Consider the following 230686-nt stretch of genomic DNA (forward strand, 5'->3'; position numbering starts at 1 on the left):
AGTCGAGCCCTGGACGATTTCAATCCACGCCCCCATGTAGGGAGCGACCTGATTGTTTCGATTGTCGTAATGATTCAGTACAGATTTCAATCCACGCCCCCATGTAGGGAGCGACATTTTCAATGATAATCCTTCTATTTTCAAGTATGATTTCAATCCACGCCCCCATGTAGGGAGCGACGTCTGCGTCCCAGATGCCGTTAATCCCGTACTTTGCATTTCAATCCACGCCCCCATGTAGGGAGCGACCTTCGTAATGGCTTCGTAAGGCGCAAGCGTATATATTTCAATCCACGCCCCCATGTAGGGAGCGACACTTCGACCACGGGCCGGTTAATCCGATCGTAATATTTCAATCCACGCCCCCATGTAGGGAGCGACAGAACAGCACGCCTTTGCTATCGCTTTGCTCAATATTTCAATCCACGCCCCCATGTAGGGAGCGACTCGAGTTCATTCCGCAGCACTTTCGTGATGCCTTCATTTCAATCCACGCCCCCATGTAGGGAGCGACCAAAGCGAAATGGTATATCGACAAGGCTATCGCGATTTCAATCCACGCCCCCATGTAGGGAGCGACCAGCGCGCTTGATGGAGATACTATACGACAAGCCATTTCAATCCACGCCCCCATGTAGGGAGCGACTGAACCATACGTATTTGTTACTTGACGAATCCCAATTTCAATCCACGCCCCCATGTAGGGAGCGACATGATAACATTAGTCCTTTGCCTTACAATCGTTATTTCAATCCACGCCCCCATGTAGGGAGCGACCATGCGGACGTTACCGCGCAGTTGGCGGATATTATTTCAATCCACGCCCCCATGTAGGGAGCGACGAGGCATTTGCGATTGTCGAGCATGCCGTTAAGATTTCAATCCACGCCCCCATGTAGGGAGCGACGCAGATTTACGGGCCCGTGAAAGACCGGGATTGATTTCAATCCACGCCCCCATGTAGGGAGCGACACGATAAATTCCCGGCCCTGGCGTTTGTTTATATTTCAATCCACGCCCCCATGTAGGGAGCGACCCACCCTTCGTAAACTTTTTGAAAATTTTGGCTATTTCAATCCACGCCCCCATGTAGGGAGCGACCACATGAAAGAGGTATCAAAAGGTGGAATCTAATATTTCAATCCACGCCCCCATGTAGGGAGCGACAACAGCTTATATAAAAGATAAAATTGCAGTGATCATTTCAATCCACGCCCCCATGTAGGGAGCGACAGCGGAATTTGGTCAAAAAGGCGAATGTACGTTTTTAAAACAACCAAATTTCGCCATTTCCTCTGATAAACAAAGGACTATTTTTCCACATTTAACCAATATATGTAAAATATTGGTTAGCATATTGGTGCGAACACACGGGAAAATCGTGTGCACTACACCTTCGCACTAAAAGATCAAGGGGTCTTCTAAATCCAAAGATGGTTTTGCCCCGATATGCATTACTTTATTTTTATAGTTGTTTCCCAACTGATAAAATCTCAGGCTATCTTCATCTGGGTCAATAATATTAGACAGTTCAATCTTCAAAGAGGCAAATTGTGTTGCATCAACGAAACACTCAAAAACGGAATTCTGGACACGCTGGCCATAGTTTTGACAAACTTTCGCTACTTTTCTTAACCTCTTCTGCCCTGCTCCGGTCAAAGTACTCACATCATAAGTAATGACAACAAGCAAAATTTTCCACCTACTTCCACAGAAAAGGAGGATACTCATCTAAATCTCCTCTTAAAAACCGGGCCAACAACAGAGCTTGTGCATGGGGAACCAGTCCCCATGAAATCTTTTCTCCAAGAAACGGATGAGTAATCTTTTCCTGTTTTTTATTTTGCCAAGCTTTTAGAAACTTTTTTCTTGCTTCATCTGTCATAATGACGGTTCCATTTTCCTTTTTTAAAAAATCATCTTTATTGATTACCTTGGTATTGATTAATGAAAGTACAAAACGGTCCGCATACACACCTCTTAATTCTTCCATTAAGTCCAGAGCAAGTGAAACCCTGCCCGGTCTGTCTTGGTGCATAAATCCAACATAGGCATCAAGACCTACTCCTTCCAGTGCGGAAGCTGTGTCATTTGCCAGTAATGTATAAGCAAAGGACAACATGGCGTTCACGTTATCCAAAGGCGGCCGGCGTGAACGGTGATGAAAGAAAAAATCATCTTTTTGCTGTAGAATCATTTGGTCAAATAATTTATTGTAATTGATGGCAGCCTGTCCTTCTAACCCCCTCAATGTTTCTAAACTATCGCATAGTCTGACCTGTTTGATAATGGCGGATAAAAACCGGGAAACATCCTTAAATTGCGTAACATCAATACGCAACGGATAATCTCTTGTCATTCTTTCAAGAATCCATTTTTGGTTGTATATCTTCCCGATAATAAAATTCCTGGCAATTTGAACCGAAGCGATTTCATCATCTGAGATACGGTATTGTTTTTTTCGCAAAACAACATTTCCCCTGCTTTTACCAATTACTCTGGCAAGAAAGCGGCCATTCATTGTAAAGAAAATGAGAGAAATATTCCTTTCGGCGCAATACCCCATTAAGGCAGGGCTGACCCCTGTATAGCCAAAAGCAACGACCGATTCCAAATTGTGCAGTGGCAGTCGCCCCAATTGTTCCTTCTCTTTTAAAAGCACAATATTGTCTCCATCCAAGGATAAATAAACTTCCGGCTGCGTAATAAATAAAGTGTTCAGGAGTTTTTTCACTCATTTATCTTCCCTTCTATATAACTGGAAACAGCACGTTTACGAATGATATTCGGCAAACAAATATTCTGGAGGGAACATTGGTTGCAGAAGGGGCCGGTTTTTACTTTTGGCGTATAACGGCGTTGATAGTAATCTTGCATCTCAGCAGCAATCTTTCTAACTTTATTTTTTTCATCCAAGGTTATCGGAATTTCAATCCGGCGTTTGATTTCGTTATAAAAAATATAGCCCTTGTTAACCTCACATAGAAGCATTTCCTCAAGACACATCGCCTGCGCAACAAGCTGTAAAATATCCGAATCATTCTTTTTCGGTTTGCCGCGTTTGTATTCAACCGGATAAGGAATATATTTTCCTTCATTCCCATAAATTTCAACGCCATTCTTATCCTTCACAAATTCAACAACATCACATATTCCAGTCAATTTCAATTCATTTGATTTAATTGGCATTGCCCGGACAATTAATTTACTACCTCGCTTTTCACGGATAAAGGGGCTATCCGTTTTTTGATGGATATTTTGCCCCTCAACCGTTCTTACATTTTCTTCCCACGCTTGCTCTATATGAATCAATGCCCATTGCCGCTTGCAAAATTGAAAATGTTGAATACCCGACAACATTAAGTATTCATCTTCATCAAATGCCATCGATGACGTCAACCTTTAAACCGCTCAATTCATTTAAAGTAATTTCATAGTCCTCAAACGTTTTAGGATTATCCACAAGTGGTGTAACAGCTAATGACCGATGCACTTTCGCCGACGAATACTGACCCAATTTGGACTGGTGTTCCCACCAATACACTTTTTTGACTTCCATGCTCCCTTCAGGACGTGCAGAAGAAGCATCATTTTCAAATAACGTGACTAAGGCCTGCTTGATTTTTTCAGCATCTTCATTGGAAAATCCTGTTTTTTCAGCTAACTGGGGATTGATACTCCCATATAATACATAGACACCAAAGTCTACGCGGTGTTTCATTCCCATAGTGTCGGAACCCCGGTCTTTACCAGGCTCAGAGTTTACACTTTTGGTAATTTGCATGCTTGTAATATCAATTGGGGATACACTGGTAGCAGTATGGATTGAAACAGGGCCTCTTACCCCTACAGATACACCTTTATTGCCGGATCCTTTAAATGCAAATACTTGGCCGAAACTGCGGACATCAATCCACTCTTGGCATGCGATAGCAGCAAAAGTTTCACCTGATCCGTCTTTGGACTTAAAAATCTTATTCAATTCCGGATTCGCATCCGCCCGTTCTTTTAAACTGTTGTACGAATCATTTTTTCGATCGTTTGATTGCACAAAAATTGATTCGCCCATGTCTTGTAGACGGTTTCTGATTTTGCGTTTAATCGCAACATCAGAAATTTCCCCGTAACCATCATAATTTTGGCGCGGACGATTCCCATTTAACGGGTCACCATTCGGGTTCGCTTTTGTAACAGACAACACAACGGCAAAATCAATTTTATGATCTAAAGCTGACATAGTTTAGTCTCCTCTCAATCTTTTTATTCTTTAGTTTGTCCCACAGTATTGGTTTCTTTCTTCTGATATAAATCATAGCGCTGGCTATAAAAGCCGAGCAAAAACTTACCCGATAAAGGCCTGTCATTAAAATCCTCATATTTAAGTTTAGAAGCGACTTCATCTATTAACATGGCATAGTAAGTCCCTTTTTTTCCCAGACGGACTTGATATGGCTGCAAACTGGCCTGGATCGTTCCCCAAGTGCGTGCAGGATGCTGTGAAAATGCATTCATATATCGGATGGCATTGGTAGCACGATTTTCGCCGGAATCCAAAGCATTTCGTTCGAATACATCCGCAATGGCCAGCAGCCTTCCGAATAAATAATCGCGGTTGTTATTTTCTTTATCAAGTGCCAAATTATATCCCTCCTCTTTATTAATCAGTGCACAAGCAATGCTTAATATTTTTTCCCATTCCCATTTTTCCAGAGCAACCGGATTAGATGCACGCCGAAGGGCACTTCTGACAATATCTGTTGGGATTCTTCTCCCTTCCACAATACACGGAAGCATTCTTTCCATTAAACCTTTTACAACTTTATCGCTTGCATTCGGACCATACGCCGCGAACGCGATATCTTTTGTTGCAGGCGCACCAAAAAATAAAATTGGCTGGTTGTCCTCATTTTTTCGATAACGGTGGAGCCAGGCGCAAGTTGTATGCCATTTTACCAAATTTTCAAAATAAATCTCTTTATTTAAATTTCGATAATAAAGGACAGCCATTCTTCCGGTTGTTGCCGAATCTAAAACCAAAATATTAATACTGGCTTCAGTCGAAAGATTGCTTTTATATCCATCCATTGCCTTAGAAAATTCACGTGCAAATTCCTGGTTTGTAAAAGCTATTTTTGGATTGTTTCCATTCGCAAAAGGATCGAGACTAGTAATGTCATATGAATCTTCGGTGACTGACGGCACTTCATTTCCGCCGTTTTCCCATACAAGAAATACTCTGTTATCGATTATTTTTCCCTGCTTGTTGATCAACCATTTCAGCGCATTATGAGCTTTTTGCGATGCTTTATAACTAATACTTGCCACTTGTTTGCTTTCAGTAAATCTCCCTCTGTACGTAAACCCGCTTGAGTCATTCGCAGATATCAGTTTGGCTTTATCTCCGGAATTTCTGATTTTATTAGCATGCCTCTCTGTGCTTGGCAAAAATTCACCCGTTACATAACAAAGATCCCGGTCACTTAAATGTTGATTGTAAAATTTTATAAATGATTCGTACATTTCCGGATCTTTCCATACTTTGGTCAGGATTTTTTCGGGCGAATAAACAGTAAACCTTACAAAAGCGCTCTCAACACTCCCTGTAACTGTTGAATATAATGGAGGCTTATCACCATACTTACTGTCCCATTTATCAATTAACTGCCCGTTGTTATCCAAAAACAAAATTCCCGCTTCTACAAGATCGTGGATTAACTGTTTCTTTTTTAAATATGCATAGATACTCTGCACTTTCGCATTACTAAACGGAGAATTTGCCCACTCACCTAATTGTTGAATATAATAAGAGAAAGGCTCTTCTATTTTTCCTCCATAAGCCACAAAGTCGCCGGCTACATAAATCAATTTATCATGCAATGGGTAAGGAGCTATTTTTTTACCGGCACGGCTGGATGATTCTTCTGTGCACGGGATTAATGTAACCGCATCCTTTTTATCATTAATTACCTCCGCATAATAAAAATTTCCATCCTCCGTTACCTGCACTTCTAAATGTGCAGTTTGTGTGGTATGTGAAACCGGAAGAAGCGTGTACTCCTGATCATTTCTTTTCTTTTCAATTTTCCCGACCTGCTCTTCATTCGCTTGATAAGTCTCATATAAGTTTAGTAACCAGCTCACTCACAATTCCCCTCCCCTCTCTAGTTCTTTTAAAAGCACATCGGCAGACTCCACATTATCCTTGGTAAAGGCTTTCATTTCCATTTCTGCAACTCTTCTCACCAGTTTACATTCGTCCGGCCGGATAAAATGGATTACACCATTTTTCATAACAGGGTTCCACAATCTGACTTCCATTTCATTACGGCCGGTTTCATCTGGATAATTTATGCCGTGAACCATTGTTCCAAAATACACTTCTTCTGTTTGGTCATAGTAACCCTCACCTTCCTCGAATACACAGGGTTCCACATAACCCTGGCACTCCCGGGCGCCAAGGAAAATGTCTCTTCTTCCGCCAGCTTTCAAGGATCGTTTCAGAATATTATGATGCTTATGTTCGTTACGATCAAATGCCAAATCCGGCCTGTGTGGGTTAAAGATGAAATGAGCCCTCACTTTGTAACGCACATCACGCAAATATGTGTAATTTGCCAGTGTATTGCCGCCGTTGTATTCAATCGGCCTGACACCCTTAGACTCCATCTTGATAGGATTCATCACACGCAAATCATCAATTATCATTAGAATAGTAGGTTTCCAGTAGATCGATTCGACTATCCCCTTTAGCGCTTGGTAGGTCGGTATTTGGTAGGATAATTTTTCACCTCCCATTTTTGTCAACGGATCAGTAAACAAAGCATATTTGCCATATACCTCAAATTCAATAGAATTCCTCATTTTTCCCCTCCTCTCATTTTTTGGCTGTTTTGATAAATTCAGTATACAATGTGCCTTTTTTTAAGTCAATAATTAATTATATATTATATGAAAAAATTTTTCTTTCCCTTTTTGTGTTATGATAATATAGTCGCTGGTAAAGCGCGGATTGAAATATATATTATATGATTTAAAAACCTATCTGTTATGATAGGTTTTTAAATTGACAAAAAATCCAATTCGCTGTCATTCTCCACATTCAAACCGAATTCATGATCATATGCACCTTCTTTGAGAGCCAATATTTTACCGTCAAACAAACTTATGATTCCGCCATTTCTTTCAAGCTTTCCAAGTTCCTGGCTGTAAAGGTTAATAGTGTACTGTTGTGCCTTTTTCATGAGTTTGCTGAGATCTTCAATGGTTGCGTTGCTGCTTAATTCGGCTATTACGTCATTTCCTTTCCCAAATGGAACAATAACGGAAGTTGTCTTATCATCTATCACACGAAATTTTTCTGCAGCTGTATAAAAACTGCTGCTTAAGAACAAGGGATACTTCTTTTTCGTATTACTGCAATAAGCCCTCACATAACTATAGTTGTTGGGATCAGTTGTTAACATTTCCACCATATTCTTCTGAAGAGACGGAACATTGTAATCTAAATTTGCATCAAACGCTGTATAAAACTCTTTAAAATATTTTTCCATTGCTTGGATAGACAGAACATTTCCATTATAGATAGATGGTGTATTTTTTAAATCGATAAAAATTCGCTTTGAAGTCTCTTTTCCCTTTTTTATTTCCGGAAGCCTGCTTAAATTTTCTTCTTCATGGTTGATCACATATACAAAACCGGTCTCTTTCTCTCCATGCCGATTGCAACGTCCTGCCGCCTGTGCAATTGAATCCAGACCGGCTAAGGAACGGATGACACACTCGAAGCTCACATCAACACCCGCCTCAATTAATTGGGTGCTTACACATATTACTTTTTTACCGGCATCCAGACAGTGCCTTACCTCTTCTAAAATTTGATTACGGTGGGCTGCACACATAGACGTACTTAAATGGAAAATGTTGATATTATTATCGTTTGAATTTAAATGTTCATATAATTTTTTTACAACACCCTTGGTATTCAATATAACCAGAACACTGGAAACCTCCGTCATTCTTTTCTCAATAAAGTTTGCAAGCTTTTCGGTGTTAAAGGTTTCATCAGTTGCCCTGTCAACAATTTCAACTCTTTTAAAGGCGTCTATTACGTTATCCAGACCACGGATAATCTCCGGATTTGGGCTGACCTGTAATTGATGTTCAACATAATTTAATGCCGGCTGGGTTGCCGTACAAAGCAGAATGCTGGAATGGCAATATGTTTTTAAAAAATTTAGTGCTTCATTGAATAAGGAAATGCAAGGCACCGGAACTTTTTGCACTTCATCAAAGATTAGCACCGCTTCACTCATATTGTGAAGGCGTCTAATATTTCTACTTCCCTTCGCATAAAATACATTTAAAAATTGCACCATCGTGGTAAAAATGATCGGAACATCCCAATTATCCTTTGCAAGTTTCAGTCTTTGCTGCACACTCATTATTCCGTCCTGTTGTTCATCATTCTCATCAGCATCTTCGACGACATTTGAATGATGCTCAAGAATATTTACATCGTCTTGCAAAACTTTCCGCACTTCCTCAGCATTTTGTTCGATAATTGTTGTAAAAGGCACGATATAAATGATACGCTTTTTGTTATAAAGTTGGGCATGTTTTAATGCGTATCGCAGGCTGGCAAAAGTTTTTCCTCCTCCTGTCGGGATCGAAAGCGTATAAATACCAGACGGTTTCTCGGCAAAGGCATCGCATTGCTCGGACATTTCGGATCTTAATCGATTGATACGGGCATTAGCGCTCGAGTTTTCCTTATAACTGTCTAAAGTAAGTAACAGTTTTTCATAGTATTGATTAAACAACTTTGAAACCGAAAATTGTTCTTTTTCTGGTTTATTTTCCTCAAACAATCTCGTATTCGTCCGGTCAGCATCAATTAATGCACTGAAAATATACTTCGTTAAAAACATCATCTTATGTGTGAGCGTTTTCGATGCGTCTTTCATAATAAAGTTCTTCAATTCAATTTCAGCCTGATTTACATAACTGGAAAAGCGTGTTGGGCTCATGACTTTTTCAAAGAAATTTTCTTTTGCCGTTTCAAATTCGTCAATTTCCTTACTATCAACTCTGTTTAAATACTTTAGGTCCATTTCCGGGCTGATAAAATCCTGCAAATAAGAATGGTGAGAAATGATTGCATTACCCACAATTTCAGCTAATAATGCTTTATGAGGGCTGGCTTTTCCTGAATGGAACATTTTGAATAAAAGCTTTCCTCCGGCGGTAGAATGGTCTACGCTTCCTCTTTTTGGCGGATGATCAGGGTTGTTTACCGCTTCCAAAACATAATTGCGGAATGCACTTGTATATTTCCCCAGATCGTGAAGCAGAGCAGCAAGCCCGGTTATGTGCTTCACACCAATCTTTTCTCCATAAGTTTCAGCTAATTCCTTTGCTGCCAATAAGTGTTCTTCAACTGTCTGTACCTTCTTGTCGCTTTCCCGAATATGCGCAATGTACTCCATGATTTTCCTCCTTTCATCCTCCATTATATAACAATAATCGGAATTACTTTTTGAATAAAAATAAAAATTTCCATTTATTAACCGCCCCTCCCATCCCAAAAACCCCCCGCAGCCAAATAACCGCGGGGGGTTTTCTTACATATCGGTCGCCACCAGGCTGGGAAAGCTCCAACCAGGTATGCGCAAATTCTCTTTTATACACCCAGCCATCTCCCGGGGAAGGGAAAGCCTCGCAATCGGGAGGCCTGAAGCATCCTTGCTGAAAGCTGCGAAAACTTTGTTTAGGGCGTCAGCAAAGGCTTCCCGTAATCGGGAAACCTGAAGCATCCTTGCTATCCTTGCTGAAAGTCCCAAAGTTTCAATTCTTGGCCAGCTGCTTGGATTTTCAGAAATGCCGATCTTTGAATGTTCAAAGCCTCCTTACATACCGGTCCCCACCAGGCCGTAAATGCAAACGCATCAGCATTTTCTTTACATGCCTAGCAGTTCTTTAATTTCCTCTTCATTCAGGCTGTTCAGCATGGTTTCGCCCGGCTGGATGACTTGTTCGATCAGTTCTTTCTTTTTCTGCTGGAGTTCGTATATTTTTTCCTCGATGGTGCCGCGGGCGATCAGGCGGATGACCTGGACAACGTTTTTCTGGCCGATGCGGTGGGCGCGGCCGGCTGCCTGTTCTTCAACAGCCGGGTTCCACCACAAATCATACAGCACAACAGTATCGGCGCCGGTCAGGTTTAAGCCGGTACCACCGGCCTTGAGCGAAATCAAAAAGACATTTTTCTCGCCGCTGTTAAACCGGTCTGCCATTTCGACCCGCTCCCGTGACGGCGTCTGGCCATCAAGATAAAAAGAATCGATGCCCTCGTCAGAAAGCCGCGTCCGGATCATCTGGAGCATGCTGGAAAACTGCGAAAAAATCAGCAGCCGCTTCCCGTTTTCAATCGCCGTATGCGCCAATTCAACGAGCTGCTCAAGTTTCCCGGAGTCGCCCCGGTAATTTTCCACAAACAGCGACGGATGGCAGCACAATTGGCGCAGACGGGTAAGCCCCGCCAGAATCTTAATCCGGTTCCGGTTAAAATCCCCTTCAGCCAGCGTTTGGGCTGTTTCATGCCGAATTCTGTCCAAATACGCCAGATAAAGCTCTTTTTGCGGTTTCGTCAGCTCGGACAAATGATTGGTTTCAATTTTATCCGGCAGCTCCTTCAATACATCTTTTTTGACGCGCCGCAGAATAAACGGCCGCACCATCCGCGAAATTTTTTCCTGCTCCATTTTCCGGAATTCAGGCAGCGGCGGGAAAAAGCCCGGGAGAACCGCCTGAAAAATCGACCATAGCTCATCAATGGAATTTTCAATTGGCGTGCCGCTCAACGCAAATCTTCTCCCCGCCTGCACATTCCGGACGGCGGCGGCTGTTTTTGTCGCATAGTTTTTAATCGCCTGGGCCTCATCCAAAATCAAAGTATCGAATTCAATCTTTTCGTACTCCTCGATATCCTGGCGCAGCGTCGGGTACGAGGTGATCAACACATCCGGCAGCTCGCCCGCTTTAAAAAAGGCTTTCCGCTCGGAAGGCGTGCCGGCAATAACCATCGACGAGAGCCCCGGTGCAAATTTTTTAATCTCGCTTTTCCAATTGTAAATAAGGGATGCCGGCGCCACAACCAAAAACGGCTTGATATCCGGATTCGCTTCTTTTTCTGATAACATGTAAGAGATGCTCTGCAATGTTTTCCCGAGCCCCATGTCATCAGCCAGAATCCCGCCAAGACGGTAAAAGGCGAGCGACTTGAACCATTGAAACCCGGTCACCTGATAATCACGCATCTTTGCCTCAAGCCCTTTTGGCAGTTCGAAATCCGTATCTTCCGGGTTTTTCAGCTGCTGGACGAGCTTCCGGAACGCTTTGCCAAATTTGACGGCGTATTTATCACGCGTCTTCATCAGCTCTTCCACCTGGAGCCCGCGGTAAACCGGAACTTTCAGGCGGGTGTCTTCAAGCTCTTTCTTCGAGACATGCAGTTCGCCAAGGAGCTGCCCGATATGTTCGAATTCATCGCTTTCGAGGGAGACAAAAGCCCCGTCCGGCAGCCGGTAATACCGTTTTTTCTCGATCACGGACCGGAGCACATTGCGGATCTCTTCTTCATCAATGCCGTCCATGTCGAAATTGACTTCCAGAAAATTTCCGCTCGTATCCATATCCACCGATGTAAGCGGCGTGTAGTGGCTCGTCTGGAAATACGATTTGATGGCGCCTGCAATATACACTTCCGCTTCCTCTTCAAGCTGCGGAAGAATAGTAAAAATAAATTCGTACAACGCTTCTTCATCGTTTTCCAAATACAGCTGTTTGCCGTTGTATTTGAGCGGCGACTGTTCGATCATCGTCATGATTTTCTGCTCTTTTTCCACATCACGCAGCAAAATCTTATCATCATCCGGCGTTTCTTCGTCCATAAACGGATCAATGACACGGGAGCCGTAATGATGTTCAATCCGCAGCGTAATCTTTTCGTCTTCGTTGTCCATAAAAATTTTCGTTTGTAGTTTTGGCTGGACGATTTTCCCTTTAATGTCTTTTGTCAGCTTTACTTTTCCGATCCGCTTCAGGCCTGGCAACACATTGGAAAGGAACGGGCTCATCTGCTCTTGCTGGACCTCTACTTCATCGCCACTTTTCTTGTAAAAATCTTCAAGTGCCGCTAAAAGGGTAAGCTGGTCCGGGGACAGCTCATAAAATCCCCCTTTGTAAAATGCAAGCCCGTATTGTTCAAATAAAAGCAAATCCTTTAAGCTCTTCAGCTGCAGTAAAAAGCCCGGACCGTCTTGCCTATTGCCGTCAAGCCGGAAAGAAAGCGGTAGTTCTTCTTCCTGATGCAAGACAATCGAATCTGCCGCGTAACGTTCATATTTGAATTTGCATTTGCGGTTTGCCAGTTTCTTTATAAGTGGCCTTGCGATAAACGGCGGAATGACCAGTTCCCGCTCCAATGCAAATCTGTACCAACGATCCATGGAAGCCTCGTACAATTGCTGGGTGGACAGCATATAAAGCAGCATCTCCACAATTTCCTTATCTTCTTCTTCGAACGCATGTTCATCCGGATCATAAATGAAGTTTTTTGTAAATGCATGCGGGTTCCCGCGGCTGACATTGCCGAGGAAATCTTTTATGTCGCGGACCACATATGTCCGGCCGGGCCCGATTTTAATTTCAATGGTTAAAAAGTGGTCAGAGCCAAAGCCGGAAACGTTCGTAGCTTTTAAAAAATATTCAAGACGGAGTGGCTTTCTCGCGGCATTGTGTTTTGTTTCCATCATGCTTTGTTGAAGGCCGGAAAAAATATTCATCAATTGTAAAGTTTTCATATGCTGGTGCGTCTCCGAAACATCGCCAATATTCGGTTCTGCCGCCTCTTCCTCCCCATTTGCAATCGCAAGCATGGCCGCTACTTCATGCTTGCACTCGCCGTATTGTTCATGTGCCGGGCATGTACATACGTTTGAAAATTCCCCGAATTCTTCGTCATAGTAAATAGTGACGTAATAGGTTTTGGACCCTTTTACGATTGCCGTCCAGGTGGAGTCTTTATTAAAAATCAATTTTTTGACCCGGCCCTGCATATAATAACTCATTCCCCGATGGAAAATAGCAGGGGAATACATCATCTCGACATCTTCTTCGAAAAGCAAATAATCAACCAATTCAGATCATCCTGTTCGTATTTTCTCCTAGGTCTATTATACAATATATAGGTGCACAAATACATTTTTCGTCCGAGTTGAATCGTTTGTAGATCGAGTTGAAGTATTTTAATATAAAAAAGATACGACATCAATAAGGAGGAGTCCCCATGGTAAAAACATTATCGCCGCGGGAAGCGCAATATGATATCGATCCGGTCTATTTGGAAAGATGGTCACCGCGTTCTTTTTTGGAAAAAGAAGTACCGGAAGAGGTGCTTTTGAGCCTGTTTGAAGCAGCACGCTGGGCACCGTCCGCTTATAACCATCAGCCTTGGCGCTTTATTCTTGCACGTACAAAGGAAGACAGGGAAAAAGTTCTGTCGTTTCTCGGGGAATACAACCGGATGTGGTGCAAGAACGTCCCCGCTTTTGCGCTTATTCTCTCGAAAACAGAAAATGAAACCGGCCCGATCCGTTCGCATGCTTTTGATGCAGGGGCCGCGTGGGGATACCTCTCCCTTGAAGCCGTCAGAAAAGGGCTCGCTACGCATCCGATGACAGGCTTTGATTTTGAAAAAGCACGTGAAGTATTGAACATCCCGTCTGATTATGCAATTGATGCCCTTATTGCCATCGGATACCGGGGTGAAAAAGAGGCGCTGCCTCCTTCCCTGCAGGAAAGAGAGACGCCTTCTGCACGCAGGCCTGTGAAAGAATCGGTTTTCGAAGGAAGTTTTGGAAATCCGGTAAAATAAGGAACCGGAGCATGATCAAAACGGCAACGGACCTTGGGTAAGCGGTTTGCGAATGGAAAGGGAAGGAAACGAATCAAAGCGGTAAGCTTGGCTTGCCGCTTTTTTAATGTTTTGTTCACAAATGTGAAATATATCACAAATTCTTGACAACTGTCCGGAATCCATTGTAATTCCGTTGCAAACGCTGTATTCTAAAAATGTAAGATATGTGAAGAATTTCACATGTTATCATCATTTATCCTAAGGGAGATGTTAAAAATGAAATGGTATCATGATTCCAAAGTCAGCATTATCTGGGCAATCATCCGTATTTGGCTCGGCATTCAATGGCTTGAAGCAGGTTTGCATAAATTGACGGGAGGGTTTGATGCTGCTGGATTTTTAAAGGGGGCACTGGCAAAAACGGCTGGCGAAAATGCCGAAGTTCAAGGCTGGTACGCAGCGTTCCTCACCCATTTTGCCATACCGAATGTCCATGTTTTTAATGTGCTGATCCCTTATGGGGAAGTACTAGTTGGCCTCGGCCTGATCATCGGGCTGGCAACCATCCCGGCTTTAATTGCAGGCGCGTTTATGAACCTGAACTTTATGCTTGCCGGCACAACGAGCACCAACCCGGTCCTTTACACCGTCGCCATCATTCTGCTGTTTACAGGCAGTGCATCTTACTACTGGGGACTTGACCGTATCGCCATCCCGGCAATAAAAAATTATTTCCAAAACCGGGCCCATAAACCACGTCCTGCCCATTAACCGGTTCATATTAAAGCAAACCTTTTGCGGGTTTGCTTTTTCATTTTGGCTTTAAACTGTTTAATTCCGCATGCAAGGGGAAAAGTACAAACATACGAAAAAAGAAGGGATGTGGTGGATCATGAAAAAATCGATGGCCATGACAGCAGTCGCTTTAGGTGCTGCCTACTTGTTGCGGAATAAAAGATCACGCAGCAAACTGATGAACCAACTGTCAAATTTTGCAGGCGCGAAAAAATAAAAAATCCCGGCCTCCCAAAAACGGGAGCCGGGGTTTTTTATGCAGCCGGTTCACATTCCTGACCGGGACTTTTATACTCGTGTCTCCACCGGTCTAAAACATACAACGTTTACATCTGCCAAAGGCGGTTAAAATTTCCAAAACCAGGTGAAATTCTCGCCTCCCGCCGGCTTAAAATATCCCGCGTTTACATCTACAAAGCTGGTTCGAGTTTCCAAACAAATAATTTTATGATCATTTCACCGCGGTAAAATTTCCGGACCGTGTTTTTTATACTCATGTCTCCACAGGTCTAAAACATCTGGCGCTTTCAACTGGAAAAGACAGGTAAAATTTCTAATCAAATTATTTTGATGGCCATTTACCCGGGTGAATTCTCGTCTCCAGCCGGCGCATACATTTGTCAAAATCGATTACAATTTCCAAACAAATATTTTTATGATTATTTCACCGCGGCCCCGGCTTAAATAACCGGCGTTTACATTTGGCGAAAACGGTTAAAATTTCTAAACAAATATTTTTCCGCCCGAAACTTCCGGGCCAGCCGGCTTCAAATTTCTAAGCAGCGGGGTTGTCTTGATAGATTTTTCTAGCCCATCTATTTGTTTCGTCAAGCTTATCAATCCAAACCGGCACGCGTCCAAACCAGGCCATTATTTACATTTTTTTCAAAAGCGGTGTTTGTTTCAAAGCGGACAAGTCTTTTGCCCCGATTCCGAACATTGCAATCTTCAGCTCAAGCTCTGTTTGTTCATAAGTAGAAAGCAGTGCATCCACTGAATGGACGGCATCATGCAACAGCTTTCTTCCAAATCCCGCCAAGTCAGCTCCGAGGGCGATAGCTTTGGCGGCATCCACTCCGTTTTTCAAGCCGCCGCTTGCGACCAAAATACCTTGAAGGCCAAGGTTGCGGGCTTGGGTGATGCACGCCGCCGTCGGGTTTCCCCAGCCGGAAAATGCCTCTGCTGCCGCTTTTTTCAACGGATCGGACGTTAAATATTTTTCCACCTGGCTCCATGATGTCCCGCCTGAGCCGGCAACATCGACAAAAGAAACGCCAACGGAATAAAGCTTTTCGGCGAGGCGGCCGTTGATGCCCCACCCGACTTCCTTGCAGCCGACCGGCACTTCTAGGCGGCTGCAAAGGTCTTCAATTTTCACAAGCAGATCTTTAAAATTCGTATTGCCGCCTTTTTGAAAGACTTCCTGTAAGGAGTTGAAATGCAGGATTAAAGCATCCGCCCCGGTCAGTTCCACGATCCGGCGGCACTCGTCAATTCCGTAGCCATAATTCAACTGGACGGCACCGAGGTTGGCCAAAACCGGAATATGCGGCGCGACATCCCGCACTTGAAACGTATACGCCTGTTCCGGGCTTTCTAACGCAGCCCGTGTTGACCCTAACGCAAACGCCCAGCCTCTTTTCTCCGCCGCCTGCGCCAGGTTCCGGTTAATGGTGCGGGCCTGAGCAGTGCCACCGGTCATGGAGCTGATCAAAAACGGGGCTTTCAACGGCTTACCGAGAAAAGTCGTTTCCGTCGAGATTTCTTCAAAATCTAGTTCAGGCAGCGCCTGATGCTCAAAACGATATTTTTCAAAGCCGGTTGTGGTGTCTTTCCCGGCAACATTTTCCTCAAGCACAACGCGGATATGTTCCGCTTTCCGCTTTGATATAGATGATTCTTCCATTTTTCACTTCACCTTTCGTATGAGAGCCATATCTTCCTGTATCGGTTTACATTCCTTATAGAAGCCGCTTCTGCTGCTTACCCAGCATTTTCATTAAGCTTTTTATGACCTCATCGCCTCTGCGAATTTTTTTGTAATCAGCTGCGGCCTTGTAATGGCTGAACCCACCACAACTGCAAACGCCCCGAATTCGAGCGCTTTTTTCGCTTCAGCCGGCGTATCAATATGCCCTTCTGCAAAAACGGGAATCGTTAAAGCGTCCACAAGCTTCTTGAGCAACGCAAAATCGGGCTCTCCCTGTTTCGGAGAATAGGAGGTGTAGCCGGAAAGCGTCGTGGAAACGCAATCCGCACCGAGCCTTGCTGCCTGCAATCCTTCTTCCTCTGTGGAAATATCGGCCATCACCGGGAGACCGGCTTCATGGATATATCCGATTAAACCGGAAAGCGTTTCGCCGCCCGGGCGTTTCCGGCCGGTCGCGTCAAGCGCGATCATATCCGGTTTTACGGCAAGCAGTTCGTCAATTTCTTTTTTTGTTGGAGTAATATACACTTCCGAACCTTCATAATCCCTTTTGACAATGCCGATAACAGGCAGCCCTGTTTCCGCTTTGATGGCCCGGATATCTTCAGCGCTGTTTGCCCGAATGCCGGCCGCTCCGCCTTCTTTTGCTGCAAGCGCCATTTTCGACATGATGAACGGACTGTGCAAAGGTTCATCCTCCAGCGCCTGGCATGACACAATCAGCTTTCCTTTTACCATATCAAACATTCCAAATCCTCCAATATCCGTTTAGTCCTCGTCTTTGATGTCCGGAACTTCCAGAAGCGGTTCATTCAGCCATTCTTCCACAAGTTGCCTGTATTTTTCGAGCTGTTGCAAATAGATATCAAACTGATCCCGGTTAATCAAATACTGTTCTCCATCATGCACGGCGCGTATGCGTCTTTGCAAGATCAATTTTTCAATCACCGGTTCCGGAAAAGACAGATATTCCGCTGTTTCCTGAATGGTTAAATACATTGCAGGCACCCCGATTCATCTTTTTTTGAAATACGGAAAATACAACGAGGCTTTCAATCCTGGATCATGTTCACTATACAAAATGACGCCGGGTTAACAATAGAAGCGGCCAGATTACGCCATTTTATACCAGCCCGTATGCGGTAAAGCGGCACAAAGGTCAGTCCTGAAAGGCTCCCGGATGCCGCAATCGTTCCGGCACAGGCTTCTAAGATGATTATATCATGCATGGAGTTGATGTTCTTCCATCCAATACACTTCCCGGATATTGATTTGCCTGCGGAGTTTGCGGGCCGTCTCCCTTGAAATTTTCCCCCGTTCAAACAGCGCCTGTACAGCATTTCGTTCGGCCTGAAAAGCCTTTTCCTGCAGCTCCCTTTCCATCTGGGTATACTTCAGGGATGCCTCCATATTTTTCGGCTTGTTCAAAATTCTGATAAACTTCCGGTATTCGCTAATGACAAGAAACGAAATTTCCCTGTTTTCCTCTGTCATCCCAGATTTAATGGCCCGGATCGCCGCTTCCCCCATTTCAATTTTAATTTGTCTGATTTTCGCATAGCGGTTAATCCGCTGTTTGCGACGTTTTTCCTTATTCGGGTAAAAGAGGAAAAGAAACCTGGTAGCGCCTTTCCGGAAAAGGGTCCATAAATTTAAAAACCTGAACTTCATTTTATCGGTAACGGCAATTTCCATCCGGTGAATATATTCAAGGAACAAAAAAGCCATCTCCTGGTCAATGCGTTTTGATTTCATCAAAGCATTAATATATTCCGTTTCCGCCTCCAGCGCCTTCATCCTGGTCTCCGTTTCAATCCGTTTGAATTCAAGTGAATCTATTTCACTTTCTTCCGCTTTCAATTGATGTAGCATATTTTGATAGTTGTCAATCACAGCCGCTGCCGCTTCCCGGTTCTCGTCATTCACTTCCTCACGCACAGACTGGATTGCCGCTTCCCCGATAAAGATTGAAGCATTTTTTTCCGCTTTCCGTTCTGAACGGTCTGCCTCATTTCCTTCCCGCCTCGCCAAAAGCGGCAGGAACACACTTGCGATCACAAGTGTCAACAGGATGACACCGGCCGCAATAAAAATCAGCAAAGAACGATCTGGAAAAGGCGCTCCGCTTGCAATGGTGTACGGAATAGAGAATGCGCCGGCCAGCGTGACCGCCCCCCGGACGCCAGATATCGTTGTAATCGCCGTATGCTTTAGGGAAGGCTTTGCAAGGCGCTGTTTTTTTGATTTCCATCCGGCCCACCACACGGCGTACACCCAGAGAAACCGGAGCAGCAAAAGGGCGGCCGTGACCACAATGATATACAAAATCACCGTGCCGTTATTAAAAGCCGAGCTTGTCCAAATTTCGCCGAGTACAGCCGGCATTTGCTGGCCCAAAAGAACGAAGACAAGGCCGTTTAAAATATAGGCTAAAACCGTCCACGTGCTGCGCGAAACGATCTGGTAGGAAAAATTCGGCGACTGTTCCCGTTCACGCTCAACAGCATGGACCATTCCGCCGGCGACAACCGCCAAAATGCCGGATAAATGAAAATGTTCCGCAGTAAGGTAAATGAAAAACGGAGTTAAAATTTGGATGAGCATATGGACCGTGACATCTTCCATCCCGAGGCGGCGAATCAGCACCCTGAAGCGGATAATGAAAAATGCCAGCAATGCCCCGCCTAAAAAGCCGCCGATCGAGATGAGCAAAAAACTGCCACTGGCTTCAGCAAGCGAAAACGACCCGGTGACCGCTGCCGCAATCGCAAATTTAAATGCAACAAGGCTGGATGCATCATTTAACAGCCCTTCTCCCTGCAGCAGGTTCATGATCACGCGCGAAATTTTTACCCGCTCGGAGATGGCGCTGACCGCTACAACATCGGTCGGGGATAGAATGGCGGCCAGGGCAAATGCGGCCGCAAGCGGGAGTGAGGGAATCATCAGATGGGTAATATACCCGACTGCAAACACCGTGACAAAAACAAGCCCGAGCGCAAGCAGCAAAATCGGATTCCGCAGCCTCCACATTGCTTCGCGGGATACGTTTCTTCCATCATGAAACAATAGTGGTGCGATAAATAACACGAAAAACAATTCCGGTTCAAGCGGGACATGCGCCCCAACCGGCACGGCTGCAAACGCAAGGCCGAGGGCAATTTGAATAAGCGGCACCGGAATAAATGGGATAAAATGATTTAAAATGTCGGAGATGCCAACAAGCAAAAGTAAGATCAATAAAATCAGAAACATGTTCATATGGAATATTTTCCCCTTATTCTCTTTGTCTTATGTCTTAAATCCACTAATACAACTATACCCAAATATCCGTAAAAAGCGTGTAAAAAAACGAGCTGTACCGAAATTTTTTGGCGAAGATGGCAATATCTTGATGATTTTATGTTAACGCGGACCGTCCGTTGCTTCAATCTTTTACCTGCTGAATTGGAAAATGGACAAACACTGGGCGAACCTGTTTTCGCAACAGAAGTCGGCACCAGTACAAGCGGTTTGGCTGGACCTGTTAAAAAATGTCGGAAATTGAAAAAAGACCGGTCAGCAATACCGGTCTTTTTTCGCTTTCCCATTAACTTTATATCCAAAATATCTTTCACTGCATTAACCGTTTTTCTGTGCAACAGGCCGTTTCCATATCCCGAGAATCAGGCCGGAAACAATGGCACCAATAATAATGGAGACAAGGAACAAGATCGCATGGTTGGCAAGGAATACAACGAAAATCCCGCCGTGCGGAGCCGGTATGTTAATATGCCAGAATTGCGTCAGCCCGCCGGCTATCGCCGAACCAACAATGCTTGAACCAAGGACACGGAGCGGATCGGATGCCGCAAACGGGATCGCTCCTTCCGTAATAAAGGACAGCCCGAGCACATAGTTTGTAATGCCTGCTTCTTTTTCCTGATCCGTAAATTTATTTCTGAAAAACGTGGTGGCAAGCGCAATCGCAAGCGGTGGAACCATCCCACCGGCCATTACGGCAGCCATCATCAGGCCGTTCGTGTTGCCGCTCGAAGTAAATACCCCGATCGCAAACGTGTAAGCCGCTTTGTTGAACGGGCCGCCCATATCGATCGCCATCATGCCGCCCAGAACAATACCAAGCAGAACGGCATTGCCCGTGCCAAGGTTATTCAAACCACCGATTAAACCGGTGTTAATCCATTTGAAAATCGGGTCAAAAATATAGTACATCAATCCGCCGGTAATCAGGAGGCCTAAAACCGGGAAAATCAAAATCGGCTTTAATCCATTCAGCGCCTGTGGCAGCCCTGCAAATACTTTTTTCAAAAAGACGATAATATACCCAGCAAGGAAACCAGCTGCGAGACCACCGAGGAAACCGGCATTCGAGCTAGACGCAAGATAGCCGCCGACCATACCAGGCAAGAGTGCTGGGCGGTCACCAATGCTCGATGCGATAAACCCGGCAAGAATCGCAATCAAGAAGTGGAATGCCCCTGTATCGCCGCCTGCAATCGCACTCAGCATTTTAAAAATCGTGTTATGTTCACCAGCTGTTCTTTCAATCAGGAACGAAATTGCAAGCAAAATCCCGCCGCCGACAACGAATGGCAGCATGTGCGAAATCCCATTCATCAAATCTTTGTAAATGGTTCCCCATACCGACTTTTTCTCCGCCGGCTCATCGTCATTAGTGCGCTCCGTGCTGTCTGCATGGTAAACAGGCGCATGCTGTTCCAGTACCCGGTTGATCAAATCTTCCGGCTGGCGGATCGCATCGCTGACAGGCGTTTGCAGCACGCGTTTGCCGTTAAAGCGCGCCATTTCAACTTTCTTATCGGCTGCGACAATGACCCCGACAGCACGGTTGATTTCATCTTTTGTCAGTTCGTGCTTAACACCTTCCGAGCCGTTTGTTTCCACCCGGATCGGAATGCCCATTTCTTCCGCTTTTTTCTTCAACGAATCTTCTGCCATATACGTATGGGCGATCCCGGTCGGACAGGCGGTAACAGCAACGATCAATTTGTCATCCGAACCATTGCCGGCAGCCGTTTCCGCTGCTTCTTTTCCTTCCTTTTCCGCTTGTTTTTCATCAAACAGCCTCGCCACTTCAGCCGGCGTTTCGGCTTGTTTTAATTGCTGTACAAACTCCTGGTCAATCAAAAGCCTCGACAATGCCGCCAACGTTTGCAAATGCGTATCTGCTGCGTCTTCAGGCGCTGCGATCATAAAGAATAAGTATGACGGCTGGCCATCCAGCGCCTCGTAATCAACGCCTTTTTTACTGCGCCCGAATACGACAGTTGCTTTATTGACCGCTTTTGTTTTTGCGTGCGGCATTGCGATTCCGTCGCCGATTCCTGTACTCGACTCCTGCTCGCGTTTTAAAATCATTTCTTTAAAAAGAACCGGGTCATTGATGCGGCCGCTTTTTGACAGGCTTGCAATCAATTCGTCAATTGCTTCTTCTTTTTTCGTCGCCTGCATATCCATAACCATGGTCTCCTGGACCAATAAATCGGTTATTTTCATTTTATTTCACTCCTTTTTCCAGTACAGAAAAACAATACCTCTTATCATGACATCCAAACCGGATGCCTGAGACAGCCATTTGTTATTTTGTTTCAACTGCGGGCTTTTATCATGGCGGAGGAAAAACTTTTTTATGCGCCGCTTTGCTCACATACCACCTTCGTTTTACTTAAAATGGAAGATTTTAAGGAATCCGGTAATTCATCCGTGATAATAGAAGCCTCCGAAATGTCAAACATTTTGCAAAAAGCTACTTCCTGAAATTTGCTGCTGTCTGCAAGCACATAACATTGTTCGGAAAGTTCTTTTGCCCGCCGCTTGATCAATGCTTCTTCCGGGTCCGGCGTGGTAAAGCCCATTTCAAGGTCTACGCCGTTTGCGCCGAGAAACGCTTTGTCAAACCGGAAACTGTTTAATGTCTGCATGGCGACACTGCCGATCACCGCCCTTGTCGTTCGTTTCATCATCCCGCCGAGAAGGTAAGATTTGATTTTTTTCTCGACAAGCGCCTCCACATGCGGGAGCCCGTTCGTGACAACGATTACATTATTCCCCTCTATATAAGGGATCATTTCAAGCGTTGTCGTTCCGGCGTCCAAATAAATGCAGTCATTGTCACTGATCATTTTTGCTGCCAATTGAGCGATGATTCTTTTCTGTTGAACGTTTTTGAGCGTTTTCGTATCCATATCCGGTTCTTCGCTTCTGCGTTGCAAAAGCGATGCGCCGCCATGGATGCGCCTGAGCAGATTCATCGCTTCCAGGTCCTGAAGATCGCGCCTGACCGTTGATTCTGAAGCATTAAGCAGGTTAACCAGCTCCTGCACTTTTACGATATGGTTTTCTTGCAAATGTTGCAAAATGATTTGATAGCGTTCTTCTGCTAACATCTTCATTCCTCCGTCTGATGTTATTTTATCACATACTTAATCATAATCAACCGTTTTCAATCAAAAAATATCATTTTTCTTCAAAACAAATCATATTTCTGTCACATTTTGTCGGGACAGCCCCATTTTACTTATTATCCCCCGAAAATTGAACGTTTTTGAAAAAGTATGGATGATGCGATGAAAAGGTTTTCTTTTTTGCAAAAATAAGTTATGATGGAGTTGTGTTTGTTATACTTTTCACAAAAAGAGGAGGCATTTTTATGACGAAAATCATTACCTCTCCAAGCAAGTTTATACAGGGCCCCGATGAATTGTCCAGGCTTTCGGCGTATACGGAAAGGCTTGGCAAAAAAGCGTTTATTATTGCGGATGAATTTGTCACCGGCCTTGTCGGCAAAACGGTTGAAGAAAGCTATGCCGGCAAAGAAACGGGGTATCAAATGGCATTATTCGGCGGCGAGTGTTCTAAACCAGAAATCGAACGGCTTTGTGATGCCTGCAAATCCCAGAAAGCTGATGTCATGGTCGGAATCGGCGGTGGAAAAACATTGGATACCGCAAAAGCAGTCGGGTATTACAACAACATCCCGGTGATTGTCGCGCCGACCATCGCTTCCACCGATGCCCCGACAAGCGCCCTGTCTGTCATCTACAAAGAGAACGGCGAGTTTGAAGAATACTTGATGCTGCCGCTGAACCCGACGTTTGTCATCATGGATACGAAAGTGATTGCCTCTGCCCCTGCCCGCCTGCTCGTTTCCGGCATGGGGGATGCGCTTGCGACGTATTTTGAAGCGCGTGCCACTAAGCGGGCAAATAAAACGACGATGGCCGGCGGACATGTTACGGAAGCGGCGATTACGCTTGCAAAACTTTGTTATGACACGCAAATTTTGGAAGGGTTAAAAGCGAAACTGGCAGCAGAAAAACATCTTGTTACGGAAGCAGTGGAAAAAATCATTGAAGCGAATACGTATTTGAGCGGGATCGGCTTTGAAAGCGGCGGCCTTGCTGCGGCACATGCGATCCATAACGGGCTTACCGTGCTTGAAGAAACCCATAGCATGTACCACGGCGAAAAAGTGGCATTCGGTACCCTCGCCCAGCTGATTTTAGAAGATGCGCCGAAAGCGGAAATTGAAGAGGTGGTCTCCTTCTGCCTGAGTGTCGGACTTCCCGTCACGCTCGGGGATTTGGGCGTGAAAGAACTCAATGAGGAAAAGCTCCGGAAAGTGGCTGAACTTTCCTGCGCGGAAGGCGAGACGATTTATAACATGCCGTTTGAAGTCACCCCTGACCTTGTGTATGCAGCAATCGTCACTGCTGATTCCGTAGGGCGGTATTATAAGGAAAAATGGGCATGATGGCAAAAAGGCTGCTCCCGGTTCCGGGACAGCCCTTTTTTGGAATTTCACTGTAATCCAGTTGTACAGATTTTTTCTTCCAGCTCGTCTTTTTCAGCTGCTGATAACAGGTTTTCAGCCATTGGAAACAGGACGTTTTCTTCTTTGAAAAAATGGCTTGTGAGCAGCTCATACATTTGAACGATATAGGAAGCAAGCATTTCGGCCTGGCCTTCATCCATGATTTTTGTGCCATTCAAGAAAATCTCAATATATTTTTCTGCTTCATCATGCTCGTATTCCATCACGGCGATCGGCCCGTTTTCGCGTCCAATGTAGCGGGCCATCATGGTAAACAGCACATTTTCTTCCCGTTCGGCATGGTGTTTCAGCTGTGCGGAAAAGGATTCAGTCCCTTTCCGCAGCGCGCCAAGGGCTTCTCGTTTATTTTCGAGTTCACCGTTTATCATCTGCTCTGCCGTTTCATACAATGCGCGTTTTAATCCATTCAAGTGCCCATGCTCATTTTTCAACTGGTTGAGGCCTGCGCACAATGCAACATCAGCCCCGCTGCTAATCATGGCACAATGTGGCATTTCCATGTTAATTCCGTTACAGAAAACTTATAAAAAGTTATAATTTATTACAACTTTTATGTTTCCTTACTTCTTCATCGTGTCTGCTTTCACATCTATCTATTCAACAGATCGCTACTTGCATTTGGTGTAACACTCCAAAGTCGTAAATTCCCGACTAACGAATCGGTATAACCAACGCATTTTTTTAAAAGGACGCTGTACCTTTGCGCATATATTAACATAAATTTCAGGCCCCCCGCAACCCATGCGATGGCTTTTCTGCTGTTCTTTGGTGTGCTTATCATTTTAAGTTTTCCGCAGCAAGAACACAACTTAGAACTTGGAAACCTGAAAACATTGTTGTTGAACAGATTCAGCTAAATGTTTATTTTTCATCATACCTTTTACATTCAAATCTTCTAAAACAATAAACATTGGTTTTCTGTTTACGATTTCAGAAGTGATTTGATGTATGTAGTTATGACGAATATTCGTTAGTCTTCGTGAAACTTTTAAAAGTTGCTTTTCACTTTTTATAATGTTGCGTGTTTTCTATAACGACTACCCTCCTTATTCATTTGATAATAAATTATAAAATCAACAAAAATTTTAATAACTTTTTATAAGTTATTAAAAACTGTTTAAGCCCCCTCTTTCTTTGAGATTTCCTTTATTTTATACAAGATGGCGTAAAAATGGCGTGATACAGATCATAGTTTGCAAATTTGTCTTATTTGGCAGAATCCGTTCAGGGCGGCCCAAACTGTTTTAAAAAAGACAGCCTGCCTGTAAGATGCATCACGAAAAGCCAAAAGCCGAACCGTTAAAACTATTTTAGAATGGGGCTAATCCAATTGAAGAAAAAGAAGCAGGAAAAGGGACAGGAAGATTTTGGAAGTGTGATGTTTTACTGTAAACGTTGCAACAAGACTTTTGATATGGAATGGGAAACGATTTGGGATATGCAGGAGTTGACGCACGGCTATGTCGGGTATCATTTGTATGATACCTATATTTGTTGCCCGGATTGCGGCGAACTCGCTAAGGCACTGGAAGAGCCCGGCCCGAATCCATTTTAAAGAAGGGTGCCTGCCTTCTGCCGGCGGGCACCCTTCTTTTTACGACAACACCAGTTTCTCAATTGCATAGGCGACGCCGTGTTCGTTGTTCGTGCGCGTTTCGAAATCGGCAATCGCCTTTACTTTCGGGACGGCATTGCCCATCGCCACCCCGCAGCCGGCGTATTCAATCATGGTCAGGTCATTTTCATTATCGCCGATACAAACCACTTCCTCGCGGCGGATGCCGAGATGGCTGGCAAGGAGTTTCACAGCATTGCCTTTGCTCGCATCTTTATGCAAAATTTCATAATAAAACGGCATGCTTCTGACCATCGTGTACTTCTCCTGCACCCAGTCCGGAATCGCTTCAATCGTCCGGCTCAGCTTCTCCGGCTCGTCAATAAACATCACTTTCGGAATCACCATATCCCGCGGCAGCTCTTCTAACGTCCGGTAATGCACCGGCATCTGCGTCAAATAAGATTCCACAACCGTATAAGGACTGAGATCCCGGTTCGGCGTATACAAATGTTCCGGGTCAAAAAAATGCATCGGCGTTTTCAGTTCGAGGCTGAGCCCGTACAGCCGCACCAAATCGCCGTAACCAATCGACCGTTCCGCGACAACCCCGTTCGTATGCGTATTTTGCACGAGCGCGCCGTTATAGGCAATGACATAATCATCTTCTTCATTCAGCAATAAATCTTCAAGAAAGCGGCGGACGCCCCCGATCGGCCGCCCCGTGCACAGCACGATTTTGACGCCTTTCTTTTTCGCTTTATGTAAAGCTTCCCGGACTTCCGGAGTGACTTCATACTGGTCGTTTAAAAGCGTTCCGTCCATATCAATGGCAATCAATTTATACATATTTTTCTGCTCCTTGGTGATGAAAAAATTTCATATGGTTTTATCATAATACACTCAGCCGGTAAAATCCATTTATGTAAAATCATTTACAAATCATGCATCGCCCAAACTTATTTTTTTAATAAATGCCGGATGGAAAAAACGGGATGGTACAAAAGCATCCACGGGCCGGAAAAACGCATGACCGCCCTGATTTTTTCACGGTAATCTTTCCGGTAGCAATGGACCTTGCAGTTGGAACACGCGCTTTTTTCCTCGCCAAACCGGCAATAGGAAAGCCTTTTTAAGCAATAGTTTTGTAAATCGAGGCATTCTTCGCAAAGCGTCTTGCGGTGGTGTTTTTTCCGGCAGTAAATGGCAATCATTTGTGACACGGTTTCCTTTTCTTTTTGGATGACCGGCCCGTTGTTTAATTCCCTTTTTGGCATGGCGATCGACCTCCTGTTTTCACCATACCACAGCCACAGAAAAGCAATTTTAACGATTTTTCTACAATGCACACAAAAATGCCGTAAAGAACAAAAGCCTTTACGGCATTTCTATGTCCCTTTTAAAAAACGGTAAAAAATGGGAGCCACCTTCTGTGAACTACCCTCCACTTATCAACCTTACGGTTTGATTGAAGTGGGGGCTTCTCGACTTATCGTTGCTTTTACTAGCCAACGAAAACTGACCGAGCTAACCCTCTTGTTCCAAGAGTTTTGTTACTTATGATAACGCTAATAAGCGTAATCCCTCATTTTTGATATTGATTGCTGAATTGTGATCGCGATCTAATACAAAGCCGCAAGAACATTTATATACACGTTCAGATAATGGCATTTCTTTTTCCTTGCCGCAACATGAACACTTCTTAGTGGAGGGAAACCACTTATCAATTTTCACAAGTTGTTTCCCTTGTTCTTTTAGCTTATACGCTAAGAAAGTAGTGAACATCCCCCAGCCGTTATCATGAACGCTTTTCCCAAAGTGAAGGGCTTGAGACATCCCTTTCATGTTCAAGTCCTCAATCACGACAGCATCAAAGTTAGAAGCTAATTCTTTTGACTTATGATGAAGAAAATTCATGCGTTGGTTCGCCACTTTCTCATGTAACTTAGCCACTACTAGTCGTTGCTTGTTCCAACGTGCAGAACCTTTCTTTCTTCGAGAAAGAATTCGTTGTGCTTTTGCTAATTTATCTAAGGCTTGCCGATAGTAACGTGGGTAATTGGCTTTCTTACCCTGTTCACTCTCGACATATAGACCATCCATAGCAAAATCCAAACCAACAACTTTCTGTATTTTAACTGGACGAATATCTTTCTCATATTCTGTCAAAATTGAAATGTAGTATTTGCCTGTCTTTGTTTTAGAAATAGTGCAAGATTTGATTTTATAATCAGCAGGTATCTCTCTATGCTGTTTCATTTTTATTGGCTTTTTGATTTTTGGCAGTTTGATATGACCATTTTCTAGCTTAATATTTCCGTTGACCATATTAGTTGTATAGGATTGTTTTGCTTTACGATTTTTGAACTTTGGAAAATCCGCATTTCCTTCAAAGAAATTCTTATAAGCAGTCTGTAAGTTCATTTGTGCATTTGCCAAAGCTAAAGAATCCACTTCTTTTAGGAATGGAAATTCACTTTTATATTTTGCAGGAGTCGGAAACTTTTGCTTTTTAAGCAATTCTTTATCATCCTTGAACTTTTCATACGTTTCTTTGCGTTCAGCTAACATCTTATTGTAGACAAAGCGAACACAACCAAATGTCTTAGCTAATAATGCGGATTGTTCTTTGTTTGGTAACAAACGAAACTTGAAAGCTTTGTTTTGCTTGGCCATATCAATTCACCTCACTTTGTGCGGAAAAATTTCGTATATATTGATTATATCGTAAAAAATCCGTACAATCAATATGAGGTGATAATCATGAGAGAAGAGAAAGAACGTGTAGAAATTCGTATGCCTAAGACGATATTAGAAAAATTGGAGCAATATCAAAAAGAAAATGGGATTCCAACTAGAACAGCCGCAATCTTAGAATTGTTGAGAAAAGGATTGGAAAAATAACTTTGGCTAAAGCCAACCGAAATTCATCTCCCACCTACTCATTGGTGCTATTCGCACCTTCACATTCCTTGAGGATGGGAGACTTCTTTCGGAAAGCCGTTAAAAAAGATTATTCCCGGTTCCCTGATTTCATTTTTACCCGCATCACCCAGTCATCGAGGCCGATTGTCTGAGCCGGCGGGACTTCCATGCTTTCGACTTGATCCATATTGGCAACGGAGACAGAGGAGTAAAGATTTTCTGTTTTGGCATCTGTCAATTGAAAGGAAAATTCCATGAGCGGAGTTCCGGCGGTAATGTGATCGCCTTCTTTGACCATGATCACAAATTCTTCACTTTCCATAGCGGCTTCTTCTGTATTGAGGCGAATTGTAATTTCAAGCCCCTGGTCTGTCAATATACTGATGGCGTTATCTTCCGGAGAAATATGCGTAATTCTTCCTGCTGCGGGCGAATGCACCCTTCCTTCAAGCGGCTGGATGGCAATGCCCTTACCTGGCTGGCCCGTATCTTTGCACGGAATCATATTGCCGGCTATCGGGGAGACAAGTGTAACCACTTTCGAATTTTTTCTTTTCAGCCAGTTGAACATCTCGCAACACCTCCTTTAGTCAGTAAAATCTGTATTTTTCACTTCTATTATACACCTATTTTCGAACACTGTCTTGTTCGGCGTCAGGAAACTTTACATCTTTTTGGAAAAACTTCTTATTCTATTATATGTTCGGACAAGCGAAAAGGGCCCGCGCCGGACCCTTTTCGAAAAATTTTTTACCGGTCCATGCCGCTGTGATGTAAGTGCTGCGGCCGGTTGCTCCGGTTAAAGGTTGATTTTCTTCTGCGTGCAAAGTAACGCTCCTTCCGCGCATGGAAACTTTGCTCAATTTCTTCAAGCGACCGACCCTTCGTTTCTGGTACGAATTTTTTTACAAACAGGATGGAGAGGATGCCAAACCCGGTAAAAATGAAGAATGTTGCCGACAGGCCGATTGCGTTTAACAAAACCGGAAACAACAGACCGACAAGGAAATTCGTCATAAATAGACAGAAAATCGAAATCCCCATCGCAAGTCCTCTTAAATGGATCGGGTAAATTTCCGACTGCATGAGCCATGTTACCGGAGACACGCCGCCTTGCTGGGAAGCGAGAAACAGGACGGTCAGGCTTAAAATGATAAACGGCAGGGCCGGACTGTTTTTTAACGTGATGGAAAAAATTCCGATCAAAAGCAACGCGGTGCTTGTCCCTGCAAGCCCTGTGATCAGCATTTTTCTTCTGCCGACTCTGTCCAAAAGTGCAATACCTGCAAAAGTTGCAAGAACGGAAATCAAACCGTTGGCAATATTTCCAATCAGGGCTGCGCCTGTCGAAAACCCGGATTTCTTTAAAATTTCCGTCCCGTAATACATAATGGAGTTCACGCCAGTCAGCTGCTGGATCATTGCGATGCCGACACCGATCAAAATGATGCGGCGGACAAATGGAAGTTTTAAATCTTTCAAAGTTGCCTTTTTCATTTTGGCATCTTCTTCGACCGTTTGGCGGATCTCATTCAACTCCATTTGCGCCCGTTTTTCCTTGCGTATTTTCCGCAAAACATCAAGCGCGATCGCAAATTTGCCTTTTGCCGCGAGCCAGCGTGGGCTTTCCGGCACAATTAGCATGCCGAGCCATAAAACGACAGCCGGCAATGTTGCGATTGCCAACATGTATCTCCAAATGTTTCCGGCTTCCCCGAACGTGTTGGCCAGTATTGCATTAAAAATATAAGCAAATAATTGTCCGGTGACAATCATCAGTTCATTTTGTGTAACGATCCGTCCGCGGTGTTCAGCAGGTGACAATTCTGCCAAAAAGGCCGGGACTGTGACGGATGTCGCGCCAACGGCAAGGCCCAAAATCATCCGGAAAGTAACCATAGTGGCCACATTCGGCGCCATCGAACAGCCAAGCGTGGCGATGACGAAAATAAAAGCGACGCTTAAGATCGTTTTCCGGCGCCCTTTCCGGTCAGAAAGTCTTCCGCCGAACACGGCGCCGAATGCTGCCCCTAAAAGCAAAGTACTTGTGACAAGCCCTTGTGTAAACGGCGTTAAATCAAGTTGATCGGCCCTTGACATGAATGGCAGTGCCCCGTTGACAACGCCAGTATCATAGCCGTATAGTAAACCGCCAAACGTAGAGATAATTGTAATCAGACGTAGAAAAGTTTTTTTGGAAAATGATTTTTTTCTTGTTCCCGCTTCTTCGGTACGGACTGAAACACGCCTGCCCTCGTCTCCATCATCTTTTCCTCTCATTACGCTCATTCCTTTCCTATCTTGTGATCTTCATATATTGTTAAAATACTTTTTCAGCATATAATTGCTGTACCCTATACCTACCCTGTTTGTTCGTTTTTTTAAACGTAAAAAAACCCGCTCCGCTTTGGATAAAATCCAAAATACGGGCGAGCTCGCTGTTACGCCGTTCTGTTTGCTTTTTTGATCTGTTTACTGCGGAGCTGGCCGCATGCAGCATCGATGTCTGTGCCGTGTTCCTGGCGCACAACGCAGTTGATGCCATTTTTTTTGAGCGTATCGTAAAATGTCATAATCGATTCTTTTTCGCTTCTTTGATAACCGTGCTCATTAACAGGGTTGTACGGAATGAGATTGACATAGGCAAGATGACGCTTGTCCTGCAGCAGTTTTGCAAGCTGCAGCGCTTCTTCCTTATGGTCGTTGACATCTTTCAGCAAAATATATTCGAACGTGATTCTGCGATTTGTTTTTTCTAAATAATAATCGATGGCAGGCATCAGTTTTTCAAGTGGGTACGCGCGGTTAATTTTCATGATGCGCGACCGCAGTTCATTATTCGGCGCATGCAGGGAAATGGCCAAATTCACCTGTAGGTCAAGATCAGCGAACGCATAAATTTTCGGTGCAAGGCCGCTTGTGGAAACGGTGATATGGCGCGCACCGATCGCCAGTCCCTTTGGCGCATTGATAATTTTAAGGAAGTTCACCACATTCTCAAAGTTATCGAACGGTTCTCCGATCCCCATGACAACAACATGGCTGACCCGTTCGCCCTTTCCGGCTTCATCAAAATGTTTTTGAACGTACATAATCTGCTCGACAATTTCCCCGCTTTCAAGATCGCGGTTTTTGCGGAGCAGGCCGCTCGCACAGAAGGAACAGCCGATATTGCAGCCAACCTGGGTCGTCACGCAAACCGACAAACCATAATGCTGGCGCATCAAAACCGTTTCAATTAAATTGCCGTCCTTCAGCTGGAACAAAAATTTTACCGTGCCGTCCTTTGATTCCTGTTTCACCACTTGTTTTAACGTGTGAATATGGAAATGTTCTTCGAGTAACGCAAGGCAGTCTTTATTGACATTCGTCATCTCTGCAAAGCTTTTCACTCTTTTTTGGTACAACCATTCCCACACTTGTTGGGCGCGGAATTTTTTCTGTCCGTGTTCAAGCATCCAGCCGGTCAATTGATCTATCGTCAATCCAAAAATGGATTTCTTTTCCATTCTACCCCTCTTTTCTGGCGTTTTTCGCATAATTCCTATTGTAATCGAATTTGCCGCCGATTTCCACAGGCAGATGTTGCAAAATGGGCCGCAGCGAAAGCAGGAATTCTGGCGGCAGGGAACGAATATAGTTTAGATAACTACATTTTTTCAGGGAGAGACAGACATGGGCACAAAAACATTATTCCTGCCATACCGATGGACCGTTGTCATTCACGAATCATACCATTTGTACACAAATCAGGAAGACCAGTATGCCTTTGCCGTGCTGGATGGCGAACTGGATACGGTGGTTGCTTTCTCTGTTCGTGATGCATCCGTTCAGGTGTCAAACTGCGGATACGATGTGAATTTGGACATCAACGTGGAGACGCGCTTAATCACAATCGGGCACGAACCGGAAAGAGAATAGCTTTTTTAGGGTGCTTTTAAAAATTTGAAAGCGCTAATGTATGAAAAAGGGGCAGCCCGCTATATTGTTAGCAGCATGCAAAGTGTTTCGGTTTCGCCCGTTTTCCGGCTATTCTCACCAAGAAGCCGCATGGCGAGAAAAACTTGCATGGAAACGCCCGGCCTATCGAGCGGGCAAAAATCCCCACGCATCCAGACAAACGAGCGTAAAAATGCCGCAGGAGTGTTGGATTTTCCCATCCGTCCATAAAAATTCAAAGAATCCGCACGCCATCAACGGGCCGTGCGGATTTTACCAAAGCTCTTTTTTTCTGTTTTGCTCTTCTTCCAAAAAGTGGATAAAATGGAGGAAAATATTCGTCGGTTCTTTTTCAATTAGTGCCGCATAGCGTTTTTTCACCGAGTCCGGGACAATACTGCTTTTTTCAATCCGTTTTTTCATATAGGAAAAACTGAGTTTCGTAATTTCTTTTCTCAAAACCCGCGCTTCCTGCGACAGCGCCATGCCGAACGCCCCGGCAACCGCACAGAAAAGGAGGAGCGGAATCGAGCGGTCCTCCGCCGGCATCACGAGAAGCAACAAAAACAAATTGAGCGCTGCCACAAAGATCAGCGGTTTGGACCAAAATGCATACTGGTTAGCTTTTTTCAGTTTCGGGGCGATCATTTCCCCTAATTTCTCCATTTCAAACCGGACAAACCCCGGCATTTCGTTCAAATTAATGATCAAATGGATCCCTTCCCATCCGTTTCATTTAAGGCCGCTTTTAAAAAATCTTCAGGGATTCGAAGCTTTTCAGCGTCTATAATCAGTTGGTGCACGCTGTTTTCACTGTTCCGCTTTTTGACTTCCTTCATTTCTTTTTGGATGTTCTCCATTTTTACATCGAGCTGTGCTGCCTGCATTGCTGCTTCTTTCAGTTCTTCCTTCAAATGTTGCGGCACATCCTCATCGTATTTATAGTATATTTTATGCTCCAGGCTTGCCCAAAAGTCCATGGCGATTGTCCGGATCTGAATCTCAACATACACTTCTTCCGACCTGTCCGACATGAAAACCGGAATTTTGATGATCATATGGAGGCTTTGGTAGCCGTTCGGTTTCGGATTTTGAATGTAATCCTTGCACTCAATTAACTTTACATCTTTTTGTTGCTGGATCATTTTGCTGATCTCATATATGTCTGAAATAAACGAACATGTAATCCGAATGCCGGCAATATCGCGGATGTTTTCACGAATCGAATCAAGCGATAATGCACAACCCTTCCGATATGCTTTGTTCAAAATGCTTTCCGGTGACTTTAGGCGCGATTTTACATGCTCAATCGGATTGTAGTCATGGACGTACTGGAATTCTTCTTTTAAAATATCAATTTTTGTCATCACTTCATGGAGCGCGAATTTATACGACATCATAAACCGCGTCAGCTCTGTTTTGACTTCTTTCATCTGCTCAAAATCTATCGGGATGGCAACTTCCATTTTTGTCTCTCCTTCAAATTTGCAATGCAAATCCGTTATCCCCATCTTAAATGCAGGAGGGGGTTTTGTCAAAGAATCGCATTGCCCGCCTTATGTATATCAGGAGGGATCATGGCGGTTTTATTCGCTGTTTACCCGCTATCCAAAAAGATGAATCAAAAAACGATAAATTTTCCTTAAAATGCGTTTGTTTTTTTGCAATATTTGTAATATCATAATCTTGTAAAAGGCACCATAATGACAGATCGGTTACATCTATATCATCAACTAATAAAAAGGAAGCGTTAAAATGACAAATGCAAATGTATACTCTTCTCTACCGGGGCCGCTTTCGAAAGAACTGCTGGAAAGAAGGGAAAAAGCTGTTCCCCGCGGTGTCAGCAACGGCATTCCGGCTTTTGCAAAAGAAGCAAAAGGCGCGCTTGTTACAGATGTGGACGGCAATACGTATATTGATTTTGCCGGCGCAATCGGCACGCTGAATGTCGGGCATAACCACCCGAAAGTTGTCGCAGCTGTCAAAGAACAGCTTGAACGTTTTATCCATACCGGCTTTAACGTCATGATGTATGAACCTTATATTGAACTGGCTGAAAAATTGGCAGCGCTCGCTCCGGGGAATGCGGAGAAAAAGGTCATCCTTTTAAACAGCGGGGCAGAAGCCGTCGAAAATGCCGTTAAAATTGCCCGCAAATATACGAAGCGGCCGGCCATTATCAGCTTTACCCGCGGCTTTCACGGCAGAACGTTAATGACGATGTCGATGACAAGCAAAGTGAAGCCGTATAAATACGAATTCGGCCCGTTCGCTTCTGAAGTTTATAAGGCGCCTTACCCTTATGCTTACCGGAAACCCGGCAATTTGACCGATGAAGAATATGAAGACTATATGATCCAAGAGTTCCGGAATTTCTTTCAAAACGATGTTGCCGCTGAAACGGTTGCGGCTGTGGTCATGGAACCAGTACAGGGAGAAGGCGGATTCATTGTGCCAGGCAAAAAATTTGTAAAAGCGGTTTATGACTTCTGCCAGGAAAACGGCATTTTGTTCGTATCGGACGAAATACAGGCAGGATTCAGTCGGACCGGGCGCTATTTTGCCATTGAGCATTTTGATGTTGTGCCGGATTTGATGACCATTTCGAAATCTCTTGCAGCAGGCGTCCCGTTAAGCGGGGTAATCGGACGGAGCGACATAATGGATGCGGCAAATCCGGGTGAACTTGGCGGGACTTATGCCGGAAGCCCGCTTGGATGCGCAGCCGCCCTTGCCGTACTGGACATCATTGAATCTGAAAAATTAAACGAACGGGCGGAAAAAATCGGGAGACATGTGCTTGATACGTTCCGCAGCTGGCAGAAGGAGTTTACCTTTATCGGGGATGTGCGCGGACTTGGCGCCATGTGTGCATTTGAAGTCGTAAAAGACAAAACGACAAAAGAACCGGATAAAGCATTGACAAAGCGGATTGTGAAAGAAGCCAACAAGCGGGGGCTGCTTCTTTTGGATGCCGGGATTTTCGGCAATGTCATCCGCATTCTGATGCCCATTGTCATTACAGACGACCAGCTGCAGGAAGGCCTGGATATTTTAAAACAGTCCATTGCCGCTGCCGCAAGCGTAGAGGAAGAAGTAACTTTATTATGACATTGAAAGTGGCGCCCGGTTTTTTCGTAAATCTCTGACATCCATACAGCGTGGGCGTGCAAAATAGACTTTAAAATGGGAGACAAGTGGCCGGTTTTTCGTGAATCTCTGACATGCATACAGTGCGAGGTTCGTTTTTTTCTTGATGGCCATTTTTTAGAACAGGCTTTTAAGGCATCCGTTTTTTCGTGAAAACTTGATGAAGGCTGCCCCACGTTTCATGGCCATTGGGGCAGCCGCCTAGTTCCTATGTTTTTCCACAAAAAAGCAATGCCCGGACCGTTCATACCGGCCCGGGCTATTTTTTATTTTACCTTTAATGGTTCCAGCTGTTTTAAAATTTCTTCCAGTTCTGCATCTGCCTGGATCAGCGCGGCAGCTGTATAGGCACTTTCGACAAAGGCGGTGTCCATCAGTCGGATGTACTTATCCGACATTTCCATTGCCATTTCCAAATTCATTTTGGCGCTGCCGAGGTCATAAAAAGCAAACAGATCATCCGCTTTATTTTCAGCTATGGCGGCATTAATTTTGTCAAAGCTCGTGCCAACACCGCCGTCATCGGTCCCGCCCGCATACGTAATGGAAACGTCTTTGGCCGCTTCCTTTAACAATGTGGCAAGGCCGGCTGCGATTTCAGGTATATGAGAAACAATAACAATACCGACTGGTTTTTTACTCATCCAGAATCCCGCCTTCCAACAAAGCTTCAAACAAATAGCTGCTCGACACCGCTCCTGGATCAAGATGGCCGATGGAACGCTCGCCAAGATAAGATGCGCGCCCTTTTGTCGCTTTCATCTCTTTTGTCGCCTCCACGGCAGATTGAATGGTTTCTTTTGTCAGCGATCCGGACGCGAGTGCTTCACAGGCTGGCATCCAGACATCGACCATCGTTTTCTCACCTTTTTCCGCTTTCCCGCGTTTTTGGATGCCTTCAAGCCCGGCTTTTACAATTGCCGCAACATCTTGTTCATTTTCCCCTGCCTGTTTTGCCATCGCAATCAGCGCCGATCCATACAGCGGCCCCGAGGCACCCCCGACTTTTCCAAGCAACGCCATCGCCGCTGTTTTCAGGACGTCCTGGACCGTAGCAAAACCGCCAGCTGCTAGTTTTTCTTCCATAGCCGCCACACCGCGCGCCATGTTCGAACCGTGGTCGCCATCTCCGATCGCACTGTCCAGTTCGCTCAAATAGGCTTTGTTTTCATTGATTTTTTCTGCAAAACGATGCAGCCAGTCTGTTGCTGTTTCTGCTGTTAACATATTTCCGCCTCCTTACACCCATGCCGGAACGGACACCGGCCGTTTTAAAAATTTAAGCCACGCCTCATCTTCCAGTTTTACAAGCGTGAGGGAAAGGCCGGCCATATCAATGGACGTCATCAAATTGCCCACTTTTCTAAACGGAACGGTAAGGCCTTCCCGGTCAAGCAGGGCATGCACATCCTTGGTAAAAATATACTGTTCCATAAGCGGTGTAGCCCCAAACCCATTGACAAGGAGCGCAAACCGGTCCCCTTCTTTCCAGTTGAACGCATTTTTCAGCCGGGTAACGAGTTCTTCCGCGATCGCTTTTGACGACTTGATTTTTTCCCGCCGGTAACCCGGTTCCCCGTGAATGCCGACACCGTATTCCATTTCATCTTCTTGAAGGACAAAACCCGGCTTTCCGACTTCTGGAACCGTTGCCGGCGAAATCGCGACGCCGATTGTCTTCACATTGGGTACAAGCCGTTCAGCCAACGCCTTGATTTCCTGAAGTGTCTGCCCTTCTGCTGCTGCCGCGCCCAGAATTTTATGAACAAGGACGGTACCGGCAACACCGCGCTTTCCTGCTGTATACGTGCTATCTTCTACCGCGATGTCATCGTCAACCACGATCTTATCCACCTGAATATCTTCCATTTCAGCTAATTCCTGGGCCATGTCAAAATTCATAACATCCCCTGTATAATTTTTCACAATCATAAACACACCGGCTCCCTGGTCGGCTTTTTTGATCGCTTCAAAAATCTGGTCCGGCGTCGGCGAGGTAAACACTTCACCGCAAACCGCCGCAGACAGCATCCCTTCCCCGACAAAACCGGCATGGCTCGGTTCATGCCCGCTGCCGCCGCCGCTAATGAGCGCTACTTTTCCTTCATCCCGGAAAGTACGATAAATGACGCCTGTCTCTTCCAAACGTTTTACTGTTCCTTCATGGGCATACACAAATCCATCCAGCATCTCATCGACGACTTTTCCAGGGTCGTTTATAATTTTCTTCATGGCGTATCCCTCCGCATCCTTATGTTCTTTTTTGCCCGGCATAACACCTTCTAAAACACCACTTTTATTATACCGCTTCCATCGTGAAAAAAAATCATTTTTCATGCCATGCCAGCAATCACGGATGTCAATTGTTTCAATCATATCTGAGATTGTTTTCGATCACTTTTTTATATAGGGCTTGTTGAACGAATCCAATTCTGAGTTTGCACCCAAATTGTCAGTAGGCTCTAGAAGAAGCCATTTTTGAAAATGCGTGATTCTGCCTTCTCTATACATTGATTCAGCTTTCAAGTGCAAGCTTTTCCCTGGATTTTTTATAAAACCCTTGCATTTAAATTTTTGCCAAAGCTGTCAGCATTCTTGCCAAATTTAGGAATTTTGCTTATTTAGCAAGCCCTATATATAAGCTGAACTAAACATTATTACTTCTTTATGTGTTGCCAAAAGCAATGTCTATCCCGATCGTAATTGATTTTGGCACGAAAAACTTAAGTTCATATTATATGGTTTTTAGCACTTTTATGCATATGTGCACACACGCGGTAAAGTATTAAAAATTTTTGTTGACTATAATCTGAATGTTTTATATAATCATACGCAAACAGACAAGCATCGGCGCTTATCCGGCAGCGTCAGCAGCGAGGTCAAAACAAAATGGGGGCTTCCAATAATGAAAGATTTCTTTAGCAAACTGTTAAACGGAATGAGCATAGGCATTGTCGTTTCTCTGATCCCAAACGCCTTACTCGGGGAGATATTGAAACTGATTATCCCGCATGCGCCTTATTTGCAGCATGTTGTTGATGCAACCGTTATCATCATGAGCATGCTGCCTGTATTGATTGGCGTTATGGTCGGCATTACCTTTCAATTGACACCGATCCAAATTGCAAGTGTCGGCATTGCCGCAATGGTTGGGAGCGGCGCGATCCAGAAAACGGCTGCCGGTGCATTTGCTTTAAACGGGATCGGGATTGTCATCAATACAGGGATTACAGCGGCATTGGCGGTTTTATTCGTCAAGTGGGTCGGAACAAGGTTAAAGGCTTATTCCATCCTCCTGGTCCCGACATTGAGTATTTTAATACCGGGCATGATCGGACTTACAATTTTGCCATTTATTAAAGCGGCTACCGGGCTGGTCGGCGTCGGGGTGGCACATGTGACAAGCATGCAGCCTGTCGTAATGGGCGCCATTATTGCCGTCATTTTTTGCCTGATTATTTTATCGCCGATTTCAACAGTCGGCGTAGCAACCGTTATTATGCTTTCAGGTGTCAGTTCAGGGGCGGCAAATCTTGGCATTTGTGCCGCCGGGGTCGGGCTTGCCATCGCCAGCTATAAAGCCAACTCGCTCGGTACCGCCCTTGCCCATGTACTTGGCTCGCCGAAAATTCAGATGCGAAACTTCTTTATGAAACCGAAAATTGCTTTCCCGATGCTCATCACTGCTGCCGTTCTCGGTGCGCTCGCCGGCGTCTTTCATATTCAGGGCACGCCTTACAGTGCAGGATTCGGGTTGTCGGGCTTAGTCGGCCCGCTCAATTTCATGCATCTTGCTGAAGGCGGCTGGACTGCGAAAAATATTGCCATTATGCTGAGCACTTTCTTTGTGCTGCCGTTTATCTTAAATGTCGGATTCATTTATGTTTTTTCAAAAAAATTAAAGATGATCAAATCGGAAGACTATCAGCTTAATTTCGAATAGCAAAAAACACTGCAGCCCTCCGGATCAGGGTTGCAGTGTTTTTTTCATCGGACGGAAATTCCGGGACTTCAGAGGTTCGGCCGGCGCGATATAGCAGCATGCGACAATTACGTTTGTGCAAAATGAAATCGAACGCCTTCACTGACTTCGCCCCCCCTGGCATCATAAAGGCGGATATATAAATAATGGAGAAGGGTAAAATGTTCTTCCGCCCTCCGCATGAACATACTCGAAGTTCAATTTGGGTATACCAAAGCGAAAATAGGTTAATTTAGCCTTAATCAAAATATTTTTTGGCAGATCATTGTGGCCATGCTGGACAACAAGCACCTTTCATGCCGGCCGTTTTTTTCTGTGCTATATTTGAACATACAGTGGACTCACCAAAGACAGGAGTGTAAAGGAATGAATACCATCATTGAAACGATTCTCAATCACCGGTCGATCCGCCATTATGAAGACCGGCCGCTATCTGATGAACAAATCCGCCTGATTGTGGAATCCGCGCAGGCAGCCGCCACTTCTCATTTTGTCCAGGCCTATACGATTCTCGGCATTCAGGATCCCGGGCGGAAGCAAAAGCTAGCAGAACTGACCGGGAACCGACATGTCGGAACATGCGGCCATCTGCTCATTTTCTGTGCCGATCTCCATAAACATGAACTTGCGGCACAAATGGAAGGCGTAGAGGCGCAAGATACACTTGAGACAACGGAAAAATTTATGGTCGCGCTCATCGACACTGCACTGGCTGCGCAAAATGCCGCGCTCGCTGCGGAATCGATGGGGCTTGGCATTTGTTATGTCGGAGGCTTGCGCAACAGGCTGCCAGAAGTGGCCGAACTTTTGAAAATCCCGCAATATGTCCTTCCGCTATTTGCAATGACAATCGGCTATCCGGCCGATCCGTCTGCGAAAAAACCACGCATGGCGGCTGAGCATGTTTATTTTGAAGATGAATATCCGGATGATGAACGTCTTTTGCGCGATCTGAAGGAATACAATGAAACGGTTTCGCAATATTATACAAAACGCACAAACGGAAAAAGGAACGATACCTGGACAGGCCAAATGGCACAATTTTTTAAAGAACCGTCGCGCGTTTTTATGAAGGAATTTGTAGAACGACAAGGGTTTGATAAAAAGTAAGCTGAATAGGGGATCCGTCCGCGCATTTTCCTCTTCTTTCGGCCCATCGCGGAGCACAAGTTAAATAGAACGACATGTTCAAATATGGATATTCAGCGCTTCGGCAACCATCCCGGGACACATATTAAACAGAACGGCGAGATACTACGATGAGTGGTGTCCCGCCGTTTTTTGCATTTTGCTTTGGTGTGAAATGAGGGTGGATCTGTCATCCGGCGATTCCATTTTTTTGTATATCAATATTCCTTTTTTTCTGCTAAAATAGAATAAATGCTTTAGCACTGAAAAGCGTTTATCTAAAACAGAAAAGTGAGATTGATAGAAATGGAAAAAAACCAACATCATTTGCAAAAAGGCTTATCACCAAGGCATGTCCAGTTCATCGCATTGGCCGGGATGATCGGAACCGGCATTTTTAAAGGCAGCTCCGATACCGTCAGCCTTGCCGGCCCAAGTGTTGCCGTTTCTTACCTGATCGGCGGCGTACTTTTATTCATTGTCATGTCAGCGCTTGGGGAAATGGCGCTCGTCCACCCCGGCCTCAACGTCCAAAATCTGATCCACAAAGCGTTCGGCAGCCGGGTTTCTTTCATTATTGGCTGGCTGTACTGGATCAACTGGGTCATTGTGACAGTTGTGGAACTGCTTGCAGCCGGGAGCTTCCTGCAATTCTGGATTCCCCACGCGCCATTGTGGCTGCTCAGTTTGCTCTGTGCTGCTTTCATGGTCGGCATCAATTTAATTGAAGTGAAGTACTACGGCGAATTTGAATTTTGGATTGCCGGCATTAAAATTATCACGTTGATCGTTTTTATCCTGCTTGGTGCGCTGATTTTATTCGGTTTATTCCCCGGGACATCTTCCACGCTGTCCAACTATACCGCGCACGGCGGCTTTTTTCCGAACGGGCTTCACGGTACGTTCAATGCTTTTCTGATCGTTATGTTTTCATACGGCGGGGCGGAACTGATCGGCGTTACCGTTTCGGAAACAAAAGACAGCGAGAAAGTGTTGCCGCGTGTGATTAAACAGACCGTTATTCGTGTCATGCTTTTTTATATTTTGCCAATCCTGGTCATTTGTGGCATTGTCCCGTGGAATCAGGTTTCTTCCGTGGAAAGCCCGTTTGTACAGGTATTCAGCCGCACAGGGATCCCCGCTGCCGCCCATGTGATGAATTTTGTGCTCTTGACGGCCGTTCTTTCTGCCGCCAATTCCGGCATTTATGCCACTTCACGCACACTGTTTAACATGGCACAGTCCGGAGAAGCGCCGCACGCCTTTTTAAAAATTTCCCGGAAAGGCGTCCCGCTCATTAGTATTTTGCTGACCTCACTGTTTATTTTAGCCGGCGTGATTCTGGCCTATCTTACGCCGAATGAGGTCATCAGCTATTTGATGACCATCCCGGGATTTACCGTCGTCCTTGTTTGGATCGCCATCTGCGCAGCCGAACTGCGGCTCCGGAAGTCGTATGCAAAATTGCCTTCCTTCCGTGTAAAAGGGTATCCTTTCATGGTCTGGATTGCGCTGCTTGCACTGGCAGGCATTTTCCTGTCCTTTTTGCTGGGCGGCGGAAACCCGATTGGAATAAGCGTCTGCCTTGCTATTTTAATCGTGCTCGTCGTCCTGTCACTGAGAATCAAAGGAAAGGAATAGGCTCCAGCCGGCTGTGTTGATAAAACCGGTCTTTTGGGCAGGGAGAGGACAGAAATACAACTGCGCGATAAGCGAGCACAAACAAGCGGTGTTGATAAAACCGGTTCCCTTGGCGGTGAGAGGACAGACACGGTGTGCACGGCGTGTCAAACTGCCAGAATGGGCGGCACGCCAACCCGTTTGGACTCTTTTTCGTTTTGTGAAGCAAATGAAAGCGGCCATGATGCCCCGCCTGGTTCTGAACCTGCTTTAAAAAAACCAATCAGCGTAAAGAAAAAAAACTCCCGACAGAGCGTGATCTGATAGGGAGTTTTTTTCTTTATCCCTCCATTCGGATAAATCCGATAAAAAAACTTGCAATAATTATATTGACTTCCATTTATTTTCTGATAAAATTTTAAACAACAAATAACTTATCAAGAGCGACGGAGGGATCTGGCCCGATGAAGTCCGGCAACCTGCAGCGAGCAGCAAGGTGCCAATTCCAGCAAAATGGGTACCATTTTGAAAGATAAGCGCTTATCCTTTACTCGCTGTCTTTCCGTAAAAATGGCGGAAAGTTTTTTATTTCTGCAAGGCCGGCCGTTTGAACCAGGATAGGCCCTGATGCGTATAATTCCTCTACATCAGGATGAATTAAATTTATGAATGAAGAAAGCGAGGAACTTGAACATGCAAAAATTAATTGTCTTAGCACTTGTCGGCCTTGCCGCGCAATTGGTGGATGGATCTCTTGGAATGGGTTACGGGGTGACTTCAACCTCACTTTTGCTAGCTTTCGGGATTGCGCCGGCTGTCGCGTCAGCTTCTGTGCATTTGGCGGAAGTTTTTACAACGGCGGCTTCCGGAGTTTCACATATGAAATTTGGGAATGTCGATAAAGGGATCATTTGGAAACTGGTTGTACCTGGAGCTGTCGGCGCCTTTCTCGGGGCAACCGTGCTTAGCCATCTTCCTGCAAGCACATTAAAACCGTACATTTCTATTTTTCTGATCGCCCTTGGCCTCTATATTCTTACCCGGTTTCTGTTCAATACGCGCGGGGCGTCGAAAGTCAAAAAGCAAACCAGGTCAAACATATTTTTTATCCCACTTGGCTTTGTCGCAGGATTTTTTGATGCAACGGGGGGCGGCGGCTGGGGCCCTATCGCCACACCGGCTTTGCTGTCCAGAAATGACATCGAACCGCGGAAAGTGATCGGCTCGGTGGATACTAGTGAATTTGCTGTATCCTTGGCATCAAGCATCGGTTTCCTCTTATCCCTCGGCGCTATGCAAATTAACTGGATTTGGACGATCGCCCTCATGCTTGGCGGCCTGATCGCCGCGCCGATTGCAGCCTATCTGGTTAAAATTTTACCGGCTCATTTGCTGGCTGTCATTGTCAGCGGCATGATTGTGTTCAGCAACGTGCAAACTTTATTAAAAATGGCGGGCGCCGGTAGCGGCTGGTACGGCGTTACCTATACAGCCATTGCGGCAATATGGGCCATCCTCATTTTCTATACAATCAGAAGACACAAACGGGCAGTTGCCAGCGCCAGCGTAAGCGTCACAGAATAAGGAATGTTTTCGGGCAAGGGATCCATTGCCCGGATTGTTTTTACCCAAACAAATTTTGGCAAAGAATGAACATAGACGCTTCTATTTGAAGGAACAGTGCCTTTTTTGCTCGCTTCCTTAATGTAGAGGCGCTCTATGTTAAGAAACAACGTCTTTTTACCGCGCTTCCTTTACGTAGACGACCTCTATGTTAAGAAACAACATCTTTTTACCGAACTTTCTTAACGTAGACGGCCTCTATGTTAAGGAACAATATAATTTTTTCTCGCTTCCTTAATGTAGACATGCTCTATGTTAAGGAACAATGTCTTTTTACCTCGCTTCCTTAATGTAGACGCACTCTATGTTAAGAAACAACGTCTTTTTTGCTTGCTTCCTTAACGTAGACGGGCTCTATGTTAAGGAACAGCACCTTTTTCGCTCGCTTCCTTTACGTAGACGGGCTCTATGTTAAGGAACAACGCCTTTTGACCTCGCTTCCTTAACGTAGACGGACTCTATGTTAAGGAACAACGTCTTTTTTGCTCGCTTTCTTAACGTAGACGGGCTCTATGTTAAGAAACAACACTTTTTTTGCTCGCTTCCTTAATGTAGACGTGCACTATGTTAAGGAACAATGTCTTTTTACCTCGCTTCCTTTACGTAGACAGCCTCTATGTTAAGAAACAACACCTTTTTTTCTCGCTTTCTTCACGTAGACGTACTCTATGTTAAGGAACAACGCAATTTTCGCTCGCTTCCTTAACGTAGCCGACCTCTATGTTAAGAAACAAAGCTATTTTCGCTCGCTTTCTTAACGTAGACGCGCTCTATGTTAAGAAACAACACCTTTTGACCTCGCTTCCTCAACATAACCGGCCATGCCGCTACCACGTAGCACCAGCAAAAATTATCCATCATAATTTTTTTCGAGATAGCATGCCTAAGTAAAGGCAGCCGCAACTCTTTTAGTGACAAACAAAAAGCGTTCTGCATGAAGATCGCCCAGAAATTTTTTGCGGATCCAAACATAGCTTAGCCCCTGCCACATATATATCATTTAAATAGAGGCAAAAAACATGGCTTAACCCGCGCCCCGTCCGGTTTGCAACCCCTGTTTATGCCGCTATCCGCCATGCCCGCTATCCCTCCCTCGTCCGCAAAGTGTATTATGTTTAAAATGTAAAACCTGTTTTGCTATAATTATATTTACTGGTATTTTCCATTTTTTGAACGGAAAGAACGGTGTGTCTATGAAAACATTGATTTCGTCGCTGCAATGGATGGCATTTATGATCGCCGGGTCGATCGCGGCCCCGATTGCCATTGCGGATGCTTTCCATTTCAGTGCAGGTGAGACTGCCCTGTTTGTGCAGCGGACGCTTTTTGTACTCGGGATCGGCGGCCTTTTGCAAGGAATTTTCGGCCACAGAATGCCCATCAATGAAGGGCCGGCCGGGTTGTGGTGGAGCGTGTTTGCCATTTATGCAGGGCTTGTCGGCAGCTTGTATAGTTCAAGCACTGAATCTCTGCAATATTTGGCAGGCGCACTGATTGTAACCGGCATCTTTTTCTTCCTGCTCGCTTTTACCGGACTTGTGGACCAATTAAATAAACTGTTTACGCCGGTAGTGACATTTATTTATTTGCTGTTGTTGGTGCTGCAGTTGAGCGGCTCTTTTATGAAAGGGATGCTCGGCATTACGGGTGCCCATCAGGAAGTCCGGCCGCTTGTTGCTGTTTTGAGCCTTGTCACCGTATTGCTTACATTCTATTTTGGCCATGTAAAGAAACCGTGGGTCAAGCAATATTCGATCATGCTCGGCTTGATTTGCGGCTGGATTTTGTTCGCGCTTTTCGGTGAAGCACCGGCTATTACATTTGGGGAAAGCTGGTTCTCTCTTCCCGCTGTGTTTGATTTTGGAAAACCGCGTTTTGATTCCGGTGCCGTCACAACCGGTGTATTCATCGGGCTTTTGTTAACTGCGAATATGATTACGTCTGTGCGCGTCATGGGAAATGTGACGGGAGTCCGCCAAGAGCGGGTGCGGAGCAGTCTGTTCATATCCGGCATCAACCAGCTGCTTGCCGGCATCTTTTCCGCTGTCGGTGCGGTTCCGATTGCAGCAGCGGCAGGCTATGTTGCACAAACCGGTATAAAAGTGCTGAAACCATTTTTGTATGGTGCTTGTTTCGTTTCCATCATTGCTCTGCTGCCACCGCTCGTGCATATCATGTCTGCGATTCCCGCGCCGGTTGGTTATGCCGTTACCTTTGTGGTCTTCACACAATTGGTTGGCCTTGCCTTAAATGATCTTGAAAAAAGCCCGGACAAAGAGATTGCCCACACAACAGCAGGCATCTCCTTCCTGGTCGGAATCGGGGCGATGTTTTTGCCGGCTCATGCGACCGAACATTTGCCAATGATGATCGCTACTTTTTTAAACAACGGCTTAATCCTTGGATCTGTGGTCGGCATTTTGACAGAACAGCTGCTGATTTGGAGGAAAAAAAGAAAACTGCAAGAAAACAGCATCCGCGAGCAGTAAAAATTGGGAATGCTGCCAAACAGCAAAGAATTTCCTGCTCCGATTTGCACGGGATCCCGCCGGTTGGCACCTTTGTTGCAGTCATCCAAATGGCCTGGGGCGTTCCAATTCAATAAAAAGGGGCACAGGACTTGATCGCCGAATCCCTTGCCTCCGTACAACGTGAGCCTGTTGCGGCGGTCAGGGATATAAAAAATGCCGGGAAATTCCCGGCATTTTTTATATCCGCTTCCGTTTTTCCACACACGATTACAGATCGGCTTCCTCGAGCAGCCCTTTTTCGATGCAGGTGAGGGCAGACAGTTTTATCGTCCGTTTTTCAAACCGGATGGCAAGGGTGTCACCATCAATATCAACAATTTCACCATGACCAAACACACGGTGCTGGATTTTTTTACCGGCCACAAAAGCGGATGCGTCCTTAATGGCATTCGGGTTCTGCGGGATGGAGACCGTCTTTTTGCCGATTCGGGCAACTTCTATGTCTGGCTTTGTTTTTCCGGCCTTTTCAACACTGTTGACAATTCCCTTCACCGCTGCCACAAACGGTGAGTCCATTGCCCGGCTTCCGTTGCGTTTTTCATAGCTGACCATTTCCAGTGACTTTTTCGCGCGCGTCATTGCCACATAAAAAAGACGGACCGATTCTTCCATCAGTAAATCATCTTCTTTTTCATCGTTACCCGGAATGATCCCATCAACCAAGTCAATCATATACACCTTTTCAAACTCCAAACCTTTTGAACTGTGGAACGTCGAAAGCGTCACAGCATGCCGGCCTTTGTTCCCTTTCGCCGTTTTTAAAATGTGCGCCAAGTGCTTCAGCCTTGCAGCAAACTCTTCCATTGTCACAAGCGTGTCCGCAATGTCTTCGAGCGTATTTAAAACGCCAATCAAATACTCTTTCCGGAATCCGAATTTCTTGCACATGTTTTCGAGGGCTTTTTCATAGCCGAGCCTGTCGCGGATGACTTGAATCGCATCCAGCGGCGGCATGCCCCGCATTTCCCGGAGCGTCTCCTTTACTTTACGTACTTTTTGGACCTGGTAATCCTTCAAATTTGCATAACGCACCAAATTGTCAAAAACAGACTGGTTATTATGGATCCCCTTTACCGCTTCCATCTGTTGTTTCGTAATATAACCGTCCAATTTCGAATGGACCTGCGCGAGGATATCCGCCCGTTTATCGGTAAACGTGAGCCGCATCACATTCAAAATATCCTGGACAACCCAGTGAGAAAAAAAGCGATTGTCGGTATCTTTGAGATAAAACGGAATCCCTTCCCGGTCAAATTCGTTGATCAGGGCAATCGAAGACATATTGTTCCGGTACAGCACGGCAATTTCTGAAAAATTTTCGGACACCACAATGTTCTGGGCCAAATATTTTGCCTGGTATTTATAATCTGGCAGGCGCACAAACCGAATCGGCCCGGCAGGTGGGTTTTCCGTGAACATGTTTTTATCATAGCGGTGCTTGTTGCGCTTGATAAACAGGTTGGCAGCCGTGACAACCTCTTGAGATGACCGGTAATTTTGTTCCATAAATAAAATTTTCGCATCCGGATACACTTTTTTAAAATTCAGCAAGTAGGACGGCTCCGCACCCCGCCAGCTGTATATCGACTGGTCATCATCGGCGACAACGCACAAATTGCGATGCCGCCGCACAAGCTTTTCAACAATGGCATGCTGTACCATGGACGTATCCTGGCTCTCATCCGTCAGCACATAGTCATAACGCCCCTGATACATACGGAGAAGATCCGGATCACGCCTTAATATTTCATTCGCATATGTCAGCATATCATCAAAATCAAGAAGCAGCTGTCCGGTGCCCTGCTTTTTAAACGTCTCATACTCCTTTAAAATCCGGGCAGCTTCCGGCACACTCGTCGCAACCTTCCCCCATTTTGCAGGCGGGATCATCTTGTTTTTGATATAGCTGATATACGTCTGCAGTTCCTCCAGCTGGTCTTCCGTGATCTTCTCTCCATGAATGGCCTTGTACACATTCCGCAAAATTTTTTTCTTCTGGTACGGTCCCGCCTCGCCTTCAATCAGCAAGAAAGGGACATTGGTCCGTCTGAAAAATACGCGGACGAGTTCAAAAGCAAGGCTGTGGATCGTTGAAAAATCAACGGGCGGAAGATTCGGAAAAAGCTTTTGGAACCGGTCTTTCATGTCAGCGGCAGCGGCCCGGCTGAACGTAATGGCTTTGATCCGTGCAGGCGCCACCCCTTTTTCTTCAATTAAATAGCCGATCCGCATGATGATTGTCGTCGTTTTTCCGGAGCCGGGGGAAGCCAAAAGCAAAAGCGGACCTTCCGTTTGCTTTACGGCCTCTTGCTGCACTGCATTCAGCACAATTCCGGACTCCTCTTTTTTACGGGTGAAAAAGTCTTGTTTCGTGTCCATTGCCATTGCTCCGTTCCAAATGCTTTGGTTTAATAGTAGCATATTGGAATGGAGCGTTGGCATAAAATCTAACCATTCAGTTTTGACAACTGTCTCATATGTATAAAAATTTTCTCAATCGCATTGGAAGGCTGCCTTCAACATCTCACAATCGAGAAAAACTTGACACATACCTCGTCATAAAAGGTTTTGCCTATGACGACATTTTCATATGTCCTCCCCCTTTTTTCATTTTCTATAAAAGAAAAATTTCTGCACGCATGCCGAAATTCCTTTTAAAAAAATTAGAAGGGAAAGCTTTTGGATTTCCAAGTAAACATGCCGGCTGTACTGGAAATCAAGGTACCCGCTCCGCCTACGCGGTGTACCGATGATGGCCACGCTTGCCATCCCCGCTGATTTTAGAGTACCACCGATTTGTTAAATTATGATGAAGAGGGATTAAAGAATTTACAAAGATGCGGAAAGAACGGGGATATGTATCCCGTGCCCCGAAAAAGGGGAGCGGGGAAGGCTTACCAGCTGGATTTCTTTACGCCCGGAATCTCGCCTTTATACGCAAGTTCCCGGAAACAGATGCGGCAAAGTTTGAATTTGCGGTATACCGAATGAGGACGCCCGCACCGCTCGCAGCGTGTGTAAGCCTGAACTTTAAATTTCGGCTCACGTTTTTGTTTGACAATCATCGATTTCTTTGCCATGACGTTTGCCTCCTTTCTATGTGCTAACAGTTTATTTTACTATAAGTTCAACAGAAAAGATAGTGGTACATTTTGGCAGATTGTTTCTAAATAATTTTATAAATCACATATACCTATTGTTGGCTAATACCGTTTTTTGGAATTATAATTTGACCCGATTGTTTTCCTGCTTTCAGGAGCCGTGTTTATCGCAATAACATCCTCCAACCTTTCACAACTTATTCAGAGCAAAATCCAGATGCCCGTCACAAAAAAGAGCAGACCCAACTAAGCGTACTCTACTTTAAAACTCATGAAATTTTTTCTGCCTTCGATTTCGCCCAATTTCTAAACCAAATAATGAAAGAGAGAACCAATAACAATATACCAAAAATCAAAAAAAATCTCGGAATCAATAATATTTGACTAATCAGCGAGTTTCCGAGCTCTACAGTTGAATAACCATCAACAAGATGAACCAAAAACATCATACATAGTCCTGTAAACGCCATCACAAATCCATATTGAAAAATTCGATACATGAACCTCATCCCCCTTTTTTAAAAAAATTCGGTTTATTTTTTGGATATTTTTATCTATAGTAATCATAAATTCCATTTTTAACAATCCTCCCATGGAAGGGAAAGACGGCTTTACGCAAAAAAGGTTTGATGATTGCCTGAATCCAGCGTGTACCGGCTGCATCCCCAGTGCCCGGCTTTGCAGTGGGTGGTTTGATTTTGGAAAAACAATAAGCATGTCAGAATGCTTGATCTGCGACGAATTCTTTTCAGTTTCAGCCCGCATTAAAAAAAAAGCAAACAAAAAACCGGGCGCAATTTTGCCCGGTTCGTTTGCAACGGCTTATTTTCCTAAAACATCGTGGTCGACCCAGCGTTTGCCGTCGATTTCACTGATGAGGTTGACAGCCACTTTAGCGCCGTCGCCTGCTGTGATAATGGTGTGCATGGAAACGCCGGCAACCGTGCCGCATGCCCATACATTCGGGACATTCGTTTTTCCTTGCGCATCCACTGCAAAAACGGTTTTTACGCGTGGTTCTGTTGCCGGTTTGGTTTTGACGCCAAGGGCTTCCCCGAGGCTTGCAATCATGCCGGTTGCAAGAATAACGTATTTGCTTTCGTACGACCCTTGTTCTGTTTTAATGGTAAAACCATTTTCCGTTTTTTCAATTGATTCGACTTTTTCGTCGACCAGTTCGGCCCCGAATTGCGCTGCCTGTTTTTTACCGGTTTCGACCAGGTCTGGTCCGGTTATTTCTGTTACGCCGTAGTGATTTTTCAGCAAAGCCCGCTTGGTAGCGCTCGTGCCACCATCAAAAAGCACTGTGCTTTTCCCGGCTTTGGCCGTAAAAATGGCGGCACTTGCCCCGGCCGGACCAGCTCCAATAATGGCAATTTCATACATCGTACATTCCTCCTTACTATTTTAAGTATAGACCGGCAAATGGGGAAGTTCAAAAAATACACTTTGGAAGGCACGGAAATGTAAGGCCTTATTTTCTAAGCGTTCCTTTGGACAAATCGAATCAAAGTCAGGGATAACCAAATTGTCCTCAGAAGAAGCCAAGGATAGAACTTGATCGGTAAACAATGAATTAAAGTTCAGGTCTTAATACAAAAGATAGCATTAACAAATTTACGCAAATATTCATCAAATGATCAATATCAATATGATCATTTCCTTCACAAAAAGCTTTAAGCACATCGCAAGGCACATTGGCATACTTACCTAATGTTTCATAGGAAAGATTATAATCTCCTATCAAATTAGCCTCTATTATCGCTCTCATTCTCTCTTTTGAGTCTATAAAAGAGAATCCTGTACTTAAAAACGGTAAACGATAATGGATTCTTTTTAACTCCCCTTCATCAAAGTAGCATGGCTTTCCAGAGAGAATTTTTGTAGTTTTCTCATCGGAAATCCCAAATAGTGTAGCTAACTGCTGATCTTTTAACTGAAACTTATTTTTAATATGAAGGAATTGACTTTTAAATATTCATGACTTCCATCTGAATAGACATTGGAATTTGTATCGTGAACAAAATCAGACATTTTTTCCGACTCCTTTAAAACATTATATAATTTTCATAATAAAATGAAAAGGAAAATAGAATTTGGAATCGGATTACCGGTTTTTCTCATTCTCTCCTTTCATCATAAATGTAGTTCCATCCATTCATCCACTTCCTGGAAACCGAATTTTTCATACAATGGCTTGCCCATTTCAGAAGCGCCGAGCCAGATGTTGGAGATGCCAGCCTTTTTCACCTCATCCATCAGTTTTTCCATCAATTCTTTCGCGATCCCCTGGCCGCGGTATTCTTCTTTTGTATAAACATTTGTAATATAGGCTTTCTTCCCGCTTTTATTCACATAGCTCGGCGGAAATTCGTAAAAAATGACAGCCCCGCAGGCAACGATTTCTCCTTCGTCTTCCGCAAGCCATTGGACCATGGAGCCTTCTTTTAATTTCTTTTGAAAAAACTTTTCCAAATCGGCATCAATGTCCGTCTTCGGTTCGATGCCTTGGGCAACTTGCTGCTGCTTTCTAAGCTCTATTAAATGATGAAGATCATCCAGATTGGCTTTCCGAAATTCCATAGATGCGCCTCCTCGTTGGCATTTGATAATACATTCATACCCCGTTTTAAGGAAGAAAAGCGCACCATTGGTCTTTTTCCGTTGCCATTTTTGTTTTCCGGGAGCCGTATTGAAAAGCAGCTGCGCCCCTGCAGCTGCTTTTCAATGTTAAACCGGGTATACCGGGTGCTTTGGTTTTGAAAAGTCTTCCTGCTTCCCGCTGTACATTTCAAGCCGACGTTCGAGTTCTTCCCGCAGTTCATTGCCCGGTACGACGTCATCCACAACCAGTTCGGAAGCAAGCCGGTAAATGTCAATGTCTTTCACGTACTCCGCCCGCTTTTCCGCGAAAAATGCCGGCCGTTCCTCTTCCGGGAGTGCGGCGATTTTATTGGCGTATACGGCATTGACCGCGGCTTCAGGGCCCATGACCGCAATCGATGCAGACGGAAGGGCAATGCAGCAGTCCGGTTCAAACGCCGGGCCTGCCATTGCGTATAAACCGGCACCGTACGCTTTCCGGACAATGACGGACAGTTTCGGAACGGTTGCTTCGCTCATCGCAAAAATCATTTTTGCCCCGTGGCGGATAATGCCGGCCCGCTCCACTTGCGTCCCGATCATGAAGCCGGGGACATCCGCGAGAAACAAAAGCGGAATATGGAACGCATCACAAAGATGGATAAACTTTGCCGCTTTATCGGCGCTGTCGTGGAAAAGCACGCCGCCTTTCACCCGCGGCTGATTCGCAATGATTCCGACAGGCCGGCCGCCAATCCGGGCGAGACATGTAATCAGTTCGGGCGCAAACTTCTTTTTAATCTCGCAGATCGAATCTTCATCCACAATCCGCTCGATCAGCTGGTACATGTCAAACGGGGCATTTTCATTTTTCGGGATCAGTTCCTCAATCGTTTTTTCAAACGCAGCCGGCGCCTTTGCTTCTGTTCTTGCCGGTTTTTCGGAAAAATTGTCCGGAAAATAGGTTAAGTATTTTTGCACATAACGGATTGCTTCTTCTTCCGTTTTCACTAGCACATCGCCGCAACCCGAAACGGTGCAGTGCATTTTTGCGCCGCCCATCTGCTCGAGCGTCACTTTTTCACCGATCACCATCTCGGCCATCCGCGGCGAGCCTAAGTACATGGACGCATTGCCCTCGACCATTACGACAATATCGCAAAATGCAGGAATATACGCCCCGCCGGCAGCAGACGGCCCGAACAAGAGGCAAATTTGCGGTACTTTCCCGGACAAATGCACCTCGTTGTAAAAAATCCGCCCTGCTCCTCTTCTGCCCGGGAACATCTCGATCTGATCGGTAATCCGTGCGCCTGCGGAATCGACGAGATACAAAATCGGGCAGTTGAGTTTCGCGGCTGTCTCCTGGATACGGATGATTTTTTCGACCGTCCGCCAGCCCCACGAACCGGCTTTTACGGTCGAATCATTGGCCATAACGCAAACGGTGCGGCCGCCGATTTTTCCGAGCCCGGTGACGACCCCGTCTGCCGGCAGGTCCCCCGCAAGGACATTGGCAAACATCCCGTCTTCAGCCTTGAGCCCGTCATCCAACAGCATTCGCAAGCGTTCGCGGACAAACCATTTGCCCTGTTCGCGGTTTTTTTGGTGGTATTTTTCCTTTCCGCCCTTTAAAATTTCTGCTTTTTTGCTTTCGTAGTCCATTGCATTACCTCCCTTTATACACCGGGGTGCGCTTTTCCGCGAATGCCCGCAAGCCCTCGAGCCTGTCTTCGGTCGGAATGAGCGCGTTGTAGGCGAGTTCTTCGATTTTCAGCCCTGCTGAAAGGCCGGTCTCTGTCCCTTGATCGATAGCCGTTTTTGCCTGTCTAAGTGCAATGGGGCCGTTTTTTTGCATTTCCCCCGCCAGTTCAAACGCTTTTTCGATTACTGCTGCACGCGGCACAGCGTATTCGAGCAGGCCGATTGCCGCTGCTTCTTCAGCAGTCAGCCGTCGCGCCGTGTAGATCAGTTCTTTCGCTTTGCCAATCCCGATCAGTCTTGGCAACCGCTGTGTGCCGCCCGCTCCCGGGATGATCGCGAGCGACGTTTCGGTAAGCCCATATTTTGCTTCGCGGGCGCCAATGCGAAGATCACATGCCAGCGCCAGCTCCAGCCCACCGCCGAATGCCGACCCGTTTAGCGCCGCAATCACCGGCTGGGGCAGCGCGGCTGTTTCATTCACAACCGCACCGATCTTCCGTACGGCCTGCAGCACCTCTTCCTCGTTCATGCCTTTCCGCTCTTTTAAATCCGCTCCGGCGCAAAACACTTTTTCCCCGGCGCCGGTCAGGATCACAACGCGCGTGCTCTGGTCTTTTTTTACTTCCGATAAAGCTTCATGCATATCCGAAAGCATTTCTTTGGATAATGCATTTGCAGCTTCCGGCCGGTTCAACGTCATCACGGTGATGCCATCTTGTTTTTCCAATAAAACTGTTCCTGTCATGTTCTTTTTCCCCTCCTGCCTGTTTGCCTGCAAGCGCCCTTCCGATCGGCTTTGCAATCTGTTTTGCGGCTTCGGGCGGCTCTACATCATCACGGCAGCTTCTTTGTTTTTTGACAAAACAGCCCCGTTACGCTCCCTGTCTGATGGCTTGCAAGCGGTCTTCCAATCTTTTTCAGTCTGCTTTGCAGCTTCGGGCGGTTCTGCATCATTACGGCAGTTCCTTTTGCTTTTTTTGGCAAAACGGCCCCGTTACACCCCCATCTAATGGCTTGCAAGCAGCCGTCCAATCTTTTTCAATCTGCTTTGCGGCTTCGTGTGGCTCTGCATCATTACGGCAGTTTCTTTTGTTTTTTGGCAAAACGACCCCGTTACGCTCCCTGTCTGATGGCTTGCAAGTGACCTTCCAATCTTTTTCAGTCTGCTTCGGACGGCTTTGCATCATCACGGCAGTTTCTTTTGTTTTTTTTGGCAAAACGGTCCAGTTTCGCTCCCCATCTGGCGGCTTGCAAGCGATCTTCCAATCTGCTTTTTCAGATTCTAGGCGGTTCAAAATCATGGCGGGCGTTCCTTTTTGCTTTTCTCGGCAAAATATTCCCGTTACGCCCCTCCCGCCATCCTGTAAATTTCCATCTGGTGGCTTGCAAGTGGCCTTCCGATTGTTTTTTCTATCTGCTTTGCGGCCTGGATGATGCGGTCAAAATCAATGCCGGTCTCAATGCCCATTTGCGCGAACAGGTACAGCAAATCTTCCGTGGCAACATTGCCGGATGCCCCTTTCGCATACGGACAGCCGCCCAGGCCACCTGCTGCGCTGTCAAAAACAGTGATCCCCATTTCGAGCGACTTAACAACATTCGCAAGTGCCGTCCCTCTTGTATCGTGGAAATGCATCGCCAGCTGCCTTGCATGAAAATCCTTCAGCAGTTCGTCGAGCAACCGCTCAACATCAGTCGGCACGCCGGCACCGATCGTATCCCCGAGGGAAATTTCATCCACGCCCATCGCAAACAAGCGGCCGGCCACATCTTTTACTTGCTTTGGGGAAACCGGTCCATCATACGGGCAGGCAATCACCGTCGAAATATATCCCCTTACCGATTTCCCGGCGCTTTTCGCTTCCTTCACCACTTTTTCCAAGACCGGATAGGTTTCAGCGATCGTTTTATTAATGTTGCGGAGGTTATGGCCTTCGCTTGCCGACATAAAGACGCTTACTTCATCCACACCTGCATTTAAGGCCCGCTCAAGCCCCCTCACGTTCGGGACAAGCGCGGCATAGGTCACGCCCGGCTTCCGTCTGATTTTTTCCAGCACCGCTCCGGTATCGGCAAGCTGCGGTATCCATTCCGGCCGGACGAATGATCCTGCTTCGATGTACGTCAGACCCGTATCTGACAATGCGTTGATCCATGCAATTTTTTCTTCTGTCGCCACGACCGCCTTTTCATTTTGCAGCCCGTCGCGCGGTCCGACTTCTTTCACGGTCACTTTTTCAGGCAGCTTCACATCCCCGCCTCCTTCAAATTGCGCTACTCCAGTTCCACCAGCACATCGGATTCGTTGACAAACTCGCCTTCCTGAGCATGGACTTTTACGACTGTACCGTCTTCCTCGGCGGCAATCGGAATTTCCATTTTCATGGATTCAAGAATGACCACATCGTCGCCTTCCTTCACCTGGTCGCCTTCCTTTACGAGCACTTTCCAAACACTTCCTGCCATACTTGCTGTAATTTCCATCTGCTTTTCCTCCTGTTTTAGAAAGTCACTAACAATTTGATCATGGCCGGGATCTTTTTTGCATGTTCTCCCGGGTGCTCCCCGCCTTTCACCTTTGAACCCGACTAATCCATTCCTCCACCTGACCATCTTACTCCCAGGGCTCTGCTTGGTTTAAATCTTTGTGTACCCATTAAAAATAGATGACGGCGGGGTTGTCTTCCTGCCTACCTTAACCAGTGGCAGGCCCGCTTTCTTTCGGATTCTCCCCTTTTCGAACCTGCCTACTTGCGGGATTCCGCTTGTTTTAAAAAGTCATTGACAAAATGCGTGGTGGTGTACCCTTTTAAAAATTGTTCGTGGCTGACGGTGTCAATCAGCATTGGAATATTCGTTTTAATCCCTTCCACTTGATAGTTTAAAAGCGCATCCCTGATCCTTTTGCAAGCTTCTTCGCGCGAGCTGCCCCAGGCAATCAGTTTGGCAATCATCGGGTCATAAAAAGGGGTCACTTCAGAACCTGCTTCCACGGCCGTCTCATTGCGGATGCCTTCCCCTTCCGGCAGCCGGAAAGCCGTAATTTTGCCCGGCGATGGCAGAAATGTCTTCGGATCTTCGGCATAAATCCGCACTTCAATCGCGTGACCGTTCCGCTTGAGCGTCTCCCTCGTGATCGTGAGGCGTTCGCCTGAAGCAACTTTCAACTGCTCTTCCACAATATCCAGCCCGGTAATTTCTTCCGTCACCGGATGTTCCACTTGCAATCTTGTATTCATCTCAAGAAAATAGAAATGCTGGTCCCGGTCCACGATCATTTCTATCGTGCCGGCATTGGTATAGCCAATGGATGTTGCTGCTTTCACTGCCGCATCCAGCATCTTTTGCCGGGTTGCTTCGCTGATAAAAGGCGATGGCGCTTCTTCGACAACTTTCTGGTGGCGGCGCTGGATCGAACATTCCCTCTCCATAAGCGGCACAACGTTTCCATATTGGTCTGCCAGAATCTGGATTTCCACGTGATGCGGTTCTTCAATATATTTTTCAATGAACATCGCGCCGTCCCCGAAAAACATTTCCGCCCGCTTTTTGTTACCGGCAAACGCTTTGCGCAGCTCTTTTTCGGTTTGGACCACTTGCATCCCGATTCCGCCGCCGCCTGCTGAAGCCTTCAGCATTGCGGGGTAACCGATTTTTTCCGCCGCTCGGACCGCCGCTTCTTCATCTGCAAGCGGATCATCCACCCCCTCAATCACCGGCACGCCTGCTGCTTTCATCGTGCGGCGCGCTTCAATTTTGCTGCCCATTGCGGCAATGATTTCAGGAGAAGGCCCGATAAATGCAAGTCCGGCCTCGATGCATTTTTGGGCAAAAGCCGCATTCTCGGATAAAAGCCCGTAACCCGGATGAACCGCTTCCGCCCCGCTTTCTTTGGCTGCCCGGATGATCGCATCGGCATTTAAATAACTTTGATTGACAGGCGGTTTGCCGATGCAGTACGCTTCATCCGCCTCGCGGACAAAAAGAGCCCCCGCATCCGCCTCGGAATACACCGCGACAGTTTTTACACCGAGCTTTTTACACGTACGGATTACCCGCCGCGCAATCTCTCCCCTGTTGGCAATCAGAATTTTTTTAAACAAATGGCAACGCTCCTTTCCATTCGAATGCAAACTTGTGCGACGCAAGTCTTCCAATCTTCTATCCTAGCAGCCAAGCTTTCTGGCAATAACAAGCCGCTGGATTTCGGATGTGCCTTCGCCGATTTCCATCAGTTTGATGTCGCGAAGATGACGCTCCACGTCGTACTCGCGCATATAACCGGACCCGCCGTGGATCTGGATCGCCTGGTTGCAGACGCGGAATCCCATCTCCGACGCAAACAGTTTTGCATAAGCGGCTTCTTTGCTAAACGGTTTTCCCTGATCTTTTAGCCATGCCGCTTTGTACACGGCATTGCGAGCAAGATCGATTTCCATCGCCATATCGGCAAGTTTGAACTGGATCGCCTGGAATTTTGAAATCGCTTGGCCGAACTGCATCCGTTCTTTCGCATATCGAAGTGCTTTTTCGAATGCAGCTTGGGCAATCCCGACCGATAATGCGGCGATGGAGATGCGTCCACCGTCCAGCGTGTACAAAAACTGGCTGAATCCTTTCTTTTCGTCGCCAAGCAAGTTTTCACGCGGGACACGGACGTTTTCGAGCACGATCTGGCACGTGTTGGATCCGCGAACGCCCATTTTTTCATACGGGCTTGTAATCGTCACGCCCGGTGCATCGGTCGGCACGATGATGGCGGAAATGATGTTACGACCGTTTTCTCTTTTGCCGGTTACAGCTGTCACGATCACTTGGCGGGCGTATTCGGCGTTTGTAATCCAGCATTTCTCGCCGCTTATCACCCATTCATCGCCGTCAAGTACCGCTTTTGTCCTTGTTCCGCCGGCGTCTGATCCGGCGTTCGGTTCCGTAAGCCCGAATGCGCCGAGCGCTTCGCCTTTTGCCATCGGAACGAGCCACTCCTGCTTTTGTGCTTCGGTGCCGAAATAGTAGATCGGGCTTGCACCAAGGCTTGTGTTTGCTGCATAGCTGAGCCCTGTTCCCCCGCATGCCTTTCCGATTTCTTCGACCGCGATGCAATAAGAGATAGTATCCCCGCCTGCTCCGCCGTATTTTTCCGGAAAAGGGATGCCTAAAAGGCCGAGGTTACCGAGCTTTTGAAATGTCTCGATCCGCATTTTTCCGGTTTCGTCTACTTCTCTTGCATACGGTTCGATCTCTTTCACAGCAAAGTCCCGAACCATCTCCTGCAGCATGATCTGTTCTTTAGACAATTCGAAATCCATAGGCTTCCTCCTATTGACGGCGCAGTATAGCCGTTGCGCCGGTTTTTTGGCAACTTACTGACTTTTAAAGGTGTACCCGCAAAGATTGCAAAAAAATCAATGCAGAAATAGCGGTGCCTATTCATTTTTTCAGTTCGCTTTCGATTCCCTGTAAAACGCTGCAAGGAACCGGCAGACAAATCGTCGCCCTGCCAACTCCTGATGGCTCGGCCGGTTCCCTGTCAAACAAACCTGCGGGCGAACCTTCCTTTTTATCTTTCCGCCCTGCGACTGGCCACCAGCTGTTCAATGCGCGCAATGGTTGCGGGGTCCTCGAGGCCGGTCATATCCCCTGTAGCCGCACCGTTTACGACAATTTCCTTTAACAACCGGCGCATAATTTTCCCGCTCACTGTTTTCGGCAACGTGTCCGTAAACAAAATCGCTTTCGGCACGGCAATTTTTCCGATTTGATCGACAATCCGGGCCTTGATCGCTTCTTTCAGCTCCTCGCTTTCCTCCGTCCCGTCGCTCAGGCGCACGAAGCAGACCGGCACCTCGCCCTTGATTTCATCTGGCACGCCAATGATAGCGGTTTCAGAAACACCCGGGGTTTCAAGCACCGCACTTTCCATTTCCATCGTGCTCAGCCTGTGCCCGGCAACATTGAACGCATCATCCGAACGGCCGGTGACCCATACGTAGCCGTCCTCATCGATCATCGCCAGGTCGCTTGCATAGTAGCAGCCGTCCACCTGGCTGAAATACGAGCCAAGATAGCGTTCCGGCTCTTTCCAAAGCGTGCGGCACAGCATCGGAAACGGCTTTTGAATGACAAGGTTTCCGAGCGTCCCCCGCGGTACCGGATTTCCTTCCTGATCGACGACATCAATTACAGCGCCTAAAAACGGCCTGCCTGCAGAGCCTGGTTTCATCGGCGTCAGCCAGGCGGCACCGGCAAGCGGCGATCCGGCTGTTTCCGTCTGCCCCCATGTGTTGTTCACGCAAATCTTTTTTCTGCCGAGCACTTCATATGTCCACTGCCATGTTTCCGCATCAAACGGCTCGCCGACAAGGGAGACGACATCAAGGCACGACAAATCATATTTTTCAAGCGGACGCTCCCCCATGCTTTTTAACATCCTCAGTGCGGTCGGAGCGGTGAACAATTTATTCACCCGGTACTTTTCAATGATCTGGTAAAACCGGTCTTTTTCCGGATAATCAATCGCCCCTTCGTAAAAGATGGTTGTAACACCGTTTGAAAGCGCGCCGGCAATGCCCCAAATATGCATCGTGAGCCAGCCGATATCCGCCGAGCACCAGAGCACATCGTCATCGTGATGGTCCATATGGTACTTTGCGTAAATGTAATTTTGTACGACAAACGCCATGCCGGAGTGGACAACGCCTTTTGGTTTCCCGGTCGTGCCGCTCGTGTAAAACACAATGCCATACTCGTTCGCTTCCAGCCGCTCCGGTTCACAATGGATGCTTACCTTCCTTGTTTCTTCATGCCACCAATAGTCGCGGCCCGCCTGCATATTGACATCCGTCCCGAGCCGGTCCACAACGACGACCGCTTTGACAGACGGAATGTCCGGAACAACACGGTCGACTTTTTCCTTGAGGAAAATCTTTTTCCCTCTTCGTTCGGTTGCATCGGCCGTCACGATGACTTTCGGTTCAAAATTCACAAGCCGGTCTTTCAGCGATTTTTCCGAGTATCCGGAAAAAATCGTATTGTAAATTGCGCCAATCCGGAAGCATGCGAGCACGGCAATCACCGCTTCCGCCAAATTCGGCAGGAAAATCGCCACGCAGTCGCCTTTTTTTACGCCGAACCCGCGCAACACATTGCTGAACCGATTTACTTCTGCAAGCAGCATATTGTACGTAAAAAACTTCGAATCGCCGTTTTCCCCTTCCCATATGAGCGCCGTCCGGTTGCCGGCACCGTTTTCGACATGGCGGTCAAGCAGGTTCACACATGGGTTGCTCACCCCGCCTTCAAAAAAGCGGAACCCGGGGAGGCTGCCTGTCATTGTTTCCTTCCACGGTTCATACCAGGTGAGCTTTTGGGCAACGCGCCCCCAAAATGCTTCCGGATCCGTTTGCGACAGGTGCAGCAGTTCCTCAAATGCTTTGCTTGAGCCGATTTCGGTTGAACGGATTTTATCATCACTTGGATAAACGAGTTTGCTTTTGGCAATGCCGCTTTGTTCCATGGACATGCTCCTTTCCGGTGATCGGTCGGGAAAACGAAGTTCCCTTTTTAAGAAAATCCCTGCATACGAGATTCACTCGCTTTTATCAACGCCATTCTCCTATGCTGCCCGCTAAAAGATTTACAGCGTTTGAATGCGGCTCTTCCCGGCAAAGTGGCGAACGCCTTCTTCCATCCCGCGTCGAATTCCCGGGCGTTTTCATCCGTGTTTTTGGGGATACAAACGCCTGACGTTGCACCAACCTTATAACGGCGTTTGTATGGCCGCTTTTTCTGCCAGACTGACGGGCGCAACCTGTCATCCCGTGGTGAATTTCTCGGGCGTTTTCATCCGTGTTTTTGGGGATACAATACCTATTGCTGCACCAACCTGATAACGGCGTTGGTTGGCTGGTTTTTCTGCCAGACTGACGGGCGCAACCTGTCATTCCGTGGTGAATTCCCGGGCGTTTTTATCCGTGTTTTTGGGGATACAAACGCCTGATGCTGCACCAACCTGAAAACGGCGTTTGTATGGCCGCTTTTTCTGCCAGACTGACGGGCGCGACCTGTCATCCCACGGTGAATTCCCGGGCGTTTTTATCCGGGCAATCAAAAGGTTGGTATTTTCTCCCCCGGTCTCTGCAAACGGTTTATAGCAGTGGGGAAACCATCCTTTCCTTTTATCCCGTACCAAACTGTTCACGGAGTTTGAACTTCTGCACTTTCCCGGAAGGCGTGCGCGGAATTTCCTTAACGAAAATGACCTTGCGCGGTTTTTTATAGCTTGCAAGATGGTGTTTGCAATATTCCGTCACTTCTTTTTCCGTCAGCCGCGCGCCATCTTTTTTTACAATAATGGCGCAAACCGCTTCCATGTACTTCGGATCGGGGATGCCGATCACAGAGACTTCTTTTACCGCTTCATGGCGGTAAAGCACATCTTCTATTTCTGCAGGATAAATATTTTCTCCTCCGCTCCGGATCATATCTTTCTTCCTGCCGGCAATGGTTAAAAACCCTTCCGAATCAAAAAAGCCAAGATCCCCTGTTTTGCACCAGCCATCCGCAAACGTCTCCATGGTCGCCTCCGGTTTTTTCCAATACCCTTCTGAAACAGCAGGGCTTTTAATGAGGATTTCACCCACTTCTCCTGCAGGAAGCGGGTTTCCGGCATCATCTGCAATTTGAATCGCAGTCAAAGGCATCGGTTTTCCGACTGTACTGCCTTTTTTTGCGGCATCCTGCGGGTCGAGTGAAGCGGCAATCGGCTGCCCTTCTGTCAAACCGTACACTTGGACAACGCCAATGTGCGGAAAATGTGCCCGGATACTTTCCAAAGCCCACGGCATGAGCGGGTCCCCGCCGGTGTAAATCGTCTTCAGCGTTTCCAGCCGGTACTGTGCCAAATCCGGCAAATGCAGCATGTCATAAATCATAAAAGGAAATAAAAAACAGCATGCTACCTTTTCCTTTTCCATGACAAACAGGACTCGCTGAATCTCGAAGTCTTTACTTTTTGTAATGATGACGGTTCCGCCCCGCATGAGAACCGGCAAAGCAATGTCTTCCATTGCGCCGACATGGTAGAGCGGCCCCGTTGTCATGGCCGTTTCCCGGGCTTGAAACCCCCATTTCAAAGCTTGAATGGCTGAAAACCAGAATGTCGTATTATGCGTCCAAATCGCACCTTTTGGCCTTCCCGTCGTCCCGGACGTATACATCAGCATCACCGGGTCATTTAAATGGATGGATGGCACGCCGGGGTCTTCCTGCTGTCCTTCCCCGAGCACGGCAAACGGCTGCGCCCATCCCGGAACGGCTGATGCTTCCTCCTGAAGGCAGATAAATTGTTCAACCGGCACCTCGTGTTGAATCGGCTCAATCCGTCCGGCAAGACCTGCGTGAAAACATAATATTTTTGTGCCGGAGTCGTTTAAGCAATAGACCAGTTCGGGGCTTGACAAGCGGAAATTCAAACGGACTGCAATTGCCCCGATTTTCGCCGCCGCAAAATAAAGGCCGAAATACTCAAGGCAGTTGTAGAGCAGAATGCCGACCCGGTCTCCTTTCCGGACGCCAAGCTGTGTAAGCTTGTTTGCATAAGCATTGGAAATCGCGTGCAATTCCTTGAAAGTCCATGCTCTTCCGGCTTCTTCCTGCACCGCAGTTTTTCCGGAAACAAGCGGGTCCGGATCCTCTGCAATGTTCTTGATCATCCAGCCAACGTGCAACCATGTTCCCCCTTCCCACACTTTGATGCCCTATAAAAAGCAAGAACCATGCCAGCTTGAAAAGAAGCGGAAAACAACATGTACGTGTTGGAAAAGGCGGCCGGGTTTCCCGATTTCCGAAACGTTCCTTTACCAATTTATGATGCAAACAGCGGCTTTATGGCAGAAAAACAGATTCGGAATTTCAGAAGGCCAATCCGGATTTCCGGATGATTAAAAAATAGTGCTCCTGCAAGTGGATGTTCGGGCTTGATGTCAAAACTTACATAGAAGCAATATCTATCCTGATCGTTTGACGTGAAAAACTGCGTTCATTTTACCTCAATACGAAGCTTTTTCATTTTGTCGTAAAGCGTGGAGTGGCCAATCCCGAGGGCTTTTGCCGCCTGTTTTTTATCAAAACAGGCAGCCCGCAGCGCTTCCTCAATCATTTGTTTTTCCGCTGCCTCCATCCTTTCTTTCAAACTGCTTTCTTTTTTTCTGTTTAAGTGTTCACGGATTGCGTCAGGCAGGTCCTCTAACCCGATCGCATCTGAAGAGGCCATGTAGACCGCTGCGTGAACAGCATTTTCCAGTTCGCGAATGTTTCCCGGCCAATTGTACCCTTCGAGCGCGGAGAGGGCTTCAGGGCTGAAACCGGTGACCCTTTTGCCGAGACCGGATGATGCTTTCTTTAGGAAATGCCGCGCCAAAAGTGGGATATCTTCCGCCCTAGTGCGGAGCGGGGGGATATCCAGCTGGATGGCATTGATGCGGTAGTACAAGTCTTTTCTGAAACGGTTTTGTTCAACCAGTTCTTTAAGCGGTTGGTTTGTTGCCGCGATGATACGGACATCGATCGGTTTTGGATGGACCGCGCCGACCGGTTCGATTTCTTTTTCCTGTAGCACGCGCAATAGTTTTACCTGCATCATCACCGGCATGTCGCCGATCTCATCGAGAAAAATCGTCCCCCCTTCCGCCGCCTGGAACTTGCCGGGCTTACCACCTTTTTTCGCGCCGGTGAACGATCCTTCTTCATATCCGAACAGCTCGGATTCCATGAGATGTTCGGGAATCGCGCCGCAGTTGATTTTGATAAACGGACTATTGCTCCGGTCGCTAGAGCTGTGAATGCTGTGGGCAACCAGCTCCTTTCCGGTCCCGCTTTCCCCGGTTATCAAAACGGTGATATCCCCGCGCGCCACCTTTTTGATTTTTTCTTTCAATAGCGCCATTTGCCCGGAGCCGCCGATCAGATCGCCCAGCATATATTTCACGCCGACTGCACGGGGCTGCTTCTCAAGCAAAAACCGGCTTTGCGACAGCATATGCCGGATATGGGTGTTCAGCTTTTGCCAATCGTATAGATCTCTGAAAATGATAATCCCGACAGCCCCAAGAATTTTTCCATCTTCTATGATCGGAATCCGGTTTGCAATGACATATTCGCCTCTTAAAAACTGCAGCTGGGCAAGTTCTGCTTTTCCCGTTTTCACCACAAGATGCATTCTCGTATTTTCAATTGCATGGGTCACGTGTTCGCCAATCACTTTGTTTCGTTCCACTTTCAAAAAATCGCAAAAATTGCGGCTCATGTAACGGATATATCCTTCGTGATCCACGATCAATGTGCCAGAATATGTTTTTTCAAACACGATGTCCAACAACCTGGTGTTGAGAAATTTTTCGCTGATCATGCCATCCTCCTTTTCCATGCTGAAGTTACGGACTTGATTTTTGAAAGCGTTTACATATTTCATTGTACCTGTCCTGGCGTTTTCAATCAACCGTCTTTGCATGGACGGCAGGGGAGGTCGTTCCACATGCAGAGCTTTGCATTTCATTTTGTCTTTTTGGCAGTACTTCTAATATGTAGGCATTTTACGCGGAGTCCCTCTTTTTTGATGGATTTTAAAGTACAGCACGTATGAAATAAATCTGTTTAATAGTTTCTAAGAGACCATTCGTTGTGCCGAAATTTGCGCACAAAAGCTCCGCTATTTTCTTTCATGGTTGAGAGGATGAAAGACAAATGAACAACTTCCTTGCAGTGAATTCTCCTTCATCACGGTTATGAAAGACAAATCATAAGCGAACCGCCGCTTTCAAATACTTTTTGCTACCCAGGAGACAAACCTTTAAATGTCCTTCGAGTACCCCACTCGAACGGCATATGATTTCCCAAATGAATGTATGGCGTGGCCCTGCCGGCAATGTATAGTGACTTTTGGCATGCCATCAAAAAACAGTTCGCATGTGCGGGCGCCTCTTATATACTTCCCAATTAAAAAAGCCGCCCCGCCGTTTGGCAGAGCAGGCTTCTGATCATTTTTTCTCCTCGAAAACTTTCCGGATTCGTTCAACGGCCCATTCCAGCTCTTCTTCCGTTATGATGAGCGGCGGGGCAAAGCGGATGACGTTTTCATGCGTTTCTTTGCAAAGTAGCCCTTCCTCTTTCAGTGCTTCGCAATAGGTGCGCGCCGGTTCTGTGAGCTCCACGCCGATGAAAAGGCCACGGCCGCGAATTTCCTTAATCGACGGGTGCTTGATTTCACGCAATTTTTCCAAGAGCACCTGCCCAAGCCGGAGCGAACGTTCCACCAGTTTTTCTTCTTCAATTACCTCAAAGCTTGCGATCGATACCGCACATGCAAGTGGATTGCCGCCGAACGTCGAGCCGTGCGACCCCGGATTGAATACGCCTAGAATTTCTTTATTCGCGGCTACACAGGAAATCGGCATGACACCACCGCCAAGCGCTTTACCAAGAATGAACACATCCGGCGTAACGCCCTCCCAGTCCACCGCAAACAGCTTGCCGGTCCGGCCTAACCCGGTTTGCACTTCATCGGCCATAAAAAGCACCCGGGACGCGCGGCAAATGTCCGCTGCTTCTTTTAAAAACCCGGCTGGCGGAATGTTGATGCCAGCTTCTCCCTGGATCGGCTCGACAAGGAACGCTGCCGTGTTCGGGGTGATGGCTTCCCTCAGTGCTTCCGCATCCCCGTACGGAATGAGCTTGATACCCTCAATCATCGGCCCGAAGCCGCGTTTATATTCTTCTTCCGATGAGAGCGACACCGCAAGCAGCGTACGACCATGGAAGTTCCCGGTACAGGCGATGATCTCCGCTTTATTGTCCGGCACGCCTTTCACATCGTATGCCCAGCGCCGCGCAGCTTTGACCGCCGTTTCCACCGCTTCCGCCCCGGTGTTCATCGGCAGCACCATATCCTTTTTCGTCAGTTGACACACTTTTTCGTACCATTCGCCGAGTTTGTCGTTATAAAACGCACGCGATGTGAGCGTTACACGGTCCGCCTGGTCTTTTAATGCCTGAATGATTTTCGGGTGGCGGTGCCCCTGGTTCAGCGCCGAATAAGCGCTCAGCATATCCATATAGCGGCGGCCGTCCGGATCCTTCACCCACACCCCTTCCGCTTCCGAAATGACGACGGGAAGCGGCGCGTAATTATGAGCACCGAACTGTTCCGTTTTTTCAATTACTTGCTTCGCCTGGTCTTTTACTTGTGCCATTTTGTTTCCCCCTTCTTTTCACTGTCCCTATCCATTCATATGCAAAAAGAATGCCATCATGAAAAAAAGGCCTTCGTGCGGTTTTTTCAGTGAAAATGCAAAAAAATTTTGCAGAAACCCGCAAAATATTTTAAAATTTTTATAATCGGAGGGGGATGCAACATGGAAGAAACAAAAGATGTACGCCTCGCGTTGTATGAAGCAATTATGAATCTCGTCGATGCCGGCATTCATGCGGTAGACAAAGAAGGGCGCACGATGATTTACAATCAAAAAATGCGGGATATTGAGGGGATGGACAGCCGTGAAGTACTGCATAAAAAATTGGAAGATGTTTTCCGCTTCCGCAGCAGTGAAGAAAGCACCCTGTTAAAGGCGCTCAAAACCGGAGAAGAAAGTCATCTTGTCAAGCAGACGTATTTTAACAATAAAGGCCGCGAAATCACCTCCGTCAACCATACGTATCCGTTTTATTATAAAGGGAAATTGATGGGCGCTGTTGAAATTGCGGAGGACATTACGAAAATCGAGCGCCTCATCCGTCGGAACCATGAGCCCCATACCGGTTACACATTTCACCATATTATTGGGAAAAGCAAGGCGGTTTCTGAAGTCATTGAATTTGCAAGACGCGCCGCCCGTACTTCCTCCTATGTGCTGATTATCGGCGAAACCGGGACGGGAAAAGAGTTGTTTGCACAAAGCATCCACTATGAAAGCGAAAGAAGCCGGGGACCGTTCATCACGCAAAACTGTGCAGCGCTTCCCGATAATCTCATTGAAAGTATCTTATTTGGTACGAAAAAAGGGGCATTTACAGGGGCCGTTGACCGCGCAGGGCTGTTCGAACAGGCGGACGGCGGCACGCTTTTGCTCGATGAAATCAATGCATTGAACATTCATTTGCAGGCAAAACTTTTGCGGGTGTTGCAAGAGAAAAAAGTGAAGCGGATCGGGGGGACGCAGGAAAAGCCGGTCGATGTGCGCGTGATCGCCACCATGAACGAAACGCCGTACGAAGCAATTGCAAATCACCGTTTGCGCAAAGATTTGTACTACCGGCTTGGTGTCGTGACGTTGCTTATCCCACCGTTAAGGGACCGGCTGGAAGATTTGCCGCTCCTCACTCGCCACTTTATTCAAAAATACAACACCCTTTTTCAAATGAATGTCAGGGGGATAACACCGGAAGTGCTTACTTTCTTCCGTTCGTACCGCTGGCCTGGCAATATACGCGAGCTGGAGCATATCATTGAGGCAGCAATGAATGTCATGCTGGAGGAAGACATGATTGAACTCCGCCACCTGCCCATGCAGTACCGGCAGTCCGGCCACTACACTCCGGCGGCGGAAAAATCACCGCTTTTAAAAGACCGGCTGCTTGAGTATGAGAAACAATGCATTTTAGAGGCACTTGAGGCAAACGGGTCGAATATATCAAAAGCAGCAGAACAGCTCGGGTTAAGCCGGCAAAGTCTCCAGTACCGGATGAAACGGCTCGGGATTTGACGCATGTCACTACAACTATGCTTGCCGGCTTTTTGGCCGGCTTTGAGATCACCTCTAGCCAGAGAGTAAGAAAACAAAAAGGCAGGGGATTCAACGAATTTCCACTGCCAATTACAGGGCATCCGCAAGTGCTTGAAGGCTATCAAAATACTGAAAATCAAATCAGCACTACCATCCAACTGCTGGACGAGAAAATCAAAAAATTAGCTTCCACCAATGCAGACATTAAAAAAAGCTATTCTGGCCGAACGCTTGAAAATACAGAAAAAGGGGCAATGAGCATGGAAGTAAAAATTCACTTTGATGCAGTTGAAATATCGCTTGCAAACATCCGTTCCAAGTCACAGAGCCTTGAAATTTCTAAATTGGAAGAGGCCGGTGCGCAATATCATTTGTCTGCATTAAATCATATTGCAGAAGTAGATCAACGCCTGGAACAAATTCTTGCATCCTACCAATCTGTCACGCTGAAAAACGAAGCCGCGGCCAAAAAAGCTGTGCAGGAGATAAAGGCATACGATGAACAGCTCGGAGAAAGCTTCGAAGGCCGCCCAATGAGCAGGTGAAATGATGAAAATTCTTGATGTGCAGTTCTTTGAACAGGTCATAGCGGACACGCAAAAAACTTGCAGTCAAAATTCGACCAAATTGCAGGCATCCAGAAGGTCATCGATGCGTTTGTAAATATGGAAGATGATTTCAAAGGCAAAGCCGGCAACGCGATACGCGGTTATTTCCGCGATTTCCACCAGCCGTTTCTTTTGTACCTACAGACATTTTTAGCGGATTACAACGAGGCATTGGACCAAATCCGGAAAGACTTGTCCGCATTCGAACCTGACCCAAACGGCTATATCGATGAAACTTTTCTTACCGGCAGCCTCTCCCCCGCCCTGAAAAAGCTGGAAAACACGATTGGCGCAATTTTGGAAGATGCCAATGCGGCCATCCGAAAAGTTTCAGATTTGGTCGACATAAAAACCATTGATATCGACGAAAAACTGCATCCAATCGTGAAAGCACGGAAGAGGGTAAACAAAACCGTTGAAGACCTGTACGACTTTGACAATAAAGCCGTGAATACGCTTGAAAAACTTGAACATAACCTGGACGCAATGAATAAATTTGTCCAGCAGATGGACACCATGTTCAACAGCGTGGACATCACCACCTACAGCCCGAACAAGTTTACCGTTACCAAAGCGTACCGCAGCCTTGAGGGCGAACTGATCGAAAAAGCCGGTGTAAAGCCTGCCCGCATAGTAAAGGGACAGGATTTTAACGGCCATTTGTCCGTCAAGTTCCATTTTTACGAAGACGGCACGGTTATCATGGCATTCCGGAAGCCTGGGTCCAGCCAGGTTTTTTATGAACGGGTGGACAGCATCCCGAAAGCCGCTATCCCGAAAGAAAAGCCGGATGACCCGCTCCTGCTTGAAATTTGGAATGGTTTTTACAAAGGGGCCAGCGAAGTAGTTGGAGATCTCATTGAAACGGTTGCAGGCTTGCCAAAGCTCGCTTATACGATCGGTTACAAGGGGGCAGAATTTGCAGATCACCTTCTCTCCTCCCCCTCGCCAAAAACATATTTATACAGCACCGTCCACAAAGGCATCGATATGGCAAAATACATGCGCCAAGCAGTTGAACTGGCTTTCGAACGTGACTTCTTTCACGGCAACGCCGAAACCCGGACAGAATTTCTCACCCACGGCATCGGCACAATCGGCCTGTCTCTCTTGGGCGACAAAGGAATTAGCAAAATCGGTCCAGCTGTAAAAGGAGGAAGACTCGCGGAAAAAGCCGGGAAACTGCGGGTGAATACCGCCGGAATGCCAGCACTTCAGGCAGCCGGAGCCGGCCCCGAAAAAATTCCTTATAATGTTTGGGATGAGCTAGGGGCAAGATTACAGAAAACAACTAGGGAAAATTGGAATGATAGTAAAAGACAAGATAAATTTGTGAACGTTAATAACAAAAAAATAATAAGTTCAGCAACTGTACCCAAAAAGGGCGGAGAGACTGTTGCAGGCCATGCTTTACAAAAACATTCTGGAAGAAGGCCGGATATATGGGGAGAGATAAAAGGCGGACCTAATCAAATTAATCAAACTGCTTTAAAACATCTTCAAGAAATACTAGAAGGACCTGGGGAATTTATGGAAGTTAAAAATCCAAGAGGAATTAAGTTTTTAGAGAAAAAACTGCCTGATGGTCGTGGAGTGCGCTTAAATCTGGATGGAACATTTAAAGGGTTTATTGATCAGTAAACTAAAAAAGGGGAAGCAAAAGTGGAAAATTTAGAAATTATTTTATTTGGTTTTAATAAAAGTAAAATTGATAAATTTATTTACAATGATCTTAAATTAGATAGACTGAAACCAGTGTCTTCGCATTTTTTTGACAATATTTCTAAGAAGGATTTGGATTTTTGTGAGTTAAAGAGCATAGAACAAACATTAGTCCCTAAAGGCACTGGGAATATTGTATTAGCGGAATTGGAGTTAGGTATCTTATTAAAAAATGTGGTTATTTTGCTTTCTTTTGATGAAAAATATGGTGATATTGTTTTAAACTTTCCCGAAAATGAATTGTTAATCGGTGACAAAACTGATATGAAGTTAAGATTAAAAAAACTAGTAAATTATCTTGTTTCCCTTCAACAAACTTACGATATTCCCAAAATTTTTATTGGGTATGAGCCTGCGACTGATGAGGACTCTGTGTTAATAGAAATGAATAGGGACAAGGCTAATTATGATCAAGAAATCGAAGAAGTGCTGGCTAAAACTGGCCATTGAAATACTTCATGATGGAGAAATCAAAATAGATCTGCGTAAGGGCTTGCTGAACGAATCAAATACACGTACCAGAAAAATGACTCCAAACATATCTGTTGATTCGGAGAGATTCTCAAAAAAAGCAGGGGTTGCTCACTAGCCCCTGCCTTTCTAACTCGTTAATTGGTTTGCTCTTGCAGCACTTCTTTTAATAATTCAATTGCACTTTCTTCGTCCGGGTCATTCGTTCCAAGCTCGCCGCGGAAGGCTTTTGAAAGAATAGAATCTTTTAGCTGGCTAATACTTTTATCCAGTTCTGTTAAGATTCTCATCTTATCCTCCTTACCTAATAATCCTGAAATAATTTTAACGAGTTCATCTTGCTCTTCTTTAGGCATTAGAGGAAAAGGTAAACTTCTAACCTGAGGGAAGTTAAGTGCTTGCCTTGTTGCCCCAATTTGCCACTCACGAATGATTTTTTGAATATATGGGGAGTTCAGCCAATACTGTGGTAGGTCCTTGTTTATATTATCCACAAATCTTAATGCACAAACATGTTGATTGATATTACAAGGTATTAAATTAATGCTAAGCTTTGCTGCACGACCAATAGACGCCCCAGTAATATTTAATAATGTTTCTTCTCCACACATTTGTGTGCGTTTCATTTTAGAATAAATTTCTTCTGATATATATACAATATTTTCTATGTCCATCTTATTTCTAAGCACATTTTGACTTCTTATAAAAGGAATACCTTCTGTTTGATAAATATCACTGCCACCTTTAGGGGTACTACCACTCCCAACAAAAGTAGTTATTTCACCTATGGTTGTCCATTTCCATTCTTTGGGAATGATATAGCGTTCCTCGTTTAGTTCATTGTTAGTGATAGTGGTACTTAGATTAGCTTCTCTCCACTTCCTCGTCAACTCCCCACGAAATGCCTTATCCAAAATAGCCGCCCGGCGAAGTTCAAACGTTTCCTTCGCTTCCTCAATCAACCGCTTTGCTTCGTCGATTTTACTTAAAAGCCGCTCTACTTTGTCAACAATCCGTTTTTGCTCTTTTAATGATGCCAGAGGGAATGGAGCATTTAAAATATCTTCTCTGGATATTCCGGGAATGATACCCTTTGAATTCTCCTTTAATTGTTTTACATAAGTGTTAATGTAATAGTACAGATATCTATTACAGACAATACCAGTGCATCTTAGTGCCATTATTTGTCTGCTAAGATGCACTTTTTCTATCTCTTGAATTACAGTTTTACCTACCGTGCCTTTGACTGAAATTAGAACATCTCCTTTTAATCCAACAACAGTAGGAGTTTCAATCCACCTCTCAACGTTCAACTTTCCATCGATAATATTACTTGCCCCCATAATATAAGGAATACCTTTACCATCATTATTACAAAGCTTTGAACTTACATCTCTCCCGGATATAAGAGAAATGACACTTCCCAATTTTACCCATTTATAATTTTTACGCACTTCATACGGCTGCTCTTCTTCCGGCACCAATGCTTCTTCCAATAACTCCTCCATGGTCTTTTGCTTCTTCCTCACTTCACAGCCACCTCATCCGCTTCCACAGCGCGCAGTTCGTCTACCACTTCGCCCAGTAAGTCCATCGCCTGCTGCAGTTTTGCGATCGCTTCTTCTGCCGATTCAACCGGGTCTGGCAAGTTTTCGTAGGAGGACAATGACGCATCCGCGATCAGGCCGATGTCGAGGCTGTCACCTTTTTTCGCAATTTCTTCCCGTGTGAATACATTCCAGCGCTCGTCTTCCACTTTCGACCGGTCTTCGGCTTCGTAGGCTTTCATGAAGTTTTCGAAATGCGCCATCGTCAACTGGTTGCGTTTGCCGAATGACGGCATGTTCGTGCGGAGGTCATACACCCACACTTCTTTTGTGTTGTCCCGGTCGGTTTTTCCTCTCGTAAAGAACAGGACATTTGTTTTGACGCCTGGTGCATAGAAAATGCCGGTCGGCAGCCTTAAAATCGTGTGCAGATTGCATTTATTCATTAAGTCGCGGCGGATTTGCGCACCAACGCCGCTTTCAAACAGCACATTATCCGGCAAAACGACTGCTGCGCGCGCTTTGCCATCATCTTTTAAGGCATTGTAGATCAGCTGCAGGAAATTCAATTGCTTGTTCGATGTGTCAAACGTCAAGTCATCACGCGATACCCGTTCGCCGCCTTTTTTTGTGCCAAAAGGCGGATTTGTTAAAATGACATCCAGATTTTTCATCCATTTCCCGTTGTTGGATAAAGAGTCGCCATGCTCAATGCGTCCTTCCATGCTGTGGAGCAAGGCATTCATTAATGCAAGACGGTGCGTGTCTTTTACCAGCTCCATCCCGGAGAAAGCTTCCTTCCTCTGGAATTCCGCCATTTGCGGATCCAGATCAAAATAGTCATCCGTTTTCTGTCTTACATAACGGTCCGCTGCAATCATAAAGCCAAAAGTGCCGGCTGCCGGATCCGCGCAGCGCTCGCCGATTTTCGGGTCGACCAGCTGCACCATGACATCAATCAGGACGCGCGGTGTAAAATATTGCCCTGCTCCCGATTTCTTTTCATTCGCATTTTTTTCCAGCAGTCCTTCATACAGATTACCGAGCCCTTCTTCTTTTGCGCTGTACCAGTCGAGGGCATCAATCGATTTAATGATTTTTTCAAGGTTTTTCGGCTCTGAAATGCTGGTCGCTGCATCGCTGTAGATATCGCGCAGCATTTCATTGCCGCTTGTGCCCAAATGCAGCAGCAAATGCTGATAAAATGTTTTTAACTCCGTTCCTTCCTTGGCCACAAGGTCATCCCAGCGATAGCCTTCCGGAATGGCAGACTCCTTTTCTTGTTCTTTCATCATTTTTAAAAACAGCAGATACGTTAATTCCGTCACATATTGCTGATATGTAATCCCGTCATCCCGCAAAACATTACATAAGTTCCAAAGCTTTTGTACGATTTCCTGGTTGTTCATTTTTCTCCTCCTGTTTTTACTGCACATGTTACTTGCAATGAAACAAACCCTTCTATATTCCAAAGAAAAGAACCCAGTCACTTTTTGGGAGCTTGCATTCAAAGGAGCTGGGTTCTGCCTGTATATGATATAGGCTGCCTTTACTTTCGTTCATTTTTGGTTTGAAAAATTTGCACGGATTGGTTTTGCAGCATTTGTACTGTTTTTGTTTTTCCCGAATTTGACTCAGGCATTTTCGCTCTTCTGATGGCACACTTGGTTCCAACAAAACAAAACCTATTTGATAAAAGCTACTTTTTCCTGCCTTGTTTCAAATTCAATTTCTATTAGTTGGGCATTGAACACTGCAACCACATCCATTACATATAAATAAGTGCATGTAATTAATTCTATGTACAATTATATATGCATTAACCTGAAAAAGTCTACGTATGCGCTAAATTTTTGACGATAACCAAAACAATAAAACCCAGTTCATCCAACTGCCAAAATCCAAATGGACGAACTGGGGGTATTTATATCACATACAGATTGTCATTAATTGTATCCACAATCCTATCAATTTCCTCACCAAATTCGCGTTTCAAAATCTTATACCCGCCTTGGCTGCGGAACGGTTCTTCCCCAAACGCCTCTTCCGGGTTTGGCGCCAGCACGGGAACTTGCAGCAACTGCTTTTCAATCCGCTCCAGCCATTTTTTCTGCCGTGGCGTCCAGTCATGCAGGGCGTACACCTTTTGCATCGCCCGCCTGATCCGGGTTTCGTGGTCAATAAGCGATTCGCCTAATGCAGCCTGGCGAATGAAACTGATGATATCGGCCGCAATATCTTCATTTTTCGTTTGTTTCCAGGCCGTTTGCAAGTGGGATTGCTTGAACCCTTTCGTCTCCAGTATCGTAATTAATTCACGCAAGTCCTGTCTTGTTAAATCTTTCGGGCGCGTGCAAACGAGGTGGAGTGCGGGAATTTCATTGATATTTTCTTTAATAAATTTTACAAATCCATCCAGGTAATCTTCAGGGCGCTCATTCCCTTCACCATAGCCCCGGATGACTGCTGTTACCCGGTCTGCCTGATTGGAAATATAGCGTTTATCTCCACCTGTCCGGTAATTTTCCATGTACTCAAACAAGAGGCTGTTTTGCTTTGCTTCCTGCGGCGTGTAATATTGAATTTCTTTCGCCCAGTCTTCAATATTTTTGCCATTGGACAGCTCTTCAAATTTCTGTTTTGCTTCTTCACTGAGCCTTTGTTTGCGCCGCTGGATTTTTGCGCCCAACTGATCGCGGTAAAATTTGGCTTCTTCTTCCGTTTGCGCGTTCACAAGCGACTCGTACAGCTCGCCAATGCTGTCATGTTGCTGTTTCACGACTGGCTTCATTTCTGTATAAGGCTGAAGTTTATCGTAAATCCCAACAGCATCATAAATATTAAAATGGCTTTTCCCGATCTCAGGGCAAAGGCGGGTGGCGCGGCCGAGCATTTGATCATACAGAATACGGGATTGAACGCGGCGCAGAAAGACGAGATTCGTAATGGCCGGCACATCTACACCGGTCGTGAGCAGGTCAACCGTCACAACAACATTCGGCAGCCTTTCGTTTTTAAAACGTTTAATGGCATCGAGCGGCTTATAAATATACCCCGTAATTTTCATAATGGCGTCATCTTCTATCTCATCGCCGCGTTCGGCATATGCCTCTTTCAATAAACGGACAACCAGGTCTGCATGCTGGTCGGTAGCAGCAAAAATCAGGGTTTTTTCTTTGCCGGACGGATCAATATAATCCGCCAGTTTATGCAGCACCGCCCTGTTAAAAGATTCGGTGATCACTTTTTTGTTAAACTGTTCCACTTCAAAATGAAGGGTATCTTCCATTTTTTCCAATTGAATTTCGCCGTTTTCTGCATCATACACTTCGACTTCTTCATCTTTCTCAAAAGTGATCCCCGCTTGCGAAAGTTCCGTTTTGAATACATAAGGCGGCTCATGGTCAACCAGATAGCCGTCCAGTACCGCTTCACTGTACGAGTATTTAAAGATCGGCATGCCAAAAATTTGCGTCGTGTGAAGCGCCGGTGTCGCAGTCAGCCCTAAACAGGCTGCATCAAAATAGTCAAGAACGCGCCGGTACTGGCTGACATAATCATTTTGATCCCTGAACAAAAGCGCTTCTTCGGACATTTCCCTGTCGCTTGTATAGCCGCGGTGCGCTTCATCTACAATGATAAAATCGTACTGCCCGACGCTCGGAATCTTTTCTTCATTGCTGTAGAAAAGCCTGCGCACCATTCCCTGCACCGTTGCAATATGCACCTTTGTTGCCACTTCCGGTGAAATGTCCCCGATCGACTTCACATCATAAATATCAGAGAATGAATAACCTTCAATCTTGGTATCTTTCAGGGCATCTTCCGTTTGTTTCCCGAGTGAGTTGCGGTCGACAAGAAAAAGAATGCGTCTGCATTTTTTCGATTTAATGAGCCGGTACATGAGCGCAATCGCGGTACGGGTTTTCCCGGTCCCTGTTGCCATGGCGATGAGCATCCTTCTTTGTCCGGCTTTCAGCGCTTCTTCGGCAGCCAGCACCGCCTTTTCCTGATACGGGCGCAATCCGAATATCGAGATGCTTTCTTCTTCGAGCCGCTGATTGGCATCCTCATCATCCTGGCCCAGTAACATTAGCAAATCATCGGGAGAGTGCCAGCCTTCAAGCGGGCGGGCGTGTTCAAGCGGCTTACGGGAATCCCAAAACCAAATGCCCGATTCCTCTTGAAGCTGCCTGAGAAAAGGCCGGCCATTGGTTGCGTATAGGAAAGGCACCTTATATTCATTTCGCGTTTGCAAAATCTCTTCATTTTCAATTTGGCGCACTTGCCTTGCATACGCTTTTGTCTGGCTTTCCAGCGCGCTTGGAATCGTTCTTTTCTTCGCCTTTGCTTCAATGAGCCCGACCAATTTTAAACCGATAAATAAAGCATAGTCCGCTCTGCCGCTGCCCACTTTCCATTCCGCAATGGCCATATTCCGGTTCTTTTCAGGCACTGTACCATGTGTATAATGATTCAACAACGTTGTATCTGCTTCCCAGCCGGCCGCACGCAACTTCTCATCAATAATGGCACGTGTTTCCGATTCCGTCAGTTCGTGGCGGCGCATAAAAGTTGCGGCTCTCTTTTTCCGTTTCGTTTTCTCTTCCGCATTCTCTTCAGAAGCTTTTGCTCTAATGGATTCTAGCTCGTCTTCAAGCTTTTTCAGCTTCTCTTCGTATTCCTGTTGAAGCTGTTCCGTATCGACTTTCTTCTGCTCTTTCGGCTCTATGTATTCCGGCGCTTGAAAATCCCATTCTCCGTATACTTCCATAAACCAAATGGACAATCGAAAAGCGAGCCTAAGCAGTGCTTTTGCTTCCTCCGTTGTAAATTTCAGCGCTTCGTGCATCGCCTGGTTGCCCTTGCGGCGCAGCGTTTCAAAAATATCCACCAGCTCCGGCTCAATCAAACCTTCTCTGCGCAGCGTATTGATACGATCCACTTGGGATGTCCCGTATGCTTCCTTAATATTTTCGGCTGCCAGTACGAACTTGGTCAACGTCTCGGCAAACAACCTAAGCTTCATAATCGTTGTATGGGGATCCTGATAAATATTTCTCTCAGCCGTCTCGCCCAAATTTGCAAGCACATCCCATTTCCCTTTAAAAAATGAAAAGTTGCTTTTCACTTTCATCACCGTTTTCTTTTTACTTTGCTTTTATTATACAACAAACTATTTATACTTTGGGCGCACAGGGAAACGTTGTCATTGGGTTGAATCAAAATACTGGGTGGCTGAACATATATCCCCTTTATTTTTGCGTAAAAGAGAGTCTGTGATGACGTTTTCAACTGTGCTCAACTTTAAGGTGTACAAAATGCCCCCTGATTTACAAACACAATGGCATTTTTATTAGCATCCCGGCAGAAATCGGGCCGCCGGGGTCTCATGTTCGCCACGTCTGTGTGTGACCCTCTTTTTGACATTATTTTAGCCGCATGCAAATGGATTTTGCATCCTGAAGGGAAATGCACTCGCGGCCCGCAACATAATCATGCCGGCGCCAAATCATGGTTCGCGCATGTGCAAAAAAATTTTGCATGCGCCGCGTTTGCTTCACGAAAAACAGCTCCTCCGCCTTTGGCATGAAAATTGCAAAAAGTCCTGATATGAGAATATATACATTTTTGCAATCGTTCTCATGAAACGAACGAAGGGGGAAAAGAAAAATGGAATTGGAAAAACAGCAGGACATCCATCTTCCAAAGCAGCAGGGCAGAACACTCCGAAAAGGATTGAAGGCACGCCATTTAACTATGATTTCAATCGGAGGCGCCATCGGAACCGGCCTGTTTCTCGGGAGCGGCGCGGCGATCCATTCGGCGGGACCGGGCGGAGCACTTGTGGCATACGCACTGGTTGGCGCAATGGTGTATTTTGTCATGACAAGCCTCGGGGAAATGTCCGCCTACATGCCGACAAGTGGCGCATTCAGCACATACGGGACAAAATTCGTCGATCCCGCTTTCGGATTTGCACTCGGCTGGACATACTGGTTCAACTGGGCGATGACAATTGCCGCCGAACTGACCGCTTCGATTATGATCATGAAATTCTGGTTTCCACACAGCCCGTCGCTGTTATGGAGCATGTCCTTTTTTGCACTTATTTTTCTGCTCAATTATTTGACCGTCAGAGGTTACGGAGAAGGGGAATACTGGTTTTCTTTCATCAAAGTGGCGGCGATTATTCTTTTTATCGTTGTCGGCTTATTGATGGTTTTTGGCCTTCTTGGCGGGGAAGCAACCGGCGTAAAAAATTTCACAACAGGGAATGCACCGTTTCCGGGCGGGTTTCTCGGCACTTTTCTCGTCTTTATTGCGGCCGGTTTTTCGTTCCAGGGGACGGAAATTGTCGGGGTTGCCGCCGGGGAAAGCGAAAATCCGGCGAAAAATGTGCCGAAAGCGATTAAAAATGTTTTCTGGAGAATTCTATTATTCTATGTGCTTGCCATCCTTGTCATCGGGCTCCTTGTCCCGTATACAAACAGCAGTCTGAAAAGCGAGAATGTTCTCGTCAGCCCGTTCACGCTTGTCTTTAAAAAAGCCGGCCTTTCCTTTGCGGCTTCGATGATGAATGCCGTGATCCTGGCCGCCGTTCTGTCAGCCGGCAATTCCAGCCTGTACGCATCCACGCGCATGCTTTACGCAATGGCAAAAGAAGGACAGGCCCCGCGCATTTTTTCAAAGCTTGACAGGCGCGGCGTCCCGGTACCGGCCATGATTTTAACCGCAGTTGTCGGCATGCTTGCGTTTTTCACTTCCATTTTCGGGGACGGTGTTGTGTATATTTGGCTTATGAATTCGATCGGCATCACCGGCTTTATTTTCTGGCTCGGCATCTGCGTTAGCCATTACCGGTTCCGCAAAGCTTTTCTTGCACAAGGGCACTCGCTCGCTGAACTGCCATACAGAGCGAAATGGTATCCGTTCGGACCGATTTTTGCCATTGCCGTTTGCCTGATTGTGACACTCGCCCAGGACTACCAGGCATTCCTCGCCCCGCATATCAACTGGGGAAATGTCATTGCGGCCTATCTCGGCATCCCGTTCTTTCTTGTATTGTGGTTCGGATACAAAATCGCAAGAAAAACAAAAATCGTGCCGCTTGATGCACACGATTTCCATGCGATTGCAGAACCCAATGAATAAATCGGGATCTAAAGTCCCGGGATTAGCAGCTCCGGATAAGCATATTTTATAAAAAAGGGAAAGACTTGCACTTGAAACGCACCGTATATGAAGAAAGGACGTCATTTTTTCATGCTTCCTTCACATAGACGGTCTCTATGTGAAGGAACAACACTTTTTTTCGCGTTTCCTTAACGTAGACGCCTCCTATGTGAAGGAAGACCTTCAATTTTCCACGCTTTCTTTACATAGACGCGCTCTATGTGAAAAAAGGCCTTCGTTTTTCCGTGCTTTCTTAACGTAGACGCACCCTATATGAAGAAAGAACGTCATTTTTTCATGCTTCCTTCACACATAGACGATCTCTATGTGAAGGAACAACACTTTTTTTGCGCGTTTCCTTAACGTAGACGCACTCTATATTAAGGAAGACCTTCATTTTTCCACACTTCCTTAACATAGACGGACTCTATGTGAAGAAAGGCCTCCGTTTTTGCGTGCTTTCTTAACGTAGACGCGCCCTATGTGAAGGAAGGCCTTCAATTTCCCACGCTTCCTTAACCTAGGGCTTGCTGAATAACCAAAATTCCTAGATTCGGAAAAATTTAATGCAAGGTGCAAGGGTTTTAGAAAAATCCAGAGAAAAGCTTACGCTTGAAAGCTGATTCAATGTATAGAGAAGAAAGAATCGCATTTTCAAAGATGGATTCTTCTATATTTTAAGACAGAGCTTGCTGACAAATTGGGTACAAACTCAGAATCGGATTCGTTCAGCAAGCCCTAATTAGACATTTCACCGATCCGGGCTTCCGGACCGCAACGTGCGCTTTTATCTGTTCTGCACAAGGGAGCGAACGGTGCACAAGGTATTCAGGGACCGCCCTCCTTTATCTGTTCCGCACCCCGTCCATCACAAACCGGACAACGGATTCAATCTCAGCCTCTTCATCCTGGGATCCGTTCAGCCCGAAGACAAACTTAAAAATAAATGTGCCGCCGATTGAAAAAAAGATATGCCTTGCCATGGTTTCAGCGGGCTGGTCTGAAAGCTCCCCGCGTTCCTGGAAAGTGCGGATCACCTGCACCAGCCGGGAACCGATATTTTCCGCAAAATACGGTATCAGTTCATGGCGGATTTCTTCATTATAAAAAAACTCTTTTACGATGATTTGAAAAATCTCCTTGTTCTGTTTTAAAAAAAGAAGTCGGTCCCGGAGCAGGTTCCGCAAAAAGTCCTCAAAACGGAGGTCATGGTTTGACAGCAGTTTTTGAAAAAGCTCTTCCGCCATCAAAGGAATCGAATCTTTTAAAAACGGGACGATCAGCGAAACGAGCAAATGGTCTTTCGTGCCGAAGTGCCGAAAAATCGTCCCTTCTGCAACGCCGGCCGCTTTTGCGATTTCGCTTGTCGGCGTATTGCCATATCCTTTCTCTGCGAACAGAGAAATTGCTGCCTCCATGATTTTTTGTTTTTTATCCGTCAGCTTTACGTCCGTCTTCGTTTGTTCCTTCATTGCTTCCAGAAGATTATATTTTAGCAAATTTTCTCCCCCCTTACAGCGCACGGTAACGCCGTAATGCGACAATATTAAGCAGAATAAAAATCACTGCAAAAACAACAAGTGCCGTTAAGTCTTTCCATACATCCCCAAGGCCCATGCCTTCATACATAACCCGCTTTAAGGCATCGGCACCGTAATAAATTGGCATCACTTTTGCAAGTGCCTGCAGCCAGACGGCCATCCCTTTTAACGGAATGATGCCGGAGAAAAAGATCTGCGGCACCACAACAAGCGGAATAAACTGTACCATTTGAAACTCTGAAGCCGCAAAAGACGATAATAAAATCCCGAGAGACAGTGCCACAAGCGCGAGCATCAAATTAACGAGCAAGACATTCCAGAGTGAACCGGCAAGCACCATATCCAGCACGTTCACCGCGTAAAACACGACAATCACGGTCTGGATGACAGCAAAAATGCCGAAACCCACCAAATAAGCAGCCACAATTTCGCCCCGCTTGACCGGTGTTGCCATCAGGCGGTCGAGCGTGCCAGATGTCCGTTCTTTTAAAAGTCCGATGCCGGAGATTAAAAATACGAAAAAGAAAACGAAGAAACCAACCAAAATTGGGCTCAGCACATCAAAAAATACTGTATGGCTGCTGCCGTATACATATTTTGCCGATACATCCGGTTTAGAAAAGGCCACTTTGACCGGCGCCTGCAACTCTTGTTTCGTTTTTTCCGCCTGTTCTTCCAGCTGCTGCACTTTCCCAAAGGCCGGTGACTGCGTGGGAACCTGTTTCATCAATATATGCTGCGCCTCATTTTGCAAGGCAATAATTTTCTGCACACCTTGGAGCGTCTTTGCCTGTGCTTCGATTTGTTTGGCCAGCTGCTGCCCGGATTCCGCCGCGATTGCCTGCTTTACTTTCATCTGCAGCGATTTGGCAGTAGACGGATCATTGTTTTGCAAAGTGAGGACGTACGCTCCGCCTTTTTTCACAAGCAGCCCGTCAAGATTTCCATCCAGTACGGTTTGCTCCGGATCTTTTACCGTTTCATAGTGTTTGATTTTCATATCCGCTTTATCCAACACTTTTACAAGGCTTGCGTCCACATGGCTGATCCCGAGTTTCGGGCTGGTTGAGCTGCCGTTAAAGAAAAAGTACATGAGCGTCAAAATCAATAGCGGCGCGAGAAACAACAGCGCCAATGTGCGTTTGTCCCTCAGCATTTCCAACAGAATTCTTTTGATGAGTGCGGCTGTCCTCATTGCACGGCCCTCCCCGCTTTCAAAAACACTTCATTCAAGTCGGCTGCTTCATACATTGCTTTCAACTCGCCCGGTGAGCCGTGCGCCAAAATTTTTCCTTCCCGGATCATGGCGACCGTATCGCATTTTTCCGCTTCGTCCATCACATGCGTCGTGACGATCATCGTTTTGCCTTCTTCATTTTTGAGGCGGAGCAGTTCATCCCAGATACTCGCCCTTAATTCCGGGTCAATGCCGACAGTCGGTTCGTCCAGAATGAGCAATTCCGGATCCTGGATAAGCGCAATCGCAAGCGACAGCCGCCGTTTCATCCCGCCGGAATAGGCAGACACTTTTTTATTAAGGTCATCCTGCAAATGGACAAGGCCCGCCGCGTAGGCAATCCGCTCATGCCGTTCCGCTTTTCCCATTTTATAAAGCGATGCGAAAAATTTCAGGTTTTCCTTCCCGGTCAGCTGCATATACAATGCATCTGACTGCGCCATATAGCCGATATGCTGTAAAACTTCAAGATCCGGCATTTTTTCTCCCAGCACATGGACCGTGCCGGCATCCGTTTTTTCCATCCCGACCATCATTTTGACCAAAGTGGTTTTCCCTGCCCCCGACGGCCCGATCAAACCGTAAATCCGGCCCTTCCCGATTTTCAAACGGATATCGTTTAACACAGGCTTTTTCCCGAACTGCTTGCTTATATGTTCCATCACAACCGCAGCTTCCATCCCTGGGCCTCCCTCTTTTTAGAAAAGTGAGTAATGACTCACTTATTATATTGCCATGATGAAAGTTGACTGTCAATTAAAAAGTGAGTGATCACTTTCGTTTTTCTTTAAACCTGCAAAAATCCGCCCTATTCTCCATTTTTTTGTTTATTATCGAGGTCATTGGGACAATCTTAACATTAGAATATGGGAAACGATTCCACATCCAACATAAAGGAGCGAAAACATGTCAGGACCATCTTTAAGGCGCGCCGACAGCCATTCGTCCATCCATGAAGCGGCTTTAAATGAAGCCCGCGATTTAACGGATTTGCTTGCGCAGCTGCTCGGGAAAAAGATGCACGCGGAGGCGCTGAAAACCGCTTTGATTTTGCTTGAACATTGGGAAACAAGGACGCTCGCGCACGCCCAGGCAGAGGAGGAAGGCCTGTACCCGGAACTGCTTGCCGAAAATGAAAACATGAAAGATAAGCTCACCGCCCTTGCCCGCGACCATGATCTGATGCGGAAACTGGCACAGGCAGTGAAAAAGGATTTGCAGCAGGAAAAGCTGGGCCGGCAAACCGTCCGTCAATTTTATGCATTGATTTGTATCGATGAAATACATAATCACGAAGAAGAAAGCGTACTCCCCCATCATTAAAGAGGTGAAGTCATGAAAGAACAGCAGGAAAAACCGCTGTTTTCCGTCTCCCCGCCACTTTACCATACGTTCATGCAGACATTTGAACTGCATCATATTCATCTGTATGACGCAGATCCGGCGGGCGTCGAAAAGGAAAACGGGATTGAAGTGGTGTTACGCTACGGCGATCGTTTTCAACATGAAACAAGAAAATGCTTCTCCTTCTCCGATATTGAAAACAAAGCGCCGGAAGTGGCGGAATTTTTCAAACAAGCGGCGGAATCATGCAAAGAAGTGCTGATTGCAGATTACTACAAAATGATGAAAAGCTGATAAGGAAAGGTGAAAACATGTTCCAGTTTGAAGACGCAGATTTAATCCAGGACCGCGAAGATTTGATCGCCATCATGCGCATGCGTTTCGGCGATATCCCCCCGGCATTCATTGAAACCATTTATCAATTGGACGATCCGAATACCCTGCAGCGGCTGATTCTGGCGAGCGCCAATGCCCCGGACTTCGAAATTGTGGCAGAAGAACTCCGGGCCGAATCCGGCAGTATCCGGTTAACGGGCGAACGCTTCAATCCATTCGGGAAAGGAAATGACGGCCATGTATAAAGACAACAAGCTGCTTCAGCGGCTGCGACATTTAAAACGCGGAAAACGGATCAACGACGGCTGGACGGAAGAAAGCCCGCGTTCGCGTGATGCAGAAAAATATTACCGCAGGCGTTACGGCTACGACAACATTGTCCGCTCCACGCACGGGATCAACTGCACCGGTTCCTGCAGCTGGCGGATCTACGTGAAAGACGGGATCATCACAGCCGAGACGCAGCACACCGACTATCCGACAACCGGCAGCGACTTCCCGGAATACGAGCCGCGAGGGTGCCCACGGGGAGCGAGTTTTTCCTGGTATACGTACAGCCCGACCCGCGTAAAATTCCCCTATATTCGCCAGGACTTAATCGAACTGTGGCGGGCGGAAAAGGAAAAAGGCCATGACCCTGTCACGGCGTGGGCGAACATTGCCGGAGATGAAGCAAAACGCACCCAGTATGTCAAAGCCAGAGGAAAAGGTGGTTTTGTCCGCACCGATTGGAAAACAGCGTGCGAAATCATCGGTGCTGCCTCGATTTACACGATCAAAACGTACGGTCCCGACCGGATCGCCGGCTTCAGTCCGATCCCGGCGATGTCGATGGTCAGCTATGCGGCCGGCACCCGGTTTTTATCCTTGATCGGCGGTACGATCCTCAGCTTTTACGACTGGTACGCCGACCTCCCGCCCGCTTCCCCGCAAATCTGGGGAGAACAGACGGACGTTCCGGAAAGCGCGGACTGGTATAATGCCAAATACTTTATCATCTGGGGCACAAACCTGCCGCAAACGCGGACGCCGGATGCCCATTTTATGGTGGAATCCCGCTATAATGGGACAAAAATTGTCGGCATCAGCCCGGACTACGCCGAATACGACAAATTTGCGGATATTTGGCTGCCTGCTCGCGCCGGCACGGACGGGGCGCTTGCCCTTGCGATGACGCATGTCATTTTAAAAGAATTTTACATTGACCGCGAAACGCAATATTTTTCCGATTACGCAAAAAAATATACGGATCTCCCCTTTCTCGTTGAAATTGACGAAAAAAACGGGGATGCCCGGTCCGGCCGTTTTCTGCGGGCAACGGATCTCACGGACGGCGAAAAACTCGGCGAATGGAAAACGCTTGTCTGGGACAAGGCGACAAACAGCCCCCAAGTTCCGAACGGCAGCCAGGGCTTCCGCTGGGACGGCAGCAGCAAATGGAATCTCGAGCTGACAAAAGACGACGGCAGTGCCATCGATCCGAAGTTAAGTTTTATCGATGACTATGATGAACCCGTCATGGTTACGTTCCCTTACTTTGCTGATAAAGAAGGCGGCACGATCAAGCGGGCGGTGCCAGCTAAACGGTTAAAGACAAAAGACGGGCAGACGGTGAAGTTTACCACTGTGTTTGATCTTTTCTGCTCGCACCTCGGCGTGGATCGCGGCCTGCCCGGCGATTTCGCGGCGGATTACAATGACGCAAACGCACCATACACCCCGGCCTGGCAGGAAAGCATTACCGGCGTGAAAAAAGCGCACGTCATCCAGGTCGCGCGCGAGTTTGCCGACAATGCCGCCCGCACAAACGGAAAATCAATGATTGCCATGGGCGGCGGGACCAATCACTGGTACCATAGCGACCAAATTTACCGCTGCATTTTAAACCTTGTCATGCTGACGGGATCACAAGGCGTAAACGGCGGCGGCTGGGCCCATTATGTCGGGCAGGAAAAAGTGCGCCCGCTCGAAGGCTGGCAGCAAATCGCCTTTGCCAATGACTGGACAAAACCGCAACGCTTCCAAAACGGTACATCCTTTTTCTACTTTGTAACCGACCAGTACCGGTATGAAGCGCGCATCAACGACAACCAGGAAGGCTGGGGCGGCCGTTTTAAAAACATGCATCCGGCAGACGTCAATGCCCTTGCAGCAAGGCTTGGCTGGCTCCCTTCTTTCCCGCAGTTTACAAAAAATTCGCTTGACCTTGTCAAAGAAGCCCGCGAAAACGGCGCAAAAGACGACCAGGAAGTCATCCAATATGTGGTGGAGCAGTTAAAGCAGGAAAAACTCGAATGGGCAATTGAAAACCCAGATGATCCGTGCAATTTTCCAAGGGTATTTTTCAACTGGCGCTCGAATCTTTTGGGTGACAGTGGAAAAGGCCATGAATATTTCGTCAAACATTTTATTGGCGGTGACGATGCCGTAATGACCGATACGGCCAACTCGTGGCAGCCGGAAACGATTAAAACAGAGGGTGAGCCGCCGCGCGGAAAAGCCGACTTGTTTGTCAGCATGGATTTTCGGATGACCAGTTCCGGCCTGTTTTCGGATATTGTTTTGCCGGCTGCCACATGGTATGAGAAATTTGACCTCTCAAGCACCGATATGCACCCGTTCGTCCACCCGTTTAACGCGGCGATCTCCCCGCCGTGGGAATCGAAAAGCGACTGGGAAGCGTTTAAAGAGATCGGAAGAACATTTTCGGAACTCGCAAAAGAGCATTTGCCGGCGTGCGAAGACCTTGTCATGACGCCGCTCGGCAAAGACACACCGAATGAAATCGGCCAGCCGTTCGGAGAAGTGAAAGACTGGCGCAAAGGCGAAGTCGAAGCGGTGCCGGGAAAAACGATGCCGAACTTCGTCATTGTCGAGCGCGACTACCCGAACGTTTTTCAAAAAATGACCACCCTCGGCCCGAACATTCAAAACGGATACGGCAGCAAAGGCATTCAGATACCCGGTGAAGGCGTTTATAAAGATTTGCTTTCCCGCCTCGGAAAATCGCGGCGGGAAGGGGTTGGAAAAGGGCTCCCGGATTTATCGTCCGACAAGCAGGCGATTGAAGCGATTCTCTTTATGTCCGGCGCCACCAACGGGAAACGGGCAGTCGAAGAATGGAAAGCACTTGAAAAGAAAACAGGGCAAAAACTGGAACACATTGCCAAAGGCCGGGAAGATGAAGACTTCACCCTGCTGGATATTACCGCCCAGCCGCGCCATACGATTTCCGCGCCGGTCTGGAGCGGGCTTGAAAATGATAACCGCCGTTATGCCCCGTTTACAATGAACAAGGAATACAACATCCCGTGGCGGACACTGACAGGAAGGCAAAGCTTTTACCTGGATCATGAAGTCATGCTCGATTTCGGCGAAGGGCTGCCACTGTATTTGCCGCCGCTTCGGCACGGGCCGTATTTAAAAGGCGAAACAGCGGCGCCTGAAAACGGCAAATCGATTACGCTCCGCTACTTGACGCCGCACCAAAAATGGGGCATCCATACGATGTTTACGGATACGACCCAGATGAACCATTTGTTCAGGGGATTCCAGACCGTCTGGATGAATGAGAAAGACGGGCAGTCTATCGGCATTAAAGACAACGACTGGATTGAAGTGTACAACCGGAACGGCGCGATTGCCGCGAGGGTCGTCCTCACTTATCGGATTCCGCAGGGGATGGCATATATGTACCACGCCCAGGACCGGGTATTGGGCGTTCCGGGCACGGCCGTCAGCCAAAAGCGCGGCGGCACCCATAACAGCGTCACACGCATTTCGCTGAAACCGACCCATATGATTGGCGGTTATTCCCAGCTCAGCTACGGTTTTAATTACTACGGCCCGACCGGAAGCCAGCGAGATACCATCGCCATCATCCGGCCGCTAAAGGAGGTAAACTGGCTTTGAGAGTAAAAGCACAAGTCGCAATGGTCATGCACCTTGATAAATGCATCGGCTGCCACACTTGTTCCGTCACTTGCAAAAACATGTGGACAAACCGGCCGGGGATGGAATACATCTGGTTTAACAATGTCGAAACCCGGCCCGGTGCCGGTTACCCGAAACAATGGGAAAACACGGACCGTTTTAAAGGCGGCTGGGTGTACAAAGACGGGAAACTGAAGCTGCGCGCAGGCGGCCCCGTTACGAAATTGGCACAAATTTTTTACAACCCGAACATGGCAAAAATAGATGATTTTTACGAACCATGGACATATGATTATGACCATCTGATCCACAGCCCGAAAAGCAGCCATATTCCTGTCGCAAGGCCGCGCTCGATGATTACCGGAAAACCGATTGACAAGCCCCGGTGGAGTTCAAACTGGGACGATGATCTTGCCGGGGGGAGCGAGACGACAGCGCTTGACCCGAATATGGAAAACTTGCAAAACCATATTACCGGCGAGTATGAAAAAACGTTCATGATGTACTTGCCGCGCATTTGCGAGCATTGCCTTAATCCTTCGTGCGTCGCTTCCTGCCCGACCGGCGCGCTCTACAAACGCGATGAAGACGGGATCGTCCTTGTCGACCATGAAGCATGCCGTGGCTGGCGTTTTTGCATGAACGGCTGCCCGTACCATAAAGTGTATTACAACTGGAACACGCATAAAGCGGAAAAATGCAATTTCTGCTATCCGCGCACCGAAGCCGGCCTGCCGACGATCTGCTCGGAAACATGCGTCGGCCGGATCCGCTACATCGGCGTATTGCTTTACGATGCGGATAAAGTGAAGGAAGCCGCATCGGCCCCGGATCCGAAAGCATTGTACGAATCCCAGCTGTCCGTCTTCCTCGACCCGTTTGACCCGGAAGTGATAGAGGAAGCCCATAAAGCAGGCATAACCGACCCATGGGTGAAAGCCGCGCAGGATTCCCCGGTCTATAAAATGGCGATGAAATGGAAAATTGCGCTTCCGCTCCACCCGGAATACCGGACGCTGCCGATGGTATGGTACGTGCCGCCGCTCAGCCCGATTATGAACCATCTTGAAAATGAAGACGAGTTGTCCACGGACGGCTACATCCCGGCCATTGACCAGATGCGGATCCCGATGGAATACCTTGCTTCGCTGTTAGCGGCAGGCGATACGGCAGTAATCCGGAAAGTGCTGCTGAAAATGGCGGCGATGCGCGTCCATATGCGCGCCAAAACGGTCGGCGGCGTGGATGAGCTGAACAAAAGCAAACTGCTTGAAGAAGCCGGCATGACTGCAGAAGAAGTGGAAGATATGGCACGCCTGCTTGCCGTTGCCAAATACAGGGAACGGTTCGTCATCCCGACCGGCCGCCGCGAAATGAATGGCGACCTGTATTACAAGCAAGGCTCCTGCAGCATTGAAGAACTCGCCCCTCCCGAAGGCATGGTCACCTATCCGTTTGAAAAAGGAGCAAGCAATGAATGACCTGATAAGACCGGTTGAGACGCCGTGCCGGGAAAGGGCCGGACATAAATGGCCGGTTGCCCGGCTACTTGGAATGCTCACTTGCCCGGCGGGGACAAGCTTGAGGAAAAAAATGCGCTCATTAACGCAGGCATAGAAATGAGCTCGTTAAAGAAAACCGGACATGTGTGGCCGGTTGCCTTCTCCTTGGGAATGCTCACTTCCCTTGTAGGAACAGTGCTTAAATAAAAGAACGCGCTCATTAACGCAGGCATGGAAATGAGCGCACAAAGAGAGCCGGACATAAATGGCCGGTTCCCTCGCACTTTGAGAACGCTCGCTTGCCCGGCGGGGAAATATGGGGATGAAAAATATGAATGAAAGAGGTGCCACCATTGAATGACTGCCAAAAACTGATGCTGCTCATCGCTTCAAGGATGCTGGCTTACCCGGACAAAGCGCTGTTCCGGGAAAAAGCAGATATCCTGGCTGCCGCAAAGGAAACGGACAGGCAGCTTGAACAGGCAGTGCAAGCCCTGTTTTGCCTTCCGCTTCCCGAACTGCAGTCCCTTTACGTATCGACCTTTGACCTGCAGGAAAAAAACGGGCTGTACCTGACCTACCATGAATTCGGCGACAGCCCGAAACGCGGTGCAGCTTTTATCCGGCTGCAAAAAATGATCAATGAAGCCGGGTTTGAACGCGCAGACGGGGAACTCGCCGACTATATGCCGATGCTGTTTGAATTTTTGGCGGCAGCATCCCCAAACGCAGACACAGAACGGCTGTATAAACGGCTTGCCTATGCCGTCCAGCGGATTTCCGGCCATCTTCCGGAAACAAGCCTGTATGCGCCTTTGTTTTCCCTTTTAATGGACCAGGTTTTCGAAAAGCCGGGCAAAGAAGAAATCGAAGCATTGGAAAAACAGCGGGAGAAGGCGGATTTGGAAGACCTGCCTTATCCGATCCTGTATTAAAAGGAGGTACATAGATGGCTTCTATTTTTTGGTGGGTCATCTTCCCGTATGTTACGGGCACTGTTATGATTTTTGGATTACTGTACCGGTATGCGTTCCGGCAAATCAGCTGGGCGGCGCCCTCCACTGAAATTTTCGAGAAAAAATGGCTCAGCATCGGCTCTCCCCTTTTTCATTGGGGCATTGTCTTTGCCTTCATCGGCCATATCATGGGCGTCCTCATTCCAAAGCGCTTTTACGAAGCAGCCGGCGTGCGGGATGAACTCTATCATGCCGGTGCCATCATCGGCGGCGGCATTGCCGGGCTGATGGTGGTCGCAGGGCTAGTAATTTTACTCATCCGGAGAATCAAATTTGAACGGGTTCGCATCCATGCCACGTTCGCCGAATTTTTTTCCATCATTGCCCTGCTTGTGGTCGGCGGGCTTGGCGCCTATATGACCATTGTGTACAATACGACGGTCACCGCATATGAATACAGGGCAACCATCGGCCCGTGGTTCCGGAGCCTGTTTGTTTTCCGGCCAAAACATGAACTGATGGACGGCGTACCGCTCCTATTTAAAGTGCATGTTATCGCGGCGTTTCTGTTTTTCGCTTCGATCCCGTTTACACGCCTTGTCCACCTGTTCAGCTTTCCGGCGCGCTATCCGGTACGCGCACCGCAGCAATACCGGTCCCGCGCCGGTTACAAGCGCATACCGGAAAAATGAGATGAAAGGATAAGCATATGAAAAAGATTCAACTCCCATTGCAGACAATTAGTTTAGTGGCAGCTTTTATGATTTGGGTCATCCTCTCTTCTCTTCTTACCTATATAAAAGGGGACATCCCGCTCACACCGGGCGAGGCTTCATGGGTGACCTCCATTCCGGTTATTCTCGGATCGCTGTTCCGGGTTCCGGTCGGGTTTTATGCAAACCGGCTCGGGGCAAGGGTGCTGTTTACATTCAGTTTCCTGTTCCTTTTGATTCCGGTGTTTTACCTGAGCATTGCCCAGTCTTTCTGGGGCCTTGCGGCAAGCGGATTTCTAATCGGGGTTGCAGGCGCCACTTTTTCGATCGGTGTCACTTCCCTTCCGAAATATTACCCGAAAGAGCGGCACGGGACGATAAACGGGATTTACGGCATGGGGAATCTCGGGACCGCTGTCACTACCTTCGCCGCGCCGGTCATTGCCAATATGGCCGGATGGCGGACCACTGTCAAGCTTTTCTGCATTCTTTTGATCGTATTTGCTTTGCTGAATTTCTTCTTTGGAGACCGGCATGAGCCGAAAGTCAAAGTTTCGTTTGCGGAAGAGTTTAAAAAAGTGTACCGGGACAGGCGGCTCTGGTTCCTCAGTATTTTTTACTTTATTACGTTCGGTTCGTTCGTTGCCTTTACTGTCTACCTGCCAAACTTTTTGGTGTCGAATTTTTCCCTCGCCAAAGTAGATGCCGGTATGCGGACAGCGGGTTTTATTTTGCTGGCAACATTGCTGCGGCCGCTCGGAGGCTTTCTTTCCGATAAATATAATCCTTATACGGTGCTGGCATTCACCTTCATCGGGTTGACGATATCCGGCATCCTGCTTTCCTTCAGCCTCGGGATTACGCTGTTTACGATTGGCTGCCTTGCCGTCGCTTTCTGTGCCGGTATCGGAAACGGCGCGGTTTTCAAGCTCGTTCCGCTTTATTTCTCAAACCAGGCGGGGACGGTAAATGGCATCGTCGCAGCTGCCGGAGGGCTCGGCGGTTTCTTCCCCCCGCTCCTTTTAACATTCGTTTACGGGCTGACCAAAAGCTATGCGATCGGCTTCATGTCCCTTTCGGAAGTGGCCCTCGCAAGCCTTGTGCTCGTTTTCTGGATGAGATTCAGCGAGCAAAACCGGGTGCCGGGATAACCGCCCGGCTTCTTTTTTAGGGGCACGCAAAGGAATCCGAATTAGAATGAATATATTATTTTTTTCTCCCAATCAGTAGTGTTATGCTTATGCATAGAGGTTTCTTTTTCATTCATCGGGATATGAAGAAAAAGAAGCCCTTCAACAAACCTTATAAGGAGAGATCATGATGAACCAAACGCAGTTCGACAAAGTCAAGAACGGAAAAGGTTTTATTGCGGCGCTCGACCAAAGCGGCGGCAGCACACCGAAAGCGTTGGCAAACTACGGCGTGCCGGAAGATGCCTATTCAAACGAAGACGAAATGTTTGATCTTATCCACCAAATGCGGACAAGAATCATCACTTCTCCGGCTTTTGATGGCAAATACATCCTCGGCGCTATTTTATTCGAACAAACGATGGACCGCCAGATTGAAGGCTTGTACACTGCGGAATACCTGGCCGAGAAAAAAGGCATTGTCCCATTTTTAAAAGTGGACAAAGGGCTTGCGAATCTTGAAAACGGCGTTCAGCTGATGAAGCCGATCCCGGATCTGGATGCGACACTCCGGCGTGCAAATGAACACCATATTTTCGGGACAAAAATGCGCTCCGTCATTAAGGAAGCCAACCCGGAAGGCATTAAAGCCGTGGTTGACCAGCAGTTTGAAGTGGCAAAACAAATCCTCGCGGCAGGCCTCGTTCCGATTATTGAACCGGAAGTAGACATCCATAGTGCAGACAAAGAAAAATGCGAGGAATTGTTAAAGGCAGAACTACTCAATCATCTGAACGAATTGCCGGAAAAGGATCATGTGATGCTGAAGCTCACCATTCCGACCGTGCCAAATGTCTACAAAGCATTGGTTGAGCACCCGCGCGTTATCCGCGTTGTTGCCCTTTCCGGCGGCTATTCCCGCGAAGAAGCCAATCAAAAACTGAAAGAAAACGATGGCATCATCGCAAGCTTTTCGCGTGCTTTAACCGGGGAACTCAACGCCAGCCAGACAGATGAAGAATTTAATGCCGCTTTGGAAAAAGCAGTAAAATCGATCTATGATGCTTCTGTCAATAAAAACTAACAGAAACCAGCAGGGCGACCGCAGTCCTGCTGGTTTTTTATTTGGATGATGGCGGCGGGAAGATTTTTTCAGACTGAAAAGATGCATTTTGCGGGAGAGACCGCGCAAAAAAACCATCATGTTTCCCCGCTTTGTGCATATGTATCGTAAAAAAGAAAGGAATGGCGCCATGACAAAATGGGATCAAAAAATTGATTGGCTTATCAACAGGCTTAAACAGGACCAGTCTTCTGATGGTTCATGGGCCTATCCGTTCGACACCGGCACCACAACCGATGCCTACATGATCATTCTGTTAAGGACGCTGGCGGTTCAGGAAGACCAATTGATCCGGGGGCTCGCGCAAAGAATTTTAAGCAAACAGTCCGATAACGGGGCATGGAAGCTTTTCGCCGATGAAGAAAACGGCGGCAATCTTTCTGCGACAGTTGAAGCATATTACGCCCTGCTCGCCTCCGGATTTGTCAAAAAGGACGATCCGCGGCTTGTTTCTGCAAAAAAATTCATTCTCGAACACGGCGGCATCCAAAATACAAGCATGTTCACCAAAATCATGCTGGCCATCACCGGGAAATACAAATGGCCTGCTTTTTCGCCTTTTCCGGTTGAAATGATCCTGCTGCCCGCTGCCTGCCCGATTAACCTTTATCAATTTTCCATTTTCGGCCGGGCGAACCTCATTCCCATCATGATTCTTGCATCCCGGAAATTCAGCATGAAAATGAAAAACAGCCCGGACTTAAGCGATCTATTTTCGGCGCGGCACCCCGGGCATTCATGGCCGGAAAACAGGGACCTGCTGGATTGGATCGGAGAAGAACTGAAAAAAATAAGCGAATTTCCGGAAAGATTGCACGCATCAGCTCTCGACCGCGCGAAAAAATACATGCTTGCCCGCATCGAACCGGACGGCACCTTTTACAGCTATTTCAGCGCCACATTTCTGATGATCTTCGCCCTCCTTTCACTCGGCCATTTTAAAAACGGCCCAATTATCCAAAACGCCGTAAAAGGCCTGCTGTCCATGGCAACGGTGATTGACGGCCTGCCCCATATGCAATATACAACCGCGAACGTCTGGAATACGGCTCTTATCAGCTACGCCATGCAAAATGCGGGCGTGCCCAAAGAAGATAAGACAGTGGCTGCCGCCAACCGGTATCTGCTTTCCCGCCAGCACAACCGGAGCGGCGACTGGAAAATCCATAACCCGCACGGTGCGCCGGGGGGATGGGGTTTTTCCGATATCAACACGATCAACCCGGATGTCGACGACACCACTGCGGCTTTGCGGGCGCTCATCCGGGAAGCGGCGGGTGGCACACAAACGCGTGAAGCATGGAAGCGCGGCGTAAACTGGACGGTTTCCATGCAAAACCGGGACGGCGGCTGGGCCGCATTTGAAAAAAACGTCCACGGAAAATGGCTCAAACTCATCCCGGTTGAAAAAGCGGAATATTTGCTTGGTGACCCGTCCAGTGCTGATTTAACCGGCAGGACGCTTGAATTTTTAGGGAATTATACGAATCTGGAAAATCGCCATCCCGCCATGGAAGAAGGCGCAGACTGGCTGATCAGGCATCAGCGCAAAGACGGCTCATGGTACGGCCGCTGGGGAATCTGTTATTTGTACGGCACATGGGCGGCATCCACCGGTTTGGCTGCTTCCGGGATCCCCGCTTCCCGCCCGGCACTCAAACGGGCAGCCGGCTGGATCCAATCGGTACAAAACCATGACGGCGGCTGGGGCGAATCATGCCGGAGCGACATCCATCAAATGTATATCCCGCTCGGCCACAGCACCCTCACCCATACCGCATGGGCACTTGACACCCTGATTGCTGTTTCGGAAAAACCAACCGTTGAAATGGAGCACGGCATCACCTGGCTGCTCTCCAATCTTGAGAAACAGGACTGGACCACGGCATACCCGGTCGGACAGGGCATGGCCGGCACATTTTACATCCACTACCACAGCTACCGGTACATTTTCCCGCTTTTGGCGCTGGGGAATTACAGGAGGAAATACAGCTGAAAAAAGAGTAGTGTGAAGACAGCCTTTATTTTTGCATTTTAATTGAGAAGTATTGACCGGATTGCAGCCGGTATTCAATTTCATTATTGGAAACAAAATGGTTAAAAAGCAGGAACTGTATTCATATTATGCCAGTTCCTGCTTGCGGAAATATTGTATCTTTTAACTATTCAATATGAACAGGGCAACTATTTTGCAATCTCCAAATTTTTCCCTTCATCATGGAAATACTGGATAATTTCAGTAGTAGGCTCTTTATCCGTGATTAGCAAGTCAATCTCTTCTGTTTTGGCAAACGTAGCAATAGAGCTTTTATCCATTTTACTATGATCTAATAAGGCAATAATTTTATTTGAAACAGATACCATTTTCCTTTTTAATTCAACTTCATAATAACTGAAGTCTGTTAATCCGTCCTTTAAGTTAAAGGCATATGCAGATGTAAATAAAATGTCAACCCAAATTACGAAAGTGCAGCGATTTGATAGCTAAAATCCACACACATGGAAGTAAATGTAAAATATGGAATCCAAATCTATAATTTCAGGTGGTTGAAGGTATACTTTCCCCCTCCCCACCTTTGCGGGCTTTTTAATTTCCAGTATTCAGTTCCTGTCTCTCAATCAATCATGCGCACACTTTGAATCATTTTCCGGAATGCCCATTTGTGGGCATATGTCTCACAAATGTTCATGAGACCCTCCGGCTGTGAGACGTCAGCACGCCGGCCGAATAAATAAACTCTCTTCGAAACCGCCTGATGGTATAGGACTTGAACGCAGCCGGGCAATGGTCCTTTTTAAAGATCTCGAATAAATTGTACGCCAGTAATTTAATCAGAAGATCCATATGATTTGCCCCGAAAGAATCTGTTGGAATCTTGTCCATCGAAAAACCATATTTAGACTCTTTGATATAGTTTTCCAGACAGGCTCTCTGATTGTAAAATCTCCAAATATCCATAGGTTCCCAGTCCATCGTTGTCACAATGGCTTCATAATCCCAGAGAAAATCAAACAATTGAAGCTGGTCTTCCTCATACTTGTCAGCTTTTCGGATGACCGCAACTCTTCTTGGCTTTTCCCAGGAAGTTGCTTGGTAGTAGACTGTTTTTCCCTCTATAACAATCAGCTCATCATCAACATACCGGATCCACGGAGAATTGTCGTTTTCAACATACTTTTTCAATCTTGATGTCCATTTCAGTTTGCCGGCGTAGTTAATCTTCCGCTGCTCCCAATAACTGTAAAACTTTTCTCCGCCAAATCCCTTGTCAAAACGGGCGTACCGGATAAGGTACTGAGCGGAAAGCAATCGATAGGTTTCCTCGGCAAATTCAATTCCGTTGTCAGCTGAATGGACGTTTCCCGGTCTTAGCACACCGTTTAAGCAAAGATGGGATTTTCCTTCAAAAACGAGAAGGGGGTGGTAGCTTTTTCTGCCCGGCTTATGGGGGTTCACCCCGATTTTCGCTCCCTCCTGGTTTCCATAAACCGTTTCGACACTTGAATCAAAGTCAAGAATGAGATCGGAATCCAGCCATGGTTCGATGATGTCCATCACCCGTTCTTTGAATTCTATGGCAGCATCCTCGATTTTCTCCAACCTTAATAGATCCTTGCTTAAAAGCGTATAATGCGGGCATTTTCCTCCTAAGAAAGCACGAATCAAAGGGTCATTCTGGAGTGATTGAAAATGAAACATACGGGAGCAATCTGCCATCCAGCCCGCAATCAGATATACAAATATTTTACTTAGAGGAAATTTGGCATTGTCTTTCTTTAAGCAATCAAACCCCCGGAAAGTCTGCTGGATTTTCATCCGTTCCAGAAATTGCAGAAATGGGAGGATGCCACTAAATTTTGTACTATTCTTTAAATTGAATTCATATTTAATTCTTGAGACAGGAATGATATAATTCACCTTAAAGGTGCCCCCTTTCTTGGTTATTGTTTTTTTCTCAAAATCAATTATACCAAAGGATGGGGCACTTTTTTATTTTAAATTACTATTTTACTTTCGTAATCTGGGATTAAATAAATAATATCTCGACTTGTGAAATGTTCTCCTGCTTCTTCGTTATAACTCTCTGAAAACTCACGAACTAATTCCTCGAAAATATATCCCATATCTGTACTTGTTACTTTATCTGGACCTAGATAAGATTCTTTCTTATTAAATTCTTGAATAACATGAAACAGCGCATCATTATCAGCTAATGTAGAAATTTCAACATCAAATCTAAAGTTGGCTAAAATATCTAGCATATTATCTGAAAAGCTATTTAAATAAGCTCGGAAATTTGTTTCGATATTTGCTGGGTCTGCAAGTAGCGTATCAAATGTATAGACACTCGTATTGTAAAAGGGATAACCTGATGCTTGTGTTAAGAATCGGTGACGAAATGCGTCATTCATATTTTTATATTTTTCGGATGCCTCTAACACTTTGTCACGTGTTGGTAATAACGTGTCGTGCAGACGTTTAATTACAGTCATCGGTAAAATAACTTTTCCATATTCATGAGGTTTGTATAGTCCTCGTATAATATCAGCAACGTTCCAAATTAAATTGGCCTGTTTTTGTACATTTATTGATGTTTGTGCATTACGTTGATTTTCTGTCATAATGTTACTTCCTCTCTCCGTACTTTAACTAATTATCTATATATATATTATCATATTTTCTTTCTCCTCATTTGGTTTGATACACCTAAAAAATCTCTATCTGAATTTCTATATGTATTCATTAATTAACCTCCCTCTGTTTGTATCATTTAGTATAAAAATTAGGCGGCTTAAAAGAGGCAGATTTCTCCAATGTAACGGCTAGAAAAGACTTATTCTATAAAATCCTTAGGACTTACGTATTTTATGCCTTTAATAGTTGAAATAGCTTTAAAACGTCTTCTTGAGTAATGGAATCATAATCATGGAATCCATGTGTAATTGAGTTTCGATTTAGTTCTTTATTAAGTTGTTCTGGAATTGAAACAAATGTCTTTTCGTACATCCTTAATACAGACTGTGCAAACACTTTAATGAATCCTTCTTGGCCATTTTCTTCATTTGTCAGCTTTTGAATTTTATAATATAGCCGTTTCTGTTTAGGTTTCAGGTTAACTGCAATTTCTTCTTCAGTAATATTTCCTTCGTACCATGAAGCTACTATATGTTCGAATGTAGAAAACAATGGAAACGTACACAACTTATAATATCCTGCTCTATATGCTCCATAGGTTTCTTTAATCAGTGACACATGTAATTCATATATTGGATCACTTGTAATTTCCAGAACATATTCATCTAGTTTTGAATCAATACATTCTGCATAATTAATTACTTCCTCATTTTCGATAGCATCTAAAAGGTCAACATCTATACACCATAAATTATCTTCTTGTTCCTTTAAGAAAGTATCAATTTCTTTAAGCCTTTCAGCCGCAGCCTTACTTAAGGCATCCCAATCAATCCCCTTTAAAGGTTCTGTTAATTGATTAATGGCTTCTGTTATTTGTGTAAATGGTCTTAGAGCCTCGCTAATTTGTTTTTGCATTTCAGTAATAGGTTCAATTAGTTTTCTTCTTAAATCTATAACTGGTTGTACACTTGCAATAAATTGCTTTTGAATCTCATTAATCCGCTCTTTAAATTCTTCGCCTATGTATGGAAGTTGATAATCTTTTGGTCTAAGAGAATCAGTGTTATCGAAATTATTACCATTTTCCTCCGTCTCTTTATTATCTACATAATTCTCTTTGTCGCTCACTTAGTTCATCCCCCTTTTTAATGATCCCAAATTACGAAAGTGCAGCGATTTGATAGCTAAAATCCACACACATGGAAGTAAATGTAAAATATGGAATCCAAATCTATAATTTCAGGTGGTTGAAGGTATACTTTCCCCCTCCCCACCTTTGCGGGCTTTTTAATTTCCAGTATTCAGTTCCTGTCTCTCAATCAATCATGCGCACACTTTGAATCATTTTCCGGAATGCCCATTTGTGGGCATATGTCTCACAAATGTTCATGAGACCCTCCGGCTGTGAGACGTCAGCACGCCGGCCGAATAAATAAACTCTCTTCGAAACCGCCTGATGGTATAGGACTTGAACGCAGCCGGGCAATGGTCCTTTTTAAAGATCTCGAATAAATTGTACGCCAGTAATTTAATCAGAAGATCCATATGATTTGCCCCGAAAGAATCTGTTGGAATCTTGTCCATCGAAAAACCATATTTAGACTCTTTGATATAGTTTTCCAGACAGGCTCTCTGATTGTAAAATCTCCAAATATCCATAGGTTCCCAGTCCATCGTTGTCACAATGGCTTCATAATCCCAGAGAAAATCAAACAATTGAAGCTGGTCTTCCTCATACTTGTCAGCTTTTCGGATGACCGCAACTCTTCTTGGCTTTTCCCAGGAAGTTGCTTGGTAGTAGACTGTTTTTCCCTCTATAACAATCAGCTCATCATCAACATACCGGATCCACGGAGAATTGTCGTTTTCAACATACTTTTTCAATCTTGATGTCCATTTCAGTTTGCCGGCGTAGTTAATCTTCCGCTGCTCCCAATAACTGTAAAACTTTTCTCCGCCAAATCCCTTGTCAAAACGGGCGTACCGGATAAGGTACTGAGCGGAAAGCAATCGATAGGTTTCCTCGGCAAATTCAATTCCGTTGTCAGCTGAATGGACGTTTCCCGGTCTTAGCACACCGTTTAAGCAAAGATGGGATTTTCCTTCAAAAACGAGAAGGGGGTGGTAGCTTTTTCTGCCCGGCTTATGGGGGTTCACCCCGATTTTCGCTCCCTCCTGGTTTCCATAAACCGTTTCGACACTTGAATCAAAGTCAAGAATGAGATCGGAATCCAGCCATGGTTCGATGATGTCCATCACCCGTTCTTTGAATTCTATGGCAGCATCCTCGATTTTCTCCAACCTTAATAGATCCTTGCTTAAAAGCGTATAATGCGGGCATTTTCCTCCTAAGAAAGCACGAATCAAAGGGTCATTCTGGAGTGATTGAAAATGAAACATACGGGAGCAATCTGCCATCCAGCCCGCAATCAGATATACAAATATTTTACTTAGAGGAAATTTGGCATTGTCTTTCTTTAAGCAATCAAACCCCCGGAAAGTCTGCTGGATTTTCATCCGTTCCAGAAATTGCAGAAATGGGAGGATGCCACTAAATTTTGTACTATTCTTTAAATTGAATTCATATTTAATTCTTGAGACAGGAATGATATAATTCACCTTAAAGGTGCCCCCTTTCTTGGTTATTGTTTTTTTCTCAAAATCAATTATACCAAAGGATGGGGCACTTTTTTATTTTAAATTACTATTTGTATGTGTCAAGTTTTTCTCGATAAGGTTTAAATATCGGGATTCCAAGACACTCTTTTTGTACACTTTCGTATAGATTGATAACGGGAGTGTTGATGCGCGCGAAATTCACTCGCTTTCCGCGGGCGGCCGGCGAGCCTCCTCGCTCGTACCTCGCTGCGGGGTCTCTCCTGGCCCGCTTTTCCCGCAGGAGTCTCGTAAATTTCGCGCGCATCAACGATCAGTCCCCCACATACCAGGCTTAAAACGAAAGCTCTAACCTGAATCCGTGACGAAAATATAACAAACGCCGTTAATAGGTAGATTTCCCAAGAGTAAGGATATAGTGGTGTCCGACTATTCGATAAATGCACTTTTAGTGATTCAGTATGTAAAAATTTCCCTGTTTCACTCGTTTTTGTGCACGCCAAATAAATCTGCAAATTTCCATTTTTGCAAGTTTTCGTTTTTTTATTTCTTTTTTCCTAGTAGTCTATTGATCGGGATGTTTAGTAAAAGGCTTGATACAAACGAGTAAAGACCGGTAACCATTTGTTGGTCTCCGCGACTTTTAATTTCCATTGCCGGCCACGGAAAACCAGCTTTGAGGCCAGTGTGATCATATTCTGGATGACGGTTCGGATTCTTCTTCTTGTTGTTTTCTTTTTCAATGGCGTATCTTGTTTTTTCAAGCTTTCTTGTCCAATCAAGCGAAGCAGGTTATACGCAAATACACCGAAATGGAGCACAAGGCCATTCGTTTCATATTTGCCTGACGGCAGCCGTTCGAGATCCAGTTCTGATTTAATTTCACTATGGAACTGTTCGCAAGTGCCATGGTTATGATAAAGAGAGATCACCACATGAGGCGGCACTTCAAGGTCCGTCCAGTAGGTTTCAAATTCATACTCGGGAATTAAAAAAATTTGTCCGTCTCTTGAGATGGTTCTTTCGGTCACTTTAAAAACTTTTCGGATGCTTCGCTCCTGGTCCTTAATTTGAATGGTTTCGGGGATGGATCCAAGGTAAACCTTCTTTCCTTCCCGTTCTTCACAACAGATCCCATATTTTCGGGCAATGTACAGCCAGTCCTCAGCTTTTTCCTTACGGGGATTGCGTTTGATAATAAAGCTTGCATGGTTTTCTAGGAGAATAATGAGATTATCCCGGCTGTTATTTCCGGAATCAAGCCTGAAAAGCAATGGCTGATCTGTTAGTTTCCGGGCAGATTGAATGGTTTCCTGGATGAAATTTGGTGTACCTTTTTGGCAGTGGACACTTCCCTTTCGCATCTCAACATGCAGGCAGTAACCTTCCTGTCCCATGTAAGCGAACATAGGGGCATAACCGTCACAGCCTTTATAGGTTCTTTCTACCCCTTCCTCGTATAATAAGTTTAAATCCAAAGTGGATGTCAATTTCCAGTTCATTCTGCTGCTCATTGACAAGTGAATATAAGATTTTGTATTCCGGGCTCGCCCGGAATACAAGTTCGGACTTGGACGCTTCGCGATGTTCCCGGATAATGGTCTTAGGATCGTTTGGGTCAATGCTTCCCCTCCTTGTAGCCTGACTACTCGAAAAGTCTGCATCCCCAGGTTCTTGCTTGAACGTCTAACCCGTAGGCCGTTCCTCCGGATCTCCGTGCTGGAAATGAGCAGTTCCAGGCAGCCCACGGCCCGGATGAGTTCTCATACGCGAGGCTGACAGATCGGCAAGCCATCTGGGGATATCCCGAAGCGTCCGATTCCATCGATCCCAATACAGAGAGGAGGAAATCATATGCCCTTATTTGTCGGTATTGACGTGAGCTCCAAAAACCTCGATGCCTGCCTGATGGATGGAATGGGGGAAACGTTGGCCACCCAAACGGTGACAAACAATCTTCCCGGTGCCTCTGAGTTAAGAGACGCCATCCTCCAACATGCGGAGGCGGATGACACCATCCAGATCGCCATGGAGGCCACATCTGTGTATAGTTGGCACCCGGCAATGTTTTTCCATGAAGATCCCGAGCTGAAACAGCGTCGTACAAAGGTGTTTACCCTGAATCCGAAGCTGGTGAGAAATTTCAAAAAGGCTTATGCCGAGATGGACAAGACCGATCCCAAAGATGCCTGGGTAATTGCGGACCGCTTGCGTTTCGGGAGATTGCCGAAATCCGTGATTCAGTCAGAACAATACCTTGCCCTTCAACGGTTAACACGGATGCGCTATCACCTGATTCAAAGTTTAACCCGGGAACAACAGGTATTTTTGAATCATCTGTTTTTCAAATTCAGTGCCTTTAACCTTGAAGTGGATACACCGGTCTTCGGCCATGCCATAACGGAATTTTTGCTTGAGGCCTATAGCCTCGATGAAATTGCCCAAATGCCTCTAGAGGACTTAGCGATGTATCTCCAGACCAAAGGCCATGGCCGCTTTAGCGATCCCGAGGATTTGGCCGCATCCATCCAAAAAGCTGCCCGGTCCTCTTACCGGCTTTCTAAATGTGTGGAGGATTCGATTGACTTGGTCCTGGGCAGTTCTATTGAGATCATCCGGCATCTTAAACGCCAAATCAAGGATTTGGATAAGGCGATTGCCCGCGTTCTTGATGGAATCCCGAATACCCTCCAGACCATTCCGGGAATAGGCCCGGTGAGCTGTGCTGGGATTCTCGCTGAAATCGGCGACATTGAGCGCTTTGACGACCAAGCCGCGATCGCAAAATTTGCTGGATTGTTCTGGCCCCGCCACCAATCGGGTGATTTTGAGGCTGATGACAAAATGCTTGCGCGTACAGGCAATCGTTATCTCCGGTATTACCTGGTTGAGGCTGCCAATCTGGTCCGGCGACACGAACCTGAGTACCGCGCCTTTTACCAAAAGAAATATCGTGAGGTGCATAAGCACTCACACAAACGCGCCCTCGTCTTAACGGCAAGAAAACTGGTGCGCCTGATCGATGCGCTGCTCCGCAACGATCAAATTTATGCGCCGAAAAAGAAGGTGACGCGATGAGGTAACCAGGTAACCATCATCGATAGCCTGAACTTGAAAACTTCCAGATTACTCCAATTATATTCAGTATTGCCATTTTTACGACATAGAGCCAACAAAATTTCCAATTCACTTGTTTTTAACCCTTGACATCACACCGTAGGACTTTTTTGTCTTGGAGTTATCGAAAGGGGAGACATCCAGATCAACCGGGATATACGGTTTGTCTTTGGCGTAAACCGGGCTGATTTCCGCATTTGTATGGCGAATCAGATCCAGCGATTCTTCGTGCAAGATCGTTTTCCATTTTTCCACCAAGGCGGCCTGGTCCAATCGTTGCCTGAGAGTCGGGCTGGAAGGAACCCTTTGGATATCCAAAGCCAGTGCAAAAAAAGCATCATCACGGAAGGTTTCAATATTGTCATAATCACTTTTTCCCTGGCAAAGCAAGCCGATATAAGATTTAGCCACATCGCCATTGGAGCAAGCCGGATACCGGGAGATATCCGGGAGTTTATAGGCATTCAACCTGGAAACTAAATTCGTTTGATTTAGTAAATTTCCTACTATCGCTAAGCCAGCTTGGGCAACAATTCGTTCTTTTGTGGGTTCTATCACAAACTTTTTCATGAGATCACCTGAATGTGGAATGAATTTAATTTGTCTGATATACCAATTATACTAAATTTTATGCGATTTGTTTGCCTTTAAGCGGAAATTTCGTCACGGATTCAGGTATTGATTTATCAACGGTTTAAGCCGTTGGTGGGGTGTCAAAAAATATTTTTCGACACGCTTTCTAACAAAATTTTCATATTATGTGAAACTATTCCAACATATGGGTACGCTACGCGGTCACTACTGGATAATGATGGAAAGTAGTGATAGGAAATTATACGATGCACAATGGATCTCTGCGTAACTTATGATGACGTACCCTCCCATGTCTCTGGGCATCTGTGTGTCTACATTCCTTCGTTCGGTCTAGTCATAAGGCAGAGGCTAGCGAAGCTCCTTTAGGGACTCGAGGTCGAATGGAAAAAATAGTGCCAGCTTCTCCGTGTCATCCTGTTGTCTAGGTCTTACTAGGGGGATGTGGGGCCTTATTCAGCCTCTGCGAGACCAGGAATATCCCTCATCATTCGCTGTGCGTCAAACACTTTGTGCTTCGTGCTAATTCCGTGTAACACTTTTAATAGCTTACCGCATAGAACCACGATGGATTGCTTCTTGCGTAACGGATTAACGTGACGGTTCGTGTAGTACTCGTGTAGCTTTTTAAATGCTTCATTGTGTCGAATCATCGGCATCATTACCCGGAAAAGGAGAGCACGCAGCTTTCTTCTGCCTCTTTTGGAGATGCGTTTTTGCCCTTTGTGCAGACCGGAGGAGTTTTCACGTAATGTTAATCCCGCGAGTTTAGTTAATTGGCGTGAATCTTGATAGTGTGAAAAGCTTCCGATTTCAGCTAATAAGTCGACAATCGTTGTATCTCCAAGCCCTGGTACCGTTGATAGCCATTCGTATTCTACCGATGTTTTTACAAGCTCAACTAAGCGTTGAGTAATACTTTCGATATCTTGTTCTAGCTGATGGTAGCGGCAGACAAGTGTGGCGATTTCAATACGGGCCATCTCAAGTCCTTCTGTCACTCCGATAGAGCTAGCCGCGACTTCAATAAGGCGCACTGATTTTGGCCTTTGGGGGCATTTTAGCCCCTCAACCTTACGATAAAGAGATAAAACTTCATCGGCTTGTTTCTGGCGAAGATCACTTGGAAATGGTGTGCATTCAAGTGCAGCTAAAGCCATCTTCCCAAAAGACGGAAACACCTGGACGAACTCTGGAAAATAGCGATCCAACCAACGAATGATCATGTTTTTGACAGCCCCTAATTCCTCTGTCAATTTACTTCTGAACGTTGACCCAGCGCGAAGTTCAGCTTCCATGCCTTTTAAGATGCGTGGGTAACTATAACGCCCGTCCTTAACTAAACGGGCAATGACCAATGCATCTTTGCGGTCATGTTTGGTTGGTAAATTGTCGTCCAGCTCCTTTGATCGCTTAACATGCATAGGGTTAACCATGACCAAGGGAATACCTCTTTCTTCAAGAAAGTAGGCCAAATTGAGCCAGTAGTGTCCCGTAGGTTCAATCCCGACAATAACTTCCGATTTTTCGTGTTCTTTCATTGCGGCTAGAACGCGTTGATAGAACAGTTCAAATCCATTTCTTGCTTGGGACACAGAAAATGAATTATGGAGCACTCGTCCGCGGTCATCTACAAAGCAAGCGTAGTGTGTCCGCTTGGCAATATCGATTCCCACCACAAGTGTTTGTTCGGTGACTTGATTAATTTTCTGATTTTGTTTAAAATCCATTATGGAGTCCTCCTTGGTTACAAATTAGGGGTCAATTCTTGCAGATTTGACACCCCGCATCATACCAAGAGGGCTCTTTTTATTCAAGTCCCCGAAAATCCTTCTAACAGGAATGCTCCTTTAAAAAAATGTATACCATTATCGTATTGGAATCTTTATCTAAAAGCAATCTTACTTTGCAAGATTTCCTTACAATTTTTTGTATGACTGGAAGTAATGGACATTGAAAAATCCCCACTCTTGAAGAGTGAAGACTCCACTTTCAATGCATGCCTCCCCATTTCCATCTTTCTTGCTTTTTCCGTGTGCTAGTGTTGGTCGCCGTCCCCATCGCCCGGCTGCTGCAGCCAAAGCCTTCCTTGTTCTTTTACTCTGACACAGTCCAAATGATGAGAAGAGAATACCGCCCTTTAGGCCGGCACTTGCCGCTTTTTTCTTAACTTTTCATACAACCACTGCACTCCATACAACAAATAAGCTTTATAGTGCAAGTAGATAAAAAATTTGACGGGGCTCAGCCGGTTAAGGGAGGCGATACGCAACTTTTTTAATACTTCAATAAATAGAAAAGCAAAAAATCCATCGGCAACAATGTTCATCAGGACAAATTTTTTAAAGTTTCCGTAAGAGTATTTCAAAATCCACATCGACAGCGGCATAAACGGGCCCATGCTGAAAGGCAGCTCGCCCTTTAGAAAAGGCACCTTTTTATCGTAAAACTTCCACCACTGCCGTATACGCCCCAATATTTGATTCGAAATGGCAAACACAGCAATAAAAGCACCCGCCAAAGCATAACGTTTCACATTGCGTTTTCCCAGAAATAGCAGGGATAGCCACGGAACCGCCAAAATCACCAAATTAAAAACCAAGTGCCGTTTTGTAATCATAACTGGTTCACTCCAAATTGGTTTTGTTCATTAACATGTCCAATTTAGATGAAAAAAAACGCTGTATTTTCTGGAAGGCACTGAAAAAGTTAGAATGCAAGAAAACGGTGAGGCACTTATTAATGGTGGAGTCCTGCCAGTTTTTTAAGGCTTTTCCGGCGGTGGTTCTTAGGCATACTTTCGTGAAAAACAGCAAAATTACACAAAATCTTCTATTTTTTATTCTGCTTTTCGATTATACTTATATGCAACGGCCTTCTATTACCCATGGCTTGCGGCTCCCGCTGTTAAAAGCAGGTAAAAAGGCAGAAGAAAACATTGAAAAGGGGATTGGGATGATTTCTACATTACTTAAATCGTTAGGTTACGTAAAAGGCGAACCGCTCACTTTCTTGTCCAAAAGGATTTGCGGGCTGTGGCTGGTCTGGATTGCAGCGGTCATTCTCGTGGGCACCCTTTTCGGAGGAGCACAAATGATCAGCATGCCGATTTTTGCTACCGGTTATTTTCTTGGATTTGCCTTTATCCTGGCAAACAAGCGGGTTTACAAAAAGCTTGCATTCGGCCGTCCAAGCCGCTTTCAAAATCGAATGACCGTGATTTCAATTTTCCTGGCTGTACTTTTACTCATTGGAATGGGCGGGCCTTTTTTTGACTCGCATCAATACCGGATGATCTGGCTTGCGGCCTTTTTGGCATTCGGCATCCACTTTTTCCCGTTTGCCGCCGTGCACGGAAAAATCATGCTGCCGCTTGGTGCCCTTTGTTCGGCAAACGCCATTGCCGGCATGCTGCTCCCAAACGTCCCTTTCCCCATTTTCGCTTATGGAGATGTTACGGTCATGGGCATTTTCGGCATCATCTTATTGCGTTCCAAAAACCCGCTTGCCATGGAAAAACCGGCATCAGAAACTTTAAGGGCAGACAAACCATGCTGAACGTGACAAATAAAGCGGCGATACATTCTATTGTCAGGGAATCGCCGCCTCTTCTCATGAGAGCCGTTTTTTTCATAGGAATGGCAGAAAAATGCCGGGTCATTAGCAACAGCTGAACGACTTATGATCGTTTTTCCAAGTAAAACTTAACTTCCAATGCCAGGGGTTGTTCCGGTTTTACAAGGATCAGCCCTTCTTGCGTGTTCAGTGCTTCGTTTTTCGCGACCCATGGTTCGATGCAGACGAAAGGCGCATCCCCTTCCACCCAAACGACAGTGTAACGGAAATGTTCGTCTGCTTCAATGACGAGATCCTTTTTGGCATGGAAAGCTGTCCTTACTGAACCACCTTCAAATACCACGGATTCTTTTAACCCCGCCATCTCCAGTTTTCCAGTCAATGGCTTTTCCTTGTGATCATTGTAATCGAAATAGGTTGTTGCAGTTGTCTCCAGTTCCAGTGCTTTATCCCGGATGGCAAAGTATGGATGGAATCCCGGGCAAATCGGCATCGGTCCTATTGAATGGTTTGTGACTTTCTGCTGGATTGTGACTTTGCCGCCCGCTAAGCGATACGTTAACTGCAATTCGAAATCAAACGGATAAGAAACACGCGTCTCCGGTGTACTATGGAAAACCAAAGTGATTTCCGCATGATCCGTGCCGCATGATTGGCCTGCCACTTCTAAAGGGCGCGTCCGGACAAGCCCATGGTTGGCCATTTGATACACACGGCCTCCCCAATCATACTGCTTGCCCCTAAGCTGCCCCGCTATTGGGAACAGAACCGGAATCCCGCCGCGGACATTTTTATCAAGATCAAACAGCGTTTCCTCATTCATATACAGCAAATCCTCATCTGCGATATGAATGGCTGTGATCATTCCGCCCCGTTCAGGACAGACTTCCACAAAATCCCCTTCCCCCTTCAAACGGAAAAAGTGCATGCCTTGCCGGTCAAATTCTTCTATGCTGTACATGGTGATCCCTCGATTTGTTAAATTTTGAACATCTGTTTTATTATACCATGGATGATTGATCAAAATGCGGACAGTAAAATGAGTGGCTTCTTGTTACAGTTAAAAACGAGAGGAAGATCGTTTTTTAATGGGACTAATCATGGTTGACGAGCGCAAAATTCACTCACTTTTTGCGGCTGAACCGCGCGTTCCTGAATAAGTATGCCTTTGGTTCCACCCGCTCCCAGTTCTCTCCGCTGTCTACCACCTTCTCGACCTTGCCTGTCTCTTCAGTAAAAGTCCATCCCGTTTTTTCAGGGTATATACGAATGTGTTTTCTTACATTTCCAAATTCACCATGAAGTAGACCAAGTCGTGCATTCTTGTTCTTTTCTAATTTACTACTTTAACTCACTCTTTCCGCCGTACAGTGGCCTCCATTCCCTTGACCGCTTTGTTTCGTGTGCTGTCTCATTATGGTCGAAAGGAACGACTTCCCACTTCAATCTTCGAGCAGATTTGCTAAAATGAAAGTATAGAAATGAGGGAACGGAATGATCGAACAACCCGTGCTGGATTATTTAAATGCATACATTTTGAGAAAAGGGGAGCAACTCCGTTTAGATGGCGTCACAAAGGAAACATTTATTGATATCCCCATTGTAAAAGTAACGAAGCGAACGTACCGGACGGTCGGCATTCTTACAATCGGAGCCCAAAAGCCGGACGGAGATAGCAAAAGCAAAGCCGGGGCACAACTGGAGAAGCTTCACTTAACGCCAAGAAAAAAACTCGCACTTCATGAAGACGAGCCTCAAACTTTGAAATGGCTTGATGAAGGGTGGATCGTAAAAGAAGTCCGGCTGAAGACAGACGGAAAAACCGTGGACAGCCAGTGTTACCGGATGGGATATACCTATTACCGGTTTTTAGAAGAACAAAAGCTAATGGAGCACCAGACACGTCAAGATGAATTGATGACGCTTAAAAATACTTTCGAACAAATCGATATTACATCTGCCGAAACTGCTATAAAATCAATGATCTATGAGCGCATTAGGGAACGTTTTTTATCAGTCTGTCGTCCGGATGCTTTGATCCAATCGGAATTATTCGAAAAGGCATGGCCGGATCAAAAGCGCATCAAGTTTTGCCTTTTTAGCCGCCATCATCCAAATAAGCACGGTACAAGACCGGTTTGACTGGAAAGAAATTGGTGCTTCTTATTATAAAAAGATCGGCGGTTCTAAAGTGTTTGACCGGAACAAATCCGATTTTCTGGATCTTTTTGAAGCTTGGGCGGGTTATCCGGCTGAAGCACTCGGAATGGTGAGTCTTGGCAACCTCACCCCGGTCTATTTTTCAGGACAGGTAACAGGGACATATTCATCCTATCATTACGGACCGGTTCATGCCGTGACGAACTTATCCCTTTATGAAGTCAGCCATTCATCAGAAGCCGAAACATTATGGATTGTGGAAAACCGCGCTATTTTAACAAGAATTGCTGCGGAAAAAAAAGAAGAATATGAAAGGCTGGAAAAAGAATACCAGGAATCAAAAATCCTGTTGGAACACAACAAACAAAGAACAGCAGCATTAAAAGAAGATCTGGAAACAACCATCAATATGCGCGTTCTCGAGATCAACAAACGATTCGCCGTGTACATGGCCGCCTACCAGTTTCAGGGTGAAATCAGCTGGGCGCAGCGGGAAGATAAAAACAGGCGCACCCATTTTGATCTATATATCAAAGCACGAAAGGAAGGGCACCGCGGCACAATGGAAGATGTCAGTGTAAAAGCGCGCGGTGGCAGAGTTGGCAAAGGTGTATCCGGCGGCGAGGAATCTCTCAGCTCCCTGCTGTTTGCCCTTGCCTTGCTGCAAAACCTGTAAACAACCCCCGGCTTTATCGTACTCGACGAATTCGACAGCGCCCTGGATGAACAAAGAAAATCAAAAGTGTTTGACCTGTACGTCGAACAGCTGCACCGAAAACTGATCATCCTGACACCAAAATCACACGAAGATGAATACATCAATCGGTTCAAAAAAGCTTTTGTCGTCCAGCATGACCCGGCGATCCCGAAGAGCAAGGTGACGGGGATACGGTTGAAGTGATCGGCTATCTAATAAGGAAAGGGGAACGCAACCTGAGCAGTTACGCTTCCCTTTAGGGATTTTCGATAAACTTCAGGTAGTGCCAGGCACGTGAAACATATTTAAGCGGCAGCAAGCCCTAGGTTAAGAAAGCACGGAAAATTGACTCCCTTCCTTCACATAGCGCCCGCCTACGTTAAGGAAGCATGGAAAATTGATGGGCTTCCTTCACATAGAACGCGTCTATGTTAAGAAAGCAAGCAAAAATAAAGGCCTTCCTTCACATAGCGCCCGTTAACGTTGCGGATGGTCTTCTTTTTGCGTTTCTTTGCGGAGAGCTTATGAAAAGCCAAGACGTTGATCCGGTTTACAAAAGTCTTGGCAGCCTCGGAAAGAACTAAAATCTAAACATTCACCCAATCTATTAGATGCAAAAAAACAGGGAGAATCCGCCGCTCCCTGCTATCTTAAAATCATATCAAATGTCTGTCCCAATGGCGGTCAGCTGCAATTGCCTTCACAAATTCTTCTGTAAATTGCCGGGGATCTTCTCCCGTGACTACTCCCGCCTGGTTTAACAGATTTCCTTTTTCCAAGAATACAACGCCGTCAAAAGTGGCGCCAATGGTTTTATAATGCATAAAAGCCTCATGAATAAATTGCGCGGCATTTTTTTCAAATGCAGGCGTTGACCCTTGCCCACCTGCTGCATAAATCGCATCAAATAAAACAGAACTGCTTGTCAGGAACGTTTCTGTTGCCTCAAAAACAGCCCCGTCTGTACCTTTTAAATCTCCTAATTTATCACTGATGATGACGGGCAGGACGCCTGCAGCCTGCAAGCCCTTCACGACTGCTGCCACTTTAGGTCCATTAAATTGGTTACCAAGAATCACGCCGACTTTACGTGTATCAGGCAGCATAACCGTGTTCAGCATGCTGAGCGTCGGAGAAGACTTTTCCAGTTTTGTATTCTCTGCTTGTTTAGGTGGATTCACGCCAATTGCATTTGCGATCGCACTCGCAAGATTGGTGCTGACATTGGCAAACATATCGACTGCCTTTTGCTTGATCGACTTGCTTTTTACTTTGCCGAGTTCAAAGCTGAAGGCCTGGATAATATGCTGTTTCTCCGGTTCCCCCATGCTGTTCCAAAACAGGATGGCTTGTGAAAAATGATCCTTGAAACTCTTGCTGCGGTTTCGCACTTTACGGCCTTCCACTTTTTCCTGGTAATGTGCATAACCGCCCTCCTGTGCGCTGGAAACAGACGGGGTATTATTTGCAAGCGAATTCCTATGATAGCTGACCTGGCCAACATTGATTGTCTGGCGGCCATATCCGTCGCGCTGGTTATTATGGAAAGGGCACACCGGCCGGTTAATCGGAAGCTCATGGAAGTTCGGCCCGCCCAGGCGGATCAGCTGCGTATCCGTGTATGAGAACAAGCGGCCCTGCAGCAGCGGGTCATTGGTAAAATCAATTCCTGGTACCACATTGCCCGGATGGAAGGCAACCTGCTCAGTTTCAGCAAAAACATTATCGACATTGCGATTTAACGTCATTTTCCCGATAATCTTCACCGGGATCTCTTCTTCTGGCCAGATTTTCGTCGGGTCGAGGATATCAAAGTCAAAATTAAATTCATCTTCCTCTGGAATCATCTGGACACCGAGTTCCCATTCCGGATAATTCCCCATCTCAATGGCTTCGTACAAATCGCGGCGATGAAAATCCGGGTCCTTCCCGGCAATTTTTTGGGCTTCGTCCCATACCAGCGAATGGACACCAAGCTTTGGCTTCCAATGGAATTTAACAAAGTGGGCCTTTCCTTCTTCGTTTACAAACCGGAATGTATGGACGCCAAAACCCTCCATCATCCGGAAGCTTCTCGGAATCGCCCTGTCCGACATATGCCACATCACCATATGGGCAGATTCCTGGTTGTTCACAACGAAATCCCAAAACGTATCATGTGCCGTTTGGGCCTGTGGAATTTCGTTATGGGGCTCAGGTTTAAAGGAATGCACCAAATCCGGGAATTTAATGGCATCCTGGATAAAGAAAACCGGAATATTGTTTCCGACAAGGTCATAGTTTCCTTCTTCCGTGTAAAACTTTACTGCAAATCCGCGCACATCCCGGACGGTATCTGCCGACCCCCGCGAACCGGCAACTGTCGAAAAGCGCACAAAAACAGGCGTCTTTACAGCAGGATCCTGCAAAAATTTCGCTTTTGTATAAGGTTTCATGGATTCGTAAACCTGAAATTCGCCATGTGCAGCATACCCTCTTGCATGGACAACACGTTCAGGAATCCGTTCATGGTCAAAGTGGGTAATTTTTTCACGAAAATGGAAATCCTCCATCAAAGTCGGGCCGCGTTCGCCCGCTTTCAGAGAAAATTCATCTTCTGAAAGTTTTAACCCTTCGTTTGTCGTCATTGGTTTTCCTTCATCAATGGAGCGAAACTGTTCCAGTTGGCGATCCTTCTCATTTTGGCCCGGTTTCCGTTCACTACTCATTCATATCTGCCTCCACTCTTTGCATTGGATCATCACTCCTCATTCATTTCGTACCCTGCAAAAAAGGAAGGCAAACCGCAAATCGTTATTACGCCTCTTCGTGTTAGCGGAGCCCACCAGCTTTCATACCCGCTGCTCCATTCAGCAATCGCACTTACAATTGATCCTTTGGCGTTTTCACTCGCTCCCTGTCCCCCGGAAAATTTCCGGATGACGGCCGGCCTTCATTTCCAATTCGTTCCTTCGGGGGGCTATCAAAATCTTTTCATTAGATCACCTAATGAGGAATGGGTTATATTTGGTGGATATTCCAATTAGGCGATCTATTTGGCAGTAAATGAAAATTTTAGGCACAGATTGAGAGTAAAAATAAAAAATCACTTACAAAATATTTCATAAGTGATTCATGTGGATATCTAATATGTGTAATATTAAACAGGAAAGTCTTTGACGATTTCATAGTCAACAATAGGAGGAATACGATCTGCCAACATTAGATCTTTTAACATCATTATCCGAATAGATACATCAGCGTCGTAAAAGATCTCTCCATCAACCGGCAGTTTTTCGTATGGAACATTTATAATTTTTAACTTTTTATTGTCTATAGTCCATTCAACCGTTCTTTTCAGTTGGGTAGTGGGTCTCATTTTTTTATACCCTCCTTGTTTCTAACGAGAATAAGGTTTTTCATTGAAATCATCAACACACCCTTGATAGAGGCTTCAACCAATTAATTGAAGATAAAAACCAAGCAAAAATATTGGTCAGGACGGTCATGTAAGAAATATTGTATGGCAAACGCATCTGACCTCTCTGGTGAGATGCGTTTTTAGGTTATTCAACTTACTTTTTCTCGTAATAAATAATATACGAACCGAGTGTGCTTTTTACTTGTTTAACCTTCAATATTACCGTTTCCCCTTTTTTGACATCAGGATTATCATTTGATACAAAGTTCAAATGTTTTCCGGCTTCAATATTGTAACCGAATAGGCTATTGGGCACAATTTTGTTCACTTTAACTGAAACTGTTTTCCCTTCTACGTTTTCCCCTTTATTGAGAGCAGTTTCAAACTGTTTTGTGGTGAAATCCACTTTTGTTTTTCCACATCCAACTAATGCGAGCGCAAGAATCAGAAAACAGCTTAATAATACAAATAATTTTTTCAATATAACTCCTCCTTCCTTCATCATATCAATATTTTATAATTTTTTATGTTTTATGTAAATATAAGATATTAAAACCGAATCCAGGTGTTCCCAATGAAAATGCAAATGACAGCGAAAGTATATTGTACATCAATTCATTGTTGTTACTATAAACAGCTGATTTGATCCGGACTTCGGGATCCCGAATGCATTTGCCTCAGACCAAGTTACTACACTTCTAAGCAAATGTTGATCTTTCACGCGCAAGCAAAAATGAAGCAGGTGCCCCTTTTTCTTCTGCGCTTACAAGCAAATGTTGATCTTTCACGCCGATTTGTTCCCCTGCTGCATTCATTGCAGCAACCTCTCTCGCATTAAGATATATGGCTCCGTTATCGTTTTGCCAGCCCTTTAAAGGTTCCATCATATTTACTTACCAATGTTCACAAAATTGACGACGTTCCCACAACGCAAGATAATAAAAGCAAACCATTTATGAATATTGAGTATGAAATCTGATTCAAAAAGGCTGTTCATGTCATGAAGGAAGAGGATAAACGATTGGTAGCAGGCTTCCAAGGCTGAGCGATGAGCGGTTAAAAAATCAAAGTGTTGATAATTTACAAGTTAATGATTTTAGGTAAGGAGGTAAAAATCTATGGAGAAGAAAGATATTATTTTTCTCGAAAAGTTACTTTATAAGACAGATAAAAGCTACGTAATCAGTCAGTTAGCAAACATAAACAACTCTTTATTACTTCATTACTTTGCTGCAAATTATAATTGGAATAATGGATTTGATATCCCAACGGTTATTCTAGAGAATGAGAATTGTGATTTAGGAACAGGTTTACTAATGTTTTATTTTGCAGACGGATATCGTATGTTAGAAAATCCAGATGAATTTTCAAGTTCTTCATTAAAGGAATGGAAGTCCTTTTTGAATAAGATTTATAATAAACTTATTAATTTTGAATTTAAGTATCAAAATATTTCTTTCAATCCTGAGCTAACAAAAATTCAAAAGTATAAGTTGAAAAATAACCATCCAGATATTCCTGATATACTCATTAACAAATCACCAGGAAAAGTGGTTGATATTCCTAAAATATAAAGTGATTGATTAGAGCCGTTAAATGCCTTTCAAGGTTTTTGTTTTTCTGCTGCCCCTGTATCCCACTAGAAATAGCACAATATTTCGACAAAACGCTTGATCACTAGCGGGGGGAGTACCATGATGGGTGTAAGGTTGAAAAATAACCATTCCGGAAATCTCCATCGAAAGACCTATTTTATTTCCTTAATTTGGTAGTTTTTACTAAAAAAGATTCAAATTTGCCCCCAAGTAAGTGTATTTTTCTTCTATCCCCTCCTTCTATTCACCTATATGCCGCCATTCACCAAATTGACAACGTTTCCGTAACCTTGGATAATAAAACCAAAATATTACGAAATCCGGGGGTAAACATGAGTATCATTTCGCTCTTGAATTTTCAACGCTCACAAAACCAGGAAGAATTGGAACGCCTGAAAAAAAGCAAACAGGCACTGCTAGAATCGAAGCACGCACTGGCGGAGAAAGAAAAGCACGCTCTTCAGCCCGCCCTGTCCGCCTCAACTTGGGAGGGGCAGTTGGCGAAGCAGTTCCAGTTAGTCCGAAAAAACGAACTGCTTGAAAGCTTTAACGCAACGGAAAAGCAAATCAATACGGCCCTTCAACTGCTAGACGAAAAAATCAGTAAGCTTACCACCCAAAACAACCAAATTGAAACAGCCATTCGAGCCGAAATGGTAAAAATGTACAAAAAAGGGGTGTGAAGATGGAAGTCAAAATCCAATTCGGATCAGTTGAAAAGTCGCTTGCAAAAATCCACTCACAAGCACAAAACCTGGACATTTCAATGGATGGCATGGGTTCGTACCCTTTATCTTCCCTTCAGCAGCTTGCCTATTTGAATCAGAAACTGGAGGGCCTGCTCACTGCATATCAGGCCGTTACTTCAAAAAATGAAGCCGCAGCGCAAAAAGCCGTTCATGCCATGAAAGAATACGATGAACAATTGGAAAAAGGCTTTGAAGGCCGGGCGATGAGCAGGTGAAGCCATGAAAACCCTTGATATCGAAGCGTTTGAACAAGTCGCCCCGGACACACAAAGGGCATTAAAGGAGAAATCCGATCAAATTTCGGACCTCCAGCAGGCAATCGACTCTTTTGTAAACATGGAGGATGCGTTTAAAGGCAAGGCCGGGAATGCGATACGCGGCTATTTTCGGGATTTTCACCAGCCGTTTCTTTTGTACTTGCAGTCGTTTTTATCCGAATACAACGAACAGCTGAACAAGGTTCTTAAAGATTTATCGGCTTTTGAACCGGACCCGAACGGCTATATTCAGGAAGCTTTTATCCAGGACGGTGTTATTTCCGCGCTGAAAAAGCTGGAGAACACCGTTGGCTATTTGCTTGAAGATGCCAATGCAGCGATGCGAAAAGTTTCAGATCTCGTCTCTCTTCCAAAACTGGATGTGGAAGAAAAGCTGTACTATATTCAGAAAGCTAGAAAAAAAGCAAACAAAACGCTTGAGCATTTGTATGACTTTGACTCAAAGGCTGCCAGTACACTAGATTCCCTTGATAAAGACATGGACACCATGGAGCGATTTGTCCGGCAGATGGAATTGATGGCGGGTGATGGTTCTCTGGATATTGCGACCTACAATCCGAAACAGTTTGTCACAACCGAGGCCTACCGAAGTCTGGAAGGCGAGCTCATCCAGAAAGCTGGTGTAAAACCGGTTAAGACGATGAGGGCTCAAGACTTTGGCGGACATTTGTCCGTCAAGTTCCACGTGTATGAAGACGGGGTCACCGTGATGGAATACCGCAAACAGGGATCCAAACAGGTTTATTACGAACTGGTCGATGAAATCCCGAAAGAAGCGATTCCAAGAGAGAAAAAACCGGATGATCCGCTTTATATGGATATTTGGAATGGCATTTATGAAGGCTCCGGAAAAGCAGTCGGTGACACGATCGAAGGCCTGGAAACACTCCTCAATCCAAGAACCTATATCTCAATGGGTTATAATGGCGCGAAATACGTGAATCAGCTCATCTCTTCCCCGGAAGAAACTTTGAAAAGCACAGCATCCCGAACGATTGACATGGCAAAGTATATGGGGATGGCAGTCAAAAATGCTTTTGAACGGGACGTCATCAACGGAGATGCCAAAAGCCGGACAGCATTCTTCACCTATGCTTTTGTTTTTATCGGGCTCTCTGCTCTCGGAGACAAAGGCATTAGTAAAATTAGCACTGCCGGAAAAGCGATGAATGCCGGGAGACTGGCTGAAAAGGCCGAGAAGCTGAGGGTCAATACCGGGGTTACGCCTGCACTTGAAGCTGCCGGAGCAGAGCCAGCAAAGATTCCGTATAATGTGATGGATAACCTGGGTGTTAGGATTCAGAAGGCGGCAGAAGAAAGATGGACGGGGAACAAGGATGCTGGTAAAGACATAGGTGATGGCACAGTATGGGAAAACATAAGAATCACCCAACCGCTTTATGAAGGTACAAAAATACCAAAATCATTCGAATTAGTAGTAGATGGTGAAAAGTTCTGGGTACACCCAAATGGAACAAAACACATGGTCGAGTATATAACAAGAGAAGCAACAACACATGGTATGCCAATAAATAGTCAAACTTTATTATCCAGTTTCCAAAGCTCTGTTAAAGATGCAGTTAAAGAAGGCGTTAAGTATGATGAAATTATGAATACAGGTAATTGGGAACTAATATTTAGTAAACCACGCGGAGAAGGATTACTACCAGTCATAAAGCACGCTGTATATAGACCTTAGAAGGAGACATGTTTATGTTAAAAGTAATAGGATATAAGGAAGGACAGTCTACAAATATTGAGTATGATGTTTATACACCAATTAATATTGAATTTGGTACATGGAATATATCAAAAGAACCAACAATATATTGGAGAACTGGTGATTTTAAGAAATCTTTAATTGAAATTGGAATAGGAAAATATACAGGTAATATTCGTTCTATTACACTAACTTTGTGTGAGAATGTATACAAAACAGGGAACTTTAATTTTAATATGAAAAGTATAACTTTGAATAAAGGGATACCGATTTTTAAGGTAGACGAATTAAATAATGAAACGTATTTAGATGAAAAGGGTCAACTAAACGTTTTTATAGGGATTGATAAAATATTTATATCGTTTTCGGAAAACGAAATTGTGTCAATTGTACAAAACGATAATGTGGGATTTGCTATAGATACCAATGAAACGATTTGTGGAATTATAGTAAATGATGTAGAAGAACATGAAAAGAAAATAATAGAAGATGCATTGAAATAATTGGGGTTGCCTGTCATCATCCTAAATATGCAAAGCCCTACAAAATACTCAGTATGGTCGCCTTGGAGGTTCATCGAGGTTATAAAAGCCCATGCATCTGCAAATATCAGTAAAAATTAAAGCAAAAAATTGAAAACACCGCCGAAGTCTATTATATTATGTATAGAACATAGCAAAAATGTATTTACATATATATGGATGAAAAGGCGGTGACATGCCATGAATGGGCACAAACCGATGCATAAACAAATTGAAGAAGATTTATTGGAAAAAATCAATTCCGGCTTCTATAAGGAAAATGAGTTAATTCCGAAAGAAGTCGATTTAGCAGAAGTGTACCAAGTCAGCAGGCCAACAGTGCGCCAGGCCATCCAAAGCCTGGTGAATGAAGGATATCTCGAAAGGAAAAAAAGAAAAGGTACGATTGTCAGAAAAAGAAAAATCAGCCAGGAATTTACCCATATTATCGAAAGTTATGATTCGGAAATGAGCCGAAAAGGGCTGCTGCCAAAAACCCGTGTACTGACTTTCAAAATAGACACAGCAACGGAAGAAATTGCCGGAAATCTTGATATTCAAGCAGGGGATAAAGTATATAAACTTGTGCGGTTAAGATATGCGGGGGAAGACCCTATTGTCCTCGTTACAACTTACCTGCCCCAGCATTGTTTGCCCGACTTTCTGGAACATGATTTTACAAAACAGCGTTTGTACGGCGTGCTGGCGGAAAGAGGGCTGCAGGTGAACGCAGTCAAAAGAAAATTGGATGTGATTAAAGCGGACGAAACAACAAGCGATTTGTTGGATATTGTCATCAATGACCCCGTCTTTTATTTTCATACAATTGGTTACACCGGGGATTACATTCCGATTGAATATTCCATTTCAAAGTACCGGGGAGACTTGAATTCCTTTATATTTGAAGTGAACAATGTAAAAAATGTAAATACAGGCTTCTAAACTTCTGCACCAAGAACCAAAGCCGCCTGCAATTTTATTTGCAGGCGGCTTACTGGTTAAATTTCAATACTGTCTTTTCCTTCCTGTTCAAGCCGGTTTTTTATGGATTCGATGATTTTAACCCCTGCACTGCATCCAATACGTTCTGCGCCGTTTTCGATCATGCTGATGAAGGTGCCGGCATCCCGAATTCCGCCGGCTGCTTTTACTTTCACTTCAGAGCCGACAATACTTTTCATTAATTTTACATCTTCTGCGGTTGCCCCTCCTGAACCAAAACCTGTTGAAGTCTTAATAAAATCAGGTTTCACTTCTTTTGCAATCTCTGCCAGTTTCGCAATTTCTTTTTTCGTTAAATAACAATTCTCGAAAATGACTTTGGATAACACACCGTTTTCGCGGCAAATTGATATAATTTGTTCCATTTCCTCTTTAATATAATCATAGTTTTTCGCTTTTAATTCGGTAATGTTGATCACGTAATCAATCTCATCCGCACCATTTGCAATCGCGTCTTTTGTTTCAAATACCTTTGATGCGATTGAAGTTTGCCCAAGCGGAAAACTAATCGCCGCTCCGACGTGAATATCCGTGCCTTTTAGGATCCCGGCGCATAATTTGGTCTGCGTCTGGTTAATTGCAACCATTTTAAAATGATAAGCTTTTGCTTCCTCGCATAGTTTTTGCATATCTTCCCTCGTTGCATAAGGCTTAAGATTCGTATGGTCTACCAGCCTGCATAAATCATCCAATGAATAGGTTGTCATGGCATTTCCTCCCATATGTTATTACATATAATATAAATCTATACTACTATAAATTCAATCAAGCAAGCTATATTAATTTAAAAAAGGGATATAACAATGTTGACAACGATTTCAAGGAGATGTAAATTATTGATTACATATTAAAATAATTTCTTATATGTAAGCAATTTTAATGTGAGTAAGAATAAATAAGAAAAACCGGAACCTTAGATGATAAAAGTGGAATTAACCAGTTTTTCAGGAAAAAATGGAGTCTGATGACAGATACAAAACGTTAATGTTAATTCGGCTTTGTTGAAAAAAACAAACAACCGGCTGCCTTAAAAGCATTTGTTTGAATAAATGTTTGTTTTTTACATATACTGTTAGGATAAGAGGACAAGAAAGGGGACAATGATAATTGAAAGATGTAAAACTTGTAATCTTTGATATGGATGGGCTGCTGTTTGATACGGAGCGGCTTTACTATTCGGCAATGAAGCAGGTAATGGAGAAAAAATGGGGTTGCGATTTCCCGTTAGAAAATTATAAGCGGTTTATCGGTGTGGATGAACGTGAGTGTGATGATGTAATGAAAAGTTTATACGGCAAGGACTTCTCAATGGAACTCATTCTGGAAGACTATTATCAATTGTTTTCGCAAATACTTCGTGAAGAAGGACTGCAAGTTAAGAAAGGCGCAAAAGACATATTGGATTTTCTGGACAAAAAGGGAATAAAAAAATGTATTGCCTCTTCCAGCAGGCCGCGATACGATTCAAACTAATTTATCTTTGGCAGGATTGACAGACCGTTTTGACTTTTATATGAGTGGCAGTGAAGTAAAACGGGGAAAGCCGTATCCCGATATTTTTCTGGGCGCATGTCAGCGGGCAAATGAAGTGCCGGACTCCTCGCTTGTTTTAGAAGATTCCTTAAATGGCTTAAGGGCAGCAATTGGGGCGAGCATTGATTGCATTATTGTTCCTGATTTAAATTAAACCAAATGAAGAAATAAAAAAAGCATGCGTATAAAATTGTTTCAGATTTAAGTCAAGTGATTGATATCATTGAAAGCCAAGCAAAACTGACACAGGGTGCCTGGCACAACCCAAAATATGTCTTCTATTTTTAAAAAATGAAGGCCACCACTTCGTTTTGAATGCCAGGCACCACGATGGTTGAAAAGTTGCCAAATAACAGTCTTGAAAATCCTATCCTTCTAAACCAGCATTCTATTTTGTAACCATAATTTAGAATACATTTACTTGAAAAGATTCAATTTATCCCCTGAATAAACACATACTCCTGCAATGCCCCCTCAGCTTCTGCTTCCATTTATCTATGCGCTTCCATTCACTAAATTGACAATATTTCCACTATGCTGGATGATAAAACCAAATCAATTTTACGGAAATTGGGGTGTGAATATGAGTGCCATTCCGCTTATGAATTTGCAGCTGTCACGGAATCAGGAAGAACTGGAACGCCTGAAAAAAAGCAAAAAGGAGCTTTTGGAATCAAAGTACGCACTGGCTGAGAAAGAACACCTCTGCCTCCAGCCCGCCCTTTCCACCTCCACTTGGCAGGGACAGCTTGCGAAGCAGTTCCAGATAGTAAGAAAAAACGAACTCCTTGAAAGCTATAAAGCTACTGAAAAGCAAATCAATACGGCCCTTAAACTGTTGGACGGGAAAATCAGTCAGCTTGCCTCAGAAAACACCCAGATTGAGAAAGCCATTCAAACAGAAATCGTAAAAATGCGCAAAAAAGAGGTGTGACGATGGAAGTCAAAATTCAATTTGACACGGTTGAAAAATCACTCGCAAATATCCGTTCAAAAGCGCAAAACCTGGATAGTTCAAAATCAATGGGTGACAGTGGTTCGTATCATTTATCGTCCCTCCTTCATCTTGTCCACTTGAATCAAAAGCTGGGTAACCTGCTCACTGCCTATCAGACCGTTACATTAAAAAATGAAGCAGCGGCCAAAAAAGCAGTTCATGCCATGAAGGAATATGATGAACAATTGGATAAGGGCTTTGAAAGCCAGGCGATGAGCAGGTGAAACAATGAAAATTCTTGATGTGCAGTTATTTGAACAAGTTGTCACGGATACGCAAAGTGCTTTAAAGGAAAAATCTGATCAAATCGCGGACCTCCAGCAGGCAATTGATGCATTTGTGAACATGGAAGATGCGTTTAAAGGCAAGGCTGGCAATGCCATGCGTGGGTATTTTCGGGATTTCCACCAACCGTTTCTTTTGTACTTGCAGTCGTTTTTATCCGAATACAACGAACAGCTGAACAAGGTTCTTAAAGATTTATCGGCTTTTGAACCGGACCCGAACGGCTATATTCAGGAAGCTTTTATCCAGGACGGTGTTATTTCCGCGCTGAAATTTGGAGAACACCGTTGGCTATTTGCTTGAAGATGCCAATGCAGCGATGCGAAAAGTTTCAGATCTCGTCTCTCTTCCAAAACTGGATGTGGAAGAAAAGCTGTACTATATTCAGAAAGCTAGAAAAAAAGCAAACAAAACGCTTGAGCATTTGTATGACTTTGACTCAAAGGCTGCCAGTACACTAGATTCCCTTGATAAAGACATGGACACCATGGAGCGATTTGTCCGGCAGATGGAATTGATGGCGGGTGATGGTTCTCTGGATATTGCGACCTACAATCCGAAACAGTTTGTCACAACCGAGGCCTACCGAAGTCTGGAAGGCGAGCTCATCCAGAAAGCTGGTGTAAAACCGGTTAAGACGATGAGGGCTCAAGACTTTGGCGGACATTTGTCCGTCAAGTTCCACGTGTATGAAGACGGGGTCACCGTGATGGAATACCGCAAGCAGGGATCCAAACAGGTTTATTACGAACTGGTCGATGAAATCCCGAAAGAAGCGATTCCAAGAGAGAAAAAACCGGATGATCCGCTTTATAGGATATTTGGAATGGATTTTATAAAGGCGCCGGTGAAATGGTCGGCGATATTATCGGAACCGTGGCGGAGATTCCAAAGATGGCATATATGATTGGCTATAAAGGCGCGGAATTCGCGGATCACCTTGTCTCTTCCCCTTCCCCAAAAGCATACTTATACAGCAGTGTCCACAAGGGGATCGATACGGCCAAATATATGTGTCAGTCCGTCAAGAATGCTTTCGAACGTGATGTCGTCAATGGCAATGCCGAAAGCCGGACAGAGTTTTTTACTCACGGCATTGGAACAATCGGAATATCCCTGTTTGGCGACAAAGGACTCAGCAAACTTGGTACACCTGCGAAAGCTGTTGCCGAAGAGCCGGAAAAAAGCGCCGGGAATCTGAGAGGGAATATCGGGGTTGCACCTGCGTTTGAAGCAGCCGGAACAGGGCATGTAAAGATTCCGTATAATATGATGAATGAGTTAGGGGTTAGACTACAGCATGCGACAAAGGAAAGATGGTCAGGGGATAAACCAGGAATTTTTAATAGTGGCACATTCGAACACATATTTCGCGGAGAAGTTAACAAAAAAAGAAAAGCTGTAGGCTATCACCATGAAAGTATGATGGGTGGAAAAATAGTTGAAGTGACAGACCCTCCAAATCAATATGGCGTATATCGTGCAATAGTTGAGATTGAAGGTAAGAATAAGAAAGTACCATCTACCTTTTTTCCTAAAGACTGGAACAGAGTTCAAGTAACCGAAGCGATAAAAGAAGCTTACAATAATAAAAAACTGATAAAAGATAATCTATACGAAGGTACATTAAAAAGTGGCATGAAAATACAAATGAGAATAGATCCTCAAGGTAAAATTAAAACTGCGTATCCATTATATTAGGGAAGTGTGAAAATGAAATACAAAGTTATATTTAAAAAAAGCAATACGGGATTAACAGTACAGGTACCAAATGAAATTTCTTCTGTTGCGATTTTATTAATGGGTGATGTTCAAAGTAATAGCAGGCCTTGGCTGGATTTGTTATACAGGGTTTTAAATGACGAATCGATTTATGAAGAATGCACGGGAAATAATTGTACATTAGAAATAAAAAAAGATTTTACAAACATAACAGATAATTATAGTGATGAAGATGATGAATGTATTATAGAAACAAAAGAACTGGTAAAAATTATAGAGCTATGGACAACAAAAATCAATTCCATTAATAAGTAAGATAAAATGAATCCGTTGCTTAAAAGCTGTTCAATCGATAATTTTGTAGACATGCAAGATGCGTTTAAAGGCAAGGCCGGGAATGCGATACGCGGCTATTTTCGGGATTTCCACCAGCCGTTTCTCCTGTATCTGCAGTCGTTTTTAGCCGACTACAACGGGCAGCTGAACCAGATTCTTAAAGATTTGTCATACTTTGAACCGGATCCGAACGGTTATATTGAGGAAGCTTTTATCCAGAACAGCGTCATCCCCGCACTGAAAAAACTGGAGAACGCCATTGGCTATTTGCTGGAAGATGCCAATAAAGCAATGCGGAAAGTTTCAGATCTTGCTGAACTGAAGACATTGGACATTGATGAAAAACTATATCCAATCCAGAAAGCGCATAAAAAAGCAAACAAGACGCTTGAACAACTGTATGACTTTGACACAAAAGCCACCCGTTCGCTTGAGGCTTTAGACCAGGACATAGACACGATGATAAAGTTTGTCCGGCAAATGGAATCGATGGCGGGTGCCGGTTCGTTTGATATTGCCACTTACAACCCGAAACAGTTTGTCACAACAGAAGCCTATCGCAGTCTGGAAGGCGGGCTCCTTCAAAAAGCCGGCGCGAAGCAGGTTCAAACTGTTGACGGCAAGGACTTTGAAGGCCACTTTTCCGTCAAGTTCCATCGCTATGAAGACGGGATTCTGGTGATGGAATACCGCAAGCCCGACAGCAAGCAGCCCCATTATGAACTGGTGGATGAAATCCCAAAACAAGCCATTCCAGGTTCAGAAAACCCGGACGATCCACTCCTGCTTGACATTTGGAAGGGAATTTATGATGGTGCCGGAAAAGCTATCGGTGACACGATCAATGGTCTCCTATCATTAGGCAAATCCGCTTTAGATCACAATACTTATTCTTCAATTGGAAAGAAAGCTGTTGATTATGGAAACAAGCTTAAATCTTCTCCAATTGCAACGTTGAACAGCACCGCACATAAAACGATCGATATGGCAAAGTATATGGGGCAGACCGTCCAAAATGCTTTTGAACGGGATGTCATCCACGGCGATGCCAAAAGCCGGACGGAATTTTTCACCTACGGGCTAACTTCTATCGGAATCTCGCTTATTGGCGACAAAGGCCTCAGCAAACTGGGCACAGCTACGAAAGCTGTCAAGGCCGGAAAGCTGGCAGAAAAGGCTGAGAGGCTGAAAGTCAATACAGGGTTTGTTCCTGCATTGGAAGCAGCCGGGGCCGGAAAAATCAAGATTCCGTATAATGTAATGGATGAGCTGGGGGTTAGGATTCAGAGGGCAACAGAGGAAAGATGGGGGAATAATGAGAATAAGGCTGCACTGAATAAGGACTTAGCGAAAGCTTATTTAAGAGATATAGAGGATAAAACTGGTCGGAAGGTTAATAAAGAGCAAATTCAACATATAAAAGAAGCCTTGAGAAACAATAACTATGTAAAATTGACACCAAAAGAGTCTGCAAAGCATAGAAGTAAATTTACATCGAGCCTGAAAGATAAATTGATTGCAGAATGGGAAGAAAAAACCAACCAGAAGTGGCCAAGGTATAAAGAGGAAGTGATTGATAAGAATGGTGAAGTTGTCCGAAATATTGGACAACCGTACGATGCTCATCATATCATTGAGAATAACTTTGGTGGCCCTCATGCGTGGTGGAATATTCATCCTGCAAAATATCCGGATGAACACCAAGCTGGCATACATGGAAAGGGAGCGCCGTCAGGAAAACTGTTTTCAAGGAGGTAAAATATCAAAATGGCTAATTTTGAATTTATTAATAGGCAGGAGCATAAAATTTATAATGTAACGGAAAATGATATTTTAATCGCTGAGCAGAGAATAAACTTAAGTTTTCCAAGCGATTTAAAACAATTTTATTTAGAAGTGGGTTATGGTTTTATTAAAGGCCAAAGTGCTAATGCGATAAATAGGATATTAGGGCCGGGGGCTGTAGCAGATTTCAGATTAAGAGAAGGAATTTTTGAATTTGCAGCGAATTTAGATGAACTTTATGATGAAAATAAGCTAATTTTTTTTGAAGTAAACGAGGATGTCTATATTTCAATAGACTTGGAATTAGTAGATAATCCTATATTTTATTTTGATGTTCAAATAGCTTCTTCATTAGAGGATTTCTTTAAAAAGTTTCTCAATAACAATGAGTATTATATAAATTTAATTTGAAAACCATATTATAAAAAATGATCAATTGTAGACGAACAATTCATCATGATAAAGTTTGTCCGACAAATGGAATTGATGGCGGGTGATGGTTCGTTTGATATTGCCACTTACAACCCGAAACAGTTTGTCACAACCGAAGCCTATCGAAGCGCAATTTCGTTTTGCCGCCAAAGCCCTTTATTGGGTAAGACAATTTTTTACTGATGAAGAACCAAAAATAGAAAAAAGCAGCTTAATTGATCAAAGGGGAATCCGCGGGCCGCAGGAAAAGGAAGCTTTCATTCTTAGCCAAAAAGCGCGCCAAATCCGCCTGCAAGAAGTGAAACAGCAGCTGGACGCTCTGAAAATTAAGGCATCAAAGCTTGAGCAAAAAATTCAGTCGGATACCGAACAGTTTCAGATTTTAAACAGTGAGATTCAGAAAGTGAAAGAAGCCGAAGCGTTTATGACACAAAAACATGAGCGTGCATTGAGAAAGCAGAAATTAGAAGAAACGAAAGCGGCCCAATCCCAATGCAGACAGGCAATTCAAAAACTGGACGAGGAAAGGAATCATATTTTTCAAATTCAGGCAGTGCAGCAACATGAATTGGCCATGTGATCAATCTGGAATTGGAGTTTTACAAAGAACTTGGGAAGCGGAAAGAAAAATTTGACCAGCTCCGCAAGCTTAGCGATCTGGAAAATGAAAAAAAGAAAGAAATCAAACACCTGAACGCCGCCCGCGAAGAATTGGAGTTAAAGATTGATGAACAGGGAAAGCAGATCAGAAAACTGGGGAGAAAGCTTGATACAACCAACGACCAGATAGAGGACATCAACCGAAATACCGACAGCACACAAAAGCAGCAAAACCGGGAACAGGACCGGCTGGAAACATACCAGGCCGCACTCGTAAAAACAATGCAGCAAATTCAGGAAATGCAAAACCTGGCACCGGATTTATACGCCGAATTCAGTGCCAGCTTTGAAAAGAGCACACATGCTTCAGAAGTAGCGTTAAATAAACAGCTCGAAAATGGCATGGTCAAGTTTGACAATGCCAGGCACCAGGAAGGCATCGATCCTGCGGCTGAAGACAATTACCGGAAAGCAAAAGAAGAATTTGAAAGGCTGGAGACTGAGTATCAGCAGTCAAAAATTCTTTTGGAAAACGATAAGGAAAGAACAGCAAAGTTGAAAGAGGACCTGGAAACAACCATCAATATGCGCGTACTGGAGATCAACAAACGGTTTGCCGTTTATATGGCTGCTTTCCAATTCCAAGGTGAAATCAGCTGGGAGCCGCGTGAAGATAAAAAAGGGCGCACCCACTTTCATTTATATCTCAAAGCGCGTAAAGAAGGGCACCGCGGCACAATGGAAGATGTTAGCGTAAAAGCGCGCGGCGGCAGGGTTGGCAAGGGCGTTTCCGGCGGCGAAGAATCCCTCAGCTCCCTGCTGTTTGCACTCGCCCTTCTGCAAAACCTGGAAACCACGCCCGGCTTCATCGTGCTCGACGAATTCGACAGCGCCCTTGACGAACAAAGAAAATCAAAAGTCTTTGATCTTTATGTTGAACAGCTCAAGCGAAAACTGATCATCCTCACCCCGAAAACGCATGAAGCCGAATATGTCAACCGCTTTAAAATAGCATTTGTCGTACAACATGACCCATCCATTCCGAAGAGCAAGGTTACGGGGATTCGGTTATAGCAGCTGATAAAATAACCTGTTCAGTGCTAAATGAATTGGATATAATAAGGTAAAGGCGGGATGCTGCGAACACCCCGCTTGTGCAACTCGTCCAAAGCGGGCGGTTGCTCCTAAAAAGTATTATTTCTTCTTAGAAGACCTCCCGTTTCTGTTGGACGCATTGCGGGTGGTCTTCTTTTTTGCGTTTCTTTGCGGACAGGTTACTAAATACCAGGACAATTGTTTGATTCACAAACGCCTTGGCAGCTTCTACAACAAGAACTGCAAGAGAATATCCATTTCGCTCATCCCATTCTCTTGAAGACAAGGGAAAAAACCAGATGAGCAACCTCCCACCTAGCTTGTTGCGCGACACTACTATACCAGATTTTCAAGAAAATTGGACAAGAGAGAGCAAATATTAAATCACTTTTACCAGCTGCTTAAATACGTAAGCAGGATTCCCAGCTAGCTCCACTTCCGGTACATACACCCTCTTTAAAGGCAACAATGCTCTTACATCATTTGGCATGTGATCATACCATTACATGATTAACCGCACTAAAGCCTCTAAGTCAAGTAATTTCACGGAGTTTCGTTTTGCTACTGTTTCTACATTAGGACGTAAAGCCCCCCGTTTAAACAAATAAACTATTGGCAACATAAAAATGAGGAGTTAATACAGTACCAACCATGTACTCACGTTTTTCCTTGGATGTTACTGGCGCCCCAAAATGGCAGGAAATTGACGGTGTTATTTGTCCAGAAATTGACGGAATTGTTGTCAATTAAGGGGGAAGCCAGTTTGCGCTTTATTGTGGCTTCCCCTATGAGTTTAATACTTAAATTTAAATCATTGTCATTTCACGAAAGTTCCCCTTCAATCACACGTTTTACCATATGATCGTCAATGATTCGATGCCTGTTTTGTGCTCCGTAAAGTAGACAGTGGGTACAAATCTTGTTGATGATCCTTGCGGCTCCCCCGGAAAAACGATGGATTTCATCTAAAGCTACATCTGTGAAAATTTGCTCAGTTACTCCTGAATATTGTAAATGCATGGCAATATATTCTGCAGATTGAGCTCTGTCGTAATGCCCCAGTTTGAATTGAATATCAATCCTTTGGCGGATTGCTGTGAAGGATTGGAGGCGCAGGCGGTCCCATAATTCACTTTGTCCGACAAGAATCAGGCTCATAGGGCTTTGGGCATCCATTTTGAAGTTCAGCAGGAATCTGACTTCCTCCAACATTTCCCGATCAAGAAGATGGGCCTCGTCCACGACCACTACCGGCTGAACACCATGAATTCCTCTCATAAGCTCAATTTCCCGATGAAGCTGCCGTTTTGCATCGCCTCTATAAAATTTAGACTCGCACCCGAGTTGTTCCAACAACCCTTTGTAAAAATGCCGAGGCGTTAATTTGGAATCAGACAAGTACAGTACTTTATATTGTCCATCATCAAGCCGGTCAACAAATTTACGGATAGTCGTCGTTTTCCCAGTCCCACAATCGCCTGTTAAAACCGCGAATAACTGCCTTTCAGCCGTATATTTTAACCGCCCCAGTATTTCCTGCATCATAGGAGAATCATAAAGCTTTTTAGTCGGAATATCCCGTGAAAAAGGCGTATGAGTCATACCGTAGAAGGCTTCAAACATTCTCACCGTCCTCCTTCCATACAGCCCGGAAGGAGACGGCTGGTGTTTGTTCCATCTGTCGTTCCTGATACTTTTGTTCCGCAGCTTTTAATAATCTTGATGAATCGGCTTCCTGTGGCTGAAGATGATCAGGAAGGGGTGGCCTTTTCCCTGACCTTTCACCAATTTCAAGTTTATGAGCTTTCCATGGCGAATACCCTTCAAACTCAATGGTGAGTTCCTCCAGATCCGCAGGATCATAGATAACTTCGACTTTCTGCCCAATAAATGCCAGGCCTACTTCGTATTTTTGATCCATGAAACTGATACAGCCGGATTTATCTACCTTGCGTGTTTCGCAATGCAGGAATGCATCCGCCAACGTATCTGGCTCAATGAAACGAAGTGCTTTTCTGTCACTCCTAAATGCCGATCTTGGGCTTATCTTTTCCCCAAGCGCAGAATGCGGCTTCTCCTGATAACACTCTGTCAGCCAGACTTGAAACAGTTCATTTAACCGTTCTAATGTCTTCGGCTTTTCTAGTGAGACTTCCCCCAGAAAAGAATCAATGAGCCGGTTGAATTTTTCAACCTTGCCTTTGCTTTCTGGCGAAAATGGCTTCGCGTAAACCAGCCGGGTTCCAAGTTTTGAACAGGTTCTCCCCATCCATTTCGTCCTGTATTGTTTGCCATTATCAAAGTAAACGGCTTCGGGAGCACCATATTTTTGCACTGCTTGTCGAAAAGCATCCTCCACAATCCGGGAATCAAGTGTCGGATAAAATTCACCGTGTAAAACATACCTCGTCGCATCATCAATAATGGCGACCAAGTATACCTGCTTCTTGGCACCATTTGGGCCAATCGGTAAATACGGGCCATATTTGATATCAGACTGCCAAAGCTGATTCCGATGTCTTTTTTGAAACCTTCTGGCTGCCACTCCTGATTGCGAATAAAGCCTCATCTGCCTGGAACTGTATCCTCTCTCTGATAGCTTTTCCTGAAGGGTTGAACGTTTGATTTGCCCGGGTTCTGCAAGACCTTCCCATTCAAGTATCTGTATGATTTGTGAAACACTTCGGCTGGGGGCCTCTCTTCTAAGTAGAATGGCCTGTTCTATGATATGTGGCGGGACTGCCTCAGGCTTGGTTTGGGACTGCTTTCCTTTGGGCTTCAATCCTGAAAATCCTTCTTTTCGAAACTGCGTTAAATAACGCCTGATAGTCCTTTCAGAAAGGCCGGAGGCCTTACAAATTTGTTCCTTTAATTCCTTCGCTTTTCCGGCATCCAATCCATCCGCCAATAATGGAGAAATGAGTTGAAACCTTTGGGCTGCCATTTCATCTGCTTTCTTGTGATCCATTCATGATAGACTCCTTTCCTATTTATCTACCATGAGTGTAAATCAACCCCCGCCGGACAAGAATGCAGAACGGGTATGTACCCATAAATAAAAATTTACAACGGGTCGGACAACACGCGCCAGCCATCCGGAGGCATTGCCCACCAATCGCCCTAATCTTTGGAGTGCGGTCCCCGAAGTTTCGGGCAAAACTTTCAGGTCGTCCCCATCTTGTTTGGTCTGATGTTTAATGGAAACAAGGCAATGGATCCAGTATTCTACATAAAAATAAAACCAGTCTATCCAACGATAAAGTGTTGATTCATCTGCCGGAATATCATGATTGGAACGATTAGTCAAAACCGTTTCAATACATTCCGATTTATATCTTTTATAAGGCACCAGAAATTCTGGAAGTTCGTGATGAATCTTTCCACATTGTTCACATTGTAAACGTCTGATATTATAAATATGCTTCTTTCCAGATCTATCAATGGCTTTTCGATCTCTTGTCCCAATAACCTTCATATGTTTACCACAACAAGGGGAAGGTACTTTTTCCGCACCCCTAACCAAAAACACCAAGTTGAGTATTTTCAATTAGCTTATAATCTGATACAATAACCATAATCGTTATTTTTGGTGGGACATTCCCCGTATAGCTGATGGTACAGTTATACATCATGGGGGATGTCCTTTTCCTTTCTCAAGAATAAATACGAGGACATTATACTCGTCAAATTCCGGACAGGCAATACCGTCAACTTTCGGTTATTTTTGGATGTCAGAAACACTTGGAATAGGTAATAACCCTGTCACCTTCCTCTATCTCTCTACTAAACCTCTAAACTTGGTTTACCCAACTTGCTCTCAATTGTGAGTTTTTTCATAAAACACTTTATCTGCTTGTTGTTGCAGCTCAGACTTATAACGAAAATTTTTGAGGGTCGCCGAACTGAGGCCAACCAATTGACGCATGCCCTCTTTTCTCCACAAAGGCATGGGCTCATTGTTGTCTCTGGCTCTAATCATCCACCATTTTGCCATTGATAATTTCTCCTTTTCTTTAATCCGCATCAATATTACTCGTAAGATAATGATATAATGCGTCCTCCACACTTTGTTCCAATATCATATTCATACATACAACCGGAAGATTCTTCCTCGCCATAACGGTTTGATGGGCAGTGTTTTGATCAGGATGTGCACGTCCTAAGTAATAAAATCCTGTTCCTTCATCATCACTTTTCTTGATAAAAATATGGATGTCCGTATGATTTTGATCTGCCTCAAGAATGGACTTTACTTCTTGTGACTTCAATGTGCGATTGCTTTTTGTGTACCATTTCAGCACTTCTGGATTCAGCAGTTCATCTTCGTAATTAACACTTGAATCCACATCTTCTTTTTTATCATAAGTAACAAAGATCGGACAGGTGTTATGCTTTGACTTGTATCCATACATGGTGGAGTGCTCATCATTTGACCAATTTAATAGCCTGCAGACATCTTTTCTTGTGTATTTTTCATATAACTTGAGTGCCCGACCACATTCATATTCTTTGCTTTTTTCCTCTGCCGTCATTACCACATCTTCAACTAGCATCCTGAAATAGGGATGTTCAGCTACACCATTGCGTATTTCTGCATTGAATTTATATTGGTTCTCTTTAAGGTGGACCCCATCGTCAAGACACAAATTTAAAATTTTTAAGGTGGGTCAGAATCTGAAAAACAGATACTGACTAATAGAGCGTGAGGATGCTCATTGGAGGCAGTTAGTGGACAGTTCACATTTTTTGGAGTGATTCATCCTGCTTTATTTTTCCTTCTCCGGGGGTGTTGTGTCAAGGGCGAGTGTAGCGAGGGCTTTGCCGAACCCTTGACACAACACCCCCGGAGAAGTATCCTCTACCCGAAGGATGAATCACTCAAAGGCCATAAACGGAGGCAGGAGTCTTATAGCCCAGGGCCTGATGGAGTCTTTCGTGATTATAGAATTGTATAAAGTTACCAATCTCTTTCCTTGCTTCTCTAGGGGAATTGTATTCTTTTAAATATACTTCCTCATACTTGATGGTTCGCCAAAGCCTTTCGGTAATGATATTGTCAAGGGCTCTTTTTTTGCCGTCCATGCTGATTTTAATCGTGTTCTCAAGCACCAGATCCGTGTATTTGGGACTGGTAAAATGGCTGCCCTGATCACTGTTTAAGATCTCTGGCCTGGCGACTAAGAATGCCCGTTTCACTGCTTCCAGCACAAAGTCGATCTCAAGGGTTTGGTCTATCTCCCAGCTAACGACATAGCGGGAATACCAGTCAATGAGCGCCACCAGGTACATCCAACTTTTTTGAAGCCGGATATAAGTAATGTCAATACCCCACACGTGATTAGGGTGTGTAATCTTCAAGTTTCTAAGAAGGTACGGGTATATTCGGTGTTCAAGACTGCGCTTACTCAGGTTTGGACCAGGTGTGATCCCGGCGATTCCCATTTCCCTCATGTGGCGCTGTACAGCCTTTCGGTTGATGACCAAACCTTCGGCATTCAGTAAAGCAGCAATGCGCCTGGAGCCGTAATAGGGATGTTTGGTGTAGATTTCATCAATCCGATGTTTGATAAACAATTCTTCAGGAGACGGCCCGACTGGCTTGTAGTACAGGCTTGAACGGTTCAGGCTCAAAAGATCGGCCTGGATGGAAATTGGCAGTTTTGCTTCGTCATCCCAGTCGACCATTTCAACTCGTTCTGCTCTACTCCTTAATTCCAGATTTTTTTTTAAGCCACGACAACTGCGTGGTTAGGCGGCCGACTTCCGCATAGAGACTTTCAATGGTCTGTTCATACTCGGCTTTCATTTTTTCAACTTTTTTGTTGCCTTTTTCAAAGACTTTTGGCATCTGTTCAAGAAAAGCATTTCTCCATTGGCGAATTTGATTCACATGGATTCCATGAGCAGAAGCAATTTCGTTCATCGTTTTTTCTTCTTTTAAGACCTCTAGCACGACTTGAGTTTTAAATTCAGGCGTATAACTTTTTCTCATAAACCTACTTTAACAGCTCCTCATTTTGTGTCTAGTTTTATGGGTCCATTATACTTCGAATAACACAATCGGCTGATTTCCATATTTCTTTCGGTCAACTTCAGTGAAAAACTGAAGATTAAAGATTCTACGGATCGACTCCATTGTTCGACCATCTGTCATACAGCCATTCTTCCTTAAATACGCAACATATTCCTCTTCTGTCACCGTTCCTTGTCCCAACAGTCGTTCAAGCAAAATAATTTCGTGCTTCCTTTTTCCATTTAAAATCTCTAAAGACAGCATGGTAAGGACCTGATTTTCATACGTTGATAAACCCGGCTTATTTTCCCGCATTTTTCTTAGGAAAAGATCGTAATTTTTATTTGCTTCTACGATGACACACGGATCGATCGAATGATTGATGATAAAATCATATAAATATGGAACACGCCCAATCCTATTTTTCAGTCCAATATACGATTCTTTTAAAATCTTTGCAGCGTTCAATTTGCAATTGTTAATCGCTTTAAAAATTTGCTTCCTCGCCACAGCCTCGAAATTAATCGTAGATACTCCCTTAATATAGCTTGTATCCACCATTCTCCTTCGTACATTGTCTTTGTTTTGCGATTGATCACCAGAAAGGGCAATGGGAATGAGATAATTATTTTTGTAATTTCCAATAAAATCTATAATCGTCACATAATCTTTTGTATCATGTTTTCGCAAACCACGCCCGAGTTGTTGAATAAAAATAATACTCGATTGGGTTTGCCTTAGCATCACAATTTGATTGATACAAGGAATATCAATACCCTCGTTGAAAATGTCTACAGTTAAAATATAGTCCAATAATCCGTTTTCTAATTGGGTGACACAACGTATCCTTTCTTCTTGGGAATCGTCCCCTGTTAAAGCTACCGTTCGCAAGCCACGTGCATTCAGAAGTACAGATAAATGTTTCGCTTCCTTTTTCCGACTGCAGAACATCAAGCCTTTTACGCTATCTCCAGAATACCCATAGTATGTAATTTTATCGATAATATGATCTACTCGTTCATCCGCAACCAAGTGAGACAAAGCTGTCGCATCGTCAATCGTTTGTCCATTATACTGAAAATCTCTCACCCCAAAATAATGGAAGGGACAAAGCATATCTTCTTCTAATGCTTCTTGCAAGCGAATTTCATATGCAATGTTGTAGTCAAATAACTCATAGATGTTAAAATCGTCGGTTCGCTCAGGTGTGGCGGTCATGCCCATTAAAAATTTCGGTTGAAAGTAGTTGATCACTTTACGGTACGACATGGCCCCCGCTTTATGCACTTCATCGACCAAAATATAATCAAACTCATCCGTTGCAAATTGATATAACGTGTCGTCTTTCGACAGCATCTGGATCGTTGCAAATATATATTTAGCATCAGTTTGTTTCGATGTTCCTGATAAAATACCAAACTCATGACTCAATCCACCTAAAATTAATTGGAAATCCTTCATCGCTTTTTGCAATATTTGTTCACGATGCACAATAAAAAGCATTTTCTTTGGCGCAAAACGGCGAACGTCAAAAGCAGAAAGATAGGTTTTCCCTGTACCCGTTGCAGAAATGACAAGCCCTTTGTTTTTTCCTTCATCTCGTAAAGCCTGGATTTCCTTTAAAGCAGCATCTTGCATTTTGTTTGGTTGAATTTTTAAGGCTTCTTGAATCGGATTCGTCTGATAGCCTACTGGAAAATCATATACTTGCTCATTTGTTTTCTTCTCTTCAGCGTAGGTTTTTTCGTATTGCTCGATCCATTCTTCTGTTAGAATCTCAGAGTTTGCCCATACTTCTTCAAATTGATTTTTAAAGTGATGTACAATTTCTCCGTTTTCATGAGAAGTGAGCTTTATGTTCCATTCATAATTTACTTGCAATGCCTGTGCAGTTAAATTGGAACTTCCGACAATTAAAGAATAATAAGCATCGTGTTCAAATATGTATCCTTTTGCGTGAAACCCCTTCACGCTTGCTAGTCGCACTCTAACATTCGTGATCTTCATTAATTCTCTAAAAACTTTCGGGTGATTGAAAATTAAATAAGTTGAGGTCAGAATCCTGCCTGTCACACCTTTTTGCTTTAAGTCTAGAAAAAGAGACTTGAGTGTTGCCAAACCACTTTCTGTAATAAAAGCAACAGAAAACAGAAATGATCTACAGTTCTCCATCTCATTTCGAATCGACGTTAAAACGTCTTCATTTTTCGTCGATTGGTTCACTAATAATTTTGGACGATAGTTTCCTGCATGTTCATGGGCCTCATTAATAAAACCGTGATATAAAGAGGCTTCCAAACTTTTAATCAAGTTACTCATATGCATCACCGTTTTTGTGGGATACCTTTATTGTAATATTCATTCCATTCATCGTAAATCATTTCAGAAAAGGGAAATACAGCATTCAATCTTTGGTAGATGCAATCTCTTCAACAGCAGGTAAATCAGCTGGAGCCCAATCCAATGACATAAGATCTTCTTTGTTCATCCATTTTATTGCAACATGGTCCGTTAAAATGGGTTGTCCTTCTAACAACTTGCAATAAAACGTTGTTAGATGAACAATGCCAAAATCATATTCATACGTTGTGTCCTCCACTTGCTCCCCAATCTCAATTTTACATTTCATTTCTTCCTGTATTTCGCGTTTCAGGGCTTGCTGTGGCGTTTCACCTTCTTCAACTTTTCCACCAGGAAACTCCCATTTATTGGCTAGGGTCCTGCCTGGGCCGCGCTGTGCACAGAGGATTTGATCGTTTTGAATTATAACGGCACCAACTACGTAGATATTCTTTTTCAAGCCTAAGCCTCCAATTACTAAATATTTATATCGCAACCAAGTGCTTAAAATGAAGTGATGATACGTAAGACAAAGTTAAATCTGTCACAGGAAACCAGATTTCCTATTAAGTCAGCAACTGATTTTATTCTTCGTTAAAATAGTCAGAGTCAATATCCTTTATTATATAAGTTATTTTTGGAGAAACGCCAACATTATTATCAATCATTAATTCCGCAAGAGTTTCGCCATCTATTAAAACAATTTTCTTTTCAATTCTTTTTACATAATCCTTTGCTTCCTCGGTAAATCTAGAGGTTGTTATCAATACCCCTTTACGAGCTCGGTTCCCTTCTAAACTTCCCGCAAAAGCCTGGACTACAGGCCTACCGACAGAGCCTTCCCATCTTTTTGCTTGAATATAGATAACATCTAATCCTAATTTATCTTCTTTAATAATTCCATCGATTCCATCGTCACCAGTTCTCCCAATTGCTTGACCCGCATCAGCGTGGGTACCTCCATATCCCATTGCGACTAGTAAATCAACCACCAATTTTTCAAAAAACTCTGGTGAACAGGATTTTACGGTACGTAAGAGCTCATCCATTAAACTTCTTGTGATATCTCGAAAACTGGAGTCCAAGATTTCCTCAGGGGAAAGATCTGATTCTCGATTATTAGGCAATGTTTCCGTGCTATCTTTATGATCTGTACTGTTCTTATTGCTGCGAAACTCCCGGAACTCGTTAAAACGTTCTAAGAACTTTACATCAATTTTCTCAGGGTTTTTATTTAAGACACTTAATCCTTGTTCTGAAATCGTAAATCTTCCTCTTCCAACTTGTTCTAGTAGACCCGCCTTTTTCAAATAAGTTCGAGCCCAACCAATTCTGTTTTTATATTTAAGTTGCTTTCCGCTTGGCAAGTATTCCTTTTTATCTGCGTCTGTTAGACTAAAATAATCAGCAAGCTTTATATACATTTCTTGTAACGTATGCTCATTTCTATCCCCGAGTATTTTTAGAAAAGGTAGCATAAAGGTTTGATAGTCTGGCACTGTCATTTTCATTACCCCTCTAATCTTTTGATCATATTACTTTCATAATAGTACAGGCTTACAAAAAAACTGCGTACATGGAATTAATAGCTAATGTACAAAGGCATTCTTTTCCGGTAAAGTTAAACATACTCTGTTTCTATTTATTCTTCGTTTTCAGTTACTCTGCACCCGTCATCAAATTAGCTATATTTCTGCTTCGTCTCCGCAATCCATTCTGGCAATTTAGTCGTGAGGATCATATTATGTTTTAACAAATTACCAGCCGTTTGATTGGTTGCTTTGCTGTAATCAACACTGCTTATGAGTTCATTGATGTAAGGAACAACATCAGGCTTTGAAATAGAATATGAATTCACTGCTTTTGCAAGTAGTTCACTATCTAAGCCCCACTCCGCAGAAAATTGAATGACTGTATTCCGCAGCTTATCCGCTTTCCAAATTTCAAATGCCTCATCAAAATTCAAATTGCTCGACAAGTTTCCGGGCACGAGCTCTGTATCTACAAATTCCTTTAACAACTGTGCTTGCTCATGGTCCCCCATATTACTCAACTCTTGAATTTGTTCGTAAATAATACGGAGTGTTTCACGATCCACCGTTTGCACGCCGTACGGTGAAGTAACTTTTGAACCAATTAATTTAATAATATGGTTTGCATCAATGACTTGCGTTCCTGCCAATTTCGTTTTTCCAGCAAGTGGATGAATGGTTGATATCACAGGTGGGGTGCCGGGCTTCCATGTTAAGTTTTTATAAGCACCAACATACTGCAGCCAAGTGTGCTCGTCAATTCCAAAAGTATCATCATTCCACTTAAATTCATAGTACTGTTCTACCAAATTTAACTGCTCACCAGCATCTTTAAAAGCAAGGATAAATGCTTCTTTTTTCTTCTCATCATGTTCAATATTTTGCCATTCAGTTGGATCAGGTAAAGTCGGAATCATTTCAGACACTTTGATTTTCAATTTCTTTACAGCCGTTTCGTAAGTATCAACAATGGCCTTACTGCTCTTTCCCCCGCTTCCATATAGCTTCAGGGCCTGATTCACCATTTCTTCAGTTATTCGGGGATACTGGAAGTTGATAATCGTTCCAAACTCTTTTTCTGAACCAAAGACACGATTGGTACGGGAGTAAGCTTGGATCAGGCCTTGAAGTTCAAGCGAACGGTCAACATAAAGCGTATTCAGACGTTTCGAGTCATAGCCTGTCAACAGTTGGTCTGCCACAATGACGAGGTCAATATTTTTCGGGTTTCGTCCACTGCCGCCTCGTGTCGCGCGCTCTACAAGATCCTCAAAATAAGCATCTTCACCGTGTTTTTTATCACCAGCTACAAACTCAATGCCAGTAAATGCAGCGTAGTCCTTAAACATCTCGTTGACAATTTGGGGATCTAATGGCGTGGGATCATTCTCACTACCGAAACTAAACGTCATCGCCACATTTAGCTTTTCCCCACGTTCTTTTAGTTGTTTTTTAAATTCATGATAATAAGCAATGACACGATCTTTATAGGCAACCGTCAAAATTGCATTAAATTCTCTTGCTTGTGATTGTGATTCCCAATTATTCAGAATTTCTTCCACTACACGTGGAATATGTGTTTCGTCTTGGTATACAAGCAGCCCTGTTTTTTTAGCTTGTTTTTCTACTTCAACTTCTGACATTTCTTGAACTTTGCGCTCAATTTCTCTGTCAGTCAGTTCAGGATGTTCCTCCTTCATTTGTTCAGCCAGCTGGTCTCTTAAATCATCATAACTTTTGAATTCTCCCGTGTTGATATAGTCGACGTGAAAGCCTAATACGTTTTTATCTGCAATGGCCTCATCAATCGTATATTTATGTAACATCGGGCCAAATAACTTTTCAGTTGTATTGATGACTTCGCTTTTTTCATTGATCTTGCCTTTGACCTTATTTTCATCAAATAAAGGAGTACCGGTAAATCCAAAGAAAAGTCCATTTTTCTTGAAATAGCGTTTTATCGTTCCCATCATCTGCCCCATCGTCGTGCGATGGGCTTCATCAATGATAAATACCATCTTCTTATCTGCTAAACGATGATCGTGTGCTGCTTCCAGTTCCTTCACTAAAGCATTGAGTTTGAAAGTTGTCGTGACGACAATTCCATTCGTTGCTGACATCAGTTTCTTTTTTAGCTGGTAAGTGTGTTTTGTATCATCAACAGAAACCGGCTCATAGGCAGCATATGCTTTGAAGTTTTCACTGGTACGATTATCCAATTCACGTCTATCAACAAGGAAGACGACTTTATCAAATCCTGCTCTTGTCGATAAAAACAAAGCAGTCTTGAAACTTGTGATCGTTTTTCCTGAACCGGTCGTATGCCAAACAAAACCGCCATGAGGCATTTTTTCATCATTGTCCCATCCAAATGCAGCTCCTTCAACCGCCTGTAGAGCGTGGACTTGATAGGGACGCATTAACATATGTCGCCTGTTTTCCTCATCTCTCGCTTCATCAATGACTAAGTAATCGCCAACCATCTGATGTGCCATTGGAATCATCAAAAATTGTTCAATTACTTTTTTCCAATCGTTTATTACATGGTTATCTTTATCTGCCCAATGAAAGACGAAACTCGGGTTAAAATCTCCAATTGTTTTGGGCGTAGCGAAATATCGAGTGTCAATTTCAGAAGTGATGACCATCATTTGCGAAAAAGCCATAAAGTTATGACTGTATTCACCGTCACGGTAGTAGCGCATAAACTGGCCAAATGCCTCGTCCAACGTTTTGTCCGTGCGTTTTTGTTCGATATTGATTAAGGGCAAGCCGTTGATCAGCAGGACAATATCAAAACGGTTGTTGTTGGGGGTCTGTATTTCTCTCGCAATCCGATAGCTCGAGTCCCCACCACGTACTTCAGCTTTTTTAAAAATCGTCAACGTGATTTGTTTTCTCGTGATTTTCGGATTGTCATCACGGTAGATGCCGTCGATCTTACCTTTTGATCCTTCAATAGCCAAAATCTTTGCAGCTTCATAGCTATTGCTGATTTGATTGACCTTTGCCATCACTTGTTTGAACTCATTATCGGTTAATTCCACGCCTTCAAGCTGGTCAGCATTGATACGGTTGAGTTCACTACGCCAGTGCGATACCAAGTCAGCAACCGTTACTTTTTGCTTATTGCCGTTTAAAAACTCGGGTGCTTCCCATTTATATTTCTGCAGTTCCTTGACAAAATTCTCTTGAAAAGTTTTCTCCGCCGCACTCTTCGGTGTATTGCTCATAATTTCGCTCCCCCTTTATACAAACATCTCATTGAGGTACGCTTTTTTGATGCTTTGTAGTTTTTCGAGCTTACGTTGATGAAGGGTGATTATATCAGATAATTCGGCAAAAAAATCTCCTATTTTTTTCTGCTCAGCCAAACTTGGCAAAGAGATAACCCACTCTTTTACTTCAGACATTGGGACTAGATTCGTCATTGCTGAACCAGGATTAGACCCAGTAAATTTTCGCTGCATTTCATTTGAGCGAATCCATTCGAGGAAGTAATTACTATCTGTCAACTCCGGATTAATTTTAAAACGAATTAACGCTTGATTAAAAACTCCTTTTTTAATACCTTTAGGAACTTTTGCAATACGTCCAATTGTTCCAGCACCACTCATAATAAAGTCCCCTTCACTCAAAACAAACTTATGAAGTTCTTCAAACTTTTCTTTTGTAATGTAATATCTAGTTTCCCACTTATCATAAATCGCATTTTGTTGTTCATACACCACATAATCACTTTTAGGTACAAATAAATCCTTTTTCAGTGCACTGCCAAATGGACCGCGGCGAATTCCATCTTTGACATCTAATAACTCAATAAACTTCCGCCGTTCCCAAGGTTGCGTAAATCCTGCAAACCTCCGTTTTGGTACACGCTCTCCTTCAGCAGGGAACATTTCAGAAAGATAAGCTGATTTTAATGCTTTCATTTTTTCTAACTTACGCTGATGAAGGGTGATAAGATTGTCAAGGCGATCCAGAACGGCTCCTATTTTTTTCTGTTCAGGTTTTGAAGGTAATGGAACAATAAAATTTGCAAGATTACTCCTACTGATTCTTTGCCTGGTTCCTCCTGCAAGAAAGTTGTTTACAGATTTGAAATATGACTCTGATGATAAATACTGAACAAGATATTTTTTATTGCATTCATCGGATGTTCTGACGATAGTACAGTCAACTGCCGTAATCATTCTTTTTTCAAAATTTGGGACTATACAAGCTCTTCCAGCAGGCTCTGGCAAACGAGATATAAGAATATCTCCCGGATAAACTTCTGAACAGTTAAGGCGGTTAAAGGTGTCCTCTGTAATCCATTTTGATTTATCCGCTTTATCAATAAACTCATTCACGCCAACATTACCAGTTTGGATAAGTCTTATACCATTATCGCTCTGATCTTTTGCTTCAATCCAATCCCCATCCGTGAATGTTGTACACAAATCTACCAACTTACGCTTTTCCCAAGCCGGAGCATTTTGAAATTCCTTAAATCGCCTTTTTGGCACCAAATTTTTTTGTTCCATTATTCTTCCACCACCAATTCACGCATCATGGCTTCAAGTGCTGATTCTGAGTCTTGAATTTCTTCATCAATTGCTGACAAGGTATCAGCATAACGATTGTGCAACATTTGCAATGTGTCCAACTCTTTTTTTATCGGTTTCCATACCAAACCAACTATAGCATCCACCATATTGCCGAACCATTTTTCATACATCAGGTTGTCGATTTCTTCGTTTGTCAAAGTCAAGATACGTTCTTGCACGGATTCTTTGAGTGCTTTTTCATCCGCTTTCACGGCTTTGTTAAGCGCTGATTTATCTGCAAATAATTTTTCAACTTTTTTCAGTAGGTCATATTCAACGGTTTCCTTGCTTGCCTTTTTTAACGCGGCCTTGATTGATTTGCTTTCAAAAGCCTCACCTGCTACATTCAAGCACTCGCCTAAAGCATTGGCTTCATCGCTATCTTCCTCTTTCGCAGCCTCAACCAATTCAGATAGCTCCGTTTCAATCTCCTGAATGCGGGCTTTCTTTGAATCAATTTCTTTTCGTTCATCACTGTATAAATTTTTTGCAATCAACTCATTTGGTACAATACTGCCAACCCAGCCGTCTTGTTCTTCGCGTTTTTTATTACCGGATCCTTTTGTTACCATATTGGGCTCACGTGTGCGGCCTGCTGTATAGAAATCACTTGACGCGATGATTTCCGCATCATGTGCCAGTGTATTTTTCCATATCTCCGCTACAATTTGGTAGCCGTCATACACATCAATATATTTAAATGACGAAAGAATCTGCTTGATTTCAACCAGCATTTCGTCCATTAACTGCGTCAAGCTACTGCTTTTATCAACATTTCGTAAAACGTCCCAGTATTTATCGATATAGGCTTTTGTTTTGCTTTCGATTTCCTTTGATATTTCAATAAGGCGAGCGTCATTGAATACATCCTTGGAAATTTCCTCAACAGGTTTTAAAAGTTCGACATAGCCGTCACGAATTTCTTTTAATGATTGTTTCAAAACATCTGGTACTGTCGACTGCAGAATCTTCAAGTCGTCAATGTTCTTTTGAGGAATCCCGCCAAGTAGATGCGCATCCACATCGTGCGGAATCTCTTCCTCATTTGTCTGGATATAGCGGGGAATATTCATGTTATACTCATTTTTCATGATTTCCTCTCGTGTCGCCAGATGACTGTACCCCTCCTCTTCTCTTCGTTCAACATATGTATCCACAATTTTTGCGATGTCTTTTTCCTGCAGGACATTTTGTTTGCCAACTTTAATAAAGCTGCGAGAAGCGTCAATAATTAGAACAGGCTCGTCGATTTTTCGGTTCTTCTTTAAGATGATGACAACGACTGGGATACCTGTATTGGTAAATAGATTACTTGGCAAGCCGATAATGGCATCAATGTAATTTTTCTGAAGCAATCGTTTGCGAATTTCGCCCTCTGCCGAACCACGGAACAGGACCCCATGAGGCAAAACAATTGCCATTGTACCGTTTTGACCTAAGTGGAATAATCCATGCAAAAGGAAAGCAAAATCCCCTTTAGAGTCCGGTGGTAATACCCCAGCAACTTCAAAACGAGGATCACTGACTTTCAGCCCTGCTCTGTTCCAATTTTTCGCAGAATATGGTGGGTTCATCACCACTGCATCAAATTGTATGCCTTCATTTGGACGTTCTGGATCTTCTGGCCAGTCTTGAGAAAGTGTATCTCCGTTTTTAATGGTCATTTTTTCTGGCCGAACACCATGCAACAACAAATTCATACGGGTTAGATTATAGGTTGCTGTGTTCTTTTCTTGCCCGTAATAACTCAGATTCTTTTGAGCATCTTCATCTAAGTGCTTTCCAACTGTTAAAAGTAGCGAACCAGAGCCTACAGTCGGGTCATAAATTGACTTGATTTCTGAGGTTTTTGCTACAATTTGTGCCATGACTTCACTGACCTGTCGTGGCGTGTAGAATTCCCCAGCTTTCTTCCCTGACTCCATCGCAAACTGGCCGATAAGATACTCATACGCCTCTCCAAGTACATCGCCTTTTTGCAATTTCACCATGTTCAGGTCGGCAAACAGCAAAATCAGTGCCTTAATATTTTTGCTACGTTCATTTAAGTTGCTGCCTAAAGCGGTATCTGTTAAATCAAGCGTTGAACTTGAGAACAGTCCTTGAAAGTCATCTGAATCACCAGACACAGCAATCGTACGCTCAAAGTGATTCAAGCTGTCCGTTACTTTTTGAACTTCAAAATCTCCTGATTTAATGTCTTTTAACCAAGTCTGATAGAGATACTCAGGCGAAACATAATAACCGAGTACGTGCCGAATCATTTTCTCCAGCTCCTCGCCGTACTCTGCTTTTGCCTTTGTGTATTCTTCCAATAGTTCAAACTCAGACATTTGCCCAATACCACTGGTCACTTTGAACGTTTCTAATGTCTTATCGCTCAAAAACTTATAGAACATTAATCCAAGCATATAATCTTTGTAACGGCTGGCATCCATTGAACCTCGTAGTTCATTTGCCCCATCCCATAATCTGCGTTTCATCTCTTCTGATGTAATCAATTCATATCCCCCATTTGTTATATTTCTCGAATCACATATTGGCTGTATCAACGTCTAAGTCTAAATCAAATTCCATCGATTCATCCAATTTTTCTTGAAACATGTTGATATATATTGCAAAAAATCCTCACATGACGTGCAAACTTATTAGTATATCCATATTAATATGCCAGCTGTGGATCATCATTTTTCTTCCAAGCTGATTGTTGTGTGCTTTTTATTAGTACAGCTTAATATGCTTCTATTATATCAAAAATGGATTTCCTTCAATGAAAAATCTTGGTTCATCATAAGTTTTCATCTTACACCTCCATAAGATCTCCCTTACAGCGCTGTAATGACACCTAATTCCATTACCGATGAAGTCTTTTATTTGTACCGGAAATACCCATTTGGCCCTCGCGTTTATTTCCTGTCCAACCAGTTTTATTTTGCAACCATTTTCTTTTGCATAGCGGTAAGCATATGCCAAGAGGCGACCGGTTCCAAAGCTTCCGTCATAGACTGTGCCTTCCTGAATGTTCAGCAGTAATGGAAGCAGTTTAGCGATAACTCGAGGAGTTATAATCTCCGCTCCTGTCTTTCCTGACCTGTGGACAAGCAGGTCAAGCAATTCATCAAATATTTCGGCATAATCATCTGAATTTGGTTTTGGATACTAATTCACAACTGTCGCAAACTGGTACAAAGCAGCGTCATCTAATTGCTCCGAAATTCGAACCTCTTGGAATACATTTTGCAAAAAAGGAATTTTTTCTTCGATCGTCTTTAAACTTTCTTGTAGCCGTTTTTTAATCCATAACCATTAAGCGTCATTTGGCTCCATAAACTGGATTCAGGCATTCCCGTTGCCAATTTGTCACTGCTTTCAATGTACAAATGTACCAAGGTAACGCAAGACCCGCCACCGCAAAAAAGCCCTCACTCTTAAAGAGTGAAGACCCGTTTTCAATGCATGCCTTTCCATTCTCCCTGGTTTTTGGAGGATTTCATCTTTTTTGCTTTTTCTTTGTGCATGCGGTTGGCTGCCGCGCTGCCTGCCCCATCGCCCAGCTGCTGCAATTCCCTTGAATACTCGGAATCGGTTTTGGCTGAGTCAAAGCCTTCTTTGTTCTTTTGTTCGGCATCGTGCTTCCGTTTTGGCATGATCATCCCTCCTTCGCCTTTAGTATGAGAATTGAAAAAGCAAATATGCGAAAGATGGGGCATTGCGGATGCGGCGGTTTACATTTTTTCAAAAACATCAAAAGCCTTTTGCATGGCCGCAAGAGCGATGGCTTCATGCAGCATCCTAAACCACCTGGTTATTCGTGGCCGATGCCTACTAAATACAAACTTTTCACGGCTTGATACCCGAAATGTATGCCAAATCCAATTAAGGCAATCCCGGCAATGACAGACAGCCATTTTAAAAAACGCTGATGAACAAATTTTCTTCCAAAGTGAACGGAAGAAGCTACCGTTATATCCCAGGCAGCTATCCCAATAAAAATCGCGCTGCTGTAAAGTAAAGCTTTTCCCGAATTTACCGTATTTAAAATTGTGGTTAAAACCGACCCATAAATGCCAATCCAAAATATAATATTCAGTGGATTAGAGATCGCAATCAAAAAGCCTGACAGAAAAGATTGCAGCAAATTTCCTTTCTTTTTCTCCTCTGGTATGGTGATTTCTCTAAAAGCATCTCTAATGCTCTCATAGCCTAAGTATACAAGAATGATACACCCGAAAATCCACATCATCAGCTTCGCAACTGGTGTAGTTAAATATGTAGATACACCGAAATAAATCAAAAACATTAAAACAACATCGGCGGACATCCCGCCCAAGCCGACAAACCAGGAATGCAAAAAGCCTTTCTTGATCCCCCTCTTAACCATTTCAATCGTAATGGGGCCAACTGGCACTGAGAGGGAAAGCCCTAAAACAATGTAGCTAAAAATATTCATGTGCTCACCTTTCTCCCTGCAATTAAAACTCCATCTGTCTCTGACAGCTAATACTGCCAACCCGCTGTTTGTTAAAATGGCATCTTCATTTGCTGTTGATCAAAAAACGGGCACCATCATCCCCCCCCTTAAAAAATATAAGTGTGTATCTTCATACACCTATTTTAATATTTATCCAGTCTGAAATAAATCATTTTTTGCAATTTTTTCCTACTCCACTCATTTACTTTCACACCTTGAACAGTTGGTGTTGGAACCCATTTTGATATCGCCCAAACAACAGAGCCACAAAACCAGGCCGTGATATCACCAGCCCATCATTTGACATGTCCCCACATTCACTTTACGATAATGACAAGAAATAAAATTTCCGGGGAAAAGGAGACTGATGATGTCCATTTACGACTATTCTTTTGAACGGCTTACTGGAGAAGAGAAAGAGTCTTTGGCCAAATATAAAAACCAGGTGCTGCTTATTGTCAATACGGCAAGCAAATGCGGATTTACACCCCAGTATGAGGGGCTGGAGCACCTTTACGAAAAGTACAAAGACAAGGGGTTTGCCGTGCTTGGCTTTCCGAGCGACAGCTTCATGAAACAGGAGTTTGACGAAAGCGAAAAAATTGCAGCATTTTGCCAAGCCAACTATGGCGTAACATTCCCGTTGTTTAAAAAAAGCAAAATGAAGGGAAAAGAAATGAACCCGCTGTTTGCCGAATTGCTCGAGCAGACAGGCGAGAAGAAAATCACATGGAATTTCAATAAATTTCTCGTCGACCGGCACGGCCATGCCATTGGCTATTACGGCTCGCGGACAAAGCCGGAAGACCTTGAGGAAAAGATCGAGGAACTGCTGCAGGTATAGCAATAAAAAAGCGGGAAGTTTCGGCATCCCGCCCGTAACGTTACGCTGATTTTGTCCATGCATTGAAATAGCGTAAAGAATATATCCTTTTTAATGGGAAGACATCGTTCCAAATGTATCCGTGCATTTGGATGGGCGTGTGTCTTCCCATTTTCCATCTGCAGGAAAACTATTTCATTTTCACCGTCAATAAAACCGATTTGCCACGTTTTACCGATGTTTCAGCTGTTTTGCTTAACGTGTCCACGGCATCAAAATTGGTGACGACGACAGGGGAGATGATGCTTTCCGCACGTTCCCTGATTTGTTCGAGGTTAAAGGTGACCAGTTTATCACCTGCTTTTACACGATCCCCCTGTTGAACAAAGCCTTCGAACCCTTCCCCGTTCAAAGCAACAGTCTCCATGCCGATATGAATCAATATTTCCAATCCGCTCTTTGTCTTCAGCCCGACTGCATGCTTCGTCGGGAAAAACTGGACGACTTCCCCGTCCACCGGTGAGACCACAACGCCTTCATCCGGTTCTATCGCAATGCCATCCCCGATCATCTTCCGGCTGAACACCTCATCCGGCACATCTTCTATTTGAACAACCTTCCCGCTCATTGGCGCAACAAGTTCCTCCACTGCAGCTTTTTTTGAAAAAAGTTTAAACATATGCTTCCCTCCCGTATTTTTTGAATACCCTTACTTTAACATAACAAGGAAAAAAATGGTGGTCCTGCATCACCAGGAATACCCGTATGAAAATGAGCTGCTGTTTGAAATCATTTGCCTTGTTCCGGTGGTTTTTTAACCAGTTAGCACCAATCCTCGAGCTTCCACGCTTCATGAAAAAGGCGAAAAGCTCGCATTCCTTTTCGCCCCTTCCATTATTTCAATCCCGGCCGGTATACCTCATTCAACCTTCGCACTCCGGACCGTTTTTGAGAAAACCAACGCCTGCCGTCCCGCTTGACAGCCGCCTTAAATGTATATGTTTCACGGCCCTTTATTCATTCTCGGCAGTATTTTGGTTGCCTCAAGTACCCGGTTCGTTTAAAAGGAGAGGCTTTCGCTGTCCCACAATTGTTTGACAGCGCCTGCCATATATTATACAACTCATTATTCCATCCCCGGCTGGTATTCCGAATCTGGTTCGTTTTTAAAAGGGCCAGCGATGCTACGATGTTTGGCAGCTGCCTGCCGCATAAACCTGCGCGGCTGTTAGTGCAACTCCGGCCAGTATTCTTTGTTGGCTTCGATTAAATCATCCAGCAATGCTTTTGCGACTTTTGCGCTTGGCACGGTTTTTGAAAGGGTCAGCGCCTGCCACAATTTTTGATAGCTGCCTTCGACATAAGCCTGCACGACCAATTTTTCCACGGTGACCTGCTGGTACATCAGCGCCCGTTCAAATTCCGGGATTCTGCCCTGGCACAGCGGTTCCGGGCCGTCCGTGCCGACAATGCACGGGACTTCCACCATCGCATCATCATCAAAGTTTGCGATTGCGCCGTTATTTTCCACAATCATGACCATTCTTTCATGCGTATTGTAGGCAATCGCACGGGCAAGATCGACGATAAATGTTGCATGGCTGCCGGCAGAAAAAGATTCCTTTTCAGCGGTCCCTTTTTCAACGATTCTTTGAGCAGCGGAGAACACCTCTTTTTCCCGTCCGTCGATGACTTCGTTTGCCCTCGTGTAATGGATATCGGAATGTTCCACCACATAATCCGGGTAAAAGTAATATTTCAAGTACGTATTCGGCAAAAATCTCGGATCGACCGCCAAAAGATCTTTCGCTTTTTTGTGCGTTTCCTGCCAGCTTTGGTCCATATGCTGGGTATCCACTTCAACCTGGGTCAAATAACCATGTTTCGCGACATAATCGCGGATCTCCGGCAAATATTCATGGCCTTCTTTATCTTTAATACTCGTCCACCAGCCGAAATGGTTCAGCCCGAAATAGCGCACATCCAAATCTTTCGGCTGTTTGCCAATGATTTGCGACATTCTCCGCAAAGTCCCGACCGGCATATCGCAAATATTTAATCCCAGATTACGAAAGTAAAATAGTAATTTAAAATAAAAAAGTGCCCCATCCTCTGGTATAATTGATTTTGAGAAAAAAACAATAACCAAGAAAGGGGGCACCTTTAAGGTGAATTATATCATTCCTGTCTCAAGAATTAAATATGAATTCAATTTAAAGAATAGTACAAAATTTAGTGGCATCCTCCCATTTCTGCAATTTCTGGAACGGATGAAAATCCAGCAGACTTTCCGGGGGTTTGATTGCTTAAAGAAAGACAATGCCAAATTTCCTCTAAGTAAAATATTTGTATATCTGATTGCGGGCTGGATGGCAGATTGCTCCCGTATGTTTCATTTTCAATCACTCCAGAATGACCCTTTGATTCGTGCTTTCTTAGGAGGAAAATGCCCGCATTATACGCTTTTAAGCAAGGATCTATTAAGGTTGGAGAAAATCGAGGATGCTGCCATAGAATTCAAAGAACGGGTGATGGACATCATCGAACCATGGCTGGATTCCGATCTCATTCTTGACTTTGATTCAAGTGTCGAAACGGTTTATGGAAACCAGGAGGGAGCGAAAATCGGGGTGAACCCCCATAAGCCGGGCAGAAAAAGCTACCACCCCCTTCTCGTTTTTGAAGGAAAATCCCATCTTTGCTTAAACGGTGTGCTAAGACCGGGAAACGTCCATTCAGCTGACAACGGAATTGAATTTGCCGAGGAAACCTATCGATTGCTTTCCGCTCAGTACCTTATCCGGTACGCCCGTTTTGACAAGGGATTTGGCGGAGAAAAGTTTTACAGTTATTGGGAGCAGCGGAAGATTAACTACGCCGGCAAACTGAAATGGACATCAAGATTGAAAAAGTATGTTGAAAACGACAATTCTCCGTGGATCCGGTATGTTGATGATGAGCTGATTGTTATAGAGGGAAAAACAGTCTACTACCAAGCAACTTCCTGGGAAAAGCCAAGAAGAGTTGCGGTCATCCGAAAAGCTGACAAGTATGAGGAAGACCAGCTTCAATTGTTTGATTTTCTCTGGGATTATGAAGCCATTGTGACAACGATGGACTGGGAACCTATGGATATTTGGAGATTTTACAATCAGAGAGCCTGTCTGGAAAACTATATCAAAGAGTCTAAATATGGTTTTTCGATGGACAAGACTGTTGACCCAATTTCGTATCAGCCGTAATATCGTCAAGTGTACCACGAGGTTGCATCGTAATTTCAAGACCATTAGCAGTAAATCTACTTTTCCTATCCGAATAAAACGGCGCCCGGCAAACTAAAAAGATGGGTTCTCCTCCAAAACAAAACTCCCATTCAGGATGATTTGGATCTTTTGGAATTTCGGAAGGCCAAGGTTCCGGATCATTTTCATTCAAAAATTTAACAACATTCCAAAATTGTTTTTTATAGTCTTCTGCTCGCAATTCATTTTCTGAAGGTTTAAAAAAGATAACTAGTGTCGTTCTTTTACCTATAGATTTGTAGCTTTTTATGTATTCATAAACTCCGTCTCTAATATTTAATAATTCATGCGTATCGTAAGCCGATTCAGCAAATATATAACGAATAAGCCCATTTTTTTCTGCTTCTACTGCAAAATAACAAGGATATGGAGCAGAATCATCAAGTAACGAGTTTCGAAAATCAGAATAGGTGGTAATCATCCATTCCTTTAGAATACCTTTTTCCATTCCCTCTTTGATTTTTTCTTGATCCAAAAGTGAACTAATTTTAATCATTAAGCTTCCCCCCTTTTTTACCAACCGTGTGTATGGTGATAATAATAAGATAATGCCAATTATTGAAAAATTTATATTATTTTACAATATTTTTGTGTTTTTGACAATTTTTTCAACATTGCAGCCTAATAATGGTGGGTGCGCGCAGGAGATGTATGCCTTCGAGACTAGCAAACTGAAATAAGATTTGCGATCAGATTCGTAGAAATAAAAAAGAATAGCTACAAGCTATTCGGAGTAAAATTTTTGGACTGTCATTTTGTACAGTCCGAATTTTTATTTATCCTGAAACACGCTAAAATGTTTCAAGACATTTTGAGTTTCTTCTTCTGTGATCCCGATATAACGGAGAGTAACAGAAGGATGAGAATGGTTCAAAATCTCTTGCAACATGGCAATATCCTTCGTGGCTTTATAAAACCAATAGCCAAATGTTTTTCTGAGCGTATGATTACCAACATGCTCTACTCCGGCAAAATCAGCCGCCTTTTTCAGCTGGCGATAAGCCTGTGTCGGTGTAATCGGCCGGTTTCCTTTCCTGGATGGAAAGAGCCACTCACTGTCTAATCCAGCTTCGTATTCATACACTTCCTCAAAACAATGGCCAATATAAATATCGCGGATTTTTTGGGTTTTTCCTTCTTTTACTCGTAAAACCTTCTTTTTTTGTTTTTCAGCCTCAGAATCGCTTCAGTTTTGATTTTAAGCAGGTCTCCAACCCGTAGGCCTGTTTCACACCCTAACACAAATAAAATGTAATCTCGGGGCAAACAGTGGCGTTTTAACGCCCATTTCATATCGTCTAATTGCTGCTGACTACGGATTGGCTGCACATTTTTTGGTGTCGTCATCTTTTCTCCTTCTCTTTAAAAATCAACGATTTGAATGTACGATTTTGTAGGATGTCTCAATCCTATCGAAGAAAAAGGGAAAAGACAAGAGAATAAGCGAAAATGAATGTATGTTTTTTTTATACAAATTCATACATTGAACGAAATAAAAAGACCACCTTAGGTAAGATGGTCTTTTTCCTTGTTATTCATCATTCTTTAACCTTCAATAACCTTAAACTGTTTAGCGTTACAAGTAATGTTGCTCCCATATCGGAAAATATCGCTATCCAAAGCGTTAACCAACCGGGGATTACTAACAACAATGCTACTAATTTAATTGCTAAAGAGAATGTAATGTTTTGTTTGATGATAGATAAAGCCTTACGACTTAATTTGATGGTATATGGCAATTTACTTAAATCATCAGACATTAACGCAATATCAGCTGTTTCTAATGCTGTATCGGTTCCAGCTCCTCCCATCGCAACACCAACAGTTGAAGCTGCAAGAGCAGGTGCATCGTTCACACCATCACCGACCATTGCGACACCTTGATTTTTCCCTCGAAGTTCTTTAATGAAATTTAATTTATCTTCTGGTAGCAAATCGGCCTTAATATCAGAAACACCTACTTCTTTTCCGACGACTTCTGCTGTTCTTTTGTTATCACCTGTAAGCATAACAGTTTTTTCAATTCCAATTTGATGAAGTTTGCGGATCACGGATTTCGATGATTCTCTTATTTCATCAGCAACAGCAATAAACGAAAGAATTTCTTTTTCCGTTCCTAACACTATCACCGTTTTCCCTTGTGTTTGCATCTTTTCAATTTTTTGTTTTTTATCGTTTTCGATACTACCGTGCAATTCTTCAAAAAGAGTTGAACTTCCTACATAATACATTTCATTATTTACTTTCGCTTTTACGCCTTTACCTGTAATGGATTGAAACTCTTCAACCGAAACTCCATTAATATTCAATCCATTTTCTTCTGCTTTTCTTATAATGGCTGTACCAAGTGGATGCTGGGAACCCTTTTCGATGGCAGCTGTAATCGTCATCAACTCATTTTCATTTCCACCAAATGTCACAATATCTGTAACCGCTGGAATACCTTTTGTAAGTGTACCTGTTTTATCAAAAGCAATAACCTTTAAGTGACCTGCTTCTTCTAAATGAATCCCACCTTTAATTAAAACACCGTTTCTTGCCGCATTTCCTATGGCAGTAACTACTGCAACTGGAGTTGAAACAACTAAGGCACAAGGGCAACCAACCACTAATACAGCTAATCCTTCATATATCCAGTAACTCCAATCTCCTCCGAATAATAACGGTGGAATAATCGCAATTAATGTAGCCAAAATGATGATAGCTGGTGTGTAATATTTTGCAAATTTATCAACAAATGCTTGAGAAGGTGCTTTCTCTGCTTGAGCTTCTTCTACTAAATGAATAATTTTCGATAATGTGTTATCTTCAACCCGTTTGGTTACTTTTACTTCTAATAATCCTTCTTCATTTAATGTGCCAGCATAGACCTCATCATCAATGGTTTTGGTTACTGGAACACTTTCTCCAGTGATAGCAGCCTCATTTAATGTGGATGTACCCTTTATAACTATTCCGTCCATCGCTAATTTTTGCCCAGGCTTGACGATCATAATATCACCGATTTGAATATCCTCCACGTGAACCATTATTTCTTCATTTTCACGGCGAATTAACGCTTCTTTTGGAGCGATATCCATCAACATTCCAATCGATTGACGAGCTTTATCCATTGAATAACGCTCTAAGGCTTCGCTAATGGCGAAAAGGATCACAACGGTTGCTCCTTCACCCCATTGTCCAATCAACGCGGCTCCTATTATGGCGATCGTCATGAGCGTATCCATATCGAATTTAAATTTACTTAAATTTCTAAGGCCTTCAATAAATAAGGAATATCCACCTATTAAAATCGATGCAGCATATCCAATCGTAGGGATAATATTATTTTCACCAAATTGCCTTCCTAGGAACCAACTAATAATGAGCAATGCAGCCGAAATATAAACCTTAATATTTTCTTTTTCCTTCCAAAAAGGCTTATACTCTATCCTTTGTTCTTTTTCATCCTGAATCTTTAAATTCTCAAAGGCCCCTGCTTTTTCTAATTCTTCAATCGTTGTTTCACCATAAACTGTAATTTTGGATGCTCCAAAATTTACTTTTGCGTCCTTTACACCTTCTAAATTTTTCACGTTATTTTCAAATTTGGCTGCACAATTTGTACAAGATAATCCTTGAACGCGATAGGTTTTCATTTCTTGTTCAGATGGTAAGGTTTGTTGATTAGACATTCACTTTCACTTCTTTCTTATGGGCTAAAGCAATCGTGATTAATTGTTTAATATGTTCATCTTCCAGTGAATAAAATGCCATTTTTCCTTCTTTTCGATATTTCACTATTCCTTGTTTATGAAGAGTCCGTAAATGATGAGAAGCTGTTGCGACAGAAGAACCAATAATGTTGGCAACATCACACACACACAATTCGTCATCCTGACAAAGTGAAAAAACGATTTTTGTTCTGTTTTCATCTGCAATGGCTTTAAATAATAGGGCAACACTACTTATATCGTGTTTAGCTAATTCGCCTTGTATTCGATTCACTTTTTCTTCGTCATAACAATAAATTTCGCAAGTGTCTTTGGTGCTCATTAATGTCACCTCTTTATATTCAAATGTTCATTTGAATATATTGTACCCCTTTCCTTTTGATAGTCAAACATTTATTTGAATTGATGCTAGTATAGTTTCATGGACACCCTTTAGTGAAATATAATATTAACGAAGGGATGTGTCCTGATATGGGTAACACAAGCGAAAAACGTAAAAGTTATCATGCTGAATTTAAAGAAATGGTGGTTGAGCTTTATCAAACTGGAACACCAGTAAAACAGATCTGCAGCGAATATGGCCTGTCTGAAACGACAATCTACAAATGGATCAGAAAACAAAAACCGGTTAAGCTGGATGACGGGAGCTCTTTTACCCCGGAAGAATTTCTGAACCTGCAAAAAGAATTGCACCGGCTGAAAGAGGAAAACGAAATCTTAAAAAAAGCTATGGCCATATTCGCAAAGAAGTAGATCAAACCACTGTTATATCCATGATTGACGAGATAAGAGCCAAACACCATTATGACCTTAAAACCATGTGTACGGTCCTTGGCGTGCCGAGAAGTACCTACTATCAATCCAAACAAAAAAAGAGTCAAAAACAAAACGGGAAAACCGGGAGTTGACAGACAGAATACGAAAAATCCATACGGAAAGCAAGCAGAGGTACGGAGCGCCGAAGATCCGCCATATGCTTGAAAAAGAAGGGCTCAAAGTCAGCCTGAAACGGGTTCAGCGTTTGATGAAGGCTGCAGGCATTTATTCCATTATCAGAAAAAAGTACCGTCCCCATTCCAATAAGGGCAAGATGGAAGAACACGATAACCTGCTGAACCAGGACTTCTCAACGACAACCATCAACGAGAAATGGGTTACGGATATTACGTATATTCATACTTTGAGAGACGGTTGGTGCTACCTGGCTTCCGTAATGGATTTACATTCCAGAAAGATTGTCGGTTACGCTTTTGACCGCCACATGACGACTGAACTGGCTTTAAAGGCAGTAGAAAACGCTTATCAGGCACAACGTCCAGGTCCGGGATTGATCTTGCATTCTGATTTGGGATCCCAGTATACAAGCGAGAAATTTGCAGAATACATGGAAAAGAAGCAGTTCAAACACTCCTTCAGTAAAAAAGGTTGCCCATACGATAACGCCTGCATTGAGTCTTTCCATGCAATTCTGAAAAAGGAAGAGATCTACAGAGTCAACTATTTGAACTTTCAAGCTGCCAGAAGAGCCTTATTCGAATTTATAGAAGGCTGGTACAATCGGAAACGGATTCATAGCTGCTTGGGCTATATGACGCCACAAGAAACAGAAGACAGTATCAAAGGGGCAGCGTAGTGCTCTTCACAATTTTACAAGCATCCGCTTTACATGGAGTGGCGGGTGTGGCAGGCTTGTTTGCCATGCGAAAGAAATCATTGCCCCTTTCGCCCTTCGCATAACACCACGCCCGCAGAGGCTCCATGTCAAGCGACCAGCGATGTCATGAAAAATATGGCATGAGATCAAAATTAAATTTCACTTATTGGTGTCCAAAATATTGACTTAAATCCAATACGGATGACTTCCCCATTTATGTACTCCTCTTTAGAAGTCAATAAGAAAGTGACCAGTTCTGCCACTTCTTCCGGCGTACCGAGCTTTTTTGTGGAATTCCGCGTGTTGCGTTCGCTTTCATTTCCGGATTTCCTATGATTCATCCGAACAAGCTAGATTATACACCGGCAAAAGTGGAGAGATGGGCAACCATCTCTCCACTTTTGCCTTTGATTAAAATGATCTTTCCATTCCCCGCTTTGTTGTTAAATCAATGATCCGCTGGTTTCTGCTCCCGCGGAATGATAAGGTTAAATCCCGCTCTGCCAATAGGAACGGGCCATCAACGAGCACATCACAATATCGCAGCAATTCCCGTTTACAGGGATCATCGGAAGCGATTAATTGTTCAAATGTATAGCCTGAGTAAACCCAAATGTTTTTCCCCAGTGCTTTTAATCGTTTTGCCACTTCGCACACTTCTTGCGCTTGAAAAAAGGGTTCACCGCCGGAAAAGGTTACATCTGTTAATGGATTGCCGGCCACTTCTGCAACGACATCTTCAACCGGCATCTCTGTCCCATTATGGATATTCCAACTCCTTGGGTTATGGCATCCCTTGCAAAAGTGCGGACAGCCTGCAAAAAAGATCACGGTTCGCAAACCTTCACCGTCAACAACCGAATCGTGGATGATATTCATGACCCTCATTGATGTTTCACCCTTTCGCTCTCTTCTGCACGTTTGGCTGAATTCCACCTTTTCATATCGCCAACCAGGTAACCGGTTATTCGTCTAATGCGCCCAATCCTACCTTCATCGGCATTATGGCAAACCGGGCACGCATTATCAATGATTCCCGAATAACCGCAGACGCCGCACTGGTCGACGGGATGATTGATGGCACCATAGCCAATATCATATTGCGCCATGGCTTTTACCAATCGATCCAAAGCACGGACATTTTTTGAAACATCCCCATCACACTCAATATAAGTGATGTGGCCGCCATTACATAATTTATGAAAAGAACCTTCAATTTTTATTTTATCAATCGCCTTGATTTGATAATAAACCGGAATATGGAATGAGTTCGTATAATAGGACCGGTCCGTCACCCCGGGAATTTTTCCAAACTCTTTTTGGTCATTTCGCGTAAACTTCCCTGATAACCCTTCTGCCGGCGTTGCAATTAAGGAAAAGTTTAAATCATAAGTCTCACTTGCTTTGTCCACTTTCTCCCGCATATGCTGAATGATACGATACCCTAATTGATAAGAATCATTAGACTCCCCATGATGTTTGCCTGTCAGTGCAACCAGTGCTTCAGCCAGCCCAATAAAACCAACACTTAATGTGCCATGTTTTAATACTTCTCCTACTTCATCATCCGGGTTTAAATTTTCGCTATCCTGCCAAATATTTTCCCCGTACAAAAAAGGAAAATGTTTCGCCTGCTTTTTTGCCTGGAAATGAAACCGTTCTAACAATTGTTGAATGGCAAGGTGAAGATAACGATCTAGTATGTTAAAAAATTCACATTTATTTTTAGCAATCAGCGCTATTTTTACAAGATTAATAGAAGTAAAGGACAAATTCCCGCGGCGGATACTATTTTCTTTTCCATGGCGGTTTGCCATCACACGGGTGCGGCAGCCCATATACGCAATTTCTGATTCCGGCGTGCCGTCATAATAGGGACGATTAAACGTGGAATCTATAAAGCTAAAGTTCGGAAATAAACGTTTTGCCGTCGTTTCAAGTGCTAATTGGTATAAGTCATAATTTGGTTCCCCGGGTTCAAAATTGATCCCTTTTTTCATTTTAAAAATTTGAATGGGAAAAATCGGTGTCTCCCCTTTCCCGAGCCCGGCTTTCGTTGCCAACAACATATTTTTTACGAGCAATCGCCCGGCTTTGGACGTATCGGTACCGTAATTAATAGATACAAACGGGACCTGCCCTCCCCCGCGGGAATGCATCGAATTGCAATTATGGATAAAAGCTTCACATGCCTGGTACGCATCCCGGTCGGTTTCTTCCCAGGCTAATGCCTCAAGCTCTTCGTCTGTATAGCTGGTGGCATAGGTTTTCAAACGTTTTCTATTTTTATGGAAGGTTTTCTCTATGTAAGGAGCAAGATCATAATCAAACATCGGAAAACTTTGCCCGCCATGCTGCATATTTTGATTGGCTTGGAAAATAATCGCTGCTAAAGCCATCGCGCTGCCAATGTCTTTCGGTTCACGCATATACCCATGTCCGGTATTAAATCCGCCCTTTAATACCCCGCCCAGCGGAATCTGGCAACATGTGGTCGTACCCGTTACCATAAAATCAAGGTCATGGGGGTAAATAAAATTGTCATCAATCGCCTTTACGACCTCTTTGCTAAGCAACATTTGCTTTGCATAACTTTTGCTGACTTCAGAAGAGATTTTTGACATTTGCCCCATTGGTGAAGAGCCATCCATATTTGCATTTTCTTGCATTAAATCATGATTATGGGAAAACACAATCTCATTTAAGGCATGCAGGGGAAAACCGCCACTGGTTTCTTGTTCATTTTTTGTCATCATTTTACTGGTTCTCCTTTCTAACGCACCGGTTTTGGGCAAGAAAAAATAGGTGGCACATCATGCATTTTCAATGAAAAAAGGCTGCGGCGTAGCGGCTTAAAATTTCCGCAACATCCTTGCCCGACCAACCCGTTCAATCGCGGAATAAACGGCGGCAAAAACGGCAAAAATTCCGCCCTCCGAAACATCAAGTTATGGCAGGCCTGGCTTGTGCTTCTGGCCCTTCTGATGGGCAATACAGCCGAACAGTTTTGTAGGCAGCCCGGATTTAAACTGGATTCCCTTTCAGACAGATCTGCCACCCTCACCCAAAATACTATATTTAGTATTGATTTCCGAGACAACTAACTACATATAGTATCCTACCATAGTGTGTTTTGGATTTCAATACGAAAGGGGGAGCGTCTCCGGAAAACGATTCGGGTCTTTCTTTTTCCCTTTTACGCTGGAAACCGGGAAACCGTAATGTTTTTCAACAAGACGATAGCCCCGTGGGGAATCATGTGTTGCCTTATGGAGGCAAATCGGTACCTGGGGAATCGCGTGATGCCTTTCCTTACTATCCTGGAAAATTGCACAGGCTGATTTTCATTCTTCTGCTGGTGCCGCGTTCACTGGGCATGAGAATCTACTTTGAAAAACACGAGCCTTCCCGAAAAACCCCGCAATGCCTTACATTTCCTCAAAAAAATGCCGCATTTCCCGGCGGCATCCCATTTTATCACGATTGCGTTTGCAGGCGTTCAGCTTCCTGGATACCTTGATTGATCTTGAGATAGATCTGGTCCGCTTTTGCGAAGTCCAGTGCCTCATCATAGTACATTTCCAGTTTATCGTTCAGCACTTTTGCCTCGTGCAGCCAGGCGGTCCCTTCTTTCATTTTGTCTTTGTACCGCTTATGGGCAGCTTGAATTTCGTTTGCGTATTTTTCATCCGTACCCGGCGTCACCGCAGCCGCGTACATATCTATCACTTCGTCCCCATTTCGCTCAGGGAAATATTCGTGCGGATCGGTGCTGTCAAAAATGCAAAACCCGAGTTCCCTGACGATGACCATATCAAGGCTGTTTGGATCAAATCCGCAATGGTAAATCTCAGTCGTGAATCCTTTTTCTGACGCTTTGGCCGCAATTTTTTTCAGCATTGTGGATTTGCCGGTTCCGGCCCGCCCCTTTATAAAATAGCGTTTCGATAGCCCCTCCGTCAGATTTGGGATAAAGTCAACTGCTCCGTTTGGTGTGGCTGCCCCGAGAAAACGGTGGTATACCGTTGCGCTCCCGCCCCCGGTTTTCCCGCCAAATAGCTTTTCAATCAGCTGCTGTGTCACCTGGCCTGCCTTTTCAAAATCCATTTCTTTTAAGTAAATGGCCTCCAAGTCATCATGATGGCGCAAACTTTCCGCAAACGATTTGTACGCAGATTGATAGGCTTCCTGTATACGGCGATTCAGCTGTAATACCTCTTTTTCATATTTGGCGTCCAATGCGTCCTCCAGGATCATAACCGATCCATTTGCTTTCGGTTCAATCGCATACGGCGCATTCCCATCCACCACTCCTGTTTTTAATCCTGGAATCATCAGGCCATCCAGCGAATCAGGGGCAGACGGGCAATGAATCAGTTCAAGATCATAACCTTTTTGCTTCCACGCTTCCGCCAGTTTTTCCATGATGTATGATTTCCCTGTCCTGCCATTTAAAATAAACACGCGATCCAAACCCTGCAAACTTGAATCCAAATAATGCGCAAACCCTTTCCCGGTATTGCCGCCTGCAAAATAATGTAACACTTTTCTAGCCATATCCCGCCACTCCTCTGTTTGGATAATTAACGGTTTTCCACATTAGCCTATGCGCCCCGCAAAAAGGTTGTGATTTCCTCTTGCAAAGAAAAGAGGCCGGCCCGGAATCAGCCCGGGGCGGCCTCTTCTTAAAAGGTTTATTTCTCCCCGCTCAATTTAACCAAAATTTTCGCCTGGGATTTGTCTTTTGTCAAAGCTTCGAAGCCTTTTTCAACGATTTCTTCCAATTGGATATGGCTGGTAACGACGTCTTGCGGTTTCAATTGGCCGGATGCAATCAGGTTAATCGTTTGTTGGAATGTTTTCTTCGTGTAAACAATCGATGCTGTAACGCTAACACCTGTATTCGTTAACTGCATCGGGTTCCATTCTATCGGGCGTGCAAAGATAGAAATGACATCGACAATCCCGCGTGCTTTCGTTGCATCAAGTGCTTGTTTGAAAGTCGGAGCAACGCCGGCCACTTCAAAGGATACATCTACGCCGCCCGGAACAAGATCACGGATGGTTTGGACGGCATCTTTTTCCCCGGAATTAATAATGTCGGTCGCGCCTGCTTTTTTCGCCAGGTTCAGACGAGGTTGCGACAAATCCGCCACGACAATCCGGCTTGCACCTGCCGCACGTGCTGCAACAATGGTCAATAATCCGATCGGGCCTGCACCAAAAATCGCAACCGTATCGCCAAATCTTAAACCACTATCTTTCACAGCCTGTACAGCAACCGCGCTAGGCTCAACTAATGCAGCTTCCTCCAAAGACAAGGAATCCGGCACGCGGTAAATATTATTTTCTGGAATGTTGGCGTATGCCGCAAATCCGCCATTGCTATGTAATCCAATAAAAGCGTAGCCGTCATAACGATCGAATTCATCCGGTTTGATTCCGCGGGTAATCGTCGGGTTAATAACAACCCTGTCGCCTGCTTTATACTTGGTAACTTTTGATCCGACTTCTTCAATCACACCGGCAAATTCATGCCCCATCGTGAGCGGCGCTTTTTCACCGGTAAATTCATTTTCTTCGCCAACAGGAATAAATACCGGCCCTTCCTGGTATTCATGCAAGTCACTGCCGCAAATCCCGGCCCATGCTACTTTTACTTTCACTTCATTCTCTTTTAACGGGCGCAATTCAACATCTTCTACACGAATATCTTTTTCTCCGTGCCATACTGCTGCTTTCATTTTTTCCACTCCCCTTGCCAAATTTTTAATTGAATATCGTTTATCATAAATATCCTATTTTTATAGTAAAATTGTTATATATAAATAGCAATTAATACGCTTACACCTCATGGATATCGCGTTAAAATAAGATAAAATTCCATAAAAAGCGGACTTTTATTTTAATCCAGTCAGACAAACATTCTTCCATAAAAATTTTAAAGAGTTGATAGAAAAAAATCCATTTCAGCTGTTTGATCTGTTCGAACTGGCATACCGGTTGCTACGCAGGTGAAAAGCGCAGCCTTTTTGCGGTCTGCGCTCGTTTGCGGCTTTGTATGGCGGTTTAGCTTGCGCAAATGGCTAACGTCCTGTACCGGAATTTTTAACGGCATCCATTGGTTTGCATCACCAGGGCGTCTATCCTGAAAATATACGCCGGCTGATTTTCGTTTTTCTGGTGGTGCCGTATTCACTGCGGCATGGGCATCTAATCACAGTTAACGGCTTGCTGCCGTTTCGTGAAAATATGATACGCCCTCTACTGTTTCGCTAGCACCAAAAGCCGCGCGATATTTTCGCATGTTCTCTCAATATTGGCAGCACCCGTTTGCAAAGCGTCTTCAAGCGCCATCGGGCGGGGCAGGATGCCAAAGATCGCATCAATGCCTTTTTCATATAAAACATCAATTTGTTCCCCGACATAACCGGCAACGGCAATTACGGGTTTCCCATGTTTTTTTGCTGCCCTGGCCACGCCATAAGGGGTCTTCCCGAACTGCGTCTGGAAATCGATGCTGCCTTCGCCGGTCAAAACGATATCAGCATCTTTTACTTTTTGCTCCAATCCGGTGTATTCCACGACAAGCTCGATGCCGCTTTTTAACACGGCATCCGTGAACACCATCAGACCGGCACCGAGGCCGCCTGCAGCCCCTGCCCCTGGGACCTCAGCAACATCTTTGCCAAGCTGTTCTTTGATGATGGCGGCATAATGCGAAAGGTTGGTATCCAAGAGCGCAACCATTTCTTTCGTCGCGCCTTTTTGCGGCCCGAATACATGAGAAGCGCCGTTTTCCCCGCATAAAGGATTGGTAACATCCGATGCGACAAAAATTTGCACCTCTTTCAAGCGCGGATCAAGGCCGGCCAAATCAATTTCCGCCAAATCCCCGAGTGCACCGCCGCCAAAAGGAAGCATCCCGCCCCTTTCATCTAAAAATTTTACACCGAGCGCCTGTGCCATCCCGGCGCCCCCGTCGTTTGTGGCACTGCCGCCAATGCCGATCAGAATCTGTTTTACTTTTTTGTCCAGACAGGCTTTAATCAGTTCTCCGGTACCATAGGTTGTGGTAACCAACGGATTTTTCGTTTCTTTTGTGACCAAATGGATGCCGCTTGCAGATGCCATTTCAATTACTGCCGTTTCCCCGTCTCCGAGAATCCCGTAACAGGCTGTGACCGGATGTCCGAGCGGCCCTGTGACGGTTTGCTGGTAAATCGTTCCGCCTGTTGCATCCACCAGCGATTGAACCGTTCCTTCCCCGCCGTCCGCCATTGGAACCTGAATGCAAACAGCATCCGGGATCGCTTTTTTAATCCCTGCTTCCATTGCGGCACATACCTCTTTTGCCGTCATGCTCTCTTTAAACGAATCCGGCGCTAATAAAAAGACTGGATTTTTCATCATTTCACCCCAGTGAACTACCCACCACTTATCAACCTTACGGTTTGATTGAAGTGGGGGCTTCTCGACTTATCGTTGCTTTTACTAGCCAACGAAAACTGACCGAGCTAACCCTCTTGTTCCAAGAGTTTTGTTACTTATGATAACGCTAATAAGCGTAATCCCTCATTTTTGATATTGATTGCTGAATTGTGATCGCGATCTAATACAAAGCCGCAAGAACATTTATATACACGTTCAGATAATGGCATTTCTTTTTCCTTGCCGCAACATGAACACTTCTTAGTGGAGGGAAACCACTTATCAATTTTCACAAGTTGTTTCCCTTGTTCTTTTAGCTTATACGCTAAGAAAGTAGTGAACATCCCCCAACCGTTGTCGTGAACGCTTTTCCCAAAGTGAAGGGCTTGAGACATCCCTTTCATGTTCAAGTCCTCAATCACGACAGCATCAAAGTTAGAAGCTAATTCTTTTGACTTATGATGAAGAAAATTCATGCGTTGGTTCGCCACTTTCTCATGTAACTTAGCCACTACTAGTCGTTGCTTGTTCCAACGTGCAGAACCTTTCTTTCTTCGAGAAAGAATTCGTTGTGCTTTTGCTAATTTATCTAAGGCTTGCCGATAGTAACGTGGGTAATTGGCTTTCTTACCCTGTTCACTCTCGACATATAGACCATCCATAGCAAAATCCAAACCAACAACTTTCTGTATTTTAACTGGACGAATATCTTTCTCATATTCTGTCAAAATTGAAATGTAGTACTTGCCTGTCTTTGTTTTAGAAATAGTGCAAGATTTGATTTTATAATCAGCAGGTATCTCTCTATGCTGTTTCATTTTTATTGGCTTTTTGATTTTTGGCAGTTTGATATGACCATTTTCTAGCTTAATATTTCCGTTGACCATATTAGTTGTATAGGATTGTTTTGCTTTACGATTTTTGAACTTTGGAAAATCCGCATTTCCTTCAAAGAAATTCTTATAAGCAGTCTGTAAGTTCATTTGTGCATTTGCCAAAGCTAAAGAATCCACTTCTTTTAGGAATGGAAATTCACTTTTATATTTTGCAGGAGTCGGAAACTTTTGCTTTTTAAGCAATTCTTTATCATCCTTGAACTTTTCATACGTTTCTTTGCGTTCAGCTAACATCTTATTGTAGACAAAGCGAACACAACCAAATGTCTTAGCTAATAATGCGGATTGTTCTTTGTTTGGTAACAAACGAAACTTGAAAGCTTTGTTTTGCTTGGCCATATCAATTCACCTCACTTTGTGCGGAAAAATTTCGTATATATTGATTATATCGTAAAAAATCCGTACAATCAATATGAGGTGATAATCATGAGAGAAGAGAAAGAACGTGTAGAAATTCGTATGCCTAAGACGATATTAGAAAAATTGGAGCAATATCAAAAAGAAAATGGGATTCCAACTAGAACAGCCGCAATCTTAGAATTGTTGAGAAAAGGATTGGAAAAATAACTTTGGCTAAAGCCAACCGAAATTCATCTTCCACCTACTCATTGGTGCGATTCGCACCTTCACATTCCTTGAGGATGGGAGACTTCTTTCGGAAAGCCGTTAAATAATCCTGCTGAACGAACCAGATACGCAAGGAGATCCAGTCCGTTCAGCAGGACAAACTTATTTTTCCTTTACCAATTTTAACGGCACAGCAATACGGCTTTTGACTTTTTTCCCTTTTAATATTTTGGACGCAGCCTGAACGGCTTCTTTTCCGATTAGCACAGGCTGTTGGGCAACTGTCGCACTCAACTGTCCTTGTTTAACAGCTTTTAATCCATCATCCGTTCCGTCAAATCCCACCACAATTATATTTTTTCCTGAACTTTTAATCGCTTGGATGGCCCCTAAAGCCATTTCATCATTTTGGGCAAAAACAGCCTGGATGTCTTTGTGCCCTTGCAAAATATTTTCCATTACGTTCATGCCCTGCGTACGGTCAAAATTAGCTGTTTGTTTCGTAACAATATTTAATTCTTTATCTGCAATGGAGTCAAATCCCTGTCCCCGTTCACGTGAAGCAGATGCACCGGGTGTTCCCTGCAACTCTGCAACTTTTGCATTTTCCCCAACCTTGCTTATGATATAGTTTGCTGCCATCTTTCCGCCTTTCACATTATCTGAAGCAACTAAAGTTTCCACTTTCCCCTTATCTGCAGACCGGTCAAGCGTAATCACCGGAATGCCGATGTGGTTCGCGCTTTCAACTGCGGATGAGACAGCCGCAGAGTCTACTGGATTGATGAGTAAAATATCCACACCCTGCTGGATAAGATCTTCTATATCATTAATTTGCTTAGCGGAATCATTTTGGGCATCTGCCGTAATCACTTTCATTCCCTTTTCCTTCGCTTCCTGGAGCACGCCGTTTTTCAATGAAACAAAGAAAGGATTATCCAAAGTAGAAACACTTAAGCCGATTTTCATATCCTTTAATTCTTTATGATGGCCCGGTTTTGCCCATGACGGCGGTTCCATGGAACAGGCAGCTAAAGATAATATAAGCAAACATACAGTCATCATTTTCATCATTTTTTTCATTATCTGCACCCCGCTTTACGATTTTTTCCGGTCAATTAAGACGGCAATTAAAATGACGACCCCTTTTACGACCTGTTGGTAAAAAGAAGAGACTCCCAGAATGTTTAATCCATTGTTTAATGTACCAATAATAAGTGCACCGACCAGTGTGCCGAAAATTCTTCCTTTGCCGCCTGACAGGCTTGTCCCGCCCAAAACAACCGCTGCAATCGCATCCATTTCATAAGAAGTGCCTGCTGTCGGCTGGGCCGAATTGAGACGCGAAGTTAAGATGGATCCGGCAAGTGCTGCCAATAACCCCGCCAGACTGTAAATTAACCACTTCACCCGGTCTACTTTAATTCCGGAAACAAGAGCAGCTTTTTCATTTCCGCCCACTGCATATGTTTTTCTGCCAAAAGAAGTTTTGTGCAAAATAAACCATAAAATGAAAAATGTGATAACCATCGTAATGGCAGGAACCGGAATGCCTAAGAAATAGCCGCGGCCAAACAACTGGAATGCTAAGTTATCGCCAAGTCCGGTAATCGGATTTCCGTTTGTATATACCATTGTCAAACCGCGGTATATCGTCATGGTTGCCAATGTTGCAATAAACGGGGCGACTTTTCCTTTTGTAATAAACAAACCGTTCACAGCGCCCAACAGCGCACCGATGAGGGCTGAAAGAACGATCGCCAGAATGGGATTCAGGCCTGCAACAATCATTCCTGCCATGAGGGCACTGGATAATGCCAGTGTTGAACCAACAGATAAATCGATTCCGCCGGTTAAGATCACAAAAGTCATGCCAAATGCGATCAATGCGTTAATCGATACTTGCCGCAATAAATTAAGCAAATTCAAAGGAGCAATAAATGAAGGATTCAAAATGGCAACAACAATAAATAACAAGATAAAAGCAAGTAATGGGCCGAGTTTTTGCAGAACAACTGTGCTTTTTTTAGTTGCTTGTTCCATGTTTTTTTCCTCCCGTCGCTAAGAACATGATATTCTCTTGTGTAGCTTCCGCTTTGTCCAATTCGCCGGCAATTTCTCCTTCATGAATAACAAGAACCCGGTCACTCATCCCAAGGATTTCCGGCAATTCAGAGGAAATCATGATGATGGCCATACCCCTTTCCGTTAATTCATTCATCAAATAGTAGATTTCACGTTTTGCGCCTACATCAATTCCTCTTGTCGGTTCATCAAGAATCAATACTTTTGGGGCTGTTCCGACCCACTTTGCAAGAACCACCTTTTGTTGGTTACCGCCGGATAGATCCCCGGCAACTGTTTCTGAGGAAGCGGTTTTAATTTTCAGCCGCTGAATCATCATGTCGACAAATGATTTTTCGTCAGCCGCTTTTATCACGCCATTTGGAGCAAAGCTTTCTAGGTTTGACAGTGCAATATTGTCACGAATTGTAAAATCAAGAATCAGCCCCTCATCTTTCCGGTTTTCTGTGATAAAAGCAATTCCTTTTTGTACTGCATCACTTGGATTTTTAATCCGGACCTTTTTCCCTTCAATAAAAATTTCGCCGGCATCGCAGGGGTCAATGCCAAATAATGCGCGCATAATCTCTGTTCTTCCTGCCCCCATTAACCCTGCAACCCCAAGGATTTCCCCGGACCGGACCGAAAAATTGATGTCCTTGAATTTTTGCCGGCTGGAAAAATGGCGGACTTCTAAAATCGTATTTCCTTGGCGGGCTGTTCTTTGTGGAAATTGCTCTTCTAAATCACGGCCCACCATTTTTCTAACGACTTCCTGATAACCGGTATCTTTCGTCCGTTTTGTATCGACTGTTTTACCATCCCGCATCACTGTAATCCTGTCGCTAATTTGAAAAATTTCATCCATTCTGTGAGAAATATAGACAATCGAAACATGATTCTTTTTCAGTGATTCGATGACAGAAAATAAAGATTGAATCTCACGGTCGGTTAAAGCAGCCGTTGGTTCATCCATAATCATGACTTCAGCATCTGTGAGCAAGGCTTTCGCAATTTCAATCATTTGTTGTTCGCCTACCGAACAGGCACCGGCCAGCCGGTCAAATGGCAAAGAAATGTTTAAACGATCGAATACGCCTTTTGCTAGCGCTTTCATTTCCTTCGTTTTTAAAACACCAAAGGGACGTGTTATTTCTCTTCCAATATATAAATTTTCAAGGACAGTCATTTCGGGCCAAATATTTAATTCCTGATGGATAAATGCAATGCCGGCCTGTTCCGCCTCTTTTGGATTTTGAAAAAATGTTTCTTTGCCATTCATAATAATTTTGCCTTTATCTTTTTGATGGAGGCCTGTTAAAATATTCATTAAAGTTGATTTTCCAGCACCATTTTCCCCCATTAATGCATGGACCTCGCCGGGCAACAGCGAAAAATTTACCCCTTCAAGCACCTTATTGGCACCAAAAGATTTATAGATGTCATGCATTTCAATTTGCATCGGGTTCCCTCCCTTTATTTCTGGCATCCTTTACTTTGTTCTAAAACAGCTGCATTCTTAGAAAAAGACACCCGCCTGTAAAATGCAATTTGAATAAGCCGTCATTTCCCCGGTACGGATAACCGCTTTTGCTTTTTCTGTCATTTTTTTGAAATCCTCATGTGGAACGAATTCTATCAAATTCGGAAATTGTTCATTTAAAAACGCCAGCTGGCCCGGGTTTCCGTCTTTCACTTCTTCTGCCGCAATGGCTTTTTCTATCACCATGTCATCACAGACAGCCTTGACCACACTTTTAAACGAAGGGGTTCCCGGAGTTAATGCAAGATCAATTTTTGGCACGCCTTTAGGAACCGGCAGCCCGGCATCGGCAATCACAAGCCAATCTGTATGTCCCAGGTCTGCCAAGACTTTTGTAATCGAGCTGTTCAGCATTCCGTGCTTTTTCATCATTCTTTCCTCCCGTCTACTTCTTCGCGGGTGGGCATGCCGCCCTGTGCCCCGAATTTTGTCACCGACAACGAGGCAGCACGGTTTGCAAACAGGAGCGCTTCTTTTATTTCTTTCCCTTCTGCAACGGCTACTGCAAATGCGGCATTAAAAGTATCACCGGCTCCAGTGGTATCCACTGTTTCAACTGGAAAACTTGGCACGACAATCTCTTCTCTTCCGTCATAAAATCTTGCCCCGTTTTTCCCTTCTGTAATGATTAACTGGTTTGGATGCCGTTTTAATGCTTCGGACCTGTCTATCCCGTTGAAAAGGAAATTGCACTCATGCTCATTTGGCGTCAAGTATGCTGTTTTTTCAAGAATGGCTGGGGAAATTTTTCGTGCCGGTGCAGGGTTTAACAAGAGCGGAATCTGTTTTTTTTCACAAAGTTTCGCGACATATTCAACCGTTTCATATGGGATTTCTTGCTGGATTAAGACAATAGCAGAGCCTTCAAATGCTTCTTTTGCCTTTTCCACATAATCCGGTGTAACAAAATCGTTTGCTCCCTTGATAAAAATAATACTGTTGTCCCCTTCCGCCAACGTAATATGCGCGGTACCGGAACTGCAATGTGTAACCGGTTCCACATATTGTGTAGAGACATGATTTTGACGCAAATTTTCAATTAAGGCCGGACCATACACATCATCCCCAACACAGCCAACCATGTTTACCTTTGCCCCAAGCCTTGCCGCAGCAACGGCCTGATTTGCTCCCTTTCCGCCCGGCACCGTCTTAAATGAGTGCCCTAAAATGGTTTCTCCTGCCTGTGGCCTTCTGTCAGCTGTCACGACGAGATCCATTGAGATGCTTCCGACCACTGTAATTTGCACCATTTCTATCCGCCTTCCTTTCTTGTTGTTTCCCTGTCTTTAAATGCAATCGAGAGTTTGATCTTCTTTTTCAAATTTGTCTGTTGATGCATGCATTCCAGCAAAAGTTTGGCAGCTTCCATTCCCATCTCATAAGCCGGCTGATGAATGGTAGAAAGCGCAGGGTATACAAGCTGGCTGATGGGAATATCGTCAAAGCCGATGATTTGCAGTCCATCGGGAATTTTTTTCCCTCTTGCCAATGCCTCCCGCAAGACAGCTGCAGCCACCATATCATTGGCTGCAATGATTCCATCTGTATCCGGGTAACAGTCAAACAGCTGCTTTGCTGTTTCAAGGGCATGATGATACGAAAACGCGGTGTTCAATACTTGAAACCTTGCACTGGACCGGCCAAGTTCAGTTAACGCCGCCAAAAACCTTTCCTGGGCAGTGCGCAAATGATGCGGTCCTCTCATCAGTGTGATATTGCGGCTTCCCCGTTCGAGCAAAATTTGCGCAGCCAATTTTCCCCCAGCTTCCTGATCCGCGCAAACGGAAGGAAAGTCATCCTGAATTCGGTCTAGCAATACAACAGGAATGTCCAAACCGGCCCACTGTGAGATGTCATCGCTTGATGTACTGATAATCCCCATCACATTATGCTGTGAAAAGGCTTCTATATAATTCACTTCCTTCTCACGGCTTTCATCACTATTGCCAATCATGACATGGTACCCTTCTTCCTGGAAGAAATCCTCCACGCCCCTGGCAATCTCGGGGAAAAAAGGGTTTGTAATATCCGGGATAACAAGACCGATCAGCTTCGATTGATGGTGATAAAGTGAACGGGCCACTTCGTTTGGTTTGTACGCTAATTTCCGGATGGCAGCCTCAACTGCCTTCCGGGTATTTTCATTGACATATCCCTTTCCGTTCAGCACGCGGGATACCGTCGCCACCGACACACCCGCTTCACTTGCCACATCTCTGATCGTTGCCAAATGCCTCACCTTTCCTGTGTAACCGGTTACAGACAGTATAATATATCTCGCGAAAAAATTCAATCCATACACGGTGATTTTAATGAGCTCCAAACAGCAATGGAATTTTCTTTGTTTAAAAGATTGCTTATAAGCGCGTGCCCAGATTTGAAAAAGTGCTAGGGACTTAAGCTCCGGTCATGGCAAGGTAACGGACTGCCTCCCGCAAGAAACAGCCCGTTTTTAACGGATACCTGACTTCCAGCTTATGCATGTTCCAATCGCTGTTTTATTTTTTTCTACTTCTGTGTGGCTGAGCTCGTTCATGTCAACAATCAATTGTGGCTCCACGCCATTCTTGAGCATCCCGGTCACAATGGTTTGTAAGAATGCCTTTCTGCCCTTCCTTATACTCCTTTTTCAAATAATTCTTTAAATCCCTCCTTAAATCCCTCTTTAAACCCATCTTTAAATCCCTTTTCATACCCGAGGTCATAATAATAGTTCGGCAAGTCTAAAACAACTTCTTTTCCATCCACACCAGGCAGCCTGACTTCCATCTTATGAATGCTCCAATTGTTGTTTTATTTTTTCCACTTCTCTCTGGCTCAGGCCAGTTTTTTCCACAATTAATTGAAGCTCCATACCCTCCTGCAACATTTTGATGGCAATTGGGATCGTTTGCAAAAAATTCTTTTCTTTTTTCTTCTCTCCCCCTTCTTATGCCGCGGTCAAAATAGGGATTCGGCAGCTTCAATACTTGCTCTGCTTCGTCATAACTCGGGTTCAAGGCTTTCCCCCTTCTATCTGCCTTTTGATTTTCATGATCTCGTCTTCACTCAAGCCAGATGCCTGGACAATGACCTTCACATCCACTTGATTTTTTAGCAAGTTAACAATAAATCTTCTTAACCTTTTTTCCTTCTTCTCTTTCTTCTTCTCTTTCTTCTTCTCTCCCCTTCTCTACTCCTATTTCAATTCCTTCCTCTTTCCCCTTCTTATACCCGCGGTCAAAGTAAGAATTCGGCAATTTCAATACTTGCTCCGCCTCATCATAACTCTGATTCAAGGCTTTTCCCCTTCTATCTGCCTTTTGATCTTCATGATCTCGTCTTCACTCAAGCCGGATGCTTGGGCAATGACTTTTACATCCACTCGATTTTTTAGTAAATTGATAATCAATCGTTCTCTTTCTTCTTCTCTTCCCTTCTTATACCCGCGATCAAAATAGGAATTCGGTAATTTCAATACTTGCTCTGCTTCGTCCGGATCCAGCATTTTAATGTTTTCCATTACTTCCGCCTCCTCTTTTTCGTTCAATTTTAAATAATAATCAAAGAAACCGTGTAACAGCCTCATTTTTGCAGGGTCGAGTTCCATCCGGGCCAGCATCCGCAGAAACTCCAGTTTGACCTGCACCCGTTCTTTTTCTGTATACCCCATTTTGCTTAATAATGCCGCAGCAACAGGGTTGTTGCTCCGGATATAATTTCTCCAATTTTGCTTCATCAGATGAATGGATAAATAGTGAAAACGAAGAATTTCAATGTTGTGGAACGCAAAGGTGTACGTATCAGGGGTTTCTGTTTTCTCCTCGTAACTAAAAACGGCAATCGGCAATACCGGTTTCCGGTGCCGCAGACTGATCATCATGTAATAACGAAACATGCGTTCAGGAAAAGGTTTCTCGTAATACGACTGCGGCTCTACATGGATGAGAATCACCGTGTCTTTCCCTTTTACCTTCGTTTCGGCAAGGATGTCAACCCGTTTTTGCTCACCGCCCGGAAAGTCCGTAAACTGTTCCTGCGACAAAAACCTCACCCGGCGGTAGTCAAGATCCGTTGACACATCCGGAAAAAACGCCTCCATAAACTCCTGAAAAAAGTTTTGGATCAGCTCTTTAAAAAAACGATCATGCACGTGATAACCGGCATGTTTTTCCATTACAAGTTCCAATGGCAGCACTCCTTTTCTTATTTTTCAGTTTTATTTTAGAGGACGATTGTCCCTATTTCAATACCGACTATATAAGTTGAACTAAACATTTACTACTTCTCTATATGTTACCAAAATCAATGTCAATCGTGATCGCCATTGATTTTGGCACGAAAAACTTAAGTTCATTTTATATAGCAGAGATACAGGGAAGCCGGACTAACCGGCTCTTCTGTATTATTTAAATTTCAAAGTTTCGTTTAAATGGTCATCATCGGTCTCATTGCCAACCACTCTGTTAAAGAAATGAATGACCATCTTCGCGAAGTTTCCGGAATCCCAGTACTCGGCAGATTTCACATTCACTTTTAGCAATATTACGTTTGGATCATCGTAACTCGTTTTCAAGAGTTTCTCATAACCGGCGCTCCAATATTCTTTCTTCTTTGCGGGGTCTTCGACAATCTCGGCAGTGCCGCGGACGGACACATAAGACTTTCCAGCGTAGGTAACATTTACTTCACGGTTGTGTAAAATTTCATGAAACTTATCCGTATCTTTTTTTGTGAAAAACCACAAATCTCCATCAAACTCAACATCTTGCGTCTTCATTGGGCGTGCGACAAGGCCTTTGTCCGACATTGTAGTCAGCATGGCTGTGTCAATATCTTTTATTAATTCCCGTAGCTTGGAGACTGCTTCCCTATTTTGTTCAGCATTTCCCATGTCATCACCTCATTCTTTTACTTAAATTATTCCCTTAGGAACTTTGAAAAAACCGCAAACCATGGTCTTTTTAAATGAGTTTGAGTAACAGGGGTCTATCAGAGAAGACGAATTTCTTCACTTTCCAATCTGTTTTTATTTTTATGGGTTTACAATCAAACAGGTGATAAGAAGGGGCTATTGCTCCTACCCCTCTATCTACCTTTTGATTTTCATGATCTCGTCTTCACTCAAGCCGGATGCTTGGGCAATGACCTTCACATCCACTTGATTTTTTAGAAAGTTGATAATCAATCGTGTTCTTTCTTCTTCTCTTCCCTCCTTTACTCCTTCTTTAAATCCTTCTTTAAATCCTTCTTTAAATCCCTCTTTAAATCCTTTTTTATACCCGAGGTCATAATAATAGTTCGGCAAGTCTAAAACAACTTCTTTTCCATCCACACCAGGCAGCCTGACTTCCATCTTATGAATGCTCCAATTGTTGTTTTATTTTTTCCACTTCTCTCTGGCTCAGGCCAGTTTTTTCCACAATTAATTGAAGCTCCCTACCCTCCTGCAACATTTTGATGGCAATTGGGATCGTTTGTAACATTTCTTTTCTCTCTTCTTCTCTCCCCTTCTCTACTCCTATTTCAATTCCTTCTTCTCTTCCCTTCTCTACTCCTATTTCAATTCCTTCTTCTCTGCCTTCCTCTTTCCCCTTCTTATACCCGCGGTCAAAATAGGAATTCGGCAATTTCAATACTTGCTCTGCTTCGTCCGGATCCAGCATTTTAATGTTTTCCATTACTTCCGCCTCCTCTTTTTCGTTCAATTTTAAATAATAATCAAAGAAACCGTGTAACAGCCTCATTTTTGCAGGGTCGAGTTCCATCCGGGCCAGCATCCGCAGAAACTCCAGTTTGACCTGCACCCGTTCTTTTTCTGTATACCCCATTTTGCTTAATAATGCCGCGGCAACAGGGTTGTTGCTCCGGATATAATTTCTCCAATTTTGTTTCATCAGATGAATGGATAAATAGTGAAAACGAAGAATTTCAATGTTGTGGAACGCAAAGGTGTACGTATCAGGGGTCTCTGTTTTCTCCTCATAACTGAAAACGGCAATCGGCAATACCGGTTTCCGGTGCCGGAGACTGATCATCATGTAATAACGAAACATGCGTTCAGGAAAAGGCTTTTCGTAATACGACTGCGGCTCAACATGGATGAGAATCACGGTGTCTTTCCCTTTTACCTTCGTTTCGGCGAGGATGTCAACCCGTTTTTGCTCACCGCCCGGAAAGTCCGTAAACTGTTCCTGCGACAAAAACCGCACCCGGCGGTAGTCGAGATCCGCTGAAAGATCCGGGAAAAAGGCATCCATAAACTCCTGAAAAAAGTTTTGGATCAGCTCCTTAAACAAACGGTCATGCACGTGATAACCGGCATGTTTTTCCATTACAAGTTCCAATGGCAGCACTCCTTTTCTTATTTTTCAGTTTTATTATAAAGGACAAACGTTCGTTTTTCAATACTCATTTTTGCGTTTATCTCCCAATTTTTTAGAACGACTCACGTACATAAACAGAATCTGCCCGATTAGCCGTTTCTGTTAAGGAAGTGGGTAGCCAATCCAGGATATTGTAAACGGGGACCGCCTAAGCCTTTCACGCGATCCTTGTACTGCTGCTGATTACCACCTTTTCCGCCTGCACTTATTTGTTTTACCGAAAACGGGACTTAAATATGTGATATATAGCGGGAAACTTTTGCTTTACCGCTTTTCTGCCATTTACAATCCATGGAAGAAAACAGCGCCTGCCACCCTGAGCGATGACCGGCGCACATTATTACTTTTTCCGAAAGGCCATGATCAAGGCAACCAGTGATAGCACAACCGATACGATTGACAAGATGAGCGGCAGGGTGTTGGATGAAGAGCCGGATGTTTTGTCGTCGTTGGTTGTTGTATCATGGGTTTGGGCTTGACCGGTGTCCGAACCTTTTACTATTTTTGTAATTGAATGGGGGTTGTCGCCGTTTTTGTCCTGCGTCCACTCGACAATACTGCCGTCTTTGTAATATTGGTACGCATCCCAGGCGATTTCGGTCTCACGATTCGGGTTTGTAGCAACAATTGTAAACTGCTGGAACTGTCCCGGTAAAATGCCTTTTCCATCAGCCTTGAAAGTAAAGGTCTTGGTTTTTCCGTCTGAACCTTTTTCAGCTGAATAGGTCCAACCCGGCACCGGTTCATATGATTCAATTTCGACGCCCTTTGGTGTTTTAATTGTGACTTTGGTCGTTGGAATATTTTTTTCTGTCGGCACTTTAATCGTATAGGTTTCCCACGCGCCGGTTGTAGATGTGGCCGGGCTCACGGTTACGTGGGCACTTGCTACACCTGCAAACAGAAATAAACCGAAAAATGCCGGCAGCACGACTCTGGCAAACTTCTTCAACATTTTTCCTTTTCTCCTTTCATTGGAACCACTTTTTGAACGCCGTCTTTCCCTCTCAGTCAGGCTGGCTTGCGACACGAATGGAAAAATCCAAGTCAATCGTGTTCAAGTCTTTCCAAAACTTAGGCATGCACGTTCCAGCCTAATACAGAGAAACTGATCTTTTTTCCCTCAATCAGGCTGGCTGCCAACATGAACAGAGAAATCCGTGTCGATGGTATTCAAATCTTTTTTCAAAACGTGGACATGCACGTTCCAATGGCCTGCCATATTGAAATCCATTCCTTTTGCGCGGTAGTAACCGTCTTTGACTTTTTTCAATACTTTCGACTCGCTGCCCATTTCCATTTCAAGCGAAGTAAAAGTTAATGTCACTTGCTCGATATGCTCTATCGGCCGTCCATTGCGGTCTTTCAACGACAATGTAAATGTATTTTCCCCTATCACATTCGGAGTAGCCGAGAACGTCACTTCTTGTTGGTGGACAGTTTTCGTTTCTTTGAACGGTCCGGGTGCCGCCGTCGCAGTCGGTAAGTTTGTCAAAATGACAGAGAGGACAAGTACGGCAATCCCTGTTGCCAGTTCACCCGATACGGATGCAAAAAGTCCTTTTTTTCTGCTTCGCCTTCCGTTCCAAAAATTCAACGCGGCAAGCATGACCATCACGAGAAGCAACAGGATTTTAGCAAACAGCACTTTCCCATAAAAGGTCGTTACGAGTGATCGCAAGTTTGGCACATAGGTGATGCTGCCCAAAACGCCTGTCACAGCAAGAACAACGACAAGGGCAATACCCCATTTTGAAAATGCTCTGATCATCTGAAAATAATGCGGCTTTGTATTCTCATGCCTTGCCAATGGCATAAAGACGGAGAACATAGCCAGGCTGCCAATCCAAATTTCTGCCGAAAGCAAATGGAGAAAATCCAGCGTCACCTGCCATACAGGATGCGGGGCTGATGCAGCATGGCCAATCAACGCTTTGGTGAGCACCCATCCAAGCGCGGGAACGAGTGCTGCAAAAAACAAAGCGGGATTTTTCGTCTTTGAATGGAAAAATACCGAAGCAGCCAAGCACAGCAACAGGGCCATCTGTACCAGCCATATATGCCCAAAAGCCGTACTTGTCGTGAAGCTTTTTAATACGCCGGCATGAAGCACATGGCGCCATGAAGTCGTGAGTTCAATGGACGCCGTTAAAGGCAAGCTCAATAAAGTGCCCACAGCCAGGAACAAAATACCCATTTGCAGCATCTTGCCGGACGCTTTCTTTATATATGGATTGTGGCCGGCCTCCCGCGGAACAATGAGCAGGGAAAAGAAAAACATGCCGGCAATACACGCAAAACTGGCATATTGCAGCCAGCGGATCAAAATCAAGTCGATTTTGGGCGTATACCCTGTTTCCGTTCCGGAAGTGGATGGTTGCTTCGCCTCATGTCCGGATCCAACTTGAAAAGGAATAACGCCTTGGACAGGGTGCCCGTCACCGGAAACCGCTTTCCATTGAATTTGATATGTACCTTTTGGCAAATTTGTGCGCAAGCCGCATTCCAAAACAGCCCCATTGCGGGAGTTGATCCTTCCGTCTTTCCGGTCAACCCGCTTCCCATCCTCATCAAATACTTGAATGGAATAATTGACGGGCTGGATTTTTTCATCAAATTGGATGGTCACCTTTTTCGGCGGTGCTTTCCATACTTCATTTTCAGAAGGGCTGGATTTTACGATGTACGCATGTGCAGATGCCATGGAAGGTAAAAGTAGCACCCCGAACAAGAGCAAAACGGCAAATAAAAAATACTTTCTGGTCTTCAAATGAACCTCCCTCCTTTCAAAATGAGATCCGCGCGATTTTCCCACGATCAAATCCATCGTATACTTAGAAAAATGCAATAGATACCGGAGGACCGCTCCCCTAGGACAACCACTATTAGCTTAATATATGATTTCACGATTTACAAATGAGAAGGATTTTCAACAAGTGTTTGTGAAAAAGGAAGTACTTGCCACCCCCGCAATCTGCCAAACATCATTTGGCGCTTTACAGGTGACGGGTACTGTAACGGTAAATGCGTTCCTTTTCTGGGTTCGTTTTCCACATTTCAGTTCTTATGCTTTATACTCATCAAAAGCGATAGAATTTAAAACAAAAGACCTGGTTCCCTTCACATGAAAACCAGGTCTTGCCTTTATGGATCATTTGTCAATGCCTGTGGTGATTTGATCTCAACCGATTGTCAAGCCTTGATATTTTTTTATTTCTTCCAATGTTGGAATCGCGTCTTGTCCGCCGGCACGTGAGACTTTGATACCGGCCGCAACCGATGCAAACCGGGCCGCCGCCACAAGATCGTCCGTATCGATTAGCGCATCGGCAATGGCACCGGCATAGCAGTCGCCTGCCCCAACCGTATCAACAGCCTGCACTTGAATAGAATCGACAAAAGTGATTTTACCCTGCTGAGAAACAAGGCTGCCTTTGCTTCCCATTTTAACAATGGCATTCGGGACTCCGAGTTCATGAATCTTTTGAGCCGCAAGCAGCGCACTTTCTTTATCCGTCACTTTAATACCCGTGATCGCTTCCGTTTCCTGGCTGTTTGGCAGTACAAGATCAGCATATCGGAAAGCCTCCGGTGTAATGCCGCCAGCCGGTGCCGGATCGAGAATAACATACATGCCGCGTTGTTTTGCCAGCTTCATGGCTGCTAAAATCGACTCTTTGCTTGTTTCCATTTGTATCAATAAAATTTTCGCTTTCAAATTCGCGAAAGCTTTTTCAATATCTTGCCCGGTTAATGCTTCATTGGCGCCGATTGTGCCAACCATCGTGTTTTCCCCTGACTGGTCCACAAGTGCAATAAACGTCCCGGTTCCGGCTTTATCTGTCTTCATAACGCCGGTGACATCCACACCCCGGCTGCGCAAATTTTCAAGCATCTGGTTGCCTGCGCTGTCATTGCCGACCGAACCAACCATTGCAACCTTTTTGCCAAGTGTTGCTGCGCTGGCTGCCTGGTTGGCACCTTTGCCCCCCGGCAACATTTTAATCGATTGGCAAAATTCCGTATTCCCGTATTTCGGATAAGTTTCACAGTTTACCACAACGTCCATGTTAATGCTTCCTACCACCACAACATCGAATTCCATTGTCGGTTCCTCCTCTGTATGTCCGTTATTAATGATGCAATTGCCACAATGCCTCATCCATATATGCCGGCTGATTTTCGTTTTTCTGATGGTGCCGTGTTCACTGCAGCATGGGCGTCTAATAAGTTTCTCGTACGCTCCACATTTTCCCGCAGCGTGCCTTCCTTTTTAAACACGGCGCTTGTTCCGCACACATACATTGTGGCGCCGTTTTCTTTGCAGGCCGGAATCGTAGATGCACCGATATTCCCGTCTACCTCTATCTCAATATTAAATTTGTTGCGTGTGATAGTTTCATGGAGACGGGCAATTTTATCATACACAGCCGGAATAAATTTCTGGCCGGCAAATCCCGGATTCACCGTCATTACAACAACGTAATCGGTTACGTCATAGACATAATCCAGCACATCAAGCGGCGTTGCTGGATTAATGGCAACACCGGCTTTTAAACCCTTGTTCTTGATCCTGGCAAGTGCTCCCTGCAAATTATCGGTTGCTTCTGCATGAATGGAGATCATATCTGATCCGCAGTCAGCGAATAAATCAATGAATCTTTCAGGCTGTTTAATCATTAAATGTGTATCCAATGGTTTATCAGTCAGCTTTCGGACGGTCCGGATAAAATCGGGTCCAAGTGTGAAATTCGGCACAAATAAGCCGTCCATTACATCAAGATGGTAAAAATCAACACCGGCTTCATCCATCTCTTTTATGTTTTCTGCTAAACGTCCCAAATCTGCACACATCAAAGACGGTCCTATTTTATTCATCTTTTTCACTCCTCGTATAACCCCGCACCATGGGGGGTTTTTCTTTTTAAAACGGAAACCGAAACAGGGGCAACGCCCACTTACATGAAGCTAAAATTGAAAACCTTGCCCCGGACTCATCATTTCCTTTTTTGCTTAACAAATGGGGACGGAAATACCTTCTTCCAAAGAATCAAGGTGCGTTTTTCAGCCCTCCATCCCCCGGAACCTGCCGGCTATCAATCAACCGATGACTCCCGTACAACAAGTTCAGGTTTTACTTCATATTTCCTCGGTTTTTCGTTTTCGTTCCGGATTAACCGGATCAATTCCTCAATCGCCAGCCGGCCTGCCTTATGTTTTTGCTGGTCAACCGTCGATAACTGCGGCGTAGAGAATCGCGAAAACTGGATATTATCATAGCCAACGATTTTCATATCGGAAGGCACTTTTAACCCGGCTTCCGTACAAGCGCGGATGGCCCCTAACGCCATGGCATCGTTCGAACTGAAAATGCCGTCAAAGGACGCTCCGCTTTTTATCAGGCCTTTCACCGCTTCATATCCGCTTTCCATGCTGAAATTCCCGTAAACGACCTGTGGCACTTGCCCATGCCCATCCTCTTTTAAAACTTCCAGGTAGCCGGTTAAACGGTCATTTGCACTTTTTTCATCTTTCGGGCCCGACAGATGGACAATTTTACGGCATCCGCCTTCTTTTATAAGATGCCGTACCGCAAGCCTTGCTCCTTTTTTATGATCCACCGTAATGGAAGAATAAGGGTGGTCCGACTGCGACCTGTCGATGGTAATGGTACGGACTCCCCGGCTTTCAAGGAAATCGAGATCTTTTGTTTTCACGTACAGTGAATTAATAATCGCACCTGTTACATAGCTGCTTAGAACGGAATCCAAGTAGTATTTTACTTTTGAACGTTCATCATCGCTGTTGCATAAATACACATGGTAACCATAAGCATTGGCAGCTTCCTCAATCGCCTTCACCAATTCCGGAAAAAAAGGATTTTCCAACGAAGGAATCAGCAAAGCAATTAAGTTTGTATTTCCTTTTGATAAACTTTTTGCCAATGTATTAGGCTTATAGTTCATTTCTTCTGCTATTTTACGTACGCGTTCAATCGTTTCCGGGCTGGCTTCGCCTTTATTGTTCAAAATTCTGGATACCGTTGCCGTTGAAACACCAGCTGCTTTTGCCACATCGCGTATTGTTACCATGAGCATAAACTCCTTTTCGTCTTACGTAACCGATTACGTTACTAATGTAAGCCTTTTTCTTTATTTTGTCAACGGTTTCTTTTTGTAAAATCATTTTTTCTGTATATTTCCCGGTTTCCTTCTAATATTAGATGCTCATGACATATTAAATAGGGCACCCGCGGAAGAATGAAAATTAGCCGGTTAATATTTTCAAGAATTCGATTTACCAGCAACATGCATTTCAACAGCAGATATAAAATGAACTTAAATTTTTCGTGCCAACATTTAATGATGATCAGAATAGACATTGCTTCATATAAAGAAATAGTAATCACTTCTATAGCTGCAAAAAACGTTTGATTTCTCCTCTCCCTCAACTTTTGCGTACAAAGTTCTATGCATTTATGTTAGCAAAAGCCGCCAGAATTGTGCCAAGCCTAAACTTTTTGCCTATTCAACGCTGGCTGAAAAGCGAAAGCCGTTCCATTTTCCCGCAAAAAGGCCGCCTTTCAGAAAAGGGATCAAAATGCTTCAGGAAATTTGGATATATTTTCTTTTATGAAAACGGTTGAATTTATTTTGGGAGTTTGCTATATTATAGATAATCTTTTTTGTTTCGTTTACGTAACCGGTTACGAGGCAAAAGTAGGGACACAACCATGATGTTTGTCGATAAATTGAACGAAGGTTTCCGCTTTTTTATTGACTTAGGCGCACCAGCCATGATGTTTTTTATCATTACCATTTTATCTTTGTGTGTAGGCGTATCTATCTCGCGTTCCATTGAAGGCGGGATTCGGATGGCATTGGCGCTCACAGGTATGAGTGCCGTCATCTCATTATTGACAAGTGCGTTCGGCCCGGCCCTTCAAAACTTTGTGAAGGCAACCGGCGTATCGCTTGGCATTACCGACCTAGGATGGGCGCCGCTCGCGGTCATCACCTGGGGATCGATTTACACACTTTATTTTGCTTTTATTTGTCTCATCACAAACTTCATTCTTTTGATTACGAAGACAACCAGCACATTAAATGTCGACCTGTTTAACATTTGGAACATTTCCGTTCTTGGATTGCTCATTTTGCATTACTCCGGAAACAATATGATTGTCACAACTTTGTTTGTCGCATTTGTTTACGCGCTCATGCTGATCAATTCGGATGTCATGAAACCAACTATTAATGAGCTCCTTGATTATGACCAAACCAATATTACAACAACGGCACACCCGTCATTGTTAGTCGCTCCAGTTGCGATGGTGTTTAACAAGGTGATTGACAAATTTCTCCCGTTTATTGATAAGTTTGACTTTAATGCCGAAACCCTCAATAAAAAAATCGGTTTCTGGGGAAGCAAATTTGCGATTGGTGCATACCTCGGGATTTTCATCGGTTTATTGGGGCAGCAATCTCTCAAAGATACTTTTGCGCTTGCTTTTACCGCAGGGGTTTCGCTTGAATTGTTTGCTTTTGTCGGCGGATGGTTTGCCCCGGCGATTGACCCGCTATCAGACGGGATTACCCAAATCATGAGCAAGCGATTGCGTGGAAGAAAACTGTTTATCGCCATTGACTGGCCGATTCTTGCCCCAAGAGCAGAAGTTTGGGCGGTAGCCAACATTCTTGCGCCGATTCTGTTAGTGGAAGCCATGTTTTTACCAGGAAACCACGTCTTGCCGCTTGGAGGGATTTTGCTGACGGTGCTGACGCCGGCACTCTTGATTGTTACCCGTGGAAGAGTGATCCGGATGACCATTATCGGAACGGTGATGATCCCATTGTTCCTTTGGGGGGCAACACTCATTGCCAAATTCTTAACATCAGCATCGATTGCCATGCACAGTTTTCCGGCAGGGCTTTCAAAAGGCGCACTCTTCTCATCTGTTGACTCGGATCCAATTGAGAAAATGCTCGCCATCTTGTTTGGGAAAGCAGCTAATACGCTGGATTTGAAGCTTATTGCTTTTTCCATTCTGGCACTGGCCGGATACATCCTGCTGTTTGCCTGGTACCATAAACAAATGCGGAAAAGAAACGCAGCCATTGACGAGACGATCCAAGCACAATCCGCCCAAAACCAAAGTTCCAGTGTAAAAAAAGTACTCAAAGCTGAATAATGAAAAATACCGCCCTGAAAACTGAAAAAGGTTTTCAGGGTTTTTTAGCTATGGGCGGCTTTTCTTCAATTTCTAAAACGGCAGACAGCCATTTGCACTCTGACAATTTACCGTCTTGTTGCCCCCTCTAGTCAACAGAATCACGATAATCTCTTAATTTTTTCGACATGATCACCGGAATCAGTCCGATGAGTCCAATCACAACTGCTACTAATATTGCCGTCCTTGTTTGAAATATGGTGGAAATAAATCCGCCAATTAAAGCACCAACAGGCACCATTCCTTTTCCTAAAACTCTCCAGATGGCTGCAGCTCTAGCCAACATCTCTTTTCCTACCAATTTTTGTCTCATTGTGAGCACATTAACATTATAAATAGGCGGTGCAAAGCTGATGATCATTTGTCCTAAAATGATGAAGTAAAGAGAAGATGGGCTGGCAATAAAATAAAGAAAAAAGCCTAACGAATATAAAAACAATGACAAGATGACACTTTTGCCGCTGCCAATCTTTTTTGAAAGGTATTTAGATAGAATGGAACCTATTAAGAAGCCTATATTTCCTATACTTAAGACGATTCCAATAAGTGAAGCGTTGAGATGCATCACGCGTGACAAATAATAAACTTGTAGAGATTGAAACAAACCAATGGATAAGACGACGAAAAAGTAGCTCAAAGCAATAGGGGACAGGATTTCATGACGAACCACAAATAAATAGCTTTCTTTAATCTGCCCCCAGTATTTTGTTTGCTTTTTTTCTTGTTTCTCTGCTTGTAATTGATTGGGTAAAAATAGTTGTATTATGCCAGCTGCCAAAAAGCTAAACGCATCGACTAACATAGCAAATGGGACAGTCAGAAGCTGAATAATGGTTCCACCCAGTGAAGGTCCGACTGTTTGGATCGTACCATTCGTGATTTCCAGCCGATAATTCGCTTCCTGTAAATTTTTTCTATCTACTATGAATGGTATTGCAGAAAAGAAAGCAAATCCATTAAAAATGCCTAAACTGCTACTTAAAAAAATACCCCCATAAAAAACAAACAGAGGTAAAGTATGAGTCACTGTAAATAGAAACAACAAAAATAAAACAAAAAAGTTTGCTAAATTGGATACAACCAAAATTCTTTTTTTATTATGTAAATCAGTGTAAACGCCGGCATGAGAACCAAATAATAAATTGGGCAAAAATGTCAGGGCACTAATAATTGATGTCTCCATTGCATTTGTACCATACAAATAGATGCCGACCAAAGGAAATGCGATAATGGACATTTGGTTTCCTATTGAATTAATTGCAGTAGAAGTCCATAAAAGGCCAAAATCTCGATTTATGATTAAATTTTTCAACATTCATTTTCTCACTTTCATAAAGAATTCATGGTTTGTTGACCCATAGCGTTTTTTTATATTTTTTAAGTGATCCTGCCAAATGTTTATAAGCTTCCATTGCCGAATCAAGGGAAGATTTTAAAAATGAATGTTTTTCGTTTCTTAATATATTCAGCATTTAAGATTTCATTGCGATAGGCAATTACATTTTTGTAAAAAATAGCTGCATGGTAAAGACGGTCAAGTTCCCATTGCTTATTTCGTGACGCTCTTTGTTTTCTTCTCCAAGGAATATCTACTTTTAGAGCAGCCTTGCAATTATAATTTAGTTTCCATTTTATCCTCCCCTTTCTTCCGCCCTCCATCATTGTATTTTCAATTGTATCATTTTATGAATAAATTTTAAATATTTTAATTAAAAATTCATATCGTAAATCTCTAATTTTTCGATAGCAATTGAAGTAAGACAGTCAGAAATGAAAATGCAAAATGAGTGAATGTATGGAGCAAGGAATGAAGATATTCGCTAAAATGGGAAGGTCATCGACACATTGGCACCCACAATAGATAGAACCTTGACTTCTTCCACCATGCTGGTAAACAATAAAAGAAAAAGTTCACGGAAAATGGTTGTCCAAAAAGAAAGGAGTCTGGCATATGAGTTTGCCGCATAAACACCCCATTTCTTTGGAGGAATTTTACAAAAGACGCGAACAGCATGAACAAGTTTGTGAATATATAGATGGGATTGTATATATGTCTCCTTCTCCCTCTACTGCTCATCAAAGGATCCAGGGCCGCCTGCACGTCCAACTGTATCATTTGTTGGAAGAGGCAGATTGTGAAGTGTTCCTCTCTCCATATGATATTGAACTAAAAAAAGATGGCATCGAAGGGAAAAAGATTGTTGTTCCTGATTTATCCGTCATTTGCGACAAAAATGGATTGGGGGAAACGCGGTATACCGGGGTTCCAACTTTAATAGTTGAGATTGTCAGCCCCTCTAATCAAGCCCACGATTTAGTCACAAAATTAAATCTGTATATGCAGTACGGGGTAAAAGAATATTGGATTGTGAACCCGATCTTGAAAACGGTCCAATTATATGTATTGAATGATGAAGAAAACTATATTTTAAAAGATGTTGCAAAGGAAGCGGGGTGGGTAAAGTCGCAGCTTTTCCCGGAATTTCAAGTGAACCTCCAAAATTTATTTTCCTGAATTATTTAAAAAGCAGAAAAAACACTGCAAACAAACAAGGGTATTTGGGTAAATTTATAAAATAAGCTAGCCAAAAAAGACGAGGAGTAATTGATCAGTTGCTTGCTCGATAAATCTTGGCTTGACAGTGCTTCATGCAGGTTGAATAATGATTGAGAAAGGTCATTTTTTTAAAATTATAAACACTTTTCAAAGGAGTCTTGCTATAGATGTCAAATATATTCCTTCAGAGTGGGAAAAGTCGGAAGAAGGAATCGGAGAGTTAATCGGGGCAGGACATTTGGGCAAGGGCATGATTGACAATTTAAAGAAAATCAGCGATCTGCTCGAAGAAGCCCAGGCGGATATCGAAAAATACGATGTTGACGGTGTGATCTCTTTTAGTCACACCAGCCACAAAGCTGTTTACAAGGATCTGTTCGAGGATTTCTCCGTGCTCCATCGGTTTGCGGGCAAAGACGACGAGATTGTCGACCGCACCATAGACGAGCCCTTTTACAAAGACATTGACGCGTTTACTGATGCGATGGAAAGCCTCTCCATTCCCGAAATTAAAACGAAAAACCGGATCGGTGCCAAAAAGACGGTCGTCATTCCGGGTGAGTACGGTTCAAACACCATGGACGTCTCTAAAGCCGAAGTCAGCCTAGAAGACCTATTCAACGGCAGTAACGCTTATGCGAAGCAAATGAAAGAGGAATACGACAATTTGAAACTACAAAACCCGGATCAGGGGATTTTCGAAAAAGATTACGAACAGGCTGTCCTGCATTCGCGTGCTTTTCAGTACGACTCGATCCGTGACGCGCAGAAGAAAAAAGAATTTTGGGGCCAGATCGCAAGCCTTGCCGTTATTGTCGGCACCTCCATCATCTGCCCGCCAGCCGGGATCGCCCTTGGCGCGGCTTATGGTGTAGTGGAATTAGGCTCCGCTGTCTCTGGTAAGGATTGGACATCGGGAAGAGAGCTTGAAAACAGTGAAAGAGTATCTCGCGGTGTCTTGGCACCACTCGATATTGTGCCTGGCATAAACGGTATGGCGAAATTTGCAGGCACTTCCCGTGTCGTCAACTATATGGGGGGATTTCAGCAAAGCCGAATTGGTATCGGTATCAACTTTGCGAAGCAGAAACCTGAGCCTATCACCAAATTAGTCAGCAATGCATTGGCACTTGGAAAATCCCGCATTCGCAGCGCGGCAAACCTGGCTAAAGATGCGCCGCAAAAAATGAAGAGGAAGATTACAGATGATATAATTGACGCATCAAGAACAGCGGACTCTGCCTATACTTTTGCCAGAAATATTCCGCCGCGACAGATGGGCCTTGTAGCTGATGGAATCGGGCGTGTACGGGCTCCTGCGGAAAATGGATATGTAATAGAGAACAGTACTAAGGCTATGTTTAGTAAGATTTTAAAGAACCGTACAGAGAGTGGGCTGGTTAAGAAAGGTACAGGCAATGTTCTGCAGACCAGGAAAGTATCCGCAGGGGCAGAAATTATTGCTCAAAGAGTGAGTAAAGCAGAACTTAATTTAACACCAAAGCAGGTACCGTACAAATCTTTAAACAGGGCTCAGCAGAAAATAATAAAAGAAAAAATTGAAAAGCGCACAGTAATAAAAGAAGAATATAAAAGATATCAATGGAATAATAGATTTTTAAAAAGAAGAGTTGCAGGTGTTAACCAATTTTGGAAACAAGAGAAGAAAAGAATTTTATATGGAAAGCCAACAACAAGAGATTGGAATGCAGAACAGAGACAAGAAATTTTAAAAGGAAGAAAACCTCAGTTTGATGGTCAACCAATTATTGGGCACCATACTTATAATGCGATGAATTATCCACATGTATCTAACAGAGGAGAGTTAATCTATCCAGTAACCACTAGAGAGCATTTAAAGGGCTGGCATGGCGGAAATTATAGTAAAAATGCTCCTGGTAGACCAGTTAACCCGAATTTTACAGAGGAATTTTAATAGAAAGGAGCATGATATATGAGCAAAATCGCAATTAAGTTAGCTGCTGATAGCCAACTTAGCAAATATATTATACCATTGAGAAAGTACACAGGATTAGGGATTTCAGAGATAAAAAGTAAAATTGAAAACAACGATTTATTAGCAGCGAGTGATGCAAATAACATTGATGACATGGAGAGTTTAAAAAGCTTAGTTGATATATTAATGAAATTAGGTACTGAGGTAAAAATATTTGACAGTGATAAATATGGCGAGGGAATTTTTGAGTACCAAGAAATTTCTTACGACGAATTCACAAACAATATTGAGCGATTAAAAGAAATTTCGGAAGAATTACAGGATTATGATGATGCTATTTCTGACGAAATTCAACCCCGAAACAATTAATGTTATGAATTAGGGGATGATGGCTTTGATGATGAGTATCCATTAACAGATATCTTAAAAGAGCCATGTGTTCCTGATTATGACAAAAATTACGAGACAGAAGTTTGAAAATTTTTAAAAAAGAAAATAGAGATACGTCATGATATATAAGTTGAAGTAAAATTCCTAACTCAGTATTGGAATGGGTTAAGCAAGTTGCTTCATAACGATTCATCTGTTGGAATCGTTTCGGACACGCATTTAACAGATAAGGACTTCACTCATTTAAGTAAGCCAATACAAGAAAGGTTGACTTAATAATTATATTATAGTTTTTGAAGTTATCCACAATTTCAAAAAAGAAATCCTAACTTATTAATAGATGTCACCTGTGAGACTGAGGTTATCATTCAGAGCAAAAAATGGAATATACGTTGATCAATTAGAGGAGGGTCAGGATGAAAAAATTTGATAACTTAAATATTGATGCAAAAATGGTATATTTATTATTACTTACTGAATTAGTTATTGACAAAACTTCGCAATCTGAAGGCTATGAGATTGCTTTAGAGTCATTGAACAAAGCTTGGGATTGGATTAAATATAAAAATATTGATGCATACAGTCTGTATTTAGGTCAAGTCTTTTTTTGTGTGTAAATTCCTCTCAGTCGGGATAGAGTAATTAACCCGAATAAATGTCTGTCGCTTTGTTGGATTGGTCAGACGATTTCGGTTGTTTGGCTTTCCATTCAAAATAGTCTTCCATCTTCAAATAGCGGCGTCCTTCTGCCCATTTTTCATCCTTTTCCATGAGAACAGAACCCATTAGCCGGATTACGGAATCCCGGTTAGGAAAAATACGGATAACCTGTTCCCGACGGCGAAATTCTTCATTGAGTCGTTCCATGCCGTTTGTCGTTCTCAGGCGACGACGATACGGCTCCGGAAGTGAGAGTGCTGCAGTGACATCGTCAAAGGCTTCCTCTACCATTTCAGTCACTTTAGGCGCTTTATCCTGATAAGTATTCAGAAAGGACTGAAGTAGTGTGTGTGCTGTTTCAATGTCTGGAGCGTGGAGAATGGCTTTCACTTGTTCAGTTCCTTCGCTCTCTAAATGTTTTGGAAGCCGATCGTGTACGTTACGCAGAAAATGAGCTTGACATCTTTGCCACGTTGCTCCCTGAAACGCTTTTTGAACAGCGCTGACTAAACCGCCATGATCATCGCTAACGATTACATCTACGCCCTTTAGTCCACGAGATTTTAGCCAATCAAAATAATTCTTCCAAGCCTCTGTGCTTTCACTGTCATCGACTTTTAGGCCAAGAATCGATCGATAGCCTTTCTCGTTGACACCATAGCTAATCAATACACCCCGGGAACGGACACGGCCATTTTCACGCACCTTTGTATAAATTGCATCCACAAACAGAAACGGATAGCTGCCCTCTAGGGGACGGTTATTCCAGCCCGTAACCACGGGATCCAGCTGCCCACAAAGATTCGACACGGTCGACTTCGAGAAGTCTGAACCACAGAGCTCTTCGGTGATTTGACTGACACGGCGCGTAGAAACACCATTAATCACCATTTCCATCAAAGACAGGACCAGTGCTTGTTCACTACGCTGATAACGCTGAAAGAGATCAGTTGAAAAATGACCGTTGCGCAGCCTGGGAACGTACAAAGAGAGCTTTCCCACGCGGGTTTTTAGTTGGCGGGGGTAGGAGCCGTTTCGGTAATCAATTCTAGCTTCATTACGTTCATATTTTTCGGCTTTCAGCTGTTCGCTGGCCTGTGCCTCCAGAACTTGATTCAAAATCGCCTCCAAAAGGGCATTTATACCCGATTCTTTTGAATCGCCAAGAAATAATTGATGCAAAAGTTGTTCATCTAGAGTAATCTGTAATTGAGCCATCCCTGAATCTCTCCTTTAGAAATTTAGTTTTTTGGTTAACTCTATTCTAACTGAGATGATGGGCTCTGGCTCATTTTCTATAAAAAAATGATAGAGACGGCAAGAGAAATGAAATCCCGCTGTTTTTCTGGAGGGGGCTGGCCAGCCCCCTCCAGAAAAACAGCCCCTATACTCCATATTCCCTCATATTCAGATAACCCTTTTTACACAATTATACGGACTTAACTTGTATTTATACTTGGAAAATATGGATGAAAAAGATATTATGACATATATGGAACTCGAAGAAGATCCTGATCTGGAAACTGCTTGGATATGTATAGGAAATGCCTTAGCTTATATAATAAGGGAAGCATACCTTTATGAAAAAGAGAAATACCTGCCGCAGACAATTGAAAGCGTGGATGATGAAACAGTTGAGAGCTTTATCGCCAATTTCAAAAAAATATACAACCATTGCGATGTAGCAAATCAGTTGCTCGACTACCTTGAACACAACTATCCAAAAAATTCTACTAAAAAAGTAGACATAGATTCGGTTAAAGCATTTATTAAGGATGTCATCCATTAATATAATGCAGCACAGTACTACGTATGCTGTTGAACCAGCAGGATCCACTGCAAAAATTTTAAAGTATAATACCCTTAAATGACCAAGGAATATACAAAAAAACTAGTGATCAAAAAAATAACATGTTTTTTGATCCCTTATTTTGAAATTTTTAATTAAGCAATTATACTTTACTGCATAGCTCTTATCTTCGTAAAGATGAGAGCTATTTGATATTTACATGTTAGCCCCTCTAATCAAGCCCATGATTTAGTCATAAAAATGCAGTACTGGGTAAAAGGATATTGGATTGTGAACCCGATCTTGAAAGCGGTCCAATTGCGGAAAATATGTCGCAGGAGCAAATTAAAACGCATATTCCGCACGTAAATTTTTCCATTTTATGATTTTTTTAAAGGAATTTTCTCCTTCTTTGTAGAATTGAATGATTATCTAATTACGGGAAGATGAGGAAATTTTTATGTCAGATCAAATTTTAACCTTACATGTGGGGCCGTCTCAACTTTTATCTAAACTGTGTGATGAAATAGAACTCGAAAAAACCATTAATGATTTAGTCAAATGGGATTCTGTCCGTTGTCATATCTCACCCGGAACAAGGATTAAAGCCCTTGTCTTAAACATTTTATGCAGTGGCAAGCCCCTTTATAAGGTTCATGAATTCTATCAAAACCTAGATTCTGAGATGCTTTTCGATACATCGGTTTCACCCGATCAATTAAATGATGATGCATTAGGAAGAGCATTAGATTACTTGTATGAAGCCGAAGCATGGAAAGTCTATTCCACCCTTGCATTAAAAGCACTAAAAAAATTGAATCTTCCTATTGGTATACTGCATAACGATACAACCTCAATTTCTGTTTACGGCGAATATAAGCAACCGAAGGAAGATGGACTGCAAATTACGTACGGGTATAGTAAGGCCCATAGGCCTGACTTAAAACAAATCGTTCTGGGGATGGGGGTCACACCTGAACGAATTCCTATCCTTGCAAAAGTAGAAAATGGGAATACTTCGGATAAATCTTGGAATGTGGAATTCATTCAAAAGATGAGAAAAATCCTTTCCCATGAAGATTGGAAAAATCTCATTTATCAAGCCGATTCTGCATTAATCACAACGGAAAATCTAGCGGAAATTCAACAACAAAATTTATCGTTTATTTCCCGTTTACCTGATACATTCGGTTTAAGCACAGAACTAAAGAAAGAGGCATGGTTGCTCAATAACTGGGAAAGGGTAGGCTCACTTAGCAATAAAAAAGACGCAGCTATTTACCAAATTCAAGCTTTTGAAAGACAAATTCAAAACCTTCCTTACCGGTTTCTTGTTGTCCACTCAAACAATTTAGATCAACGAAAAGAGAAAACCCTAAATCGGGCGATCGAAAAGGAAGAAATACAATTAAAAAAAGAGATAGAAAAACTGAGTAAAGTTATCTTTCATTGTAAAGAGGACGCACTAGAAGCAATTCAATCTTTTAAGAAAAAACAAAAGGCTTCATATTTCTGTTATAAACTAAACGTCCAGATGAGTGATCAACCTATCAAACGAAAAAAGAGAGGAAGACCTAAAAAGGACGAACAGACAAAACGAGAACAAATCTATCAGATACAACTGGAATCGTTTGAAAAAGATCATGATTTTATCGAAAATAAGAAAAAAATGCTCAGCACTTTTGTTTTAATCACAAATAAATTAGATGAGGAGACACTATCCAATCAAGAAGTTTTGAGGGTTTATAAAGGACAGTCGGCCGCTGAGACCCGTTTCCGATTAATCAAAGATTCACAAATGATTGATGCCATTTACTTGAAAACCCCAGAAAGGGTTGAGGCCTTAGGTATTGTGTATGTGATGGCTTTATTAATCTATGGAATTTTAGAATATCGAGTTAGAAAAGAACTGAAAGAAAAGAACCTATCTCTAATCTTGAAAGGAAAAAGGAAACTCTATCAACCCACAGGCCAAGCATTGTTAGAGCAATTAGAAGATATTACCGTGATCCTTATAAATCAAAATCAACAAAAAATAAGGCTCTTACCCGATAATATTGATTCACAAGCCAAAAAAATCATTGAATTATGCGGGTATGATGTATCAATATACGTGTCAAAAAATGTCGAAAACAAAGGAGAATAACACACAATAGGAGGAATTCATGAAAAGAATGTCGAATTGAAAAGAATTTTATCGAAAATTCCTCAAAAATAAGAAGATATCATCCCACCAAGCCATTTAAATATAGTTCATTCAAAAATTAGAATGAACTATATTTAAGACGTGCGAAATGTGGGTTAAAAGTACCTATTTGAAAGTAAAGTTGACTTGCTAAGGAGAGTCTTGAATGGAAAATTTATTAAATGATTTTAAATTATATAGTAAGGTTCCAAGTGATTTAAAGTTAAGTCCGTATAATTGTGTAAAAAGGGTTATCTGAATATGAGGGAATATGGAGTATAGGGGCTGTTTTTCTGGAGGGGGCTGGCCAGCCCCCTCCAGAAAAACAGCGGGATTTCATTTCTCTTGCCGTCTCTATCATTTTTTTATAGAAAATGAGCCAGAGCCCATCATCTCAGTTAGAATAGAGTTAACCAAAAAACTAAATTTCTAAAGGAGAGATTCAGGGATGGCTCAATTACAGATTACTCTAGATGAACAACTTTTGCATCAATTATTTCTTGGCGATTCAAAAGAATCGGGTATAAATGCCCTTTTGGAGGCGATTTTGAATCAAGTTCTGGAGGCACAGGCCAGCGAACAGCTGAAAGCCGAAAAATATGAACGTAATGAAGCTAGAATTGATTACCGAAACGGCTCCTACCCCCGCCAACTAAAAACCCGCGTGGGAAAGCTCTCTTTGTACGTTCCCAGGCTGCGCAACGGTCATTTTTCAACTGATCTCTTTCAGCGTTATCAGCGTAGTGAACAAGCACTGGTCCTGTCTTTGATGGAAATGGTGATTAATGGTGTTTCTACGCGCCGTGTCAGTCAAATCACCGAAGAGCTCTGTGGTTCAGACTTCTCGAAGTCGACCGTGTCGAATCTTTGTGGGCAGCTGGATCCCGTGGTTACGGGCTGGAATAACCGTCCCCTAGAGGGCAGCTATCCGTTTCTGTTTGTGGATGCAATTTATACAAAGGTGCGTGAAAATGGCCGTGTCCGTTCCCGGGGTGTATTGATTAGCTATGGTGTCAACGAGAAAGGCTATCGATCGATTCTTGGCCTAAAAGTCGATGACAGTGAAAGCACAGAGGCTTGGAAGAATTATTTTGATTGGCTAAAATCTCGTGGACTAAAGGGCGTAGATGTAATCGTTAGCGATGATCATGGCGGTTTAGTCAGCGCTGTTCAAAAAGCGTTTCAGGGAGCAACGTGGCAAAGATGTCAAGCTCATTTTCTGCGTAACGTACACGATCGGCTTCCAAAACATTTAGAGAGCGAAGGAACTGAACAAGTGAAAGCCATTCTCCACGCTCCAGACATTGAAACAGCACACACACTACTTCAGTCCTTTCTGAATACTTATCAGGATAAAGCGCCTAAAGTGACTGAAATGGTAGAGGAAGCCTTTGACGATGTCACTGCAGCACTCTCACTTCCGGAGCCGTATCGTCGTCGCCTGAGAACGACAAACGGCATGGAACGACTCAATGAAGAATTTCGCCGTCGGGAACAGGTTATCCGTATTTTTCCTAACCGGGATTCCGTAATCCGGCTAATGGGTTCTGTTCTCATGGAAAAGGATGAAAAATGGGCAGAAGGACGCCGCTATTTGAAGATGGAAGACTATTTTGAATGGAAAGCCAAACAACCGAAATCGTCTGACCAATCCAACAAAGCGACAGACATTTATTCGGGTTAATTACTCTATCCCGACTGAGAGGAATTTACACACAAAAAAAGACTTGACCTGATTTAATAGAAAAATACAAGGGAATAGTCCCGAAAGAAATTATTGACTTGTGGCAGAATTACGGATTCGGAACATTTATGCAAGGATATTTTAAAAGTGTTAACCCAGAAGAGTTCCAATATATCTTACAAAAATGTAGCCTAAGATTCACGGACTCACCAGTTTTATTTACAACTGGAATGGGAGACTTGGTAATATGGGCAGATGGTTATGTAAGATTACTTAATTTTAGAGATGGTGTACTAAAAACAGTTATGCCGAATTTTCTATATTTCTTCAAAAGCTTGGATTCATATAGATTTCGAGATGAGTATTTAAAGTGGCAACCTTACCCTGAAGCAATAAATAAATATAACGAATTAGATTATGATGAATGCTTCGGTTATACACCTTTATTAGGTTCAGGTGGACCTGGAAAAGTAGAAAACTTAAAAAAGGTGAAAATAAAGGAACATATTCTTCTAATTACTCAACTAATGGGACCTATTCAATAATACTTTTCAATATAGACGCATCAAGCATGTCGGAATCGTCGGTTAAGGCATTTATTAAGGATGTCATCCATTAATGTAGTACAAGCAAACCAGGCCGGCAAGCTTGGTCGTAATGACGATGAATTTCGATTGCCGGCCCTGATAAAAATGTTAATCCATGTTTAATATTCCGTTTTGCGGAAGTTCGATTTGAAAATGGGTTCCTTCCGTTGAACTTTCAACGATCCGGATATTGCCGAGATGCTCTATAACGATCTTTTTTACATAAGGCAAGCCTAATCCCATTCCTTCAGGTTTCAATGACAAAAAAGGGTTAAAAACACTTTCCCAGTGTTCCCGCCCAATCCCTGTGCCAGTATCTTTAAAATGGATCATAATCATTTCCTGGTCCACTTCAATCCGGATCGCAATCCTTTTGTCCTTTCTATCTTCGGGCATCGCCTCTATGCTATTCTTAATAAGATTGATAAAAACTTGTTTCAAATTTGCTTTATTTACGTACGCATCAAGGGAATGATAACAATTCAGCAGTTCAACTTCGATATGATGTTCTGTTAAAATGGCTTGGGAAAACGCAAGAGACTCCCTGATGATCGATTCCAGATTTTCTTTCTTAAAAGTGGTGGAAGATGACTTCAAATAGGTCTTGTAGTTATCTACTAAGTCATCTAAATGCTCAGAAGTTTTTTCTATCATATTTAAATAAGCTTTATCTTTTTTATCCATACCAGCGCTTGCATTTAACATTTGGGAAAAGCCCTTAATGATTTGATTCGCATTTTTCACTTCATGAATCAGACTTCCGGCTAAGTTGCCGGTGTAGTCCAATTTCATCTGCCTTTCCATTATTTCATAATAGTTTGCCTTTATATTTGCGCCTAATTTTATGAACTCCATGACGATCAAGGTTGAGAAAATGATAACCCCGATACTGCTGGAAATACCACCGGTTCCAGGAGAAAAGTTTAAAAAACCGAATATGTATAAAAGCAGGGAATACAGGCTAAACCTGGCCAGGAATCTTTTGATATTTTGGTTTACCATTCCTTTGGTCATCATGAATATAAGGATTAAAAACAGTAAGAAGCTGCCCATATGTAAAATATATAGCCAGATCAGCGGCCCGTATTCAGGAAATAAAAAGAGGGTATTTGCCCCATTTTTATTCGCCATATACAAGCCTTTTGTACCTAAACTTGTCCAGTTTATAAAATAAATAACCGTACTCCAGAAAATCAAAAAATATAAAACCTTTTTATTGAGTAAAACATTCGATAGTTTGTCCAGCCATTTCCGTCCTGCCAGAAGTGCCGGCTGGCCTTTTATGATAGAAAAAGCAATGTAATAGACAACCGGTATGGAAAAAGTCGTCCCGCCCCGAAGAAATTTGAAAAGAACAAGGATCGTTTCCTTGCTTAATACTTTTCCGAGAAAAAGGACGCCTATATCGAATTGCCAGGCCGTGATCAAAAGCATATAGAATCCCAATATCAGAGACAGCTTTGACTCTTTATAAAGTGATTGCATACTCACGGCCAGGACAATCGGAATGAATCCTATCGTAAAAATCAATACCCCCATAACGATAGTACCTCATCCCCTTTCTAACTCTTGGTGTATTTCTTCATATAGGCACATGCGTTATTGCCGCCAAATCCATGGTTGGTGATGGCCACTTCATGAATCTCCCGATAGAGGGTCTCTGTTACAATATTCATTTCTTCATACCCGCGCCTCGTTGTCCGAATCGTTGGCGGGATAAAGCCATATTGCATGCTTAAAAGCGATGAAATGACTTGCAAAATACCAATGGCGCCAAAAGGGTTCCCATACATGCTTTTGATTGAAGTATAGGGAACTTCATGGTTAAACAACTGTTTGGAACAGTGCTGCTCGATTTGGTCGTTCAGTTCAATGCCAAGTGCCTGGCTGTTGATGTAATCCGGTTTTCTTCCCATTGTGACTTCTTTTAACGCGTTTAACATTTGGTCCCCGGATCCGTCCAATGAAAAAATGTTGATCCCATCATTATTGGAAACGACATCAACGATTTCGCCTTTTATATCCGCTTTTCGTTGAACGGCATCTTCTTCCCTCTCCAGCACGATTGCCCCTGCTGCTTCCGACATTGCAAACCCTTTGCTTCCTTTTTGAAACGGCACAGCGCCTTCTTCAAGCGTTTGGTTAAGCGGTATCGTTTTTGTTTTGGCAAACGCATAAGTTGTCGCATTGCATATCGGGCTGTCCGTTCCGCCGACAATGGCCGCATCCACTTTTCCGCTTTTCAAGTAAAGGATTGCATCTTCTACTGCTTCCAAACTGGAAGTGCAACCTGTTGTAATCGTTTTTTCGACGCCCCTGGCCCCAATATAATGGCCAATGGCAGCCGTAATACTATGGTAATTCGCATAGTGGGAGAATATGAGCGATACTTTTCGATACAGTTCATGATTAGCGTAGTGAATGGAATCCTGGTACAGTTTCTCTCCCGTAGCACCAAGGGATAGTCCGAAAAACAAGCCTACTTTTTTATACCGGACATCCAGCCTGGAAGACGCGATTGCTTCTTTCACTGCAGCGGTCCCCATTTTTGTTACTTTTGGGAGGCGCTTTAGTTTATCATCTGCTTCTATTTGTTTCAATTCTTCATCCTGGATAAGCCCGGCAATGGTTGATTCTCCTTTTGGCCCCATGCCCTCCGCCACTTGTAATGTGCAAACGCCGTTTTTCAAATTAAACAAATACTGATCAATGTTCCTCGTATTTGGCGCAAATATCCCGTATCCGGTACATACTATTTTCATAACGGCCCCACCTATCGAGTATTTACTTGTCTATTATAGCAAAAACACGCCCATTTTGATTTATTGTTTTGAAAAAATACAATGGTTTTGCAAATCGTGCTGCCCCTTGCAAAAAAGCGATTTCATTAAAAGCTGTCCATCAATGCGCAGGCGGATGGATTACATGAATTTAACAAAACAAAATGGTTGTAAACTTCTTTCTTCTGCGCTATTCTTAAGAAGAATTATTTTTGTTCGGTGTAAAGAATGGCATAGTATAAGACTTTTCATCTTGATGACCACCTTGGACAAGGATAGTAACACATTGTGTGCAGTTGCACACCAGGAGGCAATATAAATGGAACAAGGTACAGTGAAATGGTTTAACGGAGAAAAAGGCTTCGGCTTTATCGAACGAAATGGTGGAGACGATGTATTCGTTCACTTCTCTGCTATCCAAGGTGAGGGCTTCAAAACTTTAGACGAAGGTCAAAAAGTAACTTTTGATGTTGAACAAGGATCCCGCGGGCCACAAGCAGCAAACGTTGAAAAAGCTTAATGTAGAGAAAATGATAAAAACAGGCTCTTTATAAAGAGGGCCTGTTTTTTTATTTCTTCAAAAACCAAAACACGCTCACTTATGTAGCAGGAAATTGAAACAAACAGGCGCCATGCCAGTCGACAAATAGTGAAAATCCGTTGCTGCAACCAGGATTATATATTTGGTCAACCATTATCAGCTAGTAATGCCTTCATTGTCAGGATTCCCTCTTCCATTTCCTCAAAACTCGGATACGCGAAGGACAACCGAACCGTATGGTGATGATCATGATAAATAAATCCAGGATTTATCAATACGCCGGAGTTTAAACATTCCTTGAATAATTTTCTTGTATCTATATTGCTGTTAAAAGCCACCCATATGAAAAATCCGCCGGAAGGTTTGGACCACATTGCATAATCTGCCAAGTGCCGGTTTAGCAATTGCAATAGAAAATCTCTTTTTTGTTTAAGCCGGGTTCTGGTCCTTTCCATATGTTTATCGTACAATCCCGAAGAGAGCATTTCTAATACCAGCATTTGCGACACATAGCTGGAGCCGTAATCAAGTTGCATTTTTAAAGGAGAAGAATAGACTTGCCTGGAACATGATAAACTTTTCGGAACCTTCATTTGAAATTTTTGTTTCCATGTTACATGATGCACTTGAAACAACGGGTTCTCAAGCCCAGCCTGTACAGCCGGTTATAAAGGCGCGGAATTTGCAGATCAACTGTCTCAAAAGCGCGCCTTTACAGCACCGCCCAAAGGAATCGGCATGGCAAAATACATGTTCCAGGCTGTTGCGATCGCTTTTGAACGCGACTTTACACACCCCATCTGAATCATCAGCCTGTTTCTCTTAGGCGCCAAAGGAATCAGCACACCGCAAAAGCAGGAAAACTGGCGAAAAAAGCCGGAAAACTGCGCGAACATACAGGCAGATTACCTGCACTTCAGGCAGACGGAGCAAGGACTGGGAAAATGCCGTATTGGTTAGAAGAAATTATGTACATTTTGAACCGTTTTTCCTGCCGGGGATTGCGGAATTGGAAAAACAAGAAGAACCAATATGAACTAAAACATCTTGATTAAAATTACACCGGAAAGCATGATGGCGAGGCCCAATATTTGGACTGGCACAATTCTTCTTTTTAAAGATTTAAACAGGCCGAATCGTTCCACTACAAGGCTTCCGGCAATCTGGCCGAACAGTGCCAGAATCACGGTTTGCCCTGTGCCAATATGATCGACAAGGAACACGTTAATCAAAATATACAGCCCGCCGATGATGCCGCCAAGCCATACCCACCATGGAGCAGATTGCTTAACCGGCTCCTTGATATTCGTGAAACTGCGGTCTTTTATGCCAACGATAAGGACGAGCACCACAGAGCCGACAAAAAATGAAATGAAGGCAGCGTGAACCGGAGAATGGAGCACTGTGCCCAGCTTTCCGTTTATTGCTGCCTGGACAGCCATAATCATACCGGCCGCGATTCCCAACAGCCGCCAAATCCATATATTTTCTCCCTTTTGCTCTTCTATGGCAGAATGGCGTTTTGCAATGGCTTCCGGGACAACGACTGCAAAAACTACCCCTGCAAGGACAAGAAATACGCCAATCGCCCTGTTTATTCCGAAAGATTGTCTAATGGAGTGAAACCAGCCGAATTGGTCGATGAGCATGCCCATGAGAATCATGCCTAAAATCGGCATGACCGTCGTTTGTACACTTCCCAGTTTGGGGAAAAGGAGGATATTGGAAGTCAGCCCGATCACACCGCAAATACCGCCAAACCAGATCCAAACAGGCTGGTTCAAGAAAAGACCGGCGGGAACCCCTAAAGGTGTTCGGCTTACAGCTGTTGCAGCGGCCAAAAAGACAGTTCCAACCAGGAATGAAATCATAGAAGCCAGAAAGGGAGATACAACAAACTTTCTTAACTGGGAATTGATAGCTGTTTGTACAGCCAAACCGAATCCAATTGCAATGCCTGCAAAAACGGCGAACATGGCGCCCTCCTTTTTCAAACGAATCGTTTTGCCCGGGCCCTTCCTGAGCACCGATAAATTCAGGTTCAATCGCATTGCTCCCAGGCCCCTATTTAAAAAAGTGTATTGTGGCCCGGAAAAACATCTAAAGCCCCCCGAAACAGAACAATCAGGAGCAATTTACCAACTCTGTCTCAGATACATAAATATTTTGCTTAAAGGATGCAATTGTTCAAGCAAACCCCATTCCTCGGTAACAGAAAAACAGGAGACACTTGGTAACATTTACTCGTATTTTGGAAAAGAAAAAATTCCCCCACCTTTTTGGTTGGTTTTTCTGAACAAACCTAATTATATCAGAGGTCCGGGCATTTTTTCACTTTAGCTGCTACTCTACTTTCTCCATTTCCATCATCCCTGTGCCCGCTCCCCCATTTGCTGCACTCGCCGTTCCCGATATGACAGGCATGCACATCCAGAAAATTTCCGGCTGGTTTTCAATTTTTCCGGCGGTGCGGTTTATCCGGATACATGAACATCTATATTAAAACCGTCCCGGCCTGGAAAACATAAGCAAAAAGACGGATGGACAGGCTTCTTTAGGCTGGTAGACTAAAAATGAAAGGGATTACAAAAGGGAGGGATGGCGTTTTTGAAAAGATCCGGATTGTTTGTCGTATGTTTTGCGTTGTTGTTTTCGCTTATGCCCGGCTTCCGTGGACAAGCGAAACAGGATGGGCATTGGAGAACAAGGGCAAAAGAACGCTGGGTGTCCCATGAATTGAAAAAGATGACAGTCGAGGAAAAAGTCGGGCAGCTGTTCATTGTTCATGCTTACGGAAAAACACCGGAGGATCCCGCCTACGCCGAAACGAATATCGAAAAAGGGCGTGGCGGCACAAACTTCAAAGAAATCATCGAAAAATACCATATTGGCGGCGTCATCTATTTCAACTGGTCGGATAATATCAGCACCCCTGTTGATGCCAGACAAGTGCAGCAGTTATCCAACGGGCTACAGAAAATTGCGTTAAAACAAAAGCCCCGCATTCCGCTCTTTATTTCTACGGACCAGGAAGGCGGCGCGGTTGCCCGTGTACTCGAACCGGGAGCCGTTTTCCCGGGGAATATGGCACTCGCAGCAACCAGGTCTGCAGCCAACGCGAAAAAGGCTGCAGAGATCATGGCGGTAGAACTGAAAAATCTCGGCATCAATATGGACTTTGCCCCGGATCTCGATGTCAATGTAAATCCGGCCAACCCGGTGATCGGCGTCCGTTCATATTCAGAAAATCCGGACCTTGTCGCATCACTTGGCATTGCCCAAATTGCAGGATTTCAAAGCCAAAATGTAGCCGCCACCGGCAAACACTTTCCGGGCCACGGGGATACGAATGTCGATTCCCATTACGGCCTGCCTGTCATCCATCACGACTTGAAAACATTAAATCATGTGGATTTAAAACCGTTTAAGGCCGCGATTGCTTCCGGCGTTGACGCAATCATGACCGCGCACATTGTTGTACCGGCACTCGATGGTTCCGGCCTGCCGGCGACGCTTTCGAAAAAGATCATGACCGGCCTCCTCCGTGAAAAACTGGGTTACGACGGGCTGATTGTGACCGACAGCCTCGATATGTCCGGCGCAAACGTCCTTCCTCCCGGCCAAGTACCGGTAGCAGCATTCAATGCGGGCGCGGATATTTTACTCAATCCGCCCGATGTGGAAGTGGCCTGGAATGCTGTGCGAAATGCAGTAAAAACCGGAGAAATCAGCCGGAAACGCCTGGATGAATCTGTCGCGAGAATTTTACGGGTGAAATATGAACGCGGCATTGTCCGGAACCCGTTTACATCTGAAAAATCGCTAAGCTATTTCGGCACCCCTGAACATTTGAAAGCCGCACAAAAAATGGCGGACGAAAGCATCACAATGGTTAAAAACGAAAATCAAATATTGCCGCTGAATCAAACGAAAAAAATATTCGTAACCGGCCCATCTGTTGCAAACAGCAGCCGCCTTGCCGGCCTTCTGAAAGAAAAAGGGTTTATAACCGAAAATACGAGCACAGCGGCTGCGCCAACACAGGCAGAAACAGCTACGGCAGTTGGAAAAGCACAAAATGCCGACGTGATTGTCGCTGCCGCTTACAATGCAAATACCAATACCGCGCAACAGGCATTTTTAAGAGCGCTGAAAAAAACAGGCAAACCGGTTGTAATGGTTTCAATGGGCAATCCTTACGACATCATGGGCGCGCCTGATGTGGACGCGAATCTTCTGGCCTATGGAAACCGCAGCGTTTCTGTACAATCCGCTGCAAAAGCGCTCACAGGCGAAATCAACCCCGGCGGAAAATTGCCTGTCACCATTCCGGGGTACGCTCCGTTCGGCCACGGTCTTCATTACTAAAAGGGGGGGACTTGCTTGAAGAACAAAGGGGTAAAATTCGTTTTATGGGTTGGATGCATCATTTTGTTGGCGGCCGGGGCCATTCCGTCTCTTGCCTTTGCATCCGGATATCATGGCCACCCGTCTTCCTGGGATGCACCCGGAAAAAGCTCAGCAGTACTGCATAAAGGAACGCCCGCGTCTGCCGGAATGTCCCAAGGCCCGCTCACAGACATTGACAGAGCGGTAAATGACGCGATTGCGCAAAAAGCCATGCCGGGCGCTGTTGTGCTTGTCGCAAGGAAAGGCACGATCGCAAAAGAACAGGCATACGGATATGCATACCGTTATACAGACAACCAGTTTACAGAAGCATCTGCCCCGGTCCTTGCAAAAACAAACACCATTTACGACATTGCTTCGATCAGCAAATTGTTTACATCCATTGCAGCCATGCAGCTGTTTGAAAAGCGGAAATTTGCGCTTGATGACCCTGTCGCAAAATATATTCCTGTATTCGCGGAAAACGGAAAGGAGAACGTGACCATCCGCCAGCTGTTGACGCATACTTCCGGGTTTGAGGCGGGAATCCCGGTTTATAAAATGGGAACATCCCGCAAAGACCGGCTCGAAATCGTTCTGAAGCACGGGCTGCAAAATCCCCCGGGAACGGCGTACACGTACAGCGATTTAAACATGATTACGCTGGGCGTTTTGGTTGAAGTTGTGAGCGGGCAGCGGCTGGATGCTTATGTAAAAACGCACATTACCGCCCCTCTCGGCATGCGCGATACGATGTATAATCCGCCCGCTTCGTTAAAGGCGCGCATTGCCGCAACGGAATTTCAGCCGTGGACTGGAAGAGGGATGATCCGGGGGCAGGTGCATGACGAAAACGCGTGGGCGCTGGATGGCGTTGCCGGGCATGCGGGCGTTTTTTCCACCGCACATGACCTCGCTATCCTTGCACAAACGATTTTACAAAATGGCAAATATGCGGGTGCCCGGATTTTAAAACCGGAAACGGTCCGGCTGATGGAACAGAATATGAACAGCGCTTTTCCAGGCGATGATCACGGGCCCGGCTTTGAATTAAACCAGGGATGGTACATGGATGCGCTCTCCGATACAAATACAATGGGCCATACCGGCTACACCGGCACCTCGATGGTGATCAGCCCGAAAAACCAAACAACGGTCATTTTATTGACCAACCGCGTCCATCCGACCCGGGACACTGTCTCGACAAACGGAATCAGGCGATCTGTTGCCCGGCTTGCGGCGGACGCTATCCCGGTTGCCGTCCCTGATAAACATGGCGCATGGTTTGCCGGTTACGGCGACAATAGAAAAGCTGTGCTGGAGGCGGATGTTGACTTGAAAAGGCCGGCGTTTCTCCGTTTTTGGACCTGGTACCGCATCGAGCAAAACGCAGACTTTGGGAAAGTGGAGGTTTCAACAGACGGGAAAAACTGGACGAAAGCCGGCAATGCTTTAACCGGATCAAGCGGCAACTGGCGGCAGATGTCTATCCCGCTCCCTGCTGGCACGAAACATATCCGCTTTGTGTATGAAACTGACGGGTCAGTGAACGGCCGCGGCTGGTATGTGCTCCATCCGTCCATCGTCTCACACGGAAAAATTGCGAAAGTATCTTTTACAAGCCGTGATTGGGCTTTGCGGAACCGTTAAAGGGGGAAAATGGATGAAAAGGCTCGCTGCCATATTGGCGCTTATGATCGCTTTCAGCTGCCTGGCCGTGGTGCATGCGGCCCGGGGCAATCAGCCGCATGAAAAACAAAAACACCATTCTTTTCAGCTTGGTGTCGATGTTTTTTTAAAAGATAAAGCCCATTCGCTGAAAGGGAAACGGGTCGGGCTGATCACAAACCCGACCGGTGTCGACCAGTCATTAAACAGTATTGTGGACAGATTTGCCAGGAATCCGGTTATTCATCTGACCGCCCTTTTCGGCCCGGAACACGGGGTGCGCGGCAGTGCGGACGCCGGTGCCTATGTTCCGTTTTATACAGATCCGAAAACGGGGCTTCCGGTTTACAGTTTGTACGGCGAAACGAAAAAGCCGACACCTGAAATGCTGAAGGATGTCGATGTGCTTGTCTTTGATATTCAGGATGTTGGCGCAAGATTTTACACTTATATTTACACAATGGCCTATGCGATGGAAGCAGCGAAGGAAAAAGGCATCCCGTTCATCGTGCTCGACCGCCCGAACCCGATTGGCGGCACAAAAGTCGAAGGCCCGGTGCTTGATCCAGCCTTTTCCTCTTTTGTCGGAATGTACCCGATCGCGCTCCGCCATGGGATGACAGCGGGAGAGCTTGCCAAATATTTTAACAAAGAATGCGGAATCGGCGCAGGTCTCACAGTTGTGCCAATGAAAGGCTGGCACAGGGATATGTACGCGGATGGCACCCCGCTCCAGTGGGTGATGCCGTCCCCGAACATGCCGACATTGGACACGGCGATCGTCTATCCTGGTGCGGCGCTCATTGAAGGGACAAATATTTCGGAAGGCAGGGGTACGACCCGCCCGTTTGAGTTGATCGGGGCACCGTTCATTGACGGGGACTTGCTAGCGGAGAAATTGAATGCCCTCGGTTTGCCGGGCGTCCGCTTCCGGAGCGCGTCTTTTACACCAACAACCTCAAAATGGGCCGGCAAGCTCGCAAACGGGATCCAAATCCATGTCACGGACCGCAATGCTTACCAGTCTGTTGAAACCGGCGTTGCAATGGTCAAAACGATCCATGACCTGTATCCCGGCCAATTCGCTTTCCGGGCAGAAGACAAAAACGGCATTTCTTATTTTGACCAGCTGATTGGAAACGGCTGGGTCAGGCAGGATATCAACCGCGGCACTTCCCTTAAAACCATTGCCCAAAAATGGCAAAGGGACTTGGGTGCCTGGAAGAAAAAACGGGAAAAATATTTGATGTATGATTGAAAAAACGCCCCCAGCCTGAGCCGGATTGGGGGCGTTTTGAACCCGCTTCAGGAAATGGGGGGAACATCTGTTTTTTCCACGATCATTTTCGCCAGCAAATGGCCACGCCTGTCTCTTCTATTGAACAAATTACGTAAAGAAACAGGCTGTGTTTCTACCCCTCTTCCACATTCTTAAATTGGTTGTAAAACATGTGATAATACCGTCCGCGGCGTGCCATTAGTTCGTCATGGCTGCCTTGTTCAATGATTTGCCCGTGGTCAATCACCATAATATGATCGGCATCGCGAATCGTATTCAAGCGGTGGGCGATGATGAAACTCGTGCGGCCCTCCATAATCGAAAGGAGCGCATCCTGGATATGCCGTTCTGTCCGTGTATCGATGCTGCTTGTTGCCTCATCCAATATAAGCAAAGCGGGCTTTGCCAGAAAAACCCTTGCGATGGCCAAAAGCTGGCGCTGCCCCTGGCTCAAGTTGCCGCCGTTTTCCGACAAAACGGTTTCATATCTATCGGGCATCCGGTTGATAAAAATATCGGCATGGGCAAGCCGGGCCGCTTCTTCGACTTCTTCATCCGCCGCTTCCGGATTTCCGTATTTGATATTTTCCTTGATGGTGCCTGAAAATAAATACGTATCCTGAAGGACAAAACCGAAACTTCTTCTTAGGCTGTCCCGCGTATATGTCCGGATATCCGTGCCGTCAATGAAAATCCGTCCTTCCGTGACATCGTAAAACCGGGTCAAAAGGTTCACAATCGTCGTTTTTCCGGATCCGGTAGGCCCGACCAGCGCCGTACGCGTGCCCGGCTTTGCCTCAAAGCTGATATTTTTTATAATCGGAACATCCTCGCGATACCCGAAGCTCACATTTTCAAATACAACATGGCCTTTTGGCTCCCGGAGCACGGCGGCATCCTTTGCATCTTCCGGCTCTTCTTTTTCATCGAGTATGTCAAAAACCCGTTCAGCCCCGGCAACTCCTGACTGGAGGACGTTAAAAATATTCGCCAAGTTATTGAGCGGCCGCACAAACTGCCGGGAATACGTCAGAAAACTTGCGATTACGCCGACAGTAATCATGCTCTTCAAAGCCAGAACCCCGCCGACAACGGCAACCATGGCAAAGCCGAAGTTGTTAATCACGTTCATAAGCGGCATAAGAAACCCGGTCCAGATTTGCGCCCTCAGCCCGACCTTAAGCAAGGACTGGTTCACCTCTTCAAACGCCTTGATTGCTTTTTCTTCATGGTTAAAAGCTTTGACCACCTCAATCCCCGAGATTGTTTCTTCAATATGCCCGTTTAGCCGGCCGAGTTCCGCCTGGTTATTTTTAAACAGCACTGAAGTCCTCTTGGCAATTGTCCGCGTCAGCAAAAACACGAGCGGAACCGTACACAGGCTTGCAACCGTTAAAACCGGGCTTAAAATGATCATCATGATGAGTGTGCCGATAAGGGCAATAACCCCCGACATGAGCTGCGTCGTCGATTGGGAAATAGTATTGCTCACGTTGTCTATGTCATTCGACAGGCGGCTCATCAGTTCACCGTGGGGCCTCGCGTCAAAAAAAGCAACCGGAAGTTTTTGCAGCTTTTGAAACAGATGGCTGCGCAAACGCTGCACAATCCGTTGCGAAACACCGGCCATCAGCCAGCCTTGCAAAAAGGTTAAGGCAGCATCTGCAATATAAGCCGCTGTAAGAACAAAAACCATGATTTCAAGCAGGTTAAAATTGACCTTTCTGCCCGGCGGCATGGCATCAACGGCCCTGCCGATAAAATAGGGAATGCACAGCGTAAGGACGGAGTCGGCCACAATCAATGCAAGAATGACAGACAGCCAGTTTCTTTCCCTGCCAAAATAGGCCCAAAGCCGTTTTAACGTCCCTTTAAAATGCTTTGGTTTCTCGGCCGGGCCCCTGAACCGTGCCGCGCCTCCCCCGCCCGGACGGCCCATCCGCAAAAAAAGCCCCGGTGCCTGATTTCCCTTATATCCGTTCGTTTGTCCGGCCATCCTGCAACACTTCCTTACCCATTTGCGATTGGTAAATTTCCTGATAAACCTGAGAGGTTCTGAGAAGCTCCTCATGCGTGCCCAAGCCGGCAACTTCCCCCTTATCCAACACGATAATTTTGTCCGTGTCCATCACAGAAGTAATGCGCTGGGCAATCAAAAGGCAAGTCAGCTCTTTCGCATATTTTTTTAACGCTGCCTTGATCCGCATTTCAGTCGCAACATCCACCGCACTTGTACTATCGTCAAGAATGAGAATTTCCGGATGCCTCACCAATGCGCGGGCAATCGAAATGCGCTGCTTCTGCCCGCCGGAAAAATTGACGCCGCTCTGGCCAATTAACGTATCATAGCCTTCAGGTGCAGCCGCAATGAAGTCATGTGCCTCAGCCAGTCTCGCAGCATGTTCGACCTCATCCATTCCCGCCCGGCCATTTCCCCATTGGATATTTTCACGGATGCTGCCGGTAAAAAGGATGTTTTTCTGCGGAACGATCGCAATTTTTTCACGCAGATCATGCGGATGAAAATGCCGGACATCCATACCATCTACTTTAAGGGACCCGCCCGTAACATCGTAAAAGCGCGGAATGAGATTCACCATTGTGCTTTTTCCCGATCCGGTTGAGCCGATAATGCCAACAGTTTCACCCGAATAAATGGTAAACGTGATATTTTTCAAAACCGCATCCTGCACTTGTCCGGTATAGGAAAAAGTGACATTTTCAAAATCAATTCTCCCTTTTTCACCCGTTACTTCATGTTTCAATCTGTTCGGGGAGGTTTTTTCTTCTATGGCAAATACTTCACCGATCCGAAAAGTGGAGGCCCTTGCCCGGACAAACATGTTAAACACCATGGAGATCATCATCAGCGATGTTGAAATTTGCGTCATATAATTGATAAAAGCAATAATATGGCCGACTTTCATTGTGCCATTGTCCACCCCGAAGCCGCCCATCCATAAAATTGCGACAATGCCGATATTGACCGTAAGCAAGATCGCCGGGCTGAAGATGGACATAATCCGGATCGAAGAAGCCGAGCGTTCTTGCAGGCGGCGGTTTGCCACGCTGAATTTTTCCACTTCAAATTGAAACCGGTTAAAAGCCTTCACAACACGGACACCGGATAAATATTCCCTCATGATGCCGTTCACGCGGTCGAGCGCTTTTTGCACCTTCATAAACAATGGAAAGCCCAATCTCATGTTCGTTATAATGAAAATAATGACAATCGGCACAACAACTGCCAGCACCACAGAAAGCTGCGGGTCAAGCCGGACTGCCATGATCAAGGCGCCGATTGCCAATAGCGGCGCTTTGACAAACATGCGCATTAAACCATTGATAAAGTTCTGTACCTGGGTGACGTCATTGGTAAGCCGCGTGATGAGTGAGGCCCGGTCAAATTGATTGATGCTTTGGAAAGAAAGCGCCTGGATTTTCCGGAACAAATCCGACCGCAATTCCGCCCCAAAGTTTTGCGACACGATGCTTGCGAGCGTGCTCCTTAATGAGGCGGCAACCGCGCCGCACGCTGTGATGAATAACATCACGCCGCCCATCTTTAACACATATGGCATATTTCCGGACGCCACACCGACATCAATGATTTTTGACAGGATCGCCGGCTGCATCAAATCGCAGAGTGCTTCACACATTAAAAAGAAAACAGCCGTACTAAAAAGTTTCCAGTACTTTTTGGCATACTTGCTTAAAAAATGCATCGGATCATTCCACCTTTTAACGTTGCGGAAATCAATTTTTGCTTACGCCTTTTTATCCGTCTGGTGATCGCCTTTTGACACTTTTAAATTCTCAGCAAGCCGCTGCAGAAATCCAATAAACAGTTCCTGCTCCGCTTCTGAGAATTGGCTTAATCCATTGCTCAGCTGCTGGAGATAAGCGGTTTTTGCTTCCTTGATGATTTCTTCTCCTTTTTCTGTCAGGGACACCATTTTTACGCGGCCATCGCGGGCTGACGCCACGCGCCGGGCGTATCCCCATTTTTCAAGCCGGTCGATCATTTGCGACACCGTGCTCATGCTGACATTGAAATGGTCGGCAAGGCTCCCCATCGTGCACTGCCCGGACCTGCCGACATGCCGCAACAATATCCACTGTAAACGTGTAATCTTTTTATCTTCATTTGCCAGCCGCCCTTCCCGCAGATGCCGGTTAATATACCGCCAATGCGTAAGGAACTGGTCCATTTTGCTATCTTCCATAATGGAACGCCTCCTGAGAGCAATTACTTTATTTAGTTTACTAAAGTAATTGGAGGTTGTAAATCGTTACATCAAGAAAAAATAAGCATTCCAGTTGTTTCCCAATTCAAATCTTTATCTGTAAATTACTGCGTTTAACTTTCAAATACATGGTGAACTTTTGATGATTTATTGGTAAAATATAAACAGTTGAATTCGTCTGTTACACGAGTCTATCAAAACAAAGGATGAAGAAGGAATGATTAAAGAAGAAAGAATCCATAAAATTGAGGCGTATATTCTCGAACACAAATCTGTCTCTTTAGACAAGCTGATGGAAGTATTTCAAGTCTCTAAAAATACAATTCGGCGGGATGTCCAGGAACTTGTCGAAAAAGGAAATGTAAAAAAGGTTTACGGCGGGGTAACTGTCAAAGATGAGAAGCGGGCTTCTTTAGAGTCTTTTCATGAACGCCAGGTGCGGAATCAAGCTGAAAAGAAATTAATCGGGAAAACGGCGGCAAGTTTTGTCAATGACGAGGACATTATCTTTATCGATTCGGGCACGACAACCATTGAAATGATCGAATATATAAAAGAAAAACAGGTTACGGTCCTTACCAATAATCTCGATTTTATCGTCAGGGCGCTCCCTTATGAAAACTTAACTATCATTTCGCCTGGCGGCATCCTTGAAAGAAAAACAAACTCGTTCGGAAGCATTAAATACTTGGATATGCTGAATGCCTATAACATCAACAAAGCCTTTATGGCGTCCACCGGGGTTTCGCTTACAAACGGGGTCACCAACGCATCCCCCATTGAAAGTGAATTAAAAACTTCGATTGTAAACAGAAGTTCACAAGTATTCTTATTGGTTGACCATGACAAATTTGATAAATATGGGTTGATGACGTATTGCAGTTTGGATGAAATCGATGTCCTGATAACCGATCAGCTCCCTAACAAAACCTACCAAGATTATTTTAACAGTACTCGTCATAAACTTGTTATTGCCAAATAAAAAAGAAAGCTTTGACAATGGAGCCGCCTAAAAAATCATCTTTTTTTGGAATCGCTTTTTTAGGGGTTGTCCCAAAAGCCTCTTTATTTAGCTTATGCATTGATCCTCGTGAAATTCATGTAACTCTTGTGAGAAATGGTGACTAAAATTCACGATCATAAACAACCAACTGTATCATGCACAAAATTAAGGGGCTCCCGTCAGCCATTTAACAACTTTTGGGATAGCCCCTTCCCCCTTAGTTCACTCCTGCTGCTTCTACTTCAAAATACTTTGAAACAACTGCTAATGTGGTTTCTTTTGCCGTCTTAATTGTTTCTTCAGCATCAAGCTGATAATATTCCGGCCTGAACAATTCCACCGACACAACACCCGAATAGCCAATGTCTTTCAGTACAGATAATATACCATCTAAATCAATTGCTCCCTGCCCCGGCCAGACGCGGTCTTCATCTATTAAAAAGCCGATCGGAAAATCTTCTGTATCATTGATATGTAAAATGAAGATTTTGGAACCTTCCGCTTTTTTCAAGTCGTCCAAGTTAGAACCCATACCATGGAAATGGAAGCAATCCAGAACGAGGCCGACATTGTCACGGTCAACAGCCTGGACAATGTCGTATCCCTGGCTAAATGTGTTTACGGTACATTGCGGATGCCCGATAAACTCTACCGCAATTTTGATGCCATAAGGTTTTGCAAGATCTGACAGTTCCGTCAGTACCTTGACACAACTGTCTTTAATGTCTTTTTTAAGGATTTTTTCCTCTGTGACAAGCGGCACTGCAACAATATATTGGATGCCTATTTTCTTCCCCTTTTCCAGCATATCTTTAAATTCGCGGATGATCTCTTCATGGCCTTTTTCATCACGGTTATTGAAAAATATCAGCGCGTTCAGTGCGAGCGGCTTAATGTGATGTGTTCTGAAGTAATCTGCCAGATTCTCGATTGAATGATGTTCAAGATACTCAGGCAATTTATCCTCCGTACGAATTTCGATATAATCATAGCCTAGCTTTTCACAGAGCTCCAAGTCCTTTTCAAGATTAGAGTTTTTCAGCGTTGTCGCCTCATTAAAAGACAATTTCATTTTGATCATCTCCAAAAACAGAATTTTAGATACTGCCGACTAAGTCTTTCAACCCGTTTTTAATTGAGTTCAGTGTTACTTCATTAGACCATTCCGGTTTATCCGGATAAGCAAATACTGCATTTGTAATGATGCCATCGAATTTGATTTCTCTTAATTTCCGGTACAGTGCATCAAAATTCACTTCTCCTTCACCAGGATTTAAATGCTGGTGAATCGTGACATTTGCACCTGGCGGGTTAATGATATACCTTAGGCCAAATGCCGCTTTATGGTTCATCGTGTCCGCAATGAGCACATGTGCCAACAGATCGCCTGCTTCATCAATATGTTTGGCGACATCACCAATCCCGTCATCATAATAGAAAGCATGCGGTACAGAATAAACCAGTTTAATCCATTCTTTATCCAAGGCACGAATCATCCGGATAGCTTCTGTATTCAACTCAATAAAGTCATTCGGATGAGCCTGTATATTCAATTTAATACCTTCTTTTTCAAAGACCGGCATTAGTTCTTCCATAGACTTCACAAAAGCAGCCTCACTTTCAACCGGCCGGCTTTTGTCTCCGCTAAATTCTGTGTTCATTAAGTCGACTTCAAGCTCGGAAGTAATTTCTATACAGCGTTTCCAATTTCTCACGGCTGCCTGCCGCTCTTCTTCATTCGGTGAGGACCATTGTTGGACCGGCAGTACGGATGAAATTTTGACGCCTGCATCTGCGCAATATCTTTTCAAATCTTTGATCAGTTGTTTATCCACTTTCGGATATTCATAAAACCAGATAAAGTCTTTACGTGGGGATAATTCCACCCATTCATATCCCAATCTGGCAACGGCATCGATTGTATCTTTTAAATTGGTATTATCACGATAATGTGATGGATCATAAGCTAAACGCATAATTTTTCCCTCCTTCAATAATCCGCTTAAATGCTTAGTTTCCCGGCATTTATATTATGTTGATAAAAATCCGGCGTTCCCGGAAGGATGATAGATTCTTTTTCACCTGTAAGCTGCGCCTTTACACAAGCATCAGATGTTACAGATGCAATATAGCCATCCCAGGACGTTGGTCCGTTCGGTTCGCCGTCTCTTGTCACAGAATTAATAAAATCTTGGATTTCCTCGTTATAAGCATCCATGAATCTTTCTTTCCAGTCGTTCAAAATTCCGGCGCTTAACTTTTCATCTTTCCGCACAACAACGCTTGGATATTCCGGCAATTTGGCAATCCCTTCTTCCCCGGCGACTTCACATTGGATATCATAACCGTACTTGCAGTTTACAAATACCTCAATGTTAATGATAATTCCTTTATTTGTTTCGATGGTGAACAGTTGGGGATCTTGCAGATTGCTATGTGCATATCTCGTTTTCCTCGGAAATAGAACTTGAACGGATTTATAATCATCGTCTATGAGCCAGTGCAACACGTCGATTTCATGAATCAATGTATCAGTTACTGCCATTTCTGTCGTGTAGTTTATACCTACCTCTTGATTCCGGTGTGAAGCACGAATCATCAATGGTTCGCCAATTTCGTTGTTTTCAATCGTTTTCTTTAATTGGACATAACCACTGTCGTAACGGCGCATAAACCCTACTTGAACCAGTTTTTTTCCTTGTTTCATCTCCGCCTCAACAATTCTGTGGCAGCCTTCAGCAGTTGTTGCCAGCGGTTTCTCACAAAACACAAATTTCCCTGCATCTATTGCAGCCAGGACAGTGGATTCATGTGCAGGGCCCCAGCTTGTGACAAACACTGCATCAACATTCGGATCAGCGATCAGTGCTTTATCATCAAGATAAATCGCTGCATCTAGTTGGTATTGTTCGACTGTTTGCTTTGCTGCAATCTCGTTCACATCTGTAACGGCCACAATTTTCCCGCCGGATAATTTATTTGTAACTCTGTTAATATGCTCGCGTCCGATTGCCCCTGTACCAACGACGCCAATACGTAAAACCATTCTTATTTTCCTCCTTCAATGGAATATGTGTAACCTAAAAGAATTCCTTTGTATGGAGCAGCATACATTGCCTGGTGCAGATCATATTGCCGGAGCTCCGTACATATGTTGTTTTTTAAATGGCGCATCTATATGCTTGAAAATCTATTGTTTGATATATCCGCCCCTATTTATATCATTATTCTAAATTACAAAACAACTCATTGAAATAAAGCGCTTACTCCCCTCCGACGCGAAATTCTTCTACACCTCCTTCACGGCCTCTATTACAGTACCGCTTTCTTTATGACCAAAATTCCTGAAATGGCTCTCCAGCTGTTCCAGTGATTTCCCTTTTGTTTCAGGTAGGCATTTTTTCGCGAAAGTAATTGCCCCAACACCAAGAACAGCGAAGATAAAAAATGTAGTCGACAACCCGACTGCATTTAATAAAATCGGGAAGAAAAATCCAACAAGGAAATTTGTAATCCATAAGCAAAATACGGTAACGCCCATCCCAAGTCCCCTTAATTTAAGTGGGAATATTTCCGATAACATGAGCCAAGTTACAGGAGATATAGCCCCCTGCTGAAATGCAAGAAAAGTAACGGTCATTGCCAGAACAGCATACGGAAGAACTGAAGAACCATGAAAAACAATAGAGAAAATCCCGATTAAGGTAAGTGAAGCGGTTGTTCCAGTTAATCCGGTCATTAACATTGGCCGCCTTCCAACTTTTCCTAACAGCCAAATCCCGACAAATGTGGCTAAAACAGAAATGATCCCATTGGCAATATTTCCAACAAGTGCAGCATTTGTAGAAAACCCGGATTGTTGAAGAATTTGCGTACCGTAATACATAATAGAGTTCACACCCGTAACTTGCTGTACAACACCAATTCCAATGCCAATAAATACAATACGGCGCACCCACGGTATGCTTAAATCGCGAAATGTTGCCCTTTGAAGCTCTGATTCTTGTGCAAGATTCTCTTCGATTTCTTTTAACTCGATTTCGGCACGGTTCTGAGTCCGAATTTCTTTTAAAATACGAAGTGCTTCGCCAATTTTTCCTTTTGAAGCAAGCCAGCGCGGGCTTTCTGGCACGATTAACATACCAAACCACAAAATTACAGCAGGGAGTGTAGCAATTGCCAGCATATAGCGCCATACATGTGCAGCTTCCTGGCCAATCGTTGTTCCTAAAATGGCATTGAAAATGAAGGCTAATAATTGTCCGGAAACAATCATCAATTCATTTTGTGTAACCATTCTCCCTCTTGTTTCAACAGGGGCCATTTCTGCCAAAAATGAAGGAACCATTACGGAAGCTGCACCTACTGCAAGCCCCAATAAAAATCTAAAAAGAATCATAACGCCTGCATTTGGTGCAAATGTACAACCAAGTGCGGCAAGAAAAAAGATCAAGGCAAGATTCAGGATCATTTTCCTGCGTCCGAACCGGTCTGATAAACGCCCGCCAAAGACGGCTCCTAATGCTGCTCCAAAAAGAAGGGAACTTGTCACAAAGCCTTCAGTCACTGGCGTTAAATTCAGCTCATCCTTACGCGCCATATAAGGCAATGCACCGTTAATAACGCCTGTGTCATAACCGAAAAGCAAACCGCCAAATGTCGAAATGACCGTAATCTTTTTTAACATCCTTTTTGCGTTGCCTGTACTTTGATTACTCATTTTCAACCATCCCCATACGTAATTTTTCTAACCGGTTAAACCAGCTCTGCCCGGGGTATTAACGTCTCTATATATTTTCTGCCTTTTAAGGCATATTCGAATGGATTGGCTTTAGCCGGATCCTGTTCCGCTTCGACGACAATCCAGCCCTCGTATCCGCTTTCAATAATGGCTTCCATAATTGGACGAAAATCAATCATACCATCTCCCGGTACGGTAAAAGCCCCTTTTATGACACCTGCAAGAAAACTGTCGCCCTGTTCTTTCATTTCTTGCGCAACGCTCGCCCTTACATCTTTAAAGTGAATATGCTTAATCCTCGATTTATACTTTTGAAAAATATCCAGTGGATCTTCCCCTGATAATACGAGGTGTCCAGTATCAAACAACAAAGATACTTTTTCAGAAGATGTATTTTCCATTAAGCAATCAATCTCTTCAGTCGTCTGCACTCCTGTTCCCATATGGTGATGATAAACAATCTCCATTCCTTTTTCTTGGGCCAGCTTTCCTAACTCTTCCAAACCATTTATTAAAAGGCCCCATTCCGCATCCGTAAAAGTTGGTTTTTCTTGAAATAATGGCACATCCAATTTGCCTTGAATGCTGTGCCCTTGCTCAGCGATAACAATCACTTTTGCACCCATTGCATGTAAAAAATCACGATGCTGTATAAAAGCTTCTTTCGTTTCTTCAAAAGGTTTTGTTGTTAAAAAAGTACTGAGCCATGCACTCGCTACTTCCAGATTGCGTATTTCCAGATATCTTTTCAAAATCTGGGGATCTTTCGGGTACTTATTGCCAATTTCAGTTCCCGTATATCCCGCTAGCGCAATCTCACTAATACATTGTTCAAATGTATTCTCTTTTCCCAACTCCGGTATATCATCATTTGTCCAGGCAATAGGGGCGCATGCGAATTTAATTTTATTTATGTTTTGCATAAAAGATCTCCCTTCAATGAAACAAGTTATCTAACACGCTATTTGAAATCCACCCAACTGGCGCCATTTTCCGCTGAACGAACACAATTTTCTATCCAGCGTATCCCTTCAATTCCGGCATCAATATTGGGATATACCAAGTTACGTAAAGTTTCCCTGTCATCTCTGTTTTTAGCATCAATAGCAATTGCAAATTTTAAATAAATGTTTGCCCACGCATCTGATAGTCCTTCCGAATGCAAAGCACCTAAGCGTTCATCTGCATTACATTGTTCATCCAGATAAGACATACCACGAATCAATGTCTGAATCGGTTCTCCTTGCACTTCATATCTTAATTCATTTGGTTTACTGTCCCACCATTCAAGACTTGCCTTTGAACCCACAATCCGGATTCTATGACCATCCGTACACCCTGCATTAACTGAAGATGTCCATAATCTACCGACCGCCCCATTTTCATAGTGCATAAGGACGAAAGCGTTATCCTCAAGCGGTGCTCTTGTTCCGACAAAACTTTGTCTGTCACATAATAATTTTTTTATCTTCATTTTTGGCATAATCAGTTGGGACATATAGTACGTATGGGTTGAAAGATCACCTAAAACAAAACTTGGACCTGCAATTTTTGGATCCACTCTCCACTTTTGCGCATCACTTGTTTTTTCCGCTTTATCAGTAGCATTAAAACCATGCGTATATTGCAACTCAACAATTCTGATATCCCCAATTTTCCCCTTTAAAATAGCTGGAATACAGCACAGTAAATGCAACCCAGGATGCAGCTGCCACCCCGGCAAGCGTGCGGGCAGCCAAAATCAAAAACATGTTTTCAGTAAGTAGATAGATTGAACAACTGATCATGCTAATTACCATACCAAAAACAATAAAGGGTTTTCTTAAATTCACCAAATCGGAAAATACCCCAATCGGAAGCCTGCATAAAAACTGCATCAGCCCGTAACTACTCAAGATAACTCCAATAAATGCATAATCCCCACCAATTGATACCATATAAGGCGACAACACCGGTACGTAAACAAAATGCGGAAACCACAATAAAAAGGAAACAATCATAAATAGAGACTTATACTTTCCCGGAATCTTTTCCAAACGATCACACCCATTCTAAAACCAGAGGATGCCGTTTGAAGACATCCTCCATCATCTTCAAACCCGATTGTTTGACATAAATTCTCTCATTTTCTGTTTTACGGTTTGTTTTACAGCTTCTTTGCCAGGTGAAAGGATGGCACGCACATCATACAGTCCTTTGTCGTGGTCCAGGACATGGCGGACTGCCTTCGCCCAGGCTTGCATGCATTCCGTATTGACATTTATTTTTGCGTGGCCCAGTTCGATTGCCTTTCGGATTTGGTAATCGGGAATGCCGGACCCGCCGTGTAAAACAAGCGGGACATTGGTTAATGCCGCGATCTCTTTCATTTCGGCAAATCCCAGTTTCGGTTCGCCCTGATACGGCCCATGGACGGAACCAAGCGCGGCGGCAAGGGCATCAATGCCTGTTTCCTTTACCATACGGAGGCATTCCCCGGGATCTGCGTACTGGATGCCGCCAATCATTCCATCCTCATTGCCGCCGACAGTGCCAACTTCCGCTTCCACGGAAACGCCATGAAGACGGGCATAGTCCGTTACTTCTTTTGTCATTTTGATATTCTCATCAATTGGCAGGTGTGAGCCGTCAATCATCACAGACGTATATCCGGCATCAATGGCTTCTTTGCATCGTTCCACTGACTTGCCATGATCGAGATGCAAAGACACCGGGACCGTAATATTCTTTTCTTCCACAATACGATTGACCATTGACGCGATCGTTTTAAATCCTCCAAGATCATCTACAAGCCGGTCGGAAGATGCTACAATCACGGGGGATTGTTCTTCCTCTGCCGCTTCTAAAATGGCCTCAACCCATTGAAAGCTGTTCATATTGAATGCCCCAACAGCATATTGCCCATCTTTTGCAGCAGCCAGCATCTCTTTCATGGAAACCACCCTTGAAGAAATGATTGCTGCCAAATTCATCCCTCACTTCATTTAAGTTAAACCGCCCTTTAATACTGTTTCGCTGTTTCTAATTTTTTCTGCCTCTCCTGATAGGCTTTTTGAATGCTTTCTTTTTCCGATACCTCTGCAACCCCGACATTCCACCAGCTTTCATAACCGTCCGTCATCGTCTTGGGCAGCACCTTTACCTCAATCAGCGTTGAAACCCGCTGTTTCTTTGCATCTTCAATGGCTTCTTTCAGCTGTTCAAGCGTATGGGCGCGGTATGTTTTGGCGCCGTACCCTTCAGCAACTTTTGCATAATCAATATTTAAAATTTTGTTATCATACGTCCTGAATTCCGTAAAATATGAATCCCCGCCATTGTCCATCTGCAGGTTATTGATACAGCCAAATCCCGCGTTATCAAACAGCACAACGTTGATTTTTTTGCCGTATTGAATAGTGGTAACAAGCTCAGAGTGCAGCATGAGAAAACTGCCGTCCCCGACAAGCGAATACACTTCTTTATCCGGCTCAGCCAGTTTAATCCCGAGCGCGCCTGATACTTCATAGCCCATGCACGAATACCCGTATTCAACGTTGTACGTATTCGGCACAGTTGGATTCCAAATGCGTTGCACATCCCCCGGAAGCGAGCCCGCCGAAGTAATAATGATGCTTTCAGGATCGACCGCATCGTTTACAGCAATCAGCGCAGTGGTTTGGGCCAGCTCTGTGTTTAATGTATCTGCGTATTCATTCAGCGTTTCTTGTGTAAAATGATGCTTAATTTCCGGAACAAAATTTTCACGGGAGAAGGCGACCTGGCTTAGGCGTTTACGCTCAGCCTCCCATTCCGTTTTTAATTCCGCAATGGTGGAGCCAAACTCGCTTTCATACCCTTCCAAAAGCGGTGCCAGTTGCTCTAAAGTTGTTTTTGCATCAGCCACAACCTGGAAAGCATCCAGCTTGTATGCCTGCATGCGGTTCACATTGATATTTAAAAATTTTGCCTTTTCAAAATCGAATGCTGTTTTTGAGGATGTCGCGAAATCAGTATACCGTGTCCCAATGCCGATCACTAAATCCGCCTGGCGCGCCGCTTTATTTGCTGCAAGTGTTCCTGTAATGCCCATTCCGCCTAAATTATTTTTGAACGTGCATTCGACTGTTGCTTTTCCTGCCTGTGTTTCAACGAGCGGGATATTGTGCTTTTCGGAAATTTCCATTAAAATATCGCGTGCGCCGGCGTATTTCGCGCCACCCCCAACAAGGATGAGCGGCTTCTTGCTTGCTTTGATTAATGCGGCGGCGCCTTTTAATTCCCGTTCGGCCGGCGCTTTCCGATCCAGGTAGTGAACCCTTTTCTTAAAGAATTGTTCATCGAAGTCAAATGCTTCCCCTTCTGCATCCTGGGCAATGCAGATGGTGGCCGGCCCGGCTTTCCCTGGATCTGTCATCACTTCGAATGCGCGAATTAAAGTTGGCATCAATTGCTCCGGGCGTGTAACCCGGTCCCAATAGCGGGATACCGGCTTTAATGCATCGTTGGTTGTGACGGCGAGGCTGTATTCATGCTCGACTTGCTGGAGCACCGGATCCGGCTGCCTCGTTGCAAATGTATCACCTGGAATCAACAGGACGGGGATATTATTTGCTAAAGCAGTGCCCGCTGCAGCCGCCAAATTGGCAGATCCCGGGCCCACAGAGGTTGTGACGGCAAAAATCTTCCGGCGCAACATTTGCTTGCTGTAAGCGATCGCCGCATGTGCCATCCCTTGTTCATTTTTTCCCTGGAAAACTTTCAGGCGGCCGGGATCCTGTTCCAGCGCCTGGCCGATCCCCAGCACATTTCCATGGCCAAAAACTGTAAAAATTCCTTCCACAAACGGAAACTCCTCGCCGTCCACATGGAGATATTGCTGATTTAAAAACTTAATGAGTGCCTGTGCTGTTGTTAACCGTATTTTTCCCATGCGAATGTTCACCCTTTATCGATTTACGACTTTTTCTTCCGATCTTTCTGAAATGAATTTTTCGATTTCCTGTACCGCCGGCATGGCTTCTGATGAACTGTGCCTGCTGACGACAATCGCAGCAGAGGCGCTGCCATATTTCAGGGCCGTTTCGATGCCTTTTCCTTTGATGAGGGCGTATAAAAATGCCGAAGCATAGGAGTCGCCTGCACCGAATGTTTTTAATACTTTCGTTTTATAGACTTTGCCCCTGTAAATTTCTCCTGATTTTGTATAGGCATAAGACCCCTCCACGCCATGTTTAATGACAACCAGTTGCGGTGAATATTGGAACAAATGGTTCACGGTCTTTTCGTTCTTCGTGTTCTGCCGGTTTTCCATGACATCATATTCATCCCGTGTGCCAATCACGATGTCTGCCTGCTGTGCCACAAGTGTATAATATACGGATGTTTCTGCCTCTGATTCCCATGTATAAGGCCGGTAATCCAGCTCAAAAACAACTTTTACATTATTTTTCTTTGCCAGCTGAACCGCCTTTAAGACTGCTTCACGGGACGGGCTTTTCGCAAGGGCCGTTCCGGAAACCAGCAGAATTTTTGATCTTTTGATATACGCTTCACTGACTTCGGACGGATGCAAAAAAAGATCGGCAACTTCATCGCGGTACATCAAGATACTGCACTCTTCCGGGCTTTTAATTTCCGTGAAAGCGAGCCCCGTTTTATGCCCTTCATGGTCAATCACCATATGCGAAGTATCCACACCGGCATCCGCCATATATTGTTGAATAAAGCGCCCGTGCTGGTCATCCGACAATTTGCCGATAAAACCGGCTTTCAGCCCGAGTCTTGAAATCCCGATCGCAATATTCGCCGGAGAACCGCCAACGTACTTCCGGAACGTCATCGTTTCTTCCATCGGCCGGTTATATTCCACTGCATTTAAATCGATGCAGGCACGGCCAATCGCAATGATGTCAAATTCTGCTTGCAAATTTAAGTCAACTCCCATTTGTGTACAACACCCCCGTTGTTTTACTTCCGTTCCAGGATCCATTCATGGGCCGGTTCGTTATAAAATTTCCATAAGCGTTTTGGCCCTGCCATAATATTAAAATAGTAGGATTCGTAACCGTCCGGAACCGCAACAGGATGGTAGCCGGCCGGAACGAGAACGACATCGCCATTTTCTACTGCCATCGTTTCATCAAGGGAACGGTCATCTGTATAGACGCGTTGGAAGACAAAGCCTTGTTTCGGATTGATTTCGTGATAATAGGTCTCTTCCAGAAAAGATTCATCCGGCAAGTTATCCTGGTCATGCTTATGCGGCGGATAACTGGACCAGTTTGCACTTTCTGTATAGACTTCTACTAGCAGCAAGCTGTTTGCAGACGGGTCCGAATCAGACAGAATATTATGGACCAATCTTTTGTTGTTGTACTTGCCGCGGTGTTCGACACTGTTTTCTTCCGCTTTTATCAGCCTCGTTGGCCGCTGTTTTTCGGATGGCGCATAGCAGAGAATGATACGCGCCTTTGTTGCTGCTTCAATCCTAAAAGACTTATCGTTTGATACATAAACACTGTCTGTTGGCCTCTTTTCGAAAACGCTTTCTCTTGTGCCAATGTTTTCAAATCTTTCCCCGCCAGCGTCAACATTGATTTTTCCGGTGAGGCCGACAATACCGCATTCCCACTTTCCTAAATTTTCCTCGTAGCGGGCCCCAGGTTCTAACTCTAAAACTTTCATTCCGACATATTCCAGCGGTGAATTTTCGCTTGTCACCTCATGAATGATGTTTACTCCCGGTGAAATTTCTACTGCATCCGGTTTCCGTAACAATTTGCTCACTTTTAAACCATCCCCCAACCATCATCTTTGGGAACGATTACAAAGGCCGCAGCCCAGCGTAATCGTTCCATTCGCTTATTCAAATGTAGGTGCCTTGTAATTTGCCGTCACGACTTTCTTGCGCGTATAAAAATCGACACTGTCTTTTCCGTTTGCATGCAAGGTGCCGTAGAAAGAGGATTTCCATCCGGAGAACGGGAAAAATGCGATTGGCGCCGGTACGCCTAAATTGATCCCCAACATGCCTGCATCGATATTTTCACGGAAATAACGGATCGCCGAAGCATTGGATGTATAAATGCAGGCGCCGTTTGCAAACTCGGACTTATTCGCAGTTTCAACCGCTTCTTTTAAATTTTTTACACGGATAACGGATAGTACAGGCGCAAAAATTTCATCTTTCCAAATGGACATTTCGGTTGTGGCGTTGTCAAAAATGGTCGGGCCAACAAAATAGCCCCTATCCGGCACATTTTCACGCCCATCCAATACCAATGTTGCCCCTTCTTCAATGCCTTTTTGGATATAGCCCAACGTACGGACGTGGTTTTGTTCCCTGATGACCGGCCCGAGGAAGACATCTTCATCCAGCCCGTTCCCAATTTTGATTTCCTTTGCCTTTTTCACTAATTTTTCCAGAAACGCATCTGCAACCCCTTCTTCAACTGTCACAACCGAGCATGCCATGCAACGCTCACCCGCAGAACCAAACGCTGATGCAATAACATTTGTTGCAGCATGTTCCAAGTCTGCATCATTCAATACAATGGAATGGTTTTTTGCGCCGGTCAGGCATTGGACCCTTTTTAAATTTTGGCTTGCCCGTTTGTACACATACTCTCCAACCGGCTGGGACCCGACGAACGAAATGGCTTTCACTGCCGGATTTTCGCATAACCCGTTTACAACATCATGTGCGCCGTGGACAATATTGAATACGCCTTTAGGCAGTCCGGCTTCTTCCAGCAGTTCTGCTAACTTTTGGGCTAATAGCGGGGTTCTTTCTGACGGCTTTAAAACAAATGTATTGCCAACCGCAATAGCAACCGGGAACATCCAGCACGGCACCATCATTGGAAAGTTAAACGGCGTAATCCCGCCGACAACCCCAATCGGATATCTGTAATTTGTCACTTCAACATCTGTTGCGATCGTCGTCAAGGAATCACCCATCATTAAAGTCGGGGCACCGCATGCAAATTCCACATTTTCGATCCCGCGGCCAACTTCCCCCAGCGCTTCCGTGAGATTTTTGCCGTTTTCAACAGTAATAATTCTCGCAAGTTCATTCTTGTTCTCTTGCAATAATTGATGGAAATGAAATAGAATCCGGGCGCGTTTTTGCACCGGAACATTTTTCCAGGTTTGAAATGCTTTTGCCGCTGCCCGGACAGCTTCGTCCACTTCTTCTTTTGTAGAAATCGGAACGCGTGCAATGATTTCTTCAGTTGCCGGATTGTATACAGCTTCAAATTGTGACGTTTTGCTTTCAACCCATTCACCGTTTATATAATTCTTTAGTTTTTCCACACTTACCGTTACTCCTGACATCTCCATCCTCCTCGTTTATAAAGCAAATATGATTTCACTCTATTAAAACCACGGCGGCACAGCACGATAACCATTTGACATGCCGTATTTCCTTTATCATGTTTTGGTTATCTTTTGGTTATATTGATTACATCTTAATACCAAAAACGCTTTCAGTCAACCCTTTTATGCGAAAAATGAGTAATTTTTATTGGGAAAAGCATGGTAGGGGAGCATTTTAAAATGGGTTGTGTTAGATTTGAACAGAACCTGTAAAACGGGAGAATAAAAAAGGGTATGAAAAAAGCCGGCATGCCGCCGGCTTTTTTTATCTTAATAGAGTCTCCTGATGCTGTTGAAATGGGAGTTCCAGTAAGGGTTGCTTAAGCTTTTGATCGAGACGCTCTTGTCCGAATCAGAGATAAACTGGTTGTTTCCGAGATAGATACCGACGTCCGAGATTCCGGATTTGTAGGTATTTTCAAAGAAAATGAGATCTCCAGGCTGCGGGCTGCTTACCCTGTAGGAGTTGCTGTAGAATCCTGCTGCATCCAGACGGCCAATGGATTTGCCGGCCTCGTTAAGTACATAGTAAACAAAGCCGCTGCAGTCAAATCCGGATGGCGTGGTTCCGCCGAAACGGTACGGTGCGCCGATATATTTTTGTGCAACTTGTGCCACTGCAGAGCCGCTGTAAGAGCCTGAATTTGAACTTGATACAACGTTTTTGGAAACGGACCTTGAGCCGCTTGCTTGTGAGCTGCTTGTGCTTGCCGAGCTGGATGAACTGCTTCCATTTGAGCTGCTCCCGGCGTTAGACGAACTGCTTGCAGTACCGGACGATTGATTAGATTGTGAGCTGCCCGCTTGTGAACTGCTTTGCGTGCTGGTTGAACCATTTGCAGTTGTGCTGCCCGAATTGTTGGACGAACTGCTTGCCGTGCTGGACGAACCGCTTGTCTGTGAACTTGCGCTTGTGCTACCTGCACCATTTGAGCTGCTTGCTGTGCCAGACGATTGATTGGATTGCGAGCTGCTTACAGCACTGGATGGGCCGTCCACTTTTAAAGCACTTCCGGCAACAATCCAATCAGAGCTTAAATGGTTCCATTCTTTCAATTGGGAGACGGTCACGCCGAATTTTTGCGCAACGCCGGAAAGCGTGTCCCCTGATACAATTTTATATGTGCCGTTTGGCGCTGTGCTTCTTTGCGCCGCAGCACTTTTGGCGGTGTTATTTGCAGCGCTGCTGTTGGCAGTGCTGTTGTTGGCGTTACGATTCGCAGTACTGTTGGCAGTACTGTTGGCAGTACTATTGGCAGTACTGCTGGTTGTAGCGGAAGAACTGTTAATTTTCAGGATATCTCCGGCATAAATTAAATCAGAGTTTAAATGGTTCCACTCTTTCAATTGGGATACTTTAACGCCGTATTTTTTTGCAATGGCGGAAAGCGTGTCCCCTGATACAATTTTATATTTTTTTGGTGTATTAGACGGCACCTTAAATTTCTGATTCGGATAAATAATATCGCCTGTCAAATGGTTATCACTTTTAATTTGGGAAACCGTTGTATGGTATTGTTGGGAAATCTTCCACAACGAATCTCCTTTTTTGACCGTGTATGTAGCTGCTTCCGTTGATGCAGAACCTACAATTAAAGACGCTAATGTCATGCCGGCGGTAACAGACAATACTTTTTTTCGAGTCAAGATCGAAAACCTCCTGGATGTTTAAAAAAATTTTCATTGGCTATATATAAAGGGTCATGGTTTGTTTCACTCACAAACCCTATTTTAAAAAAATTCACCCCCACTTTCAATCATTCTATGAAAACGTAATTCAACTGTAATCTCATAGAAAATTTACCATTTTAGGAATATAGTTGTGATAAAACCAATTTATATAGGAAAAAAGTTGTGTTTCTATTTAATCCGCAAAAAAATCCCTCGCTTTGGCAGCGAGGAGGCATTGTTTCAGAAGCCCGATGTATAGGGACTGTTCACCCCTGCCTTCCTTAAAAATAATCGGCAGCCCCTCTTTTACGTGGATCCCGGGGGATGTCGTCGGGTGAATAAAATATTTTTTGTCCCATTCCTTCAATTCATCCACCATCACTTCAGTGGAAGGCAAGTTTTCAGCCATTCTGATTGCCCCTTTAAATGAACTTTCTGATTTGTATAAATTCATATTAGCTTGTTTTGATCCGTAACGCATTAGCCAAAATGTCAAATCATTGAGCGGAATTCTTTGCATTTTTTAAAATTGTTATTATTCCGAATGAACTTCCCATCTCTGTAAGGAAGGCTGTCTCCGCAACGAAACAAACCCCCCCCGGTTCGTGAGCGGAATCTTTCACACGAACTAGGGGGGCTTTTCATTGCTATATGACACTCTAAGACCGGCTTTCGGGACTCCAATCCAGTATATCGCTGCGAACGCGCCGAGCTGTTCCCTTGCCGGAAGCGGGCTGTTTTTAAACTGTGCTGCCGGCCCGGACGTTCGCGCATCCTGGCAGCCGGCTCTTCTTTCGGCGAATCTGGTCAGGCCCTGTTTCTTGCCTTTATCATGAACCCGGCTAATATCAAAAAGATGGCGGCATCCAGCGCAATGAAGTTGATCCATTCGTTTAATTGAAATCCCCAAACTTTTTCCAACAGGCTCACAGGGTATTTCATGACCGGATCTTTAAAGATGCCGGTGACCGCAACATGTGCAATCAGACCGCCGGCAACAATCTGCACCAATGAAATTTTATCCAGTATTTCAGAAAAGAACTCGAAGAAAGCGAGTACAGTCGTTAAGCTTAAGGCCATGCCAGCCATCGTGTACAGCAAATTGGCGGAAATGCCGGACGTGATCAAAACACTGTCCATACAGACGAGAAAATCAGCCGCAAGCACAATTAACAGCATTTTGGCGGCCGGGATGCTTGGAACGGGCCTTGCCTCGGAATCAGGCTGGATGGAACTTACAAAACGGAAAGCAATATAGAGGAGAATCATCCCTGCCAAGACGCGGAATCCCGGAATCCCTGTTAAATACTGAATCATCGCAACATAAATTGTACGGCTGGCTGTCAGACATACAACGATATAAAAAAACAGACGCTTTGGCTCATAGCCGTATTTCCGGACCACGGTTGTAATAATAAGAAGATTATCCAGATCACTAATCAGGTTGAGCAAGTAAATTTTTAAAATCACAAAAACACGTCACCCCTGCCTTTGCCAATCCATTTCGGGAACGGAAAAACAGCATCGCACGCCGATCCCTCTATTAATATATTTGGACAAAAGCAAAAACAGACGCAGCAAAAATTTTTCCGAATGAAAAAGGAATGCCGTTTTCATGGAAAAGATTTACCAGGTGGCTGACTTCATTTTCAAATAGGATCAAATCATTTTTTATGCCTTATTTTGAACTGTGATAAAAAAGAACTAACCTGTTATCTGAATAACCAGGACAGAGTTGCCAAAAATTTTCCTTGCCGTTTCTTTCTCATTGTTTTTTAATGAAATTAGATCAAAAAGAAAGCTGGGAAAAATGTGGGTGTTGTGTTGACGAAAGCCGCTTCGTTTATTTTGATCATTGTGCTCGGTTACATTTTGAAGCGGATTGGATTTTTTAAGCCGGATGATTTTCAGCTGGTTTCCCGCATGGTTTTAAACATTACATTGCCATGCGCCGTGATTACAAATTTTGAAAAACTCTCCCTTGAAACTTCGCTGCTGATGCTTGTTGCAATCGGCGTCTTTTGCAATCTAGTGATGATTGCAACCGGCTATATCGTTTCCTGGCGCCGTACCCATATGGAAAAAGCCTTTAACATGATCAATTATTCTGGTTATAATATTGGCTGTTTTACGCTCCCCTATGTACAAAATTTCCTGGGGCCCGTTGGTGTAGTGGCAACCTGCCTGTTCGATGCCGGCAATTCGGTTTTATGCACGGGCGGCACATATTCGATTGCTTCCGCCGTTGCCAACAACGAAAGAACAAATGCGGCATCTTACCTAAAAAAAATGTTTTCATCCATCCCGATGGATACCTATCTGATCATGCTTGCGCTGTCGCTTTTGCATATTACATTGCCGGCAGGCGTGACCACATTTACCGGAATCGTCGGACAGGCAAACGGCTTTCTGGCCATGCTGATGATCGGGATCGGTTTTGAACTCCGGCTTGAAAAAAGCCAGGTTGCGGGCATCTTAAAAGCCGTTATCATCCGTTACGGAATGGCCATCCTGTTTGCAGCATTCTTTTATTTCCTGCTGCCGCTGCCGCTTGAAGTTCGGCTCGTGCTCGTGATTATCGCGTTTGCGCCGATTTCCGCCGTCTGCACGGCATTTACCCAGAAATGCGGCGGCAATGTCGCCATGTCCAGCACGTTTAACTCGTTGTCCATTTTGATCAGCATTGTGTTGATGACCAGCCTGATGGTCGTGCTGAAGATCGCCTGAATCATGAAAAACCGCTTAGAGCTTCCATCCTCTAAG

Annotated in this window: 184 protein-coding genes, 16 pseudogenes, 1 CRISPR repeat array and 1 riboswitch (1 of these 202 only partly in view); of the genes and pseudogenes, 68 read left to right on the plus strand and 132 right to left on the minus strand. The window is 44.2% G+C overall.

What is annotated here, in order from left to right; genetic code table 11:
* A CRISPR array of direct repeats spans positions 1–1233; the repeat unit is 32 nt; unit sequence ATTTCAATCCACGCCCCCATGTAGGGAGCGAC (it extends 3212 nt beyond the left edge of the window).
* Positions 1234–1401: 168 nt separating this feature from the next.
* The 8 genes from cas2 to NST70_RS13955 form a co-directional block, all read right to left on the minus strand.
* Complete coding sequence (gene cas2, locus NST70_RS13920; protein ID WP_026684595.1) at positions 1402–1692, minus strand: CRISPR-associated endonuclease Cas2; 291 nt, start codon at positions 1690–1692, stop codon at positions 1402–1404.
* A gap of 10 nt (positions 1693–1702) precedes the next feature.
* Positions 1703–2734, minus strand: coding sequence for a type I-C CRISPR-associated endonuclease Cas1c (cas1c, locus tag NST70_RS13925; RefSeq protein WP_061565731.1), 1032 nt, complete (start codon positions 2732–2734; stop codon positions 1703–1705).
* Positions 2731–3387 carry a CRISPR-associated protein Cas4 gene (cas4, locus tag NST70_RS13930; protein WP_026684593.1) on the minus strand — a complete coding sequence of 219 codons (657 nt, stop codon included), beginning with the start codon at positions 3385–3387 and terminating at the stop codon, positions 2731–2733. Before cas4 ends, cas1c begins: the two co-directional genes overlap by 4 nt.
* Positions 3377–4237 carry a type I-C CRISPR-associated protein Cas7/Csd2 gene (gene cas7c / locus NST70_RS13935; protein ID WP_026684592.1) on the minus strand — a complete coding sequence of 287 codons (861 nt, stop codon included), beginning with the start codon at positions 4235–4237 and terminating at the stop codon, positions 3377–3379. The genes cas4 and cas7c overlap by 11 nt, the downstream gene beginning before the upstream one ends.
* Positions 4238–4260: 23 nt before the next feature.
* Positions 4261–6141, minus strand: coding sequence for a type I-C CRISPR-associated protein Cas8c/Csd1 (cas8c, locus tag NST70_RS13940; protein ID WP_061577465.1), 1881 nt, complete (start codon positions 6139–6141; stop codon positions 4261–4263).
* Positions 6142–6861, minus strand: coding sequence for a type I-C CRISPR-associated protein Cas5c (gene cas5c / locus NST70_RS13945; protein WP_035183662.1), 720 nt, complete (start codon positions 6859–6861; stop codon positions 6142–6144).
* A gap of 197 nt (positions 6862–7058) precedes the next feature.
* Positions 7059–9485, minus strand: a complete 2427-nt coding sequence (locus NST70_RS13950) for a CRISPR-associated helicase/endonuclease Cas3 (RefSeq protein WP_026684589.1) — start codon at positions 9483–9485, stop codon at positions 7059–7061.
* Positions 9486–9956: 471 nt separating this feature from the next.
* Positions 9957–13196, minus strand: coding sequence for a DEAD/DEAH box helicase (locus NST70_RS13955; RefSeq protein WP_017552100.1), 3240 nt, complete (start codon positions 13194–13196; stop codon positions 9957–9959).
* A gap of 149 nt (positions 13197–13345) precedes the next feature.
* On the opposite strand from NST70_RS13955, the gene NST70_RS13960 reads away from it, so the two are divergent.
* Positions 13346–13933, plus strand: a complete 588-nt coding sequence (locus NST70_RS13960; protein ID WP_017552101.1) for a nitroreductase family protein — start codon at positions 13346–13348, stop codon at positions 13931–13933.
* A 258-nt stretch (positions 13934–14191) separates the two neighbouring features.
* Entirely contained in the window at positions 14192–14686 is a 495-nt protein-coding gene (locus tag NST70_RS13965; RefSeq protein ID WP_026684585.1) for a DoxX family protein, read from the plus strand.
* 898 nt (positions 14687–15584) lie between these two features.
* Here NST70_RS13965 and fni read toward each other — a convergent pair.
* From fni to NST70_RS13995, 6 genes are all read right to left on the minus strand, one after another.
* Positions 15585–16616, minus strand: coding sequence for a type 2 isopentenyl-diphosphate Delta-isomerase (gene fni, locus NST70_RS13970; protein ID WP_342475376.1), 1032 nt, complete (start codon positions 16614–16616; stop codon positions 15585–15587).
* 102 nt (positions 16617–16718) lie between these two features.
* Positions 16719–17387 (minus strand): N-acetylmannosamine-6-phosphate 2-epimerase, encoded by a 669-nt coding sequence (locus tag NST70_RS13975; protein ID WP_017552105.1) that lies wholly within the window; start codon positions 17385–17387, stop codon positions 16719–16721.
* A 21-nt stretch (positions 17388–17408) separates the two neighbouring features.
* A complete protein-coding gene (locus NST70_RS13980) occupies positions 17409–17639 on the minus strand; it encodes an excisionase family DNA-binding protein (RefSeq protein ID WP_061577460.1) in 231 nt (76 codons plus the stop codon).
* A 222-nt stretch (positions 17640–17861) separates the two neighbouring features.
* Positions 17862–19901 (minus strand): Na+/H+ antiporter, encoded by a 2040-nt coding sequence (locus NST70_RS13985; RefSeq protein WP_017552107.1) that lies wholly within the window; start codon positions 19899–19901, stop codon positions 17862–17864.
* Positions 19902–20261: 360 nt separating this feature from the next.
* Positions 20262–22160: a fructose-specific PTS transporter subunit EIIC gene (locus NST70_RS13990; RefSeq protein ID WP_061577458.1), complete on the minus strand. Its 1899-nt coding sequence runs from the start codon at positions 22158–22160 to the stop codon at positions 20262–20264.
* A 131-nt stretch (positions 22161–22291) separates the two neighbouring features.
* Positions 22292–23050, minus strand: coding sequence for a DeoR/GlpR family DNA-binding transcription regulator (locus NST70_RS13995; RefSeq protein ID WP_026684581.1), 759 nt, complete (start codon positions 23048–23050; stop codon positions 22292–22294).
* 263 nt (positions 23051–23313) lie between these two features.
* Between NST70_RS13995 and NST70_RS14000 the strand changes: the two genes are divergently transcribed.
* Positions 23314–24417 (plus strand): glycerol dehydrogenase, encoded by a 1104-nt coding sequence (locus NST70_RS14000; protein ID WP_019722107.1) that lies wholly within the window; start codon positions 23314–23316, stop codon positions 24415–24417.
* 47 nt (positions 24418–24464) lie between these two features.
* On the opposite strand, the gene NST70_RS14005 is transcribed toward NST70_RS14000, so the two are convergent.
* On the minus strand, positions 24465–24998 hold the full coding sequence (locus NST70_RS14005) for a hemerythrin domain-containing protein (protein WP_026684580.1): 534 nt from the start codon (positions 24996–24998) through the stop codon (positions 24465–24467).
* An 830-nt stretch (positions 24999–25828) separates the two neighbouring features.
* Here NST70_RS14005 and NST70_RS14010 point away from each other — a divergent pair.
* Positions 25829–26053 carry a hypothetical protein gene (locus NST70_RS14010; RefSeq protein WP_026684579.1) on the plus strand — a complete coding sequence of 75 codons (225 nt, stop codon included), beginning with the start codon at positions 25829–25831 and terminating at the stop codon, positions 26051–26053.
* A 39-nt stretch (positions 26054–26092) separates the two neighbouring features.
* On the opposite strand, the gene yidA is transcribed toward NST70_RS14010, so the two are convergent.
* The 3 genes from yidA to NST70_RS14025 all read right to left on the minus strand — a co-directional run bounded on the left by yidA (position 26093) and on the right by NST70_RS14025 (position 28729).
* The gene (gene yidA / locus NST70_RS14015) at positions 26093–26902 is read right to left on the minus strand and encodes a sugar-phosphatase (protein WP_342475381.1); all 810 of its coding nucleotides are present in this window, start codon (positions 26900–26902) and stop codon (positions 26093–26095) included.
* 110 nt (positions 26903–27012) lie between these two features.
* Entirely contained in the window at positions 27013–27330 is a 318-nt protein-coding gene (locus tag NST70_RS14020; RefSeq protein WP_013860417.1) for a nitrous oxide-stimulated promoter family protein, read from the minus strand.
* A 280-nt stretch (positions 27331–27610) separates the two neighbouring features.
* Positions 27611–28729: an RNA-guided endonuclease TnpB family protein gene (locus NST70_RS14025; RefSeq protein WP_014095882.1), complete on the minus strand. Its 1119-nt coding sequence runs from the start codon at positions 28727–28729 to the stop codon at positions 27611–27613.
* Between the two features lie 87 nt (positions 28730–28816).
* Between NST70_RS14025 and NST70_RS14030 the strand changes: the two genes are divergently transcribed.
* Positions 28817–28957: a ribbon-helix-helix protein, CopG family gene (locus tag NST70_RS14030; RefSeq protein WP_003352379.1), complete on the plus strand. Its 141-nt coding sequence runs from the start codon at positions 28817–28819 to the stop codon at positions 28955–28957.
* Positions 28958–29066: 109 nt separating this feature from the next.
* Here NST70_RS14030 and NST70_RS14035 read toward each other — a convergent pair whose 3' ends face one another.
* The 3 genes from NST70_RS14035 to rlmN form a co-directional block, all read right to left on the minus strand.
* Complete coding sequence (locus NST70_RS14035; RefSeq protein WP_026684843.1) at positions 29067–29549, minus strand: PTS glucose transporter subunit IIA; 483 nt, start codon at positions 29547–29549, stop codon at positions 29067–29069.
* A 179-nt stretch (positions 29550–29728) separates the two neighbouring features.
* Positions 29729–31258 carry a sugar porter family MFS transporter gene (locus NST70_RS14040; protein WP_017552114.1) on the minus strand — a complete coding sequence of 510 codons (1530 nt, stop codon included), beginning with the start codon at positions 31256–31258 and terminating at the stop codon, positions 29729–29731.
* A gap of 161 nt (positions 31259–31419) precedes the next feature.
* Positions 31420–32487 carry a 23S rRNA (adenine(2503)-C(2))-methyltransferase RlmN gene (gene rlmN / locus NST70_RS14045; RefSeq protein WP_014097179.1) on the minus strand — a complete coding sequence of 356 codons (1068 nt, stop codon included), beginning with the start codon at positions 32485–32487 and terminating at the stop codon, positions 31420–31422.
* A 166-nt stretch (positions 32488–32653) separates the two neighbouring features.
* On the opposite strand from rlmN, the gene NST70_RS14050 reads away from it, so the two are divergent.
* Positions 32654–32899, plus strand: coding sequence for a hypothetical protein (locus NST70_RS14050; RefSeq protein ID WP_014097178.1), 246 nt, complete (start codon positions 32654–32656; stop codon positions 32897–32899).
* 291 nt (positions 32900–33190) lie between these two features.
* Here NST70_RS14050 and NST70_RS14055 read toward each other — a convergent pair whose 3' ends face one another.
* Positions 33191–33628, minus strand: a complete 438-nt coding sequence (locus NST70_RS14055) for a YwnF family protein (protein ID WP_014097177.1) — start codon at positions 33626–33628, stop codon at positions 33191–33193.
* A complete protein-coding gene (locus NST70_RS14060) occupies positions 33625–34383 on the minus strand; it encodes a GTP pyrophosphokinase family protein (protein ID WP_285958661.1) in 759 nt (252 codons plus the stop codon). Before NST70_RS14060 ends, NST70_RS14055 begins: the two co-directional genes overlap by 4 nt.
* Positions 34384–34672: 289 nt before the next feature.
* Here NST70_RS14060 and gabT point away from each other — a divergent pair, with 289 nt between their 5' ends.
* Entirely contained in the window at positions 34673–36031 is a 1359-nt protein-coding gene (gene gabT / locus NST70_RS14065) for a 4-aminobutyrate--2-oxoglutarate transaminase (RefSeq protein WP_251460513.1), read from the plus strand.
* A gap of 305 nt (positions 36032–36336) precedes the next feature.
* On the opposite strand, the gene dhaM is transcribed toward gabT, so the two are convergent.
* From dhaM to dhaK, 3 genes are read right to left on the minus strand one after another with little or no spacing between them, the layout of a single operon-like run.
* Positions 36337–36714, minus strand: coding sequence for a dihydroxyacetone kinase phosphoryl donor subunit DhaM (gene dhaM / locus NST70_RS14070; protein ID WP_017553523.1), 378 nt, complete (start codon positions 36712–36714; stop codon positions 36337–36339).
* Positions 36707–37297, minus strand: coding sequence for a dihydroxyacetone kinase subunit DhaL (gene dhaL / locus NST70_RS14075; protein WP_017551247.1), 591 nt, complete (start codon positions 37295–37297; stop codon positions 36707–36709). Before dhaL ends, dhaM begins: the two co-directional genes overlap by 8 nt.
* A gap of 12 nt (positions 37298–37309) precedes the next feature.
* Entirely contained in the window at positions 37310–38302 is a 993-nt protein-coding gene (gene dhaK, locus NST70_RS14080) for a dihydroxyacetone kinase subunit DhaK (protein WP_035188672.1), read from the minus strand.
* A 673-nt stretch (positions 38303–38975) separates the two neighbouring features.
* On the opposite strand from dhaK, the gene NST70_RS14085 reads away from it, so the two are divergent.
* The 5 genes from NST70_RS14085 (at position 38976) to NST70_RS14105 (ending at position 46912) form a co-directional block, all read left to right on the plus strand.
* Positions 38976–40013 carry a PTS sugar transporter subunit IIC gene (locus NST70_RS14085; RefSeq protein ID WP_035183640.1) on the plus strand — a complete coding sequence of 346 codons (1038 nt, stop codon included), beginning with the start codon at positions 38976–38978 and terminating at the stop codon, positions 40011–40013.
* 405 nt (positions 40014–40418) lie between these two features.
* Complete coding sequence (nfsA, locus tag NST70_RS14090) at positions 40419–41162, plus strand: oxygen-insensitive NADPH nitroreductase (RefSeq protein WP_061577450.1); 744 nt, start codon at positions 40419–40421, stop codon at positions 41160–41162.
* Between the two features lie 324 nt (positions 41163–41486).
* A complete protein-coding gene (locus NST70_RS14095; protein ID WP_061577449.1) occupies positions 41487–42821 on the plus strand; it encodes an amino acid permease in 1335 nt (444 codons plus the stop codon).
* 410 nt (positions 42822–43231) lie between these two features.
* Positions 43232–43339: riboswitch (SAM riboswitch) on the plus strand.
* 154 nt (positions 43340–43493) lie between these two features.
* Positions 43494–44384: a sulfite exporter TauE/SafE family protein gene (locus NST70_RS14100; RefSeq protein ID WP_061577448.1), complete on the plus strand. Its 891-nt coding sequence runs from the start codon at positions 43494–43496 to the stop codon at positions 44382–44384.
* A gap of 1232 nt (positions 44385–45616) precedes the next feature.
* Positions 45617–46912 carry a purine/pyrimidine permease gene (locus NST70_RS14105; RefSeq protein ID WP_061577447.1) on the plus strand — a complete coding sequence of 432 codons (1296 nt, stop codon included), beginning with the start codon at positions 45617–45619 and terminating at the stop codon, positions 46910–46912.
* A 249-nt stretch (positions 46913–47161) separates the two neighbouring features.
* On the opposite strand, the gene NST70_RS14110 is transcribed toward NST70_RS14105, so the two are convergent.
* The 16 genes from NST70_RS14110 to NST70_RS14185 form a co-directional block, all read right to left on the minus strand.
* Positions 47162–49333, minus strand: coding sequence for an ATP-dependent helicase (locus NST70_RS14110; protein WP_061086778.1), 2172 nt, complete (start codon positions 49331–49333; stop codon positions 47162–47164).
* Positions 49334–49848: 515 nt separating this feature from the next.
* On the minus strand, positions 49849–50034 hold the full coding sequence (locus NST70_RS14115) for a type Z 30S ribosomal protein S14 (RefSeq protein WP_013860453.1): 186 nt from the start codon (positions 50032–50034) through the stop codon (positions 49849–49851).
* A gap of 444 nt (positions 50035–50478) precedes the next feature.
* Positions 50479–50631 carry a hypothetical protein gene (locus tag NST70_RS14120; protein ID WP_185740938.1) on the minus strand — a complete coding sequence of 51 codons (153 nt, stop codon included), beginning with the start codon at positions 50629–50631 and terminating at the stop codon, positions 50479–50481.
* A 246-nt stretch (positions 50632–50877) separates the two neighbouring features.
* Positions 50878–51441 (minus strand): FAD-dependent oxidoreductase, encoded by a 564-nt coding sequence (locus NST70_RS14125; RefSeq protein ID WP_035188636.1) that lies wholly within the window; start codon positions 51439–51441, stop codon positions 50878–50880.
* A 190-nt stretch (positions 51442–51631) separates the two neighbouring features.
* Entirely contained in the window at positions 51632–52033 is a 402-nt protein-coding gene (locus NST70_RS14130) for an HTH domain-containing protein (protein ID WP_342476229.1), read from the minus strand.
* Between the two features lie 158 nt (positions 52034–52191).
* A complete protein-coding gene (locus NST70_RS14135; RefSeq protein WP_014097147.1) occupies positions 52192–52638 on the minus strand; it encodes a GNAT family N-acetyltransferase in 447 nt (148 codons plus the stop codon).
* 147 nt (positions 52639–52785) lie between these two features.
* Positions 52786–54303: an acyl-CoA carboxylase subunit beta gene (locus NST70_RS14140; protein WP_014097146.1), complete on the minus strand. Its 1518-nt coding sequence runs from the start codon at positions 54301–54303 to the stop codon at positions 52786–52788.
* A gap of 4 nt (positions 54304–54307) precedes the next feature.
* Positions 54308–55087 (minus strand): enoyl-CoA hydratase, encoded by a 780-nt coding sequence (locus tag NST70_RS14145; RefSeq protein WP_341289497.1) that lies wholly within the window; start codon positions 55085–55087, stop codon positions 54308–54310.
* Between the two features lie 597 nt (positions 55088–55684).
* Entirely contained in the window at positions 55685–56593 is a 909-nt protein-coding gene (locus NST70_RS14150; protein ID WP_341289498.1) for a hydroxymethylglutaryl-CoA lyase, read from the minus strand.
* A 23-nt stretch (positions 56594–56616) separates the two neighbouring features.
* A complete protein-coding gene (locus NST70_RS14155; RefSeq protein ID WP_014097143.1) occupies positions 56617–56826 on the minus strand; it encodes an acetyl-CoA carboxylase biotin carboxyl carrier protein subunit in 210 nt (69 codons plus the stop codon).
* 263 nt (positions 56827–57089) lie between these two features.
* Complete coding sequence (locus NST70_RS14160) at positions 57090–58445, minus strand: acetyl-CoA carboxylase biotin carboxylase subunit (protein ID WP_342475385.1); 1356 nt, start codon at positions 58443–58445, stop codon at positions 57090–57092.
* Positions 58446–58508: 63 nt separating this feature from the next.
* On the minus strand, positions 58509–59651 hold the full coding sequence (locus NST70_RS14165; protein WP_342475386.1) for an acyl-CoA dehydrogenase family protein: 1143 nt from the start codon (positions 59649–59651) through the stop codon (positions 58509–58511).
* 251 nt (positions 59652–59902) lie between these two features.
* The gene (locus NST70_RS14170) at positions 59903–61858 is read right to left on the minus strand and encodes an acetate--CoA ligase (RefSeq protein ID WP_342475387.1); all 1956 of its coding nucleotides are present in this window, start codon (positions 61856–61858) and stop codon (positions 59903–59905) included.
* A gap of 661 nt (positions 61859–62519) precedes the next feature.
* Positions 62520–64070 (minus strand): AMP-binding protein, encoded by a 1551-nt coding sequence (locus tag NST70_RS14175; RefSeq protein ID WP_342475388.1) that lies wholly within the window; start codon positions 64068–64070, stop codon positions 62520–62522.
* Positions 64071–64381: 311 nt separating this feature from the next.
* Positions 64382–65749, minus strand: a complete 1368-nt coding sequence (locus NST70_RS14180; protein WP_342475389.1) for a sigma 54-interacting transcriptional regulator — start codon at positions 65747–65749, stop codon at positions 64382–64384.
* A gap of 628 nt (positions 65750–66377) precedes the next feature.
* A complete protein-coding gene (locus NST70_RS14185) occupies positions 66378–67589 on the minus strand; it encodes an ornithine--oxo-acid transaminase (protein ID WP_342475390.1) in 1212 nt (403 codons plus the stop codon).
* A gap of 162 nt (positions 67590–67751) precedes the next feature.
* Between NST70_RS14185 and NST70_RS14190 the strand changes: the two genes are divergently transcribed.
* The 4 genes from NST70_RS14190 to NST70_RS14205 are packed head-to-tail and all read left to right on the plus strand — an operon-like array spanning position 67752 to position 71899.
* Complete coding sequence (locus NST70_RS14190) at positions 67752–69098, plus strand: sigma 54-interacting transcriptional regulator (RefSeq protein ID WP_110134183.1); 1347 nt, start codon at positions 67752–67754, stop codon at positions 69096–69098.
* Positions 69095–69664: a DUF5344 family protein gene (locus NST70_RS14195; protein WP_247664008.1), complete on the plus strand. Its 570-nt coding sequence runs from the start codon at positions 69095–69097 to the stop codon at positions 69662–69664. Before NST70_RS14190 ends, NST70_RS14195 begins: the two co-directional genes overlap by 4 nt.
* A gap of 60 nt (positions 69665–69724) precedes the next feature.
* Positions 69725–71368: an LXG domain-containing protein gene (locus NST70_RS14200; RefSeq protein ID WP_328228185.1), complete on the plus strand. Its 1644-nt coding sequence runs from the start codon at positions 69725–69727 to the stop codon at positions 71366–71368.
* Positions 71369–71389: 21 nt separating this feature from the next.
* Complete coding sequence (locus tag NST70_RS14205; protein ID WP_211062235.1) at positions 71390–71899, plus strand: hypothetical protein; 510 nt, start codon at positions 71390–71392, stop codon at positions 71897–71899.
* Between the two features lie 158 nt (positions 71900–72057).
* On the opposite strand, the gene NST70_RS14210 is transcribed toward NST70_RS14205, so the two are convergent.
* From NST70_RS14210 to hsdR, 3 genes are all read right to left on the minus strand, one after another.
* A complete protein-coding gene (locus tag NST70_RS14210; protein ID WP_341289448.1) occupies positions 72058–73449 on the minus strand; it encodes a restriction endonuclease subunit S in 1392 nt (463 codons plus the stop codon).
* Positions 73446–74876 carry an N-6 DNA methylase gene (locus NST70_RS14215; protein WP_211062233.1) on the minus strand — a complete coding sequence of 477 codons (1431 nt, stop codon included), beginning with the start codon at positions 74874–74876 and terminating at the stop codon, positions 73446–73448. The genes NST70_RS14210 and NST70_RS14215 overlap by 4 nt, the downstream gene beginning before the upstream one ends.
* A 515-nt stretch (positions 74877–75391) precedes the next feature.
* On the minus strand, positions 75392–78604 hold the full coding sequence (gene hsdR / locus NST70_RS14220) for a type I restriction-modification system endonuclease (protein WP_342475391.1): 3213 nt from the start codon (positions 78602–78604) through the stop codon (positions 75392–75394).
* A 536-nt stretch (positions 78605–79140) separates the two neighbouring features.
* Here hsdR and NST70_RS14225 point away from each other — a divergent pair.
* The gene (locus NST70_RS14225) at positions 79141–80622 is read left to right on the plus strand and encodes an amino acid permease (RefSeq protein ID WP_052123276.1); all 1482 of its coding nucleotides are present in this window, start codon (positions 79141–79143) and stop codon (positions 80620–80622) included.
* Positions 80623–81488: 866 nt separating this feature from the next.
* Here the strand turns inward: NST70_RS14225 and NST70_RS14230 are convergent.
* From NST70_RS14230 to NST70_RS14240, 3 genes are read right to left on the minus strand one after another with little or no spacing between them, the layout of a single operon-like run.
* Positions 81489–82142: a TetR/AcrR family transcriptional regulator gene (locus NST70_RS14230; protein WP_061565590.1), complete on the minus strand. Its 654-nt coding sequence runs from the start codon at positions 82140–82142 to the stop codon at positions 81489–81491.
* Positions 82143–82155: 13 nt separating this feature from the next.
* Positions 82156–83379, minus strand: a complete 1224-nt coding sequence (locus tag NST70_RS14235; RefSeq protein ID WP_061577160.1) for an ABC transporter permease — start codon at positions 83377–83379, stop codon at positions 82156–82158.
* Positions 83376–84101: an ABC transporter ATP-binding protein gene (locus NST70_RS14240; RefSeq protein WP_035183531.1), complete on the minus strand. Its 726-nt coding sequence runs from the start codon at positions 84099–84101 to the stop codon at positions 83376–83378. Before NST70_RS14240 ends, NST70_RS14235 begins: the two co-directional genes overlap by 4 nt.
* Positions 84102–84327: 226 nt before the next feature.
* Between NST70_RS14240 and NST70_RS14245 the strand changes: the two genes are divergently transcribed.
* From NST70_RS14245 to shc, 10 genes are all read left to right on the plus strand, one after another.
* Positions 84328–84744 (plus strand): hemerythrin domain-containing protein, encoded by a 417-nt coding sequence (locus NST70_RS14245; RefSeq protein ID WP_014097125.1) that lies wholly within the window; start codon positions 84328–84330, stop codon positions 84742–84744.
* A gap of 12 nt (positions 84745–84756) precedes the next feature.
* Positions 84757–85059: a hypothetical protein gene (locus tag NST70_RS14250; protein ID WP_035183526.1), complete on the plus strand. Its 303-nt coding sequence runs from the start codon at positions 84757–84759 to the stop codon at positions 85057–85059.
* Positions 85060–85076: 17 nt separating this feature from the next.
* A complete protein-coding gene (locus tag NST70_RS14255; RefSeq protein ID WP_014097123.1) occupies positions 85077–85346 on the plus strand; it encodes a hypothetical protein in 270 nt (89 codons plus the stop codon).
* Complete coding sequence (locus NST70_RS14260; protein ID WP_014097122.1) at positions 85339–89013, plus strand: nitrate reductase subunit alpha; 3675 nt, start codon at positions 85339–85341, stop codon at positions 89011–89013. The genes NST70_RS14255 and NST70_RS14260 overlap by 8 nt, the downstream gene beginning before the upstream one ends.
* Complete coding sequence (gene narH / locus NST70_RS14265) at positions 89010–90515, plus strand: nitrate reductase subunit beta (RefSeq protein WP_061565586.1); 1506 nt, start codon at positions 89010–89012, stop codon at positions 90513–90515. Before NST70_RS14260 ends, narH begins: the two co-directional genes overlap by 4 nt.
* Before the next feature lie 365 nt (positions 90516–90880).
* Positions 90881–91471 (plus strand): nitrate reductase molybdenum cofactor assembly chaperone, encoded by a 591-nt coding sequence (gene narJ, locus NST70_RS14270; RefSeq protein ID WP_235601907.1) that lies wholly within the window; start codon positions 90881–90883, stop codon positions 91469–91471.
* Positions 91472–91485: 14 nt separating this feature from the next.
* Positions 91486–92184: a respiratory nitrate reductase subunit gamma gene (gene narI / locus NST70_RS14275; protein WP_061565584.1), complete on the plus strand. Its 699-nt coding sequence runs from the start codon at positions 91486–91488 to the stop codon at positions 92182–92184.
* A gap of 17 nt (positions 92185–92201) precedes the next feature.
* The gene (locus tag NST70_RS14280) at positions 92202–93356 is read left to right on the plus strand and encodes a nitrate/nitrite transporter (RefSeq protein ID WP_211062230.1); all 1155 of its coding nucleotides are present in this window, start codon (positions 92202–92204) and stop codon (positions 93354–93356) included.
* Between the two features lie 169 nt (positions 93357–93525).
* Entirely contained in the window at positions 93526–94419 is an 894-nt protein-coding gene (locus NST70_RS14285) for a fructose bisphosphate aldolase (protein WP_017554048.1), read from the plus strand.
* 169 nt (positions 94420–94588) lie between these two features.
* Positions 94589–96454 (plus strand): squalene--hopene cyclase, encoded by a 1866-nt coding sequence (gene shc, locus NST70_RS14290; protein WP_071452430.1) that lies wholly within the window; start codon positions 94589–94591, stop codon positions 96452–96454.
* A 188-nt stretch (positions 96455–96642) separates the two neighbouring features.
* Here shc and NST70_RS14295 read toward each other — a convergent pair whose 3' ends face one another.
* From NST70_RS14295 to NST70_RS14320, 6 genes and pseudogenes are all read right to left on the minus strand, one after another.
* Positions 96643–96918: a DeoR/GlpR family DNA-binding transcription regulator gene (locus NST70_RS14295; protein ID WP_081105585.1), complete on the minus strand. Its 276-nt coding sequence runs from the start codon at positions 96916–96918 to the stop codon at positions 96643–96645.
* Between the two features lie 155 nt (positions 96919–97073).
* Positions 97074–98377: pseudogene (locus NST70_RS14300) on the minus strand (IS1380-like element ISBco2 family transposase).
* A gap of 107 nt (positions 98378–98484) precedes the next feature.
* Positions 98485–99081, minus strand: a pseudogene (locus tag NST70_RS14305) (type I restriction-modification system subunit M N-terminal domain-containing protein); the annotation flags it as partial.
* Between the two features lie 244 nt (positions 99082–99325).
* Positions 99326–100222 (minus strand): hypothetical protein, encoded by an 897-nt coding sequence (locus NST70_RS14310; protein WP_342475392.1) that lies wholly within the window; start codon positions 100220–100222, stop codon positions 99326–99328.
* A 187-nt stretch (positions 100223–100409) separates the two neighbouring features.
* Positions 100410–101713 (minus strand): annotated as a pseudogene (locus NST70_RS14315) (IS1380-like element ISBco2 family transposase).
* A gap of 578 nt (positions 101714–102291) precedes the next feature.
* Positions 102292–103167, minus strand: a pseudogene (locus NST70_RS14320) (IS1380 family transposase); the annotation flags it as partial.
* 397 nt (positions 103168–103564) lie between these two features.
* On the opposite strand from NST70_RS14320, the gene NST70_RS14325 reads away from it, so the two are divergent.
* The gene (locus NST70_RS14325) at positions 103565–104788 is read left to right on the plus strand and encodes an IS110 family transposase (protein ID WP_013858393.1); all 1224 of its coding nucleotides are present in this window, start codon (positions 103565–103567) and stop codon (positions 104786–104788) included.
* A 108-nt stretch (positions 104789–104896) separates the two neighbouring features.
* Here the strand turns inward: NST70_RS14325 and NST70_RS14330 are convergent, their stop codons facing one another.
* The 3 genes from NST70_RS14330 to NST70_RS14340 all read right to left on the minus strand — a co-directional run bounded on the left by NST70_RS14330 (position 104897) and on the right by NST70_RS14340 (position 108038).
* A complete protein-coding gene (locus NST70_RS14330) occupies positions 104897–105397 on the minus strand; it encodes a hypothetical protein (protein WP_247664006.1) in 501 nt (166 codons plus the stop codon).
* A gap of 473 nt (positions 105398–105870) precedes the next feature.
* Positions 105871–107148 (minus strand): IS110 family transposase, encoded by a 1278-nt coding sequence (locus tag NST70_RS14335; protein ID WP_211062228.1) that lies wholly within the window; start codon positions 107146–107148, stop codon positions 105871–105873.
* Positions 107149–107558: 410 nt separating this feature from the next.
* The gene (locus NST70_RS14340) at positions 107559–108038 is read right to left on the minus strand and encodes a hypothetical protein (protein WP_211062227.1); all 480 of its coding nucleotides are present in this window, start codon (positions 108036–108038) and stop codon (positions 107559–107561) included.
* Positions 108039–108373: 335 nt separating this feature from the next.
* Here NST70_RS14340 and NST70_RS14345 point away from each other — a divergent pair, with 335 nt between their 5' ends.
* Positions 108374–108976, plus strand: a complete 603-nt coding sequence (locus NST70_RS14345) for a DUF6609 family protein (protein ID WP_061087082.1) — start codon at positions 108374–108376, stop codon at positions 108974–108976.
* A gap of 121 nt (positions 108977–109097) precedes the next feature.
* On the opposite strand, the gene NST70_RS14350 is transcribed toward NST70_RS14345, so the two are convergent.
* Positions 109098–109955: an aldose epimerase gene (locus NST70_RS14350; protein ID WP_061087066.1), complete on the minus strand. Its 858-nt coding sequence runs from the start codon at positions 109953–109955 to the stop codon at positions 109098–109100.
* A 533-nt stretch (positions 109956–110488) separates the two neighbouring features.
* Here NST70_RS14350 and NST70_RS14355 point away from each other — a divergent pair.
* Positions 110489–111136 (plus strand): hypothetical protein, encoded by a 648-nt coding sequence (locus NST70_RS14355; RefSeq protein WP_230951761.1) that lies wholly within the window; start codon positions 110489–110491, stop codon positions 111134–111136.
* 316 nt (positions 111137–111452) lie between these two features.
* Positions 111453–112055, plus strand: a pseudogene (locus NST70_RS14360) (chromosome segregation protein SMC); the annotation flags it as partial.
* Positions 112056–112507: 452 nt separating this feature from the next.
* On the opposite strand, the gene NST70_RS14365 reads toward NST70_RS14360, so the two are convergent.
* From NST70_RS14365 to NST70_RS14375, 3 genes are all read right to left on the minus strand, one after another.
* Positions 112508–114559, minus strand: coding sequence for a catalase (locus NST70_RS14365; RefSeq protein WP_342475393.1), 2052 nt, complete (start codon positions 114557–114559; stop codon positions 112508–112510).
* A gap of 431 nt (positions 114560–114990) precedes the next feature.
* On the minus strand, positions 114991–115209 hold the full coding sequence (locus tag NST70_RS14370) for a hypothetical protein (protein WP_014097104.1): 219 nt from the start codon (positions 115207–115209) through the stop codon (positions 114991–114993).
* A gap of 196 nt (positions 115210–115405) precedes the next feature.
* Positions 115406–115732 (minus strand): hypothetical protein, encoded by a 327-nt coding sequence (locus NST70_RS14375; RefSeq protein WP_342475394.1) that lies wholly within the window; start codon positions 115730–115732, stop codon positions 115406–115408.
* A 637-nt stretch (positions 115733–116369) separates the two neighbouring features.
* On the opposite strand from NST70_RS14375, the gene NST70_RS14380 reads away from it, so the two are divergent.
* From NST70_RS14380 to NST70_RS14405, 6 genes are all read left to right on the plus strand, one after another.
* A complete protein-coding gene (locus tag NST70_RS14380) occupies positions 116370–116825 on the plus strand; it encodes a DUF4274 domain-containing protein (protein ID WP_026684291.1) in 456 nt (151 codons plus the stop codon).
* A 353-nt stretch (positions 116826–117178) separates the two neighbouring features.
* Positions 117179–117529 (plus strand): DUF5082 family protein, encoded by a 351-nt coding sequence (locus NST70_RS14385; RefSeq protein ID WP_014097100.1) that lies wholly within the window; start codon positions 117179–117181, stop codon positions 117527–117529.
* 2 nt (positions 117530–117531) lie between these two features.
* Complete coding sequence (locus NST70_RS14390; RefSeq protein WP_014097099.1) at positions 117532–117810, plus strand: DUF5344 family protein; 279 nt, start codon at positions 117532–117534, stop codon at positions 117808–117810.
* 4 nt (positions 117811–117814) lie between these two features.
* Complete coding sequence (locus NST70_RS14395) at positions 117815–119572, plus strand: LXG domain-containing protein (RefSeq protein ID WP_342475395.1); 1758 nt, start codon at positions 117815–117817, stop codon at positions 119570–119572.
* Positions 119573–119586: 14 nt separating this feature from the next.
* Positions 119587–120096, plus strand: a complete 510-nt coding sequence (locus NST70_RS14400; protein WP_018665406.1) for a hypothetical protein — start codon at positions 119587–119589, stop codon at positions 120094–120096.
* A 219-nt stretch (positions 120097–120315) separates the two neighbouring features.
* A complete protein-coding gene (locus NST70_RS14405; RefSeq protein WP_026684958.1) occupies positions 120316–121056 on the plus strand; it encodes a GntR family transcriptional regulator in 741 nt (246 codons plus the stop codon).
* Between the two features lie 56 nt (positions 121057–121112).
* Here NST70_RS14405 and deoC read toward each other — a convergent pair whose 3' ends face one another.
* Complete coding sequence (gene deoC / locus NST70_RS14410) at positions 121113–121823, minus strand: deoxyribose-phosphate aldolase (RefSeq protein ID WP_026684959.1); 711 nt, start codon at positions 121821–121823, stop codon at positions 121113–121115.
* A gap of 400 nt (positions 121824–122223) precedes the next feature.
* On the opposite strand from deoC, the gene NST70_RS14415 reads away from it, so the two are divergent.
* From NST70_RS14415 to NST70_RS14465, 11 genes are all read left to right on the plus strand, one after another.
* Complete coding sequence (locus NST70_RS14415) at positions 122224–122589, plus strand: HAD family phosphatase (RefSeq protein WP_026684960.1); 366 nt, start codon at positions 122224–122226, stop codon at positions 122587–122589.
* 643 nt (positions 122590–123232) lie between these two features.
* A complete protein-coding gene (locus NST70_RS14420; protein WP_026684962.1) occupies positions 123233–123583 on the plus strand; it encodes a DUF5082 family protein in 351 nt (116 codons plus the stop codon).
* 2 nt (positions 123584–123585) lie between these two features.
* Complete coding sequence (locus tag NST70_RS14425; RefSeq protein WP_026684963.1) at positions 123586–123870, plus strand: DUF5344 family protein; 285 nt, start codon at positions 123586–123588, stop codon at positions 123868–123870.
* Positions 123871–123874: 4 nt separating this feature from the next.
* On the plus strand, positions 123875–124234 hold the full coding sequence (locus NST70_RS14430; protein WP_061565514.1) for a T7SS effector LXG polymorphic toxin: 360 nt from the start codon (positions 123875–123877) through the stop codon (positions 124232–124234).
* Positions 124235–124250: 16 nt separating this feature from the next.
* The gene (locus NST70_RS14435; RefSeq protein ID WP_342475396.1) at positions 124251–124838 is read left to right on the plus strand and encodes a T7SS effector LXG polymorphic toxin; all 588 of its coding nucleotides are present in this window, start codon (positions 124251–124253) and stop codon (positions 124836–124838) included.
* Positions 124784–125632 (plus strand): EndoU domain-containing protein, encoded by an 849-nt coding sequence (locus NST70_RS14440; protein ID WP_061565102.1) that lies wholly within the window; start codon positions 124784–124786, stop codon positions 125630–125632. Before NST70_RS14435 ends, NST70_RS14440 begins: the two co-directional genes overlap by 55 nt.
* A gap of 12 nt (positions 125633–125644) precedes the next feature.
* Positions 125645–125968 (plus strand): hypothetical protein, encoded by a 324-nt coding sequence (locus NST70_RS14445; RefSeq protein WP_026684926.1) that lies wholly within the window; start codon positions 125645–125647, stop codon positions 125966–125968.
* Positions 125969–125974: 6 nt separating this feature from the next.
* A complete protein-coding gene (locus NST70_RS14450; protein WP_026684925.1) occupies positions 125975–127747 on the plus strand; it encodes a T7SS effector LXG polymorphic toxin in 1773 nt (590 codons plus the stop codon).
* A 9-nt stretch (positions 127748–127756) separates the two neighbouring features.
* Positions 127757–128185 carry an SMI1/KNR4 family protein gene (locus NST70_RS14455; RefSeq protein WP_026684924.1) on the plus strand — a complete coding sequence of 143 codons (429 nt, stop codon included), beginning with the start codon at positions 127757–127759 and terminating at the stop codon, positions 128183–128185.
* A gap of 85 nt (positions 128186–128270) precedes the next feature.
* A complete protein-coding gene (locus tag NST70_RS14460; protein WP_235601860.1) occupies positions 128271–128786 on the plus strand; it encodes a hypothetical protein in 516 nt (171 codons plus the stop codon).
* Positions 128783–129880, plus strand: a complete 1098-nt coding sequence (locus tag NST70_RS14465; protein ID WP_026684922.1) for a hypothetical protein — start codon at positions 128783–128785, stop codon at positions 129878–129880. Before NST70_RS14460 ends, NST70_RS14465 begins: the two co-directional genes overlap by 4 nt.
* 400 nt (positions 129881–130280) lie before the next feature.
* Here NST70_RS14465 and NST70_RS14470 read toward each other — a convergent pair.
* The 16 genes and pseudogenes from NST70_RS14470 to NST70_RS14545 all read right to left on the minus strand — a co-directional run.
* A pseudogene (locus NST70_RS14470) lies at positions 130281–130518 on the minus strand (hypothetical protein); the annotation flags it as partial.
* A gap of 205 nt (positions 130519–130723) precedes the next feature.
* Positions 130724–131524 carry an AAA family ATPase gene (locus tag NST70_RS14475; protein WP_168985736.1) on the minus strand — a complete coding sequence of 267 codons (801 nt, stop codon included), beginning with the start codon at positions 131522–131524 and terminating at the stop codon, positions 130724–130726.
* On the minus strand, positions 131517–132869 hold the full coding sequence (locus tag NST70_RS14480) for a DDE-type integrase/transposase/recombinase (protein WP_014096191.1): 1353 nt from the start codon (positions 132867–132869) through the stop codon (positions 131517–131519). Before NST70_RS14480 ends, NST70_RS14475 begins: the two co-directional genes overlap by 8 nt.
* A 42-nt stretch (positions 132870–132911) precedes the next feature.
* A complete protein-coding gene (locus NST70_RS14485; protein WP_225620988.1) occupies positions 132912–133430 on the minus strand; it encodes a DUF6431 domain-containing protein in 519 nt (172 codons plus the stop codon).
* Between the two features lie 288 nt (positions 133431–133718).
* On the minus strand, positions 133719–133895 hold the full coding sequence (locus NST70_RS14490; protein WP_018664344.1) for a hypothetical protein: 177 nt from the start codon (positions 133893–133895) through the stop codon (positions 133719–133721).
* Between the two features lie 19 nt (positions 133896–133914).
* Entirely contained in the window at positions 133915–134547 is a 633-nt protein-coding gene (locus NST70_RS14495) for a DUF3427 domain-containing protein (RefSeq protein WP_235601859.1), read from the minus strand.
* 232 nt (positions 134548–134779) lie between these two features.
* A protein-coding gene (locus tag NST70_RS14500) for an IS3 family transposase (RefSeq protein WP_179234616.1) occupies positions 134780–135893 on the minus strand; the annotation gives its coding sequence in 2 pieces (ribosomal slippage) (positions 134780–135629 and positions 135628–135893; 1116 coding nt in all).
* A 63-nt stretch (positions 135894–135956) separates the two neighbouring features.
* Positions 135957–138233 (minus strand): annotated as a pseudogene (locus NST70_RS14505) (DUF3427 domain-containing protein); the annotation flags it as partial.
* Positions 138234–138318: 85 nt separating this feature from the next.
* Entirely contained in the window at positions 138319–138714 is a 396-nt protein-coding gene (locus NST70_RS14510; protein WP_026684993.1) for a (deoxy)nucleoside triphosphate pyrophosphohydrolase, read from the minus strand.
* 124 nt (positions 138715–138838) lie between these two features.
* On the minus strand, positions 138839–139759 hold the full coding sequence (locus tag NST70_RS14515; protein WP_013860486.1) for a restriction endonuclease: 921 nt from the start codon (positions 139757–139759) through the stop codon (positions 138839–138841).
* A 176-nt stretch (positions 139760–139935) separates the two neighbouring features.
* A complete protein-coding gene (locus NST70_RS14520) occupies positions 139936–143019 on the minus strand; it encodes an HsdR family type I site-specific deoxyribonuclease (protein ID WP_342475397.1) in 3084 nt (1027 codons plus the stop codon).
* A gap of 15 nt (positions 143020–143034) precedes the next feature.
* Positions 143035–144312, minus strand: coding sequence for a restriction endonuclease subunit S (locus NST70_RS14525; protein WP_342475398.1), 1278 nt, complete (start codon positions 144310–144312; stop codon positions 143035–143037).
* Positions 144312–146876: a type I restriction-modification system subunit M gene (locus NST70_RS14530; RefSeq protein WP_342475399.1), complete on the minus strand. Its 2565-nt coding sequence runs from the start codon at positions 146874–146876 to the stop codon at positions 144312–144314. Before NST70_RS14530 ends, NST70_RS14525 begins: the two co-directional genes overlap by 1 nt.
* A 244-nt stretch (positions 146877–147120) precedes the next feature.
* Positions 147121–147507, minus strand: a pseudogene (locus tag NST70_RS14535) (N-6 DNA methylase); the annotation flags it as partial.
* Between the two features lie 317 nt (positions 147508–147824).
* Positions 147825–148022: a hypothetical protein gene (locus NST70_RS14540; RefSeq protein ID WP_013860490.1), complete on the minus strand. Its 198-nt coding sequence runs from the start codon at positions 148020–148022 to the stop codon at positions 147825–147827.
* A gap of 158 nt (positions 148023–148180) precedes the next feature.
* Entirely contained in the window at positions 148181–148825 is a 645-nt protein-coding gene (locus NST70_RS14545; RefSeq protein WP_014097083.1) for a LysE family transporter, read from the minus strand.
* 391 nt (positions 148826–149216) lie between these two features.
* On the opposite strand from NST70_RS14545, the gene NST70_RS14550 reads away from it, so the two are divergent.
* Positions 149217–149690 (plus strand): glutathione peroxidase, encoded by a 474-nt coding sequence (locus NST70_RS14550; protein ID WP_014097082.1) that lies wholly within the window; start codon positions 149217–149219, stop codon positions 149688–149690.
* A gap of 169 nt (positions 149691–149859) precedes the next feature.
* Here NST70_RS14550 and NST70_RS14555 read toward each other — a convergent pair whose 3' ends face one another.
* Both NST70_RS14555 and NST70_RS14560 read right to left on the minus strand, forming a co-directional pair.
* Positions 149860–150348 (minus strand): PTS glucose transporter subunit IIA, encoded by a 489-nt coding sequence (locus NST70_RS14555; RefSeq protein WP_026684468.1) that lies wholly within the window; start codon positions 150346–150348, stop codon positions 149860–149862.
* A 549-nt stretch (positions 150349–150897) separates the two neighbouring features.
* Positions 150898–151728 (minus strand): annotated as a pseudogene (locus NST70_RS14560) (6-phospho-alpha-glucosidase); the annotation flags it as partial.
* Positions 151729–151837: 109 nt separating this feature from the next.
* Between NST70_RS14560 and NST70_RS14565 the strand changes: the two are divergent.
* Positions 151838–152881: pseudogene (locus NST70_RS14565) on the plus strand (IS1380-like element ISBco2 family transposase); the annotation flags it as partial.
* Here the strand turns inward: NST70_RS14565 and NST70_RS14570 are convergent.
* The 4 genes and pseudogenes from NST70_RS14570 to NST70_RS14585 all read right to left on the minus strand — a co-directional run bounded on the left by NST70_RS14570 (position 152856) and on the right by NST70_RS14585 (position 157006).
* Positions 152856–153467, minus strand: a complete 612-nt coding sequence (locus NST70_RS14570) for a YqcI/YcgG family protein (RefSeq protein ID WP_013860496.1) — start codon at positions 153465–153467, stop codon at positions 152856–152858. The pseudogene NST70_RS14565 and the gene NST70_RS14570 sit on opposite strands and share 26 nt — an antisense overlap.
* Positions 153468–153743: 276 nt before the next feature.
* Positions 153744–154318: pseudogene (locus NST70_RS14575) on the minus strand (tyrosine-type recombinase/integrase).
* Positions 154319–154509: 191 nt separating this feature from the next.
* Complete coding sequence (locus NST70_RS14580) at positions 154510–156645, minus strand: heavy metal translocating P-type ATPase (protein WP_014097067.1); 2136 nt, start codon at positions 156643–156645, stop codon at positions 154510–154512.
* Positions 156638–157006, minus strand: coding sequence for a metalloregulator ArsR/SmtB family transcription factor (locus NST70_RS14585; protein WP_013860499.1), 369 nt, complete (start codon positions 157004–157006; stop codon positions 156638–156640). The genes NST70_RS14580 and NST70_RS14585 overlap by 8 nt, the downstream gene beginning before the upstream one ends.
* Before the next feature lie 149 nt (positions 157007–157155).
* Between NST70_RS14585 and NST70_RS14590 the strand changes: the two are divergent.
* Positions 157156–158317, plus strand: a pseudogene (locus tag NST70_RS14590) (IS3 family transposase).
* Between the two features lie 173 nt (positions 158318–158490).
* Here NST70_RS14590 and NST70_RS14595 read toward each other — a convergent pair.
* The 7 genes and pseudogenes from NST70_RS14595 to NST70_RS14625 form a co-directional block, all read right to left on the minus strand.
* Positions 158491–158666: pseudogene (locus tag NST70_RS14595) on the minus strand (SDR family oxidoreductase); the annotation flags it as partial.
* 83 nt (positions 158667–158749) lie between these two features.
* On the minus strand, positions 158750–159226 hold the full coding sequence (gene nrdG / locus NST70_RS14600) for an anaerobic ribonucleoside-triphosphate reductase activating protein (RefSeq protein ID WP_014097059.1): 477 nt from the start codon (positions 159224–159226) through the stop codon (positions 158750–158752).
* On the minus strand, positions 159223–161094 hold the full coding sequence (locus tag NST70_RS14605) for an anaerobic ribonucleoside triphosphate reductase (protein ID WP_026684466.1): 1872 nt from the start codon (positions 161092–161094) through the stop codon (positions 159223–159225). Before NST70_RS14605 ends, nrdG begins: the two co-directional genes overlap by 4 nt.
* Before the next feature lie 721 nt (positions 161095–161815).
* Entirely contained in the window at positions 161816–162895 is a 1080-nt protein-coding gene (locus tag NST70_RS14610; RefSeq protein ID WP_013860503.1) for a PRK06851 family protein, read from the minus strand.
* A gap of 137 nt (positions 162896–163032) precedes the next feature.
* Positions 163033–164082, minus strand: coding sequence for a 2,3-butanediol dehydrogenase (locus NST70_RS14615; RefSeq protein ID WP_014097057.1), 1050 nt, complete (start codon positions 164080–164082; stop codon positions 163033–163035).
* Positions 164083–164602: 520 nt separating this feature from the next.
* Entirely contained in the window at positions 164603–165748 is a 1146-nt protein-coding gene (locus NST70_RS14620) for a glycerate kinase (RefSeq protein WP_041818033.1), read from the minus strand.
* 137 nt (positions 165749–165885) lie between these two features.
* Positions 165886–167004 (minus strand): RNA-guided endonuclease TnpB family protein, encoded by a 1119-nt coding sequence (locus tag NST70_RS14625; RefSeq protein WP_014095882.1) that lies wholly within the window; start codon positions 167002–167004, stop codon positions 165886–165888.
* A gap of 87 nt (positions 167005–167091) precedes the next feature.
* Here NST70_RS14625 and NST70_RS14630 point away from each other — a divergent pair, with 87 nt between their 5' ends.
* Positions 167092–167232 carry a ribbon-helix-helix protein, CopG family gene (locus tag NST70_RS14630; protein ID WP_003352379.1) on the plus strand — a complete coding sequence of 47 codons (141 nt, stop codon included), beginning with the start codon at positions 167092–167094 and terminating at the stop codon, positions 167230–167232.
* Positions 167233–167394: 162 nt separating this feature from the next.
* On the opposite strand, the gene rbsB is transcribed toward NST70_RS14630, so the two are convergent.
* From rbsB to NST70_RS14715, 17 genes and pseudogenes are all read right to left on the minus strand, one after another.
* Entirely contained in the window at positions 167395–168315 is a 921-nt protein-coding gene (gene rbsB, locus NST70_RS14635; protein WP_013860507.1) for a ribose ABC transporter substrate-binding protein RbsB, read from the minus strand.
* Positions 168316–168330: 15 nt separating this feature from the next.
* Complete coding sequence (gene rbsC, locus NST70_RS14640) at positions 168331–169275, minus strand: ribose ABC transporter permease (protein ID WP_013860508.1); 945 nt, start codon at positions 169273–169275, stop codon at positions 168331–168333.
* Positions 169259–170758: a sugar ABC transporter ATP-binding protein gene (locus NST70_RS14645; RefSeq protein ID WP_061577689.1), complete on the minus strand. Its 1500-nt coding sequence runs from the start codon at positions 170756–170758 to the stop codon at positions 169259–169261. Before NST70_RS14645 ends, rbsC begins: the two co-directional genes overlap by 17 nt.
* 57 nt (positions 170759–170815) lie before the next feature.
* Positions 170816–171208, minus strand: a complete 393-nt coding sequence (gene rbsD / locus NST70_RS14650) for a D-ribose pyranase (RefSeq protein ID WP_041819467.1) — start codon at positions 171206–171208, stop codon at positions 170816–170818.
* A complete protein-coding gene (gene rbsK / locus NST70_RS14655) occupies positions 171208–172089 on the minus strand; it encodes a ribokinase (protein ID WP_342475400.1) in 882 nt (293 codons plus the stop codon). The genes rbsD and rbsK overlap by 1 nt, the downstream gene beginning before the upstream one ends.
* 2 nt (positions 172090–172091) lie before the next feature.
* Positions 172092–173069 carry a LacI family DNA-binding transcriptional regulator gene (locus NST70_RS14660; protein WP_035183435.1) on the minus strand — a complete coding sequence of 326 codons (978 nt, stop codon included), beginning with the start codon at positions 173067–173069 and terminating at the stop codon, positions 172092–172094.
* Between the two features lie 493 nt (positions 173070–173562).
* Positions 173563–173838, minus strand: a complete 276-nt coding sequence (locus NST70_RS14665; RefSeq protein WP_014097048.1) for a hypothetical protein — start codon at positions 173836–173838, stop codon at positions 173563–173565.
* Positions 173835–174117: pseudogene (locus tag NST70_RS14670) on the minus strand (hypothetical protein). The gene NST70_RS14665 and the pseudogene NST70_RS14670 overlap by 4 nt, the downstream one beginning before the upstream one ends.
* Positions 174114–175007, minus strand: coding sequence for a DUF4351 domain-containing protein (locus NST70_RS14675; RefSeq protein WP_342475401.1), 894 nt, complete (start codon positions 175005–175007; stop codon positions 174114–174116). Before NST70_RS14675 ends, NST70_RS14670 begins: the two are co-directional and overlap by 4 nt.
* A gap of 216 nt (positions 175008–175223) precedes the next feature.
* Positions 175224–175712, minus strand: a complete 489-nt coding sequence (locus tag NST70_RS14680; RefSeq protein WP_014097045.1) for a pyridoxamine 5'-phosphate oxidase family protein — start codon at positions 175710–175712, stop codon at positions 175224–175226.
* A 198-nt stretch (positions 175713–175910) separates the two neighbouring features.
* On the minus strand, positions 175911–176174 hold the full coding sequence (locus NST70_RS14685; protein ID WP_017550090.1) for a hypothetical protein: 264 nt from the start codon (positions 176172–176174) through the stop codon (positions 175911–175913).
* 1 nt (position 176175) lies between these two features.
* Positions 176176–177165, minus strand: coding sequence for a DUF4351 domain-containing protein (locus tag NST70_RS14690; RefSeq protein WP_342475402.1), 990 nt, complete (start codon positions 177163–177165; stop codon positions 176176–176178).
* Between the two features lie 379 nt (positions 177166–177544).
* Positions 177545–178159 (minus strand): DUF1775 domain-containing protein, encoded by a 615-nt coding sequence (locus NST70_RS14695; RefSeq protein WP_014097042.1) that lies wholly within the window; start codon positions 178157–178159, stop codon positions 177545–177547.
* A 168-nt stretch (positions 178160–178327) separates the two neighbouring features.
* Entirely contained in the window at positions 178328–179974 is a 1647-nt protein-coding gene (locus NST70_RS14700) for a copper resistance protein CopC (RefSeq protein WP_342475403.1), read from the minus strand.
* A gap of 411 nt (positions 179975–180385) precedes the next feature.
* Positions 180386–181309, minus strand: a complete 924-nt coding sequence (locus tag NST70_RS14705) for a PfkB family carbohydrate kinase (RefSeq protein ID WP_014097039.1) — start codon at positions 181307–181309, stop codon at positions 180386–180388.
* A 53-nt stretch (positions 181310–181362) separates the two neighbouring features.
* Complete coding sequence (gene rpe, locus NST70_RS14710) at positions 181363–182082, minus strand: ribulose-phosphate 3-epimerase (RefSeq protein WP_017552347.1); 720 nt, start codon at positions 182080–182082, stop codon at positions 181363–181365.
* A 218-nt stretch (positions 182083–182300) separates the two neighbouring features.
* Complete coding sequence (locus tag NST70_RS14715) at positions 182301–183296, minus strand: LacI family DNA-binding transcriptional regulator (RefSeq protein ID WP_342475404.1); 996 nt, start codon at positions 183294–183296, stop codon at positions 182301–182303.
* A gap of 641 nt (positions 183297–183937) precedes the next feature.
* Between NST70_RS14715 and NST70_RS14720 the strand changes: the two genes are divergently transcribed.
* Positions 183938–185395: a PTS transporter subunit IIC gene (locus NST70_RS14720; RefSeq protein WP_276210595.1), complete on the plus strand. Its 1458-nt coding sequence runs from the start codon at positions 183938–183940 to the stop codon at positions 185393–185395.
* 127 nt (positions 185396–185522) lie between these two features.
* Here the strand turns inward: NST70_RS14720 and NST70_RS14725 are convergent, their stop codons facing one another.
* Positions 185523–186749, minus strand: coding sequence for an MFS transporter (locus NST70_RS14725; protein ID WP_168985627.1), 1227 nt, complete (start codon positions 186747–186749; stop codon positions 185523–185525).
* A 636-nt stretch (positions 186750–187385) separates the two neighbouring features.
* On the opposite strand from NST70_RS14725, the gene NST70_RS14730 reads away from it, so the two are divergent.
* The 4 genes from NST70_RS14730 to NST70_RS14745 all read left to right on the plus strand — a co-directional run bounded on the left by NST70_RS14730 (position 187386) and on the right by NST70_RS14745 (position 190955).
* Complete coding sequence (locus NST70_RS14730; RefSeq protein ID WP_168985629.1) at positions 187386–187949, plus strand: Uma2 family endonuclease; 564 nt, start codon at positions 187386–187388, stop codon at positions 187947–187949.
* Between the two features lie 148 nt (positions 187950–188097).
* Entirely contained in the window at positions 188098–189927 is a 1830-nt protein-coding gene (locus NST70_RS14735; protein WP_237340422.1) for a hypothetical protein, read from the plus strand.
* An 18-nt stretch (positions 189928–189945) separates the two neighbouring features.
* Complete coding sequence (locus NST70_RS14740) at positions 189946–190317, plus strand: hypothetical protein (RefSeq protein WP_168985630.1); 372 nt, start codon at positions 189946–189948, stop codon at positions 190315–190317.
* 437 nt (positions 190318–190754) lie between these two features.
* Positions 190755–190955: an Imm6 family immunity protein gene (locus tag NST70_RS14745; protein ID WP_342475405.1), complete on the plus strand. Its 201-nt coding sequence runs from the start codon at positions 190755–190757 to the stop codon at positions 190953–190955.
* 25 nt (positions 190956–190980) lie between these two features.
* On the opposite strand, the gene NST70_RS14750 is transcribed toward NST70_RS14745, so the two are convergent.
* Positions 190981–192216 carry an IS256 family transposase gene (locus NST70_RS14750; RefSeq protein WP_026684065.1) on the minus strand — a complete coding sequence of 412 codons (1236 nt, stop codon included), beginning with the start codon at positions 192214–192216 and terminating at the stop codon, positions 190981–190983.
* Between the two features lie 226 nt (positions 192217–192442).
* On the opposite strand from NST70_RS14750, the gene NST70_RS14755 reads away from it, so the two are divergent.
* The 5 genes and pseudogenes from NST70_RS14755 to NST70_RS14775 all read left to right on the plus strand — a co-directional run bounded on the left by NST70_RS14755 (position 192443) and on the right by NST70_RS14775 (position 197201).
* Entirely contained in the window at positions 192443–192787 is a 345-nt protein-coding gene (locus tag NST70_RS14755; protein ID WP_342475406.1) for an Imm6 family immunity protein, read from the plus strand.
* Between the two features lie 225 nt (positions 192788–193012).
* Positions 193013–193108 (plus strand): annotated as a pseudogene (locus NST70_RS14760) (Uma2 family endonuclease); the annotation flags it as partial.
* 139 nt (positions 193109–193247) lie between these two features.
* Positions 193248–194933, plus strand: coding sequence for an IS1634 family transposase (locus tag NST70_RS14765; RefSeq protein ID WP_340702290.1), 1686 nt, complete (start codon positions 193248–193250; stop codon positions 194931–194933).
* A 487-nt stretch (positions 194934–195420) separates the two neighbouring features.
* Complete coding sequence (locus tag NST70_RS14770) at positions 195421–196656, plus strand: IS256 family transposase (protein WP_026684065.1); 1236 nt, start codon at positions 195421–195423, stop codon at positions 196654–196656.
* Between the two features lie 56 nt (positions 196657–196712).
* Positions 196713–197201 (plus strand): T6SS immunity protein Tdi1 domain-containing protein, encoded by a 489-nt coding sequence (locus NST70_RS14775; protein ID WP_328228806.1) that lies wholly within the window; start codon positions 196713–196715, stop codon positions 197199–197201.
* A gap of 150 nt (positions 197202–197351) precedes the next feature.
* Here NST70_RS14775 and NST70_RS14780 read toward each other — a convergent pair whose 3' ends face one another.
* Both NST70_RS14780 and NST70_RS14785 read right to left on the minus strand, forming a co-directional pair.
* Positions 197352–198782, minus strand: a complete 1431-nt coding sequence (locus NST70_RS14780) for a HAMP domain-containing sensor histidine kinase (protein WP_328228805.1) — start codon at positions 198780–198782, stop codon at positions 197352–197354.
* A gap of 23 nt (positions 198783–198805) precedes the next feature.
* Positions 198806–200005 carry a beta-ketoacyl synthase N-terminal-like domain-containing protein gene (locus NST70_RS14785; protein ID WP_168985636.1) on the minus strand — a complete coding sequence of 400 codons (1200 nt, stop codon included), beginning with the start codon at positions 200003–200005 and terminating at the stop codon, positions 198806–198808.
* Positions 200006–200342: 337 nt separating this feature from the next.
* Here NST70_RS14785 and NST70_RS14790 point away from each other — a divergent pair, with 337 nt between their 5' ends.
* Positions 200343–200543 carry a cold-shock protein gene (locus NST70_RS14790; RefSeq protein ID WP_014097018.1) on the plus strand — a complete coding sequence of 67 codons (201 nt, stop codon included), beginning with the start codon at positions 200343–200345 and terminating at the stop codon, positions 200541–200543.
* A gap of 167 nt (positions 200544–200710) precedes the next feature.
* Here NST70_RS14790 and NST70_RS14795 read toward each other — a convergent pair whose 3' ends face one another.
* A complete protein-coding gene (locus tag NST70_RS14795; RefSeq protein WP_235430875.1) occupies positions 200711–201157 on the minus strand; it encodes an aminotransferase class I/II-fold pyridoxal phosphate-dependent enzyme in 447 nt (148 codons plus the stop codon).
* A gap of 444 nt (positions 201158–201601) precedes the next feature.
* The gene (locus NST70_RS14800) at positions 201602–202540 is read right to left on the minus strand and encodes a DMT family transporter (RefSeq protein WP_046722025.1); all 939 of its coding nucleotides are present in this window, start codon (positions 202538–202540) and stop codon (positions 201602–201604) included.
* A gap of 622 nt (positions 202541–203162) precedes the next feature.
* Here NST70_RS14800 and NST70_RS14805 point away from each other — a divergent pair.
* The 3 genes from NST70_RS14805 to NST70_RS14815 are packed head-to-tail and all read left to right on the plus strand — an operon-like array spanning position 203163 to position 207879.
* A complete protein-coding gene (locus NST70_RS14805; protein ID WP_237340424.1) occupies positions 203163–204932 on the plus strand; it encodes a glycoside hydrolase family 3 protein in 1770 nt (589 codons plus the stop codon).
* Positions 204933–204947: 15 nt separating this feature from the next.
* Positions 204948–206603, plus strand: coding sequence for a serine hydrolase domain-containing protein (locus NST70_RS14810; protein WP_061565778.1), 1656 nt, complete (start codon positions 204948–204950; stop codon positions 206601–206603).
* A 13-nt stretch (positions 206604–206616) separates the two neighbouring features.
* Positions 206617–207879, plus strand: a complete 1263-nt coding sequence (locus NST70_RS14815) for a DUF1343 domain-containing protein (RefSeq protein ID WP_168985638.1) — start codon at positions 206617–206619, stop codon at positions 207877–207879.
* A 154-nt stretch (positions 207880–208033) separates the two neighbouring features.
* On the opposite strand, the gene NST70_RS14820 is transcribed toward NST70_RS14815, so the two are convergent.
* The 3 genes from NST70_RS14820 to NST70_RS14830 are packed head-to-tail and all read right to left on the minus strand — an operon-like array spanning position 208034 to position 212126.
* Positions 208034–209896 (minus strand): ABC transporter ATP-binding protein, encoded by a 1863-nt coding sequence (locus NST70_RS14820; protein WP_168985639.1) that lies wholly within the window; start codon positions 209894–209896, stop codon positions 208034–208036.
* Positions 209871–211625 carry an ABC transporter ATP-binding protein gene (locus tag NST70_RS14825; protein ID WP_168985640.1) on the minus strand — a complete coding sequence of 585 codons (1755 nt, stop codon included), beginning with the start codon at positions 211623–211625 and terminating at the stop codon, positions 209871–209873. Before NST70_RS14825 ends, NST70_RS14820 begins: the two co-directional genes overlap by 26 nt.
* 42 nt (positions 211626–211667) lie before the next feature.
* On the minus strand, positions 211668–212126 hold the full coding sequence (locus NST70_RS14830) for a MarR family transcriptional regulator (RefSeq protein WP_013860517.1): 459 nt from the start codon (positions 212124–212126) through the stop codon (positions 211668–211670).
* 238 nt (positions 212127–212364) lie between these two features.
* Here NST70_RS14830 and NST70_RS14835 point away from each other — a divergent pair, with 238 nt between their 5' ends.
* Entirely contained in the window at positions 212365–213129 is a 765-nt protein-coding gene (locus NST70_RS14835; RefSeq protein ID WP_168985641.1) for a DeoR/GlpR family DNA-binding transcription regulator, read from the plus strand.
* Positions 213130–213367: 238 nt separating this feature from the next.
* Here the strand turns inward: NST70_RS14835 and iolI are convergent, their stop codons facing one another.
* The 15 genes and pseudogenes from iolI to NST70_RS14910 all read right to left on the minus strand — a co-directional run bounded on the left by iolI (position 213368) and on the right by NST70_RS14910 (position 229393).
* Positions 213368–214222: a 2-keto-myo-inositol isomerase gene (gene iolI / locus NST70_RS14840; RefSeq protein WP_168985642.1), complete on the minus strand. Its 855-nt coding sequence runs from the start codon at positions 214220–214222 to the stop codon at positions 213368–213370.
* A 25-nt stretch (positions 214223–214247) separates the two neighbouring features.
* Positions 214248–215126 (minus strand): sugar phosphate isomerase/epimerase, encoded by an 879-nt coding sequence (locus NST70_RS14845; protein WP_168985643.1) that lies wholly within the window; start codon positions 215124–215126, stop codon positions 214248–214250.
* Positions 215127–215152: 26 nt separating this feature from the next.
* Positions 215153–216196 (minus strand): Gfo/Idh/MocA family oxidoreductase, encoded by a 1044-nt coding sequence (locus NST70_RS14850; RefSeq protein WP_168985644.1) that lies wholly within the window; start codon positions 216194–216196, stop codon positions 215153–215155.
* 243 nt (positions 216197–216439) lie between these two features.
* Complete coding sequence (locus NST70_RS14855; RefSeq protein ID WP_168985645.1) at positions 216440–217870, minus strand: sugar porter family MFS transporter; 1431 nt, start codon at positions 217868–217870, stop codon at positions 216440–216442.
* A 35-nt stretch (positions 217871–217905) separates the two neighbouring features.
* A complete protein-coding gene (iolE, locus tag NST70_RS14860; RefSeq protein WP_168985646.1) occupies positions 217906–218814 on the minus strand; it encodes a myo-inosose-2 dehydratase in 909 nt (302 codons plus the stop codon).
* Positions 218815–218852: 38 nt separating this feature from the next.
* Positions 218853–219560 (minus strand): annotated as a pseudogene (locus tag NST70_RS14865) (Gfo/Idh/MocA family oxidoreductase); the annotation flags it as partial.
* Positions 219523–219891 (minus strand): MFS transporter, encoded by a 369-nt coding sequence (locus NST70_RS14870; protein WP_237340425.1) that lies wholly within the window; start codon positions 219889–219891, stop codon positions 219523–219525. The pseudogene NST70_RS14865 and the gene NST70_RS14870, both read right to left, overlap by 38 nt.
* Before the next feature lie 93 nt (positions 219892–219984).
* Positions 219985–220863, minus strand: coding sequence for a class II fructose-1,6-bisphosphate aldolase (gene fba / locus NST70_RS14875; RefSeq protein WP_168985647.1), 879 nt, complete (start codon positions 220861–220863; stop codon positions 219985–219987).
* Between the two features lie 29 nt (positions 220864–220892).
* Positions 220893–222803 carry a 3D-(3,5/4)-trihydroxycyclohexane-1,2-dione acylhydrolase (decyclizing) gene (gene iolD / locus NST70_RS14880; protein WP_168985648.1) on the minus strand — a complete coding sequence of 637 codons (1911 nt, stop codon included), beginning with the start codon at positions 222801–222803 and terminating at the stop codon, positions 220893–220895.
* Between the two features lie 15 nt (positions 222804–222818).
* Positions 222819–223817, minus strand: a complete 999-nt coding sequence (gene iolC, locus NST70_RS14885; protein ID WP_168985649.1) for a 5-dehydro-2-deoxygluconokinase — start codon at positions 223815–223817, stop codon at positions 222819–222821.
* Between the two features lie 23 nt (positions 223818–223840).
* Positions 223841–224659: a 5-deoxy-glucuronate isomerase gene (iolB, locus tag NST70_RS14890; RefSeq protein WP_168985650.1), complete on the minus strand. Its 819-nt coding sequence runs from the start codon at positions 224657–224659 to the stop codon at positions 223841–223843.
* A 75-nt stretch (positions 224660–224734) separates the two neighbouring features.
* Entirely contained in the window at positions 224735–226210 is a 1476-nt protein-coding gene (locus NST70_RS14895; RefSeq protein WP_168985651.1) for a CoA-acylating methylmalonate-semialdehyde dehydrogenase, read from the minus strand.
* A gap of 312 nt (positions 226211–226522) precedes the next feature.
* The gene (locus tag NST70_RS14900) at positions 226523–227899 is read right to left on the minus strand and encodes a LysM peptidoglycan-binding domain-containing protein (protein ID WP_168985652.1); all 1377 of its coding nucleotides are present in this window, start codon (positions 227897–227899) and stop codon (positions 226523–226525) included.
* A 217-nt stretch (positions 227900–228116) separates the two neighbouring features.
* A complete protein-coding gene (locus NST70_RS14905) occupies positions 228117–228332 on the minus strand; it encodes a hypothetical protein (protein WP_168985653.1) in 216 nt (71 codons plus the stop codon).
* 398 nt (positions 228333–228730) lie between these two features.
* On the minus strand, positions 228731–229393 hold the full coding sequence (locus tag NST70_RS14910) for a tellurium resistance protein TerC (protein ID WP_168985654.1): 663 nt from the start codon (positions 229391–229393) through the stop codon (positions 228731–228733).
* Between the two features lie 342 nt (positions 229394–229735).
* On the opposite strand from NST70_RS14910, the gene NST70_RS14915 reads away from it, so the two are divergent.
* Positions 229736–230650, plus strand: coding sequence for an AEC family transporter (locus NST70_RS14915; RefSeq protein ID WP_168985655.1), 915 nt, complete (start codon positions 229736–229738; stop codon positions 230648–230650).
* The last annotated feature ends 36 nt before the right edge of the window (positions 230651–230686 follow it).

The sequence above is a fragment of the Weizmannia sp. FSL K6-0777 genome, assembly GCF_038593185.1.
Taxonomy (GTDB): Bacteria; Bacillota; Bacilli; order Bacillales; family Bacillaceae_C; genus Weizmannia; species Weizmannia faecalis.

Coding starts and splice junctions, on each gene's coding strand:
- NST70_RS14895 (WP_168985651.1), bottom strand. CDS start 226,210: ATGTCAGGAGTAACGGTAAGTGTGGAAAAACTAAAGAATTATATAAAC.
- NST70_RS14260 (WP_014097122.1), top strand. CDS start 85,339: ATGTATAAAGACAACAAGCTGCTTCAGCGGCTGCGACATTTAAAACGC.
- NST70_RS14625 (WP_014095882.1), bottom strand. CDS start 167,004: ATGGCCAAGCAAAACAAAGCTTTCAAGTTTCGTTTGTTACCAAACAAA.
- NST70_RS14745 (WP_342475405.1), top strand. CDS start 190,755: ATGAAAAAATTTGATAACTTAAATATTGATGCAAAAATGGTATATTTA.
- NST70_RS14770 (WP_026684065.1), top strand. CDS start 195,421: ATGGCTCAATTACAGATTACTCTAGATGAACAACTTTTGCATCAATTA.
- iolD (WP_168985648.1), bottom strand. CDS start 222,803: ATGGGAAAAATACGGTTAACAACAGCACAGGCACTCATTAAGTTTTTA.
- NST70_RS14870 (WP_237340425.1), bottom strand. CDS start 219,891: ATGATTGTTTCCTTTTTATTGTGGTTTCCGCATTTTGTTTACGTACCG.
- NST70_RS14845 (WP_168985643.1), bottom strand. CDS start 215,126: ATGCGTTTAGCTTATGATCCATCACATTATCGTGATAATACCAATTTA.
- NST70_RS14630 (WP_003352379.1), top strand. CDS start 167,092: ATGAGAGAAGAGAAAGAACGTGTAGAAATTCGTATGCCTAAGACGATA.
- NST70_RS14365 (WP_342475393.1), bottom strand. CDS start 114,559: ATGAGTAGTGAACGGAAACCGGGCCAAAATGAGAAGGATCGCCAACTG.
- NST70_RS14340 (WP_211062227.1), bottom strand. CDS start 108,038: ATGATTACAAAACGGCACTTGGTTTTTAATTTGGTGATTTTGGCGGTT.
- rbsK (WP_342475400.1), bottom strand. CDS start 172,089: ATGGTGCAAATTACAGTGGTCGGAAGCATCTCAATGGATCTCGTCGTG.
- NST70_RS14555 (WP_026684468.1), bottom strand. CDS start 150,348: ATGTTTAAACTTTTTTCAAAAAAAGCTGCAGTGGAGGAACTTGTTGCG.
- NST70_RS13965 (WP_026684585.1), top strand. CDS start 14,192: ATGAAATGGTATCATGATTCCAAAGTCAGCATTATCTGGGCAATCATC.
- NST70_RS14395 (WP_342475395.1), top strand. CDS start 117,815: ATGAAAACCCTTGATATCGAAGCGTTTGAACAAGTCGCCCCGGACACA.
- fni (WP_342475376.1), bottom strand. CDS start 16,616: ATGGAAGAATCATCTATATCAAAGCGGAAAGCGGAACATATCCGCGTT.
- NST70_RS14795 (WP_235430875.1), bottom strand. CDS start 201,157: ATGAAGGTTCCGAAAAGTTTATCATGTTCCAGGCAAGTCTATTCTTCT.
- NST70_RS14255 (WP_014097123.1), top strand. CDS start 85,077: ATGTTCCAGTTTGAAGACGCAGATTTAATCCAGGACCGCGAAGATTTG.
- NST70_RS14235 (WP_061577160.1), bottom strand. CDS start 83,379: ATGAGGACAGCCGCACTCATCAAAAGAATTCTGTTGGAAATGCTGAGG.
- NST70_RS14455 (WP_026684924.1), top strand. CDS start 127,757: ATGGCTAATTTTGAATTTATTAATAGGCAGGAGCATAAAATTTATAAT.
- rbsD (WP_041819467.1), bottom strand. CDS start 171,208: ATGAAAAAGCACGGAATGCTGAACAGCTCGATTACAAAAGTCTTGGCA.
- rbsC (WP_013860508.1), bottom strand. CDS start 169,275: ATGGAACAAGCAACTAAAAAAAGCACAGTTGTTCTGCAAAAACTCGGC.
- NST70_RS13995 (WP_026684581.1), bottom strand. CDS start 23,050: ATGTTAGCAGAAGAACGCTATCAAATCATTTTGCAACATTTGCAAGAA.
- NST70_RS14730 (WP_168985629.1), top strand. CDS start 187,386: ATGAGTTTGCCGCATAAACACCCCATTTCTTTGGAGGAATTTTACAAA.
- NST70_RS14585 (WP_013860499.1), bottom strand. CDS start 157,006: ATGAGCACCAAAGACACTTGCGAAATTTATTGTTATGACGAAGAAAAA.
- NST70_RS13950 (WP_026684589.1), bottom strand. CDS start 9,485: ATGGAGTACATTGCGCATATTCGGGAAAGCGACAAGAAGGTACAGACA.
- fba (WP_168985647.1), bottom strand. CDS start 220,863: ATGAATTTGGCAGCAATCATTTCTTCAAGGGTGGTTTCCATGAAAGAG.
- NST70_RS14370 (WP_014097104.1), bottom strand. CDS start 115,209: ATGAGACCCACTACCCAACTGAAAAGAACGGTTGAATGGACTATAGAC.
- NST70_RS14440 (WP_061565102.1), top strand. CDS start 124,784: ATGGTCGGCGATATTATCGGAACCGTGGCGGAGATTCCAAAGATGGCA.
- NST70_RS14225 (WP_052123276.1), top strand. CDS start 79,141: ATGGAATTGGAAAAACAGCAGGACATCCATCTTCCAAAGCAGCAGGGC.
- NST70_RS14180 (WP_342475389.1), bottom strand. CDS start 65,749: ATGATCAGCGAAAAATTTCTCAACACCAGGTTGTTGGACATCGTGTTT.
- rbsB (WP_013860507.1), bottom strand. CDS start 168,315: ATGAAAAAAATGATGAAAATGATGACTGTATGTTTGCTTATATTATCT.
- NST70_RS14005 (WP_026684580.1), bottom strand. CDS start 24,998: ATGGAAATGCCACATTGTGCCATGATTAGCAGCGGGGCTGATGTTGCA.
- shc (WP_071452430.1), top strand. CDS start 94,589: ATGACAAAATGGGATCAAAAAATTGATTGGCTTATCAACAGGCTTAAA.
- iolI (WP_168985642.1), bottom strand. CDS start 214,222: ATGAAATTGTCTTTTAATGAGGCGACAACGCTGAAAAACTCTAATCTT.
- NST70_RS14820 (WP_168985639.1), bottom strand. CDS start 209,896: ATGGCCGGACAAACGAACGGATATAAGGGAAATCAGGCACCGGGGCTT.
- NST70_RS14040 (WP_017552114.1), bottom strand. CDS start 31,258: ATGAGAGGAAAAGATGATGGAGACGAGGGCAGGCGTGTTTCAGTCCGT.
- NST70_RS14115 (WP_013860453.1), bottom strand. CDS start 50,034: ATGGCAAAGAAATCGATGATTGTCAAACAAAAACGTGAGCCGAAATTT.
- NST70_RS14790 (WP_014097018.1), top strand. CDS start 200,343: ATGGAACAAGGTACAGTGAAATGGTTTAACGGAGAAAAAGGCTTCGGC.
- NST70_RS14550 (WP_014097082.1), top strand. CDS start 149,217: ATGTCCATTTACGACTATTCTTTTGAACGGCTTACTGGAGAAGAGAAA.
- NST70_RS14400 (WP_018665406.1), top strand. CDS start 119,587: ATGTTAAAAGTAATAGGATATAAGGAAGGACAGTCTACAAATATTGAG.
- NST70_RS14250 (WP_035183526.1), top strand. CDS start 84,757: ATGAAAGAACAGCAGGAAAAACCGCTGTTTTCCGTCTCCCCGCCACTT.
- NST70_RS14240 (WP_035183531.1), bottom strand. CDS start 84,101: ATGGAAGCTGCGGTTGTGATGGAACATATAAGCAAGCAGTTCGGGAAA.
- NST70_RS14515 (WP_013860486.1), bottom strand. CDS start 139,759: ATGACAGTGCCAGACTATCAAACCTTTATGCTACCTTTTCTAAAAATA.
- NST70_RS14620 (WP_041818033.1), bottom strand. CDS start 165,748: ATGAAAAATCCAGTCTTTTTATTAGCGCCGGATTCGTTTAAAGAGAGC.
- NST70_RS14720 (WP_276210595.1), top strand. CDS start 183,938: ATGATGTTTGTCGATAAATTGAACGAAGGTTTCCGCTTTTTTATTGAC.
- NST70_RS14800 (WP_046722025.1), bottom strand. CDS start 202,540: ATGTTCGCCGTTTTTGCAGGCATTGCAATTGGATTCGGTTTGGCTGTA.
- yidA (WP_342475381.1), bottom strand. CDS start 26,902: ATGTATAAATTGATTGCCATTGATATGGACGGAACGCTTTTAAACGAC.
- NST70_RS14445 (WP_026684926.1), top strand. CDS start 125,645: ATGAAATACAAAGTTATATTTAAAAAAAGCAATACGGGATTAACAGTA.
- NST70_RS14385 (WP_014097100.1), top strand. CDS start 117,179: ATGAGTATCATTTCGCTCTTGAATTTTCAACGCTCACAAAACCAGGAA.
- NST70_RS13960 (WP_017552101.1), top strand. CDS start 13,346: ATGGTAAAAACATTATCGCCGCGGGAAGCGCAATATGATATCGATCCG.
- NST70_RS14805 (WP_237340424.1), top strand. CDS start 203,163: ATGGCGTTTTTGAAAAGATCCGGATTGTTTGTCGTATGTTTTGCGTTG.
- NST70_RS14905 (WP_168985653.1), bottom strand. CDS start 228,332: ATGGCTGAAAACTTGCCTTCCACTGAAGTGATGGTGGATGAATTGAAG.
- NST70_RS14815 (WP_168985638.1), top strand. CDS start 206,617: ATGAAAAGGCTCGCTGCCATATTGGCGCTTATGATCGCTTTCAGCTGC.
- NST70_RS14645 (WP_061577689.1), bottom strand. CDS start 170,758: ATGCAAATTGAAATGCATGACATCTATAAATCTTTTGGTGCCAATAAG.
- NST70_RS14570 (WP_013860496.1), bottom strand. CDS start 153,467: ATGATTAAAATTAGTTCACTTTTGGATCAAGAAAAAATCAAAGAGGGA.
- NST70_RS14460 (WP_235601860.1), top strand. CDS start 128,271: ATGGTTCGTTTGATATTGCCACTTACAACCCGAAACAGTTTGTCACAA.
- NST70_RS14685 (WP_017550090.1), bottom strand. CDS start 176,174: ATGGAAGTCAGGCTGCCTGGTGTGGATGGAAAAGAAGTTGTTTTAGAC.
- nrdG (WP_014097059.1), bottom strand. CDS start 159,226: ATGAGGGTCATGAATATCATCCACGATTCGGTTGTTGACGGTGAAGGT.
- NST70_RS14355 (WP_230951761.1), top strand. CDS start 110,489: ATGATCGAACAACCCGTGCTGGATTATTTAAATGCATACATTTTGAGA.
- NST70_RS14155 (WP_014097143.1), bottom strand. CDS start 56,826: ATGGAAATTACAGCAAGTATGGCAGGAAGTGTTTGGAAAGTGCTCGTA.
- NST70_RS14855 (WP_168985645.1), bottom strand. CDS start 217,870: ATGAGTAATCAAAGTACAGGCAACGCAAAAAGGATGTTAAAAAAGATT.
- NST70_RS14335 (WP_211062228.1), bottom strand. CDS start 107,148: ATGGATTTTAAACAAAATCAGAAAATTAATCAAGTCACCGAACAAACA.
- NST70_RS14120 (WP_185740938.1), bottom strand. CDS start 50,631: ATGGAATTTATGATTACTATAGATAAAAATATCCAAAAAATAAACCGA.
- NST70_RS14405 (WP_026684958.1), top strand. CDS start 120,316: ATGAATGGGCACAAACCGATGCATAAACAAATTGAAGAAGATTTATTG.
- deoC (WP_026684959.1), bottom strand. CDS start 121,823: ATGACAACCTATTCATTGGATGATTTATGCAGGCTGGTAGACCATACG.
- NST70_RS14525 (WP_342475398.1), bottom strand. CDS start 144,312: ATGGAACAAAAAAATTTGGTGCCAAAAAGGCGATTTAAGGAATTTCAA.
- NST70_RS14435 (WP_342475396.1), top strand. CDS start 124,251: ATGCGAAAAGTTTCAGATCTCGTCTCTCTTCCAAAACTGGATGTGGAA.
- NST70_RS14750 (WP_026684065.1), bottom strand. CDS start 192,216: ATGGCTCAATTACAGATTACTCTAGATGAACAACTTTTGCATCAATTA.
- NST70_RS14020 (WP_013860417.1), bottom strand. CDS start 27,330: ATGCCAAAAAGGGAATTAAACAACGGGCCGGTCATCCAAAAAGAAAAG.
- NST70_RS14345 (WP_061087082.1), top strand. CDS start 108,374: ATGATTTCTACATTACTTAAATCGTTAGGTTACGTAAAAGGCGAACCG.
- NST70_RS14035 (WP_026684843.1), bottom strand. CDS start 29,549: ATGTTCAACTGGCTGAAAAGAAAAAATTCGAAAGTGGTTACACTTGTC.
- NST70_RS14450 (WP_026684925.1), top strand. CDS start 125,975: ATGAATCCGTTGCTTAAAAGCTGTTCAATCGATAATTTTGTAGACATG.
- NST70_RS14480 (WP_014096191.1), bottom strand. CDS start 132,869: ATGGATCACAAGAAAGCAGATGAAATGGCAGCCCAAAGGTTTCAACTC.
- NST70_RS14125 (WP_035188636.1), bottom strand. CDS start 51,441: ATGTATGAAATTGCCATTATTGGAGCTGGTCCGGCCGGGGCAAGTGCC.
- NST70_RS14705 (WP_014097039.1), bottom strand. CDS start 181,309: ATGGAATTCGATGTTGTGGTGGTAGGAAGCATTAACATGGACGTTGTG.
- NST70_RS14330 (WP_247664006.1), bottom strand. CDS start 105,397: ATGAAAAAGTTTGTGATAGAACCCACAAAAGAACGAATTGTTGCCCAA.
- NST70_RS14030 (WP_003352379.1), top strand. CDS start 28,817: ATGAGAGAAGAGAAAGAACGTGTAGAAATTCGTATGCCTAAGACGATA.
- cas5c (WP_035183662.1), bottom strand. CDS start 6,861: ATGAGGAATTCTATTGAATTTGAGGTATATGGCAAATATGCTTTGTTT.
- NST70_RS14100 (WP_061577448.1), top strand. CDS start 43,494: ATGCAAAAATTAATTGTCTTAGCACTTGTCGGCCTTGCCGCGCAATTG.
- NST70_RS14425 (WP_026684963.1), top strand. CDS start 123,586: ATGGAAGTCAAAATTCAATTTGACACGGTTGAAAAATCACTCGCAAAT.
- dhaL (WP_017551247.1), bottom strand. CDS start 37,297: ATGTTAACAGCAGAAACAGCAACAGACTGGCTGCATCGTTTTGCAGAA.
- NST70_RS14390 (WP_014097099.1), top strand. CDS start 117,532: ATGGAAGTCAAAATCCAATTCGGATCAGTTGAAAAGTCGCTTGCAAAA.
- NST70_RS14725 (WP_168985627.1), bottom strand. CDS start 186,749: ATGTTGAAAAATTTAATCATAAATCGAGATTTTGGCCTTTTATGGACT.
- NST70_RS14475 (WP_168985736.1), bottom strand. CDS start 131,524: ATGTTTGAAGCCTTCTACGGTATGACTCATACGCCTTTTTCACGGGAT.
- nfsA (WP_061577450.1), top strand. CDS start 40,419: ATGAATACCATCATTGAAACGATTCTCAATCACCGGTCGATCCGCCAT.
- NST70_RS14545 (WP_014097083.1), bottom strand. CDS start 148,825: ATGAATATTTTTAGCTACATTGTTTTAGGGCTTTCCCTCTCAGTGCCA.
- NST70_RS14025 (WP_014095882.1), bottom strand. CDS start 28,729: ATGGCCAAGCAAAACAAAGCTTTCAAGTTTCGTTTGTTACCAAACAAA.
- NST70_RS14680 (WP_014097045.1), bottom strand. CDS start 175,712: ATGGGAAATGCTGAACAAAATAGGGAAGCAGTCTCCAAGCTACGGGAA.
- hsdR (WP_342475391.1), bottom strand. CDS start 78,604: ATGAAAGTGAAAAGCAACTTTTCATTTTTTAAAGGGAAATGGGATGTG.
- NST70_RS14325 (WP_013858393.1), top strand. CDS start 103,565: ATGCCCTTATTTGTCGGTATTGACGTGAGCTCCAAAAACCTCGATGCC.
- cas7c (WP_026684592.1), bottom strand. CDS start 4,237: ATGTCAGCTTTAGATCATAAAATTGATTTTGCCGTTGTGTTGTCTGTT.
- NST70_RS14580 (WP_014097067.1), bottom strand. CDS start 156,645: ATGTCTAATCAACAAACCTTACCATCTGAACAAGAAATGAAAACCTAT.
- NST70_RS14215 (WP_211062233.1), bottom strand. CDS start 74,876: ATGAACAACCAGGAAATCGTACAAAAGCTTTGGAACTTATGTAATGTT.
- iolC (WP_168985649.1), bottom strand. CDS start 223,817: ATGGGAGTTGACTTAAATTTGCAAGCAGAATTTGACATCATTGCGATT.
- NST70_RS14615 (WP_014097057.1), bottom strand. CDS start 164,082: ATGAAAGCAGCAGTATGGCACGGAGAAAAAGATATTCGTGTAGAAGAT.
- NST70_RS14190 (WP_110134183.1), top strand. CDS start 67,752: ATGGAAGAAACAAAAGATGTACGCCTCGCGTTGTATGAAGCAATTATG.
- gabT (WP_251460513.1), top strand. CDS start 34,673: ATGACAAATGCAAATGTATACTCTTCTCTACCGGGGCCGCTTTCGAAA.
- NST70_RS14520 (WP_342475397.1), bottom strand. CDS start 143,019: ATGAGCAATACACCGAAGAGTGCGGCGGAGAAAACTTTTCAAGAGAAT.
- NST70_RS13985 (WP_017552107.1), bottom strand. CDS start 19,901: ATGAACATGTTTCTGATTTTATTGATCTTACTTTTGCTTGTTGGCATC.
- NST70_RS14000 (WP_019722107.1), top strand. CDS start 23,314: ATGACGAAAATCATTACCTCTCCAAGCAAGTTTATACAGGGCCCCGAT.
- NST70_RS14105 (WP_061577447.1), top strand. CDS start 45,617: ATGAAAACATTGATTTCGTCGCTGCAATGGATGGCATTTATGATCGCC.
- NST70_RS14060 (WP_285958661.1), bottom strand. CDS start 34,383: ATGGAAGTTGCCATCCCGATAGATTTTGAGCAGATGAAAGAAGTCAAA.
- NST70_RS14430 (WP_061565514.1), top strand. CDS start 123,875: ATGAAAATTCTTGATGTGCAGTTATTTGAACAAGTTGTCACGGATACG.
- NST70_RS14610 (WP_013860503.1), bottom strand. CDS start 162,895: ATGGCTAGAAAAGTGTTACATTATTTTGCAGGCGGCAATACCGGGAAA.
- NST70_RS14085 (WP_035183640.1), top strand. CDS start 38,976: ATGAAAGATTTCTTTAGCAAACTGTTAAACGGAATGAGCATAGGCATT.
- NST70_RS14835 (WP_168985641.1), top strand. CDS start 212,365: ATGATTAAAGAAGAAAGAATCCATAAAATTGAGGCGTATATTCTCGAA.
- NST70_RS14185 (WP_342475390.1), bottom strand. CDS start 67,589: ATGGCACAAGTAAAAGACCAGGCGAAGCAAGTAATTGAAAAAACGGAA.
- NST70_RS14280 (WP_211062230.1), top strand. CDS start 92,202: ATGAAAAAGATTCAACTCCCATTGCAGACAATTAGTTTAGTGGCAGCT.
- narI (WP_061565584.1), top strand. CDS start 91,486: ATGGCTTCTATTTTTTGGTGGGTCATCTTCCCGTATGTTACGGGCACT.
- NST70_RS14420 (WP_026684962.1), top strand. CDS start 123,233: ATGAGTGCCATTCCGCTTATGAATTTGCAGCTGTCACGGAATCAGGAA.
- cas4 (WP_026684593.1), bottom strand. CDS start 3,387: ATGGCATTTGATGAAGATGAATACTTAATGTTGTCGGGTATTCAACAT.
- NST70_RS14245 (WP_014097125.1), top strand. CDS start 84,328: ATGTCAGGACCATCTTTAAGGCGCGCCGACAGCCATTCGTCCATCCAT.
- NST70_RS14735 (WP_237340422.1), top strand. CDS start 188,098: ATGATTGAGAAAGGTCATTTTTTTAAAATTATAAACACTTTTCAAAGG.
- NST70_RS14540 (WP_013860490.1), bottom strand. CDS start 148,022: ATGCCAAAACGGAAGCACGATGCCGAACAAAAGAACAAAGAAGGCTTT.
- NST70_RS13975 (WP_017552105.1), bottom strand. CDS start 17,387: ATGTTTGATATGGTAAAAGGAAAGCTGATTGTGTCATGCCAGGCGCTG.
- NST70_RS14830 (WP_013860517.1), bottom strand. CDS start 212,126: ATGGAAGATAGCAAAATGGACCAGTTCCTTACGCATTGGCGGTATATT.
- rpe (WP_017552347.1), bottom strand. CDS start 182,082: ATGAATAAAATAGGACCGTCTTTGATGTGTGCAGATTTGGGACGTTTA.
- NST70_RS14095 (WP_061577449.1), top strand. CDS start 41,487: ATGGAAAAAAACCAACATCATTTGCAAAAAGGCTTATCACCAAGGCAT.
- NST70_RS14605 (WP_026684466.1), bottom strand. CDS start 161,094: ATGATGACAAAAAATGAACAAGAAACCAGTGGCGGTTTTCCCCTGCAT.
- NST70_RS14695 (WP_014097042.1), bottom strand. CDS start 178,159: ATGTTGAAGAAGTTTGCCAGAGTCGTGCTGCCGGCATTTTTCGGTTTA.
- NST70_RS13980 (WP_061577460.1), bottom strand. CDS start 17,639: ATGTATTTAACCATTCAGGAAACAGCGGAATATCTGTCTTTTCCGGAA.
- NST70_RS14135 (WP_014097147.1), bottom strand. CDS start 52,638: ATGGAATTTCGGAAAGCCAATCTGGATGATCTTCATCATTTAATAGAG.
- rlmN (WP_014097179.1), bottom strand. CDS start 32,487: ATGGAAAAGAAATCCATTTTTGGATTGACGATAGATCAATTGACCGGC.
- NST70_RS14380 (WP_026684291.1), top strand. CDS start 116,370: ATGGAGAAGAAAGATATTATTTTTCTCGAAAAGTTACTTTATAAGACA.
- NST70_RS14110 (WP_061086778.1), bottom strand. CDS start 49,333: ATGGACACGAAACAAGACTTTTTCACCCGTAAAAAAGAGGAGTCCGGA.
- NST70_RS14350 (WP_061087066.1), bottom strand. CDS start 109,955: ATGTACAGCATAGAAGAATTTGACCGGCAAGGCATGCACTTTTTCCGT.
- NST70_RS14785 (WP_168985636.1), bottom strand. CDS start 200,005: ATGAAAATAGTATGTACCGGATACGGGATATTTGCGCCAAATACGAGG.
- NST70_RS14050 (WP_014097178.1), top strand. CDS start 32,654: ATGGGCACAAAAACATTATTCCTGCCATACCGATGGACCGTTGTCATT.
- NST70_RS14850 (WP_168985644.1), bottom strand. CDS start 216,196: ATGGTTTTACGTATTGGCGTCGTTGGTACAGGGGCAATCGGACGCGAG.
- NST70_RS14740 (WP_168985630.1), top strand. CDS start 189,946: ATGAGCAAAATCGCAATTAAGTTAGCTGCTGATAGCCAACTTAGCAAA.
- NST70_RS14780 (WP_328228805.1), bottom strand. CDS start 198,782: ATGGGGGTATTGATTTTTACGATAGGATTCATTCCGATTGTCCTGGCC.
- dhaK (WP_035188672.1), bottom strand. CDS start 38,302: ATGAAGAAAATTATAAACGACCCTGGAAAAGTCGTCGATGAGATGCTG.
- NST70_RS14145 (WP_341289497.1), bottom strand. CDS start 55,087: ATGACAGGAACAGTTTTATTGGAAAAACAAGATGGCATCACCGTGATG.
- NST70_RS14490 (WP_018664344.1), bottom strand. CDS start 133,895: ATGGCAAAATGGTGGATGATTAGAGCCAGAGACAACAATGAGCCCATG.
- iolE (WP_168985646.1), bottom strand. CDS start 218,814: ATGCAAAACATAAATAAAATTAAATTCGCATGCGCCCCTATTGCCTGG.
- NST70_RS14765 (WP_340702290.1), top strand. CDS start 193,248: ATGTCAGATCAAATTTTAACCTTACATGTGGGGCCGTCTCAACTTTTA.
- NST70_RS14140 (WP_014097146.1), bottom strand. CDS start 54,303: ATGGACTACGAAAGCAAAAAAGCAGAAATTTTAAAGGGCGGAAAGGAA.
- dhaM (WP_017553523.1), bottom strand. CDS start 36,714: ATGAGTAAAAAACCAGTCGGTATTGTTATTGTTTCTCATATACCTGAA.
- NST70_RS14285 (WP_017554048.1), top strand. CDS start 93,526: ATGAACCAAACGCAGTTCGACAAAGTCAAGAACGGAAAAGGTTTTATT.
- NST70_RS14170 (WP_342475387.1), bottom strand. CDS start 61,858: ATGGAACAAAGCGGCATTGCCAAAAGCAAACTCGTTTATCCAAGTGAT.
- NST70_RS14825 (WP_168985640.1), bottom strand. CDS start 211,625: ATGCATTTTTTAAGCAAGTATGCCAAAAAGTACTGGAAACTTTTTAGT.
- NST70_RS14715 (WP_342475404.1), bottom strand. CDS start 183,296: ATGGTAACAATACGCGATGTGGCAAAAGCAGCTGGTGTTTCAACGGCA.
- NST70_RS13990 (WP_061577458.1), bottom strand. CDS start 22,160: ATGAAAATAACCGATTTATTGGTCCAGGAGACCATGGTTATGGATATG.
- NST70_RS14165 (WP_342475386.1), bottom strand. CDS start 59,651: ATGGATTTCGAATTGTCTAAAGAACAGATCATGCTGCAGGAGATGGTT.